This window comes from Fusibacter sp. JL298sf-3 (assembly GCF_053842995.1).
Genome location: NZ_CM132608.1, coordinates 1,320,555 through 1,551,240 on the forward strand (window position 1 = coordinate 1,320,555; position 230,686 = coordinate 1,551,240).

The following is a 230,686-nucleotide window of genomic DNA, read 5'->3' on the forward strand; positions in this document are numbered from 1 at the left end:
CTACATCAAATACCTACGCGATAAAGTTGACCGCCCTTACGAACGCAAATTGATTCATACAGTGAGAGGACGCGGATACGTTGTTAAATAAAATTTACCAGCGCTTCAGACGCTTTAAACTGACGACGCGTATCGCCATAACCAATCTGATTTTGTTTGTGACCTTGCTCATGCTCATCTACTTTTTGGTTTCTCTACTAACCAAGCAATTTATCTTTATGAAAAATCGCGATGAGCTCCTCGACAAGCAACGGCAGATTAACGAATACCTCGCTCAGGACAAAGCGCTTTTTGAAGGTGAAGAACCCAAAGAAAAAATTCATAAAATCAGCCAAACGCTTTCGGAAATTCGCTTATTTGAAAGCTCACAGTTCATCCTATTCATCCACGATAACTCGACGTTGAACTCGTATTACTACGATCCCAACTACTACAAAGACCGTCTGCAGCCCTATGTACCTTTTGAGATTAAAAATATGAACCTCGTCACCACTTATGGTGAACGCCTCATTGGCGATACTTTTCCCCATGCGTTTTTAAAGTTTGATATTTTACACAGTTTTGACGGCTTTGACTACAAGAACGTCTTTACAGGCACTTTACCGTTGCCTAATGCCGGCATGAGCAGTGCCGTTCAATCCATACGCATCGGAAAAGAAGATCTGTGGTACAGCACGCTAAGAATGGGCTTTGAAGACGGTGACACCGTGTTTATCACGCTCTTTTTGACGCCGCAACTGGACCTGAGTTTTTTAACCAGCTTGAGGACGGCGCTGATACTGGGGAGCACCATCAGTGTTTTTATCATCTTTTTCTTCGGAAAAGCTTTAACCAAACGGGCGCTCCGACCGCTAGTGGATCTCTCTTACATCTCGCAAAGCATCGACAACGAGACCCTTAACTACCGCATTCCCACTAGTGGTTCCAACGATGAAGTCGATACGCTGATTAAAAGCCTCAACTTAATGCTCGACAACTTAGAAAAGTCGTTTAACACGCAGCAGCGCTTTGTATCAGACGCCTCCCACGAGCTTCGAATCCCCTTGACAATCATCTTAGGGTACACAGACCTTTTGAAAAATATCGGCAAGGACGACCCGGAATTGCTTGCGGAATCTCTGAGCGCTATAGAAGACGAAGCTAAAAATATGAACCAGTTGGTGGAACGCCTCCTCTTAATTGCGCGGCTCGAAAACAACCGCTTAACTGCCAATCTCGAAGAAATCGACTTGCTTCTCTTTATGAAGAAACTCAAGTACGAGTGCCAGAAGATCTACAAAGACCGAGATTTCATCTTTCAAATGCAATACAAAGACGGTCTCTACGGCGACGGCGAGTTGCTGAAGCAAATTATGCGCGCCCTCATAGAAAATGCGGTTAAATACGCACCGGAATCGGACATACACATACGCACTTACGAGGAGAAGGATACCCTCGTCATCGCAGTGGTGGACTTTGGCCCCGGGATTCCCAGTGCAGAACTGCCACTGCTCACCAACCGCTTTTACAGGGTAAGTGCCGACCGCAACCGCACGACTGGCGGCACAGGCCTCGGCCTCTCCATTGTCAACGCACTTTTAAAAGTGCACCACGGCTACCTTCAGATTGAAAGTCAAGAAGGCAAGGGCACGGTGATGAAATGCGTTTTTCCAAAGACTTAACCTTCAGTTTATGTTGTGAAAGCTGTTTCAAGCGCACGAAAAAGCAATAGTTTTTCGAACAGTGCGCATACTCTAAACCTCATCTGAAACAAAGACCCGTCTCTAACGATGGTCTTTGTTTTTTAATGTGCTCTCGACGCACAACGTCGGCGCCGTTACTATGCCCCCCAAAAAAGCCTAAAGCCCCTTTAAAAAACGGGCTCCTGCTATTTTTTCGATATGCCAACGGTACTTGTCCGGCAACTCTTTGTCTACAGCAATCACACGAACGACAGCTGCTTATGGCAATCCCCGCGATTAAGAATCACTTGCTTTATGTGCGCCACAATAAAATACAGCACACATTGCTAAAAATGAAACACCATACACCAATGCCGTGGAGATTCTCGCAAACAAAGCCATCAACCCGACAAGTGGTAAATAATAAAATTGAGTTGCGACACCTACGACGTTTGACCAATAATGTCCCAAAATAACCACTTGGTACAAAAGCAACAGCAGCACCGCAAAGGCCATTGCGTTGCCGATAAGAAACGCCGACTTTTTATTTTCAACGAGTTTATTCGAAAACCGTCCAACAAAGAACCAAGCGATTAGAAAAGCGATGCCAATCCCTTTATAAGGCAGCACATGTTCATAAAAGATATCTGTCGCCAAGACATTTATAAAACTCCCTAGGAAAAACGGAATACTCCCAATCAACAGCAAAATCGCCTTTTTCATTTGCCCCTCCTTCTCTCTAAGTCAACATACATTTCATCCCCTATACGTCTCTAAGTTTCTACTAAATACATCATCTGGTGCCATATCTCGTTATTGTCTCGTTCACAACAAAAAAACGGCACAACTTCTTTTCAAAATTGTGCCGGTTCTTTGATAGTGAATTCTTTTATTAAGTTGCTATAAAATCATCATGCTAGAAGGTAAAACCTCTATTTTTTATAAGTTGCTGCCAACTTTTCAAAAGCAGGTAACGAGCGGTGGATCATCTCTAAATCCACGCAATAAGAAATTCTAAAGTGTCCCGGGTAGCCAAAACCACTTCCTGGAACGAGTAGAATGTTGTGCTTTTTCGCTTCCATAACGAACTCGACATCGTCTTCGCAAAGCGCTTTCGGGAAGAAATAGAAGGCGCCGTCCGGTTTGACGATTTCAAAGCCGAGGTCTACCAAATGCTTGTAAAGCAAGTCTCTTCTCGTCTGATATTCTTGAATATCCACAGTTTCATCAATGGCGTCAGCAGTTACTTTCTGCCAAAGAGCCGGTGCGTTGACAAATCCCAGCGTTCTGTTGGCAAATGCGAGACCGCTCATTAAAAGCTCGACGTCTGCAATTTTGCTGTTCACTGCAATATAACCAATGCGCTCTCCTGCGAGACCGAGAGATTTTGAATACGAGTTGACGATAATGGAATTTTCAAAGATGTTATGGATATTCGGCACCTTGTGACCTTCGTACACAAGGGCTTTGTACGGCTCATCTGATAAGACGTAGATGGCGTGGCCGTATTCATTTTCTTTTTTCTTTACGATAGCGGCCATCTCTTTGAGTAGGGCCTCTGAGTAAATCACACCCGTCGGATTGTTTGGCGAATTGATCATTACCGCACGGGTCTTTTCTGTAATCGCCGCTTCAAAGGCGCCTAAGTCCGGTTCAAATGTTTTGTCATCTGCTTTGACGACCACTGGGACGCCGTTGTGATTTTTAATGTAGAAGTTGTATTCCGCAAAGTAAGGCGCAATGATAATGACTTCTTGTCCAAAATCTAAGATGGTTCTCAGGACGACGTTGATACCGCCTGCCGCTCCGACAGTCATTAAGACGTGTTCGCTGCCAATTGGCTTTTCAATATCTTTATTAATTGAGTTCGCTACTTTTTGACGAACTTCTTTATAACCTGCGTTGTCCATATAGCGGTGCGCGCCGGGTTCATCGGCATTGACCACTTCTTTTAATTTATCGATAACGGATTTTGGGGGTTCAAAATATGGATTGCCCAAACTGTAGTCGTATACATTGTCTTCGCCATAAGCCGCTTTTAATTTTGCGCCTTCGACGAACATCTTTCTAATCCATGATGCATTTTGTAAATTTTCTTGAATGACTTTTGAAATCATATCAACGCCCTCCTTATATTTTCGCTACAATGCATTTGCTTTCATTATAACATGAATTCCGGGTTTTGCAATTTTTTTGTACCGTTTAAAATTTTTTAACAACCCTTTGTGGAGAACTTGCGCTTGACAGCGGTTTTGTTTTCCTATAAAATTGCTATGATACTAGGTGCCTCAACTGAGGAGAATAGGGAATTAGGACGAGCCTAAGCGAACCCATCACTGTGTTGCGTAGAAGGTGTACACGATGCCACTGCCCTCGGGCGGGAAGGCGTACCCCCTCGGAGACGCTGAGCCAGGAGACCTGCCTATTATCGGCAAATTGAGCGACGGTAAAGCCCATTGCCCCCAAAGGGGGTAGTGGGCTTTTTTTAGTGAGACCCCTGTCTTTCTCCAAAGGGCGTCGACGTGCTAATAAGCCGCGCGTATTTGTAATTCATATAAAGGGGCGTATAATATGTATACACTAAACAACTGTTTAAAACAAATTGAGTCTGTAGATTTGGAAATGGCGGCGCACGTGAGAGCTCGCGTCGACCAATTGATTAAACCTCAAGGCTCTATGGGGACAATAGAGGAAATCGCCGTTCGCCTGTCGGGCATTATGCGGACGCCTTTTCCACGAATTGAACACACCGCTGTAATCGTTATGTGCGGGGATCACGGTGTTTGCGAAGAACACGTCGCCTCGGCACCTCAGCCGGTGACACTCATGCAAGCCATTAATATGACCAAAGGCCTTACAGGAATAGGCGCACTCACCAAAGCATTTGGCAGCCGACTCTATACCGTAGATATCGGAATCAACTCCGAGAAGGTGCCCTACGATGCCATTATCAATCGAAAAATCAAATACGGGACTGCCAACATGACGCAAACTGCTGCGATGACGAGAACTGAAGCCATAAAAGCCTTGGAAGTCGGCATTGAAATGGCACATACTGCCGTCGAAAATGGGGCTCACCTATTGGGCACAGGGGAAATGGGCATTGGCAACACCACACCTTCCACAGCTATTTTATCTGTTTTAACTGGTGAATCGCCTGAAGTGCTCACAGGTATGGGCGCGAACTTCCCCGAACATCTGATTCCCCACAAGGCGCAAGTTATTAAACGCGCTCTGCTGAGGAACACACCGGATCCCACGGATGCGCTAGACGTCCTTTCAAAAGTCGGGGGCTTAGATATTGCAGGAATGGCCGGCGTCATGCTCGGTGGCGCCCAGCTTAAAGTCCCCGTGGTTATCGACGGGTACATCTCCACAGTGGCAGCGCTTGTCGCCTGTGCACTGGAGCCGAAAGTCAAAGAGTACCTCTTTGCCTCTCATGTTTCCCTTGAAAAAGGGGCGGCGCTTGCAACTGAGCGCCTTGGCCTAAAACCGTTTCTCGACCTCAACATGAGGCTGGGGGAAGGGAGTGGCGCCATAATGGCCTTTAACGCCTTTCAAGCCGCGTGTGCAATGAATGCCCATATGATTACCTTTGAAGAAGCGGGGTTTGGCGTCGTCTAGTGTACCGGCGCTTACTAAAGGCGGTACAGAGACGCGTCATTTAACCCCAGCTACTAATTTAAAACTTATACAAAGCAACTAAAAAAACTGACCGCTTATTCTGAAAGACTTATAAGTCCTTCAGATAAGGGGTCAGTTTCAATTCAATAAGCTGTCTCTTTTAGGCTCTATTTAACTTTGTAAATCCAACCTTCAGGTGCCTCTACTTCTCCGAATTGGATACCTACGAGCGTATCGTAAAGCTTCTTAGTCACAGGGCCAACTTCTGTTTCGCTGTGGAAGACGTGAAGTTTGCCGCCGACTTCAATGCCGCCGATAGGTGAAATAACAGCTGCAGTACCGCAGGCGCCAGCTTCGATAAACTCGTCGAGTCCGTCTACACGGCAGTCGCGTTCTTCAACAGTCATTTTTAAGTAGTGCTCCGCCAAGTGCATTAATGAGTACTTGGTGATACTCGGCAAGATTGACGGTGATTTTGGCGTCACAAATTTATTGTCTTTTGTAATACCAAAGAAGTTTGCCGCACCGACTTCTTCAATTTTAGTGTGTGTTGCAGGATCTAAATAAATACAATCTGCGAAGCCTCTTTGAACAGCTTCTTCATGAGGCAATAAGCTTCCCGCATAGTTACCGCCAACTTTTGCAGCGCCTGTACCGTGTGGTGCAGCTCTGTCCATATCCGCAATCATAAAGTTAACCGGTGACATGCCGCCTTTAAAATATGCGCCAACCGGTACACAGAAGATACCAAACATGAATTCCGGTGCCGGTTTAACGCCGAGGTTATGTCCAACGCCAATTACATATGGTCGAAGGTATAAAGACGCGCCGGTGCCGTATGGCGGTACAAAGTGTTCATTTGCTTTAACAACTTGCATACAAGCATCAATAAATTTATCAACTGGAACTTCAGGCATTAAAATACGGCGACAGCTTCTGTTAAGACGCTTGCCATTTTCATCAGGTCTGAACAACTGAATTTCTCCGCTTGGTGTTCTATAGGCCTTTAGACCTTCAAAACACTGCTGTCCATAGTGAATCGCCGTAGAGGCTTCACTAATAGAAATCATGTTGTCCTCTACCAATTTGCCTTCGTCCCATGCGCCATCTTTCCAGATTGACACATAGCGTAGGTCCGTCTTATAATAGCCAAACCCCAAATTGTTCCAATCGATATCGACTTGCTTTTTCATCTTCCAAGCTCCTTTCACTTTTTTGCCCGTACGACATGTTGCCGCCGGGCGCTTGACCCATCGGCGTTTCACTAGCCGACGGTTTTGTGTAAAACGCTTTCTTGGAAAAAGGTTACCCACAGCTATTATATAATAGTCTCAGACAATTTACCAGTGCGATGTACAAATATAAAACCTTTATAACAAATTTATAGCATTTCAAAGACCCTTGTTGCCCGCTCTGTTCAATCGCTGTATGATGGCTGTATATACACGATATGGAGGCTCTATATGAATTTGAAAAGTTTGACCATCGGCACACTTTCTGTGCGCTACCCTATTGTTTTAGGTGCCATGGGTATCGGCGTCACGCGGTCGGGTCTCGCCAGCGCCGTTACCAATGCAGGCGGTCTCGGCGTGCTCTCCGGCGTCAATCTCGGGTACGCGGAAAGCGACTTTAAAACCAACAGACTCGAAGCCAATCTGCGCGCCCTCAAGCGCGAAATTATAAAGGCAAAAGAAAAGACAAAGAACGGCGTGCTCGGCGTCAACTTTATGGTGGCGATGAACGCCTATGCAGAACACGTTGTGACCGCAGTTAAAGAAGGTGTCGATCTCATCGTTTCAGGTGCTGGACTCCCCACGGAACTCCCGGCATTTGTCAAAAACAGCGCCACTAAACTCGCGCCTATTGTTTCTTCTGCCAAGGCCTGCGCACTCTTGACTAAAGTATGGGACCGCAACTACCAAACCGTTCCAGATGCCATTGTTCTAGAGGGCATTGAGGCCGGAGGGCACCTCGGTTTTAAGCTCAAAGAGCTCCAAGAAGAAACATACAATTACAAGATGTGCATTGAAGAAATCAAGAAAATTTTAACCCCCTACGAAGAAAAATACCATAAAAAAATACCGATTATCGTCGCCGGGGGCATCTTCGACGGCAAGGACATTGCAGAAGCCATTCATGCCGGCGCCTCAGGTGTACAGATGGCCACGCGTTTTGTCGCCACACACGAATGCGACGCACATGAGAACTTTAAAAAGCTCTACGTGTCTGCAAAGGCAACTGATACTGAGATTATTATCAGCCCTGTGGGTATGCCAGGACGCGCCATTGTCACCCCTTTAATCGGCAAATTAAAAGAAGGCATAAAGCCTCCTATTCGTTACTGCGTCGATTGTCTGAGAACATGCGACCCCAAGACCACCCCTTATTGTATTTCAAACGCGCTTATTGAAGCGGTAAACGGTCATGTGGACACCGGTCTTTTCTTCGCCGGTAAGAACGTTCACAAAGTCAAAGAAATCGTCTCTGTGGAAGCGCTTATGTCAACCCTCGTACAAGAGGCGGCTAGAACCACACTCTAATTTCTCTTTGGGCACTGTACACGCTGTCGGAACCGTGAACCAGATTCTCGGTGATGTCACAGCCGTAATGCCCCCTTATACTGCCGCAGTCCGCTTTTTTAAAATCGGTGGCGCCGTTGATTTGCCTCACGCGCGCCACTGCTTCATTGCCGGAAAGCACCATGGCGACTACGGGTCCCGATTGCATAAACGCCGACAGATCACCATAGAATGGCTTGTCGATATGTTCAGCGTAATGCTCTTTTAATACGGTTTCCGATGGTACCGTCCACTTCATTTTTTCAATTTCAAGTCCAGCCGCTTCATACCGATGAATAATCGTACCTATAAGCCCGCGCTTGACAGCATCCGGTTTAATCAATACCAATGTCTTCTCTGCTTTTTTCCCCGCCACTGTTAACCTCCTCATTTTTCATGGGTTTTCAATTTTTCTACCCCGTAATCGACGATACTAACAACTTTTTGGTTAACCTAAGCAAATTCAAAGTTGACAATCGACCGTCATCCCCTTATACTATTAGCGAATACCAATCTATAAGGAGTGAATTATGAAGACTAGAGAACTTACAGTTGTTGCACTTTTTGCAGCTATTATCGTCGTCCTTGCGGCAATTCCGCCTATTCCACTGCCCTTTTCACCGGTGCCAATCACCTTGCAAACCCTTGGCGTCTTTTTGTGTGCCGCTCTTCTAGGGGCCAAACTCGGCGCTTTGTCTGTTTTGGTTTATGTGCTGCTCGGCGCTTTGGGGCTCCCTGTTTTTTCTGGTGGTGCAGGTGGTATTGGCATAATTGCCGGACCGACGGGGGGTTACCTCATCGGCTTTGTCATCGGCGCTTTTGCATCGGGCTATTTGATAGAAAAATCCAAGGAAAGGCACCTTGTTTACGACGTGGGCGCCATGCTCGTCGGCCTCGCCATAATTTATTTAATCGGAACGGTTCACTTGGCCGTTAATCTGGACATCGATTTTGTAAAAGCCTTGAAAATAGGGTCGTTGCCCTATATTCCACTGGACCTCATCAAAATGGGTATCGCCGTGGCGCTTGCCAGACCTGTTAGAAGACGCCTTAAAGTTCAGTTGAATGGTGCACAATAACTTTGAGACCACACACAACAAATAAAAATCAGTTGTTCGCTTTGAACAACTGATTTTTTATTTTAGAGTTTTTTAGTTTTGTACGTCTACGCTACTGATAAAATTTCGGTTTCGCGCTGTCTGATTTCCTCGATGACTTCACTGTACGGCTTATCAAATCGCGTGTATTTCCCAATGACGGCATTGAGCAAGTAATGTGTCTCGACGATGCTCATTTCATCGAGAATGCACCGTACCGCCGTTAGAAGGAAACGGTCCATTTTAGGCGAGTCCTTCATCAGTTTGCAGTAAAGATGCTCACTGATCGGTTTGTTTTTAAGGTCTAAGAGTTTGAAGTAGAATCGGAGCTCTGTGTTATCGTATTGTGAAAATACAATTTCTTTAACCTTGTCATACCCTAGTTCCCGGCGCATTTTAAGTAAAGCGAGTAAGTCGTATTTGAGCTTTCGGTACGTGTAGTCGAAATCTCTGTATTTAATGTCGATAATGTTATCACCGGTTAAATCGAGGGCATCTTTTTCCCGGTAGATGCGCTCGTAATTGTCTTTTAAGAAAGCGTTGCCCAGTAGGGATACGAGATAACTCAAAATACTCTCTGTATCAATGCCTCGCTGAATCATCAAGGCCCCTGAGCCCAGTATAATCAATTTGGCTCTGAAGACGGCACTGTCGCCAAAATGATGCGCGTAAGAGTCGACGACTTCTGAGACGATTTCTTCACTGATCCCCGAGGCGATTAACGAGATGAGCAGGTGAAAGGTCGGGTCCATTTCATAATACGGCGATTTTGTTATCGCTGCTATGTCTTTTTCTCTAGCGACATCGCTGGCACTTCCCACGAGCTTGATGTATTGAATCAGTCTGAATTTGTCGGTTATGGGTAATGTCTGGATGCTGTTTAAATCGTATGTTGATTCGAAATAATCTGTGATGCAACTGTACGTTTTGGTCATATTTACCTCCCTACTATTTAGAGGCTACTGGAACAAATGCCATCTTCGGCTGATTGCACGACGGGCAGCGCCAGTCTTCCGGAACTTCATCAAAAGGCGTGTTTTTGGGAATACCACTCATCCAATCGCCCCTTTCCGGCTTGTAAAAGTAACCGCAGACTGTACATTTGTAAACTTCCATTTTTACCTCCATTCATTACGTCAATTCGAACAGAGACTCTCTGTTCGCTTATTCTTATTATACCACCTATAAAAAAACTTTCACATTTTCTTTTTATAAATTAGGGAATTTGATGTTTTTTCGGGTAAAAGATGAATACATTACAATCAATTTCGGAGGTTTAATTATGATTAAAATATACACAAAAACAGGTGACAAAGGACAAACGAGTTTGTACGACGGCACACGTGTCGATAAAAATTCAACTCGAGTGGAGAGCTACGGCACTGTAGACGAACTCAACTCCAACATTGGATTTGCCCGAACTTACTGCGAGGACGACGACATTCGTCAAATATTATTTAAAATCCAGCGATCACTTTTCAACGTTGCCGGTGAACTCGCCACTGAAAAAGGCGATCAGTTCCCCGAACGCGTAACTGAAAAAGACATCGAGTGGCTCGAGCAAATCATCGACCACTACCTCGATCTAATGAACAGAGACGAAGTTTTCCAGTTTATCATCCCGGGCAGTAACCACTTTTGTGCCGCATTGCATATTTCCAGAACTGTGTGTAGACGCGCTGAGCGCCGTATATTGACGCTCTCTGAAGAAGCGCCGCTAAGAGCGGAACTCGTCAAGTATGTCAACAGGCTTTCAGACACGCTTTACACACTTGCCAGATACTCAGAAACTGAATTACACCGCGTGGAGTTTATCAAATAAGCTCCACTGTTTTAAAAAAGGAGGCGTTACGTATGAAACGACTTAACGGGATGCTTTTCGGCTCATTTATCGGTGATGCACTGGCCCTGAATTTGCACTGGGTCTATGACACGGAAAAAATAGCCTTGGAGTTCGGACAGGTCGACCACTACGAAGAACCGACGGCCAGCCTCTTTCACGCAGAAAAAAATGCAGGAGACTTTACCCATTACGGTGACCAAAGTCTCCTACTCCTTAAAAGCATCGCATCCAACGAAGGGTTCAACATTCAAGTCTTTCAGAATCACTGGATCAACTACATGAAGCACTACAACGGCTACATGGATCGAGCCTCTAAAGAATCTCTCGAACAACTCGATGCCAAATGCCATATCGGTGCCGTATCCGATGACTTATCAGGGGTCTCGACCCTTGCGCCCCTCCTCTACTACCATTTCGACGACACGAAGCTCTTGCAGTTCGTCAAATCCTACGTTCAAATGACGCACAATGACCCTCAGCTCCTTCAAATCGCCGAGTTCACGGTTAAGTGGATACAAGAGATTGTCATCGGACACGATTTCGAAAAGTCACTAGAGACCCTTGTAGGCGATTTCCCGCTGGTCAAACAACACTATGAAAATGTTCTGAACAGAATCAATGCGCCTACAGTCGACGCCGTCAAAGATATCGGTCAAAGTTGCTCCTGCCAATACGCTTTTCCGAGCACCTTATTAATTCTACTAAAGAATAAGAACAATTTTGCCGCTGCGATGAAAGAAAATCTACTTGCAGGAGGCGACTCCGCTTCGAGAGGCCTCTACATCGGCATGGTACTCGGCGCGTATTTGACAAGCGAATCGATTAGCAGTAAACTCATAACATCGCTCACAGCCTATGAGCCCATTTTATCCTTTACCAAACACCAAACACTCTAACAAAGAGGTGATTCTATGTTCACAATGAAACGTTTGCTCAGTGCGTACGACGGCGCACACCGCGTAACGTTTGATCCCAACAGCAAGTTTATATTTTTTAGCGATGTGCACCGAGGGGACAACAGCCTTTCTGATGAATTTGCACACAATCAAAATCTCTACTACTATGCGCTTCAGCATTATTACAAAGAGGGGTTTACCTATATAGAAGTCGGAGACGGTGACGAGTTATGGGAACACAGCAAATTTGAAGTCATTCGCTACGCACACAGCGACGTCTACATGCTGCTGAGAAAATTCTTTGACGACAACCGCTTTATTATGCTCTACGGCAATCACAACGCCGCTTTTAAAAAACCCAATTACATTGAGAAGAACCTCTTCCATTTTTACGATGAGTACGAGTCGTTTTTCAACGTCTTGTTTCCCGGTATAGAAGTCTACGAGTCTGTCGTTCTCGAAGAAGCCGGCACAGGCAGTGAAATATTCGTCGTTCACGGCCATCAAGGGGATTTTATCAACGACCAAATTTGGCCGATTATGAAATTTTTAAACCGACATTTCTGGCGCTACTTTCACATTATTGGTCTTAAAAATCCGGCGAGCCCGGCAAAGAATGCCCACAAGCGTCATAAAATAGAGAAAAACTACTCTAAGTTTATTCGACAGTACAAAAAGATGCTGATCGTCGGTCATACCCACCGTCCCAAATACCCTCGAGACAATGAACTGCCTTACTTCAACACCGGTTGCTGTATCCACCCGCGCAACATAACCGGACTGGAGATAGAAAACGGTGCCATTAGTTTTATAGAATGGCGCATCGTTCCCGATGAAGACGGCAGACTGAAAATAAGGCGACGCGTTATTCGCGGCCCTAAACCTCTCACTCAGTTTATGTACCCTGTCGATAAGAAAGGAGCTTCCAATGGAATTCCCACTACCCCATGACCCCCATCTGCTCATCGGTGTCATCAACATGAAACTGCGAGACTTTTACCCGACGCTAGAAGCGCTTTACGATGACATGAACCTCTCACCAGATAAAGTTGAAAAACCGTTAAATGCCGCCGGGTATTACTACGAGACTGAAAGCAATCAATTCCATAAGCGCTAACTGAAAAAATGCCCCGCATCTCTCTACTTGAGATGCCGAGGCATTTTTGCGTTAATATCAATTTTAAACCGCCAACTCCAGTTTTACAGGACAGTGGTCACTGCCCATCACTTGGTCGTCGATATCTGCGCTTAACAACTGAGGTTTGAGCGCTTCCGAAACGAGGAAATAATCAATTCTCCACCCCGTATTTCGTTCACGCGCCTTGCCCATGTAAGACCACCAAGAGTACCGGTGTTCGGCGTCTGGATAAAAATGTCTAAACGTGTCGATGAACCCCGCTTCAATAAGCGCTGTCATTTTACCGCGTTCTTCATCTGTAAAGCCGGCATTTTTGCGATTGGTTTTAGGGTTCTTTAAGTCAATCTCCTTATGGGCGACGTTTAAATCGCCACAAACCACCACCGGCTTAGTTTTTTCAAGCGTTTTTAAGTAAGCTCTGAAATCGTCTTCCCATTCCATTCGATAGTCGAGACGTTCCAGCTCTCTCTTGGCATTTGGGGTGTACACTGTCACGAGGTAAAAGGCCTCGTACTCAAGTGTGATAACGCGCCCTTCTTTGTCATGTGCTTCAATGCCCATCCCTCGCGCCACAGAAAGCGGTTCATGCTTCGTAAACACAGCGGTACCGGAATAGCCTTTTTTCTCAGCGTAATTCCAATACTGGTAGTAGCCGTCCAGTTCCAACTCAATTTGCCCTTCTTGAAGTTTAATCTCTTGAAGACAGAAGAAATCCGCATCTTCTGCTTCAAAGTACTCTAAAAAGCCTTTTTTTAGGCATGCTCTAAGACCATTGACATTCCAATTGATAAATTTCATACTGCCTCCGTTGTTACGATAATTTTTGTAAAATAAAATACGACAAGACGGCTGTCGCCCCTGAGAGCACAGCACCCCATGTCAAATCGATAAAAGTAATTGCCGTCGGCCAATCTTTCATCGTCGCCATATTCGTTAAGTCATAGGTGGCATACGTTATTAAACCATAAAACGCACCTGCTAACAAGGCGTGCCGCCAGCTTTCCTTCGAAAGTGCCGGCGTGAGGACAAAGTATATAAGACCGATGACAAACAAAATGTAAAAGGCAATGGCTGCAAACCAGTTGACTTGCGCCGCCATTAAATGCCCTAGATAGCGACTGTACAAGTTTTTTGCCACGACGCCTAGCCACAACATGTCCAGTGCAAGAAACACGACCATGGCCACAATAAACTGTTTTAAAGTTGTCAAGTTAATCACCTCACTATTCTATCACAGATTAAAAGGGTATAAGCCCAATGGCTTTATACCCTTTTATCAACTGATTATGCAAAGGTGTTACTTAGCGGCGTTGTAACGCGATTCAACGACAGACCAATCGATAACGTTAAAAAACGCTTCGATATAGTCTGCACGTCTGTTCTGATAATTGAGGTAGTACGCGTGCTCCCAGACATCTAGCCCCAACAACTCTTTGTAGCCGTCGCTGACAGGGGCGTCTTGGTTTGGCGTACTTACAACTTCAAGCTTGCCGTCTTTTATTACAAGCCACGCCCAGCCGCTTCCAAAGCGCTTGGTCGCCGCATTTTTAAATTGCTCTTTAAACGCTTCATAAGAACCGAAAGTCGATTCCAGTACCGCTTTAAACGACGCGCTAATAGGTTTTCCATTAGGCACTAGCCCCTCCCAGAAGAGGCTGTGGTTGTAATGGCCACCACCGTTGTTTTTTACTGCTGTTCGAATGCTCTCAGGAAGTTCTTCCAAAGTGGTCAACAGTTTTTCTAACGACCAGTCTTTGTAATCGCTATGGGATTCAAGGGCGTTATTTAAATTATTTACATATCCCGCATGGTGTTTTTGATGGTGAATTTCCATTGTACGAGCGTCAATGTGTGGTTCAAGTGCTTTGTAGTCGTAGTTTAATTCCGGCAAAGTAAATTTCATAATTCAACCTCCTAATAGTTGTCTGTTCTATATTGAATTTTTACGAATGATCTATTAGGAGTATACCACCCATTGATAATAATAATCATTTACATTTCATTGTGACGAATTTTTAATATCTCTCATGTGTTTGTCGCCGTAATAAGCGATTTCTTTCGCACAGTACGGCTCAATATGGCTGGTGACAATGCTGTCTTCACCAAAGTGTTCTAGAATCTCATTTTCAATGGACGTCGCTATATCGTGCGCCTTTGTGATGTTCATATCCGGTGACACCATGAGGTGAAACTCAATGACAAAACGGTTGCTGAGTTTACGCGCGCGCACTTCGTGATACGCCATAACCTCCTCGCTGTTTTCAAGCAACTCGTACAAGTAATCCATCTCTTCCTGAGGAACGCCTTTTTCGAGCAGTTCATTCATTGAAGGCATGAAGATTTCTATCCCCACCTTAAAAATAAAGAAGCTCACCACTATAGAGGCAATGGGGTCAAGTATGGCCCACTTGTTTCCCAATGCTGCTGCCGCTGCCACCCCGATAAACGTCCCAATAGACGAGTACACATCGGACCTGTGGTGCCAAGCGTTGGCCGTCACAGCACTGCTCTCAATTCTCGTACCTACTTTTAACGTTATTCTAAACAGTACCTCTTTTACCGCCATAGATGCCAACGCCGCTAAAACGGCAATGTAACCGGGACGGACGGGAACATCGCCTTTGATAAATGCGTGCAAACTCGAAATCCCCGATTTTAAGATTGAAAATCCTGCAAAAAACAGCATGACGCCAATGACGACGGTCGCTACTGTTTCAAACTTGCCGTGGCCATATGGATGGTCTTGGTCCTCCGGTTTGTCCGTAAATTTAAAACCAATGAGGACGACTATATCTGACAAAAAATCCGACAGGGAATGAATCCCGTCGGCAATCATCGCCTGGCTGTTACCGACAAAACCGGCGATGAGTTTAATAAAAGTCAGTACCGCATTGACCAAAAACCCCATAAGCGTTATGCGACGCGCTTCTTTTCCTCTTAACAGTTGACTGTCCATACTCATCTCCTATTGATTCGTCGATCGAGCCAAATACCGGCATAGGCACCGACAACACCTAGTGCGGCGGCAATGGCCACCAGCGCCCCCATGTATTGAGGCGTGAGCTTCTCAAAAAGTGCCGATCCAATTAAATACTTTGAAACCGCCAACGAGACACCGACGCAAAAAGCACCGTAAGCAGCGCCGGCGATCTGGACGCGCCAGCGAGAGCCGTCTGAGACGACCTCGACCAGTGTCGTCAACAGACCGACACTGACTATGGCAAGTCCCATATAAAGATTCACCAACCCCATAATAAGGGCAAAGACGGTGTTTACCGTCAATACGATGTACCGTCTCTTAAAATGCTGTTTAATAAAAGCCACCATCAAGGCCAGATAAGGGGCCATCGCCGTATATTTAACCCCCGGCAACGGCACTTGCCCCATAATGAGGTAAATCACATAGCCACCGGCGACAATTGCCGCAACAATCATCGCGATTTCTGCGAGCTCTTTCGTTTTAAGCGGCTGTCTCATTTTTACGAACCCCTTTTGTGTAAAGCGTACTGCTCACAAACGTCGTTATAGGAATCGAAAATAGGATTCCGAAGCTGCCTGAAAGCGCCTGTAGAACTTCTATAATAACCATCTCTCGATTGAAAATGTCCAACAGGTTGGCGTTGTACGTAATGAGCAAAAGAACGATGGAAAGTGAGCCGCCGATATATGCGAGAACCAGTGTATTGGCCATAGTGCCCATAATGTCTTTCCCGATGCGCATGCCCGATTGAACACGCTTCATAAAACTCTCATCAGGTGCCTTTTCATGGAGCTCACTCATTGAAGACGCAATCGACATAGAGACATCCATAATAGCCCCCATAGCACCAATGAGCATAGCGCCGAAGAACATCGCCTTGAGATCAATTGGATTTTCAGGATTTAACATGATGAGGTAAACGGATTCGTCGTTCACGACACCTGTCAACTTCAAAAAAATATCCATAACGAGGATGATGCCCCCTGAAACCAACAGACCACCCATACAGCCTGTAATCGCCGCCAGTGTCTTTTTATTGATACCGCTAATCAACACGAGACTCATAACTGTGGTAAACAGACAAATGACAATCGCCCAAAAGTAAATGTTTCGACCGGTCAATACCGCCGGAACAAAGACGCCAAAAATAGCCAAGATAGTAAACGTCAGCGACACGATGGTTTGGAAGCCTTTTATACCGCCAAAAATAAGCAGTGATATGAGGAATATTATCCCTAGAACGATCATTGCATCGGCGCGAACGTATTCGCCGTAAACCCAGACAGAAGCCTCATCTACATTAGGGTCTAAAATTTTGTACATGAGAATTTTATCGCCGACCTCTACCTCTTTAGGTGAAAGCTTCATATAACTGTTAAAACTCTGTTCGCCTTCAAGCATTTGTCCTTTGAGCTCGCCACTCAACACCTCTGCCTGAAATCGAATAACTTTGGTGTGAAACCCTTCGGTCCCACTTGTTTCAACTTCATCTTCAACTATTTCAGTCAACTGCGTAACACGGACTTTCGCCACATCTTGGTACCCTTGTTCCTGCAGTGTATGAAAACCTTCTGAGGTGTACTTGTTGCCTAAAAATATAAACACAAGGGACAAGACGATGGTCACCAAATAAATGTATAAAGGGACTTCCCTCTTTTGTTTGACTTGCTGCATAAGTTATCCTTTCTGAAATTAATAGTGTCACAAACTTCACTACATTATATCAAACCTCATCTGATTTTGCATACCCATTTTAGATGCCTTTCACACAAAATTTGACGCTGGAACGCCCCGTAAAAAAAGGGTGGCTAAACGCCACCCTACTGTCGCCTACAGGCGCACTTTCTTAAGTTCTTCTTTCATGCGGTCTATATCTGCGAGAAAATCTTCAATGTCGTGCTCGTGTTCGAGCTCATCGTTTAAAATGCCAACGGCCATTTGATAGGTCGCATGGTCTTTGCCGTTAGTGAAATCCGCGATTTCTTCGTATCGGCTTATGGCACACCGCTCGCCTTTGAGATTCTGCTTCAACACCTCTTCAATATAGGGATCTGTCGGCGCCTCGTAGTCGCATTTGGCGTATTGTGTCCAATCGGCGGGATTGAGCACCGGCGTGCCACCTAATTGAATAATACGGTTGACAACCAACTCTGCGTGAGCCAGCTCTTCGTTGGCGTGAAGCAGGAGTTCCGGCTCGATTTCACTGCGCATGGGCCCTTCAATCATTCGTGCGCCAATCCAGTATTGATAATACGCAAGCCATTCTTCTGCAAGTGCCTCATTTAACATTTGAATCAATTTTTCAACATCGAGTTTTAAAATTTCAACTGCTTTTTTGCCCATAAACACACGCCTCCTCATCTCATAGGTTAAAAATCGCCATTTATACGTTTACCCGAAATGAGAGAACTGAAACGCATTTAAAAATGAATTTCTTTTTTCTTGAACAAATAGACATTCAGCGGCACAAAGACGGCAATCGGTGCAGAAATGGCCACAGCGGCGCGCCACCAAAAGCCGGAAACTGCCGGCAGGCTACTGAAAAACAAGGTGTAGTATTCCGTCACGAAAAAGTATTGCGCATCCGGCGGCAATACCTTTAAAAACACCATCATTGTCACAGCGCCGCTTGCAAACACTGAAATGACAATCCCCAGTGTGGTTACCAGTGTCGGTATGTTGAAAACCAACCCCAGAAACGTCACCAAAGATAGAAACGAGTTAATGACGAGAACGGTCAACATCGTCGCTTTAAAAACAGACAACATTGCCGTCATACCGACAAATCCCATGCCGATTGAAGCAAAAATCAAACCGGACACATAGGCAATAGAGTACATTAAGAGGACAGTTAAGGCGATAAACAGCATCTTCCCTAAAATAACTGAAGCTCTATTCAGCGGTTGTATCACCGACATTTTAATCGTCCCAGCCTTCATATCTTCCGTCACAGTCTGTGACACAAACAGTATGCCGAAAATAATAACAAATGTGTTGACCGCAGAGAGGAGTATATTAAAGAAAACCGGTGCCTCAACACCTATGCCCTCTCGCACTGAAATATAAGTTGCGGCACCTTGAAGCAACAGTGTTAAGACAATAAACACATAGAGCTTCTTCTGCCTAAAAATCTTGTAGAATTCATTTTTTACAATTGTTCCCACTAAACTCGCCTCCCATCTACAGTCTCCATAAAATACTCCTCCAAGGTTTTGTTAGACGGTACAATGCCACTGACTTTGACACCGGCCTTCACCAAGAGGCTATTGGCCTCATGTGATGCAAGACATGCCTCGTTGAGCAACAACTGGTTTTCTTCATAGCTGACAACAGCGCCTTCATAATGTGACAACGCGTGTTGTGCCTTGTCACCGTCGTCCACTGTAAAAGTCACTTGATTTTGATTGTTGAGCATTTCTCGGGTTAAACCAGAGGCAATCAACTTGCCTTTTGAAATAATGGCCACTTTGTTGCACATGAGCTCTACTTCATGAAGTATGTGGCTGGAAATCAATACTGTAATCGACTCTTTCTCAACGAGCTTCATAATAATGTTCCGAATGGCAACCACACCTTTAGGGTCGAGACCATTGGTCGGTTCGTCCAATATGATAATCTTCGGCTTGTTTAAAAGCGCCGCAGCAAGGCCCAGCCTCTGCTTCATCCCCAGTGAAAATGTCTTGAACTTTTGATGGGCGGCGTGTTTCAGCGTTACGAGTTCCAGCACTTCTTCAATACGCGCCTTGGGAATCTCTTTATGAAAATTTTTGAGCAGCTTGAGGTTTTGATATGCTGTCAAATCTTCATAAAACTTAGGGGTTTCAACGATTCCCGCAATGTTCTTAATGGCTTTTGCAAACTCTTTTTGAACACTGATATCGTCGATAAACACCTCGCCACCGGAAGGCTTTATCAGACCGAGAATCATCCGAATGGTGGTTGTTTTCCCTGCGCCGTTTGGTCCTAAGAAACCAAATACATCGCCTTTTTCAATATGAAGGTCGACGCTGTCGACAACGGGCACGCCACGATACCGTTTGGTTAAATTACGCGTTTCTAATATCAAAAGAATAACCTCCTTGTATAGCACTTAACGTTGTATGTCATTCAATTGTAGCAATTTTAAGGGGGCTTTGCATTAAAGCCCCCTTAAAATTTAATTAAACAACAAAAGTTAAGCCGTAAGACTTTTCGTGAATGTTGAAGTGGACAATGCGCTACCAACGTGTCAATTGTTGTTAAATCGTTTTTGAAAACGTATGGTAGATCAAAGGGATCACAATAAGCGTGAGCAAAGTAGACACCATCAGTCCGCCCATTAGCGCCACCGCCATTGGGGTGAAAAAGGAACTCCCGGAAAGTGCCAACGGCACCAATCCGATAATGGTGGTCATACTGCTGAGCATAATCGGCCTAAATCGTCGATTCATTGCCGTTACACAAAGGGTTTCAAGCGACGCCTCCTGATGCTGTTTCTGCTTAAAATAATCCATTAAAAGAATGGCGTTGTTGACGACGATTCCGATTAAACTTGCGACGCCAAGGCCTACCGTAAACGTAATGTGCATATCGAGCAACAGCAACAGGCCGACTGAACCAACCACTGAAAGCGGTACAGTGGCCAAGATTATAAACGGTACTTTAAAAGAGTTGAACTGAATTAAGAGAATCAAATAAATAATAATCAAAGCCAGTGCAGCCGCACCGAATAGGTCTTTTACATATCGGTCGACAATTTCCTTGTCTCCACCGTATTCCACAGATACGCGACCGTCGAGTCCTAAAGTCTCCACATACGCTTCGACATCTTTCTGTAAGCTCGTTGCAGATGCCGACGGCATTACATCGGTACTGACAAATACCGCAGGCTTTTCATTATGCCGTTTGATTTGTTGATAGGCCTCTTTGGTTTCTAGAGTCGCCACATCAGCCAGTCGGATGCTTTCTCCTGTGGCATCCGTGGCAAGCTTCATATACCCAAGGCCCCTCTCTGTCTGAATATCGCTATCGACAACGACAGGGTACACATCAGCACCTTTGTAAATCTCTGTTACCGTTCTCCCACTCAAAGCGATGTTTAAATTGTTTTGCACATCGTATAAAACCAGCTGACTATCTTTGAGTTTTTTTGAATTATAAACCACTTCAATTTGGGGCGCAGTTTCCACGCGGTCACTTGTAACCCTTACTGTACGCGTATCCTGTTTGAGATAGGCTTCAATTTTTTGAGCCGCATCATCGAGAGCTGCTCTGTCAGTCCCCGAAAGGCGCACATCTACTGCCGGGCCCGGTTGGTTGATTTCAAGTAAATTCACTGAATAGCGACCCCTCGGCAGACGTTCATCTAAAGTTTCTTGAAGTTTAAAAGCCATCGTTTCAAGGGTTTCACCGCTCTTAAACTGCGAGCTATCCACTTTTAGTATAAACTGTCCGTAGTCTTCTGAAGGCGGCCGAACCCCCACAGTCAAATAAAATTTTGGAAAGCTCCCGCCAACCGACTGATACACGGCATCGACACTGTCAGTTTCGTCGATGATCAGTCGCATTTCATCCATAAGTGCACCGGTAGTGGCCAGTGTACTCCCCGCTTCACTGAACACGTCGATGTAGACAAGGTCCTTATCCGCATATGGGAACAGTGAAATTTCCAGTTGCATTGCGCCGTAAACCGATGCGGCGACGATGAGGACGATAAATACAAAAGCCGTTTTTTTACGCTTAATGGCGTTGATTAACAAGACCTCGAATCCCCGTCGCGTTCTGCTGGTTTTCACTTGTATCGGCAAACGTTTTTTCTTAAAAAACACGCTGGCAAGTGCCGGCGTAACAAACATCGCTACGAGGTAAGAGGCAATCAGTGCTATGATCACCACTTGCGGCAACGACTTGGCGAACTCACCGGCTTCTCCGGGCAATGCCATAAGTGGTGCAAACGCAGCAACCGTCGTCAAAGTGGAGGTCAGAACTGGGATACTGCTCTCTCTTGCACCTTGATAACACGCCGAGTAAACAGGTTTCGAGTGATTGAGTTTTTCCTGAATGGCATCGCTAATAACAATAGAGTTGTCCACCAGTATGCCCAGCGCAATAATCAATGCCGAAATGGACATCTGCTGTAAATCGATACCGAGCAAACTCATTACCGCTACTGTAGCCGCAATTGAAAGCGGAATGCTCACACTAACCACGACGGCATTTCTAAGCCCCATCCCCAAGAGAACGACGAGGACGACAAACCCAACGCCTTGAAGAAGATTCATCATGAAGCCATTTGTCGCTTCGCTGACAGCGTCGGGCTGAAATACCACCGAACTCACGGCAACCCCTTGATAATCTGATTCAAAGGCTTCTATTTTATTTTTGATGGCATCTCCGGATAAAACGATATTTTCGTTGTCCTCAAAAAAGACATTGACTAGAACAGCTTCGCTTTCCCCCTCTTTATATAACTGCTTCTTTTTGCCTTCTTGCTCGACAGTGGCAATATCTGCAAGTGTAACCACTTCTCCCGTCTGAGGGTTGGTAAATACTTTAAGTGCTTTTAAACTTTCAAGGTCTTTGAGTCCCCTTTCGCTGACGACAGACAGGCGACCGCTCTCCCCTTGAACATCACCTGCGGGAATCATGGTATTTTGCGCCTTGATAAGGTCTGCAATCTGCGCATAAGTCAGCGGGACGTCGTCCATCTTTCGACTTTGTAACGTCACCGTATACCGCGTTTGCGCCTCTCCCTCTACCGTTGCACTCTTAACGCCTTCCACACCCTTGATGGCATTGGCCAATTGCTGTGCATACCCTTCTAAATCCCCCTCCTCAGCTGTTACCGATAAAACGGCACCGCTAGAAGTTGTCAGATCCGTATCGATCTGAAAATCCATTACACCGGGGGGCAATTCGGGCTTGAGGTCTTCGAGAAGCGTCCGCGCGCGCGACCATTGTTCTTCGTAATCCACATCGTAGTCGAGGGTTATAAGAACCACAGAACTGTTGGGGTTTGAGTACGAAGTCATATATGAGATACCGTCTAGATTGCTCAAGGCCTCTTCGACTTTCTGCGTTAGCAATGCTTCAACTTCCTCAGCTGCAGCACCTGGGAAAGGTGTCACAATCTGCGCTGCAGGACTCGAAGTATCGGGATTTTCTTGTTTCGGCAAAAAATAGTACGCGTAGATGCCAAAAAACAACACGAAAAGTGCCATAACAAAAGTGACCTTGCGCTCTTTTATAGCCATTTCAATCCAATTCTTCATCTGTGCGCCTCCTTATCTTTTCTTCTTTTATACCCTTTATTTTATGTGAAGCCGCGTCAAAAGTAAATTAAAATAGGTCATCTGGTTGTACAAACGCTACCATATGTTTTTATGTATAAGGGGGTGTCCGCTCTGCGGTGCACCCCTTTTATGACTTTGTTGACAAACCGAGTAAATCGGTCTACTCTTCTGTCTTAGGCTGAACATACACTTGGTCGTAGATATTTCCCGTGATGTCGATGTCTTCAATACGCGCTTCTTTCTTTACGGCGCCCTTTTCTGCATACACCACAGCGTAATACGGCGCTCCCGCTCGCCTGTCTTCCCAGCTCACCGTATGGTCTGCCAGCGGAAGAATATACGTCGCTTTGTAACGCCCTTCGCCCTCGTGTGTCATCTCAAGCGGGAAATCCACGCGATACCCCACCATCTCCTCATACGCATACCGCTGGCCCTGAGGGTTTATATAGTGCATGGCCTCCAGCGGAGACGACAGCCGAAGCGTCACTCGATCCGGATTCCCGATGACCTCAGCTGTAAACACCACCTTCTCAAGACTTAAAAATCGATGCGGTTCCACGCTCATCTGCTTGCCGAACATATCCTTTTGACCGCGCCAGTGGTTCCAGTAACCGCTGACGTCAAACGATGTGATTTTCAGTTGTTCGACCCGCTCGTACACCACGTCCTGCGCCGTCTTACCACTTGGCGTCTCCGTTGTAAACACATAGGTATAAAGATCCGCCGGCATCGACGGCGTCGGCGTCACTTCTACGCGCCAGACCTGATCACCTGACGGTAGAACGCTTTCCAGCGTCATCGGATAACGACGCTCGTAAGGTGTCCCCTTAAAGCATACCACCGATGTTGCACTGGAATACTTTCCGGTACGCGCCTTTAGTACCCCCGGGTCGCCTGTGGTCAATACGGGAACCGTCCCTTCCACGAACACCGGTGTGTTCACTGTAAACGGTAAAATGACAGTCTCTGAGACATACGGTGCCGCTTTGGACTTTGCCGTTACCTTAACGCTGTAGGGGCCATCTGGAAGGGTTGCCGACAAGTGTTCTTCAAAAGGTACCCAGTTGTATTTATCGCCTCTTATGTTATATTTTGTCATGTCATTGTCTAAAAATAACGCCATGTCACGCACCTTCTCATTTCGGCTGTTCATCAGTGTCAACGACACCTGATGGCCTCTATGATAACGCGTTACCATGTCGTATACGGTGACGGCCTCACTTGCCGGTACACCGCTGAGTGGAAAATCACTTCTGAGTTTTGCCCACAACCGCATCGGCGGTTCGTTCTGAAGTGTAAAGGTCATACGGGCTTCGTCCGACCACACCCCTTCAATGTCTTTGACAATATAAATGACTTCGTAACTGCCTGCGGCGAGTTCATCTGGAATCGTGTAAATCCACTGATTGTCGCCATCTGTCTTCCTGTAGCGAATGCGGCGGTCTCTAATCCCTTTCTGTGCGTCGCTGTGTTCATGGTCTCGGTCATAAGATAAATCCACCCACGTGGTTTTGTAATGTTGTTTTGTAGAATCGTAAACCCAGTCTAGTTCAAACTTGGCAATAGGCTTGCGGTGCACGTAAATGAACATCTTTTCGAGGTTTGAATCCTCCGTATACTCTGGCTGTTCTTCAGGTGTATCTTTTATCTGACGTATGACGGTGTATTTGCCCGTCTTGCTAAAGGACTTTTTAACGGCGTCTGTAAAAGGCGCTGTTTCTGCATCTTTGCCGGTCCCCGGCTCTTGCCCCATTGGGTTATCATAATAATCCGCCTCGTGCACGTATTTAAAGCCGTAGACGTCTATGGGGTCTTTCTCGTCGTCAAAGTCTGTGTGCATCAGTTTAAAGGGTTCGCCGACGAGCAGCAGCTGTGCGTTTAAAAAGGCATTTTCTTCTGCAATAATATCGGTGATTTCGCCGAGGATTTCATCTACCGGCTTCGACCCGTCTACAAAGTATTTGTGTCCCGGGTACGCAGTCTTCAGTGCAGGTTTTCCCACGAGAATCACTTTGCTCTTCCCTCTGGCCATAACGGCGTCGATGTCCGCGCGGTTATTGAGTTTATCGTCTGCAAAATAAACGAGGTATTTATCAGAATCCATTCTAAACTTTCCGGCATACGCTTGTTTGACGTATTTGTATAGTGTGCCCTTGTAGGTGCCGGTATAGTAGTAATCCGTAACGACCTCGGAGTGATTTATGGTTTCTGTCCAGTTTCTGACAACAGTGCCCTCATACCAGTAATCATAGCCTTTTGTGCGCGTATAGTACTCGCCAGGAGAACCTGTTCCAGATGGCGGCCCATCATCCCAGGATAAAGATGATTTCTTTGTCAGCGTCCCCTCGTATCCGCCGCTACTGTATGACATTGAACCCGGCATAGTGGTGAAGCTAAACCCCGACTCCAACCACCATCTCTTCCCATCTGATTTATAAGTGGCACTAGAACTGTTTACGCCGCCCCCTGCAGTTACGAAATCTGGGTCTGACTTAGGAATGTACTCTGTCCATCTCCTTGTCCATTTATCTTCATTCGTTACTTGATTCACACGTGAAATCACGCCTGAGTACCCCTCAACGGTGAACTCACTTTCCAGTGGGGTTTGTTGATTCTTCTTTGTGATTTCTTTCTCAACGTACTTTTCATAGACATAGGTGTGCAAGTCCCAGTGATATACATTGGCGTGTAGCCCTGTTTGTCTAAAAGTGTTCATCCAGTCCACACGCTTTTCTACAAGCGAATCGTTAAGCGTTCTTTCAATCGATTCGTCAGTAAGCACTGTAACATCGACTTTTGGAAACTCTATTTCAATATCCGTATAAAGCCGCGTCATCGGCGCAAGGTTGGCCACGTAAAACGGCCTTTCTACAGTTGCCGTGCGTTTATCCTCTTCTGTAATAAACTGCTCAAGTGTTGGCTGTCCAAAGGTTTCTTCCACATAAAAGACAATTTTATAAGCGCCGAGTTTTGGCGGCACATAACTTTTGTAGTCTTCATAGTTGCCTTCTTCAAGAAGCTTTTCAGGGATGCCGTCTTCGTCTTCATCGATGTAGATTTTATAGGTGTTTACAGATAAAATGTCTTCATCAAGACTGGCCGGTTCATAAATGAATTCAAGCGCTTCATTTCTCGGCAGCGTCCAGTTCCAGATGTTCGCTACAATATCCGGCGTTATATCAGCCAGCACATAGCGGTGGTACTCGGCTTCGTCCTCGTGATAATCCGCAGGAATGTCGCTGCGCTGGATGAGATCCGGCCGAACGTTCATTTTTACTTTTAACTTCGATGCTATCTCTGCCGGCTCTTTTACGATGAACGTCTGAAGCTTGTCGGTTTTAGCCGCGAATTTAATCACGCTGTTATCGCCACTTACATTAACCGTGTCAAAGTAAACCGTATCGACACTGGCGCGATCTAACACATACTGTGGATGAAGTTCTGAAGACGCTTCTTTAAACTTGATGGTTCTATTTTCTTTAAAGGTGCCATCGGGTTTAACAAAGGTCTCCGGCTTTGTGCTGTACACATACACGTAGTTGTAATAGTCGATGACGATAGGGTCGTGATTTTCATAATTGGCCGTGTAGACGATTTTATAATCGTAAATGATATGTCGGCCTTCCAGCGGAAACAAGTAATCACCCGACAGGAATGCATCTGCATCGGCCTCTGAGAGCTTTTTACCTTTGAGGTAGACTTCTCTAGTAAAGCCGTCGTAGAGCACGGTGTTGTCTATAACGCCAAACCGCTCGGTATCGAGCATTTCATTAGGTGCTGATATATCTAAAATCAGCGGATCGAGATTCGGCGGCATGTATTCCGGCTCATCGACAACCATCTGAGGTTCTTTAGGTGCGTTGACATTGGCATCTGTGCTCACCGGCACGCGCTTCTTAACACCATTGTAATACTCAATTTCCACAATACCGTTAAACACAGGGTTGAGTTCACGGTCTTCTTCAGTGATGTATTTGCTGTAATCGTCATACGTCATAACGACTTCAAACACCGTCCCCCCCATGTTTGGTGCTGTCCTCTTTCCCTGTTGTTTCAAAGTCTTCTCTGTAATCGAGTCCTTTAGTTCAAAATTCCACTGCTTAATATCTTCGCGGTTGTAGTAAACGCCCCTGAGCACGTCGTCTGAAAACTCGGCGCCTTTTTTGTTATCCCATAGATGCACATCGTTGAGAACACCTGAAAGCTTAACATCAAATGTTATGTTGGCTTTTTTCGCCATTTCCGCTTCGGTGATAACATCGTCTCCTTGTACCACTTCTATAAAACCTTTGTGAGGAATATAACTTTTGTTTGCCACTTTTTCTAAGCTGAAGACCTGGTACCAAAGTCCGGTATTTTGTCCGGTTCTAATCTCAGGATACGGGTCGTGGAACATAAGCGCTTCGCCTGTTCTATAAGTCGTTGGCCGCGTCTGTACATGTGCGTAGTTGTAAGGCGACTTATCGCTGTTCGTCCCTTTTTTAATTTCAAACGGCAGCGTGTCGTTAATCCATTGGCGGGTAGATTTGATTTGATGCTTTTTATCTTCGGCGATAGAATCGTTTAAATCTATTGTCGCCGCTTTATTGTAATCACTTGCTTCTGCGATTCGTTCAACCCCTTTTAAATCCTCGCTATAGTAATAGTGATAGACACTTTTTTTATCCCATATCCGGTAAATCCAGTGCTTTTGTTCAGGCCGCGTTCCCGAATCGGCATCTAGCCTAAAGTCGCGGTTGGCATACCGATTGCCTACGGAATCATACCCGTGGTAGCGGTATTCACCAGTACTGTTTTCATAGTAGCCACTTTTAAAATCCTCGCCAATACGTGTTTCACCATCGGGGGCAAAGATAATGCTGCCGGGCTTAAACTCGTTGTCAGCCACGTCTTTATAATCGCCATACACCGTGATACCGAGATCGTCAAAGAGTTCCTTGTTAAAGAAAAAGCCGTCTTTGTTCACATAAGGCAGCTCCAACGGAATGCCTTTTTTCTCCTTATAGTCAAACCATGACACATCGTAGTATGGGTCTGTTTTAAAATAATCACCGCTGTTGTCGTATTTGTCTGGGTTTGGGTTGCCATAGGCAAACGCTGGCAAGGTACCTAGAACCATTACAAGAGCAAGTGCAGCTGCTAGAATTCTTTTCATGTGTATTGCCTCCACTAATCTTTAAAATCGTTTAAGAGATACAGTTAAATTAATACTTCCTGACGTAATGCCCATATGAAAGTACCTACCATTAATCACTTCTCCAAACCTTGTATTTTCTCCCTTATGCGACATGGCATTGAGGTACTTTGAAAAAGCGTAGTCGGACTGGTCTTCAAACCAGTAATCAAAAAGCGCTTTCACTTGTTCGCCATAAGTATCCATAAAAAACGCCTCGTAATCTTTGTAGCCCGCCATATGCTCAGTGCGTTTCCAAAGCATTAGATTATAAGGGCTGTACTTGTTTTCGAGGTCTTCGGTGTTTGCGCGAAAATCAAAGTCCATGCGTTCAGCAAATAAGAAAGTTCTGTCGAGTGCCGAATACGAAGGGTTTTCATACATATCATCATGATATGACTTTGTTTTATATGCAAGCACACTCACACTTGATTTTTCACCGTTACCTGCTGCAAAACTCATGTACCCTTTTTCTCTAAAAGACATGTTGAATAACAGCTTGGAAATTTCTACAAACTCATTTAAAGGTTCCTCTCTATAAAGCGGTGCATAAAACTTGTACTTTCCTGTAAGCTTACGCACATAGGTATCCGTAATCTCTAGATTAAAATCAGTTACTAGGTTTCCCTCCTGATCATAGTTCTCCATAAAACGACCTTCCATCGACTGCACCGCCCTATTCTCATACGGCTTTCTCATGGCATCGTCCATCAGTCTAGAGATAATCGCTGCGGCTTCTGCACGTGTGGCACTGGACTTTGGCAAAAACTTGCCACCGGTTCCCGTGGTGATGCCAAGGCGATAGCCAGCAAGAACTTCGTCGCTGTACGCCGCATCGATTTTATCAAAGTCCTTCACATCGTTTTCAACATATACATCGAGGTAGTCCGACGGCAGCTCTTCTTCGAGGCCCACCGCTCTAACGCCAATGGCAATCATCGCTTCACGTGTAATCGGCTTGGTGTAGTCGGTAAATTCTCTAGCACCAATGAGGTTCAGTTCTTTAGCTTTTTCGATGTACGCTTTAGACCAGCCGCCATCGGTGTTGAGTTCATAGCCTTCAGACCTAAGCGTCATAACGATAAACTCGTCGATGCGCGTGAGGTTCTTCGGTTTAAAACTGCCGTCATCATAGCCTTTGATAATGCCCTTCTCTGTCAGCGCCATGACGTTGGCATATGCCCAGTGGTCATTGGGTAAATCGCTGTACCCCTGTGCCTCCCCAGCGGCAATTCCCGCTCCTATATGTAACACCATCACTGCCCCTAAAATCCAGCCTTTTAATTTCCTCTTCATAAGTTAGTGCTCCTTTTATCAGTATTTCTTTCTATTATACAGATTATTCCATATCTTTACAAGTGCATTCTTCTATAATTTTCCACACTTAAAAAGTACCTCGTATAACGTTTGGGACGCTTTTAGTACACCCAACTGCCTGTTAAGTCTTTGAACTCAAAAGGTTGTCGCACATAAAAACCGCCCCTTCAAAACGAAGAGACGGCTCTATAAAACTAAAAGAAATGCTTAGCCTTTAACCACAATGTTGAAAATTCTACCCGGGACAAAAATCTCTTTCACAATGGTCTTGCCTTCTGTGAACTGCTTAATTTTTTCATCGGCCATCGCCAACTCGTGGGCTTGTTCCTGTGTGGCATCAACAGGGATAGAAATAGTCGCTCTCACTTTCCCGTTGATTTGTACCGCCATCTCAATGACGTCGTCTACTACTTTTGACGCATCGTATACCGGCCACTTTTGTGCGTTGATCATACCGCCGAACTCGAGCAAAGACCACATTTCTTCTGTAACGTGTGGCGCGACGGGATTAAGCAATATCAAAAGTGTTTTCATATCCGCCGCCGTCAAGGTTTCCTGCTTTTTGTAGTCGTTTAATAGACTCATCATGGCAGCAATTGCCGTGTTGAACTTTAAGGTCTCGTAGTCTTCTGAGACTTTCTTAATCGTCTTGTGAATGGCGGTTTCAAGCGAAGGGCTGTATGCGTCGCCTTTGACCACATTCGGCATCAGAGCCCATACTCTGTCGACAAATCGTCGACAGCCCTTTACGCTGTTTTCCGACCACGGGACACTCTTCTCAAAATCTCCGATAAACATTTCATAAAGACGGAGAGTATCAGCACCTAAATCGTTGACGATTTCATCTGGATTGATGACGTTGCCTCTCGATTTCGACATTTTTTCGCCGCCTTCACCGAGAATCATACCGTGAGACGTACGCTTTAAATACGGCTCTTTTGTCGTTACCACACCGATATCGTATAAGAATTTGTGCCAGAATCGAGAGTACAGCAAGTGAAGCGTCGTATGCTCCATGCCGCCGTTGTACCAATCCACAGGCATCCAGTATTCAAGTGCCTCTAAACTCGCCAGCACATCGTTGTTGTACGGGTCGCAATAACGTAAAAAGTACCAGCTCGATCCCGCCCACTGCGGCATGGTGTCCGTTTCTCTATGCGCAGGTCCGCCACAGTGTGGACAAGTGGTCTCAATCCAATCGGTCATCTTGGCCAGTGGCGACTCGCCGTTATCTGTCGGCTCGTAGCTGTCTACCTCGGGAAGGGTCAATGGCAAATCAGACTCTTTAAGCGCTACCCAGCCACAAGTCGGACAGCTGACCAGTGGAATAGGTTCTCCCCAATAACGCTGTCTTGAAAAGACCCAGTCTCTCAACTTAAAGTTGACTTTGCGCTCACCGAGCCCCTTGCTCTCAAGGTAATCAGAGATTTTTTCTTTTGCCTCTGCGACCTTCAAACCGTCGATAAGTGGAGAATTGACGAGAACACCACTTGCGATATCGGTATACGCCTCTTCATCAACACAACCGCCGCCGACAACTTCGATAATCGGCAAATCAAATTTCTTTGCAAACTCCCAGTCTCTCGTATCGTGTGCAGGAACGGCCATAATTGCACCGGTTCCGTAGCTCATTAATACATAGTCGGATATCCAAATGGGGATTTCTTGTCCGGTTAGTGGATTTACCGCTCGAATGCCTTGAATTTCAACACCGGACTTTTCCTTGTTGAGCTCAGTTCTTTCGAAGTCAGACTTTTTCTTAGCCTCTTCGCGATAAGCCATGAGCGCTTCGTAATTTTCTACGCGCTCTTTATAGGCTTCAATAATCGGATGTTCCGGTGATAGCACCATGTAAGTGGCGCCGTAAATCGTGTCTGGGCGCGTTGTAAAGACTCTGAGTTTCTCGCCCACTGTCGTGGTGAAATCAACTTCCATCCCCACGGATTTCCCAATCCAGTTTTTCTGTTGTTGTTTGACGCGCTCAACGTAATCGAGGTCGTCGAGGTCTTCAATTAAACGATCGGCATATTCGGTAATCTTTAGCATCCACTGCGATTTTGCACGCTTGACGACTTCGCCACCACAGCGCTCACAGCAGCCGCCCACCACTTCTTCATTTGCGAGACCGACTTTACAGGACACACACCAGTTGATGTCCATCTCTTTTTTATAGGCGAGGCCCTTTTCAAAGAGTTTGATGAAAATCCACTGCGTCCACTTAAAGTACTTCGGATCGGTGGTGTTGATTTCTCTCGACCAATCAAAAGAAAGTCCCAAAATCTTGAGCTGTTCTTTAAACCGTGCGACATTGTTTTCCGTTACAATGGCCGGGTGAATTTTATTTTTTATTGCGTAGTTTTCCGTCGGTAAACCGAAGGCATCCCACCCCATGGTATAGAGGACGTTGTACCCTTCTAATCGACGTTTTCTCGCTACTATATCCAGTGCCGTATAAGGTCTTGGGTGACCGACGTGAAGCCCTTGCCCTGACGGATAGGGAAACTCCACCAATGGGTAATACTTAGGTTTCGTAAAATCTTGAGCCGCTTTAAACGTCTCTTCTTCTTCCCAAATGCGTTGCCACTTCTTTTCAATTTCGTTTGGATTGTACTCCATATGACCCTCTCCTTTGTTTGAATTTCATGCCTCGGCATCAGCCTCTATGCACCACTTGCACAAAGAACGCCATTTAAACACCCTTTGCGCGCACCGTGCAAAAAATGGGTACAAAAAAGGACCTTTCGCTAGAGACGAAAGATCCGCGGTACCACTCTAATTGATTGCCAGGCAATCCTCTTAAGGCGTATAACGGCGCCAACCGCTGCATGCTACTCCGTTCACTTGCAGAGCTCTGAGACGAGTTCAATCGTTAAGTCTACCGTTTCACACCTTCCAACGGCTCTCTTTAGAACATTTCGATTTACTACTTCTCATCATTGCTCACTATGACTTTATAGCATTATAATACAGTTCCAAACATTTTTCAACCACTATCTGAGGTGCCGCCTCATTAGTCGCATCTCAAAACGCCCCTGCAGGACTGTGTCGAGAAATTTTAACGTTGCGATGTTACGACGTAGATGAGCAGTTTTTTTATTGTGAACGATACAGTACACTAGAGCGGTGCATACTTGGAAACAAACTTCAGTACATCCTCACTGGATAATTTTGAGGCATCGAGCAAAACCACTTCGTTTTCACCCGTCCCCATAAACGTCACGGGATCGATTTCTTCGTATGTCTCGTCGACGTTATTAATAATACAGACCTTTGTTTGAGCGCTTCCACCCCGATAAGGTATCAGTTCATACCCCATAGTCCCCAGTTGTCTTTCAAGCTCCCCAAGTCCCGTTTGAATGGTAATTTTCATTTCCAAAGCCTCCTCTCTTGATACAGTTGTTATAAGATATGTACCCGAAAACGCTCACATCTATCATCTGCTTTGTGTTATAATAGTTTCAATCTAAACACAATAGGAGTATTCATGAGTAAAACACTTTGGAAACCCGGGACAATGGTCTATCCCGTTCCCGCTACCCTCGTTACTTGCGGCACACTGGATGCCCCCAATATTATAACCATTGCATGGACGGGCACACTCTGTACCAATCCCGCTATGACTTATATATCGGTAAGAAAAGAACGCTACTCGTACGATCTGATACAAGCCACAGGCAAGTTTGCCATTAACCTCTCCACTAAGAGACTTTTAAAAGCCGCCGATTACTGCGGGGTTAAATCCGGACGCGATGTCGACAAATTTAAAGAGATGCAGCTGACAGCACTTAAAGGTTTAGCACTCGACGTCCCCATTATCGCTGAATCACCACTCAGTATAGAGTGTGAGGTCACAGAAGTTAAACCACTCGGCTCTCACGACATGTTTTTTGCAAAAGTTGCAGGCGTCACGATAGAAGAGCGTCTAATGGATGCCACGGGAAAATTTCGCCTTGAAGATTCTGAACTCATCGCGTACAGCCACGGCGCCTATTACGAACTCGGCAAACAACTGGGTACTTTTGGTTACTCTGTGCGCAAGCGCAAAAAGAAAAATAAGAAAAAAAAGCCCTATAGAGGCTCACATCCTAACAGGAGGCCATAATTATGTTCAGTCGATTTGAACTGTTTATCGACGTATTGGCGGACTCGACAGATTTCAGCACAATAACCGATATCATTGCACGATACAATCATCTTTGTTCTCCTGTTTTTCGCAAAATTGCGGATTGGGACTACCCACCGTGTAAGTACGATTTGCTTGTGGTAGACGCCAAGCACCTTCCACTTGGGGACGAACGGCTGTTACTAATTCTGACTTACTACGAAAACGTCGTCGTCATAAATACCACCACTGATGCCGCCTACTACGACTATCTCTACAACCACGGCATTACCCACTGGCTAAAAGTCGGCTACACCGCCCTCGATTGGCTCGCTTTTTTTCAAAACTTTGTGAAAAGCAAAAAAATGGCAACGGAAAAGGACATTTTAGACAAGCTGATTCACAGCGCTGAAAACTCCGTCGTCATTACCGACAAATCCGGCAATATTGAATACGCCAACCCCTACTTTGAAAAACTCTCGGGATTTCGTCGAGAAGAACTCATAACGCGCTCTCCAAATGTAATCAAGAGTGGGTTTCACGACGATGCCTTTTATAAAAATCTGTGGCAGAAAATCACCAACAAGGAGGTATGGGACGGAATTTTTGTCAATAAAAATAAGGCGGGGGAACGCTTTTATGAAGAAGCGACCATCTCGCCTATCTTGACACATCACGGGGAAATCGATCGCTTCCTCAAAATCGGAAAAAATATAACGCGCGAACGCTTGCTTCTGGACGAACTCGCCTCAGAAGTCAAACTCGCGCGTAAAGTTGTAGACGCCTTGTTGCCTAAGAATTACAAAGACAGCCAAATTCAGATGCAGTACGAATTGATGCACCACAACGAAATCGGCGGCGACTTCGTCTTTTTCCAAAAAGCCAGTGCCTATAAGTACCACTTTGCTCTCATTGATGTTATGGGGCACGGCGTATCCGCAGCACTTGTGGCGATAACCGTCATCCAAATGTTTGCCGACTACATCCAGTTTAACAGCCTAGAGACCTCAGTCAATGCCATCAACCGATTTTTGTGTCTCTTTAACGACGATCAAGAAGACCGTGGCCACTTCGTCACCGGCACTTTCGCCTCATTTGACTTTAAAGCCAAAACAGGTAAATTAATCAACGCCGGACACAACGATACCATCGCCTCAACATGTGACGGTACCATTGAAAAGCTGCCGTCAAACAACATGCTTCTAGGCGTCGTCTACGGGTTTCATTACGAACTTTATACCTTCAGCCTCACCCGATACACCCAACTGTTTTTCTTTACAGACGGGCTCTACGAAAACCAAGCGTTGACGTATCAGGAAGCTGTAGACATCATCGGTACAGTGCTCAAAGACAGCTCTCGCGATAAAACGCTTCAAAATGTCTTTAAGGCTTTTAACCCGTCCGGCGACGATGTCACCGCTGCAAACATTATTCTAAACGGGCCTTTCTAGAGCTCACCAGGTCCTTTATCCCCCTGTTGGCATCCAATATTTCACTAATGGACACATCGTAATTTAAACGATTTACAATACGCGCCATATAATATGAAAGGTCGACCTCTGTAAACCAAGGTTGGCTTTTTGTATTTTCGGGCACATAGGTTAGATTTGTACTGTAGACCTTGTCGAAGAGACCGCGTTCATAATAATCGTCAAACTTAGCCGTCCCCTCTGTAAACAGTGCAAAAGAAGTGGCGATAAAAATCTTGTTGGCCTCGCGTTGCTTCAATTCTTTTGCAATATCGAGCACCGATTCTCCCGATGCAATCATATCGTCGACAATTAGGATATTCATGCCTTTGACATCGCGACCGATGTATTCGTGTTGGACAATGGGATTTTTGCCTTTTACAACCCGACTATGGTCTCTGCGCTTGTAAAAAAGACCGATGTCAAATCCTAAAACGCTGGAATAGTAAACCGCGCGGTCCATGGCGCCAGTGTCGGGACTGACAATCAGGGTATTGCCATCGCCTTCAGCAATTTCAGGCTCGTTTTCTATCATGCATTTAACAATGTCAAAAGTTGGGTACACGTTTTCAAAAGATATCAGCGGTATGGCATTTTGAATTGTCGGGTCGTGGGCGTCAAATGTAATGATGTCGTCCACACCTAATTTTTCAAGTTCTTGAAGCGCCATTGAACAGTCTAAGGACTCGCGCCCTTTTCGGCTATGCTGTCTCGAAGCGTAGAGCAAGGGCATGAGAATGGTAATGCGGCGCGCTTTTCCCGCCATAGCAGACAAAACCCGTTTCAAATCCTGAACGTGGTCGTCGGGGCTCTTTCGATTTTCATAGCCGTACAGTGTATACGTCATGCTGTAGTTGCCGATATCCGTTAGAATATAGACGTCTTTGCCCCGCACTGTTTCTTTCAGAAAGATTTTACCTTCGCCATTGGCAAATCGAACTTCTTGCTTCCTCAATAGAAAGGTATCGGGGACCCCCAGCTGACCGGAACGCATTTCTTTTATGTGTCTGTTGATTTTCCGCCCCATATCTATGCAATTTTCCATACATATGATACAGAGATCACCAAGTGGTAAATGATTCTCATACTGTGTGTACTGCATCTTTTGCCCTCCTTGTTCCGTACTGTATTAACAGCCTACATTTATAAATACCCCACAAGCAGTCGGCCAAACGGTGAATAACCCCCTATAGAGCTGGGTATCTAAGGCCTATACCGTATGAAAAAGTAAATCGGATGAAGGAGTCCAACCATGTATAGAACGCTCATAAGCGAAGATACCAAACCTTGGCGCGAATTGCTCATGCTCCACAAATTTGCTTTAGACGAGATGTTGACGCGCCTTAACATACTCGATGAGGAATTCCGAAACAACCACGACTACAACCCCATTGAACACATTCGGTACCGCATTAAAAAGCAAAACAAAATCATTAACAAGCTCGATCGGCTCGGCTTTGACCCGTCGCCTGAAAATGCCAAAGCACATATTTTTGATATTGCGGGCATTCGCATTATCTGTGCTTTTCAAGCGGACATCTACAGTGTTCTCGAATTGATTAAATCGCATAAGGACATTAAAATTATACAGATTAAAGACTATATCAAAATGCCGAAACCCAATGGCTACAAAAGTCTACATGTGCACATAGAGGTGCCCGTCTACCTGAGTCAGGGGTGCATACCCGTTCGCGTCGAAATTCAACTGCGCACCATCGCCATGGACTTTTGGGCCAGTGTCGAACACAAGCTCTACTACCGCTACCAAAAAAAAGCGCCGCCCTATATGCAGTCGGAGTTAAAACACTGTGCCGATTTGATTTCGGAGCTCGATAACCGCATGTACCGCCTAAAACAAGAAATTCAAAAACTCGATGCGCGCAAAGAGGTCATCGCCAAAGAAGAACCTTATTTATCTCCACTTGTGAAGCAACTGGAAAGCTAAAAAAAGCCTCTCTAAACCAAATCTCGCATCAAAATTAAGAAAATTTAATGAGTTGATTTTCCGCTCAAACTGTGTTAGATTATTCGTGAAAGCTTTGACGGAAAGTCATTGAAAAGCATAAAGTGTCACTGCTAGGGGTGCTGTAAAACGGACAGCTGAGAAAAGAATCCCATTTCTTTACCCTTCGTACCTGATCCAGATTATACTGGCGTAGGAAAGCTGATAGACGTTACCATACAGTCGCAGACGCGTTCCTATTTAGGAGCGCGTTTTTTTTTCAGCTCTCGTACAACAAGGGATTTTAGTGTTTAAGGAGGCTATTACTATGAGTTATACCACGCAAATGGATGCTGCTAAAAAAGGCATTTTAACACCACAAATGCAACAAGTTATCGAAACTGAGGGCGTCGAAGCCAATTGGCTGATGGCTCAAATCGCTCAAGGACAAATCGTCATCCCCGCCAACAAGAACCACACCTCGCTGGTACCAAGTGGCGTCGGCGGCGGTCTGAGCACAAAGATCAACGTCAACCTCGGTATTTCTAAAGATGAAAACGACTATTGCAAAGAGATGGCCAAAGTTGAAAAGGCACTTTCTCTCGGTATCCACGGCATCATGGATCTCAGCAACTACGGTAAAACCGCAGAGTTCCGAAAAGACCTTGTGGAAAAATCTACTGCTATGATTGGCAGCGTCCCGATTTACGACGCATTGGGCTTTTACGATAAAGAACTCAGTGAAATTAAAGCACATGAGTTTTTAGATGTCGTGGAAAAACACGGTCAAGACGGCGTCGATTTTGTCACCATTCACGCCGGTGTCAACAAGCACACTGCCCAGACTTTCCTCAACAACCCGAGACTCACCAATATCGTTTCAAGAGGCGGTTCACTGATTTTTGCATGGATGCAACTCACAGGCAATGAAAACCCATTTGTCGAATACTACGACCGCCTGTTGGACATCTGCGAGAAATACGACATCACGCTGAGCCTTGGCGACGCTATGCGCCCAGGGTGTATCGCCGACGCCACAGATGCCGTTCAGATTTCTGAACTCATCGCTTTAGGTGAACTGACCAAACGCGCTTGGGCTCGCAACGTTCAAGTGATGATTGAAGGCCCCGGTCACATGGCCATCGATGAAATCGAAGCCAATATGCTCATTGAAAAGAAACTCTGTCACGGTGCACCTTTTTACGTCCTCGGCCCTCTTGTCACGGATGTTGCACCGGGATACGACCACATTACAGGTGCCATCGGCGGGGCGCTCGCTGCGAGCAAAGGGGCGGATTTCTTATGTTACGTCACCCCTGCTGAGCATTTGAGACTCCCGACACTTGAAGACATGGTGGAAGGCATTATGGCGTTTAAAATCGCGGCACATGCCGGTGACATCGGCAAAAAACTAAAGGGTGCCCGAGATTGGGACAACGCTATGAGCCTCGCGAGAAAGAACCTCGACTGGGAAGAAATGTTCCGCCTCGCCATCGATCCGGAAAAAGCCCGTCGTTACAGAGCGGACAGCACGCCGGAAGAAGAGCACTCTTGCACCATGTGCGGTAAAATGTGCGCTATGCGAACGCTCAACAAAGTCATGGGCGGCGAAGACCTCAACATTCTGCGCAACTAAGAGGTGTGCGTATGCATAAGACGTATAAACTGGCGCTATCAGGGCTTCTAATAGCCCTTGGCGTCCTCACGGGCAGTTTGTTTTTTATACCCATCGGCGTTATTAAGGCCTTTCCCATTCAGCACTTAATCAACGTCCTATCGGCCGTACTTCTCGGCCCACTCTACGCCGTCGCCAACGCCTTCTTGATTTCTCTTTTTAGAAATTTAATGGGCAGTGGCAGCCTTTTGGCATTTCCAGGCAGTATGATTGGCGCGGCACTGGCAGGTGCCTTGTTCTATGTCAACCCCCGACGCCTCTTCGCATTTTTAGGTGAGCTGGTGGGAACTGGGGTTATCGGCGCTGCTGTCGCCGGGTTTATGGCAAAGACTTTTCTCGGCTCAACAGCCGCTTTTGGCATCTTCTTCACGTCTTTCTTTGCCAGCAGTGCCATTGGCGCTCTAACAGGTGTTCTCCTTTACACCGCCTTTGACAAAACAGGCGTCCTCGATAAAGTCAAGGTGACACATCTATGAAAACGGTACTAACTATCGCCGGACTCGACCCGACGTCCGGTGCAGGTCTTCAATCAGATGTCCTAACGCTTTACGCCCAGGGCGTCTACCCGCTTTCCGTCCCCACATCTGTTACGGGACAAAATTCAAAAGGCGTCTTCTATCGAGAAGACCTTTCTCCTGAAGCGGTCATAGACCCTCTGCGCATATTGCTTCAGACGCATGCCCCAGACGCCATTAAAATCGGGATGATGGGACAGCTCAGTGTCTGTGAGGCGTTGTACCGCTTTTTAAAAGCGCATTATGGCATAGACATGCCTCCAATCGTCCTCGACCCCGTCCTCATTTCAAGCAGCGGCAAATGGCTAGTGGACAGAGAAGTGGTCGACTATATACGAGAAGTTTGGCTGAAAGACCTGTACTTGATAACCCCCAACATCGACGAAGCCAAAGCACTTTTTCAGTTGACAGGTGATGAAAGTGCCCTTGAACCCACTCTCCGCGAGTACGTGTTCCCCTGTAACTTGCTGCTCAAAGGCGGACATCTTGAAAATACGGCGACCGATTACCTCAAGCTCTCAAACGGGAGGTTGCACGTGTACAGGCAGGCGCGTATCAACGCCCCCTATGCCCACGGCACCGGTTGTACCCTTTCTTCAGCCATTGCCGCCAACCTCGCACTGGGGTACCCTCTTGAACACGCTGTTCAAAAGGCGAAAAACTATCTATTAGAGGGGCTCCGCAATCCGATTCGGTTTGACTTTGGAGGCGGTGCCATTAGGAAGTGATACACATGACTCGACCTTTGGTTCATATTATTGCAAACGATGTCACAAGGGCCTTCGTCGCCGATGGCGTTCACTGCTATGGCGGAAGTCCTATTATGACGGAAAACCCTAAAGAGTTTGCCGACATCCACACTGGCGCTCAAGCTTTGGTCATCAGCCTGGGCATGATTGACGACGCCAAGTGTGACGTGTTATTAAAAGCGGTGAAAAGTGCTGAAAAAGCAGGTATCCCCATCGGTATCGACCCCGTCGGCGTACACCTGTCCTCGTACCGAAAAGCTGCTCTAACACACCTTTTAGATGCCGTGACCCCGGCTTTTATCAGAGGCAACTACGATGAAATCAGAGCGTGCTACACCGATAAAATAGCCGCCCGTTCATCGACTTTAGAATCACAAGCCCAATCGCTGTCTTCAGACGTCTCGCTGCCGGCTGAGATTCTTCACGTCGTCACCGGTGCCGTCGACCGACTCTATTATAAAGGGCAACATCTTGAAATAGCAGGCGGTAGCGAAAAGTTGACGCGGATTTCCGGAGCTGGTTGTTTGCTTTCAGCCCTTATCGGCGTCGACCTCGCCAAAGGGTATGCGCTGTACAACGCGGGAAGTCGCGCTTGTAACGCGATGAAAACAGCGTCTTTAAAAGCATCTGCAAGCGGCCTCGGTCACTTTAAACTCAACTTGCTAGATGCACTTGGAAACGAGGTTTTACATGACTAAAAAACTCTATCTCATCACGCCGGATATGCCTTTAGAGCGCTATATCAAAAAACTGAAAGCGGTGTTGCCAGCCGGCATCGACTATTTACAATACCGGCGTAAAAATGTCGACTTCGAAACCGCTGTGCAAGAGGCGACACAGCTTAAAATGCTTTGCGCGCTCTACGATACGGCTTTGATTGTAAACGATTTTTCAGAAGTGGCTCTAAAAGTCGGCGCCGACGGCGTCCACTTCGGTCAATCCGACTATACAGCTGAGGCCGCCAAACACTGTAAGGCAAGGGGGCTTATCGTCGGGCGCACTGCGAAGACACCGGAGCAGGCTGAGAGAGCCGCAAAGGATGGGGCCGACTACCTCGGGGTCGGTGCCTTCTTTCCTTCGGGAACCAAAAAAGAAGCGCTGCCCATGTCTATGGAAACGCTTCAGAAACTTAGGGATATAACCGCTCTCCCTCTGTACGCTATCGGTGGGATAGTACCTGAAAAACTTACAGCGCCACTGATGAGCCGCGTAGAAGGCATCTGTTTTTCAGGTGCTGTGTTTACCAGTGAAACCCCTATGGAAACCTTAGAGCGTTTTAAAGAAAAGTGCGCGGTTCTTTAAACGCTGACATCAGCGGTCGCTTCAAGGCGGCCTAACGAAAAAGAGAGGGGAAAATCCCCTCTCTTTCGTCTTTCAATCCGTTTTAACGCGATTGCTTACGCGACAACTCTCACCTTTTCTTTTCTAAGCGCTTTCACAAAATCAAAAAGGGTCAATCCGATACCGATGACCGTATAAATAAACTGTTGTCCCAAGTGCTCATCCATCATCGCCTGTAACTCAACATCGGTTGCCAACAGATGCTTGCCATAGGTGTAAACTGTCGATACAGCCTCCCTAGAAAGTTCGCTGAGGCTGTAGTTGGCGCGATACACTTCAATGTAATAAAAAAGCCAAGTGCCGACGTAAACGGCAACTAGCGACAAGAGCGTCGTTAGAACAAATCCCACAATAGGGCTGCCTTTTGAAAGCATCATATACCCTCTAAAACCAAAGAACACCATGGCAACACCCGCTATGGAAACTACGTAGCCGGCAATGTTGGCGCCGATCATAATCAACATCCCCAGTGCAATCCCAAACACGCATCCGATCGCTCCCAATAAAATGCGTCCTCTCGGGCTCTGAGTACGGGCGGTGCAGGCTTCGCAAATGGGTAAAAGGCCCTTTTGTGTCGCCAAATGCTTGTACCCCACCGTACCCGTCTTATTGCAAACACAACATTTGTTTCGGATGCCCTCAGCCTCTAAAAACTCAAAAAAAGCTTCCAAACACGAAAGCCCCTCATCTGATGCCTCCACAACCACAGTCGCGCCGTCTGCCGTAAACTCCGGGCTGATGTGTGTGCCACAAGTCGTGCCACAGGTCTTTTCCAAATAAGACACGGCTCGCGTGTTAAGGTTTTCAGCCTCGTCGATTTCAAGCGATAAAATCAGCGTACGCTCTGAAAAGCTTACGTGATACCCCCGATACCTCCCGTAATAAACACCGCTTTTCTTATCGCGCTTCAGGCCGAGACGCTCTGTTAATTTCGATTGCATAACCCCTCCTAAAAAAGTTATTTTAAAACACAGTTATTATAACTTTATTTTTACAACTTACAAATAGGTCTTAGGGAGCGTTTTTTCACGCTTTAACCTAGGTCTTAATAAACTGTTCAATGATTATTCACAAAACCTATGTTATAATTAGGACAGATGCGGGTATATAGCCCTTAACACTAATTTAAAGGAGATGGTGACATGTTATTTAAGAACGCACGATTGAGAAGAGAAGAAGAAATCCGACAGCTCAAAGCCGATGCAATGAAAAAAGCGGGTATTGCTTTTGTTGCGGGCTCAGCGATTGCAACACTGATTACATTATTTACAACACCTAAAACCGGCCGCGAAATGCGCCAAGATGTTGCCCAAAAAGTAGAAACCGGTGCCGACAAGGTCAAAGAGAAAGGCGAGTTTCTCGTTATTAAGACGGCAGAAGTTCTAGACAGCACTCTTGAAAAGGGCAAAAATGTTAAGTCTAAAGTGTCTTCTAAATTTGCTAAAAACGCGAAACAAGCGATTGAAGTTACAGAAGATGCTGCTGAAGAAATTGTTGAAGACGTCGCTGACGCAGCTGAAGAAGCTGTGGAAAAAGTTGAAGAAGCTTAGAGCCTCCTCAGAAAACTCAAGACATTCTATTATAAATTAATCCGGAACGCTTCCGTCTTTATTGAGGTGTGCTCCGGATTTTTATATTAGACATTTGAACGCTTTTTCTCCACCCAGAGCGTATAAGGTGCTCGAGCGGTTTGATTGATATAGCTTTGGCGCATAACGTGGAAAACAGTGCTGTCCAGTGATGTTAAATACCGCTCAACGGCTTGTGCCTCAAGTCGTCCGGCTTCGTGTCCCGGATAGAGGCTGACACCCATCACCCCGCCTATTTTGAGACAAATCAACGCTTTTTTGATGCTCACAAGTGTCGAATCGACCTGCGTCGTTACCGCCTTATTGCCTCCCGGCAAAAAACCGAGGTTGTAAACGACAGCATCCACCGTCTCCTCTAAAAAATAGCAATCAATGTCCTCGTGAGATCCGTGAATCAGCACGACCTGTTCATAGGGTTTTAAAAGCGTTTCACTGGCAACTATTGCGGCTTCTTGGACGTCGAAACCGCAAACATGCCCTTCTACTCCCACCATCTGTGCGAACATGAGCGCGTCATGCCCCTGTCCCAAGGTGGCGTCCACAGCTGTCATCCCCTTTTTTAAATACGTTTTCCAAAGCGCATGATTCAGCGCCGTCAGTTGTCTAATCATATCGACCTCCTATAAAACTCAAAAATCTTAACACAGGAAAAATATTCTGTCAACGTCGCGCCGGATTTACTTGAATAGGAGTCGTGAGAATTGGTATTATATAGTTAGAACAGAACATTCCACTAAATTAGGAGGCCACATTATGAGATTAGTTACGCGTTCAGACTTTGACGGTTTAATCTGCGGCATGTTGTTAAAAGAAGCCGATATCATTACCGACTGGACTTTTGTTCATCCAAAAGATTTACAGGACGGTTTGTTTACCCCTACAGAAGATGACGTACTCGCCAACGTACCGTATGTCGAAGGTTGCGGCATGTGGTTTGATCACCATACTTCAGAAAAAGATCGCTTAGGCTGGCACCAGGGCGTCAAAGGCGAAAGTCGACTTGCCCCTTCTGCCGCACGTATTATCTATGAGTACTATGGCGGCGAAAAGCGCTTCCCAAATTACAAAGAAATGATAGAAGCCGTAGACAAAGTGGATTCCGGTCAATTGACACGTGAAGAAATTTTGAACCCTACGGGCTGGATACTCCTCGGGTTCATCTCCGATCCCCGCACGGGTTTAGGACGCTTTAGAAACTTTAGAATCAGTAATTACCAATTGATGGCCGAGCTCATCAACCATTGCCGCAACTACGCCATAGAAGAAATATTAGATTTACCCGATGTACAAGAGCGCGTTGCACTCTATCACGAGCAGACCGAGCACTTTAAAGAAATGGTGACCAAGCATACCGATATTCGATACAACGTTATCGTTACTGATTTAAGAGATGTCTCTCCTATTTACACAGGCAACCGATTTTTGATTTACAGCATGTACCCCGAGCAAAATGTTTCACTTTGGATTGTCGACGGCAAGCAAAAGCAAAACGTCAGCATTGCCTGTGGCTACAGCATACTTAATAGGACGTGTTCGGTGGATATCGGCGCTCTAATGCTTCAAAACGGCGGTGGCGGTCACAAAATGGTCGGCACTTGTCAAGTGCCGTATGACACAGCAGATACCGTTATTAAAGAACTTGTTACTGCACTTACTCCTCATTAAAAAAGATCTTTAGGGGGACCTACTATGTTACCGACAACTGCCAATCAACGCCTCAAAGAAATTGACATCATTAGGGGATTTGCTCTATTCGGCGTTCTCCTAGTAAACTTGACGATGATCGATCGAACCCTTTTTGGCTCATTAACAAACTTTAGGGCTCTACAAGGTGCCGATGCTGCCGCGTCATTTATCATTCACTTTCTCGCTCAGGGAAAATTCTACACCATTTTTTCTTTTCTCTTTGGATTGGGCTTCTTTCTTTTTATGGACAAACCCAATCCTGAAAAGAGAACCCTTTTATTTAAAAGACGCCTCTATGCCCTGCTCTTATTCGGTGTAATGCACCTCGTCTTGGTGTGGTATGGCGACATTCTACACAACTACGCGATTTGTGGCTTTATTTTACTTGCCGTCGGGCGAAACAAAGCGTTTAACTACAAGCGCGCCATTGTGATTCTACTGGTTGCCTCTACTGCGATTATGGCCTTGACAGCCGGACTTTCTTCAGTTGATACCGGCGATTACGACATCGAAACTTACAGTGAAGCAGAAGCCATTGCCGAAAACGCCTACACTCAAGACAGTTACATGAACATGGTCTTGTACCGTGCCTCTGGCGAACTGCCCATTGTCGTTCTGAACTTGTTGTTCGTTACCATCAAACTTATCGCCATCTTTTTTATAGGGTATCTCGTCGGCGCCAAACGGGTCTTTCACAACATTGCAGCTTATCACCCGTCAATTAAGCGCCTCTGCATATTTTCAGGTGCCGCTTTCGCCATTACAATTGTCGGCGAACTGGCACTGTATACACTGGCTAAAGAGACCTACTGGATACGGATAGTCGTCGGCCTCTTAAATGAAGTCGGCACGTTGGTCGGTGCACTGTTTTACATCACCGGGTTGCTCTGCCTGCTACAAACGGCTTTTTTCAAAAAACTGCTGTCACCGCTCCAGTATATGGGGCGTATGGCGTTAACCAACTATTTAACACAGACCATCGTCTTTACTACGTTCTTTTTCGGCTATGGTTTTGGCTACTTCGGAAAGTTGCCGATGCGTCTGTACCCGGTGCTGGCGATTTCATTTTATTGCCTACAGTTGCTCATTAGCGCCCTCTGGCTCAAACGTTTTAAGTTTGGCCCCATGGAAGCCCTTTGGCGCAAAATGACTTACGGCAATCAACACGCGGCGCGCTAGTGTATTTTTTCATCCACATTTAATCAAGACAAATCGAGTAGGAGGGAAAGTTGAGTAACTTTCCCGACCTCTCACAGCACCGTACATATGGGTCTCGTATACGGCGCTTCCTAGGTTTATGCACTAACAGATTTGTAATAATCAGAAAAGAATTGATAACCTGCTTTTCTCAAGAGATTATCTGTAATAGAGCATTGAAGTACTTGGCTACCGGCTATTTGCCAGTAGCCTTTTCTAGTATTAGAATACTTCTTTGCGTTAGAATGGTTATATCCAAGTTGTCTTAACCGCCTGTAGCGTGTTTTGATTTTCTTCCATCTCTTCCAGATGAACATGCGTAACCTTCTACGCAACCATTCATCCGTACTCTTTAGAAGTTTCTTCATATCAGCTAATTTAAAGTAGTTCGTCCAGCCTACTACATACTGTTTCAGCTCTCGTTTTAATACTTCATAACGAATACCACGCCGTCTTGTGGTTATTTGTCTTATTCGGCTCTTCATGCGAATAATGCTTTTCTTATGAACTCTGAATTTCATACCACCTTTTGATGAATAAAATCCATAGCCAAGAAATTTTACACGGCCTATATAAGATACGGATGTTTTATCCTTATTCACTCGAAGTTTTAACTTCTTTTCTATGAATGGTAAAATGTGTTCTAGTATCCTTTTAGCACTTCGCTTTGTTTTTGCAAACAACATTAAGTCATCGGCATATCTGACAAAACGCACACCGCGATGTTCTAATTCCTTGTCTAACTCATTTAGGATGACGTTGCTACAAAGAGGGCTTAGATTCCCGCCTTGGGCTAGTCCTTTAACTGTTGCTTCATACTTCTTATCAGCGATTGCACCCGCTCTTAAATATTTATGAATCAACGATATCACTCGACCATCTTTAATGGTTCTTGATAATATTTCTATCATCTTCGATTGACTCACTGTGTCAAAGAATTTCTCTAAGTCCATATCTACTACATAAGTGTAGCCTTCATTGGCGTATTCTTGGCACTTCTTCAAGGCATCATGTGCGCTTCGTTTCTCTCTGAAGCCATAGCTTGTTTCACTAAATGTTGGTTCATATAAATCTGACATTACTTGCTGTATTGCCTGCTGAACCATTCTATCTACTACTGTTGGTATACCCAACTGTCTTTTCTCCCCAGTGTCTTTTGGTATTTCTACACGTCTCACTGGTTTAGGACGGTATTTACCATCCAGTATAGACTTTCTTAACGCTTCCCCATTATCTTTCAAATGTTGTAGAAGATGCTCTACTTCCATTCCATCGACTCCGTGAGTCCCTTTATTTTTCTTCACACGTTTATAAGCTTTGTTCAGATTTTCTTGGGACAAGATTTGTTCCAAAAGTCCATACCCATTTCTGTCGGCATCGGTGATGTTGTTTTCAGTTATCCTCTTTTCAGTAAGCACTCTGTCATACCCTTTGTGTTCCGCACTATCTCTCTGACAGTAGCCATCAACTTTATGATGTTTTCTGCTTTTCTTCGTCCCGATTTCGGTAACTTTCATTGACTTTCACCTCCCTAGGTTCAACCCTTCATGTCTACACCTGTGTAGCCACTACTATGGTATCTGCTGACTTCTCATGACAAATCTTATTTCAACCATGCTTCTGAGATGCCTTTCACATGTCCATGAGACCTCCCCAGGTAAGAGCACAATCTTTCTCTCCATCTATCTGCCACATTTACGCTGTTGATTCCGAGTAGTTATTGGACTTCAATTTGTAATGCAACCTTATCCATCAACCTGCGCCTGATGTGATTTCTGTTCGTCAGACCAGAGATTTGCCGTAGGCTTCCTTCAGATTCCTCGTCGCCGAGGACACCCTTGCCGTTAGCTATACACTTCCCACTACTAGGGCGTGTTCAGGACTTTCACCTGTTAGATTGTGCCCATGCTGGGCACACATCGTAAAAACGGTACGGACCACATAGGTCTCGTACCGTTTTTTATCGCTCTGCCTCTAGGCTTTTGGCGTAAGCAACTCAATCTTTTCAATGGGTTTAGATAAACCGTAGCCTTGATAATAGTCACAGCCCATAGCGTCTAAAATATCGTACTGAACTTTGGTCTCAACCCCCTCTGCAATAATCTTCATGTGAAAGCCATGTCCCATCTGTATGACAAGTTGTGTCAACTCATGCATTTTGTCGTCATTTTCAATACCAGCGACAAAACTTTGATCAATTTTCAAAACGTTTACCGGCAATCGCCCGAGCATGCTTAGAGAAGAGTACCCGGTTCCAAAGTCGTCCATGTGAATTTCAAAACCGTTCTCGCTGAGTTTGTTGAGGTTGTTCACAACGCGATCAATGTACTCACTGATAGCTGTTTCTGTGATTTCAATATGGATTTGATGGGGTTTTACAGTATTTTCACGGACTTTTTCTAAAATATAAGACACGTACTCATCCCGTACAATCTCTTTTAAGGACGCGTTGATGGCAATGCAGATTTCTTCATCAAACTGTGCTTCATAGGCTTTGATAATAGCAATGGTTTCCCTGACGACAAAACGTCCGATTTCGTATATGAGGCCGTTTTCTTCGGCAAGTGGAATAAACTCACCCGGCGATACAAAGCCGAGCTCCGGATTTTTCCAGCGCACCAGTGCCTCGTAGCCGTGGAGTCCGCTTTTGTCGTATGAACTGTACTGAGGCTGTAAAACCAAATAGAGTTCATCGTTGACAACAGCTTTTCTCAAATACCGTTCTACCAGCACTTCACGGTCTTTTTCTTCTTGCATCTCACGGTTAAACCATGCGATATTTCCTGTCGATAAGTTTTTCTCAGCATAATCAAAAGCGATTTCTGCGTATTTTAGTGCTTTCTGTGCTTCATTGACTTCAGACTCCAAGGCGACGCCACTGTAGATAAACCCAAACTCCGAATAGAGGAGGTCGCTGTACATATAACTGGCGACTTGTGCTTCAATCGCCGCAATACAGGCTTCTGCTCGAGACTTATCGTATTTGTCGCCGAGCCATATGGCAAACCTGCCGCGTGGCAAGGTACTGATTTCTTCAATGTCTTCAAAAATGGTTTTTAAACCGGCACCCAGCTGAAACAGCAAAATATCGGTCTTATTGCGACCACAACTCTCAACAAGCTTCCCATAATGACGCGCGCCGGCAACAAGCAATATGGCATTTTCGCTCCCCTGTGTCATTAAATCATTGCTCACTGAATCCAGCAGATAGTCCAAATTGTAAAGACCTGTAGCCGAATCGTGAAAAGCATAAAACATAATCCGTTCTTTTTGAATGGTCGTCTCATGAACATCAGATAGCGAACCGACGATGCGCGATACGTTTCCAAATGCGTCTCGAACCACCACGCCGATAAAATGATGCCAGCGGTACTGATGGTCTTTTACCGCCACTTTGGCATCGACTTCATACACTTCGGGGATAGCTGTGTAATCCGATACAGCCTCATCAAACCAGATTAAGGAAAGTCTATCTTCCGGATGTACCCTTTCTAAAAAAGCCTCTAGAGCGTCGAGTTCGGAGTCCGCCCACTTAAAGGCGTTGGCTATTTCAAAAGCACCTGTTTGAGGGCTGTATTCCCAAAAAGCCTCTTTGCTAGCTTTTAAAATCAACTGGTACCTCAACTTTTCTTCTTCCAGCTTAACCCGATAGGCTTCCAGTTCATCGTAATTGTATCGCAAGGTCTCTTCAGCTGCAGCCATCTCTTCATAGAGTGCTTGGTTTTCAAGATTCGTTTCCTCAAGAATTTGATTTTTTTCTTTTAACGCAGTTACAGTGTACTCGAGTTCAGTCTGCGTCTTCTTCAGCATCTCCTCTCGGGCAACTTCTTCGCTGATGTCGAGAATCACGCCATCTATGTAAAGCATGCCCTTAGAGTCCTTGACCAATCGGCCAACTTCAGATACCCAAATGATGTCGCCGCTACGTGTTCTAATGCGATAAACCAAATTGTACGCACTCCCCGCTTCTAAATCAATAGGTGCATCTACAATCTGGATATCGTCTTCTAAGACGATATCTCGCCACTGACGCTCCCCGGTGTCTGATAAAAAGTCAGAGGCGGGATATCCAGTCGTCTCATAAACCCCTTCGCTTATATAATACATCAGCCAAGGCCACTTGGCCTTTGACCTGAAAACGATTCCCGGTATATTATTTTCCAGCGCCAATTGGCGCTTCTCTTTTTCACTGATGCGCTTTTTCAAGACGCGGCTGTAATACACGTAGTAGACGAGTACAATTAACGCTAAAAAAATCCCCCCTAAAACAGCCAACGATATGACGATGTCCCACTGGACACCTCTGCCGTAGTTGGCGATAAGGGCATCGTAGTCAAAGAGACTCATCACGAGGACGCCGCTGTCCTCAAGGGGCTCGAGGCGTGCCAAATGCTGGATGCCGTCGATTTTAAAGAAGAAGTTGCCTTTGTCGTCGCGCTGATAAGTTTTGTTTAAAGCGATGGTTTCCAATCTATTCTTTGAATCCGACAACACCACGCCGGTTTCGTGAAAGATAACCAATCGCTCATAGGGTTTCATTTCGAAGAAATCAAGATCGTCGATGGTGGTCTCATAACTGTAGTCGATCCCCACAACGCCCAGTAGGCTGTTCTGTTCGTCGTAAATCGCCTTTACATTGCTGAGAATAAACAAATTGGTGACTTGATCGACATAGGGGGTCGTCTGATGGATATGACCGCCCCCTTCTATCGCCACTTGATACCATGGACGCTCTCTTGGGTCATAGCCTGCAGGCAAAGCACTTGCCGGCCAGGAAACATACCCACCTGCCGCGTCGGCCATATAAATGTATTTTAAATCGTCATGAGACATGGCATAAGATTCGAAATAATCGTACAAATCCCGCTCTGCTTTACTCCCCAACTGAGGGGTCATCTCTGTTTTGGCAGTGGTACGGGTGTATTGCGTCAGCCGACCTGCTACTTCTTTAACATTTTTTTGGCGCGCAATAGTCTCTATGTCTTCTTCAATGCGCTCATGTTTAAGTTGGGCATATGCCGATATAGCATCAATCCGATAGTTGGTTTGACGGTTAAAATGCGCCACAGCGGCTTCTTTAACGCTGTAATTATAATAAGCTACTGAAAAGAGGCCAAAACCAATAAGAAGTATGGCAATCAGTAGTCTTTTTAAAGTATTGTCTTTCAAATTGTGCCTCCTGTAAAAGATCCTCTTATGTTTATTTGTAACCATTTTATACGATTGTAAGCAGAAAATCACACCTGTTTTTGTTAAACATTAAACAATTAAACCTTCTAATTTTAATAATTTCTCAGAATCTATATATTTCATTTTGTTATTACTTATTGCGTTCTCGTAATGAATTGGCATTTTACTCGATGCTTTTTTCTTGTTCTGAATCTTCCGAGTATTAATCGTTTCTTTTTTGTCATATTTTTATGGAAATTGGTACGTTTTTATCTTAAATTATCTTATCGTATGGAATTGAAATTAAACACCCTTTGTGATATTATTAACATGCATAAGAGATTAACTCTTATTCACTGTAGGCAATCGCTGCTTGCTTTATCATCTGTCACTCCATGACCGCAAGCATGGTTCGTATCCCCCAAAATATTGCTAAGCCTTCTCATCGTATAATCTAACAATATTTTGGACAATCCCTCAGCAAGCAGCATTCCTCTCTTTTTATTATCGTATTTGGAGGTTCACGTTTATGGAAATCAAAGTGTGTATCGGCAGTGCATGCCATTTAAAAGGGTCTTACGAGGTCATCAAAACATTTAAATCATATATTTCAAAAAATGCGCTTGAGGATACTATTGAACTCAAGTCTTCGTTTTGTCTGGGGAAATGTTCAGAAGCGGTATCCGTTCAAACCGACGCCGGCGAGATGTTTTCAGTTTCTCCTGAAACCGCTCAAACTTTTATAGAGGAACTCCACAGGTGGGTGATTAAATGAAGTTTATCAATTTCGACGCAGAGAAATGTGATGAATGTTTTAAATGTTTAAGGGCATGTCCGACAAAAGCCATTGCTTTTACGAACAAAAGCCATCATATTATCGACGATCTTTGTATTAAATGCGGTCTGTGTCAAATGCATTGTCCTGAAGGGGCTTTGACGATTCAACTCGATCTCGACTCTGTTCAGCGCGCCATTAAAAGCGGCAAAAAGGTCGTCGCGTCTATAGCGCCGTCCTTCGCCGGTTCTTTTGACCTCGAACACCCTAACCAAATGCACACGGCGCTGAAAGCGCTCGGTTTCTTTGCCATTGAAGAAACTGCACGGGGCGCGGAAATTGTCTCGCTCGAGTACGAAAAAACCATAGCACTAGGTGAAAAGAAAAACATCATCACCAGTTGCTGTCCTTCGAGCAACTACCTTATTGAGCACTACTTTCCAGAAGCCATAGACGTCGTAATTCCAACAGTTTCTCCTATGCTCGCACACGGCTTTGACCTCAAAGAACGCTACGGTACAGACGCCTATGTCGTCTTTATTGGACCCTGTCTTGCAAAAAAAGCCGAGGCTGTCGAAATCGAAGGGGCCATCGACGCCGTTATCACTTTTAGAGAACTTGAAAAGTGGCTCATCGAACAAGGCATTGCCATTGAGACATTGGCGCAAACGCCTTTTAGTACGCCTGTGAGCAAGCGCGGTCGCGCTTATCCCCTTGGCGGCAGTTTGTGGAAGAGCGATTTGAAAACGCGGATTAACCCGACCTACGACTACGTCCATGTCGACGGTATCGAAAACTGTGAGTCCTTCTTAAAATCCATAACAAGTGGCGAAATCAGCGGCTACTGTGCAGAACTCAATATATGTGACGGTAGTTGCGTCAACGGTCCCAACATGCCGGACTCTGCTCCGAATATGTTTAAGCGCATGCAGAAAGTCAAACAACACGTCCAGTCTCAAGAGGGATACTCGGATGTTGAAATACCTTTTGAGCTGTCACCTGAGCAACTGCGTAGAAGTTTCCATTCAAAATCTACAAACGAGGCGCCAGTCAACGACTTAGAAGTGGCTGAAGTGTTGATGAAGATGGGTAAGTACTCAGAACAAGATCAGCTCAATTGCAACGCCTGTGGCTATACCACGTGCTATGATAAAGCCGTAGCGGTCATCAGAGGCCATTCGGATATCAACATGTGCATGGATTCTTTAAGAAAAAAAGCGGAGGGGCTGCAATCGATCATCTTTGAAGCGAGTCCGAACGCCATCTGTATCCTCGACCAAGAGCTGCGCATCCAGGCAGTTAATCCGTCTTTTCACAACCTCTTTAATTCATCGCGCATTAAGCTGAACTACTGGCCGATTGCCGCTTTAATAGAAGACCCTATTTTCGACGACCTCCTCTCTTCCGGCGAACTGAGAGTGAGCAAGAAAATATACCTTGAGTCCGTGGACAAATCGTTCTTCTCCAATGTGGTTCAATTGAACGAAGGTAAAACCATCGTCGGCATCTTTACCGACATCACACAGGCGGAGAACAATAGACAAGAACTCGAACGCGTTAAGGCTGAAACCATTTCAACATGTCAGGAAGTCATCGACCACCAAATGCGCATCGCACAGGAGATAGCCAGCTTACTTGGCGAGACGACTGCGGAGACAAAAATCGGCCTCAACAAACTGAAGAAGCTCGTGTTATCCGATGGAGGTGACGCTTAATGGCTTTTCCTTACTTTGTCGATATCGCGCACCACTCGCTCAACAAAATTGGCGAAGAACTCTGCGGAGACAAAGTCGAAATTTTCAAGACGGACAATCGCCTTATCGCCGTGCTTTCCGATGGACTGGGAAGCGGTGTCAAGGCGAATATCCTCGCGACTTTGACCAGTAAAATAATGATAACTATGTTAGAAAAAGGGGCTAGCATTATCGAGACCATCGATACGATTATCCATACATTGCCTATCTGCAATATCCGTAAAATCGGCTATTCGACATTTACCGTCATCGATATCGACGAATCCCTGCACGCAAAAATTATCGAATTCGACAACCCGCCGATTTTTATGATGCGCGATAAAGCCCTATACCCAATTGATAAAAAAAAGATAGTGTCTAACGATAAAAATGTTTGGGTGAGTCATGTGGACTTGAAAGTCGGCGATTCCCTAACGCTGTGCTCAGATGGCGTCGTCCACGCTGGTGTCGGCCATTTGCTCAACCACGGGTGGGAGTGGCACCACGTCGCAGAATTTCTAGAACTACAAGAGACCCCATCGGCTGAAAAACTCAACCGCCGACTAATTGAGACATGCAACAAGCTCTACAACGAGCTCCCCGGTGACGACACCACCGCACTGACCATTTGTATACGCAATCCCGAGCGCTTGCAGGTACTGTCGGGACCACCGGAGCAAAAAAACAAAGACCGGGAAACCATTGAACACTTTATGAAACAGCCAGGTAAGAAAATCGTCTGTGGCGGTACTGCGGCCAACATCGTGGCCAGGGAGCTGAATAAAGACATCGAAACAGAAATCGACTACATCGATCCCTTCGTTCCCCCTACCGCTAAAATAGACGGTATCGACCTGGTCACAGAGGGCGTCTTGACGCTTAAAATGGTTCTTGGCAAATTAAAAGCACTCAACAAAAGCTGTGAAGAGCCTGTTTTTAATAAAAAAGACGGTGTGAGCAGATTGCTCAGGCTCATGGTAGAAGACTCCACACATATCGATTTTTGGGTGGGACGGGCCATAAACCCCGCACATCAAAACCCTGATTTTCCAAGAGATTTAAGCATTAAAACCCGCGTCATTAACGAAATTATAGAAGAACTTAAGACAATGGGGAAAATTGTTGACCTTCATTATACGGACTAAATACAAAGCAGGTGACCCATGAGAAGTTATGAAAATCACGTACAAAAATTTAAAAATCAAGTTATGAAAGAAGTGGCAAAATACGCATTTGAAGGCACTCTGAATCAGCACTTACACCGAATTCCGATTACCGTTGCACCCGGACCGGACTCTCAGTTCAGATGCTGCGTGTACCATGAGCGCGCCGTCGTTGCCGACCGTGTTCAGCTGGCTATGGGCGGTAATCCCGAAGTGAAAGGCGTCGTAGAAGTGTTGCCTTCCGCATGTGATCAGTGCACCATTAACCGCTACGTTATCACTGAAGCGTGCCGTGGTTGTATTGCCAACCGATGCATCGCCAGTTGTCCTGTTAACGCCATCACCATGCACAAGGGCAAGGCGGTTATAGATCCCGATAAATGCGTCGAATGCGGCCGTTGCAAAGACGCTTGCCCTTACAACTCTATTGCAGACGTTATGCGCCCTTGTAAACGCGACTGTCCAACAGACGCCATCCAAATCGACCAACGCAAAAATGCCGTTATCGATTACGATAAATGTATCTCCTGCGGTGCCTGTGTCTATAAATGTCCTTTCGGTGCTATCCAAGACAAGTCGCAAATTGTCTCGGTTATCGAAGCCCTTAGGATGAATCAAAAGCCCGTTTACGCCATGCTCGCACCGGCTTTTGCCACTCAGTTCGAGTACGTTGAACTGGGCAAAGTTATCACAGGGATTAAAAAGCTCGGCTTTAAAGACGTTATCGAAGTTGCACTCGGCGCCGACATGGTGACACGTCACGAAGCACAGGAGCTTCTCGACCACAAAGAAAAAGGCGAAGTGCTCACCAGTTCTTGTTGTCCGGGATTTGTCAACTACATTGACTTAAAGTACCCGGAATTGAAGGGACATGTTTCAAAGACTATTTCACCAATGACAGCCACTGCGCGATTGATCAAGTGCATCGACGCCGACGCCATTGTCGTCTTTATCGGCCCTTGCATCGCCAAAAAAACTGAACAGATGCGGATGCCCGATACCGATTTCGTGCTCACTTTCGAAGAGCTCGCGGCTATCATCGATTCACAGGAAATGGACCTTAGCACCTTGGAGCCGTCACCTCTAAACAACGCGTCGTACTACGGCCGTAAATTTGCTTCAACCGGCGGCGTCAGTGCTTCTGTGGCCAACTACCTCAAGTCGATTTCAGAAGAACCGATTACAGCCCTCGCCTGTGACGGCATTCAAGAATGTGACAAGGCGCTCAAGCTGGTAAAATTCAAGCGCTTTGACAAAGACTTTATCGAAGGGATGGCGTGTAAGGGCGGCTGTATAAAAGGCCCTGTCACCATGCACTACGGCCCTAAGGACTTAAAAGTTCTCGAATCTTACTCAAAAGCCGCGCTGGAGAGCAATCCGGACGATGCGCTGGAGATTTTTAAAACGTATTGTATACCACTTGAATAGTTACCCATATAAAAATAAGCGGCCCTCGCTACTGAGGCCGCTTATTTTGTGCGTAGTGGGTCTACTCTTTAATTATAAACGTCTAGACATTGACGAGTGGTTTAAATGCGGCAACGACGTCGCGCTAAAAACGCATTTTCCACTTGTAGTAAGGGCTGTCCGCTTCTTTTTCATACGTCAAAAACGCCGAGAAGCGCTTGCCCTTTTTGCTGACGAACTTCGAACTGTAGAGTTCGCCCTTCTCCAGCAATTTTTCAACCGTTTGACGTGTGGCCGTCACTTTTAAACTGCGCAAAAAGGCGTCGTCTTTCCATATGACAAACTTACAGCCCGATTTCCAATTGCTACAGCCGTAACCTTTCTCACCTTCCACGACATCCGCGCCACAGCCCGGGCACTTGCCCAAACGCTCTCTTGGCACCTTTTTGTCTTCGAGGTCTTGTATCACCTTATAGGCATCGTCTTTAATCGTCACCACCGCGTCTTTTACAAAAGCAATCATTTCAGACATAAAAGCATCGCCGTCCAGCGTCCCTTTGCCGATGTCCGCCAGCACTTTTTCAAGACGCCCGGTGTACTCGAGGTCAAACAGCGCCTTTACAGGAAAATCGGCAATCATCTTAGCCCCTAAAGGCGTTGCCTCAAGGTGTTTCCCCTTTGCAACGATATACCCGATGCGCTTGAGCTTTGCAATGGTCTCGGCACGCGTCGCCGGGGTACCGATGCTGAAACCGCTTAAAATCTGTTCAATCATTTCATCATCGTCGTCAGTGTCATCTGCGCGCTTCTTATAGTGCTTACCGCACGTTTCCATCACTTTGAGAAGCGTCTTCTCTGTATGGTGCTTTGGCGGCTTGGTACTTTTCTCTTCCAAAAGGGTTTTCTTCACGTGTACCGCGTCGCCTGTTGCAAGTGCAGGCAACACCTTGTCCTTAGACTGAATAGCCTCAGCCAAGCGCCACCCCTCTACTTTTTGAATTCGTCCCTTCGAAACAAAAGCGTGTCCCTCGACGCCGGTTGTCACCGTGACTTCTTCATGCTGTGCCACCGGCATAAACTGTGCCACAAAACGCATTTTAACAGCCTCGTAAACCACGCGTTCATCAGCTGACAAAGTCTTTGGAACGAGGTAGGTGGGCATAATAGCACTATGGCTTTCAACTTTGGCGTTATCGAAAACACGCGGCGACACTTCGAAACGAATAGCCGCTTCAAAGGGCAGGCCCTTCTTATGAACATTGAGCACTTTCTCAGCTTTGCCGGCGAGAGACGTTTCAAGTGCGAGACTCGACGTCCTCGGATACGTAATCAGTTTTTTCTCATAGAGACCTTGTGCCACCTTGAGAACTTTTTCAGAAGTCCACCCCTTCGCTTTACTGGTCACGTGCCCCTGTAAACCTGAAAGATTAAAAAGTGGCGGCGCGTACTCGTTTTTCAGTTGTCTAATGACATCGTCAACCGTGCCGTTCTTTCCTTTTACCGCTTCGCGAATTTGCTGAAGCGCCTCCTTGTCTTCAAACTTGTCTTTGCCGTCGACAGTGAGATGGCCGCTATACCCCGCCCCACTCTCCAAGAGAAAATCTACTTTGAGTTTGTAATAAGCCTCTTTGACGAAGTTCTGAATTTCCACATCCCTATCGTATATAATTTTAAGCGTCGGCAACAACACGCGCCCTACATTGAGAACTTTGCCATAGCCGCGCTGGTACTTCAGCGTCGCCACAGACGTAAGATTGATACCGATCAGCCAATCGGCCCACTGCCTCGATATCCCCGCCGCTTTCAGAGGTGACATCTCGCCGTTGGGAATCAGCTTTCCCATCCCCTCCGCCACTTCGTCCGGCGTCCATTCGTTGAGCAACAAGCGCTCCACGGGTTTTTGCACTTTGAGGTAATCGAGAATGATGTCTCCGATAATCTGCCCTTCGCGGTCGTAGTCACATGCAGAAATAACGCCGTCAACTTCTGCTTTATCAATGAGCCCTTTAATGGTGCGCAGTTGTTTTTTTGCCCCGTCGTCAGGACGTTTGCCGTTTTGTTTAACCTTGTATAGAAACTCTGTGGGCACAAAAGGGAACTGTTCCATTTTCCAGCTCCCCATGTTTGAATCGTAATCCTTTGTATCGTACAATTCCAGTAGGTGGCCGAAAGCCCACGTGATGTAGTACTGTTCCCCACTGTAATACCCGTCATTTCTCTTCTTCGCCCCTACGGCATCGGCGATATTTTTCGCCACTGAGGGCTTTTCAGCTATAATCACTTTCAATTGTCCGCGACCTTTCTAATTCATGAACCTATCGCTTCTATTATAGCATCATTTAACCTTGGGGTCGATGCCTCCACCGCCGGTAGAGAAAAACGCTCAATTTCCCGTTGGAGCATTGCCGCTTGTCCCGAGAGTTCCTCACTGGAAGCCGCCGTTTCCTCGGAAATTGACGACGTTCCCTGTACCACATCTGAAATCTGTCCGATGCCGCTGTTGATGCGTTCCACACTTTGCGCCTGTGCTGCAGAAGTGCCCGCTATGCGCTCCAAAAGTGCCGCAAGGTCTTCGACCCCCTGCACGATAACCGTCAGCCCCTCTGCCGTTTCTTCAGTGGTTTTGGCGCCGCCTTCTACCCGATCGATTGTACCTTCAATAAGCCGTGTGGTCTCTTTGGCCGCACGTGCTGACCGCGCCGCGAGGTTCCGTACTTCGTCAGCTACAACGGCGAAGCCCTTGCCGTGTTCTCCTGCACGCGCTGCCTCAATTGCCGCATTTAGTGCGAGGATATTCGTTTGAAAAGCGATGTCGTCTATAACCTTTATAATTTTAGAGATGCCACTTGCCGACCGCTCGATGTCCGCCATTGAAGAGCGCATATGCGCCATATGCGATGTCCCCTCCCGTGCAGCTTCCATCACATTTTCAGCAACAGCTTTGGCATTTCCCGCATCGCCTGCCGCCGCCCTTAGGCGCTCAGTCATTTCGTCTATCTGGTCTTTGAGTACCGTAACGGCACCTGCTTGCTCAATGGCGCCTTGAGAGAGCGATAAGCTCGAGTCCGCCACTTGACTCGCCCCTACAGTCACCTGCTCTGACGACGCTTTAACTTTAGATAAAACGCCGGTGATGTTTTCTGTCATCTGATTAAAAGTGCGCGCCAATACCCCCACTTCGTCTCGACCGCTAACTGGAATCTTCACTGTTAAATCTCCCGCCGCAATTTGACGCGACGCATCCACAACCGCTACAATCGGCTTTTGAATCTGCGCTCTGACAAAGACGACGAGCAATACCGCGCTGAGCACCACAATCCCCGCCACCAATGCGGCGATAAACCATAGAAGCCTGTTGACAGAGGCAAACACTTCCGCTTGATCCACCTCGACAATCATCCCCAGCGTCGTCGCACCGACGCGTACAACGCTGTAACCGCCCAATACCGGATTTCCCAAGTAATCGTCGTAAAGACCTTCTCCTAAAAAACTGTGGTCGCCGGCTTCAATTGCCGCCGATAAGCGCTCGACGGCGTAACTGTCGATGGTGGCCGTCATAGCGGCGCCCTCTTTATAGGCACCCAACATCGTATCGGTGAACAGCAACCCTTTGCTGTCTACCAGGTAGACATCCCCACTGGTGCCCACGAGGTAGATGTCGCTCTGAATCATCTCCTCAATGTCTCCTAAGGGAATCAGGGCGTTGACAACACCTGTGACCGACTGATCCACACCGTAAACAGGGGTCGAAATTAAAACAAAATAGCTGTCGATAATATCGGAATACATAAACGCCGACACGTTTTGCCTACCGCTTAGCGCCGTTTTAAAGTACGCTCGCTCTGCAATAGACGCGCCCTCTGTGTCACCATACGCCCCCGTTCCATAGACGATCTCCCCGTCGGCGTCTGCAACGACGAGACCATCGAAACCAAAGTCCGTTCGGTAACCCTCCATAAGCGGTGACAACTGTTCATACGCGTCCTGCCAGTCGGCACTTTTGGAATGCGTCGAGGCGCGCGTCTCCAATGCCTTCTGGATGCGTGCGTTGCCACCGACCGCTTTGACATACGTATTTTTGTTTGAGAAATAGTCGTTAAACTTAGTGTTGACCAAGCGGTTGAACATCTCGAGCTTTCGAAGCGTCTCTTCTCGGATTTCCTGTCGCGCCTGAACATACGACAAACTACCGATTAAAATCATCGGTAGCAAACCCGTTATAATAAAAATAACCATCAGTTTACTTTGCAATGTCAGGGCTCTTTTCACGTTCCCCATCCCCTTCCTGATCGAACTCGGCCTTCTGTCTTCTGTCTTACTATCCCGTCATCCTTAGTTCGGCACTTAAATATTTTATGTACATAAAATACAATTGACAAAAAATACTTACCACAAATTTAAAGGCCTACACAGAAATCATGACATTTTTTTAATATTCGAACAAAAAAACCTGTCGATTCTCTTATAGAGACCAACAGGTTTTGCCACAAGTTACATGCCGGTTCGTAGAACGCGCTGTTCTTCATCGGTGTCGATAAGGCGCTTGGCAATTTCGTAAAACGCGCGATGGTGTTTAATAAAAACAGATGCAATTTCGGGATCGAAGTGCGTCCCCGTGGACGCTTTTATAATTTCAAGCGCCTCTAGATGCGGATAGGGGACTTTGTAAGGACGTCTGCTAATCAACGCATCATAGACGTCAATAATACTCATAATACGGCCGAGAACCGGAATGTTCGTGCCGCTAAGACCTTCTGGATAGCCAGAGCCATCCCATTTTTCATGATGGGTGTACGCAATAACTTGCGCCATCTTTAAAAAAGAGTCGTCGCCCAATATTTTTTCTGTAATCGCCAACGCCTCGCGGCCGTAAACCACATGTTTTTTAATCTGTTCGAATTCTTCCGGCGTGAGCTTCCCGGGTTTGTTTAAAATCAAGTCGCTGACGCCGACTTTCCCAATGTCGTGTAAACAAGCTGAGCGCGAGAAGTCTTTAATAAATGTCGATGTGAGAAGCGAGCGGTACAAGCCTTCTGTATCGAGGCATTCGCAAAGCGTCTTTACATAATGTGACGTTCTCAAGATGTGATTTCCCGTCACTTGGTCTCTAAACTCAGCCAATGTGGCCAAAGCGTAAATCGTCACTTCCTGAGTCCCACGCAACTCCTTTCGCGCACTCTCAAGCGCTTCTGAAAGATGCGCCTGCTCGTGTTTGAGCACATCGACTTCATTTTGAATGCGCAGCACCAAGTATTGGAAAGAGGCTTTTTCTCTCTCCAGTGTTTCCTGAAGGGCAGTGTAGCGCTCCTGAAACGCATACGCGTCTTTATAGGCACCGCTACTTGCATAGCATTTCCCGATTTTTTGTGTAAATGTGGCAATGTATTTTGGCGCTTTAATCCGCTCCGCCTTTTCAAGGCCCTCTGTCAGCACCGCAAGCGTCCGCTCTCGTTTGCCCTGCCGCTTGTAAACCGTCGCCTTCAGCAACAGCAAATCGAGCCACATGGACATGTCCGTTTTGAGCATCGGCAACGCTTCTATCTCTTCAATTTGCCGCAGGGCTTCTTCGTAATCAGCTGCTAGACAAGTCAACCGGCAAGCGTTGATCAGAAGGCCCACTTTAACCACACTCTCTTCACCTTCATCGAGCAGTTTAAGTCCTTTCTTTACATGTACGCGAGCCAGTTCGGCGTCATCCATCAAAAGTGCCGTATAGGCGATGTTGTTGTGCAGCGATTTTTGAGTCCCTGCGATTTCAAGGGCTTCTGACAAGCGCAACCCCTTATTAAAATACGTAATCTGAAGGGCGTAATCGGGAATGACGCTGTAACAAACGCCAAGTGCCGTATAGCAACGAATCACCTCTACGTCATCAGAGATGGCTTTAAAATAGCTCAGCGCTCTAAAGGCGCTTTCTATTGCGAGGTCGGCGAGGCCAATGACATAAGCCGAATAGGCCACCAAACGACTAATCCACCCCATATAGGCGCTGTCCGCCGCGCCGACGTTTAGATGTTTCGATTCATGATGCAATCTGAACAGCATTTCGTAAGCAGCGGTTGTGTAGCAGTAATAGGCCTTGCAATAGAGCAGCCTCAAATAGACGCTGTCGTTTGGGGCTTGTTCAGCGTACCAACGGTTGAACCAATCGATGGCCTTTTCACGCCTTTCGATATGTGCTCTTGAAATGGCTTTGAAAGCTTTGACCAAAGCATCGGCTTTTTCCAGTGGCGTGTCACTTCGTCGGTTAATTTCTTCAAATGTCTCAATAGTTTTCATGCGCGCCTCCATTTCTACTTTCTTTAGATATACCCAAATTTAAAAAAACCTTGCATCTAAAAAACAAATAGTTGACTTTGCAACTAATTCCACTTAAACTAGTAATGCACCTACAAAGAAAGGACTTATTTATGGAACTTGTAAAGCGCATATCTATCATTCACCGTTACGGCCGTTCTTACATGGAAGACTGTATGTTGGATAAATCCATCGGAAGCGGACAATACACTTTTATCTTGTACCTCTTCGCTCACAACGGCGTCAGTCAAGACACCATCAGCCATGCCTTGGCGGTGGACAAAGCGACGACGACGCGGGCGATTCAAAAACTCGAGCGACAAGGCTTCATCTACCGTGAAAAACACCCAGAAGACGCCAGGGTCAATCTCGTCTTCTTAACGGAAAAGGGCAAAGCCGTTCGAAACGAACTGGCCGCTTTTGGAAGCGAATGGGAAGAGACGTTGCTCGAAGGCTTTACAGAAGAAGAAATTCAGTTAATCGACGTCCTAATCGGCAAACTGACTTCAAATGCGATTCGGTCCAAATACAGCACACTCATTTAAATTAAGGAGCAAGTTATGACACAAAACGAACTCGGAACGAAACCCATTGGCGAGCTGCTATTAAAATTCTCTGTGCCGGCCATCGTCGGCATGCTGGTCAACGCCCTCTACAACATCGTCGACCGAATTTACATCGGCCGCCTCACCCCTTTGGCAATGACGGGCATCGGCCTTTCACTGCCCTTTATGACCCTGCTCATGGGCTTCGGCATGCTCATCGGCATTGGAGGTGCCGCGCGCATCAGCATTCGCCTTGGAGAAAAGCGCGAAGACCTCGCCGAAAAGATTTTGGGCAACGCCGTCACCCTACTCGTTCTGATTATGGCAGTGGTCACCGTTGTCGGCCTCACTTATAAGACGCCACTTCTTTATTTTTTCGGCGCCAGCGACGCCACCATCCACTACGCAGAAAGTTATATCACCGTAATTCTCATGGGCGCTATTTTACAAGGCCTCGGCTTTGGTCTCAACAACATCATCCGCGCTGAAGGCAGCCCTCAAATCGCTATGTACACCATGCTCATCGGCGCTATCACCAACATCATCCTCGACCCGTTGTTCATCTTCGTCTTTGACCTCGGTATTCAAGGGGCGGCTATCGCCACCGTTATTTCCCAAGGGGTTTCAGCCGTTTGGGTTCTGCACTATTTTACAAGCGGCAACAGCAAACTCAAGTTTCACGTACACAATTTAAAACTCGATGCCGATATCGTCCTCAGCATTATCACCATCGGCATTTCGCCGTTTTCCATGCAAGTGGCGGCCAGCATCGTGACCATCGTTTCCAACAATGCGCTAAAAACGCACGGTGGCGACATCGCTATTTCCGCTATGACAGTTATCAACGCGGTAGCCATCTTTTTCTTGATGCCGATTTTCGGACTCAACCAAGGCTCTCAGCCGATTATCGGTTACAACTACGGCGCAAAGAACTACGCACGGGTCAAAAAGGCGTTGTTGCTCGCCATTGGCGCCGCTACAGCCGTCTGCATCGTGGCCTTTATTCTGACACAGTTCTTCACGACCTTTATGATCGGGCTGTTTAACAACGACCCGACACTGGTTGAAGTCACCAAACGCGGCATGCGCATCTACTTGTGCATGATGCCAATTATCGGTTTTCAGATTATCAGTGCCAACTTCTTTCAAGCCACGGGACAAGCGCCAAAAGCTATGTTCCTCAGCTTACTAAGACAGGTCATCGTCTTGATACCGATGTTGCTCATCCTCCCCAACCTCTTCGGATTGGGATTAGATGGCGTTTGGCTTTCAGGGCCTATTGCGGACTTTACTGCATCGGTGCTGACTTTTGCCTTCCTAATGCACGCCATTTGGAAACTCAACAAAAATGCGGCAACGGACAACGTGCCATCGTAACCGCCTATTAAAAAAACCGTCCCGGTGCACTGTATCGTGCCCCCGAGACGGTTTTTCTTATATTGATGCCGTTACAGCGACCAGTAAAAATCCACGGTCTCTGTGTGTTTCATCGCACTGTAAGCCGGAATGTTCTTGTAAAGCCATTCCCGCATATCGCCTGCTTTTTCGACTTCTGAATTGGTGGTAAAGATGTTCATCAGCTGGGTGACCGCTTCGATGTTGGTGAAGCGCACAGGGCCCTCCACAACTTTACGAACAGTTTGTACATGTCGGTCGGTAGACGTTACAGTCCCCTCGCTCTCGTAGAGTGTACGCGACGGGATGATGACATCTGCACGCTCTGACAGCGCCGACGCGTAATCGGTCATTACCGCTAAGAAGCCAAGGTTCTCAAGCGCCGAAGGATTGACGGTTTCAGTGCCGCCAAAGGCGACGAGTCCTTTTACCAATCCGCTTTCAATCGCTTGGAGCAACTTCGGCGTATCGGCGTTGACGCCAATGTCCACAAGCCCCTGCGTATTGGCTCCCATCTTCAGCTGAATAACCCCACATCTCGGCGCACCGTTGTGTCCCGATGCCAACGCCGCAATGGCGAGATACCGTTGCGCTTCGGTTGAAAGCGCATCGTAGTCGAAGACGATGACGGCTTTTTTATGTCCCATATAGCTGTTCATTACGGCCTCAATCGACGCCGGCACGACGACACCTTCCAGTTCAGAAGCGTATGCCTGTGCGGCCTCTCGATTCTTGCCGCACTCGAGCGCAGCTTTTGCCATGGCCTTCGCCGTCATTTCCAAGTCGGAAGTTACGACGCTGGTAGTCGCCCAGTCATCGAGTTTGCCTTTGTGCTCTGTGATGTTCAACAGCTCTGCTCCGCTGTCCACCGCTTTTTTAATGCGGATGCCTGCGACGCCGTGGCGCTCTTTAAACCCGACGCCTACAGTTACAATGCACGCAGTCGACAGCAGTTCTTTAAAGGTCGTTGTCGAAGCATCTGTGCCTAACACCGCTTTAAGCCCACTCTGTTTCTGGTGGAGCATGTACGCATCTTCTAACTTGAGAATTTCTTTTGCAAAGCGCGTCGCTTGAGCAGCTGCTTCATTGGTCCACTTGTCGGAGATGCTTACCGCCATAGCGTCAAAACCGTTGACCAGCTGGAGGCTCTGTGCCTTGCGCGCCGTATAGGCGAATGCCTCTTCATAAGTGACTTCAGTGAGCACGCCATTTTTGCGAATCATCGGTTTTTCAATGCGTCGGCGTTTATCAAAACCACCGAACTCAAAACGTCCCTTTTTACAGAGCACCGGTGCTTCCAAAGCATTGGTGGCTACCGGCAGCGCTCTGAGCATCAGTTCACCTTGATGCTCCATTTCCACCGGACAACCGACGCCGCATCCTTGACAAACGGTCTGCGTCTTGTGTGCATCTAACGGCACCGGCTTCTGAATGGCCTTCTTCTCTTGAAGAGCTCCTGTTGGACAAAGACTGACACACTGACCGCACGAGATGCACCCCGACTCGTTAAACGGCTTTAAAAGCGCCGGTTGCACAACGGTCTCAAAGCCCCTGTTGACAAGGCTTAGGGCGCCGTTGTCCATCACTTCATCGCAGACGCGGACGCACATGCCACACAAAATACACTTGTTGGGATCTCTCAAAATGTACGGATGGTCGTCCACAAGCGGCAGGGCGTGTTTTTCGCCGGTAAAGCGCTCGGGCTTGACATCGTAGGCGTTGGCATAGCTGTAGAGGTCGCATTCAAACACGTCGTGACAACCGCACTCGAGACAGCGCGACGCCTCTAGAGCCGCATCTTGTACCTCATAGCCGTGTACCACTTCTTCAAAATGGTGTTTGCGCGCTTCCGGTGCTTCGTGTCCCATTGGCGCCGGACGCTGTGTGTGCACGTTCTGGAAATCCAGTGCTGTGACATTTTCTTTTTTCACCGTGTAAATCGGCTTGTACGGCTTCATTTCACCTTTGAGGTACGTGTCCATCACACGTGCGGCGCGCTTGCCGTCGGCAATGGCCTCAATGGCAATCGACGCGCCGTCGTTGGTACAGTCACCACCCGCAAAGACCCCTTCTACACTGGTCATGAAAGTGCCTTCATCGGCTGAAATAAAGCCCCAATCGTTTTGAGCGAGGCTCTCCACACCAATGGGCAACAGCTTTTGGCCAATGGACATAATAACCGCATCGACTTCCAGCGTTTCAATAGCCCCTTCTACCGGAATGACTTTGCGACGCCCGCTGGCATCGGGTTCTGTCTGCATCATCTTCTGAAGTTTAATGGCCTTGACGTTGCCGTGGTCATCGCCGATAATTTCTATCGGGTTTTGAAGGAACTTAAACTGTACGCCTTCTTCTTCTGCTTCTTCAATTTCCACATCCACAGCCGGCATGTCTTTTTTCGTTCTTCTGTAAATGGCGTAGACATCGCTCGCCCCCAGTCTCACCGAGGTTCTCGCGGCGTCCATCGCCGTGTTGCCACCGCCGATTACGGCGATGCGCTTACCGAGTTTAATCGGCTTGTTGATGGCGAACTTGTTTAAGAAATCGATGCCGCCGTGTACGCCGTTGAGGTCCAGTCCAGGACACTTCATCATCGTACTCTGCCAAGCGCCAACGGCCACGTATACCGCGTCAAAATTGCCTCGTAAGTAATCCAGTGTCACGTCGACGCCGATTTTGATATTCGGTTTTAAAGTAACGCCCATGCGCTCAATGAGCTTCACTTCGCTGAGCAACACTTCTTTTGGGAGTCTGTAGAGCGGAATCCCGTATTTGAGCATGCCGCCAAACTCGGGCATCGCCTCGTAAATGGTGACGTCATGCCCCTTTTGTCTGAGGTAATACGCCGCCGTTAAACCACTTGGCCCGCCGCCGACGATGGCCACGTGCTTACCCGTCGGCGCTTCCAGTGCCGGTTGGTACGGCGCGTCTTTTTCGAGGTCGAGATCTGCCACATACCGCTTGAGCCAAGCGATGTGCACAGCATCTTCCAACAACCCACGTCGGCAAGCTGTCTGGCACGGATGCGGACACACTCTACCGATAGAGGCCGGCAACGGCAGTTCTTTTTTAATGAGTTTCAGCGCTTCGTCGTATGCGCCGTTTGCAATTAGGCCCACATAGCCCTGTACGTCTACCTGCCCTGGACATCCGAGGACACACGGCGCCTTACAATCGCCTGTGTGGTCAGAGAGCATCAGTTCCAGTGTCGTCTTTCTCGACGCACGGATGCGGTCGGTGTCGGTCTTGACAATCATACCGTCTGCCACTTCGGTTGAGCATGCGCGCAGTAACTTCGGCGTCCCCTCCACCTCTACGACACAGATGCCGCAAGAACCGTAATTTTTAACGAGATCGCTCTGACATAAGGTAGGGATGTGAATGCCGTTTTCTCTAGCCGCTTCTAAAATCGTCTTCCCGCTATATGAGACCATTTCGAAGCCGTCTATATTTAATCTGATTTGTGACATTGATTAAGCCTCCTAATGCACTGCAATTGCGTTGAATTTACACTTTTCTACACATTGACCGCACTTGATGCACGTCTCTTGATTGATGAGATGCGCTTGCTTGACTTGGCCGTCTATTGCAGACACAGGACAAGCTCTTGCACACAGCGTACAACCGACGCATTTTTCCGCGTCGACTTCGTAGCGAATCAATGCGGTACATTGCTTCGCTGTACACTTTTTATGGTAAATGTGATCTTCGTACTCGTTTCTAAAGTACTTCAGTGTTGTGAGAACCGGATTCGGCGCCGTTTGGCCGAGACCGCAGAGCGACCCTTCTTTGATTTTATGACTCAGTTCAAAGAGAAGATCGATGTCTTCCGGTACCCCATCGCCTTCGATGATACGCGTGAGTATTTCGAGCATGCGCCGCGTACCAATACGACAATACGTGCATTTGCCACAGGATTCTTTACAAGTAAATTCTAAAAAGAAACGCGCCATCGACACCATGCAATTGCTTTCATCCATAACGACCATACCGCCCGAACCGACTATTGCCCCCGTTGCATTAATCGCTTCGTAATCGATAGGCGTATCGAGCATTTCTTTTGGAATACACCCGCCTGACGGTCCCCCCATCTGCACCGCTTTAAAGGTGCCGCCATTGGCGATACCGCCGCCAATACCATAGATGACGTCTTTTAATGGCAGACCCATTGGAATCTCCACCAAACCGCCTTTTTTAATTTTTCCCGTTAGAGCAAAGACTTTCGTCCCTTTGGATTTTTCACTGCCGAGTGCCGCAAATGCCTCAGGGCCGTTTAAAATGATAAACGGGACGTTGGCAAAGGTCTCGACGTTGTTGATGTTCGTCGGCATGTCCCAGAAGCCCTTTTGTGCCGGAAACGGCGGCTTCAACCTCGGCATGCCGCGCTCGCCTTCTAGCGACGCAATTAATGCCGTCTCTTCACCGCAGACAAACGCCCCTGCACCGGCCTTGATTTTGAGCTCGAAATCGTAGCCCTCTATGCCGAAACAGTTTTGCCCCAAATAGCCTCGTGCTTTGGCGTCGTCTATAGCCTTTTGCAACCGGACTATGGCCAGTGGGTACTCAGCTCTGACATAGACAACTCCGGTCTTTGCGCCGATGGCATAACCGCCGATCATCATCCCTTCGATGAGTCGATGCGGGTCGCCTTCCAGTACCGATCGGTCCATAAACGCACCTGGATCGCCTTCATCGGCATTGCAGACGATGTATTTCGTCGCACCTTTCGACTGGTAGGCCGCTTGCCATTTGAACCACGTCGGGAAGCCCGCGCCGCCGCGCCCTCTCAGGCCGGATACTTTCATCGCGTCGATAACAGTCTGTGGCGTCATCGTCTGAACGGCTTTTTTTATGGCGTCGTAGCCGCCGACTGCCGTATAAGCGTCGATGGATTCGGGATCAATCTTCCCATAGTATGCCGTGACCACACGGTGTGCCTGTGCCTCAAAAATACCGGCGTCTTCTGCACTGATGTGGTACGGGTTGTCTTCGGGCGACGCCAAGATGGTCTCCAGAGCGTCTACACCTACATTGACATGTCGATATAGAATATCGTCCACGTACACGTCTACAATAGGTTCGAGGTAACACATGCCGATACAGCCTGTGATGCCCACCTCTAAATCTGCGCGATGCGCCTTCAAGTGATCGATCAACTTGCCTGCGCCTGCTGCAAAGCCGCAGCTCGATGCGCCAACGACTACTTTCATTAGAGCACCTCGCTTTCTGATTGTTGAATGCCTTTTAAAATTTCTCTGGTCTTTTCAGGGGTTAAGTTGGCGTAGGTCTCGTCATTCACCATCATGACTGGCGCCAATGAACAGCACCCTAGACACGCAACATTGTTAAATGTGAACAGCAAATCGTCTGTCGTTTCACCTTCTTGAATTCCCAGTGTTTCGCAAACAGCTCTCTCAATGGCCGCCGACCCGTTGACATAGCACGCTGTTCCTTGACACAACATAATCAGATACTTGCCGATGGGCTTGAGTCTGAACTGCGTGTAAAAGGTGGCGACACCATAGATTTTAGAAGCTTTGATGCCTGTTAATTTTGAGAGTTCTTCCAAGACTTCTCTCGGCAAATAGCCGTAGATGTCTTGCGTCTCTTGTAAAATTGTGATCAGGCTGCCGTTCGTCCCCTTGTACTTTTCTGCAACAGGAGCGACCAAACCAAGATCTACAGGGGCTGTGATGACCCCTTGTTCCTGCTGCGCGTTACAATTACAACACATGAACTTCACCTCTTCTTATGATTGGGATAGTAATCCCCCAATGAGTTTATCATTTATTTAACGAAGCATCTAGTTGTTTTCATTATTTTTTTTTATATTTAAAGAAACTTCATAATTCTTTTATTTTTCTGCGTTTCATGGGTATAAATTGACGGCGTTTTTACGAAAAATGAGATAACTCGACAGACGGCGAAAACACTCTGCTTCAAGAGTGCGCACGCATTTACCCTATACAAAACAGCCCTCTTGTCAATGGCAATCGCCTTTAAACGCAACTTAATTCAAGTCTGAACGCCCTCTGCTATACGAACGTTCTTTGTTAAAATGTTCTCTAATAATAGCTCGGTTCAACTCACACATTTCCGCGCATCGAAACAACTGATAAAGACGGCACTCCCAAAGGTTCTGTCCCACATCGCGTAATCTTTTCCGCCTTTCCTTCATTAAAAAAAACACCGCCTCAACAAGTGAGTGCGGTGTTTGCCTGCAGATTATTTAAAAGGTCCAGTTGCCTTTTTCAAAGAGTTTTACAGTGCCGCCATCTTTTTCATGAGCGACGATTTCCATTTCCGGTCCACCGACCATAAAGTCGACGTGAATCAGTGAGAAATTTGCCCCTCTTTGAAGGAGTTCTTCTTGAGAGAGGTTTGAACCGTCTTGCATAGCGTATGCGTAAGCTCTGCCCAGAGCAAAGTGAACGGAAGCATTTTCATCGAACAGGGTGTTGTTAAAAAGGATGCCGGTGTTTGAAATCGGCGAATCGTGACCGACCAGTGCCACTTCTCCGAGGTACGATGCCCCTTCGTCGTTGGCGAGCAGTTTGTCGAGGACGTCTTTGCCTTTTTCAGCGTAGTAATCTACCACTTTGCCGTCTTTAAACGTGAAGCCGAAACCGTCCACGAGCTTGCCGTTGAGGCTTAATGGCTTAGTGGCTTTAAGGGTGCCGTTGACTTTGAGTTTATGCGGCGTTGTAAACACTTCCTCTGTTGGGATGTTCGCCACAAACGGATCGCCTTTTAAGCTGTCTTTTGAGCCGCCCATCCAGTGATGTGCGTCGGCAAGGTACACTTCGAGGTCCGTGCCTTCTGCTTTGAGTGTGAGCTTTTCAAACTGCTTATCGTTGAGGAATTTTTTATACTTTTTAAGTGCGTCGTCGTGCTGTTGCCACGCCTTAACGGGGTCTTCAGCGCTGACACGCGTCGCGTCCAGGACTTTTTCCCAAAGCGCGTCAACAGCGGCTTCTTCAGAGAGCTCAGGGTATACGCTCTTCGCCCATGCCGGTGAAGGGACCGCCACAATCGCCCACTTGGTATGTCCTGTCATTCGGTACTTCATCGCCGGTGAAAGCGCCTCAGAAGCCGTTTTTTGGTCTTTTGCCACCACATCGCCTGAAATCGATTTTAAGAGTTCCGGATTCTGCGCCGAAATAAACAGGTGGTGGTAATTGTCTTTGTACATGCTTTCGAGCATCTCCACTTTCCATTTTGGATAATTCTCAAACACTTCGTCGTGTGCATTTTCGTAGCGTGCAAGGGTGATGTCATCGTCGCTGAACATCACTTCCACGTGCTTGGCGCCTAGGGCATAAGCTCTTTTAACTATTTCCCTAGCCAACGGTAAACCGTGTATGTTGGTACCGACGATAAGGCCTTCGCCTTTTTTTAAGTTGATGCCCACTTCAACGGCCAGTGCCGCATATTTCTTCAGTTCATTTTGTCTGTCTTTCATGCTCGCCTCCGTTAATTATGTTTTAATCTTACTGATTAGATTTTAAATCATTTCGGGTAACTAATCAAGTCGGTTAAGATTATGTTACAAAAGAGACACCGCCATTGAACGCTTCCATGCACTTTGATACACTTTTGTTAGAATTTTCTGAAAGGAGTTTCTCATGACGTACTGGATTGGTTTAATGGCCTATATTTTAACGGTTCTGCTCATTCCACCCTTCAACAGATTCGCCCTCAAAATCGGCTTTGTGGACTGTCCGACGCGGCGAAAAACCCACTGCCGTCCCATGCCGCAAATCGGCGGCGTCGTCATGTTCCTCGTTTTTTTTACCTGTTTTTTTGCTGTGACGCGCACGTTTGATCGCCAGATACTCGGCTTTTTTTCATCTGCTGTTCTCATCTTTGCAATCGGCCTCTACGACGACGTTCAAAAGTCAAAGGGCCGCGAGCTCTCCGCATTGCCTAAACTCATCGTTCAAGTATGCGCCGCATCCATTCTCTTTTTTTCAGGCGTCGCATTCACGGGATTTACCCATCCCTTTTCCGGACAGATTGTCGTACTGCCCGCGCTATTACAGTATTTCCTCACCATCCTTTGGGTCTTCGGTATCACCACCGTCATCAATTTCACCGACGGCCTCGACGGCCTCGCCGGCGGCGTCTCCTGTATCGCCAGTACGACGCTGTTGATTGTGGCCTTGTTGATGCAAGACGCCGTTCCCGCACTGATGTCGGTATTGCTGGTGGGCATACTACTCGGCTACCTGAGGTACAACAAACCGCCGGCCAAACTCTTTATGGGCGATTCAGGCTCAACGTTTATCGGCTTTGTCCTCGCCGTTATTTCGCTAATGGGCGTCTATAAGCAAGCCACTGTTCTCTCACTGTTTATTCCGGTTCTCGTGTTTGGCGTCCCGATTTTCGACAACCTCTACGTCGTGATGCGGCGTTATCGAGAGGGCAAGCCCCTTGCAAAAGCTGACCGGCTTCAACTCCACTACCGACTAATCGACAAGGGCCTTAATAACAAACAAGTCAACGCGTTTATCTACCTCGTCACCGCTTGCCTATGTCTCATTGCCATCCATCTGTTCTGGCTCAACGCCTTTATCACTTAACCCGAAGTCTCTAGGCGGGTCATACGCCCTTTAAAAGCCCTCGAGAAGACCATAACCGTCAAAGTTGCCGCGAGAATGTCGCAAACGGGCTCAGCATAAAAAAGTGCATCTATGCCCCATAGGCGCGGGTACAGGATGACACCTGCGAGAAACAGCCCTTTGCGCGTCAACGACAAAAACAGCGCTGTACCGGTACATCCCAGTGCTGTCAAACCGTCCACAAACGTGTACTGCAGAGCAAGGGGGATAATCCCCAGCGTAAAAACGCGAATCCCTCGTGTCGCCAACGGCAAAATCACAGGGTCTAAAGTAAAAATCGCGGCAAAATCTCTCGCCCATACTCTTGAAACGATGAACATCGTCGTGGTAAAAGCGAGGCAGATGCCCGCCACTGTCCATTCGACCTGTCGTATACGCTTCGCTTGTCTCGCCCCATAGTTGTAGCTGATGAGCGCCTGCGTACCGCCGGTGATACCTATCATAGGGCCGGTTATCAGCAGCAGGAAGCTTTGCATAATAGTGACTGCGGCGATGTACGTCTTCGCCTCTACACCGCCGTAGTGCTTCAGCGCGGCATTCATGGCGATAATGATTAAACTGTCTGTCAGCAGTATTATAAACGGCGTGCCCCCTAGGGCAACCATCGATTTCAACAGGTCTCCCTTAGGACGTCGCGCTTCTATTCTATAAGGGGCGCGTTTAGACATAAGGAAGGCGACGATGTAGAGACAAGCCGACAGTTGCGCAATTACAGTGGCAACCGCTGCGCCTTGGACGCCCCACTTCAACTTGACGATGAATACATAATCCAAGGCCATGTTTAAAAAAGCGCCGATAAACACTGTGGCCATCGCTTTGCGCGGGTGCCCCTGACAAATGGCAAAACTGCCGAGCCCAATACTCATCAGCGCAAAAAAAGTACCGCCTACGTAAATACGCATGTACGCATCGGCATGTACAAAAGTCTCTTCAGTTGCACCGAACAGCATCAGCAACGGCCCTTTAATCAGATAAAAAATCACTGTCAGTACCACGGCGAGGACACTGAGGGCAATAAAACCCGTGGCCAGAACGTCACGTGCTTTTTCCTCTCGCCCTTCTCCCAAAGACATGGCCATTAGGATGGATCCACCGATGCCAATTAAGGTGCCGAAAGACGACAGCAGCGTCACAATGGGCCCACAGATGCCGATGCCTGCCAATGCCGTGTCGCCGATTACCGGAATTCCCGCGATGAAAATCCGGTCTACAATACTGTAAAGAACTGAAACAAATTGTGCCAACATAGCGGGCACAGCCAGTTTGAATACCAGCGGCACAACGCGGTCGCCGCCCAAACGATACCCTTTTTCCACTTCAGACTCTCCATTTAACGTCACAAGGGACTTATTCACGTCCATCTTACCACAGCTTTCAGCCGCCTGCTATACACTTCTTTTACAAACAAAGAAAAACCCACGCACTGCGGATACACTACTGATAGCGCACTTCTATAAACCGCGCCACTTATCAGAAATTTCGAACTTTTGCCGTAGGGGTTGACGAAAAGGTTAAATGCATTATAATAAATAAAAATGTATATTTATACTAAACGAAAGGGGTAATCACATGTCAACAAAACAAAACAAGTGGCTTTATTTTATATTGCCATCGCTGCTCGGTGTATTATTATTCATGGTACCGTTTAAACTCAATGGAGAAATGACCATTGTCGTCGCCTTTTTAGCAGGGGTACTCAAGAACTTCTTATCCGAGTGGATGTCGGAAATTATACTGGCCATTGCCACGTTCTCTTTTGTCTATCACCTCGCCAAGGCGTCTTATAAAAAAGACTTTCTTTGGACGATTGTCAAAGGCATCGGGATTGTGTTCATCTACCTGACCTACTTTAATATCGGTCCCGAGTTTCTCATTTCTGAAAACACCGGTGGCCTTTTGTTTAACGATTTGCTCAGCGTCTTATTTGTCGTCTTCTTATTTGCCGGCTTCTTCTTACCATTGCTTGTTGAATTCGGTCTATTGGAATACATCGGCGCCATGTTCTCTCGATTTATGCGCCCGATTTTCACCTTGCCGGGACGAAGCGCCATCGACTGTATGACATCGTGGCTCGGCGATGGAACCATCGGCGTGTTGCTCACCAGCAAACAGTACGAAGAAAACCACTACACCTTGAGAGAAGCCGCCGTCATTGGAACGACCTTCTCTGCTGTCTCCATCACCTTCAGCCTCGTCGTCCTCTCTCAAGTGGGTCTCGAGCGCTACTTTGCGCCGTACTATTTAACCATTATCCTGGTCGGCGTTGTCGCTGCAATTATTATGCCGCGTATTGCGCCACTTAAAAACAAAAAAGACATCTACTTCAACGGCGATGTGAAAGGGGTCGACACAGAAGGTGAAAAAGAACATCTCTCTCACAAAGAAGCCTTTGAACTCGCTAGCAACAGAGGGTACACGTACTTTAAAAGCGGGCAGATGGTGAAAGACGGCCTTTCCAATGTCAAAGACATGTGGCTCAACGTGTTGCCTATCGTTATGGCACTGGGCACACTGGGGCTCGTCGTCGCCGAATACACGCCGGTCTTTACCTACCTCGGTATGCCGATTAAACCATTGCTCGACCTCCTGCAAATACCGGAAGCTGCTGCCGCAGCACCGACATTTGTCATCGGTTTTGCCGATATGTTCCTGCCGTCGGTTCTTGCAACATCCTTGAACAGCGATTTGACCAAGTTCGTTATCGCAGGGGTCTCTGTAACACAGCTCATCTACATGTCTGAAGTCGGCGCTCTATTAATCGCTTCCAAGATTCCGGTGAACTTCAAGGACTTGTTAATTATCTTTATTGAAAGAACCCTCATCAGTTTGCCGCTGTTCGCTTTGGTGGCACATATTCTGTTTTAAAAAACTCTAAAACCCCCTTGTACAGCGGTTCTAGTCCACTGTACAAGGGGGTTTTTATCTTGTCGTCCCATAGAGAAAATTACTTCAATACTTTAAAACGTTTATCTAACGGCTCAAACTGCTTCTCATCGGCATCTGCTTCTATGCTGCCAAACGGCATTTGAGCAATGAGCTTCCAGCTTTCGGGAACTACAAATGTCTGGCGTACCGCTTCTTCTACCACTTCGTTGTAATGCTGTAAAGAAGCGCCGATGCCCACTTCAGCTAAACGCGTCCATACGACGTATTGCAACATCCCCGACGATTGTTCCGACCATACCGGGAAGTTGTGCGCGTAAAGCGGAAAACGCTCCTGTAGATTTTTTACAATGGATTGTTCTTCAAAGTAAAGCACGGTTCCCGCGCCTGCATCAAAACTCATAATCTTTTCTTCCGTTTTGGAAAACTGATCTTCCGGAACAATTTTTCTAAGAGCTTCTAATGTAAGTGACCAGAATTTGTGGTGTTGCTCATTTAACAAGAGCAAGACGCGCGCCGATTGAGAATTAAAAGCCGATGGTACGTGCTTTACAGCGTGTTCTACAAGTGCTTCAACTTCATTTTCAGAAATCGGTAACGTCTGTCCTAAAGCGTAAATACTTCTTCTCTTTTCAATAATTGATTTGTAATCCATTGGGTCAACCTCCTCATTCTTTTTATCTTTAATTCAAGATAATCATATCATATGCTTTTGACACTGTCAACACCAGTTGATAATTATTTTCATTTACTATCCTCTTCCGATTCAACGCCTGCGAAAAAATCCTCATCTTCATCGGTGTCGTCAAAGAAAAAAATACTCTTTTTAGAAAAACGCAATACGGCAAGCAATATCATGAATCCTACGAAAAATGAACCGAAGAACAAGTAAACCATATAGTTGGGCAATCCCAGCACAGCGACCTCCTAGGCTTCTTTACAATAGATTATACACCAGTATTGTAACATATTGCGCCGTTAAAAGGTCATGGTTCTTTTAAAGGATTCAAAAGGAATTTTATTGCGCAAACGGTGTGCTGCCCCGTACAAAATCTCTTCGAGTGCCTCGACAACTTTGGGATCAAACTGTGTCCCGGCAAGGGCTTTTAGCTTTTTAAAGGCCTCGTCGTCAGAACAACTGTCACATTCGGCCGTAAGTCCCACAAAAGCATCTGCCACAGACAAAATACGCGCACACAAATTGATACTTTCTGCTTTAATGCGCCGAGGATACCCCGTCCCATCCCAGTGCTCGTGATGCGATAAAATCCACTCGGCTATATCGGCGTACTCTTCAACAGACTTTAAGATGTGATAGCCGATTTCAGGGTGTTTTTCAACGACTTTTTTCTCTTCAAGTGTCAACGGTGCCGCCTTCAATAAAATGGCCTCATCAATGGCGATTTTTCCGATGTCGTGCACGCGTCCCGCCACTTCCAACTGGTTGAGCTGAGTTTCCGAAAGGTTGTAAACCGTTCCGATTTTTTTGGCCAATGTCGCCACGCGATCGTAGTATGCCTTCTTGATGGACTTTCGCGACAGCAGGCCTTTTTTGATGTTCTCAATGACTTGTGTTTTAAACGGCTTACTCAAGTGCAACTTGTTTTCATACATCCGGTCTTCTGCGATGCTTAAAACTTCCGAACGTCGTGTGAACGCATCGCGTTTCATAGCGTAACCAACGGCAACTGAAACGGGAACGCAATTAATAGAAAGCGTCTTCAAACTGGTTGAGAAACGCGTAATAATGCTTTTGACTTCATCCTCTTTCGTTTGGGGCAAAAGGGCGACAAACTCGTCGCCTCCGATTCTGGCAACGATGTCATCGCCCCTAAAAACCTGTTTCAACTGTTCACCCATCATCTGCAGCAGAGCGTCTCCATGGGCGTGGCCAAACGCGTCGTTGATTAGTTTTAAGCCGTTGACGTCAAACATAATAACCGCTAAAGGGTAATTGCGCTCGACGTCGAGGCGAGAGATTTCTTCTTCAAAAAACCGCCGGTTGTAAAGCCCCGTCAACTGGTCGTGATAACTTAAAAACTCGATTTCCTTCTGACGCGCCAACTTCTCCGTAAAGTCTCTAAAGGCGATGACCAGGCCGCTTTCGCCCCCCTTGATATCGTAAATAGGGGCGACGGTTTCTTCAATGTAAATCGGCTCGTCATCAGCGGTTAAAATCACTTTGGAGGCATTTTTATGCAAGACTTTGGGGTTGAATTGACACGTCTTTTCAAGGGTCTCGTCAAAACGCCTGTAGCACGCTACAATGGGCTTTCCGACGAAATCAGACAACTGGTATTTCAGCAGCTTAAGGGCAGTGGGATTGGCATTTTGAATAATCCCCTGTGAGTCCACCGAAATAAACCCCTCCTCGATGTTGTTAAAGAGGTTTTCGAGTTCGATACTCTTGATTTTAAGTTTGTTTTTGGAAGCGCGAATAAAGTACATGTAGATGGCGCTAACCATTAGAGCCAACATCAGTACAATAAACAATACAATCAGGGTGCCCCTCGCTCTTTTTCCTGCGATTTTTTCATCTGTAATGTCGTGAATCACTGAGTAGAGATAGGTTTTGCCGTCTTCATTTCGGTAAGGGTAGGAATAGACCTCCACATGCCGTTCACTGCCGTCTTGAATTCTATGTATAAAGTTAAAATAATTGCGTTCTTCTTTAACTGCAAGAGCCATTTCTTCAGCGACTTCGCGTTCTGTCAGTGTGTTGAGATCATCGATGTTCATCGTTTTGAGAGCGTCGATAGAAAAACCGTAAAACTCAGCTGCCGCTTCGTTTGCCGCTACGATATCGCCGTCTTTAACATCGATGATAAGCATAATCGTTCCGTGATTTTCAAACAGTTCATCAAACAAAACATTCGAAAAAGAAGGTGCGCCCATGGTAAAGAACGCACCTAAGTAGATTAAAGTCAAGAGCATCAAGCGCTTTCTAAAGCGTCTCATAAACTACTCCTTGTAAATTAATTTTACCTTCCGATCTTTAATTTTTTCTGTGGACACAATTACCGAATCTTTCGGGTAAGTGATGGCTTGAGTCACTAGGTCATCTGGATTAGGTGCTGACGTGGTATAATATACCACAATATCGGCCTCGTTAAACAGCACCTTATCAATTTTAATCACATACCCCCCTGTCGGCTTTTCTCCCCAGCTGATAATCAGTTCACTTTGGTTGTTTTCAAGGGGTTTAACGCTATAGCCTACCATTTTATCCACAGGATTCATCACCACCTCTTCCGGATTTTCAGTTTCGCGATACGTCAACAAACGATTGACCATCACCATGCCTTCTGCTCGTGTCAGCGCTTCATCCGGCATAATGCGATTGCCGTTTTGGCCTTTGAGTATACCCGTCGCCGTGGCCCACTTAATGGCATCGTGATACGTCGAATCAACTGTGTCCAAATCGGTATACTGTTCAATAGACACATCGGCATAGGCGGCCGGTGCAGGCATCTCTGCGCTGTAAATCATTTGAATCATCTCAAGTCGCGTCATGATTTGATTCAGTTCCGCTTCCGACCACATTGGAATCCAAAGCTTCTTCTTGGCATCTCTCACCGCGGCTTCATACCACTTTTCATCATCTACTGCCAAACTGTCCGCCACCAGTCTGTGAACCAGCACAACGGATTCCATGCGCGACAGCGTCCCGGAAGGATTCATTTGCGTCTTATTAACGCCTTTCACATACCCTTTTTCATAAAGTGTCATAATTTCTCCTTCAGCCCAATGGTCGCTCAGGTCTTCAAATGCTGTCGCCATATTTGACGCGCCTGTCACCATAAGTGAAGAAGCTGTTAAAATGGCCAACCATTTTGCTTTTAACATCTTATCACCTCTCGTTCAGAATTTTCTAACATTTACCACTTCTATTTTACCCCTTATCTGACGTTTAATCAACTTCAAAAGGATTACAATTTAATTTCGTTGGCGGACAGGTAAGCTAAAGCTGTTGAATATCCGCCTTTGTTACGACTTTCAGGCCCAAAATTGCGCAGACGTAAAAACAAGCTGAACCGGCCACTGCACACAAAACGCTAAAAGCCACTCCTGTGAACCCCTCTAATACCCCGGCAGTCGCCCCATAGAGGCCACGGGCTAAAAGCACCAGCACACCGTTTATCCCAAGGGTCAGCACCACCTTTTTTAAAAGCCCTTTAGGGAGCTGCAGACGTTGTAACAGCAGTCGAACATTTAAAGTGGCCGCTACGGCATAAGCTGCCGAAGTTGAAAGTGCCACTCCGAGAATATTAATTGACGGGATTTGAATCAAAACGAAGCCCATCAACACTTTTATCACTGCGCCAATAAGCATGTGGCGCACAGGTTGCCTATACGCATTAATGCCTTGTAAAATACTCGTTGTCGCCATATAAACAGACAAAAAAACACTCCCGATTCCCAGAGTCGCCAGTACAGGTGCCGCGTGAGGCGCTACATCGGACTTAAAGTAGTACAGCAGACTCAATATCGGCTCTGCCAGTACCGCTATACCGAGCCCCATAGGCAATCCAAGCACAAGAGAAAGCAAGATGCCTAGTCCCGCTTGATTAAAAAGTTCTTTTCTTTTTTGTACAAAGGACTCGGCAATCAGTGGCAACAAACTCAGTGCAAGTGCTGTAAACACAATTTGAGTTAAGTTGACAATCGGTGCAGAATATGCGGACACATAAGCGTACAAAACAGGCGCCCTGTCGCCCATGCCGATAGCCGATAGAAGCCGAGGCGCCATGATGCTGTCTAGAATACCGAGCAACGGCAAAATAGCAGCCCCCGCTGCAATGGGCAACATAATGCGCAACATTTTAAGCGCCGTTCCTTTGAAATCCGATACAGCCACTTTGGAAATTCCAATCTTTTTTCGAAACACCGCTTTAGAAGCCAGCCAACATGCAACGGCGCCAAAAAACGCACCTGACGTCGCCGCTCCGCCGAGGAACGCATCACCAAGGTGCCATCTTGATAGAACAACCACCGCCGTCAGCCCTAAGAAAGCCCTTACAAGCTGTTCTGTGAGTTGATTAAATGCCAACAACTCCAATTTCTGATACCCTTGAAAAAAGCCGCGGTAGACGGCATTTAGACAGACAAACAACACCGTCGCCCCTAAAACATAAAAAGAATAAACCGTCTCCGGTGTCTTCACGAGGTGTGCCAACCCTTTGGCACCGCCAATTAGAACCAGCGACGACGCGATGCCGAAAAAGCGCATCAACCACAACGAAACCGTGTAAATTTCCCTTTGAGCCATTGCGTCATTGCGGGCCTGTGCTTCCGCAACCAACTTTGCTAGTGCTGCTGTTACTGAAACAGACGAAATGGTAATTAAAAACGTGTACCATGGGTACGCCAGGCTGTAGTAGCCAACGGCTTCCTCAGAAATAAAATTAAACAAAGGAATTCTGTAAAGCGCGCCGATCACCTTAATTAAAATGCCGACAACCCCCATTATGCCAACATTTTTAGCAAATTTACTTTTCATACAACCTCTTTATATATAAAATTTATTTCCAACAACAACCTTATTATACGCTATATTGTATTTGTTGAACAGACCTGCGTCGCCGGCACTAAAAATGGAGCTACAACCCCCTCCATTTACATGCCTTTACAAAAATAACGTCTCAGCTTCCCCTTTGCCCGTTGCACACGTTTTTTACAGGCGTCTTCTGAAATGCCCATTTCTCTTGCCACTTCTAGTATCGATGCCTGATCTAAAATCACCTTATGCAACAGTCGGTACTCAGTACTTCTTGAAATATCTAGATACAGGAGATCGACGCAAACATCCACCTCACAGCATCGGTCGATAACGTCATTTAAATCGTAGCCATAGGTCAACTGCGTATTCAAGTAGGCTTGTTTTCGAATGGTCCCCCGCACCATGTATCTCAATGTTTTAAACAACCACCCTCTTTGATTGGAGGCCCCAACAAAAGTGTTTATGCGAACACAAGCGATTCGAAACGTCTCCTGAACAGCTTCCTCGGCGCTGAACCTATCTTTTAAGACGCTGTAAGCATAACTGTAAAGCGCTTCATGCATCCCCTCATAAATCGCTTCAATGTATTCTCGTTGCTCAGTGGTCAACTTCACTGCATTCACCGACTTCCTTTCAGATGCGCGTTACACGTATGTCAAAATGTCTTATGCCAACGACAGCTTCTCTACTTAAAAGCGTGGTTTCCGCTTAGATACCAAATATCTGGTATTAGGTTTTAATAATAAGACTGAGATTTACAAAAAAAGTTCCTTTTTACTCCCGGTATTTATGACATGCCCCTCCTCCATATTTGAAAATTCATCACTTCAAAAAAACAGCGCTTTTCCCCATACAACGACGAATTTGAGAAAAATATTAATTTTCAGACATATTTCGTAATAAAATGCTACTTACAAACCTTAGGACTTGTGATACAATAGAACTATTAATAAAGTGTCAGGAGAAGAAAATGATATTAACGTATGGACAAAAAATAAAACTGGTTCGAAAGCGCTTAAACCTCAAGCAGTCGGACATAGTCAACGAAGAGGTCAGTCGGAACTTCATCAGCATGATTGAAAACGACAAATCCAAGCCCTCGTACAGAGTGGCGCAAATCATAGCGGAAAAAGCCAATGAGGCGTGCGTCAAAATCGGCCTCGATCCGGAATACACACCGGAATACTTTCTAGAAACCATGGAAGACCAAGTCAAACGCAAAATGCAAGGGCATCTCGATCGATTAAAAGCGAAAGAAGACAGCCCTTACGAAGCACTAGAACCCCTCGTGGAAGAAGCCGAGGCTTTCTTCACAGAGTACAGTCATTACAACCTGTTGCCTTTGGCATCTTATTTAGCGGGGATATACAATCAAAGTAAGCGTTTTGAAAAAGAGTACTTCATCGCATTTAGCGCCATCTTGGCGTCGCCACCGGCATTTGAATCATCAGCTTACATCGAGTTGCTTATCAACTTGACTTACTGTCAAATCAAGCTTGAGAAATTTGAAGAATGCCACAAATACTGCAACTTTGCCCTACAGAATCAAGAGTACTTTTCAGGGTTCCAGAAATACGCTTTCCTCTACAACAGAGCGCTCTCACTGCTCAACCTCGAAAAGTACCACGAAGTCGTCGACGCGACTTACGACGTGCTCAAATACTTCAATCTCAACGGCATGCAGACCATTCATATTAAAACACTCTGTGCACTGGCCTATATTAAAATTCAGCGCTTTAGAGATGCTGAAAAAGTCTTAGTGGAAATCGACCGCATTATTTCGATGAAAGACATCGACAACAAAATTATGAACGTCGGCAACTTCCTCTACCTCTATGGGGAACAAGGCGACATCTACAAAGCAGAACACTACTACAACATCTGCGTATCTCTTCTCGAAAAAGAGGAAATCGACCGCATCGAGAAAGAAAAAGGGTTAATTAAGGAGCTCTTCCACGCCATGCGACTGCTGGGCAAATACGAAGACGCTTATGCCCTTCTCAAACGGGTATTCAAATACTGTGTCGATATTGCAGCTTATCACCGCGCGATTGACACCATCGACTATTTGATTGAACTCTACCAAAAAAACCAGTCGTACAAATACCTTGAAACCGCCCATGACTTTTTTGAAATCATCGTCTTGGAAGATGCGTCGCTACCGCTTATCGAAACATTCTTAACGTTACAAAAAGCCTTTTACGACAACGATTACCCCGTTGAAGCTCAAACACTCAACACGCTCTATCTTCTCGAACTTCAAAAAAAGCATGCGTAACGTGCCTATTAAGAGGATACCGCAGGGTATGCTCTTTTTTTTGTTTTCCACTACCGACAACAGGAGTGCTTATGAAAAAAAGCCGTACAACAGACAGTAAAAATTGGTACCGCCTAGACAACGCCGGCAAGCTCTACCCCTCAATCGCTTCAAGCCGCGTATCTACAGTCTTCAGAATCACCGTATACCTCCATCGGCGCGTTCACGTCAAGAAACTCGACAAAGCCATTGCTATGACGTTAAAACACTTGCCGATGTTCAACGTTCGACTTAAGCGGGGCATATTCTGGTACTATTTCGAGCAAATGGATGACATTCCCACAGCAGAGCCGGAACGTTTTTTCCCCTGCACTGCCGTTCAGTATAAAAAAGAATACGCGCACCCCTTTAAAGTGCTCTATCATGAAGATAAAATACACTTTGAAATCTCCCATGCCATCTGCGATGGGGCCGGCGCGCTGGTGTTTTTAAAAACGCTGTTGCACTATTATTTTTACCCGTCGGAACCCTTGCCGACAATAGCGCTGAATCAACTCAACGCCATGAGTGAAGACGCTTTTCAAACACATTATCAAAAGGGGATACCCGTTCCCGAAAAACTGCCACACGCGTACCACTTCCCCTTTGAGCTCATCGAGAAGGGCACGTACCACATTACCATTGGAACGGTTTCATCACAGGCGCTTCTCAGCCGAGCCAAGGCGCTGGGCACGACAGTCACAAAATTGCTACTCTGCCTTTACTTTGAGACCATTTTGGAGTTTGTGGACGATGAAGGGGACGGTACAAGACCGATTATTCTTAACATGCCAGTCAACCTTCGCGGCTTGTTTCCAGCGGAGACCGTTCGAAACTTTTTTGTCAGCATTACCCCTCATATCGACCCGCGTCTGGGGACCTATGAGCGGCAAGAATTATTGCGCTACATCGACGCTTATTTTGGCCAATACCTGACGCCTAAATACCTCAAGCGCTACATCACGCGAAACGTTCAAAACGAGCGTTTTTGGCACGTTCGTCTGATTCCCCTCGTCGTAAAGGACTTGATTATGCCCTTCATTTACAGTTACTACGGCGAAAGCAGTTACACATCGAGTCTATCCAATCTCGGCGTCATCAAACTCGATGAGAAATACAGCCGGCACATTGAGAAACTGGCGGTACTTCCCCCGCCAAGTGAAGGCAATCTCATTAAAGTTACCGTTGTCGCTCACGGCGACTACACCACCATATGCTTTGGGAGTTTAGCGGTATCTAAGTCGATTGAAAAGCGCTTCTTTAGAAAACTACGCGGCGAAGGCATCGACGTCGCAATAGAAACCAATTATTAGGAGGTCCTTTATGGCCTATTGTTCAAAATGCGGCGTCGAGCTGGAAGCGGCTGTTGAGCGCTGTCCCCTTTGCGCCTACCCGGTTCCCGAAGATTTAATCGCCGATACACCTCGCGCTTTTCCAGAAGCGGAAAATGCCTATACCGATGAAGCCAAAGGCTTTCGGAACAAAGTCTTTTACATCTATTTTATGATGGCCATTGCCGGCATCACCATCGCCGTCGTGTTGGAGACTTTCTTCTCCCTCACTACTGGCGTCATCACTTTTTTAAAGTACGGGGTACTCAGCATTATCGCCTCGCTGTTTTATCTCTTTTTCTTACTTGGCTACATTCAAAAACTGACGCGCACACTGATTGGCATCGGGATTACCACTTGTCTATTTACATTGGCACTAGACGCACTGGACACACAGCTTTCCTGGTCGTTGACCTATGCCCTGCCCATCGCTGTCACAGCAACGGTGCTCTTTACAGTAACGGCAAAGCTTTATGCGCGTTCAAAACACACGCGACATATCATCTTTGTCCCGGTGTACGTCTGCCTAGCGCTGTGTTTGCTCCTGCCGGTTATAGAAATTATCATCAGTCTAAACCTCAGAGGCGCCATCACTTTGAGATGGTCTTTAATCACCACCGTTTCACTGCTGTTTTTCTCAGCTTTCTTATCCGGTGTGTACTACAAATTGCCTCAATATGTCAAAGAGCGTCTGATTCGCCTCTTTCACATTTAAAAAAACGCGTGTTCCCATGATAAGTCATCATGAGAACACGCGTTTTTAAGTTAGGTCTTTGTTTACCGCGCCGTTAATCGGCGCGTATAGAACCACTATTTCTTCTTTTTCAAATTCAAATTGGAAAGCGCCGCAAATGGCGATTCCACTTCAATCGCCGCATTCTGTTCTTTTAAGAACTTTTCCAAATCGCGCTTGGAGCCCTTGTCTGCTGACGATTTCTTTCGCTTGTTGAAGGCCTCGAGTTTTTCTTTGTAGCCACAGGCGCAGAAAAAGCGTTTGTCGCTGCCTTCCCCTTTCATAACCATCTTTTTATGGCAATTGGGACATCGGGCATTTGTAAGGACTTCAAGGCGCTTTTTATAACCGCACTCACGGTCTTGACAGACGCGCATTTTCCCTTTTTTGCCGTTGACCTCAAGGAGCATTTTACCACATGTCGGACATGGTTCCTTAGTGATGTTGTCGTGCTTGAATGTGGCTTCTGAGTTTTTAATCAGACGCAACACATGCTTGGTATACCCCATCATTTCATCGATAAAAGCCTCTTTCGAGAGCGCGTTCTTCGCAATCTTTTCGAGTTTCTGCTCCCAAGCTGCTGTCAGTTTCGGCGATTTGAGATCGTCTGGTACGATTTCGAGCAACTGGCGTCCCTTAGACGTCATATAAAGGCTGTTTCCCTTCTTTTCAATAAGAAAATTGTTGAGAAGCTTCTCAATGATATCTGCACGTGTGGCCACTGTACCGATACCGTACTCAGCACCTTTATAAGGCTTTTCCATCATCGCCAAAAGCGTGCCCTCGGTGTGGTAGGCCGGAGGTGTCGTGGTATGTTCTGTTACATTGAGCTTAAAGCGCTCGGGATCAAAGCTCGGTTCAGAAACCACTTCAGGTGCCGATTCACCTTCGAGTACCTGCCATCCTTGTGATAGGGTGCGCGTTGACTTCGCCACAAAAGTCGCCGTGCCCAACTTGGCTTCATAAGTGGTCTGCTCAAACGTATGCGGTGGCATTAGAACCGCCAGGAAGCGCTTGACGACCATTTCGTAAATCAAGCGTTCCTCCCGATCAAAATCCTGTACGAAGCACGTCGCCTCAGTGGGGATAATCGCATGGTGATCCGATACCTTGTTGTCGTCTACAAAGGCGCTGTTTGCCTTAAATCCATTTCGTAGAATACCGCCGGCTATTTTAGCGTAAGGCTGGACGCCAATGGCCCGCAAGCGCTCGTTAAGGGTCGGAACAATATCCTTTGAGAGGAAGCGCGAATCCGTCCTCGGGTAAGTGAGCACCTTATGGTGCTCGTAAAGGCGCTGCATAATATTCAGCGTCTGTTTGGCTGAAAAGCTGTAACGGCTGTTGGCCTCGCGCTGAAGCTCTGTTAAATCGTAAAGTCCAGGCGCGTGGTGTTTCTTGGTTTTGACGGTGCCTTTTCCGACGACTGGATGCTCCTTCTCAAGGGTTTTACGCAACGCTTCAATAGAAGCTTTGTCTCTTTTTTGGCCCTTCTCAGGTTGCCATTCAAACACAATGCCGGCCATGTTGAGCTGCAGACCATAATACGTTTTCGATTGAAACGAACGAATTTCAGATTCGCGGTTCGCAATCATAGCGAGGGTCGGCGTTTGGACACGGCCACAGGAAAGCTGAGCGTTGTACCGACACGTCAAAGCGCGCGTGGCGTTCATACCGACGTACCAATCCGCTGCCGCACGGGCGATGGCACTGTGGTAAAGCGGCACATACGCCTGACCGTCTCTCAGTTTTTTAAAGCCATCGGCAATGGCCTTGTCCGTCACTGACGATATCCATAGGCGTTTAATCGGTTTCTTCAACTTCGTCTTTTCAATAATCCATCGGGCTACGAGTTCCCCTTCCCGTCCGGCGTCAGTGGCAATTACCACTGAGCCGACATCGTTTCTCAAGAGCTGTGTTCTTACACAGTTGTACTGATGTCTCGTCCCCTTGATAACTTCCAGCTTTAAAGGCTTCGGCAACATGGGGAGATCTTCCATGCGCCACTGCGCGTAAGCGGGATTGTAACTTTCAGGATCTGCAAGGGTTACAAGATGGCCAAGCGCCCAAGTGACAATATAGGCATCGCCTTCAAAGGCGCCTTTTAACTTTTTATGACATTTTAAAACCTTCGCAATATCTCGAGCCACTGAAGGCTTCTCTGCTAAAACAACTGTTTTCACATTTAACTCCTTTTCAACCGGTGTGCTTCCCTTCTCGTCATAGTATATCACAATTCCCCTTTTAGCCAAACACACCCCTGTGATATAATGGCTTATAACAGTGAGTTCGAAGGAGTCCCTATGCACAAAGAAGACCTTAAAATCGTCATCGGCTTGGCGCGTACTTACAACCGCGTCTTTACACAAATAGAAGCACATCTCAAAACGCTAGGCGTCAACGCCAGCGAGTTCGGCGTTTTGGAGTTTCTCTACCACAAGGGTACGCAACCGGTTCAGAAAATTGCCGAAAAAATACTCGTCACCAGCGGCACCATTACGTACAACCTCAACAAGTTGACCACGCGCGGGTTAATTGAACGCCGAAAGAGCTGTGACGACGGCCGCGTCTACTCTGTATCCCTAACTGAAAAAGGCCGCGCTTATATCGCCGACATCTTCCCCAAGCACGAGGCGTTTTTGGCGACGCTTTTCGCCGGCTGTACCGCAGAAGAAAAACGCTTACTGGCCCAAGCGTTAAAAGAATTTTACAATCGACTTGGCGAAATATGATACAATAAGGGCGATGTTTGATACAAGACCTATGCAATAAGGAGTTGAACTATGAAGACAAACAAAGACAAACTGGTCATGCAATCTGTACAAGGGGGCATACGCCAACCAAGTTTTTCAGGCTACCGTCTCGACACGGACGGCAACCCTTATGTCATTCCCGCAACTGGCGGCATCACGTACAACGTTAAAATCGGCGACTGCGCTTTTGGCCTCGCAGGCGATCATATTGAACCGGGTGTCTCCCTATACAACAAAGACGCCGGTCCGTCAGGCGCACTGAATATTTTCAGCTGCATCGGGAATACGGCAAAAGTCGTTACCGGCGAAGCAAAAGGGAAAACCGGCTTTGTCACCGGTACACACGGCGGCGTCGAACACGTTCTCTGCCATTTTGAAGACGAAGTGCTCGATGCTTTAACCCTCGACGACAAAATTTTAATCAAAGGCTACGGACAAGGGCTTGAGCTCACAGACTATCCGGAAGTAAAAGTCATGAGTATCGATCCCGCCGTCTTACTTAACATGGGCATCCGTGAAGAAGACGGCAAACTGATTGTGCCAGTGGTCAAGAAAATACCTCAGGCGTTTATGGGCTCCGGCGTCGGCGCCGGCTTCAGCCAGAAAGGCGACTACGACCTCATCACTTCCGATAGAGAAGCCATTGAAGCACTTGGTCTCGACACATTGCGCTTTGGCGATATCGTTCTTTTGGAAGACAGCGACAACACTTACGGCCTCGGCGGTATGCGCAAAGGTGCTGTCTCCATTGGTGTCATTATCCATTCAGACTGCATCAAAGCCGGTCACGGCCCTGGTGTCACCATTATTATGACATCTAAACAACCGATTATCGAAGGGGGGTTGTCTCCAGACGCCAACATTAAAAACTACATCAAATAGCTGTTTTAAAGAAAAAACCGTTTGTCTGCAAAATGCTGACAAACGGTTTTGTTATTATTGGGCTTCGTCAAACGGTTTATTGAGCGCTTCCGTCCCCGGGAGAACAAAACGACCGTTTTCAATAATCGGAATAGCTTCTCCAGACGCCGTTAAGACCGTAATGTGCTCAAGAGAATCATAAGGGATGGTGATGTCTGTATGGCAGTTCGTATATGCCTTGCTGACATCTTCCTTTCTCAAAATAGAGCGTTCGTTATCCCGTGCGATAATCTCTTTGCCATCAGTCGGGTTGTACACCGGATGATCTTCACCCCAAGAGAAACACGTATCGCCAATGGCAAAGTGTGGCCCCATCTTTTCGACGATGAGAATCGGCATTTTGTCGACGATGCCGTATTTTTCACCGATGACATACGCCAGTGTGTTCGTGCCGATGGCAAACTCGCCTAAAGGCAAGGTTTGATGTGGAAAGAGCAAATTCTCTCTCACATACTCTTGACACTTATCCGCCGACTCAAAGTTGGTACAGCTGTAAGCGTCGATGTAACCGTCTACAAACTCAAGTCTCAAATTCTCGTAATTGAAATTGTTGAGGTACACAGTGTCCACATGCAAAAGTCCCGTCGTGTCTTTGAGTACTGGCGACGTAAAGACTTCGCCCACCGGAATGTTAACATCCGCTACACAGTTGACGAAGTTGGTTTCTTTTTCAGGGTTCTCAATTTTTTTAAGTTTTACCTTGATATCGGTTTCGTTGCCGTTGCCCCCTTTGACATGAACAAACTCACCGAGGTCCAACGCATCGATAATCACTTGTTGGATGCTTTCATAAGCGGCGCTGTCCATTTGATTGATGCGGACTGTGTCCTTAAAAATTGCTTCGAACTCAGGACCGATTTCAGGGGTTGGGAACGCAACGATACAGAAGCTGCGTTCGGTTTCGGGAATATAGCGCTCTATCAGTTGCGAATGAGCGATTTGGAGTGCTTGGTGTAACCCTTGCTGGGCTTCGTCAAGCTTAATGCGCGCGTCGTTGTTCACCGGGCTAAACGGCTCTTCCCCAAAGCGCTCGACAAACAGAACACCCGAGTAGTTTGAAAGTGCCGTTTTGCTGTTTTCAGCAGCCTTTTCAACAGCGGCGATAACCGCGTCATTAAAGGCGGCATCTAGGTAAAGGCCTTTGTCAAAGCGATGGTCAAAGGCGTACTGAGCGTTAAACTCTGTTGAAACCACAGTGGCGACATAGCCTTCAAGCCCCATCTCAGCCAAAGCTTTTATAACGAGACGCGTTAAACGCTCTTGTCCGGCGTTGGCAATAATACGTACCGCCGAACGCGTTCCTCTGTCTTTGTTGTCTCTGACAAATCCGGCCACATACGCCTTGGCAATAGATGTCGCAAGGGCACTTAGCGCTTCTGCATCAAAGTTTTCTAAAAATGTCGCCGTCTGAACTTCAAATGTTGTGATGTAGACGCCGTAACGGTAAAGGTATCGAACATCTGAAAGGTCCGCATGAACCGTTATATCTTGGTAATGCAACTGTTTTCCACCATAGGTTTCGTTCATTGTCTTCGTGTAGTCCGCAATCAAATGTGCCGAAGTCATCTCGCGGATTCCCCTTACCCAACACGCCACCTCTGTTGTTTCGTAGATGGTTTCGAGGAGCTTACGATTGCGTTCAATGGCTTCCCTGTCGCCTTTAAATGCCGCACTGTAGCTTTGTCTCACAGCGGCGTAAACAAAAGTCAAAACTTGACCTTTCTCTTTGCCAAAGACTTCACAAGCGTAGACGGGGTTTGCAAAACTCGTCGCATACTGCGCCGGCAACAGGTCTTCATAGAGCGCTGCATTTTCAGCAGCGAGCACTTCTATATCCTGAGACAAGTAAGTACCGTTTTCAAGTTGCTTTAAAAGGCTTTCGCTCTTTTCGAGAATGGCACAGGCTTTCTCAAAAAACAATCTAAGCTGAGGTTCTTTTACATTTTCCAGCTGTAGCGTCATATATACCTCCAAAAAATCGATGTGTGTAAAACTTCCTGAACTCTATTGTATAAAATAAAGTGTCATTTGAAAATTAAAATCGCATTAAATTTTTGATGAAGTGGTAATTTTCTAACAGTATCACATCAATTTATCTGGTGTACTGTCTCGTTAAAATTAAAAATGCCAAATAGTCTGTATCCGTGAAAGGCACACTAGCATGCCTCACACCGTACCATTATCCTATTGCACAGATCGAGCAGTGTCTCATAACTTTCTATATGCTCTGTACTCTACAAGGTTATTTAGGAACAATCCCATCATCAAGGCTGTTGAAAAAACATAGTTGACTCTTTTTACCATCGTGTACAAATAGACCAGTCCTAAGAATAGTAGAATAGCTGTCCTGACTCTAGTTTTAAGTTTCCAAGTATCAAAGAGATAGCCTTTGTTCTGCAAAATTAATGTGACAACTATATAAAAAAGTACAAAGACTGTATAAGGATAGGCTAAAGCTTCCGATTCTATCCAAAAACAATACACGGCTAGTGCACTTCCATAGAGATACACTATAAAATTGATTACAAATTGAGAATCATCTTTGCTCATACACGCACCTCCTCAAATGATAGATGAGACAATTTCATAATAAATACACCTTGCCAATCCGTCTTTTAATCTCTTCATCATGAGTTACCACTATGAGCGTCTTGCCTTGCTTGTTAAGGGACAACAGTGTATCTACAACACGAAGCGCATTCTCTGAATCCAATGACCCCGTCGGCTCATCTGCCAAGATAATAGAACACTGTTTCAAATAGAGCCTCGCCAGCGCTACACGCTGTTGCTCTCCTCCGGAAAGGGTATAGACGGCGACATCAATTTTGTCTTCGAGTCCCACAATGCGAAGGGCCTCTTCAACTGTGTATTCAGTTCTATATTTTTTATGAACCAACTCTAGATTTTCTCTGACCGTTTTGTTTTCAATAAGCGCATAATTTTGAAATAAAAACCCTACGTCCTTTCTAAAATACATCAATTTATCACGTCTACTTTTATAAGCCTTGCCGTCAATAAGAAGCTTTCCACTGTCAAAAGGTTCAATTAAGCCAATCATATGAAGAAGCGTCGTCTTACCGGAACCACTCACCCCTGAAAAACATACGGCTTCACCAGATTCTATTTTAAAATTTAAATTATTGAATAAAATGCAATCACCAAACTGCTTCTTAAGGCCAATACCTTCAATCATATACTTTCCCCCTTTAATATAGACACCAAACTATAGCGTTCGACCGTGTGTACTTTTCGAATAATGTAGATGAGCTCAATAAGCATCATCCCAAGTCCAATGTATACCAAATACTTGCGATGGCCTACAAAATTGATTCCAAATGTAAAAACCAGTACTGTCAACAAGATGCTGAAAACCGCGCTGAATAGGGTGGATAAAATCAGTCGCCTATGTCTCGAGAATAGCGTATACCCGTAGATTTTTTTGAGTGCCAGTTCTACGGCATTGTAATGATAGGACATCTGGATGATTAATACATCTAAACTCAAATTGAGAACAAGAAGTAAAACGGACAAAACCGTTAGCATTCGTATGTTTCTAAAAGCGGTATCCCACTGAGCTTTATACACTTCAAAGGCGCTTGACCTCGACGCGATTTCATATTCCAGAGCATTTTCTTTCACAAACGCCTCAAAATCCTTATTGGAAATCTTAAATAAAATCGATTTAACATTAAAATCCCAAGGCTGATTTAGAATTTTATCACTTGCACTATTGTAGTAAAAAACAATTGGGTTGCGATACGCCGTTGTCAAATAACCTGAGCGATTATCCACAGCGACCATATCTAGCTCTTCACTGTAGTAAATAGGTTCGGGCTTTCTGTCTACAAATCCCATAAATCGCGCTTCATAGGCCAACTGAATAAATGACATAACTTCAGAGCGCTCTCGAACTTTCTCAGGTACTAAGACTGCAAATTTCTTCTCACTCAACAACTTGTCTATAAAAGGATACTGTAAAGCAAGTTCTTCCTTAGCAGGCTGATTAATAAACACGATTGGGTATGCCTCTGTCATATTTTGGGTATAATCTGTATACTGAATAGATGTGTCATGATATTGCCTATAAAAACGATTGTTTAGCACCCTGTACGCATTGTAAGTTCTATTTTCATCAGGCTTATACGAAAGATTGTAGTACGCATAGTCTCTATGTGTTTCAAAGAACGTCCTTTGTTTATACAAATTTATACCATGCATAATGCCTACAAAATTGCTCGAAAGAATGAGTAGCGTCATAGCCGTAAATAGAACTTTCAACGTAAAATTAACCCCTAACAATACAGATGCCTTACGCTGAGAAGACAGATGTTTTTTGAAATTTATGTTAAAAATAAAACTGTGAATCCATGTGTTCACCATTAAAAATCCTATGAAAGCCAAAAGCAAATACGCGTACTTAAAAGCCGAAAATGTTACATACGAAAGTACCCATTGGCTGGCGATTAGTATTACACTATAGGCAATCAAATCCTTAGCACTATAATTTGCAAACAATTTAAATAGATTTGCACCTAATACCACCCGAACAGCCACTTCTTTTCTCCTATTTAGAAGTTCATACACCGTCATTAAGAGCATCATCGTAAAGGCGAGTAACCAAACCGTCAGCAAATTAGACCAAAGCTCTTTGTCAGAACCATAGAGTTTTGGAAAACCACCACCATATGGAGATATGAGTTCCCTCTTAAACGCACGCAGATTACCAAGCTCTGCATCGCCACCAACGTAATAACACGCTTCGTATTTTTTAATAGCCTCAATTGTGTCAAATGGCTTGAATACAACGTCAACGGTCCCCATAAAAAGGCTCTTGTAAAGCCCCGGTTCTATGCCCTTTGTGCGGATGGCGTCGAAGGCCTTTTCTGTACCGTAAATCGTAATTTCATTATAATAAGCGGACACAATTTTACGGTTGACAAAGAAAAAGTCGACTTCATGTGTTGCGGCAGCCACTTTAAAATCCCTCACAATTTGGCTATTGTCAGTTGCTGTGGCACTCGTTCCAAAACTAAAACTCGATTGAAAAAAACTGTTTTGAAAATTGTCGAGGTACAAGATGTAAATTTCTCCATTAAAGCATAGCAAAGTTACTAACAACACTGTTCCAAATAATGTTTTAACACGTCTCATAATAACTCCTTCAACTTACAGCCGACTATTTGATTTTAGGTTTATAGTTGTATGAACATGTAAAATAAGAAACTATTTACCTTTAAAATCCCTATCAAAATAGCAATTCTTCTCTCAGGCTATGGCTGTTATTTTACCCTTTTCTATAATAACAACGTTTCAACCGCCCAAATCTTACACTTTCAACTAAAAATTAATTTTTTTAATATTTATCTCTATTTCTGTCCTCACACAGCCCTACTTTAATAAGCCCCATTGGGCAAATAAAAAAATCCTAGAGTTTTTCGCGAAGAAAACTCCAGAACTTTTTTGAGAAAACGATTCGATTTAAAACCCTACAATTTTCAGCTTGATTTTAACACCGCCACAAGCTTTTTACTCACCAAAGCTTTCGCTTACCGACCCGATGTAATCGGCAATTGATAAAAAAGCATCCACGACAGTGGGATCAAACTGGCGGCCTTTTAACGCGACAATCTGCTCGACAACGGACTCGTGCGGTATATCCTCTTTATAAACGCGCCGACTCCGAAGGGCATCGTACACATCGGCCAGTGCCACAATACGCGCCGAAAGGGGAATCGCCTCTCCCTCGAGACCGTCCGGATACCCCGAGCCGTCCCACCATTCGTGGTGGCTCCCTGCAATTTCAATAGCCATTTTCAAAAAAGGTCTCGACCCATGTCTAGAGACCTCTAGCAGTGTGTTGCGCCCGATAATCGTATGCGCCTTCATGAGTTCGTACTCCTCAGGAGTCAGCTTCCCCTTTTTAAGCAGAATTCGGTCTGAAATGCCCACTTTGCCGATGTCGTGTAAAGGACTCGTCTCGTAGATGCTCATGACGAAGTTGCCGTCGACAACCGAAGCGTAGGCGGCAGTGTTCCCAAGTGCTTCTGCAATAAGCCGAGAATACGTTCGAATTCTTTCGAGATGGGCACCGGTTTCTTTGTCCCGCGTCTCAGCAAGACGTGCCAAAGCGTAAACCAAAAGTTCCTTTGACTGAAGGTTGAGCAGACGCTCCCCCGCTTTCATTCTAAGAAAGAGTTCTTGCCGACTAAAAGGCTTTTTCAAATAGTCGTCTACACCGGCATCATAGGCTGTCTTCATATCGACTCCAAGATCTCGAGATGTTGTAAAGACCACATACGTGTAATGACCATCACCATTTGCCCTAATATACCTGAGGAGGTCAAGCCCTGACAGCCCGGGCATGTTCCAATCTGCAATTAGCATTTCCGGTCGATATTTTTCCCACACCATTTGAGCTTCGAAACCGTCACTCGCTTCGTACACACAGTAGCCGAATCCCTCTATGTAACGTTTGAGCACCGTCCGGCTAACGCGATTGTCTTCGGCTATAAGTATTTTCATCCTATTCCCCCCTTTTGAAAACTTCGGCTGCTCGAAAATAAGCCTCTTTTTCGCCAATAAGCACTTTAATCATCCGCCGGGCGTCGTCGAGGCATTCGGTTCTCATAAGTTCTGTACAGAGTCCGACAATGCGTTCTGCCGCAACGTAGCTGGAAGCACCTTTCAGCTCGTGTGCGATGTTGTGAACTTCGTCGAGAGCATCACGTGTCAACGCTTGCTGAAAACGCTCTACAAAGTTGTCAAAATCTGTCGTATAAATCTCCAACACTTCTTCTGCCAGGTTTCTATCCTCTTCAAAATGTCGCAAAAAAGTCATCTGGTCAAAAATCTGTTTTTCGGTATCCGCAGAGATCTGATCTATCTGTTGCTCAATGGCGAGCAACTCTTCTACTTTAAAAGGTTTGCCGATATGGCCATCCATGCCACACGCCAAGGACTTTTGCCGATCCTGTTCAAGGGCATTGGCACTAATGGCTACTATGGGAATCTGTTTGTTCTGAGACGCGCCTTCTCGAATACAACGGGTCGTCTCGTAGCCGTCCATCACAGGCATCTGGATGTCCATTAAAATCAAGTCAAAGACGCGTTCTTCAAGCATTGCCAAAGCCTTGACACCACTTTCGGCTTCATGCACCTCGTAATCCGCTTTGGTTAACAAATGGCGTACCGTCATGCGATTAATGGCGTTGTCGTCGACAATGAGGACTTTTCTTTGGATCCCCATGGTCCTTGACGGCTCAGCCACCGGCGGTCGTTCCAGAGTGGCCCCCCCCTCTTCTGGCTTCAGAAGGCCCTTCATTTTATCGAGGAGCATTTTTTTAGAAAAAGGCTTGGCCATAATAACGTCAAAACCACATGCCTCGTATTCGCGATCTTTCTTCGACCCCACATTTGACGACAGCATCATTAAGTACATGGACGCCCAAGCGGGCTTTGAGCGAATCATCTGACAGAGCATGACCCCATTCATGCCTGGCATTACCATGTCGATCAGAGCATAATCGAACAGTGTCCCTTGCTCATACTGCTTTTCAATGGTCAATATCGCTTCTAATCCACTGTCTACCAAAGTCACTTCTATACCCTCAGACTCTAAGTATGTCTTCAGTATCTTTAAGTTAACTGGGTGATCGTCGACAACAATTGCCGATTTCCCTCTGAGTAAAGTGTACACTTCATCGCCTTTAGACGGTTGAGGGGTCACTTGAATTGGTAAGTTTACCGTAAAAGTGGTTCCCTCTCCGACGACACTTTGCACCTCAATAGATCCACCCATCAGTTCCACCAGCTGTTTTGTGATGGCGAGACCAAGTCCAGTTCCTTCGTACTTTTTCGTAGAAGAATCATCTTCTTGAGTAAACTGTTCAAAAATCTCATTCTGGGCTTTGTCTGAAATCCCAATCCCCGTATCCACAACAGAAAAGCTAAGACCTTCATCGCCATAGCCGACTTTGACGATAATCGACCCCTCGTGCGTAAACTTGACGGCATTGCCGATGAGGTTGAGCAACACCTGACGGATGCGTACGCCGTCTCCAATATAACATTTGGGGGCATCTGACGCATAGTCCACAATCCACTCTAGTTGTTTTTCTGAAGCTCTGGCGTTGAGCATACCGCACACTCTGAAAATTTCTTCTTCAAAATCAAACACTTCTTCATTCAAAGTAAAGTGTCCCGCTTCAATTTTAGAGAAATCTAAAATATTGTTGATAATGCTCATTAGGGCGTCGATGGAGTCGTTGATAATTTTCAAGTACTCTTTTTGATTCATTGTTAAGTCGGTATCGTTGAGCAAATACGTCATTCCCACGATGCCATTGAGCGGCGTTCTAATTTCATGGCTCATATTAGCGAGGAAATGACTCTTGGCTTGACTAGCTGCTTCAGCAAGTTTTTTTGCTTCGAGAAGCTCTTTTTCATACTGTTTTTTCAACTGTAGATTGGCAACCATCTCCGCCAAAACCTTTAGCAGTGAAATCTCATCTTCGTTCCACTTTTTCAATGTGTTTACGGCATCGAAGCCTACAAAACCAACACAAGTCTTGTGGTGCATCATCGGTATGGTAATCAAGCTCTGTATACCTTGTTCAGACAGCACTTCGTACAGCGGCGACTGATGATCCAAAGCGTCTACCGATCTCACCAACAAAATTTCCCCACGCATATGCTTGCTAACCCAAACATCCATAAACATGGCAATGGGGACTTCTTGGAGCGAATCAATAGACGGTTCGATATCGCAACTGCACCATTCATGCGTGTTGTTCATAACACCGCTCTCAAAATCGTAGCTAAAGACATACGTTCTATCAATACTGAAAAATTCGCCCGCCGTTTTTAAAGCGTCGTTGACAGCGTCGTTGGCTTGCTGAGCCTCGACATTGATAAACTTTAACGCAAGGGACATGAGCATGCGCTGAAAGTTCTCGAGATCGACTTGTCGGATAAACGTGTGACACGCCAATAAATTGACAGCAAACATATCGATAATAGGGAGCAGTTCTGAAACAAAAAGCGTCTCCATTTTATCGGCACGCGTCAACACCAGTACCCCAAAATCCTTCAGTTTAAAAGTGTAGACATGTTGCCCGCTGACTTCATACACATCCCATTCGTCATCTGTGGCGGCAAAAGATTGAACTGAAATCAAGTGAACCTCTAAGTTTTCTATAATGCCAGGTGCTTTATATAGCAATACAGGGATCCCCTCTTCAAAGCCGTAGACTTGAAACGACAAGCAGTCGAGCTTTTTCAAAAATACTCGGCCAGCTCTGTAAAGCAGCGTCTTGAGTTCTTGCTCCCGGCTAACCGCCAGCGCAATTTCCATCAGTATTTGAAGCCATATTGCGTAACTCATCTTACACCTCCAAGTAGGATACGACAACGGTCTTGTTGTAGATCTCCAAGTAAGCACGACCAGTATTTGCGATTTCACCCAGTGTCAATAGCCCAACAACAGGGATGCCGTCACTTAATGCTTCGATTTCAGCGTCATAGGCGTCGCCTAAAAAAAGTGCCCTAGAAACACAGTCCACTACCATCGCAAAACACTCTCCATTGGCTTCATCGAACCCTTTCTTTTTATAAAAGTCGTCGGAGGCGCTCTTCCGAGCTTGTATAGCGCCATTAATAAGCGAGCGATTCGATCCGTTCAATATATGAACAAAGACATTTTGAGGCATTTGTGCAATACACCGTATACTACCGTCCGCGCCTACAGCAATAGGGTCTCTCACAATCATTTCTTGACTCATCTTTGCAATGCCAAAGGGAAAGGCCTTAGCGACATCAAAAAAATTGTCGGTGGTTACCTCAATATTTGAAATGCGTTCGATTTTATCACTGTAAACCTCTAGTGCAGGCTTACCATTGAGTTCGTAAACCGTATTTTGATTCGCCCGACTCACCTTAATCTCTTCTGTAATCGGATGCCACCCGTGCGCTACGCCGATGCCTGATAGACTGTCTATGTAAAGCAATGCTGCAGCGTCTTCCAGAACCCCTTCATTGGTATAGACACAAGGTTTTTGCTCAAACGACAAACTCCCTGCACCACCACCTAAATAGTTGAAAACAAGTCCCATTTCATCAAATAACTGCTCTTTGAACCAATCGACCCCGCCGGATAGGCCGTCAAAAGCCAACAACACCGTGTGGTTGTAGGTCAACCCCTTTGAAAATGCCCTCAGCTGTTCGCATATAACCTCTTCGTTCTGGCTGATATTTTTAAAGATGGCAGAGCGAACTGCTTTTTCAATACCGATGACTAAAGTGCCAAACTGCCTTTTACGGCCTTCGTAAAGCAGCGCTGGATAGCTCCCACCAAACACTGGTAAAGGCAACGACCTTAAAAGAGCGCTCAGCTCTTCCGCATCGTAAGCGTTGTCGTCACATGCCCAAACCATAATAGCTTGGAAGCGCTTCTCAGAAGTGTATACCCCTAGCTCAGCTCTCAATGCCTCTAGGCTGCATTCGGGAATATAAGTACTTTTCATAAAATTGCCTTCTTTCTTTAATCTGTTTAGCCTTCGCCAAACAGGTGTATTATTAGATAAAGCCCCTAGCGGCTCTGTGTACTGTATCGTTGGCAGCAAAGCAACTGTACACGAGACCTATCCCATATACTACCCTTTTTTACAAGGAGATTAACGTATGAGTTTACATATAAAAATATTAGAACGCCTCTTTGAGCAGACCACCGACGCCATCTTTATTTTAGATTTAAACGGACAGCATCTCACCGTGAACAGTCGGAGCAGTGAGATGCTCGGCTACAGCAAAGCCGAACTGCTCACCATGTCTTACAAAGACGTTTCTGCGGAAGTCGAGAAAAGCGAAGAAGTGTTGAAGCTCTTGCAAACAACACCTGAGAATCGAAAAGTAGAGCGAAAGTTTCGAAGAAAAGACGGCACCGTTATCGAAGTGGAAATCTCTATTGAAACCGTTTTGAACGACGACGGTACCCCGCTCTATATCCAAAGCATTGCGCGGGATATCACTTCCAGAAAAAAACAAGAAGCCGAGTTACTCGCCGCCAAGGACAATGCAGAAAAGGCCAGTTTGGCAAAATCCAAATTTCTCGCCAATATGAGCCATGAAATTCGCACCCCACTCAACGGCATTATCGGCTTTACGGACCTACTGCTCAGCACGCCCCTTAACGCGCTACAAAAGCAATACGTCGAATACGTCCATACTGCCGGACACGCCCTTCTCGATATCATCAACGACATCTTGGACTTCTCTAAAATTGAAGCGGGGAAACTGGAACTCTTTCCTGAAAAAACAGCACTCAATACCCTCTGTCGTAGCGCTATAGATATTGTGCGCTACACTGCGGAACAGAAGCAACTGACTCTTACCGTCACCACAAGTAACCTGCCCAACTATATCGTCGTAGATGGGGCACGACTCCGTCAGATACTCGTGAACTTGCTCGGCAATGCCGTCAAGTTCACCGACGCTGGGAAAGTGGCACTAAGTGCATCTTTTGAAAAAACCGATCGCTTTTCCGGTAGATTGAGCATCTCGGTAACCGATACGGGCATCGGCATCTCACCTGAGTCCGAACAGAGGCTGTTCGAAGCCTTTGAGCAAGGCGATCGCTCAGTGACTCGAAAATACGGCGGTACGGGCCTCGGGCTCAGCATCTCCAATCTGCTGCTGAAAAAAATGGGGAGCCGGCTTCGATTTACTTCGACGCTAGGCGGTGGTAGCACCTTTTTCTTCACGCTAGAGACGCCGTATATTGACAGCCCTATTGTTAAAACGCCCCTCCCTCTCGATCTCCATCTAGACGTGGCGAACACGTCTGTCTTTGACATTCTCATCGTCGAAGACGTTCCCATGAACGCCTTGGTCATCGAACGTTTTATACAGAAAAAATACACCGGTGCACACATCCACAAAGCCAAAAATGGCCAAGAGGCACTGGCGTGTTTGGAAGTCACCCCCCTTTCGCTAATTTTAATGGACGTTCAAATGCCCGTTATGGACGGCGTTACCGCCAGTCTCGCCATTCGCGCGCTTCCCGTACTCAAAAAGGCAAGCGTTCCCATTATCGCTTTGACAGCCGGCGCCCTTGAAGACGAAAAAGAACGGTGTCTCGCAGCGGGAATGAACGACTTTCTCACCAAACCGATACAACCTCGAAAACTCTACGAAAAAATAGATGCCCATCTCGGCCACGCAGACAGAGAAAAAGCGTAACGTCCACCGGCTCACAGTTACTTGGAACGTTACGCTTTTTTCTATTGTTTGTATTTTGTACGCACCCACTCGATAAGGGCGTTTTTTTCGTTGACAACCTGCTCGTCGATAACAGCTTCCAAACATCCGGACAACACCTGCCCGATGTCCCGACCGCAGTAGCCCAGCGCTATGGCATCGTGTCCATTGACTGCGAGGTCTCTTATTGAAAAGGTTTGTGCTTCATCTAAAACAGTCGTGACAAGTGCCTGTAGCGCTTCAATATCTTCGAGGTCATGTGGTGGTTTTGTCGCTATTCGATCGGCCTTCATCAGTTCGAGCAAGTACCCAACCTCATCGACGCCCACTTTGTTTAAAAAGCGCTTCGCCACTTTCTTATCTACCTTCGGGTAGTACAGCATATGATGGTGAACGAGGCTTTTCACTGTTTGTATCGTTTTCCGGTCGTATTTCAACCGCATAAGGACGGTTTCAGCGAGGGTTTCACCAACCCGATGATGGTTGTAAAAGTGTCCGATGCCCTCGGTGTCCACGCTAAAGGTCTCTGGTTTTCCCACGTCGTGTAAAAGGCCGGCGAGCCGAAGCGGTAACTCTTTGGGCAATGCGTCGAGCACGCACAAGGTATGTGTCAACAAACATTTATCGTGATGGGGGTTTTGTTGGTCAAATCCCGCCATCGCCGCAATTTCGGGCATAAACTGTTGCAGCAAACCAAGCGCCATCAAGTCTTTGATGCCTTTTGACGGCTTTTCGGTCATGAGAATCTTATCGAACTCCGCCCGAATGCGCTCGGCACTTAGCGGCGATAAATCAATAGGAAAATCAATTTTCTCGTCGGTTCCGAAGTCCAGCTGTCTTTGAAACCGGACAAACCTCAGAATTCTCAATCGATCCTCTTCTATGCGGTCAAACGCATTGCCCACAAAGTTAACCTTCCCTCTGGAAATAGCCGCCTGTCCGTCAAAAAAGTCGTACACGCACCCACGGCGGTCCACCGCAATGGCGTTCATGGTAAAATCCCGTCTGGACAAATCGGCCTTTAGAGAATCTGTAAACACGATGGCAGCAGGCTTTCTTCCGTCGTAATCCGATTCGCTCCTAAATGTCGTGACTTCAAACGGCATGCCGTCTACAACAACGGTCTGCGTTCCATAGCGCACGCCGGTTTCATAAACTTTTTCAAAAAGCGCTTTAACCGCCTCTGGTCGCGCATCGGTGGTCACGTCGTAATCCTTCGGTGAGACGCCGCGTATGAGGTCTCTTACCGCTCCGCCCACCAAATAGGCGCCGTAGCCTGCGACCTCAAGTGTCTCCATTACTTTTATCAGCGCCGGCGGCCAACAATCAACTGTCATTGTCGGCCTCCTCCCGCCTTGTGAGGGTCAACTTAAACGCCTTGCCATCTACGCGTACAGCGTAATGCGAGGCGGCGCCTAAATCCAGCCGTTCAAAAGTCTGTTCTATACACGCTGTCTGCTGTCTATAGGCTTCGTGTGCCAGCTCGACAGAGACCGCTTCAAAAGTGACCTGCGTTTCCGGTTTTGCCTGTGCCATTTTCCAGAGATCTGCGCCGATAACATGTGCGACTTTTGTGTAGCCCCCTGTGGTCTGCGCATCTTTCATTAAAACAATCGGCATGCCGTCTCCCGGTATTTGTATAGCCCCGGGAACAATGCCGCCGGATATGACGTCGGCACCTGTCGTGTGTACCAGCGACGGGCCGCTCAATCGGCATCCCATACGGTCAGACGCAGGTGTCACCGTGTATCGACCAGTTAAAAACTGTTGAAGGCTCTCTTCAGTAAAGGCGGCTTCATCGGGACCCATGACGACTCTCAGCTTCAGCTGTTCTTCAAACACGGGCCGATTTGCCACTGGCAGATAATAGCCGAAATCCGTTGCTTGGCTCTCAGGCGCCTCTAACATTAAAACGTCGCCTTTGGCTAGGGGACGGTGAAACAGAGGGTAAATCTTACCACGGGTATACGTGGCACAGCTTCCTAGAAGAGGGGCACACCGAAAACCACCCTTTACCGCTAGATACGTGCGCATCCCCGTTTTCGCAGTTGAAAAGATTACCCGCTCTCCCGCGTTCACTTTAAAGGCGCTCCACATAGGAATCGGATGCCCCTTTGCGTCTACTGGCGACATGTCTGCCCCAGTCACTGAGAGGACGACGTCTTCGTGAAACAAAAACTGTCCGCCGATGCCGGTCATCTCGAGACAAGCTGTATTTTCAGGGTTCTCCAGCAACGCATTGGCAATGGCAAAACTCCTGTCGTCCAGCGCACCTGAAAGCGGCACGCCCAGTGCGCGATACCCTGTACGCCCCGCATCTTGAAGCGTCGTTAACATGCCCGTCTGGAGGATCTCAACACCTCTTGCTTTCATAAGCCGCCATCTCCTCTTCTGTAATCGATATAAATTTAACAAAATCTCCTGCAACCAATTGGAACGGCTGTTGCGCACTTAGGTCGAACAGTTTTTTAGGAGAGCGGCCAATGAGTTGCCAGCCCCCTGGGCTCGAAAGTGGATAAATGCCCGTTTGCTCGCCTGCAATGCCCACAGATCCCGCCTCAATGGAGAGCCTCGGTTTTTTCAGTCGTGGCGTGAAAAGCCTCTTGTCGAGGCCACCGAGGTAGGGAAAACCCGGTGTAAACCCCAGCATATAGACTCTGTACACTTGCCCGGTGTGAAGTGCCACCACTTCGTCTACTGTGAGACCGTTGTGCGACGCCACCGTCTCGATATCCGGTCCGTAGCGCCCACCGTATACAACGGGAATTTCCACGATGCGCGGCTCGGTGCTCACCGCATCTCCTACAGTGGTTAGGCAGGTTTCAATAACTTCATTTAGCGCCTCTAAACTCAGTCGCAGAGGGTCGTATACCACCGTTAACTCGCGATAAGCCGGCACAGTTTCTATAAGCCCCTCTATCTGTCGACTTTTAAGTGCCGCGTCAAGTGCCACGACGGCGTCGTTAACAGCGGGGTCGATTCGATTCTCAAAATACACTGTAACGGCGCAGTCGCCACAACAGGCGATTCTGGGGGTCATCGTTTGCCACCGTGCGCTTCGAGCGCCACATCGTGCAAAGCCATGGCCATGCGTACAGCTTTTACCACTTCCAGCGCGTGTGCGTTGTCGCCGTGAACACAAAGGCTGTCGATTTCAAGGCCGATGACTTCGCCGCCTACAGCAGTGACCGATTGCGTCAAAACAATTTGAAGAACTTGCGCCACCACTTGGTCCACATCCTCAATAACCGCACCCGGCAAGCTTCTGGAGGCCAAAGTCCCCTCTGTTGTGTACCGGCGATCTGCATACCCCTCGCGTATATAGGGAATGCCTACCGTCTGCGCAGCACGAATCATTTCCGACCCCGCGAGACCCATCAACCGCACATTGGGATCTACTTCGTAAATGCCTTCGGCAATGGCACACGCTATCTCAAAATCTTTCGCTGCGAGATTGTATAGAGCGCCGTGCGGCTTAAGGTGCCCAACTTTAACATTTTCCGACCGCGCAAAGGCCATTAAAGCGCCCAGCTGATATTTAATACTATTTTTAACGGCAGAAGGGGTCATGGTCATCGCCCGTCTTCCGAAACCTTCTAAATCTTTGTATCCCGGGTGACAACCGACTTGTACGCCGTTTTTCTTACAAAGCGCCACCGTTTTGGCCATGACGTCGGCATCACCGGCATGAAAACCGCACGCGATATTTGCCGATGTAATCAACGGTATAATGACCTCGTCACAGCCGACTGTATAAACGCCAAAGCTTTCTCCTAAATCACAGTTCAAATCCAATTGCATAAAAGCCTCCTTAAAAACGGATTTTACCTCATGTATATGATAACATTGTCGACTCAAAAAACAAGAATAGAAAATCAACTGGTGGGTATATATAAATAGTTTTTATAGGAGGTTACAATATGTTAAACAAGTATTTTAGGGGGATACTTGCGATTTTATCTGTATTTTTACTGGCTACAGCACCTGCCTATGCTACCGACTCTCACGTCCTACCAGTGTTTGAACACATTCGTCAAGAAGACGGACTTAGCAATGAAGCCGTTTCCGCCATTGTACAGGATAAAGACGGGTTCTTATGGATCGGAACTCAAGACGGTCTCAACCTGTACGACGGTCATCACTTTGAAACGCTTCGCCACAAACCGTTTGACGACACTGGACTCTTACATAATCTCATTCAGACTATGGCGTATAAAGACTCAAGCCACGAGCTTTATATCGGAACTTATCAAGGGCTCTCCCGACTCGATCTTAACACGAGAACATTTAAAAATTACAAAGTACGCCCCGACGGTCTCAGCCACCCCGTAGTTACCGCCATCGCTTTTGAAACAGAAAAAGCGGTGTGGATTGGTACCCTTGACGGCCTGAACCGCCTTGACTTAAAAACCGATGAGCTAACCGCTTATCAACTGGAAGGCAAGGCCATTCGAGCGTTACACTACAGCGCTGACGGCACTTTATACGTCGGCACCGACGCCGGTCTCTACACATACGACGTCTCTTGCGGGGCAATCTGTCCCGTCGTCGACCTGCCCAAAGATGCCGTCATGTCCCTATCAGAAACACGAGACGGTACACTGCTCGTCGGCGTGTGGGGACATGGCCTCTACAGATACACCGCGTCAAAAGACGTCAAACAGCTTCTTAAAACCCCCAGACTCTACACCCATTTGACCGACTCAAGGGGTTCCATCTGGGTGGGCACTTGGGGCGATGGCTTCTACCAGATCCATCTTGACGGCACGACAGAACACTTGCTTGAAGAGGCACTCCCGAGTACAATCGTCTACAGTTTGGCAACGAGCACTTCCGACATCCTCTGGGTAGGGACCAACGGCGGTGGCCTCGTGAAAATTGATACGACCAAGCGCAACTTTATCCAGTTCGCCCATAAGCCATCTGACGAAAATAGCTTGAGCCAAGGTAAAGTACAGTTGCTCTACCCCGATACAAAAGGCAGTCTCTGGGCAGGCGTGTACAACAAAGGCGTCGAACGCCTCAACCCGGAATCCGGCACCACTGAAAAATACCCACTTGAAGAAACAGGCAGCATCGTTTCTGCCGCCGTCACCCTTCCCGACGACCTGCTCCTCTTCGGCGGAAACAATGGCCTCAAGTGGTTTGACGCTACTCAAAATCGGTTTAGACCCTACCCCATCGGCCTTCCTAAAGACGTCCACATCTACAGTTTAGCCTATCAAGCGCCTGACACACTTTGGGTCGGCACCGCTACTCGCGGTCTCTATGCCTACACTTTAAAAACAGGTGGTTTGGCCCACTTTCGTCAAGAGGCCGGTCAGCTCTCTGACAACGCCATCTACGCCTTGGCAGTCGACCCTGAGGACACCCTTTGGGTCGGTACAAACGACGGTCTCAACGTCCTTAAAAAGAACGCAACACAGTTTAAAACGTATTTCAGAACGGCAGGAGATCACCAGAGTTTGCCGAGCAATGCGGTTAGAACCCTTGCAATCGACCATAGCGGCGACGTGTGGATCGGCAGCGTCGGCGGTGGTCTTACAACTTACGACGCCGATGCAGATGCCTTTATCACTTATACCGAAACCGACGGGTTATCCAACAACACCGTACTGGGCATACTGGAAGATGGTGAAGAGACCCTGTGGCTTTCAACACTCTTTGGTCTAAACAAGTTTGACAAATCGAGTAAAGCCTTTGAAGCCTTTTATCCGGAAGACGGCGTCGGCGGGTATACGTACGCTTCCGGTTACGCCAAACATCCTAACGGCGACTTGCTGTTTGGCGGCATCGATGCCATTGCGGCCATCGATGCGCAATACCTTTCTAAGCCTCTGGTACTGCCACGGCTCTACGTTACAGAAATCGCCGTCAATCAGAAGCCCGTCGATTACAGCGGCAGCAAACCCTTTGAATGGGGACCTGAAGACAACAGCGTCACTTTTAATTTGACGGCTATTGAGTACGCCAACCCCGGAAAAATCACATACTATGTCCGTTTAAACGGCCACGATACCCGCTGGCTAAACCTCGGCCAAACGCCGAGCATCACCTACAGCAACCTACCGCCCGGCAACTATCACTTCGAAGCCTACGCCAAGTCTTACAGCGGCATCGTCAGCGATAAAACCCGCATTTCTTTTGTCATTAAAAGGCCTTGGTTTCAAACGCCTTGGGCAATGCTTTTGTACGCGTTGCTGCTTGGCAGTGCCGTGAAAATCCTCTTTAAGCTCAAAACACATCGAGTCCTAATCCGTAAAAATGCGGCGCTGCAACAAGTAAACAGTGAACTTGAGTCCGCCAACTGCCGCCTTGAAGCCCTCAGCATTAAAGACCCTTTAACCGGCCTCTACAACCGACGGTATTTTGACAACGTCTTCGAACAGCACATCCAGTTGGCGCTTAGAAGCGACTGCGCTCTAGGGCTCCTAATGATCGATATCGACAACTTTAAAGAGATTAACGATACCTTCGGACACGTCATCGGCGACGAACTGTTGAAAAGCGTCGGCGCCTGTCTCAAAGAGACCCTACACCGCCGTACAGACTTCGCCTGTAGATTTGGCGGCGACGAGTTTGTCGTCGCCCTCTATGACACCAACTGTGAAGGGGTTATACACGTGGCTAAAAACATCAAGCAAAAGTTGCGACTCTGTGGTGGACACCTTGGCATTGCCCACGCCGTTACAGTGAGTACCGGCGTGTACAGTGCCGTGCCAGCCCTCGGCGACACAGTGACGACCTATGTAGACAAAGCCGACGACGCTCTTTACACGGCGAAATCACAGGGGAAAGACCGCATTATCTACGCTGGCGACCCCATTCTCGATTAACAGTTAACAGATAAAAAAACGTTTGTACACTTGTAGCGCCCCCCATAGACTGGATTTTAGGTCTCACTTATTGGGGGCACTACACTTCTGCATACAAACGTTTTTTATTTTATGAGTTTTTTAAACGCTTCCGCCATAGACTTTGAAACCGGTTCAGCGCTGTAACGCGCCAATCGGTAGGACGTTTTAACAGCATCTGCCGCCTCGAAACCCTCTCTTTCACCTTGGCGCGCCACGTCTTCACTGGTGGTATCGAGGCGTCTATCGAGTGTCAGCGACGCCATATGCACTCGATAAAGCCGTCTGATTTTAGCAGTCGGCGTCTGTCTAAAGAGCGGCAACCGCCCTTTTTTAGGCTTTTTTTCTCGCTTTATAAAAGTCTTTTTTACAGTCACACCGTCGTCAGTCGCTTTTTCTCGTGCACTTTTAAAGCGAAACATCTTGTAGACCTTATAGAGGATAAAGGCCCCCAACAAGGTGATTATCACCCAAAGACCTATTTTAAAAAGAAGTAGCGCCCAGTTTACAGCCGCCTCTTGGGCCGTTTGTGTCGCTTCGCCGGCACTTTCGCCAAACGTTTGCAACGTCTGCGTATCGCTTGAAATTTCCTCAAGCGTTTCAAAAGGGTTTTCTTCAAAACCAAAATCTGCAAAAATAGCGTACACCGGCTTTAACAGAAAGTGCACAACCGATTGTGTGCCCGTGCGTACGGCTTCGAAAAGCTGCGTTCTGACCTCGTCAAAATGCGCCAAAACAAAGGTCGTCGCCATCAGCCCCCCTATAGCCAAATTGCTCTTTCTCAACTCTTTTGTGGACAGCTGACTTTCAGAATGTCTGTAAGTCCTCAAAAATAGAAACGACATCATTACAAAAGCGATGATTAGGCTGCTGGCACTTTTAAACCGCTGGTCAAAAACCTCTGAAAACAAGGCATCTAGCCCTAACCAGCCTGCAAAAAACAGGCCGAGAACCCCGTAGCCCGCTATGACCAAATGCTTGTAATCCAGGAGGTGATTTTCCCGAACAACACCGTAAGCACTTATGCCGCCGGCATACAAGAAGATCACAACGCCTGCAAGTGAATTCTTGAACCACAGCAGCGGTGCAAATAATAAGAGTAAAAAAAGCGGTTGTTTGTGTATTCGGGGCACCGTCACAAGACTTACTCCAAATGTATACGCCCATACCCCCCACATTTCCAACGGTGTCAACGCATTAAAGACGAGGGTTAAAAGGCTCATCAGATAAGCCGTAACCAAGAAGAACTCCATTACAAACAGTCCCATCATACGGCCCTCCTCGTCAAGCGGCAAATGCCCGGGTGTATCTGAGACAAGTTGTCTTCAGACATCGAGATGAGGACGACTTTGGGGAGCCGTCCATAGAGGCGGTTAATTTCATGAACATGCCTCGGCAAGACACACGGCACCACGATGACCAATGAGGTAAACGTCGATTCAACCGCTTCGAGCATCTGGTCTAAAAAGAAGTTCAACCGATAGTCTACCCGTGCGAGATGGTCGAGAACGGCGTTTAAATGGTGTGTTCCCAGCCCGCTGTTCAGGTAAAAAGCGCTGTCTTTAGCAGACGATCGAAACGCATACGGCGTTCGCTTCTCTTCCAAGAGCGTCACCACCGCTCTCGCGTACTCCAACGCCGATTCAACCGCCTCTGTTCCCGGATCCTTTTCCCCAAGTGTGTGACTTTCACACCCTAGAAGTACCAAGGTGCTGTTGTCCTGCGTATGATCGAACTTTTTCACCATTAACGCCCCTGTACGCGCCGTGCTCGGCCAGTGAATATGCCGCATCGGATCACTTGACGTGTACGCGCGAACCCCCATAAACATCAAGGGGTCATCGAGAATCCAGCGGTTGACGGACATTGTGCCATGGGGGTCGCCATAGGGCACCAAGGTACGTTCCAAATCGCGCTTTTGAGGCAATACCGCTATCTGACACCCCGTCTCGCGATAGAAGACGTCGCTCTTTAGCCCGACGAGGTCACCCAGTTCCAAACGACTGGCCCGCGCTGTGTGAAGCCCGCGCCGATGAGCAGTAACCCGATGGGTTCTCACGAGCTTTTGAAAGGGCAACAAAGACAAGGCGTAGGCACAGCGCTTCTTCTCAAACGCTTCTGGAAAATGTTCTTCAATTTTTAAATACGAAACCAACAGCCATTTCCTGTTCTCAACTCGGCTGATGACGTCAAACGGCTCGCCGATTTCCACACGCGACTTCCCAAACCCTAGGCTGTAGTCAAGCCCGTCAAGCCCTCTGGCTAAGGTCAGTCGATTGAGTACAAAGACGACGCAGACAACTGCCACCAACACCCACATGTTACTGCGCCTCCAAAGGTACCGGCACCGTTTTCACCAAAGCCTCTACATAGGCCGTCGTCTCTTCGACACCGGTGACCCCGTTAATCTGCATCCGGTGATTTAAGACATAAGGTGCCAGCCACTGGATATCTTCCGGCACAATAAAATCTCTACCCGAAAGCGCAGCTTTGGCTTGAGAGGCCTTAAAAAGGGCAATTGAGCCTCTCGGGCTGACTTTCAACCGCACCTCTTTATCTTTCCGCGTCGCTTCTACGACACCGAGAAGGTACGTCAAACACGCCTCTGAAATATGCACCGATTTAACCGATTCTATCAGTGCCATGAGCGTCTGTGTGTCGTAGCGGCTCTGAACGGCTGCCATCGGATTTTGATTCTGCCTCAAAACAATATCCTTTTCTTCTGAGAGCGTCGGCAGCCCCAGTTTAAAACGCATCATAAAGCGGTCGAGTTGAGCTTCCGGCAGCGGAAATGTCCCATAGGATTCCACGGGATTCTGTGTCGCCATTACCATAAAGGGCTTTCTCAGCATGCGGGTCTCACCGTCAGCTGTAATTTGAGATTCTTCCATGGCCTCGAGAAGCGCCGACTGCGTACGCGGCGTCGCCCGATTGATTTCATCCGTCAACACCACATTAGCGAACAGGGGCCCTTCTCTAAAGACAAATGCCCCTTCTTTCTGATTGTAATACTGAATGCCGGTAACATCTGAGGGCAGCAAATCCGGTGTAAACTGTATCCGCTTAAACGGCAGTGCCACCGATTTTGAAAACGCTCTGACGAGCATGGTCTTGCCCATCCCAGGCATATCCTCGAGCAAGAGGTGACCGCCGGCTAAAAAAGCCGTCATCATCAGCTCTATTTCACGTTCTTTTCCCACGATGACCTTTTCAACATTTTCTGTTACATGTGCTTTAAATGTCATGACTTCAGTGCTCATGTGTACCCCCTTTTGTCAATAAAGTACTTTTAGTTTATCACAGCACTTCTTAACAAAACATTAAATTTTCAGAATCATTTGATGCACTTTTGGCGCAACACTTGCCGTTCACTAAAAAAGCAAGTGGACACCTGACGAAAGTGTCCACTTGCTTTAAACAAAGGCTTACTTGACAACCAGCAACCGATAATAGGCGCGCGCCGTCAACATGTAAACCAAGTAGTAAATCACTGCAAACGCCGCTACAGTCCCTACAGTGCACATGATGAACAACTGCGTGTTCACCATATTAAACACCGTCAGCAGATGCTTAATGACATTGAAGGCGAAAGTAATGTGTACAATAGCCGCCACAAGCGGGAGAAAGAAGACCATGACAATCTGGCGGTTGATGCTCTTTTTTATTTCCGAATGCGACATCCCAACTTTTTGAAGAATCTCAAAACGCCCTTTGTCATCGTAGCCCTCAGAAATTTGCTTGTAATAAATAATCATCGCCGTGGCCATTAAAAAGAGCGTGCCGAGGAAGATGCCCAAGAATAAGAACCCGCCGTAGATGCCCACAAACTCCTCTTTAACCGATTCGCGCGATTCGACGAAAACTTCGGGACTGTCCTCAGCGTAACTGTACGCTTTCAGCGCAGAGGAAAATGCCGCTTGAGCGGCCTCATCGCCTTCTAAATCGAATGCGTACGTGTAGCGGCTCGCCGCCTCACCACGCGCCGCAGCGTCTAAAAAGGCCTGTCGATTCGTTTCGTTGCCAAATACTAAGATGGCGTATTTCCCCATTTCATCTCTGTAAAATTTGTCGATTTCAAAGGCGGCTTCCGGCGCTTTTTCAACTTTAAAAGTTGTGCTGCCCACGGTCACCTGCTCGGGAATCCCCTCTGCTGCTTCTCCAATCGCCAACAGCTCGCCCTCTGAGACGGAGATGCGTTCTCCTTGTATCCGAGACATTTCCTCTGCCAATACCAGGTAGACATTGTGCATCTTGCTGTAATCCCCTTCAAAGGTCCACTGAGATTGAGCGATGTCCGTGAACACAGCGGCATTGCCATAGGCAATAGGACTTTTCACCGATACACCATGTGTCTCTGCCAGCCGTGCGACAACCCCTTCAAGCGTCTGTAGTGCCTCGAGCGGTGCTTCGTCTCGAATGGTCATTTCCACGGTCATAGGGTACCGTGTTTCAAACATGTCGTCGATGCCGATGTACATCGACACCGTCGTCGACACAGAGACCAAAACGGCACAACTGAGCACACAGATGCTCGCCAATCCCGAAGCGTTTTGTTTCATCCGGTAGATCATGCCCGACACGGCGATAAAATGCTTGGGGTTGTAGTAAAACTTTTTATTTTTCCTAAGGCCTTTCAGCACCACGATGCTCCCCGCTGTAAAAAGGGTATACGTTGCAACAATGACAAACAACACAGCAATAAAAAACGTCTGTATTGCCATCATTGGGTTGTCCACACTTTGGGCGAGGTAATAGCCGTAGCCGAGACAGCCTGCGCCAATAAGTGCCATTAACCACTTGCTCTTAGGCTCTTTCTCTCCGACGACACTGCCTCGCATCAAATTAATCGGATTGAGCAGATGGATGCGCGCGACGTTGTAAAGCAACGTACAGGCAAACAAAATGCCGAAGAAGACGCTGGTAATGGTCATGGCCTTAAACGAAACTGAAAAGGCAATCGGCACTGAAAAATGCATCAACTTTAGCAAAATCAAAAACATGAGCTTGCTGAGCACCATGCCGCTTAAGAGGCCGAGGACGAGACAAGCCAAGCTCGACACCCCCGTCTCAATGCCCAGCATTTTGGCAATATGTCGCTTCTCCATCCCCAGGATGTTGTAAAGACCGATTTCCTTCTGACGCTGCTTCAATAGAAAGCTGTTGGTATAGAAAACCAGAATCGTCGAAAAAATACCGATGATGACGGTGCCGAAAAACAGCATGGCTACAGTTGACTGTGCATACGGCATCTCGTTAAACCCCTTGTTGAGTCCTATGGAAAGCATAATGTAAAACATCGTGATAATCCCCACATTGGTGACGCAGTAGGGCGCGTAAAGCTTCCGGTTCTTAACGAGGTTGCCCACGGCAAGTCTCGTGTAAAAAAAGTTACGCATGCTGCACCTCACCTGTTACGAGTACGGTCAGCGCATCGCTGATTTTGCTGTACATCTGATCGTCGTTCATGTTGCCTCGGTAAATTTGATGGAACACCTCGCCGTCTTTGATAAAGAGGATGCGCCCGGCTCTGGAGGCCGCTTTCACACTGTGAGTGACCATTAACACCGTCTCGCCTTCTCGATTAATGCTTTGAAACATATCCAGCAAATGATCCGTCGCCTTGGAATCCAGTGCCCCTGTCGGCTCGTCAGCCAGGATGATGAGCGGCGATGTAATCAGAGCCCTCGCAACGGCAACCCGCTGCTTTTGACCGCCGGAAATTTCGTAGGGGAACTTGTTCAGCAAATCGGCAATCCCCAGTTTGTGTGCAATGGGCATCAGCTTTTTCATCATCACATCGTATTTTTCGCCGGAGAGCACCAGCGGCAAAAAAATGTTGTCTTTTACCGAAAAGGTGTCGAGTAAGTTAAAGTCTTGGAAAACGAATCCCAAGTGATTTCTTCTAAAAGTCGCCAGTTCTTTAGGCCCCAATTGTCGAGTGGATTTCCCCTCGAGCAACACCTCGCCACCGGTGGGCTGATCTATCGCCGCCAGTAAGTTTAAGAGCGTCGTCTTCCCCGAACCGGACTCACCCATAATCGCCACGAACTCGCCTTTTTCCACTGTAAAAGAAACATTGCTAAGCGCCTGAACAGGGTTGCCCCCAAAACGCGTTGTATAAACTTTCTTTAAATTTTTCACTTCTAAAATCGCCACTATTTGTTACCTCCATCACATAATATATACTCTAGCTACAGTATAAAAAAAAGAGAACGGTCTCGCCATCGCTTTGGCTTACAATTCCCTTTTAAACCTTACATTGATGTAAGAATAATCACACGTGTGCCCTCTCCCACTTTAGATTGAATATCGATGCCCATAGACAACTTGCGGAGTATTTTCTTAGTGAGGTATAGGCCAATTCCCGTGGACTTTTGGCTCAATCGACCATTGTACCCTGTGAACCCCCGATCGAACACCCGCGGCAAATCTTCCGGTTTGATGCCACAACCTGTGTCTTCCACAATCAGCTGTCCACAACCGAAAGACAGGCTAACTGTCCCTCGGTCCGTATACTTGAGGGCGTTGGACAACAGCTGCTCAATAACGAAAGTCAGCCACTTTTCATCTGTTACCACCGTGGTTTCCGGCTCAATGGACAGTTCCAGCGAGAGGCGCTTTTCAATAAAAACCTTTCTGTATTTTTTAACAGCGCTTTTGGCACAAGCCAAGACACTGACGGGTTTAAACACGAAATCAGACGCCTCGGAATCCACCCTGAGATACCCCAGCGCCATGGCGACGTACTGCTCGATTTTAAAAAGCTCCAGTTGCATCGCCGACTTGTCTGCATCTGTCCGGGTCTGCAACATCAGGTCCAGCGCAGAAATCGGCGTCTTAATCTGGTGCACCCAAAGGCTGTAATAGTCCAGCATCTCCGCTTGAGAAGCCGTGTACTTGTCCGACATCCGGTTCTTCTCATCGATGAGAACGTTGACGACGTCGATGTAATCCCCCTCAATACCGATGCTCGGTTCTAAAAATGCCGTGCGGTGCGGCGCGTCTTTTATCAGGCGCCCCATGTGATGGTGTTTCTCGATGTATTTGAAAAAATCATAGGCAATAAATACCGCCCACAAAAATGTCGTCAAAATCATCGTATACCGTATGGCCCCCTTAGGTGTTTCGTAGAGGGAATAGGTGAGTACGGCGATGCCGAGATTAATCGGAACGACGAGAAGCAGCTTGTACTGACTTCGAATATACGCTTTCAAAGAACGCATGTCCACCTCCTATGGAATTGTATAGCCAATGCCTTTTTTGGTCACAATAAAGCCGCTGAGTCCGATGTCTTCGAGTTTTTTCCTCAATCTCGCGACGTTGACCGTCAATGTGTTGTCGTCGATAAAGCTGTCGCTTTCCCACAAGTGGTTCATCAAGTCGCTTCTGGATACCACCTCGGAGTGACGCTCTAAAAGCACTTGTAAAATTTTCAATTCATTTTTAGTCAGTTCTAGTTTATCGTCGCCATGTGACAAGGTGCACTCGCTGAGATTGAGTACGGCACCCCCATGTGACAACAGGTGCGCCGCCCCTTGAAACGCGTAGCTGCGCCTGATAATGGCCTGAACTTTTGCGACGAGCACCCCGAGATCGAAGGGCTTGGCGATAAAATCGTCGCCCCCCATCTGCATCGCCATCACGATGTTCATGTTGTCGTCAGCCGACGAGATAAAGACGATGGGCACAGTGGAAATCTTTCGAATTTCCGAACACCAATGGTAACCGTTAAAAAAAGGCAGCCCGATGTCCATTAATACCAAATCCGCTTCCGATTTTATAAACGCCCCTCTGACATCCTGAAAGTCTTGAACCACTTCGACTTTGTACTGCCAAGCCGCAAGGTGTTTTTGAATTTGCTCTGCTATGGTCTTGTCGTCTTCGACCACTAAAATTTTAAACATGCTGTCCCTCCTTCTCGTGCTTTTACTGTCTTCATTATACCTTAAATCAAAAAAATGTTTACATTTTTTTTAAGGTATGCTATCCTTTAAGTAATTAAGCTTAGGAGGCAAACATGTTCAAATTACGTTCACTTATCACAGTCAAAACCACATACCGTTATCGAACTTAAGTGAATGGTCCTATTTGTCTTCAGGGCGCTTCGTTGCGTCTCATTTTATTTTTTGACAGAAACCGCTCAGTTGAGCGGTTTTTTTGTACCCAAAACCGCGGAAGGAGGGATGCCCCATGCGCATTTTTATCAGATTACGTCTACAACTGCGATACTAAAAACGGCATGACCTTTCCTAAAAAGGCTATGCCATCACACCAATACAGGAAAGGGTGGTACATCTATGAAAACATCTATTAAAACCGTTATCGTCGGTCTCAATACACAACAAAACGCTGAATTCGAATGCCTTATGGAGGAGCTCGAACTGTTGGCAGAAGCCTGTGAACTGGAGGTTGTCGGGATGCTGGTTCAGAACAGCTCGTCTCCCACAAACGCCACTTACATCGGTTCCGGTAAAGTCGATGAGCTGAGACTGCTCGTCGAGGCCAACGATGCCGAACGCGTCGTCTTCGCCCACGAACTTTCCCCTAAGCAGCTGCGCAATCTCGAACGCGCTCTCCAAGTGGATGTTCAGGACAGAACAGCACTCATTTTAGAGATATTCAGCAGACGCGCCAAGACAAAAGAAGCGCGCATGCAAGTCGAACTGGCAGAGCTCCAATACTTGCTGCCCCGTCTGGCGGGGTCGTACATGGCCATGGGCCGACAGCGCGGTGGCAGCGGCACCCGAAACAAAGGCGCCGGAGAGAAGAAAATCGAACTGGACAAGCGAAAGGCCGGCGACAAAATTACGGAACTCCGAAACGCGTTAACACAGATTGAAAAAGAACGTCAAACACAGCGCAAAAAGCGAACGGATACCACGTACCCACTCGTCGCGCTGGTCGGATACACCAATGCGGGAAAATCCACGCTGATGAACCACTTTGTGAGACGCTCTCAAAAAGACGCCCACAAGACTGTGTTTGAAAAAGACATGCTCTTTGCAACGCTGGATACTTCTGTGCGCCTCGTGACGCTGGGCAACAAAATGCGCCTATTGCTGTCGGACACAGTGGGATTTGTCTCCGATTTACCCCACACGTTGGTCAAAGCATTTGGCTCCACACTGGAAGAAGTTGTTGAAGCCGATTTGCTTTTACACGTCATCGACGCTTCAAACCCAGAGGCGGAAAATCAGCGCCAAGTTACCCTAGACACTCTCGAACGCATTGGCGCATCAGATATTCCCGTCGTGTACGTCTACAACAAATGCGACTGCGTCGAAGGCCCTCTCCCAGAAGGTGCCTCAAACGCGGTTTACGTCTCGGCTAAAACCGGACGCGCTATGGACACGCTGGAAGCGGCCATTAGAGAGGCTCTGTTAAAAGACTATGTGACGTGCAATCTGCTGATTCCCTACACATCAGGAAGTGTTTTGAACTACTTTAACGAACACGCCCTCGTCCACAGCAGAGAACACCTTGAAAACGGCACCCTTATAAAAGTGGCCTGTCACGAAGCGGACTTGCAAAAGTACAACAGCTTCGTTCAGTCATAAGCTTTTAGAGGATCTTAAGACTTTTTTAATACCGGTGCGTTATACTAAAAGCAACCATACAACACCTACTAAGGGAGGCAATCATGAAAAAACTATTGGGCTTTGGGGTTTTACTCATTGCACTGGTCGCCACGTTTTATATAACGTTACCGGTGATTTCCATTCACTTTCTACAAGTTCCGATTATCATCACCGGTGCCGCACTGGTGCTCGTCGTCTTCGCTTTTGCCAAGGGGGTTCAAAGCGACGACAATGGCAAATACAAGCTCACCGGTATTCAAAATGGCACATTGGGCATTTTAGCAGTGGCACTGCTCTACCTGATTGTGGCCTGTGTCAGCATGTTCCCCCTCTTCAACTGGAAGAGCAAACAGGCGGAGCTCAAGGTCGTTCAAATCGAAAAATTCGACGACTCAGTGCCCAATGTAGACATGCAAAACCTCGTCATTCTCGACGAAGAAAACGCCCTTCGCAACTCAGAGCGTCTTATAACTGAAACCAACCCGACACTGGGCAGTCAGTTTCAAATAGGAGAAGGGACTCTAACGGTCGTCGAATCCAAGCCCTACTGGATTTTCCCCCTAGAATACCGCGGCTTCTTCAAATGGCTTGGCAACAAGGGGGAAATCCCCGGCTATATTAAAATCAACGCTACCAATGCCAACGACGCCGAGTTTGTCGAATACACGTACAACTTGTCGCCTAGCGGCTATTTCGGCAGCGATTTAAAGCGCGCTATCTACGCCGAGTTCCCTCAGTACGGCCTTACCGATATGTCTTTTGAAGTCGACGATCAAGGCGAAGGCAAATGGGTCGTCACGGCGTACACCCATAAGGACTGGGTGAGCACACCACATGTGACGGGTTCTATTGTGGTCGACCCCGCCTCCGGCGCCATGACCTTTTACGAAGTCGGTGCCCAACCCAAATGGGTCAATCGGGTTTTCTCAATGGCTATTTTCGATCAGCAACTCGAATGGTACGGCAAATACATCGAGGGCTGGTGGAACCCATCGGATAAGGGCAAGCTAGAAGATACCTCCGGCAAAGGATACGTCTTTAAAGACGGAGAGCTCTATTTCTATACGGGGCTTACCAGCGTCGGCAAGGACAGCGCAACTACGGGCTTTGTCATCTACAACCCGCGCACCGGCGAGGCCGAATACAACAAACTTTCCGGTTCTATTGAATCCCGCGCCATGGGCCTGATGGAAGAACTCGTGCAAAACGCCGGTTACACAGCGACTTACCCGTACCTCATCAACTTGAATGGCGAACCGACGTATTTTTCAACGATGAAAGGCAACAGTGGCAACATCGTCGGCTATGCCTTCGCCTCTGTTCAAAACCCAAAAGCCGTGGCCTATGGGAAAACCTTGAGAGAGGCTCAAACCGAGTACTCCAGAGCACTGGTTAGAGAAGGCGGCAGCAACAGCCTCGCCAATCAATCCAACAGTGCCGAGAGCTTTAAAGGCACCGTCTCACGCGTCGGCGCGCTAGGCGACGGGTACTTCGCTCTAAAATGTGTAGGCGACAACAGGCTGTTTGTCATCAGCAGTGAACAATACCCACTAATCGCTCTAACAGAAGCTGGAGACAGCGTCACGCTCACCTATATTGAAACAACAGAAACCGAACGCGTCGATGCCTTGACTTTTAAAAACGACAGCATCCGCTAGAAACAAGCAACCGCTATCAGCTCTTGATAGCGGTTGTTTAATGTCATGTTCTACACCTTAACAGTTTGCCATCGTCCACTACAAAATCTCAGCATCAAAAGACTTCCACGAAGAACAAGATCTAATGCATACGCCCACCAGATACCAGAGAGCCCCATTTTCATAACAACCGCAAAATAATAGCCCCCACCTATGCGAATGCCCCATATACCAACTAGTGTAGCAAACATCGGGTAGCGTGTGTCCCCAGCGCCTTGTAACGCATGCGTCATAATCTGAACAAGGGCTGCAAAAGGTTGAAAGAGGGCAATAATACGCAAAACCTTTACCACAAGCGTCTGAACAACCGGCGTATCTGAAAACAAACCCGCCAAATCTGAAGCCGTTATATAAAAAAACAAACCTATTCCCATCATTAAAAGTGCCGTTAAACGATATGCAGAAAACGTCAATGAACGAGCTTCTTTCACAGCACCTTCCCCCATTGCATTGCCTACAAGCGTGCAAACAGCAAGCCCAATGCCCATAGCGGGAATGTACGTATAGCTTTCTATTGTCCCTGCAATAGTGTGTGCAACGTAAGAAGTCGTTCCAAGAGTGATTATCATACTGTTGTAAACGAGTTGTCCCAAACGCATAATCAGCTTTTCTATCCCAGCAGGCATGCCGATTCGAAGCACTGTAGAACAAATTTGCTTGTCCAGAGGACATTTACTAATATGGATTCTTTCATCGTGATGTTTTAATCGTATAAACAACAAAATTGCACCCAATAATCGCGAAAGTGTTGTTGCAATACCCAACCCTACAAGCCCCCATTCCATGGACATAAACACGACATTGAGAGCTATGTTTACTACGTTTGAAGCTCCGGTTACAAGCATCGGTGTACGCGTATCCTTTATCGCACGAAGACACCCCGACAAAGTCAGCTGTAAACATAAAAACACAGAGGGAACAGCTACAATGAGGTAGTAGGGCATGGCAACCGCTATCGTCTGTGCGTTTGCCCCTGTAGCCGCTAAAATTTGATTGCGGAACACATAGCAGATTGTCCCGCAGATGCCTCCTAAACCAATTGCAATGATGAGAGCATGAACAATTGTAGTGTTCACTCTATTAAAATCTTTTTTTCCAAAATAACGCGCAACCACTGCAACAGCTCCAACGCTAACTGCCGTATAAAATGCAATAAATAAATTGACCACAAGACTCGTAACGCCTATAGCAGCAATAGCAGAGTCACTTATTTGACCCGAAAAGTAGGTATCTGTTGTACCCAATAAAGTCTGTAGCACGTTTTCAATGACAATCGGCACTGCTAAAACGAGTACAAGTTTTTGATGCTTTAGATGTGCTTCTGTATTGGTCCCCATTCGAAACTCCTTGACAATCCATCTAGATATGTTAGTATTTTTAACGAACAAAATGTTCAGCTTTCATGTTAAAGGAAGTGCTCGTTTGAAACAACATTCAATTTAGATATTATGTATGTTTTTGAACATTTAGATAAAATTGTTTACTTAAGGAGGTTCCCATTTATGGATAGACGTGTGAATCGAACGCGAAATGCTATATTCGAAGCTTTCAACCACTTGCTCTCACACAAAAAATATGCCAAAATTACCATTCAAGATATTATTGACGAAGCTGACGTGGGGAGAAGTACTTTTTACACTCACTTTGAAGCAAAAGAAGATTTGCTCCACAAAATGTGTGAAGACTTGTTTGCACACATCTTTTCTGAAGAACTTAACGAAGAGACTTCCCATGATTTTTCTTTAAAACCAGGCAACCTCCGCAACAAATTGTTGCACTTACTCTACCATCTCAAAGACAATCAAAAGAAAATCAATGGACTTCTTAATTGCGAAAGTGGGAGGCTCTTCTTCCAATACTTTAACAGCTACCTCGAAAGGCTTTTTCAAACTAATGAATCTACTCGCTTCATCTCTACGCCCCCAGTTGCCTCTAAGGAATACCGGCGCAATCATATGACCCGTAGCTTTTTCGAAACCATCCGATGGTGGTTTAACCGACAACTTGTCGACGCCCCTGAAACCATTGTCGATTACTACCTGTCTGTCATCTCCTTTGTGCTATAAGCACAAACCTTTGGGGACACATCATACCCACCAACTATTCAGCTATAACAACGCTTTCAATAAAAAAACGCCCCTATTTGCAAACTCAAACGATTTGCAATAGGGGCTTTTCTCCACCTTATACGACGCAGTTCAATCGGGCCGATACACAGCCTTTATGGGACTTACCAGTTAAAATATATGGTAAATTTTAGTGTTTTCGTGCACAAAAGAACCGTCCCTCTAAGAGAGTTTTACCACGAGGTAGTTTGGCGCCTTCATATACGCCTTGTACTGATTTGGCGCCGTTTCGCGCCAAGCCGCCGGCGGCTTGGGCTCGACCAAAGCCTTGAGCTGAAGGCCTACGCCAAAAAACGCTTCGAAATAATCTTCCAAAGTGTGATGATAACTGTAACAGAGAAAGTTCTCAATCGTCTTGTCAAAAGCAATCCAAGGCTGAACATAAGCACGCTTGTCCTTATACAAGTACTTGAGCACGTAGTCGGATTTCTCCGGGAGTCGCCCCTCCGGCAGTTCCACAGGGTATAGAGCGGCGTGCACCGGATGAATTAAAGAAAACACAACCGTACCGCCGGGTTTAAGCACACGGCGGACAGCTTGCATCACCGGATTTAAATCCGGAATAAAATGGAGCAGTGTCGACGCAAATACCACATCCATCGACGCCGACGAAAAACTTTCCAACGTGTCTACAGAACAGGTACTGAAGCGCACCGAAGACCCGTTCATGCGCTTTTTGCCCTCTGCCAACGCAATCATCATCTCCGAAAGATCCACAGCATGCACCACTTCAGCGCCCTTTTTTTCAAACTCAAACGCAAAGCGTCCGGCACCACACCCCAGCTCAAGCACCGTCTTCCCACTTAAATCGCCCACTGTTTCCAAAACCGCCGGCATCTCAATAGCTTGGCTGAAAGACGTCGGACTAGACACAAAGCGGTCGTACGCCACAGCCATTTGCTCCCAATTTTCTTTAATGGTCATATGCACTCCTATTACTCGACCTCTACGGCTATTTTTTCAAAACGCGTCACATCAAAATACCCTTGGTCGGTTATTTTTAGTTCGGGAATGACGGGAAGCGCTAAAAAACTCAGTGTCATAAAGGGCTCAAGTGTCTTTGGTATGCCCAGCGTTTCGTGCGCTTCGCGGCGCAGTACCTTCAGTGCACTGCTCACTTCTTCCATTGGCGCATCGCTCATTAAACCACCGATTTTTAACGCCAATTCCGCGCGAACTTCCCCTTGTGACGTTACCACAATACCGCCGTCCATGTCAATTAAACGGTTCACAGCCAAAGCCATGTCGGCGTCGTTGTCGCCGATGACAATGAGGTTGTGCGAATCGTGTGCAATACTCGTGGCAATAGCGCCGCCTTTAAGATTGAAGTTTTCCACCAGACCGATGCCGATGTCCCCAGTTTTACCGTGCCGTTCGACGACGGCTATTTTAACCACATCGATTTTAGGGTTGCTCTGGAAGCACCCTTCGGCATCTTGATAGACGCGGCGCACCACGTGTTGAGTGACAATCGACTTCGGTGTAATTCCAATGACATTGACCACGTCGCCTGCTAGTTTAAGTTCAAAGTCTTCTGGCCGTACCTTTGAACATCGAACCGTTTTCTCTACCGCTCCTGTCGCCACCGGCGCGACATCAAAATACGCCGTGCCGCCCTCTGCAACTTTCACACCTTTCTTGTAGACCGCTTGAATGTTCAGTGCCTCTAAGTCGCTGACGACTGCGAAATCGGCATCGTATCCCGGTGCTATGGCACCGATATCCTTCAGGCCGTAGCACCGCGCCGTGTTAATGGTCGCCATTTGTACCGCCAGTATCGGGTCGAGACCCAAAGCGATTGCCTTGCGCACGTTGAAGTCGATATGCCCTTCGACGAGAATGTCTTCGGGATGTTTGTCATCAGTACAGAAGAGGCAACGGTGCGCGTTGCGCGGGGTCACCCCTCTAATGAGCGCTTCCAAGTTTCTCGCCGCCGACCCCTCGCGAATGGCGATGTACATGCCGAGGCCGAGACGCTCCTCCATCTCCGCTACAGTCGTGCACTCGTGTTCGGTCTGCACGCCGTTGATAACGTAGGCATTCAGTGCCTTTCCCGTCAGTTCAGGCCCGTGCCCATCGATAATTTTGTCCTTAAAGAGATGGACTTTTTCCATAACGTCATCATCGCCGGCGATGGCTCCCGGGTAATTCATCAACTCGCCTAAACCGAGGACTTTCGGATGCGTCATCATCTGCGCCAAATCATCGGCTTTTAAAATGGCGCCTGCGTGTTCAAAAGGCGTTGCAGGGACGCAAGAAGGCAACATGAAAAAACCTGTGAGTGGGGTTTGTTCTGCGGCTTCTATCATATAGCGTATACCTTCCAGCCCGCAGACATTGGCAATCTCGTGTGGGTCTGCAATAACCGTTGTCGTGCCTCTCGGCACCAAGATTCGCGCCATTTGTTCAGGCGTTACCAACGTCGATTCCATGTGCATATGGGCGTCGATAAACCCTGGCACAACTGTGGCGCCCTTTAAATCGACTTCTTTTTCCCCCACATAGCTACCGAGTCCGATGACCTTACCGCCGTCGATGGCGATGTCCTTCTCTTCAATTTTACCGTTAAAGACATTGACGACTTTACCGCCGCGCAACACCAGTTCCACGCGGCCTTCGCCTGCAGCAAGGCGCGCCCGTTTTTTTATACGTTGTATTCTATTACCGTTCACTACCACACACCTCTTTCAAAAAATAGATTGTTCCTATTGTAACGCACTTTCCCCTAAAAAACCATCTCATTTTGTTTGTTTTTTATAAATATAATAAAAACGAGCCCTTTTTAAAAGGCTCGTTTTGTATATTTTATCTAAATGTAGTGTTCAATGCTTTAAGCAAGACTTTAACATCTCTGTGATAAGGCGTTACCGGACAGACCGGTCTCTCAATGCCCATCAGCTTGTAGACCGCCATACGCGCTGCGCGTACAGAGTACTCTTCTGTAAAGACCATGTCTTCAGGAATTTCTACAAATTGACTGATCATGGCCAGATTGGTTGAACCCGCCGGTACCACATACGGTCTATCCGCTATTTTTCTCGGCTGGAACTGAGCGTCAATATAAGGCATCATGCATGGAATAACATTGACGACGTCTTTTAAGATTGCGTCTTTGTCATCGAGCATGTGTAGGTGGTAAAGCAGTTCTAACAGCATCTCTTCACCGGTACACTCGCGCATTGGCTTTTTAATGTAATCACCTGGTACATCGGTGTACAAACTGTAGCCCCAAAAGATGGTTTGATCTTCAGGCTGGTTGATAAAGTGCGGTTGTGCAGCCACGACGATGCTCATACGCCATTTGGAATCTTTAAATGTCATGAGAGCGCCGCTTCCAGGCACATTTCTCGAAAATGCTTCGATTTTTTTGAGAAGTCGGTTGCCGTTAGACGTCACCGTAAAAGACGCCCAGTTGGTCTCTTCAGGCTTTCCAAAGAAAGGTGCCGGATCGCCAAGCCCTTCTTTTTTAGCGGCAATTCTTCCCCAAAGTTCTCCAGAAGGCGGATTTTCAGGTCTGTAAGGCGCCGGTGTTTTTAAGTCGCCAAGTGTTGCACAATCGGTCATACAGCCGTTGGTCACAAAGCATAAATCGCCGTCTTTGAGGTCGATTTTGCCCGCGCCTTTGGCGTCTTCATAGTGAATAGCTGTCACCGTGATACCGTCGCCGTCTTTAAAGTCTAAGTCTTTTACAAGGCACTTCAAGCTGAAATCCACATGGTGCTTTTCAAGGTGCGCTTTCATCGGCACAATTACTGAGTCGTATTGGTTGAATTTTGTACGGGTGACGCCTTCGAGCGTTTGAATTCTCGAAAACTCAAAAATCATGCGATTCATGTAACGCTTAAACTCAAATAAGCTGGACCACTCTTGAAAAGCAAAAGTCGTCTGCCACATATACCAAAAGTTTGTCTCGTAAAAGCTTTTGTCAAACCAGTCGGAAATTTTGAGCCCTTGTATTTTTTCTTCAGGTGTCATCATCAGTTTGCCCATGGCAATACGATGTTGGTTGCTGAAGCCCATGCTGAGGACATCGAGCACATACGCGTCTTTGTCGATGAGACGTGCATTGGCATGTGTCGGATGCGTGTGGTCAAATGCCAAAATTTCCTCACTCAAGCTCATGTTAGGCGCTTCTAATGACGGAATTGAGTAGAGCAGTTCCCAAAAGTTTTCATAAGTTTCTTCGTTGAGCATTCTGCCGCCTCGACATACAAACCCCTTTTCAGGTGTTCCAATGCCGTCATTTGAGCCCCCTAAGATGTTGAGGGTTTCAAGGATGTGAATGCGCTCGCCCTCTACACCGCAATCTCTAATGAGATAAGCTGCCCCTGCAAGTGACGCCAGACCGCCACCGACAAAGTAATAGTCGTTTTGATTCGGATTTTCTCTCATGTGTTTACCTCCTAAGTTTTTTCTGACCTCATCATACGCCTTTTTACAGGAAGCGCCTATAGACAAACTGCACCGTCTGTCTAAATTTGTGACAAACGCCGCCGAATGTCTAGAGAGTCGTGGTATAATAGGAGAAACTATTGTCCAAAAGGAGGAGCGTTCTATGATTAAAACGCAAAGCCTCGTCTTTAATAACACCATCCGCTACAAAGACATGCACTTTAAAGAACATCAAGTGACCTTTGTTACCGGTGAAAGTGGCCGAGGTAAAAGTACGTTGCTGAAATTAATCAACCGTACCGCAGAGAAGTCTTCCGGCGACCTCTTTTACCGCGGTGCTTCGGTGACAACATACCACCCACTCGACCTTCGCAAAGAAATTTTACTGGTCAATCAAGACCCTTTTTTATTCAGCGGGACCATCCGAGAAAACTTCCGCCTGTTTCACAGCTACAGAGAGAGCGCACTCCCCGACGATGATACTCTGGCTTCATACGTCGAAACCTGCCGGTTAAACTTTCCATTAAGCGCCAAATGCGACGCCATGTCCGGCGGTGAAAAGCAGCGGCTGTTCCACGCCATCGCTTTGAGTTTTGCACCGAAGGTCCTTTTGCTCGACGAACCCGCATCTGCTCTCGACGAGACCATTGCCGCAGAGTTTATGAACGCACTTGTGGCAACTGCCAACTCGCAGCAAATGACCCTTCTTGTCGTCAACCACTCCAGTCATCTGACCAAGCGATTTGCAGATGATGTCATTACTTTATAACGAGGAGATGTTATGCGCTCAATAGTCGAACTGACCCTGCTTCAATTCAGTCTGGTATACCTGTTGCTCATCGTCGTGCTCGCCATTATGAAAAAAAGTCAAATCCGGCAAACACACATGCTGTTTATCGCCAGTTTCAGGATGACACTCCAGTTGGTCATCGCCGGACTTGTTCTCACGTTGATATTTGATAACCCGCACCCGCTTTTTACAGTGGCCTATTTAGCCGCTATGATCGTCTTCGCCATCAACCGAGTCTACAGCAGAGTTCCTGAAATCTCAAAGGCCTTTAAGAAGGTTGTTGCGCTGTCCCTTTCCGCATCAGGCCTATTGATTATCCTCTTTTTTGTAAAAGTGGTTGTAGGCGAAAGCCTCTTTAACCCACAATACGTCATCCCCCTTAGCGGCATGATTATGGGGAACGCTATGACCGGGGTCTCTTTGGGCGTCAAGACTTTCCACGAGAAACTCAAAGACAACCGCCATCGCATCCAGACCCTATTAAACTTTGGCGCATCGCCGTCGGCAATACTGAAGCCCATAGCCAACCAATCGTTGGAAACTGCCCTTTTGCCGACGCTAAACTCGATGGTGGGGATGGGTATTGTTTCGTTACCCGGCATGATGACGGGACAAATTCTTTCAGGCACCCTTCCCAAAACAGCCATTATGTATCAGATTGCTATTATGATTGCCATTTGTACAGTGGTGGCATTGGCTTCATTTTTGGCGCTGTACCTCGGGTACCACACCTTCTACGACACACGCGACTACGACATTAAATTATAAGGCTAGAAAGGATTGGTTATGTCACAAGTTACCAAGAACGCATTGTGCGATGCTTTAAAGATACTTCTCACCAAAAAGACGCTAGACAAAATTACCATTAAAGAGCTCACGGCACACTGTGGTGTCAACAGGCAAACTTTTTACTACCATTTTCAAGACCTCTACGCGCTACTGGAGTATTTACTCGTGCGCGAAGGGGAAAGGGTACTGAGCGACAAGCGCACACGCGACAACTGGGAAGAGGGCCTTTTAGAAGTTTTTCACTACTTAAAGGCCAACAAAAACCTCGTGGAACACGCCTATAGGTATATGAGCCGAGAAAGACTCGAAAGTACGCTCTACACCCATGTTCAAAAGTTGCTCAAACACGTCATCGACGAAAATCTCCACGACTTAGACGTCTCTCTAGAAGACCAGCTCTTTATCGCCAACTTTTACAAATACGCCTTTGTGGGGATCGTCTTAGAATGGGTGAAAAGCAATATGAAAGAATCGCCGGCGTTTATTGTCGACCACATGCGCACCCTACTCGAAGGCTCTTTTAGGCAGAGCCTCATCAAATTCAGCCGATAATCTAAAAAAGCTCCGAAAGACGCGTAGATCGACGTCATTTCAGAGCTTTTTCTTCATTTATAAAACGGACAAACTTGCTGCTGATTTCCGGGTCAAACTGTCGACCGGACGCCTTTTCGATAATATCGAGCGCTGCCTCAGGTGTGATTTCGTTCTTATAGGGTCGCGATTGCGTCATGTACACATAGGCTTCTACGATACTGAGAATACGAGCTTGGAGCGGTATCATTTCGCCTTTGAGCTTTCTCGGATAGCCCTCGCCGTCAAACCGTTCGTGGTGGCTTAGACAATAGTCTGCCAAATGTGCGTAATCCGGTGTCGAGCGCAAAATCTGATAACCGATTTCCGGATGGCGCTTAATTTCGTTCCACTGCTCAGGCACCAGAGGACACTGAGAGGAAACCCACTTGCGGTCCATCCCAACCTTACCGATGTCGTGAAGCAGTCCAAGGGTTCCCATGTCCTGAACTTCTGCATCGGACAAACCGAGATAGACTGAAAACTGCTTGCAAATATCACGCACCGCTAAACCATGTGATTTTTCATGCGGCATCGCTTTGTAGAACTTTTGAAGGATGTATTTGATGGTCTTGTTTTTCATGCTGCGGCTTTCCATCAGCTTGCGCTTATACATAAAGTCTTCTGCACGTGTAAACACATCTTCTATGTTTTGGTCGCTTTTTGTCTTTGTGGCCCAGCCAAGAGAAATCGACGGCTCCATATCGTTTATTTTTGCCGCCCTCAACATTTTTTGAACAGTGCTTACCAGTGCTTCAGCGTCTTCTCCAGTCGTATTGGGAAGAACGAATACGAACTCGTCCCCACCGATGCGCGCCAAGACATCCCCCTCCCGTTTTAACGTGGCCAACTGCTTCGCCACTTCTATTAACAAGTGGTCTCCTGCGTAATGACCAAAGGCGTCATTGGTCAATTTCAACCCGTTGACATCTGCGAGTACCAATGACAGCGGTAACTGTTCTTCACAGTCCATCACCGCGAGCTGCTCTTCGTAGTATCGGCGGTTATGAAGCTCTGTCAACTGGTCGTAGTAGCTGAGATAGAGCACCCGTTCTTCCTGACATTTGCGTTCTTCAATGTTCCGGCTGACGCCGACGAGCTCAACTTCTCCAAACGCGTTCAATCGATAGCGGCTGGAAATTTCAACCCACAAGAGATGACCTTTTTCATGGCGTTGTTGAACTTCGTCGATGTAGGCGCTATCGCCGCCAATTTCCCGTTCAAATCGATGCCCTCGCGCTTTCACCGCTTTGATAAACGCAGGTGCCTTTCGACCGCTTACAGACGCCTCTAAAGTTTCTCGCGTCGCACTTCGAACATTGAGGCCTCTCAGTTGTTTGATCGAGGGACTGATGTAGCTAAACACTTCGCGAGACAGGTTGTATATCCAGATTACATCCGAGGTGTGCTCCGTGAGCAACCGGTACTTTTCTTCACTGCGCTTCAGCGCCTGTTCAGTCATTTTGCGTTCCGTTACGTCTACGACAAAACGCAAACTCGCCGGCTGACCATTCCATGAAATCTCAATACCCGTCGCTTCGAGCCACCGAATCTCACCATTTTTATAGATGACTCGAAACTGTGCCTTAACTGGCGCCTTCGAAGGGCTATCGAAGGCGCTACGGTAGGCTCGGAGGTCTTCGTGGTAGATAAACTGAGCAAAGGGCACAGCCATTAACTGCTCCGGTGCATAGCCCAAAATCTCTCGAAGTTTGGGGTTGCAAATTTTAACGTAATCCCCCTGTAATACCACGATGCCCTCAACGGCGTGTTCAAACAGTTGTCGGTAGCGCTCTTCACTGCTTTTAATCGTTTGCTCACTTAACACCCGCCTTGTAATATCGCGGTTGTTGGCACGGTAGCCGAGGTACGCGCCATTTTTATTATAGGCCGGCATACAGCGGTGCTCAATCCAAACGACATGTCCCGCTCTATGCACAATTCGAAACAAAAGGCTCTGAGGATCTGCCGTCGGTGTAAGCCGTCGTCTATGTAGGCGCCACGCATCGAGGTCATCGGGGTGTAAAATGTGCTCAAAGAGCTGGGGATCGGCTAAAAACGCTTCTGCAGAGTAGCCGGTAATGTGCTCACAGGCATTAGATACGTACAAGAGCTCACCGGAAGTGTGTTCCCACGTCTCCCAGTCAAAAAAGTAATCGGAGACAATCCGGTACTTTTCATCGATTTCCACGAACTTTTCATTGATTTCAGCAATCTCTTTCACCTGTTCTTTTTCAGTGGTAATATCTGTAACATAGGCGATAAAATAGCCCCTCTCAGGTGAGAAAGCTTCTATTTCAAAATAGCGGCTAATGACGTCGTCGTAAAGTTCAAATGTCACTTTTTCGCCGCCTCTTACAGCTTCTTCAAACGTTTTAACGCGCTCTATTATCGGCGCCTTCATCGAGGGGAAAACATCAAAAACCGAAAAGGATTTCAGCTGTCCCAAATGTTTGTTAACCATTTCACAATGCTTGCGATTGGCATAGAGATAGATGAAATCTTTCGGTTTTTCGTCTGTATCGTACACGATTTTATAATACGCACATCCCAAAGGCATCTCTTCGAGAACGGCCGCGTTGAATTTTTCCATTGGGGCACCACCATCATAACAGTTTATAAGATAATACCCTTAATATAACATATTATTCACGTTTATGGTTTAAAGAAATACAAGAGGCCTGTAGAAATCGTCCAAAAAAGCACGCTGAGCAATAAGAGAACTACAAGTTGCTCGCCTCTGCTGCGGTGTTCGACAAGCCGCCCTTTCAGTATTCTCCCCACCGCTAAAATCAACGCTGTCGGAACCGCCAGTCCTAAAAGAGCACTCACAACGCCCAGCTGTACCGACACGACCCCAAACAGGCCGATAAGAACCGCACCGACATAAAGCGGCCAATACGATGGTGAAACCATTGCGCCAAAAGGATTGACTGTGGCAATGACCGCCTGAGTCTCAACATCTATTAGAAGGTGGTAGCGCGTCCCTTTGTAAAAGTACACCACGAGAACCACTGCTCGAGACGCCATTTCATACTGTGTTTTCAACACGCTTTGCGTCTTTGTTTCCTGAGCCACCCGCCGCATTGAAGTTCGTACTTCCCCTTTTAGATAGGCCAGCGTTTTAGGCAAAACCGAAAACACTTGTCCGATGTCCTCGTAGATTGTGGTCGCCGTAAGCATTTTCCGCAACGCCTCTATTTCGCCTTTATCCACTTCTTTTAGCAAGGGCAACGGCGCTAAAAAATCGCTGAAACGCTGCCAACTTGCCTCTTGTACCAGAACAGATTTTTCGTAGAGCTGTCGACGCCCTTCACACACCGAACAGGTGACGCCGCCAGTGCCTCGACACACCGGGCACGAAACGGCGCCCACGCCCTTACATGTCGGACAAAGCTGCCACCCCTCGGAACAAGCTGCGCAACCTTTTTCTTCATTGTCCGCACAGGCCGGACACGGCAAGCGCTTTTGTCCGCCACATGTGCCGCAGACCACAGCGCCCTTGGCGTCACAGTTCTCACAGTCCCACTCGCCGATGCCGTTACACGCAGAACAAACACTTTTTCTGCGGGTGTTTGGGATAGCCACCGTGTAACGCCCCGGCTCTCTTACGTCTGCACCGTTTACATCAAACGGCGATGCCGGCATCCGGTACACGGCGTCTAGCGACTCACCGTGAAACGGTGCGACGATGGTCTCAATGCGCCGTACTTCTTTCAGCGCCGTTGAATGACACAGTGCCACTGTGTAAGTATGCGTTTGAACCACCTTGACGGCATTTGATTCTTTCCCTGCATAGTCATTCAATATACGTTCTATGGTTTTATGATCTAACATCGCATCTCTCCATTTAATAGCCCCTTGCGTAATCATTGTATTTTAAGGTATATATAAAACACAGATTTGAAAGGGGGGGATGGCCAATGGCACCCTAAATTGTATCAAGACGTCCAACTGAATCCGTTTACGCTTAGTTTCAGAGGGCACTATGCCTCTGTCGAGCGCTACTATATCGTCGATAGCCAGATTCAGCACACACAACAACAGCGCATCCTATTGGCTTTCAGTATTCTCGCCTACGTCATTTTTATCTTTGTCGACATCAACTCTCTACCGCATCTCGCACCGCTGTTTGCCTTCGTTCGCTTTGGCCTCTACACGCCTCTGGCCGCGGTGACAATTCTCTTAAGTTACACCAAAAAATACGTTCACATCGCCCAGCCACTTCTCAGCACTTTAAGCCTTTTGGCTTTTTTCGGTTTGCTGTTTATCCACTACCACGGCAGTCAACACGGTTTTTACAGTTACCGCTTCGCCATCTTGTTCACTTTAATATACGTTCTATTCTTCTTTACTTTGCGCTTTATCTACAGCGTAGTGACTGCAGTGGGCATTCTAGCCTTCTACAACTTATTGCAGTTGGCAACAGGGGTCTTTCCCGCCGAACTACACCTCGATTCCAATATTTTATTCTTGTTTGTGGCACTTTTCGGTTGTCTCTTTAATTACCTGTCGGAAAAAAACGATCGTATGCAGTACGTTTTAAAGCTCGAACTCAACAAAGAGCGCGAGACGATTCAAAGCCTGAACGAACACCTTGAAAAGCGCGTTATTTCAAGGACAAAAGCCCTTAAAGAAGCTTACGAAAAATTGGCGATGAGCGAACACGCCTTCAAAGAACTGATGACCGCTTCCGACGACGGCGTCGTCCTCCTCGCCTCTGATAGAATTATCGACTGTAACGACGTTTTCTTAAAGTTTTTTGACTGTCATGAGAAAAAAGACGCTTTAAACGCACCGCTACTAACTGTTATAGGCTCAAATCCTCACATTTCAGAAGCCTTTAAAAAAGGCGCCTTCAGCACCTGCGGGCTCCACATCGAGCATAAAGCCCCCACAGGCACCCAGCTGTTTGAACTGAGCTTTACGCCGATTAAGCTGCCCGAGCAGTCCGTGCTGTACTTAGTCGTTAAAAATGTGACTGAACGCTATGAGTTTATTCAACAACTCGAATACCTCAGTTTCAAAGACCCGCTGACCGATTTGTACAATCGACGCTATTTTAAAAAGTACTTAGAAAACGACTTGCTCCTTGAAGACTACCCCGTGGCCATTGTCCTTTCAGATGTCAACGGTTTAAAACTCGTTAACGACACCTTTGGGCATATGGTGGGCGACCAATACCTCAAAGAAGTTGCTCAACAGCTGACCGCTGTTTTCACGACACCGAGCCTCGTCAGCCGGCTCAGCGGCGACGAATTCGCTATCGTCATTCCCAGCGCTACTAAACCGCAGGTTTCTCAACTGCTCCAACAGTTTAAAACCGCTGTTCGCACCGTTAAAATTGCAGGCGTTCCCCTGTCGCTTTCCTTTGGATACGCCATACAAGACACACCTGAGGACAGCTTTGAAAGCACCTACAAGACGGCGGAAGATTTCATGTATAGACACAAAGTACTGGAAAGTCCGAGCATACGCCGTCGAACCATCGACATGATGATTCAGACCCTTCACGAGAAAAACCCCATTGAAAAGAGACATTCTAAGCGCACCACCAAGTACGCACTGGAACTGGGGCAGGCCATCGGCCTTTCTGAACAGAAGCTCAAAGAACTCGAAGTCGCCACATTGCTCCACGACGTCGGTAAAATTGCCATCTCCGAAGTCATTCTATCTAAAAAAGAACCCCTCACCAAAAGTGAAAGGCTCATTATTCAACAACATTGTGAAATTGGGTACCGCATTTTAAACACCTCTAACGAACTCAGGAAACTCTCCGAATACGTCCTCTACCATCACGAGCACTGGGACGGTACCGGCTATCCCGTCGGCATCAAAGGCGAGAAAATACCGCTGTTGTCTCGTATTATCTGCATAGCAGACGCTTATGACGATATGATTCACGAGCGCCCTTATCGGCATGCCCTGACGCCGAATGCTGCCCTCGATGAACTCAAACGCTGTTCAGGCAAACAGTTTGACCCCACTTTGGTCAGTCACTTTGTCGATTTGAGAAACTCTAAATCACAGACGACTGTCCACTGACGAGGAAATAAACATCGATGGGGTACACCTCAATAAAAGCTTCTGCAACGCGCTTTCCCGTGTTAAAAATGGCATCGTACCACTTCACACCCCCGGATTGAGGCTTTATTTCAAAGACAATTTGACGTTGATTGTACGCACGTGCCAACAGCAAGACGCGTTCAAAATTAATTTCGATGTTGTGTTTTGCGTAATCGCTCTGTTCCACAAAAAATGAATTGGTATCGACGACTTGGCCGTCCACTGCACCGAGCTCGCTCTCAGTGATAATTTGTAATGATCCTTTGTATCGCATCCTCCACGCTCCCTTTCTCTATATCATATAAAAAAAAAGACGTGACCACAAGTAAAAAAAAGCCCTTCGATTTCTAAGTTCGCCTCCAAACGTCGCTTTTATAGCGTCGTCCTCTGAAGGAAACTTAGCCATCGAAGGGCTTTATCTATTAGCTAAAAAGACCCTTCAACCAACTGAAGAACCCTTCAGAGGTCTCTTTCTCTTCAACCGCATAGACTTTTTCTTCTTTTGGGATTTTTAAAGCCTCTGTTTTCATAACAAACTTTACGCTACCGTCCATATCTTCTCCTATACCGGTAAAGTTGTTGTACGCCTCAGAACGTTCGGCAAGTGCGTCTTTGACCGACAGAAAATCGCCTAAACCGTCGTCGGCACGTCTGCTCTCAGCGCGCATTTCAGCAGTACCTTCTCTTTGAAACTTCGACATATTGGCACTGAGAAGTGCTTGATTTTCAGAGAGTTTCTCTGCACCGGCAGCGAGTTGAGTGGTCGCACCAGAAAGTTGTCGATGGGCCGCTTCTAACGTTTCCTTGCCATCGTGTGCCTGTGTGACCCCAGCAGAAAGCTGCGCCAAGCCGTTTTCGAGATCTTGCGCTCCCGTCTTCAGCGCTGCAACACCACTCGTCATGGCTTCTGCCCCGGCACCGATGCGCTCAGCGGCTCCAGATAAGCCTTCAGACGCAGTGCGTAGACCTTCGCTGCCCGCTTTCAGCTGTTCGGCGACAGGGGCTATTTTTGCCGTCCCCGCACTCAGTTGATTGAGACCTGTCGCCACCTGATTTTGACCTTCCCAAACCGCCCCCATCTTCTGAGTTACCGTTTGAGAACCGCTCTCCAAGGCTTTTAAAGAGGTCTCGAGTTCCACCAAAGACAGGTACAGCGGGTCCTGTTCGCCGACAGTTTGTTTCACGGCGGCCTTTAGTTTTTGAACACCTGCGACACTGTCTGATAACCCCGCAGTCACTTGTCCCTGTCCGGCTTTTAACGCCTCTACACCTTCCAGTACCCCCGTTGCCCCTGCGCTGAGAGCCGCTGTCTGATCGGCGAGCCCTACCGTTGCGTCGGCCAGTTCAGAAGCGCCGCTTGAGAAAGCCCCTGCACTTTGCGCAAATTGGCTACCGCCTGAAGCAAACTCTCCTAGCCCACTGACCAACGGCTGTGTGTTTTCTTCAAGTGCCACAATACCGCCGCTCAATGCTTTCGCCCCTTCATAAGCACCGTCTGCGCCTGTTTTCAATTGATTAAGGGCTTCAAACAAACGGTTCATCCCCTCGTTGTAAGCGCCAAAGCCCACTGAATAGTCGGCCATTTTTTGGCTAAACGTCGCTTGACCTGCACTCAGCTCTTCACCGGCATCTGCCAAAGCTTTTGCAGAATCGTCAAGGGTGTCCACAGCGTCAATTAAATCGCTAAGTTTGTCGAGCCCTTCAATCGACGACACATCTGGAAACTTCGACAGCGCTGTTACCACAATCGGCGCCATTTCAAAATGCTCAACTTGAGCCTCTACAATTAAGGTTTCCGGAACATCGACAAATGTCGACGCTTCGCCAAACACTTCCGACATGCCCGGTAGCGCCACATAGGTGATGATGTTGTTGTTGCCGTCGCTGACAATGCGTCCGGTGTTTACTTTGACGTCTGAAAACACATCCATCGGCAATGTTACGACACTGGCTGTTTCAAAAATCGTATAGAGCGTGCGTTTTTGCCCGTCGATAACTTGCTCAGAACGCTCGTTGTTTGTGAGCTTTAAGTGCATCGCCACTCGACCGGATTTGCCGATGAGATCTTTGCCGGTGATTTCCTCGCCGTCTAAAAAATAAGTGACGTCAACCGTTATCGGCAACGCTTTATCAACCGTCCCTTGATAAAACAAGTCTTCGTCCTGCATGGTCCACTGAAGCTGTTCACCGTCGACAACAGGGGTTTCTTCTCCTTTGACATTGACGATGTTTTTCAGCGCGCTTCGGTCTTCCACAGTGGCACCGGCTGCGCCTTGGAGCCAATCGCTGACGATGATTTCGGCCACGTCGCCTTGCGCTGTTAAATTGACATAGACGGTTTCGTCTTTAAACACAGCCTCTGAAGCAAAAGACAGTGTGCCTTGAAAAATGAGGACACCGGCTAACGCCATACCGGCTATTTTTTGAGAGAGTTTTTGACTTGACATATTACGCACTCCTTTCAGATATCTTAGCTTTAATTCTCGATTTTGGCTTTCTGGACCAGTTGAGCGATGTGCGCCGCACCAGTCCTTCAAAAATCAACAGTATTGAAGGCAATACAAAGATGATAACGAGCATACTGATTAAAGCCCCTCTGGAAATGAGCAGTGTCAAACTTTTGATCATTTCAATATCCGCTATAAAAGCAACGCCTACCGTTGCGCCGAAGAAGGTCAGTGCACTCGTGACGATGGATCTCGACGACTCTTTTACGCTAATGCGCATGGCGTCGAACTTGTCTTTGCCGTTCCGAATCTCTTCTCTAAACCGCGTCGTCAATAGGATCGCATAGTCCACCGTCGCCCCTAGTTGAATCGTACCGATAACAATGGTGGCAATAAACGGCAACACCGCTCCTGTGACATATGGAATGCCCATATTGATAAAGATGGCCAGTTCTATTGAAGCTACGAGAATCACCGGAATCGAAATCGAACCGAAGACAAAGAGAATAATGACAAATACCGCGGTAATGGACGCCACTGAAACGCGTTTGAAGTCGGTGTCTGCAATTTCAATAAGGTCTTTGGTTAAAGCGCCTTCCCCTGTTACCATGGCTTTGCTGTCGTACGCTTTTACAATGGTTTCAATTTGATCCAATTGAGTGTTTTGCGCGTCAGTTGCCGCTTTAAAACTCGAATTGGCAAGTACGAGCTTGTAACCGCCCTTTTCAAACGACTCAGTGAGGTCGCCTTCTAAAAAGGCTCCTGGAACAGCCGGCCCAATAAGCTTATCTGCCGCCATGACTTTCTCAATGCCCGGCAGTGCTTCAATTTTATCGAGCATTTCTTTCATGCGGTAGGTCGGAACCTCATCGCCGATGACAATCATATGCGTGGTGGTCATGTCGTAAGTGGTTTTAAGCTTGTCAAGTGCCGCTATTGATGGCATGTCTTTCGGCAAGGATTCATCGAGATTGTAATAAACGGCAGCCTGATCCTTCGCATAGGCAAACGGCAGAATTAGCAGTACCGCCACCAGTGCAAAGAGCTTGTAGTGACGCGTCACCACTGAAGCCGTTTTATCAAATGTCGGCAAGATTGTCCCGTGGTTGAATCGATGAATGGCCCTGTCAAAGGTCAAGATTAAAGCAGGTAAAATAGTCAAAGTGCTGATTACCCCGATGAAAACACCTTTGGCCATAACAAAGCCAATGTCCTTACCGAGACCAAGCTCCATAAAACCAAGTGCTAAGAAGCCTGCAATTGTGGTTAAAGAACTTCCGGCAATGGACGAGGCCGTTTTGACGATGGCTTCGGTCATCGCCTCTTTTTTATCCGAGTGGTGCACAAGTTCTTCTTCGTATCGGTGGAACAAGAAAATTGAAAAGTCCATGGTGACGCCGAGCTGAAGTACAGCAGCAAGCGACTTGGTCACATAAGAGATTTCTCCGATAAAGACATTAGAGCCTAGGTTATAGAGAATCGCAAACCCAATGCCAAGCAAAAAGATGACCGGAACAAATGTGGACTCCATGGTCAACGCCAAAACGATGGCCGCGAGAACAACGGCTAGGAGAACGTAAATAGGCGTCTCTCTGTCGGCGAGGTCGATGGTATCTCTCAAGATAACACTCATGCCACTTAAGAAACTGCGCTCGTCAAGCAATCCTCGAATAGCCTTAATGGCTTCCTGCGTTTCATCTGACGACCCCTGATGCGTGAACTCAATCATCATCAACGTCGTGTCCTCTCGATAGAAAATCTCCTTAAGGTCATCCGGCAGAAAGGCCTTTGGTACAGTGATGTCGACGATGTCGCTAATCCACGTCACCCCTTCAACGCCTTCGACCTCTTCGATAGCCGCTTTCGCTTTCAACACCTCTTTATCCGGCATATTCTCTATGACCAACATACCGGTTGCCGCTCTATGGAACACATCATCGACAACTTCCTGCCCCTTCATAGAGTCCAGCTCTTCCGGTAAATACGTCAACAAATCGTAGTTGACTCGCGTATTGACGTAACCGTAAACAGATACGAGGGCAAGCAGCACAGCGATTACGATCACCACTTTGCGATGATTGGAAATCATATGTGCAAAACTTCTCATTCTTCATCCCTTCTTTCTTCAAAAAGAGGGCGCGTTAGCTCAGCATTTTACGAATCATGCTGTACAACAGATGCTTCATTTCATCTATTGGTGCAGGTTCTTTTAAGATAATAGCGCTGTAGCAGACCGAGCCCACCAGTTCAATAATAATAAACAGCATTTTTTCGACTTCTTGTTCGTCGACAATGCCCTGATGGTCTTTTAGCGCCAAAACAAAACGGTTGTAAATCAGCTCCATATCTCGATATTGATCGCTATCGGCAAGCGCCTTTCTGAAAAGGCCCCACGAAAGGTTCTTATGAATGATTCTCAACAAGAGCACATCGTCCTCTAAATAGGTAATCACTTCATTGGCAAAGAACACAACCGATTCCGTAAAATCCTCATGTGCCACAGCCAGTGTCTTTTCGTAGGCTTCTTTTAAGACGACGGAGCTCTTTTTGAGGATAATTTTATCCAAAAGATCGTTTTTATCTCTAAAATAAAGGTAAAACGTCCCCTTTGCCACACCTGCTTTTTTCACAATATCGTTTATGGCCGTTTCATTAAACCCTTTGGTAACAAAGAGTTCATACGCCGAAGAAAACAAAGCGTTCTTCTTTTTCTTTTTATTTTCTGTAGACTTACTGATTTGTTTTGACATAATGCCTCCTTCCATCCGGAAAGCATTTATTGACCATCGGTCATTTTTTAGATTACCCCAGTAGTGTACTCCTAAAATGACCATCGGTCAATAATTTTGCGGATGATTTATTTTTCTTAATATTTTAAAGACAGTCTGCGTTATATAAATAAAATTCTGATACTGTAAGCGTATCAGAATTTTTCTTAGAGCTTGAAGCCGTTATTAAAATTCACCACTAATGACAGCGGGAAATCGACGCTTTCAATGAGTTCGAGTGCCGCTTCATAGCGTCCGATATGCGCGCTGTAATGCGCGTCGCTGTTGATGATAATCGATTGACCACGCGCTTTACAAACGGCGAGCAACGCTTTGTAGTTGTCATGTGCATTTTCCCTAAAAGACGTCGGCCTCAGGGAACTGTCGTTGATTTCAATCCACACGTCGTGCGCCTTTGCCGCCTCGACAATCGCCTCGTAATCGAGGGCGTAACGGCTGTCGTCTGGATGTCCGAGAATTTTCACTTTCGGATGGGCCATCGCCCGTATAATAGCCTGTGTGTTCCCTTCTTTCCCGAGGTCTTCAAAGCACGGTGGGTGCAAGCTGATGATGGCATAGTCTAAAAAATCCAGCGTGTAAGCATCTAAATCAATTGAGCCTTCTGCATCGAGAATATTCAGCTCTACCCCCTTTAACACCCTGACGCCTTCTATAACTTCCGGCAAAACTCTAAGGTTGCTAAAATAATAGGGATGCGTACTTCCCGGCATCTTAGGCGCGTGGTCGGAAACGCCTAATACTTTAAGGCCCTTTGCCGCCGCCGAACGAATATTTTCATTGAGTGTGCTGTACGCGTGCCCACTGGCCAAAGTATGCGTGTGCAAGTCTAATGTATTCATATGTTCTCCAATCTTTTTTATCACATTTATCATAACACATTTGCCACCAATTCGAAGATTTATATAAAACTATTTTATAATCGCAGTTCTTTTATAAAATATCCAAATGCCCGTTAAACGTTTCACCATTTAAAATCATATAAGAGAATGTTATTATGATATGGCAAGTATTAAGAGGTTATTGAAAACAAATTTTAGGGGGTATTATCATGGTTGAAGCAGTAAGCATTCAAAAAATTAAAAACGACGCAGAGGAATCTTTTAGAAGAGGCGACTTCTTCTGCTCAGAGGCGATTGTCAATTCGTTCAGAAACAACTTCGAAATCGACATGCCGGAAGAAATGATTGCCATGGCATCTGGATTTCCAGTGGGTATCGGCCGCTCAAAATGCACATGTGGCGCGGTAACGGGGTCCGTTCTGACACTTGGCTACTTTTTCGGGCGTACAAAAGGCGGTGACCCAAAAGTCAATCGCACACTGGAGCTGGCCAACGAACTTCAACAACGTTTTAAAGACAAACACAAGGTGCTTTGTTGCAGCGTCCTCACAAAGGGCATGGACATGGCATCCGGCGAACATAAACAGCAGTGCATCTCTTTTACAGGCGAAATGGCTGAGAACTTAGCGGAAATCGTCGTAAGAGAACTCGGCATTCGCAATCTCGACGACGAAAACGCATAAGGAGGTCGGTAATGAACCGCATTCTAAAAGCTCTGCCTTTGCCTATAGCTGGGGTGATGCTCGCGCTGGCGGCACTTGGGAACTTACTCAAACCCTATGGTGTTGAGGTGCGCTACACACTCGGCGCCCTATCGGCAATACTCTTTGTGCTCCTTACAATCAAAGTGGTCATGTATCCCGCTTCAGTTCGAAAAGCACTGGACATGCCGCCGGTTTCAGGCGTTCTGGCCACTTACCCAATGGGGATGATGATCTTATCGACTTACGCGCCCAATGCCTTCGGAAAAGCGTTGTGGTGGTGTGGGGTCGGCATACACCTCGCTCTGATGGTTGTCTTCACTGCTAAGTACATCGCTCAGTTTAACCTCATGAAACTCTTTCCGAGTACCTTCGTCATGTATGTCGGCATCGTCTGTGCTACTGTAGCAGCACCAGTTCACGGTTTAAACACATATGGGCACTTGGCCTTCTGGTTTGGACTCGTAGCTTACGCTGTACTGCTTCCGTTAATCAGCTATCGCGTTCTTTTAAAGAAGCAAATTCCCGAACCGGCGTTACCGACACTCGGTATTTTTGCAGCCCCTGCCAGCCTTTTGCTTGCAGGCTATCAAATCGGATTTGCTGAGAAATCACCTCTCTTGGTGCAAGTTCTCACCATCGTCGCTTTGTTTATGTACGTCGCCACTTTCCTCGGCACTTTTAAGTACCTGAAACTCAAGTTTATGCCGAGTTTCTCGGGCTTTACATTCCCATTTGTCATTTCGGCAATTGCTCTGAAGCCCCTTAGCATGAAAGTGGCTTATTTCGCCCCAATACACAACTTTATGATGATTTGGGCGACACTAATGGTTGCTTTCGTACTGTTGGGCTATGTGCGTTTGGTGTTAAAATCACCTGAAACAGCGCAATCAAATGCATAAAATTCAAGAGACCTCATCTGAGGTCTCTTCTTATATTATTTATTAAGAACTCAACAAGCGCTTACCGCTCTACAGGCCGCCGTACACCATCTGTATGAAGGCGCTATCAATAAAGCGCAGAGGAACCATCCAAGCCAGTAGGGCCCCCACAACAAAATACAACAACAGTCTCATACTGTATATCAGACGGATTTGAACAGGTGTATACCCCAAATTGCTAAGTGCTGTCGAAGTTGGCAACAACACCTGAAAAAACGTTTGCACAGATGCGGCAAATACAGCGCCAAACGATACCACTCCAACCAAGCCGGCTAAAGCGCCTGTATGCTTGACCTTTTGTATCATCTCCCGCTTGTCGTCAATGCGGTTCACATGGTACGCAACGCCTTCTAGGTAAGCAGGCAAATTAGAAATAGCTTGATTTTTCAATCTGTAGTCTTTAAGTTTTGCAACCAACACTGTGCGCTCATGCGCGTCTTTCCCAAGTTCAACCCACTCGACTTCCCACATTTTTTTTATATCTCGTGCAATCGTCTCCAGCGTGCGATTTTGTCCCTTAACAATAGTCATCTTCAAAGTTCTGTCGATACCGCCACCGATTGTGTTCACTAAACTGTCCAGCCCGTACGCAAAGTGGACCGCTGTGCGACAGCAAATGACGATGAAAAGACTGAGCACTATAAAGCGCAGCCTAAACATCGCCGCTGTTTCCGGATCTATTATCTTCTTACTCAGCAGCCAAATACGATAAACGTTCATATACTGTCCCCTGCTTTCATTTGGTGATGGTATCCAACTTACCCGCCGTCATGTAGTAAAAGTCGGTTGCATACGGCTCTATATTAAAATCACTTGCTGAAACGACAACTGTTTTCCCCTGCTCGACAAATGATTTAAGCAAGTAAAATATCTGCTCGGTATCACTTTTGGCAGGCGCTACTTCAGGTTCATCAACAATTAAAATGCTCGGATCGTTGACCAGTGCACGTGCCAATGCAACGCGTAGACGTTCTCCCTGAGAAAGGCTTTCAGGCAGTGCGTTTTCGCGTCCCCTTAGGGCAACTACCGACAGCAAAACCTTTGCTTTTGCCACCATATCTTTTAAGCGCATATGCTCGTCTAAATACATGGGCAAAAGAACGTTTTCCAGTATGGTTAAATGCGGAATGAGCCCTAAGCGCTTATTGATGTAGGCAATTTCTTCGTGCCGAATTTGAGAGCGATGCCCTGCCGTCAGTGTTGTCACGTCGTTTTGAAAATACAGGTACTCACCGGTGGTATGCGGTTCTGAGAAAGACAAAATATCCAGCACAGCTGATTTTGAAGCCGTATCATCGCCTAAAAATGCGTAAAAGCGCCCTTTTTCAATAGACAGATCGACACCGCTCAGCACTGTCCGCTCGCCGGCGACTTTTTTGACATTGTTAAAAGTCATTATAGACTGATTCATCATAAAAGCCTCCATGCAGTCGGTTGAAGGGGGGTAAAGTTGACACATTGGAAATACGATTGGTGGTAGACACTCAACCGACGCTTATTTATTGTTATTTAACAATTTTAAATCCTTTATTTTACATTAAAAACATACAAATAGACAACATATGTTTATAAGAAGTAAAATAAATAATTATTTGGTAATTACACAATCATTTTACTCTTATTGTGATTTGCTTGTCAAGGTGTAATCCAATAAAAAAACACTGAAGGAGAGCAGAACTACGCCTTTTCAGTGTTTTTTAGAAAATTCTCTTTATTCAACTGTCAATCAGAAACAATCACCATTTATCTTTACAAGCTTTGTTTATTAAGCCTGAATTATTCATGAACCCATGATATCACCAAAAATCGAGCGGATTTAAGTTTTTGCGCTTCATAATGCTTATCATAGAAGACGTCTTCCTGTTTATCACCTAAAAATGGGCAGACTTATCCTGTGGACAATACTTTTCTCGATTTTCAGATTTCAAAGTTCATCAGTTACGTTTATTCCAACTGTGGAAGTCGACGGATGTTCTCAAGAATTTCATAGAACTCATTCTTGTATGGACAACTGCTACACAGTTTGAAATGAATATATCTTGCTGCTTTAACAACCTTTGATGCGATTTTGAGCAGCTTCAATCGAATGGTATCTATCAACATTTTCTTCATGCTTTTAGGTGAGACTCTTGCATAATTAACTCGATAATTTGAGAAAAAGGCTTAATCCTAAGTAACAGCCCCTGCCATGCTTTCAAATTTCAATCTTTTGTTGTTCATTATGCTACTAAGAGTTCCTCATTTCTGTTTACTTTAACTTTTGAAGCGATGGTTCCTGCAACCAACGCAATGCAATTTAACAACGCATGAACAGTTGCTTTCTTGATACCTTTAGACCGGATTGAATTCAAATTTAAAATCGTCTTTAGTCGACCGTTGCAACGTTCAACAGAAGTTCGCTTGTTGTATAGAGTCTTCCATTGATCAGATGATCTTAACGGATATCCGATTTGTCTTGGATTTTCTTTACGATTTATCTTGAGCGTATAACCATAATTGCTTGATGAACACCATGCACTCCCATGTGGACAGTTACATTTCCCCAGTACTTGTGGACATCTAAATTTCATGTAATCGCCGTCAATCCCCCAATAAACGAGTTTGTAACCACCAGAACAGACTGGATGAAACTCATCATCTAACCCTTCTGGGGCGGCGTGACTGCCTCTTGGGTTGTAGGCTATGATTGGAGTAGCTTCAAAGTGATTTATTACTGCATCATAGACAGAATTATAATCATATCCAGAGTCCATCGCATAGAACAATGGTCTAAACAGATCTCTATACTGCTTTAGAAACTCTTCAATCAGTGGAACTGCAATTGTTCCATCATGAACATTCGCTGGTGTTACCATAACTGAAAGTGGTAATTCACTGTATGAATCGCTCAGGATATGAAGTTTCCATCCAAACCAACGAATGTTATTACCGTGAGTATCGCGCTTCATTCCCCAGTTTGGGTTGGTGCCGTCATCTACAATATCTTTCTTTGGTTTTGAGGCTTCGAAAGCATCTACCTTAGTAGAGTCTATTGAAATATGACTACCATCAACAATTCCTAATTCTTTAGCATGAACAACTAAATCACCGAATAGTTTCAGCAACGCATCTGATTCTGACAGCTTATCTGCGAATCTGCTGAAAGTGGCTTCTGATGGTACTTTGGATAACACCTCAAAACCACAGTTATAACGTAACACTGGGTTCTCTTTCAACTGTCTCACCAACTCGCTGGTGGTCGAAATTCTCAGAATTTGCTTAGCAATTAATGCGTAAATCATCGGTGCGACTCTGTAACCTTTTGGACCTCTCAAATGACTCTGTTTAGATAATGCCGCAACCAAAGGTGAGATGTTGATCTGAGCAAGAATTAATTCCAATTTCGTTTCTTGCTGAAAGTTCATAATTTCTTCAAAGGAAAATAGACATGTTTGTCGAATATACATAAGTGGAAACTTCCTCCTTCGTTTGGATTGTGTTTGCTGCCACTTATATAATTCGACGTTTGGGGTGAAGTTTCCTTTTTGTTTCTTTAAAAACTTGTTAAATCAACGGTTATAAATTATGCAATTTTCTCAGGTAATACCAATCGTTTAAAGTAATTAAATAGGTTGTATGCTAGGACATGGAGCAGTAGATGATTCGCATTAACGACTTTGTCCTTACTTGGCGTTGATGCAAAGTTGAAGCCACTTTTACCTTCTTTGATGAAGTTTTCCATGGTGCCTCGATGTCGATAGAACTTAATTAGTTCTTCAGGACTGAGATCCATGTTGGTCACAATAAAGGCATACTGATTGGTTAGCTGATTGTACGGTTTCTCGACCTTGACGATAACCCGTCTAGGATAGTCCCATTTACCGGCTTGGTACAAGAACTCATCATAACGGACCACATAATCAATCATGTTATCCTTTGTAGCTTCGGTTATTTCATCATCCAAATGTTTTGCGTGAGCATACAGTATTTTGTTTGCTTTCAAACGTATGGCATAGGATACACCATTGCTTTCACACTGTTTGTACAAGTCTGGTGTTGCAAAACCACTGTCTCCACGGAGGAACAGATGGACATCAGGGTACTTCGTAAAGTATTCATCTAATAAAGGTTGCATGAATTCGCAGACGCCTGTAGAACTATAGGCGGTACCATCTCGAAGCTCTGCTTTGAGAAGATCTCCAGTGAGTCCGTCATAGCAGAGTAAGGGGTGATATCCATGAGCTTGATAGTGGTAATTAAAGCCTTCGCCTTCCTGCTTGCCGTACGTGTTAAGTAGGGTTGAATCAAGATCAAGCAGAACTTGTTCTGGCATTTTAGTCCTGTAGGCCGATGATCTCATATGACGGATGATATCTTCAAACTGTTTGACTGTATCTCCATCCATACGGTTCCAGAACCTCGACAGTGTGGGTTGTGAGGCAAGAGCCTGTTTACCCAGAATACTTTTAAAGACAGGTTCATTGGTCAGTTCGTCTGCATCATTGTCATTAAAGTATCCAGCAAGGATTTGATAAATTAGCTGGGATAGATTTTGATGGTCTTTGTGTTTACGGAAGCTATCATTTTTGTCCGTTACAAACTGGCTGATGTGTTTATTGAAGCCAAACTTATGGGCGAATTCTTTTATGAGAAGCAGCCCCGAATCGGAGGATAAATCGCCTCCATTGAAATTTATTTTGATTTTACTATTGCTTTCGAGCTGAAGTGAACTTACACTAGACATGAAGAGTTTCTCCTTTGTTAGTTTGTGAGTGTGGTAACTTCATTTTAACAAAGTTGGAGCTCTTCTTCTATTTATTTAGGTTTCACTTGATAAGTGAAAAGCAAAAGTAGTCTAAAACACAGTAACTATGCGGTTTTGGGGAGTGTTTCGTGAACCGTCATGAATAATTCAGGTTAAGTTATCGTTCAATACACTTAAAACTTCCTAGTTCAACGCTTGTAATCATATAGACCCTATTCTCTTTTTCTAATACTAATTCTCCTATTGTTTCAATCACTATCCCCGGCTTATTTTCAACGACTAGTTTTAGTGTGTAGTTACACAGGATAGCTTCATCTTCTTTTTTATCCAACACCAATGCCATCGAACTCACTTTTAAATGTATTTGATATTCGTGAGCCAGTTGTACGATTAACCAGAACTGATTCTCATCCATAAGTCTCTGTAGTTCTTTCTTCGTCACAAACTCTTCGTAAGTACTTGCTAGCTCTGAAACATAAAGACATGACTCACTCTTCTCTTTCGAAAGTACATAATCGTTATAGCGTTCAATATCGGTTTTGCTTACCTCGTAGTAAGTCTTAAGAAAGCTTTCAGCTACTGCTTCGTAGTCGTCATCTACTTTACGGCATCCCGATAACAACAAGATAATTACTACAATTAAGCAAACAGACGATTTTCTACGTATACCCAAAGTTAACTCTCCTCTTAATAATGCATGTAAATGCTCTATTTTTCTTAAATAGTAACATTAAAATCTGTCGCATTATAATGATTTGCTTAAAATGTATGTCTTATTGTAATGAAATGTCATTGCCAATTAAACTAAGGGCATAACAATTTTCACTTCAAAGCAACTGCCCTCGTACTCATATTCTATAACACCATTGTTTCTCAAAACAGCTTCCGATACACTTTTCAAACCAACACCTTCAACAGCGTATCCTTTTTTCCGTGAAAGAAAAATGCCATTTTTCCTCTTGGACAAACCTTCATAGCTATTTTTAACTGCAATAAAAAGGTTGCCCTTTCTATAAACTATACTTAGTGCAAAAAATTTCTTCACAACCTTGCAGTGCTTGAGTGCCTCAAGAGCATTATCAATCAGATTGCCCAATATTACGGTAATATCGTATTCTGATAACGCCAAATCTTTGGGCACACTTACATGGACTTTGGGAACTATCAGATATTCAGAAAGCACCTGTAATTTAAAATTAATAATACAATCTATCGAAATATTACCTGTTTTAGAATATAGTTTTTCACTCTCAGGTTGAACACTAATACAATCTATATAGCCATGAATTTTTTGACTTTCTTCACTCTGAACCATGCTCTTGATTGTAATCATATGGTTTTTTAAATCATGCTGAACAATCTCAGTCTTTTCCACTAACGCTCGAATGAGCCTCAACTCGTTCAGATACATATTATTTTGCTGTTCTAATAGCATCTTTTCCGTCTCGACTTTGAATCCTTTATACAAATTTTCATACAGAAATAAAATCATAAAATTGATGCCTAGAACAACTGCCACTAAGAGGACACCAACGCCCTTTCCAAAGTTTCCAGATTGCAAAAGCATTGCAAAAATAAACAATGTTGCCAAGGAAATAAACAATGTTCCCAACCAGTTTACAAGAGGAACTGAAAAATTGCTTTTTAGATTTTTAAAGTTGGAAAGATAAACTACCAAAAGCATAGAAATCACTCTGATTGCAACCAACCCCATTACAGATGAAAACTCGCTTGTCTGAAATGCACTAATTCCTACATACTCTGTTTGAGCATAGTTGATTAACACACCTACAAATATTTCAACACTCATAAAGGTAACATAGGCCAGCAAAGAAAAAAGTATCCTATCTTTAAATGAGCTCTTGTAGTTATACGTTAATCCCAAAAGCATAATAAGATTTAAAATAAGCATAACAAATGGAACTGGAACCAATATAAACGTCAATGTACTTACGAAGTAATACATTATATAGCCCAGTGTCTCTTTGACTTTGATTGTCCCTATTGCATCGAAAAACACATGCATTAATTTGTAGATAGTGTATGTTGAAAAGGCATTGGCTATTATGTATGTCGTTTGAAATGTACTCATTTTTCCTCCAAACTTGCAAACAAACTAAGTTGATATTGCCTAACAGCCTTTGCTTTCAACCTGCTAATAGGAATTATACTATTATTCACCATAACAATTACATCTTTTTTTATTATTGAAACTGCGTCGTAATTTACAAAATAGGATCGATGTGGTTTGAAAAATTGAGGACTCTCTACTTTTTTCTCTATTTGTTCCAGCGTTCCATAGAACTCATAACGTTCTTTATTTGTAAGCAAAATTATTTTTCTTTTAACACTTTCAAAATACAGTATATCCTTTATCAGAATCTTATGGATATCTTTTTTTATTTGAAATTCAAACCACTGTTTTTCATTGTTTGTCAATTTAATGACTAAGTCTATATCTTTCACTATCCGCTCTTCTGCTATGGGTTTTTCTAAAAAGTGCAAGGGATGGACGTCGAACAGCTGTCGATCGTAACCACTCTTTGAAGAAATATAAATAATTTTAGTTGTGTAATCATCCAATTGATTTCTTATGTAGGCGCCTACCGCTACACCATTCATATTGACCAGTTCGATATCTAAAAAAATGGCATCGTATCGCTCTGAGCTTAATAAATATTGAATTAAAGATTCACCTGAGTAAAACATATCAACACACGCCTCAATACGCCTAGACCTACAACGCATCACAATTATCTCTTCTATTTTACTACAAACAACTTGATTGTCATCACAAACAGCAATCCGCAACATAAAATCTCCTCAACTTTTGACGTCAAAGCCTTTTATCTTGGCTAAACAACTAGTAAAGAAAGCCAGCAGACGCGTCCACGAAGAACGCCTGCCGGCTATTTCCCACCCTACTGATGGACATAACGCATCGTTACCTTTTCTCCACGGACACCGGTCTCCTCGAAACCACAGCGCTTGTACAGCTTTAAAGACGCTGTGTTGTAAGCGTAGATGCCGTTTAAATGAATTGAAGGGTAACCGAGGTCTTTGGAAAGCGCTAAGAGCGCCTCTAACACACGCGTCCCGATGCCCTGCCCCCAATAAGCTGTCTCGCCGATGCAAATCGGCAGTGTATTAGGTGAAAGCGTCGCATCGCCTATTGTGCGCCAGTGGTCTACATCGTAAAACTCTATCATATACAACTGTCCGATACCGTCGAGGTAGCGGTACATCTCTTCGACTTTATCCAGCTTGTAGACGTGTCCCTCTACGCCCTCTAAACTTTTTAATACCGCCGGTGTCCTGTACCATTTCAAAGCGGCTTTTGCATCACTCGCATGGTATCGTCTGAGACGCACCGTCTCGTCTACCTCGATTACCGGCGGCACTTCAAGTGCCTTAATCATATAAAGACAGGGGTTGTCACGCCCCCAAAGTTCAGGCAATGTCTCTAGCGGTGCATACCCTAGATGTTGATAAAATGAACGGGTTTTTGCATAATGCACGTCGGGATGCGCTTCGCTGAGGGTTTTCACCGTCACATACCGCTTCTTTAACGTACGTGCCCGGTACTCAAGCGCACGCACGAGTTTCTTACCGACGCCGGTACCGTGGTACGTCGGCAAAACGCCCAAAACGTGCATGTCACAAGCCAGCGCACCGGTCTCCTCTAAACTGGCAAAACCGACAAAGCCCTCTGCACCTTCGTAAGCGACCATATATTGCTTTTGCACCGCCTCTATATACGCACGCGTGGCGTCTTCAATTCCAAACCATTCCGGCAACGCCTTTAAGACGGTTTCGGCAATCGCTGATTTTTGATCTCGATCTGTAATTTCTATAAGCATCGGTGCCTCCTTTTAGCCATTATACCACAACGGCCTCTAGGACAATAGCGTCCACGGGACAGCGCGACGCACAGAGTGTGCAGCCGCGACAGCGCGCCTGATTGAACACCAGTTTATCCGTCAGGGTAAAAGCGTCAAAATGACATGTGGCAACGCATTTGCCACATTGAACACAGCGCGTCTCATCCACTTGAACCGTGTACCGCTGCTTTGGCCAAAGCCCCACTGCACCAATTATTTCAGAGGCGCGAATCGGGTAGCAGCAATCGCCGCAACAGTTGCAAATCGCATGATGTGTCTCCGAGGTATGCATTAAACCATCTGCATGGGCCCTCTTCACCAGCGCCTTTGCTGCGTCCTTCGAAAGGCGTTCGCCGTGTCCCCTATCGTGCTCGGAATTGAAGCCGGTTTCAAAGAGAATACAGACATTTTTCAAATGCGCACAGGACGAGCGAAGCGATCGACAGTTACACGGTACAACATACAGTTCGCCGTCGATGTCATCAATGAGTGCGACAGTTTCTTCTAGTGTAAAGAAATACGCGTTTTCAATGACCTCGCGCGTCCCACTTTGAACGGCCTCTAGACGCGGCAGAACGCTCTGTACATACTGATTGAGGTACCAAGCGTCGATGGCAAGTCGCGTTTCTTCCGGGACTGCGAGCCAGGCCTCGCGTTCATATTGCGCCAAATAGGCCAGGCGTACATAAGTTGTCGCCGCACAATAACCAACAGCGTCCTCCAGTGCCTCTTTGTTTAAAACAGCGCGTCGATACATGCTGTTGAGTTGCCGGCGACTGTCCTCTGCGATCTGTTCTGATTCAAAGTAGGTCTCAATCAATAAAAGGACTTCGGGCTCAGTGAATACGCATCGGCCCATGGCTTCAACAATCGCCCGTTCACGCGCATTGGCGAGGAGCGGTTCAATAGCACGTGCTTCTGTAGGGACTTCAAAGATTTCAGAAAAAGTCATTTTACCGCTCCCCTCTTCTTGCTTCTTGCACTTTGATGCCGATTTGTTTTTGCGGCGCTACCTCGTCTAAACTGTAGTTTTTATCAATTACCAAACGCTTCACAATCCCCATATAGAACAGTACCATGATGATTAGAACCGGGAAGCCCGATATCGCCAACAGTGTTTTCATACCGTCGATGCCCCCTGCCATTACAAAGATAACCGCCAGCGCCCCCATTAACGTCCCCCAAAACACCTTGATGCCAATCGGTGCCTCTTTAATCTGTTCGTTGTGCTTTAAAGACATCAGCGCAATTGAAGACGTCATAGAGTCCGCCATGGTGATGTACGACAACATCACCGTGACGATTATAATCGGCTGTATCAGGCGTCCAAGGGGCAAGAATTCCGCCACCTTCAACATGACACCGTCAAATCCCGCTGTATTCATGTAGGCAAACATGTCAAAAGTGCCCGAGGCCGTCAAATCGATTGTAAATCCGCCGAACACGCCAAACCAAACGATACCGAAGAGCGCGGGGGCGATTAAATTAATGAGAACGAACTCCCTAATAGTCCTACCGTAGCTGATGCGCGCGAGGAAAAGACCGATAACCGGAGAAAAAGAAAGCCAGTCCGCCAAGTAGAAAGTATCCCACCATTCCACCCATAGGTCGCTCGTACCCGGCGCCAAAAAAATCGAACTGCTAATAAAGTTGTTGGCATAGCCACCGAAAGATTGAACCGTCAGTTCGAGCAAATACTTTGTCGGCCCTGCAAACAACACGATTAAAAGAAAGGCGATAAAAATCCACGCGTTTTTATCTGATAGAAATTTGATGCCTTTCTGTAAACCTGAAGCAGAAGAAATCGTATAGATGGTGGTAATAGCGACGGCAAACCCAATCCACACCGGCAAACCGGCCGGAATCCCCGAAATCATCTCCAGACCGGCACCCAACTGAATCAACCCGTTGGCGAGGCCGCCGGCAAGTCCGCTGCAGATGGCCGTCAGGGCAATGGCGTCCACTGCTACGAGCCATTTTTTCCCCTTCACCTTTTCTCCAAAGAGCAACGCCATACCACTGCTTACCGACTGGGACAGTTTCATGTTGTAGACGGCGTATGCAATGGCGAGGCCACAGAGTACGTAAAGCGCGTACGGTGTAAAAGTCCAGTGCATAAACGCTTTGTTCATGGCAAACTGAATCGCCTCTGCAGATCCCGGCACCAAGTCTACCCCCTCGGGCAATGCTCTTGAAAAAAACAATGGCTCTATAGGCCCCCAAAACATAATGCCCGTTCCAATGCCCGCGCACAAGGCGATGGTAAAATACGACCACGTCTTGAGTTCCGGTTTGGCGTCTTTACCGCCAAATCGTATGCGCCCAACCGGCGTCAACGCTATAATAAAAACAGATATGAGAAATATAAAGCAGACGAGTTGTGCCAGCCACCCAAAGTTTGTCGCCATCCACAGGTAGACGTCGGTAATAAAAGTCGTCGCCGTTGCCGCATTCACCAAGCTCGCCAAAATAACCCCTAGAAAGATTGTAATGGGAACTGCAATCATGCCCACTCTCAATTTTTTTAACATCTGATTCTCCTCTCTACTTAAAAGATCAGCTCGCCGACTGCGCCTTCCGCCCATTCCAGTAAGATCCGTTCTTTTACCCAGTCGGCCATCGTTTCCAAATAGCCGCTCATATTGCAATCTACCGCCACAAAAGGCACTTTTGCACGAACGGCATTTTTTATTTTTTCAGTTGCAGGCGCCGGTTTCAGTTCTTCGTAAAAGTCTTGCGCCTGACAGGCGTTGAACAGTTCGATTCCGATAATATACATCGACAACTGTGCCGCCTCATACAGCTTTTTAACCGCATTGTATCCCATGCTGACATAGTCCTCCTGATTAGCACAGGTCACGTAATTGTCCACCGTTGCAGGATGACACAAAATCTTAAGTTGCCCCATTAGCCCCGCTGCCGTGTACTGGGGAATCATCAACCCGTTATTCAAACCGGGATTGGCGTTTAAAAAGGGGGGCAACGTACTCACATGCGGATTCACCAGTCGGTCGATACGCCGCTCTGACATTTTACAGAGGTTCCCCAGCGCCGCCGTCGCCACATCTGCAGCCAGCCCCACATAAGTGCCGTCGGCATTACAGCCCATTAAAGCCACACCGCGGCCTTCTTCTGTCACGATAAGCGGGTTGTCCACTGACGCATTGAGCTCGATTTCAAGCGTCTTAAGACTGTCTTTTAGACACTTTTTCACCGCGCCGTGTAACTGCGGCATACTTCTTAAAGAAAGGGCATCCTGTACGCGGTAATGCACATGGGCCTCGACAATTTGACTCCCTTCCAGCAACGTGCAAATGTTTTGAGCTGAACGCCGTTGGTCTTCGTGCGGTCTCAACGCCATTAACCGCGGATCCATTGCACGGACAGTCCCCTTCAACACTTCAAGGGACATCGCGCCGACGACATCAGCCGATCGTGCCAGCGTAATGGCATCGTAAAGCCCCAACGCCGTCAAGGCAGTTACAGAAGTCGTCCCCGACACGAGTGAGAGGCCCTCTTTGCTGGCCAGTGTCGTCGGCTCAATGCCCTTGCGTTTAAGCGCTTCTCCTCCGGAATACAAGATACCGTCTACATAAGCGCTCCCCTCTCCGACAAGCACCAAAGCAATGTGTGCTTCCAGTGACAAATAACCCACAGAACCATTTTCAGGAACATGTGGGACGATGTGCGCATTGAGAAGTGCCCTCAGCGTTTCTAAAGTCTCTAAACGGATGCCTGTGTAGCCGGTTCCCAGATGCTGAAGCATCACCAACATCATGGCACGCACCGCTTCAGGCGCCAGCGGTGCACCGACAGAACAGGCGTGTGAGCGCAAGTTGTTGAGTTGTACACGGCGTCGATCCTCCACCGATATTTTTTCCTTCCAGTTCTCCCCCAAGCCGGTGGTAATGCCGTAAATCGATGCAGATCCTTCCGATAGCTCGTCTACTAAACGGCGACAATCCGTCACCCGCCGGCGATACGCCTCTGAAAACCGAACTTTCGCGCCGTATCTGGCCACCGCTACCACGTCCTCTATGCCGATGGCCTCTCCCAGTACAATTGTCGTCACTTGTTTTGCTCGCATCAAAACCCTCCTCTCTTTTTAATAATGTTAATTGCAAGATTAATGCCAAGAACGCCCACTTTTTCTAGCGTAGAACTGCGTTTTTTCAAAAGAAAACACCTACTTCCCCAGAGTTTCTAACTGTCAAAAAGAGAAAGTGCCAAATTAAATTGCATACTGCAAAATAATTTGGCACTTCCAGACGCATTGGTTTTGTTGCAATTTTGCCACAATTCAAATTTTAAAACAACCTGTTTCCCAACAATGCCATTATTTTTGGCACCCCTCTGCGCTTAAATTGTATTTTCGCATGCGGTATTGCAAACTCTGTCTTTTAATTTGAAGTATTTTTGCTGTTTGAGACACATTACCCGCATTTAATTTCAAATATTTATCGATGAGGGCCTTTTCATGACACGCCATAAGTGCCGACAGCCCCAGGGCCTCTGCTTTCGAATTTTTCAGCGCGTATGTGGTCTTTCCCTGCACCAAATATTCCGGTAAATCAGAAGGATTCAGCCACCGCGTCTCCTCCGATGTCATTGCAAACGCATACTCTATGGCGTTGGACAGCTCCCGTATGTTGCCGGGCCACGGGTAGTGTCGAAACAGCTGTGCCACCGCCTGTGTCACGCCGGCCACTGCTTCGTTGTGCCTGGCGATAAAATGCGCCGTCAGCGCCTCCACGTCTTCTTGTCGCCCCCTCAACGGCGGCACCGATAAGACGATGGTGGAAATTCTATAATAGAAGTCCGGTCGCATCGCCTTGTTGGAAACCAGTTCCTCCAGTGGGGCATTAGATGCGGCGATAATCCGCACATCCGCCGGCACTTCCCGCTTGCTACCGACTTTTCTATATTTCTTTTCCTGTAGGACTCTGAGAAGCTTGGACTGCATGTCGAGTGGCATCGAATTGACCTCGTCGAGAAAAAGTGTGCCGCCATTGGCCTGAGCGAAGAACCCCTCGGTGTGTTCGCTACCTGTAAACGCCCCTTTAACGGTGCCGAAAAACAAGCTTTCGGCAAGCGTTTGGGGAATCGCTGCACAGTTTACAGAGACAAATGGCGCCTCCTCACTTTTGCCGAACTGGTGGATGCTCTGTGCGAGGAGTTCTTTGCCGGTCCCCGTTTCACCATAGATGAAAATCGGTGCTTCATTGAGTGACAGCTTTTTAGAAATGTGAATTAAATCGGCCATTTTTTCGGATTCAAACACAATGTCGTCAAATCTAAAATACTTGGATTGTCGACGCTCTTTTCCCGATCGCGTCATATAAGCGTTGAGGTAGCGGTTGATATACGCTTTTTTCTCCAGCATCTTCACATCGTTTTCCAATAGAATTGCGCCGATAAGCTCCCCGTCCATAATAAGCGGATACGCCGAATTGATGGTCGTCAAGGTCTTTTGATCGCAAGTCCGAAACACATCGCATCGGTTTAAAACCGGCTTTTTCGTCCGTAGCGTCGTCAGTGTTGTGCTAAAGTTCTCGTCCAGTTCGTAGAGATCCAGCAGATGTTGCCCTTCAAAATTAGATTTTTCAATGCCTGAAAGACGTTCAGAAGCCTTGTTTAAATAGAGGGCATACCCTTGTTTGTTGTAGATGTGAACCCCCTCTTCCATGACGTCCATCGCGCGACTGTAAATGACGCTGTTCATCGCGCTGTGGCTAAAGAGAACTTGCCGATATTGCGCGCCACCGACTTCAAGCGGCAGTACTTGGTACAACAGATGCATCTTCGTCATGGCCACAAGCCCGCTGCTTTGGGAAAGGTCGATGGACAGGCATGCTTCAATAGGTTCACCCACCCAATTTTTCAACAGCGCTTTAAACGCCTTCAAATGTGTTTCGTCGGCTAAAACATACGATACGATTTTGCCACTGGCGTCTACGACAATAGATAAATCAACTGCTTTTAACATTTTTGTCACCTCCGCGAACGCTTTTCTACTATTATGACATATTCTCTACAAGAAACAAATCGAATTTATTTTTACATTTATCGAATTAGTATTGACGAATTCGTTTTTATGTTTTATAATCTGTTTAGACAAACATCAAAACACATACACATGGGAGGACCACATGAAATCTTACTTAGTAAAAATAGCAGAAAACTTAGCACTAGGCGCGCCGACAACCGTTCTGGTGCAACTCTGGGGCGACGCTGAAGACAGCGCTCAACTATCGGCATTTGTCGAAGCCTTAAAGCCGCATCACACACATGTAGAAGGCCTTCTCTTTGACAAAGACACCGTTGCTGCCGAGTGCAAAAAAGGCCCTTACACAAGAGCTTTTAAGACGCCTGAGGTCGTCATCGACCTGTGCAAATACGCGCCGACAAGTCTCGTGGCAGCTTGCTGTGAAAAAGGTCGAGAACACTTTATTCACTTTATGAGAAATCACTTTGCCACCATCACAGCCCCCGGCAAGCGTCTGATTCAAATTCGAATCCCTTCTGAGGCAAATGCACAGGAAGCCGGACTGGATAAAAGTCGCTACGAAGCCATCTGGAAAGAGATGATTGATACCGACTATTCAGATATGCGCACACGTGGCGAAGCGGCTATTGAACAGTATAAGGCCGCGCACAGCATTCAAATAGAAAGCGGCGGGAGCTGTTGCCTCACACTTGAGACAGCAGGGCGCCCTTGGCACCTCGACGCCGGCGATGGTGACTTCCCCGCAGGAGAAATTTACACGGCGCCTATTGAAACCAGTGCCGAAGGCACTTACTGTGTCGATGAAATCTTCTGGGAGGGCAAACGCTTTAAAAATGTCATCCTGACGTTTAAAGGCGGTCGCTTAATCGACGCCACTGAGCCTCAGATTATGAGAGATCTCGCCGAAGCTGATGACAATGCGTTCGTACTGGCTGAGTTCGGTCTCGGTCTCAACCTCAATCACCAAACCGTGAGCGGCTACAGCCTCTTTGACGAAAAAATAGCCGGGTCTTGCCACATTGCCGTCGGCATGAACACCCTTTTCGGCGGCACCAACGACAGCATGTGCCACATCGATTTTGTGGCGCGCACACCTAAAATTACATTTAACAAATAGAAAGGACTCTATTATGAACACCATTATTCAAAAATACCAAGGGATTTTAAAAGAAACTAAAGACACCTTGACACAGGAAATTGAAACACTTCAAGCTACCGATAGAAACGACGAAGCCAACTGTGTTAAAGTCGAACTGAACATCGTCGACATCTTTGAAAAGATGTTTGGTATCAGCGTTAAAAAAGCAGGTGCTGATAACCTGCAAGTACTTTCAGAAACCTATCTCGCATTTTTCGAGAAAATTCCAGTGGCTTGGAAGGAAAACCTTCGCAGAGCAACTGCCCATGACGATACCGAAACCATCCACGTGGAAACTCTTAAGCTCGAACGCGCGGAACAGTTGAAGCAAGCCTTTATGGAGCAGTGTCATGAATAGACCCGTCGACATTGGGGAAACGGTCAAACGCTTTAAAGCGCTCGCCGATGCCTCGAGGCTCAAAATCCTATCGGCGCTGATGGAATCGCCCAAATACGTGGAAATCATCGCCGAGCGATTGGACCTCACCCCTTCAACGGTTTCTTTTCACTTAAAAAAACTGGAGGCAGCCGGGCTGGTGCAAAAGCATAAAGAACAGTACTACATCGTCTACAGTGTCGTTCCCGGCGTCTTAGACGCCCCTGTCTCCAAATGGATTCCGACTGAACACAGCACCACTGATGACGAAGAAGCTCGGGAATCGGCCTACAAAGAAAAGGTGCTCAAAAGCTTTTTCAAGTACGACCAGCTCAAGAGTATTCCCGTTCAACAAAAAAAGCGCCTCATTGTTCTGGAGCGCATTGTCCAATCGTTTGAGTTCAATTGCAGTTATACTGAAAAAGAGGTCAACTTGATTATTGCAGCGTATCACGACGACTTTGCCACACTTCGAAAAGCGTTGGTAGAGGCCAAACTCATGTCGCGATGCGACGGACTCTACAAGCGTCTCCACTAGCTCTTCCCCCGAACCACCTGTCAGCCGACTTGGTATCGGGGGATTTTCTCGTTTCAATACCAACGGTTTGTTGAAACAGCAGGTTGTTTATGTTAATATTTAGTAAAATATCTATAAAACCGTTTAATTCATCTCTGTTAACGCTCTGAACCAATCGACTTATATGGGGTGAACACGATGTTCGGCGACATTATACGCACTTTTTCTTTCTAAGAAATGGAGGCGCCATTTGAAGAAAAAACTACAAATAGGGCTTATTTGCCTTACTCAGTCACTGCTTATACTGGGGTTAATGAAGTTGTCCAAGTTGGCCATTGCGCATACAGCAGTTCTCATCCTTTTGTATTTTGCCGCCATTTTTATTACGGCGGTTTGTCTCTTTGGCCTTTACAGCGTCAGCAAACGTTAATTGTTGTTATTGATATTTATCGATAACTTGCAATAAAAGACTACGGCTAATTCATCTGACCAAATAAACGCCATATCTATAAAAATCAAATCTCATTTTTGAAAAGTACAATATATCCCCCTCAACGCAAATGCTCCGGGGCAATAGGCTTGTTCCATCTGAAGTGTTGCAAACTTTCACGATTCACTCATATAGTCCAGCTGGGCTAACACCAATGGCCTCCTCGATTTATGCCTTTCTCTTTGAGTATTTTATCTTATTTTCTACGCGTTTATCACGCATACCATCAAAGTAATTCACCGTTGCCGAAAGAGATGCTGTACTTGGTGGAACTGAAAATGCAGTTATGTAAGGAATTATTTCCTTTTAATACTGACCATCAACTATAGGTTGAACAGCACCACAAACCTATTTTTTAGTTCAGCATATTTGTCGTTGATACTCTTGCTGTGTTGTTGATAATAGCAGCTGCTTCCGGATATACATAGCGTTTTCACGACTTGTTATTATCAGCTCTTTTTAGACCTACTAATGACAAACTTCTGTCCACTCTCCACCGATGCTTTTCATATGATACATAAATGTTTTTAAAATGTTAATTTTACGTAATTCATTTTAAAAACTGTCACTTTTTATGTCTCTCGTGACATTGTATTAGTAAGAGGACTTATTCTCACATTGATAATTGTATGTTTGTCGATTTTAAGTCTGAAAGTTAAGTAGGTTACTTTGTTTTATTAATGAAAAAAGGAGGTGGTGACGCTATTGCGTTATGGTAAGTTGACAGCATGGTGGTTTCTTTTATTACGAAATGAAGAGGTTTCACCATAGGTATACAAATAACATCTATTCCCAGCAAGAGAAAAAATGTTACTGTTGACGTTGTTAATCAATTATGAAATGAGGTGTACGTATGAAAAAAACCAAAAATATTTTCACCCTTTTTCTTGGGACATTAATCGCATTGAGCTTTTCAGTTTCTGCTTTTGCATCCGATATCAAAGCGGAACCAACACTGACAGTAAAAGACTACACTGAGTTTTTAGCAAAAGAATCACCGGAAGATTTTCAGAAGTTTAAAGCCCTGAGTACAAGTGAACAGGAAAAGTATCTTGATTACCTACTTAATCCAGCAACATACAGTGGTAATTTGAACACCTCGGATGTGACCGCAAGTAGCATCGACGAACTGGACGAAAGCAGTTCTCCTACCAACACGACAACACGGAACGCATGGGGATCTAGAACTGTAACAATTCTAGGCATTAAAGTCTTAGAGTATCGCATTGAAGTTGGCTACGATGTTACCGGAAGTTCAATTGAAAAAATAAACTATTACGATGCATATGTCGTGAAAAACTTAAACCCTTTAGTACAAACTGATACAACCAGTAAAAGTGCCTATATTAGCAATAATGTTGTTCATGCCAAAGGTGTTTTCTATTACAAAGTAGGACCGCTTAAAGGATTATCTGTTCAAATAGGAAATGTCTACGGCGAGCTTTTGGCTTATCCTAGTGGTGAATCAAGTATTTCTTATTGGGGAGACAAACTATGAAAAAGAATCTGTTTTTGATTGCACTGCTTGTTGTCTTAGGAATTATAATTGCCCTTAGTATTCTCGCAATTGTAACCTACTATTTAATATAGCCCAATAGCAACACATCGTGTGAAGAAGGTGGATGACCATCGTTACTTTCTTAAGCCTCAACAAAGTCTTTATCCCTGCTGCGGCGCAAGAGAGTCGAAAACGCTTATCTTTATAATAACCAAAAAAAGCCCAGGGGGATGGGCTTTTTTTGGATGTCTCTATAATTAAACCTAAAAGGTTACAGACGCTAGACCAGCGTTTCTAAACAAGCGACAACAGCATCTACGGCCTTGACATCGTCAGAACAAATTTCGATTTCATCACCTTTTGAGATGGCGGCGGACATTAAGCTCATAATACTTTTGGCATTGTAGGCGTTCCCCGCTTTTTTTATGGAGATCGCCGCATCAAATGCCATGGCGGTCTCGACCACAAGCGCTGCCGGTCTCGCGTGTAGCCCCGTCTCATTTTGTATGGTAAATTTCATAAGACCTCCTATCCCTTCATCGTAACAGTACAAACTATTTCACCGGCTTTTTTCTCGCCAAAGGCGACCTCCAGCGCTTTAACCTGTGCCTTTTCTGTAAAGACAACTGGGGTTACAGTTGCTTTTCCATGTGCCGTGAGCGTCGACAGCGCCACTTCAATCAAAGGGTCGCCTGCGACCAGCTTGCTTCCGGCTTCCATTAGCCGCGTAAACCCTTCGCCTTTGAGGTTCACAGTGTCGATGCCCACATGTATGATCATCTCCAGCCCTTCATTTGTACAAATGCCTGCGGCATGATTGGTCTTAAAAATCTGTATCAAAGTGCCGTCACAAGGACTGGTAACCGTCAGGGTATCGCCACTTGGCAATATGGCAAAACCATCTCCCACCATTTTCTTAGAGAAGACCTCGTCAGGCACTTCTTCAATTGGAATCACGACGCCGTCAAAAGGCATTTTAATCTGAATGGTCTTTTCTTTCTTTCTAAACTTAAACATGTTGACATCTCCTCTGTGACTTTTTACTCTATGATAATATATCCTTCAATTCTTCTGCAAGATTTTCCGCTTTTGTGCCGACAATTACTTGAATATTGCGTTCACTTGCAACGATAACGCCTGAGGCACCGAGGCGTTTGAGTTCCGCTTCGTCGATTCTGCTTGAATTGTGGAGCGTCAATCTCAAACGGGTGATGCACGCGTCTACTTCTTCAATGTTGCCGCTGCCGCCGAGGGCGTCGATATACGCCTCTGCCACATGGGAAATACCCATGCTTTCTATGAGCGCGTCGTTCCCCGATTCGTCGTCGGCACGCCCTGGCGTCTTCAAATCAAAGGCCTTAATGAAGAAGACGAAGACCACGTAGTAAACGACGCCGAAAGCGAGCCCCAGCGGCAACAGGAGAATCGGCTTTGTGGCGATTCCAAAGCTTAAGAAGTAGTCAATGGCCCCTGCCGAGAAGCCGAAACCGTGTAAGATGCCCAGAGCAGACGTCACCGCCAAAGACACACCTGTCAAAATGGCGTGTAGGACGTAGAGTGCAGGTGCCAAGAACATAAACATGAACTCAAGCGGTTCTGTAATCCCCGTTAAAAACGACGTAAATGCCACAGACATTAACATACCGCCAACTGCTGCGCGGTTTTCTTTTTTAGCCGTGGTGTATATGGCCAGTGCCACCGCCGGCAAACCGAACATCATAACCGGATAGAATCCCGCCATAAAAGTGCCCGCTGTAGGGTCGCCTGCAAAGAAGCGGTTGAGGTCGCCTGTTGCGCCGCCGAACTCACCGAACACAAACCACAAGAACGAGTTGAGCACGTGGTGCAGCCCTACAGGAATCAACAGGCGGTTGAGGAAACCGAAAACGCCTGCACCAAGAGCACCTGCACCGATAATCCAAGCGCCGAGGGAATCGATGACCGCTTGAATCGGTGGCCAAATGTAACCGAAAGCGATACCGAGAACGAGCGCCAAGAGCGATGTAATAATGGGGACAAACCGTTTTCCACCGAAAAAGCCCAGAAATTCAGGCAGTTTGATGTTGTAGTACTTGTTGTAGAGCACACCGGCCATTATACCGGCAATCATACCGGCGAGGACACCCATGTTGATGGTGTCGTTAATGGCAACGGCCACGTTGGTTAAAACGAGGTAGCCGATGGCACCTGCCAGCCCTGCCGCGCCGTTGTTGTTTTTCGCCAGACCAAACGCGACGCCAATGGCAAAGAGCAATGCCAAGTTATCGAATATGGCACCGCCGGCTGCTGAAATAATCGGGATGTCAAACACATCGGGCTGACCGAGTCTCAACAAGAGTGCTGCCACCGGCAAAGCGGCAACAGGGGTCATAAGCGCCTTACCCACTTTTTGTAGCTTACCAAAAATCTTTTTCATGATTCTTCCTCCCTTATATTTGAGGTGCGCAAAACGCGTCACCTAAAGTCACAAAAGCATCTTCCAAACAAAAAAGGCATGAGCAACACTTCACCTGTGAAGTGTGTGCTCATGCCTGATCGAATCAGTAACACGCTACATGCGCCTGAGGCGCTCTATGTGAATGGTCATATAAACCCGCTCGTTTTTATAAACAGTCTTTCCCATGGTCTTTTCGATATAGGCCACCACTCTTTGTGAGATGTCAAACGCCTCCGGAAACTGAGTTTCTATCGTATCGCCCATAGGGTTGTCGATGTCCTCACCTTTTTCAATGCGATCCAAGCAATACCACAAATGACTGACCAGTCGATCATACACCATCGTCCCGCGTTTGAGCTCTGTGCCCAGTTCCCGCTCAATCAACTCGATAAGTGCTTTAATGACCCGTGTGTTTTTAACAGTTTCTTTGACGTCTTTTTTAAACCGCGCCGCGTGCATGTGAAGTGTGATAAACCCCACCTCCCCTTCGGGGATCTCAATGCCGGTTGCATCGAGCAGCATCTCCTGTGCCCGCACGCCCATCTGGTAAGCTTCAGGGTACAGCATTTTGATTTCGTACAAGAACGGGTTGCTGATGTCCTGTTGCTGTTTAAGGCGCTCCAAGGCAAAACTGATGTGATCGGTCAACACCAGAAAGAGCTTTTCACTCAACTCGCCAAGCGCATTTTCCGCTTCAGAAACAATCTCGGCGCAAACGCCCAGAACCCCTTGGTCGATGCCTTTTAGAAGCGTCATGTAACGCGCTTTGTACGCTTCGTCATATGCTCTGAAAATGCGTTCGACAGCGCTGGACGCTTCGTCGATGACTTGACCTTTTTTCTTGTTAAATCCCAACCCTTTGCCGATTAATATAACTTCTTGACCCGAGTTCTCATCAAACGCCAATACGACGTTGTTGTTCATCGGCTTCTCAATTAAATACGTCACGCCACTTCCCTCCATACCAAACACCCGGTTTTATCTGCTCGCACAAAAAAGGCACAAACACATAAGGACTTCCTTCTGAGTTCATGCCTGATTGAACAGTAACATACTACGAGTTATTGACTTAAGCAAATGATAACATTTTGTAATAGAATCGTCAAGCGTGTATCGGTGTAATTTTAGTTTTTTTCTGAAAATTTCTTTTTCACTTTCGACCGCTCTTGATTTTAGGTGGTTTTAAGGGCTGTTTTCTATTGAACCCCTCCTTAAAACAGCCTTTTTTTGTTGAAACCGTGTAGTTGGCGTAACGCGTAACATAGCGTCCCCTCATTTAGCCGTTCAACTTTTCGAGGGTTCGTGGTATGATGAAAAAAGAGAGGAGTTTTTTATGATTGTCTATTTTTCTGGAACCGGCAACTCCAAATACGTTGCCGAACAACTGGCGACCACTTTGGGAGAAAACGCTTATAGCCTCACGGAGCCCACGCCGCCGACAGTTTCTGAAGAGCGCCTTGGCATCGTCTGCCCCGTGTACGCTTGGGATGTGCCGGCGTACGTTACCCAAAAACTCGCCCCCCTATTAAGCAACCGACACTTTTCGTACATATACCTCGTGCTCACCTGCGGTGAGAACGTCGGTGCCGCTGTTGGGAAGTTCAGGCGTTTTCTCGAAAAGAAGGGCCACGCACTGAGTGCCGGATTTTCTATTCAAATGCCCAACAATTACATTCTATTCGGCGACGTCTGCTCACCTGAAGAAACGCAGCGCCGCATCGACGCGGCTTCTGAGCGCGTCGCAGTCATTGCCGCCCGGGTATCTGAGAGGCACATCGGTGTCGATGCCGTTAAAGGCCCCTTGCCCCAAGTGATGAGTTACGTCATCAGCCCGCTGTTCAACAGGTTTGGTCGTTCCACAAAGCCTTTTGTCGCCGATGATACCTGCACCGCTTGTGGCCTCTGCGTTCGCCTATGCCCTGTTAAGAGCATCGCCCTCAACGCCGAAAGGCCGACTTGGGGTGAAGCGTGTACGCAGTGTTTGGCTTGCCTGCACCGCTGTCCGGTACAGGCTATCCAATACGGCAAAAAAACGACCGATAAGGGCCGTTATTTTTTAGAGTGATGCGTTTCAACACATGTGCGGCATACGCAGGCTTTTCCCCTGTGCGCTTCCGGGATTTCACTGAGTAGGGTCTCTGGAATCGGGGTCTCCATGCACCAGCAGGTATCTGCCGGTGCCCCTTGTGCCATGTGACAGCCGTTGGGTTTGCCGCAAATCGGACAAAGACTCTTGGATTTCTCCGCAGTCATCACAAAGAGCTGATAGGGAACAGAGGTCCCATCTTTCTCTTTTATCCCTTCGTAAAAAACGTCGTAGCGGATATTTTGAAAGCCCGCCGATTCCAAAGTCGCCTTGAGGTCTTCAGGCAGTATACCGTGCACATGGGCGTCTTCATCGTGAAAGCCGTCGTCTTCACCGACTTTTTCCACAACTGTAAACTGAGCCCCAGGTGAAAGCACCGTGTAGACGTCTTCAACAGTTTGAGAAACATCCGGCACATGGTGCAACACCATACATGTAAATACGGCGTCTATAAGCCCTCGGTACGCCGGATAGGCATCCAATGTGCCCTTTAAAACCGTGACGTCTTTCAGCTGTCTTTCCTCGACTTTGCTTCTCGCGACTTCTACCATGCCCTCTGAGGGGTCGAGCATAATCAGTTCTTTAAACCGGTCGTGCAGGCCGAAGCCGATAAGCCCCGTGCCGCATCCGAGTTCTAAGGCAGTTTGCCCCGGTTCATGGCGCATCACGGTCTTCAGTTTTGCGACGATGGCTTCTGCACGTACGATGTTGGCTTCAGAATCCCATACTTTTGAGAGCTCATTAAAATCGGTCATTTAGATTCTCCTTATCTTAATCGAATGATTTGTAAAAGCGGACATCCCCAATCTTCGATTCAACACTGATTTGACGAGTGGCATCAGGTGCTGTATCGAGGGGAAGATCGCCATAGCGCTTGTATTTTAAATCGCCGACGGACAATTTAGTAAATATGTTGTAAAGGCGCGGATTTTCAATACACAAGCGGACGTCTCCGGCCCCCATTTTAATGGCAGCTGTTTCGAGTACACCAAGCGGATCCACTTTAACATCACCGGCTTTGCTCTCGATTACGACGGATTTCAAGCCGCCAAAATATTTCACATCGCCGGCAATTAAGTGCATTTCCACGTGATCAAAGGCGACGTCTTGACATTTGATATCGCCGTATTTGTTTCTCACCGCCAGTGTTGCCGCTTCGACGCCACTAAGTCTTAAGTCGCCGGCACCCATTTTAATGTCGATGGCATCGACGGCATACGCTTCGGGAACTTCGATGCATAGAAAAATGTTGCGCCCGCCAAAATTCAAAAAACGCCCGACGTTTTTCAGGGAAAAGCCCTCGTCCATAAGCGGCTCCCGAATACAGAGCGCACTGTCGTTTTCTTCGATAATAATGTCCTCTGGCAAATGCGTCAGCGCCCCTCTTCGAGACTGCTTTACAGTAACTTGTACCTCATCGACAGATGATTTGATGATTTCGAGATCGGCATAAGCAAGAGCAACTTCCATGTTGTACATTACACACTTCCTTTCTGGTCTCAATTTCAATAACCTGTTTCTATAGTACCATAAAGCGGCTGTTATTGTTTACGATTTATTTAAAGTTTCGCCACGGTTTCAAAATGAAATCACGGTATCCTATTAACGTATTAACAAGCAGGGTCACTGCGAAAGGAGAATTTAATGCACGCCATTCAAGACAAGACTTACGACTTACTTGACAGCTTTAAAGCCAACACATTACCAGAGGGTTTCTTCGACGCCATGAAAGCGTTCTTCAAGATTCAAAACGTCTACCAATCCGCCATCAGGGAAGTAACGACCAAACTGGAGAACCTCAACGACGAATTTAAGTTTGTAAAGGACAGAAACCCCATTCATCAAATTAACAGTCGTATTAAGGCGCCTAAGAGTATTCTCGAAAAACTGATGCGCAAAGGACACGACATCGACATCGAAGCGGCGCGAACAAATCTCGACGACATCGCCGGCGTTCGTGTCATCTGTTCTTATATCGACGACATCTACCGCATCGCCGACCTCCTTTTAGCACAGGATGATATTAAGTTGGTGCGCAAGGCCGACTACATCGCCCATCCAAAGCCCAATGGCTACCGGAGTCTGCATCTGATTATCGCAATTCCCGTCTTCCTTTCAGATCGAAAAGAACTGGTTAAAGTCGAAGTTCAGATTAGAACCATCGCCATGGATTTTTGGGCGTCACTGGAACACGAACTCGCCTACAAGATGTCCAGCGAAAGCGTCGAGGAAATCCGAGGTGAACTCAAGGATTGCGCCGATGTCATCGCTGCAACCGACCAACGCATGCAGAGTTTGCACAACTTACTTTAAAGTGTTGACATAGATTTAAAGAGAGCCTCCCCTTGGCTCTCTTTTTTTGTTCGCACTTATAAACCGACTTAATACAACGGCATTTTCTATAAAACTTTTCAATCCTAAAGCTCGCCTCTTGAATGTTATAATGAAAGAAAAATCGAGGAGTTTGTGTTATGAAAAGTCAAATGACCCCACGCGAACGCATGACTGCATTTGCAAAAGGCGCCCCCATCGACCGCGTTCCCGCCGTCCCCGACATGGGCGTCACCATGGCCCCTCTAATGGGCATCAGTGCAAAGGATTACTACCACAGTGCCGAAAAGATGGCCGCTGTGGAAATCGAGTTGTTTAAAGAACTCAATCACGACTCAGTGAGCATCTCCACCAGCTTGCGCGGTGTCGCTGAAGCCATGGGCGCCGAAGTCGCCTATCCGGACTATCAGGTTTCCTATCTCCTGAAACCCATTATCCAAAAGCCCGAAGAAGTGGCGACACTCAAAGTGGCCGACCCTTTAAAAGACGGAAAGCTCCCCTTGCTTTTAGAAGCCATTGAGCGGACCTACACAGCGCTCCACCAGTCGGTTGACGTCTCCGCGGCCATGTCCGGTCCCATAAGCGTCGCCGCCTCTGTACTCGGCACCGAAACCCTGTTGAGGTGGATGATTCGTGAGCCAAAAGCCCTGCACGAGGTTATGGCTGTCGTCCTCGAATCCAACAACCGATACATCGACGAAGTGGCCAAGCGCGGTGTCGGCATCGGCATTGCCGATCCTGTTTCGTCTATGAGTTTGTTAAGTCCCTCACAATTTAGAACCTTCTCTCTCCCCTATCTGAAAGCCATGTGCCGCCACATCGAGCAAAAAACGGGATCGGCACCGGGCCTTCACATCTGCGGCAAGAGCCGTGCCATCTGGGAAGATGTCGTCGACGCCGGCATCTCAAATTTCAGCCTCGACAACGTCGAATCGCTGTCAGAGGCTAAAGCCGCCATTGGCGATCGGGTCATTATCACGGGGAACGTCCCACCGGTGGAAGTGATGCACCTCGGTACAAAGGCGCAAATTGCAGAGAGTGTACAGGCGTGTATTGAAGCGGGAAAAGACGCCCCTAAGGGGTATATCCTCAGCACGGGCTGTCAAATCCCCATGCACACACCTATTGAAAATCTACACTATTTTATGGAAGCCGCCGACTTGTACGGCCGTTACTAAAGGAGTCTCCTTATGAACGCACTACTCAATCAAATTGCCACCGCCGTGGTGGAAATGGACGACGAAGCGGTCGTCAGTTGCTGTACCCGTGCCTTAGAAGCGGGAATCGATGCCAAAACCATTATCGAAAAAGGGCTGGTTGAAGGGATGAACACCGTCAGTGCTTATTTTGAAGACCAGACGTATTTCCTGCCTGAAATCCTCATCTGCTCCGATACATTTAACTTGGGGCTCTCTCAGGTGAAGCCGCACCTCCGCTATGACGACGGACACAAAACCAAAAAAGTCGTCATTGGCGTCGTCGCAGGCGATACCCACGACATCGGCAAAAACATCGTCCGAATTATGATGGAATCTGCCGGTTTCACCTGTTACGACCTCGGGCGCGATGTGCCGCTAGAAGCCTTTATCGACAAAGCGGAGGAAGTCGACGCGGACATCATCTGCATGTCGACGCTGATGACCACCACCATGACCGGAATGAAAACGGTCGTCGACCGCTTAAAAGAACGCCAAATCCGAGACAAGTATACTGTTATGATTGGCGGCGGCCCGATTTCTAACAAATTTGCCGAGGACATTGGTGCCGACTATTACACCAAAGACGCATCGGAGGCTGTGAAATGCATTCGACACCTCAGCTGACCCCCAAAGCGCGCTTGTTAAAAGTCTTGGCGGGGGCTGTGATGGATCGACCGCCGGTAATTTGCCCCGGCGGTATGATGAACGCCGCTGTCACCGAGGTCGTCAAAGCGCTGTCTGTCAACCACAACACCACGGCAGAGGGCATGGTACACGCGGCCCGCGCCGTCTACGAAAAGACCGGCTTTGAAAACTACGGCGTGCCTTTTTGCATGACCTGTGAAGCGGAGCCGTTCAACCCCAATATGACCTCCGGAGACGCCTGCTGCGAACCTAAAATAACCGCGTATGTGCCGTGGCCTGACGACGCCACCCTACAGGCAAAGGCGTCTTACGCCAATAGCCCCAAGTGTCGTCAGGTGCTCTCTGCAATTGCATCGCTGAAAAACGATACCGTTCCCGTCATCGGCAACATCACCGGTCCCGTCAGCACGGCGACGAGCATCGTCGATCCAACGGACTTTTTTAAAGCGCTTCGCAAATCGCCTGAGCGCGCAGAGACCCTGCTCCATACGATTAACGACACCCTTGTGGCCTATGCCCGTGCAATGATTGCCGCAGGGGCGGATGTCATTGCGATTTCAGACCCAACAGCCACTGGCGAAATTTTGGGTACGCACTATTTTGAACGCTTTGCAAAACCGCTCTACACCGCTTTTATCGACGCACTGGAGGTGCCGGTTATCGTCCATATTTGCGGCGATGCCACAGCGGTTGTCCCACAATTGATGACTGTCGGCGCCCACGCCCTCAGCTTTGACGCCATTGTCTCCCTATCGCGCGTTCAAAAAACTGCTCATACGGCGCTTATGGGCAACATCAACACGCAGCTCCTGCAAAACGGATCTCCTGAAAAAATACAGCGGGCAGCGCAACACGCTTTAGACGCCGGCGTGTCCATCGTCTCCCCGGCATGTGGCCTCGGCATGGCGACGCCCCTCGTCAATCTCAGGGCATTGACCGACTATGTTAAATCGGGAGGCCGACAATGCATGTAACCGTTATCGACCAATACGACAACAGGCGCACCGTCGAGGCGGCGCCGAATCACTCCCTGCTCGATACTTTCAGGGCAAACGGCATCGATCTGGACAGCCCTTGCAACGGTTTCGGCACTTGCGGCAAGTGCCGCGTCACCGTCGACGGCAGCGTACACCTCGCTTGTAAGACGTCACCTACTGACGGCGCCTGCGTCCACTACACGTCCTCTGAAGGCACCACCGAACACGTGACCACCACCGGACGCCACGAAACAGAACCCTTGGGCATTGCCATCGACATCGGTACAACCGGCATCAGCTGTGTCCTCGTGGGCCTCCACAGCCATCGCCGCCTGTCTGCGGTGGAAGCGGTCAACCGCCAAACGCGTTTCGGCGCCGACGTCTTTACGCGAATTGCACACAGCATGAGCGGCAAAAGTGCCTGTGCCGATTTGCAAGAGACACTTACCAAGCAGCTTGACGCACTGTGTCGCGCGGCAATCGGTACACAGTCGCCAAACGCCGTTGAGAAAATCGCCATCGCTGCGAACACGACGATGTGCGCTCTCCTCCTCGGCCTCGATGTCACCGGTTTGTCCCGCTACCCCTATACCCCACCTCAATTGACGTTTGAAAACACCTCACCAAGCGATGTGGGCTTATCTATCTTTTCAAAAGCACAGTTAACTCTGCTGCCTTGTGCCGGAGCGTTTATCGGCGGAGACATCACCGCGGGGCTCGCCGTTCTGCCGGATATAGCACACACCGCACTCTTTGTGGACATCGGGACAAACGGCGAAATCGTCCTTTTAAAAGCAGGGCGCCGATACGCCACGTCCACTGCAGCGGGCCCGGCACTGGAGGGGATGAACATCTCCTGCGGGTCGCGGGCTATTCCGGGGGCCATTGAGCGGGTAACCCGCATCGGCCAGGACATCGCCGTGAAAACCATCGGTGACTTACCGGCGAGCAGTCTCTGCGGAAGCGGTCTTATTGACGCTGTTGCCACGCTTTTAGACAGTGCAGTGCTCACCCCTTCCGGACGGTATCTCCCCAAATTTAAAGACGGCTACCCACTGGCGGAGGACATCGTCTTGACCCAAAGAGACATTCGTCAGGTTCAACTGGCCAAAGGGGCCATTGCCTCGGGGATACGCGCACTGCTCAGAGAAACGGGCACAGCGCCCGATGCCGTGCAGACCCTTTACATCGCCGGAAACTTTGGCTATCACCTGACACCTTCCGCCATAAGGCGCATCGGACTCGTCCCCGAAGAACTCCCCTGTGCCATTGAGTTCTTGGGCAACACCGCACTGGCCGGTGCTGTGGAACAGCTCTACCGAAGAGAAACGCTAACTGCAGGGGCCGTTGACATACTGGAGCTCTCGACCCTCGACGATTTCCAGACGCTGTTTATCGACGCCCTCAACTTTCCCGAAGAAAGGACTTGCTAATGGCCACTTGTCGCCCTCATGAGACAACGCCTTATCCCAGCGGTATCCAGTACGACGCCGACGCTTTGTTTACGTTTTTACAGACCTCCGGAAGGCGCTTGCAGCTCCCCCTCGACCACACCTTGGAGTGCGAGGCGTTTGGCTGTTCACTTGCATACGATTCGGCGACGGGACTGCGCGTCCGCGAGCCAATTTTAAAAACATTAGAAGCCGCGGCAACGGTTGTCCCTGTGACGACCCCACGCTACACCGCGCTTATGGACACTTTAAAAAAACTTTGTGACAAAGGCCTTTCCCCTGAGCTGTCCCTTACCGGCGGCGTCACCGTCGCCACGACTGTTATGCCCATGGCCTTATTTTTCAAGGGCTTCCGCACACAGCACACCGGAACTCTCCAGTTGCTGGAAACGGTCGGTGCCTTCCTAACGGCCTATGTGGCCTCGGCGCTACAAGCGGGGGTACGGCAATTTAGCTACGCCGACCCCATTATGCGACCGGACCTCTTGGGATACGCCGTTTACCATGGGCTCATCGATGCCTTTTTTATCCCCCTTCTCTCTGCGTGGTACGACTTAGGGGACTCTTTTACTCTGACACTGTGCCCTCAGTTCTCAAAGGCCATTGCTCGGGAACGCCTTGAGCCCTTCTCAAAGCGCATTAGCATCACCGAGACCTGCTGTGTGCGGTCTCAAAGCTTATAAGAAGTGCCTCTATTGCACACGCTTGTGGCGTTACCCACTTTCAATAAGATTCTGCGCAGTGGTCTGCAAACGTCTTTACAAGTACACAAACTTCTGCTATGATAGATACAGTTTAAAACAAATGAACCGAATGAGGAGATGAAAACATGAATAAAACTTCTTGCTAATTATTGGCCACGCAAACCTTAAGAGTCCCAAAGTCTCTGTCGCTGTTGATTCAGCGTTGTTTGTCGTGCGCTCGTGCAAGAAGTAATCATCTCTGGACTTTTTTTGTCGTGCAGACGATGCGAGAATACTTCTTGCATCGTCTTTTTTATATCCAAGCACTTTAAAAGCGCTTGGCACACACGTCAAAAGGAGGCCTCTATGTCTATAATACACATTAAAAATCTTACCTTTGCCTATCCGGGCAGTTATGAAAACGTCTTCAACAATGTCACACTGGTCCTCGAAAGCGACTGGAAGCTCGGCTTTACCGGTCGGAACGGCCGCGGTAAAACGACTTTCCTCAAGTTGCTCGCCGGGCACTATTCGTACAAGGGCACCATTCAAACCTCAGTCACATTTGACTACTACCCGCAGGACATCTCGCCTGCCGAAACGCGTACCGTGGGGCACCTCGTCGACCACTTGGCCGAGGCTTGGCAAGTGGCGAAGGAGATGAATGCTTTAGGACTTCCCGAAGCGTATCTGAACAGGGCATACCACACGCTCAGCGCCGGGGAGCAAACCAAAGTCCAGATGATGATGCTCTTTTTAAAGCCGCATCGATTTTTACTAATCGATGAGCCGACCAACCATCTCGACCAAGAGGGCCGGCGACAAATGATGGCTTATCTCAATAAGAAAAAAGGCTTTATTGTGGTTTCACACGACCGAGAATTTTTAGACGGCTGTACCGACCACACCCTCAGCATCAACAAAACCCATATCGAAATTCAACGGGGCAGCTATTCGTCTTACCTCAGAAACAAAGCGTTAAAAGACGGCTTTGAGCAACGTGAAAACTCAAAGCTCGAAAAGGAAATCCACACCCTCTCTAAAGCGGTTCAACGAACAGAGGGCTGGTCGCACGCAGTAGAGGCCACAAAAATCGGATTGGGCGGCGTCGACCGAGGGTACATCGGCGCGAAATCGGCCAAGATGATGAAGCGTTCTAAAGCCATTCAAAAACGGAAGCTACGCCACCTCGAAGAAAAGGAGAAACTGCTGAAAGACATCGAGTCAGCCGTCCCTATTGAACTGAAACCCCTTGCGTTCAGAACAGAAAAACTGGTGACAATGAAAGACTTAGGGGTTGCTTTTACCCCGGACACACCGGTGATTAAGGGACTTGATCTGGAGATTAAAAATGGGGAGCGCATCGTCCTCGAAGGCGGCAACGGCGCGGGGAAATCCACAGTCCTCAAGGCACTTATGGGAGAATGTCCCCATACGGGTACCATTACCGCGCCAAACGACCTCATTATCTCCTATGTGCCACAGGAGGCCACCCGTCTTTCAGGCACTGTGAAAAACTACATCAAAGACAGCGGCGTCGCCGAATGGCTCTTGGTGTCCATGCTTGAAAAGCTCGATTTTTCACCTGAGTGGCTTTCAAAGCCCATCCACTGTCTCAGCGAGGGACAGAAGAAAAAACTCATGTTGGCGAAGAGCCTCTGCGAAAAAGCGCACCTGTACATTTGGGACGAGCCGCTGAACTACATCGATATCCACTCTCGAGAGCAGCTGGAAAACCTAATTCTCACTTACCAGCCGACGCTGATTCTCGTCGAACACGATGCCTATTTTAAAAAGCGTATCGCCACGCGAGTTGTTACAATTTAAGCCCTTTTATAAGGCGCCCACTGTGTTATAATAGCTTTAGATTAAATTTAAGGGAGATGTCGCATGATTAAAAACTTGAAAATCGATCTGGAACTCATGGAAATGATGCACTACTATTGGAAGGCGAGCAGTGAGAAAGAAAAGGTCGGCGAGCCTTACATCTACGCCGTTGTAGACCACCCACACATGGCCGTTTTGTATTCGGATAACTTTACGAAAGAAATGGCGCGCCAAGTCATGAGCGCCATCTCCAATCGCGAAATTTTTAAACCGGAGACCAAAGAAGCTGGGCGCTTTTGGAACAACAACATGTGGATGATGGAAGACCTCGGCGTTACCGACGCTATGTTTGCGCCGATTAAACAGCTCAACCTCGACGCCATTATCGGGAATCCCGAGCTCGGCGGTGCTGAGACAGCGTTGGAAATCATCTTCGTTCCCGGTCACCTCGACGTTCTCTACCGTGCGCCGGGCAAACTCTACATCAACTTCTTCAAATTGATGACCAGCTTTGTGGACGACACGGTGAGCATCGAAGGCCAGCCGCTTCAAGCCTACATTGAATCCGTGCTGAAATAAGGCCTTGCTGTACCGTTCACAATAAAAAACGCTCCTCGACGCCGCATGCTCGCGGCACTAAAAGGCAGCGTCAATTGTCTATTAGAAACGGCCCTCTCCAACTGGAGAGGACCGTTTTTTTTAATAGAAGATATAAATTTTAGCGCACCGTACAAAGTTGTCGCTTCTGCCTTATTTTACCTTTGTTTATGCAACCGTGTAAAAGGGATGACGCCCCTAACTACTCTAAGTCTTAAAGTGGCTCAAGATATCTAATATTCTTGCCAACAGATTTTGCATACTCAATTTCAGACTTTGTGAGACTACCAACGTAGCCGCCTTTGTTAATTACAAAAATTTCATTAGCCATATCAATTTTACGACGATGCATGTCAGCAAGCATTTCTTTTGTACCCTCTTCCCACACTTCATTGTCGTCCAATTGTCGAAACATTCCTACAGAAATCACTATGTTTCCTTTCAAAGTCAACTCTTTTTGAACCTGTAAAAAATCTTCTTCAAATCTGGTGCTACCACATAATGTAATCACATTGTATGCTTTCATCTTAACGCCCCCCTCTATCTAGTAGTTGCCGATATACAGTGTACTGGTTGTCGTTTTAAGGGCATTACTCTAGCCGATTGTAGTATCGAGTTCTCCAGCATCGCTTTTATTAACGCTTTGACGCCCACGCACATAGAATGTGCCGTTTTTTCTACCCGCTCTCAGCGAGACAGTGACGGTAAGCCTGTCGCCACGCGTTTGACGACAATACCGATGGCGATGCCTAATAGGGCGCCCACCAAGACATCTGAAGGGTAATGCACAAACAAGTACAGCCGACTAAAGCCCATAAGACCCGCTGTCACCAATGCGAGAACGCCCCACTTTTTTTCATTTAGAAAGAGCACCGTCGCACTTGAAAAAGACGCCAACGTGTGCCCCGAAGGAAAAGAAAAATCCGTCGGATTCTCGATGAGCAAAATGACGCTGTTGTCAACCCAACACGGTCTGGGACGGGCGACGAGATTTTTTAAAAAGACGTTGCCAATCAAGGCACCGATAATCAGCGCAAGGGCCATCTGGACCCCCAGCATTCGGTAGCGCTTCGTAAAGAGCAGAGCGACAGCGATAACAATCCACATGGCACCGACATTGCCCAGTGCAGTGAAATGTGTAAAGAAACAATCCAGTCCTTCTGTGCGCATGCCTTGCAAAACATGTAAAAATTCCATTTCCATATGAGGCCTCCTGTGTCCTTATCTTACAGAAAAGCCCCGTCGAAATCAAGTCCCCTATCGCGCTTCACACAAGCGATAAAGGCGTCAAAAGCCATGGGTTTGTAATAGAAATACCCTTGAATTTTCACCTTACTTAACGCCAACTCGCCGAGATGCTTTTTAAAGTACCGGACTTGAGCTTCCGTCTCGACCCCCTCTAACGTTAAATCGAGGTCAAAGCAGTTGGCCATTTCCACAATTTTATCGATAAGAAACAAGCGTCCTTCGTCTGACGGATAGCCATCTGAAAACACCTTGTCTATTTTAACAGCGTCAACAGGAAGAGACGACAAATAATTAAGAGACGAAAAACCCGTTCCGAAGTCGTCGATAGAAACGCTGAGGCCGATATCTCTCAACTGAATCAATTTTTTGTTCAGATTGTGACTCATAAACACTTCTGCAGTCTCTGTAATTTCAATAATCATTTTTTCCGGGTCTGCACCGTTCATGTGCAGCGTGTCGTTGATATCGTCAAAGAGATTGTCCGTGTTGATACTCGATCCCGACACATTGAATGAAATAGGGATATCTCCAAATCCCAATGCCTGAAGCCGCGCTTGATCTTGACTGACGGCGTTGACGACGTACTGGTCGAGGAGGTAATCTAACCCGATTTTACTAATGGCCGGTAAGAAAACCGCCGGCGATACCAAGCCCCTTTCAGGGTGCTGCCAGCGCACCAACGCCTCGACACCGGTAATCTTGTCCGTCTGCATATCGACTTGAGGTTGATAGTACATAACGAACTCCCCGTTGTCCATGGCACTGCGTATTTCACCGAACAACACAATGTTGTCGGAAATCTCGTTTTTCATATGCAATGTAAAGAGACTAAAATCACTGGTGCTCGATTTAGACAGATCTTTTAGCGCCAAGTTTGCATAACTCACCAAATCCAGTGGACTTTCAGCATGTGCAGGGAAAACGGCGACGCCGATCTTCACATTGGAGAAGAAGACGAAATCGTCGTAAAACCAAGGCGTTTTAAAATAGTCGATGAGGTTTTCAGCAAACTGCTTGATACGCGTGTAATCCTCTATGCTACAGTACACCCCCAGTGTGGCTTGGTTGTAGAGAAACAGAATCGCTTCCTCATCGGCGATGGACTGGATATAGAGTTCCAAAGTCTTAAACAGCATTTGAACGTACTTCTTACCGAAGGCGTTTAGGGTTCGCTCCCACTGCTGAATATAGAGCAGCGCCACAATCGACTTACACTTGTTCTTAACGGTACAGCCACCGTTGTACTGAAAAGAAGCGATGTAGTAAAAGACATTTGGAAGTCCCGTGGCCAAATCGATAAAATTCGGTGCCAAATCGCGGCTCTTCATGACGTGATTCTTAGAAAGAACCTCGGCTATACCAAACCGATAACGCGCATTTTCACTTTTAAACTCCGAAAGCATCATAAGCACAGGAGAAGAATTAAAAACAAACCACGTCTCAAATAAAAAAGACGGATAACTCAGGGGCTTTCGACTCGTAATCATTTCGCCAATAGTGGCATTCTCGTTGCTTGGAACACCAGCGGTACGCCCGTTGTAGATTGCAGGGACAGAAATAGAAAAAACACCGCCTTCACAATCGTACACCCAAACAACGGCATAGGGATCGTTAAACGCTTTTATAGGTGCCTCAGCATAATACGTCAGACTTAAATCGCCAAGCAGCTGAGTCTGTCGTCTTGGAAGCGTTTGTGTCGCGTACCTCTCATAAGTTAGGGTGCTGAATAAAACAGTCTGATGATAACTCAAAGAGTAGGGAACTTCTTCAAATTGTTTCAACCACGAAACCACTTTATACACTGAATTCAGCATTTAACCCCACCTTTCAACTCTGTAAATAGTTATCAATTATTTCTTTAATCTGTTGCTCTTTAAACGGCTTGAGTAAAAATTCTGTCGCGCCTTCACATATAGCTCTCTTAATCCACTCTTCATCCCCCATGGCGGAAAGCATAATAATTTTTAAATCGCTCTTCTCATCCTTAATCTTGTGCAAAGCTTCGATGCCGTCTAACACCGGCATTGTGATATCCATAAAAACGAGATCGTACGGCGTCTCCATACACATTGTGTACGCTTCTTCGCCATTGGTCGCTTCATCGACATCTTTGATGCCAAATCGAAACAATATTTTCTTTAAATTAAGGCGCATGTAAAGCGCGTCGTCTACAATCAATACTTTTCTCACTTTGATCCCCTCCTTACCCTACCTTGATGCCCCATTATTGTGTAACTAAAACAAAAAATTCACATCAATCAACCATTTATGCAATTGAATAATACATTTATTTCACACTTGTTTTTCTCTAAAAGTTGTCCGTGTATTATTGCTGTCTCGCCTACAGATAACCGCTCTTTACCAGAAGGCATAAAAAAGCTTTTCAAACACAACGTGCTCCTCAAATGCGGACCCAAATCTGTCCTTGGAGTGCTGTACATGCCTGAAAAGCTCTTGCTACTAATCGTCTATTTCTTCTGTGTCGTCTACTTCATCCCCTTCTTCTTCCTCTTCCGCCTCCTCTGAAACAGCCTCCGAAATGCCTTCAGAGTCCACTTCTTCTTCCGCTTCTGAAGGCGCCTCTTCTACTTCTTCAGTTGCGTCATCATCGACTTCCTCTTCTTCGAAAGCGTCGTCATCTGTCGTAGGGCCTTTAACTTCCGAATCCGTATCATCATCGGTTTCTTGCTCTTGAACCTCAGGTTTATCCGGCAAAGAAGGCGCTGACACCTCATCGTCTACCGAATCATCTGCCGATTCACTCTCTGCGTCATCGTCGGTCTCAAACACGTCGTCATCATCGGCTTCATCGTCATTGTCATCAGACGCCTCGTCTTCTCCATCAAAACGCACGTCTGTGTCATCGACTTCTTCAGACATCTCGTCCTCACCCTCGTCTCGAGGATACACCTTTTTCACCTTAGCGCTTTCCGGTACATGCTCGACATAGTGCCCTAGCGGTTCTCCGGCAGTTGTCGCAGCTTCTAAATGCGCGGCATCGGTTTCAAGTACCGTCACTGTCATACGCGCCTGTAAGTCAGCCGATTCAATTGCACCTCTAAGGACGTCATCAAACCCTGTAAAGTTCAGCGCTTTTCGCGAAACGGGAATATAAGAAACCGTCACCGCATTGTCGTTGCCGATAATAAAGCCCTTGGCTTCCGCTTCGTCAATAAAGGCCAACACCGCTTCCTGTACAGGCATCTCTCTATACACTTCCAGTGCAAACGTCGACGCGTCTTCGTTAAGCGCCAAGACCTTCTTCACACGTGTCGACGGTCCCAATACAAACTCAACACTTGGGTTGATGTCCACAGTAACGTAGCCGTACACCGCGGTGCGTTCAAAAATTTGCCAAGAGCCCAGCAAAATTAAAAACATCGCCGCAACCGCCAACCAACGTTTGTTAAAACGCTTTTGAGATTGCAGACGGTCTTCTTCAAAATAGTAAATGGTCTGTCCCACTGTCAGACCAGGCTTCTTCTTTAGTTTGACATAGGTCCCCGCTTCGTCGAGAACGACTACTGCGTCTTGTCGAACAGAAAAGACCAATCCTTTACGCACCGCGTTCACCTCCTTCTATAAATGTCTGTATGTGCTCAAAACGTTCTCTAAAAACAATTACAAGCGCTATGAGATACGCTCTAAACCGCACCAGTTTTTTCTTAGTGGCTCTGAACTTAAGAACAATCTCACCCATGGGCAACTTCTTGGTTCGATACAACTTTTCCGACAGGGGGTCGTCGGCTGCTATCCCACGGCTCAAATCGGCGTTTTCCTGTCGCGTCTTCGCATGCTTCGGCGCCGTTTCAACCAGCTCGTCCAAGGTGATGCCAAAGCTGTCCAACCGCTTCAAATAGGTGCCAATTTCTTCTTTTACAATATAGCTATCCTCCACCCCACGTGCATCGCTGACGGCATCAAAGGTTTCGGGCATCTCTTCATGCTGTGAAATCCGCGCCGTTTTTTTCAGCCAGTCGTTCAGCCGACTCTTTACAACCAGCGCCGAGTAAGGCAGAAAAGAGCCCTTTGAGGAATCAAACCGGTCGATGGCCTCGTTAAAAGCCTCGAGGGCAATGCTGAGTTCCGGCGCATTTTCCACCGCTATGTAACGCCCAGTGTGGTTGGCAATCACCTTAATAAGGTACGGCATGTGCTCTTCGATTAACCGGTTGCGCTCTGGATGGTTTTCGTCTTTTTTGCTTAAGTATACGCGTTCTTTTATCGTCATTGTCATTTCCTTTCACACCTTCGTCATTAATCCCATCATAACGAATTAGAGAATGAAATTCAATCTTTATCGTCAGCTGACTTGCAACGTGTGGGCAATTCGATTGGGCGCAAGCGGACGGCTCATAAAATACCCTTGACCATAGACCACCTCCAATGCTTTCAGCATTTCAAAATCTTCTCGAGTCTCGATTCCCTCTGCGATAACCGCAATGCCCAGCCCTCGGGCCAGTGAAACAATGGCTTCGAGAACGGTTCTCTTCTTCGTATCTCCGTAAGCCGATGCGACAAAGCACCGGTCGATTTTCACACCATCTATAGGCAACGCCTCCAGAGCTTTTAAAGAAGCATACCCCGTCCCGAAGTCGTCCAATTCAATTTGTATGCCCAGTACCTTAAGCTGTTCCAGTTGTCTGCAGGTGGTACGCCAGTCCGAAATGGCAGCTGTTTCAGTTATTTCGATTATCACATCGTCTCCAGACAGACTGTATTGCGATAGAAACCGCTTGAAACGCTCTGCAAAATGCGATGTGTTTAACGTGAGTGCCGAAATGTTAATGGCAATGGGAACCGCCTGTCCCTGTGCCTTCAACACCTTCAGAAACTGAAAGGTCTTTGTTATGACAACATCACTTAGTGCGTCGATGAGCGCATACTTTTCCGCTAAGTGAATAAAAACTTGAGGGGAGACAGCGCCGAACTGATGGTCTTGCCATCTTGCCAAAGCCTCGTACCCCATAACAGTCCCTGTTGCAAGGTTGTATTTTGGCTGGTAAACCAAATCAATCGTCTGTCGTTTAATCGCTTGTTTTAAAGCGTTGACCATCAGCTGCTCGCGCATACCGATCCCCCCTTTTTAAGTTGCGCCTATTGGCTACGCATTGTCATCGTCTGAGTCGTCATCCGCATCGTCTGAGTCGTCATCTGCATCGTCTAAGTCGTCATCTGCGTCGTCTAAATCGTCATCTACATCGTCTAAGTCGTCATCTGCGTCGTCTAAGTCGTCATCTGCGTCGTCTAAGTCGTCATCTGCGTCGTCTAAGTCGTCATCTGCGTCGTCTAAGTCGTCATCTGCGTCGTCTAAGTCGTCATCTGCGTCGTCTAAATCGAGTTCATCTTCTGTGAGCAGGAGCACATTGTTTTCCAAAAGTACTCTGTTGGTTTCATCTCTGACGAAGTCCATAACTTTGGTGCCTGATTCTACAGTGTCGTCCAGTGTAACCAGTCCCAGTGGCAGCGCTTCTTTAAGCGCCCTTTCTAACGTCTCTTGATCCGCCACTTGCAAGGCAATTTCGACCTTCTCTAGCACGGTGCCCTGTTGAACATCTTTGCTGATTTTCTCTAAAACCGCCTGAGCTTCAGGACCGCTCTTAGGCTTTGCGTCTACCGCTGTAATCAAAATAACCGCGTCGTCATCGTCCGAAATAAAGCCTTTGTCTTCTGCTTGATCGATTAAACGCTCAGCAGCTTCTTCAATTGAAAGGCCTTTTAACGTTTGCAACGCCAGACTTTTAGCGTCTTCATTTATCGCCTCTACCTGAACCACTTTGTCATTTTTGTTGAGCGATAACGCCACACTTGGGTTGATGTCTACTGTCACCGTCGTATGAACCGCTTGACTCGACATATACGTCGGTACACCAATTAACATCCCTGCTGCTATAACAGCGCCTATTACAATTCCCTTCATCCTTTTCATTGTTGCCTCCTTTTTAATCGTATGTGTTGCTTCCGGTCGAAACCGTTTGCTCACTTGTTTTTTGTGCCTTCACCATAACATACGGACCCCCACTGAAATTTAGGGCACTGAAAAAGTAAAAAGTTTATTTTTTTTGAGTTGCATCTTTCAAGACAACTTAACTATAAGGACGAAAGCTTGTTATTACAAGTGTTACAGCGCATTTTATGACACGGGTACCCTATGTCGTTCACAACAGAAAACGGCTCACCTACGCCGCATCCTTGCGGCGATACAATTTCTCGACGCGCTCTCGGCGGTTCAAAACGCCTTTCGCTGACGAGAACACTTTGGGCTCAAGGCTTGTTGTTAAACAACATTTGACCGCTCTCGGCGGTTCAAAACGCCTTTCGCTGACGCGTTCTCGCGTTGAACATTCACGAGAACACTTTGGGCTCAAGGCTTGTTGTTAAACAAACGACGCGTATAAGAGGCAATTGCTTCTTTACGCGTCGTTCTCTAAGCCTTATGATAGCGGCTCTATTTCAATTTAGTTGAATGAGACGACTTGTAATCGCCGTCACTTTCTATTTTCTCTTGACAGTATACGACCAAATCAGTTGATCCATAAACAACGTCATCCGGCTCAAGTAAGTCGCTAAATTCAACGTGCTCTCCACAGTCATCAACCGAACCAGTTGACCTTGAAAATACGTTTGAATAAAGCCGTTGAGCGCTTCTACATCAGATGCATTGAGGTTTAAATACCGCTCAAACGCCACAAGCTGTGTCAAAACGGGGTCGAACAACGCATCGCTAAACGGCCACGCGTCGTCGTTCTCCGGTATCACATCGGTGTAGATGTGGCGATAGTCCTCCAAAACTTCCTGAAAATCTGCTGCATATTTGGAAAACATCAAAGTGTAAACGGCATTTGGGTGCTCGTAAGCAAACGTACAGAACGCACGCCATACCGATTCGAGCGCTTTTTCCGGCGACTGGTCAGACACCTCAGTCTGACTTAAAATCGCATGTAAAGCCGGTACTTCTTTCATGTAAGTGTAGTAAATCAAATGATCGAGATTGGAAAAGTAACCATAGAGCGTTGCACTGTTGTAACCGGCGATTTCACTCACGCCTCTAATCGTCAACGCCTCCAAACCCTTTTCCGATAGAATTCGATCGGCAGCATCGATAAAATGCCGCATTTTCCTACGCCTCTGCAGGGCTTTCTTCGGACCGAGCGCCTTCATTACGCGACCTCGCTGTCCTCAGTCACAATATCGTAAGCGTCAATCATCTCTTCAAAATGGTCCCGTTGCTTAATTTCTTTTTGCTTGTGATAAGACTTTCGAACACTTTCTATCAGCAAGAAGCTCATGAGAATCAAAATGATAGCGAATGGCAAGCCCGTACTGATAACAGCCGTTTGAAGTGCCGATAGCGCTTCAGACCCACCGATTAAGAGCAGAACGGCTGCAATAAAGCCTTCCATACATGCCCAGAAAACACGTTGCGGTACAGGAGAGTCGAGCTTTCCGCCTGAAGTGATGTTGTCCACCACAAGTGACCCCGAGTCACTGGAAGTTACAAAGAACGAGATAACCAACAGTGTTCCCAGTATCGATAAGCCCGTTCTCACAATGCCTTCGAAGAGCGGCGCATCCAAATACTGAATCATTTCAAACAGCGCAACCGGCAGATTGTTTTGAACCGTAGCGAAGAGACTGCCGTCAAAGGCTTGGTTCAAGTAAATAGCTGTACCGCCAAAGACTGAAAGCCAAATAAACGATAGTAGCGACGGTATAATAAGCACCGCTAACACGAACTCACGAATGGTACGGCCTTTAGAAACACGTGCGATAAACATGCCGACAAATGGCGACCACGAAATCCACCACGCGAGATAAAACACTGACCAGTCGGACTGCCAAGCGCTCTCACCGGTTGAAATAAAGAATGAAGACTGCACAAAATCGTTTAGATAAAGCCCTAAACTGTTGCTGAACGTCTTTAAAATAAAGGCTGTTGGCCCTAAGACCAAAACGACCACCATAAACACAAACGCCATTTTGATGTTCATCTCCGAGAGGAACTTAACCCCTTTGTCAATACCTGAAACAACGCTGATTGTAGCAATGCCTGTGATAGCGGCAATTAGAATAACTTGAACAATAACGCTGATTTCAACACCGAATAGATAGTTGAGTCCACTGTTAATCTGCTGAACCCCGAGGCCAAGCGACGTCGCCAAACCGAAGAGACACGCGACAACAGCTAAAATATCGATGAGATCGCCCCAAAAGCCAAAGATTTTATCCTTGAGAAGCGGGTAAAATACAGAACGCAATGAAAGCGGCAACTTCTTATTGTACGCAAAGAAAGCCAGCGCTAACGAAATAAGTGCGTAGATGCCCCATGGGTGAAATCCCCAGTGAAAAAATGTCGTCGAAAGCGCCTGAACAGCCGAATCCGGATTATTGAAAATCGGCGGTGCAATCGCGTTGTGGTACAGCGGTTCTCCAACCGCCCAGAACATGAGTCCAATGCCCATTCCCGCAGAAATTAACATCGAGTACCACGCGAAGTTGCTAAATTCCGGCTTGGCATTGACCCCACCGATACGCACTTTCCCGAGTTTGGAAAACGCAACAAACAACGACACGCCGATAAAAAAGTTACTGGACAAAATAAAGAGCCAGTCAAAATTGCTTACAATAGCGGTCTTAACACTTACAAAAATAGCATTGGCCTGTTCCAAATTAAACAGAGCAAAAGCTGAGAACAGCAAAACAATAAGCCCTGCCCCAATAGACACAACTGGATTCATGTCCATTCCAAAGCCCTTAATATTTCTGCTATAGAGTTTTTCCTCCATTGTTTTCTTTAAATTCTTCGGCATAAATACCCCTCTCCTTTCAAATCATTCTATAGTAAACTGTGGTGTCTTCTGACCCGACACCAGACAAGTTAGGTCACTATAATAAAAAAGGCACCCCAACTCTTCAATAAAGAGTTAGAGTGCCTAAGTTTCGCCATAATGACTCACATTATACCACCAGTCGATAGTATAGCACATTTCCTTTCGGACCTGTGCAGACCCCAGTTCTTAAATCGTTTTTCGATTGTAGTTTCATTTACACGAGGGAAAACTCATAGCCATCTGTCAACGCGACATATGGATACTTATAATCCAAATTACTACTGCAATCTACTTCACAGAACCTTCAATTTTTATAAATCACACCATAATAAGATATCATATGTAATCACGATTGTCAAATAGTCGCGATTACTTTTTTGTTGTCGTTCTATTTTTGAAACGCAACGATCGGCTTGCCAAAAGTATCCCCGCAGCGATAACACCAAACAAAACAGCCACCGAAAACGTTTCAGCCAACCAACCGAAAACAGGTGCAAACACAATGGCAAACAAAGCGCGCAACTGACTTTCCACAGACAATACCGTTACCCGCTCGGACTTAGTCATATAGTCTCCAACGTGATCCACAAAAACGGCGCGTCTGGCATCTTTCATCAAATACAGGACAAAGTACGCCGTCACAATAACCGCTGTCCACCCCTCGAAAATTGAAAAGCCAATCACCGCGCAAACCGCCCCCAGAAGCACAAACAGCTTATCGAAAACCACTTTGCTCTCATAACGCCCCGTTACGCGATAAACATTTCGAGACACCACAGCGCTGAAAATGTAAAAAGTCCCATACAGCACCCCTAAAGATACCTTCAGCAGCTCCCCATCTGACGCATTGAACAGCAGACCGATCCCCGCCGAGAGCATAACCATCTCCAAAATCGGCTGAATATAGTCCTTAATCGTTCGAAACACCGCATCGTAAATAGCCGAACTCATTAAAATGGATCCCAGCGCCCCCTGGCGACGAATCCGCTTAAAAGCCCCGACGCTCTCAGCTAAGAACGTCTTAAAATGCTTATCCGTTTGCCGCGGCGCATCCAAATACCCCGGGTACGACAAAATCAAAGCAAAATCCAACAAATAGGGCACAATACTGGCGAGAAACACCCAATTCAAAGCCGGAACTGTTAAAACTAGCGCCACCGAAACAAAAGCAGACAACGAAGAGCCCAGCAGGGAATAGGAGCGTGTTCTGCCGTAGACATAGCCTTTATGCTCAAACCATCCGCGATGCTCCAAATAACTTAGAATCATCGCTTTATGTGTTCCCGACCTGAAAGCCTCTCCCAGTCCGAAAAAGAACATACCCATACCTAGCCCCCAAATGCCACCTGCAGCAAAAAAGAAACCAAAGGCTACGATGTAAAAGACAAAGCACAATAGCAATTCTTTCTTTTTGCCATAATGGTCTGCAAGCATGCCGCTGGGCACTTCAAACAAATAAGTCACCGCTTCTCTCAAGCCGTAAAGCAATCCGATTTCAGTTAAGCCCAGCCCTTTGTCCATTAGAAAAAGCATCAAGTATGGTTCAAAAAACTTTAAGTTCTTTAAAAAGCCGTACAGACAAAACTTTTTGATTTGTCCGTCGGCGTCAATCTGTTTTCGCATCCCGTTCGCCTCCTGTTGTAATGAGCTTATTATACCACTTTGAAAAGGGGGACGGTTCTTTTGTGCCGGATTCCACTAATTTTTAACATTTTGATTTATCTACTGTTACTCACACACCTTGAAAAAACGAGATTGTCGACTTTAAGTAAAACTATACACTCGTCGCATACGCCAAAGGCTAAAAGCGCATACCTTCCCAGTAGCTTCGCTATATACAATTGAAAAAAGCCCGCTTTTCGAAGGAACAGCGGGTTTTCATATGGTAAATTATAGGGTTTTCCGGCACAAAAGAACCGTCCCCAAAAGCTCATTTTTACAAACCGTGTGATTTAAATAAATCCTTGTATAGAAAATCAGAACCGCTGATATGCTTGAAAACCCAAGTAATCAAATAGTTCAAAATCTTCTTCCCGTGAGCCACTTGATCGTCGTCGAGCGCTCGAAGGTCAAGGGTTTCAATCTCATCAATCAACTTTTTGTGCTCCTGTTTGTGGCGCTCTTTATCTTCATAGCCAAATTTATCGAAAAGCATTTCCTCATAACTGAAATGCTCCACTGTGTACGCCTTAATATCGCCGACAATCGTCACCATGTCATCGTAGATGTCCTCGCCTTGTGTTGCGCTTCCCAGAAGGTCTGACAACCGCCCCGTAATGCGAACGAGCTCCTTGTGCTGGTTGTCAATGCTCTCAATACCTAGTTCGTAGTGACTGCTCCATTCAATCATTTTATGCCCTCCTACTTGTACTTGATGTCCAATGCATGTTCCTCAGCCAATGTAACGACAACTGAAAAGATCAAAATTGCCGCCAAGCTCGCCGTGGTGTTGTCGTGGTCAAAGCGTGGCGAAACTTCAGCGATATCGAAACTGGCCATCTTCTTTGATTTTACAATATGCTTAATGACTTTCAAAGCCTTTTCAGGATAGAGCCCGAGCGGTTGTGCCGCACTGACCCCCGGCGCATAAGCTGATGAAAAAACATCGGCGCAAATGGTCATATAGAGCTGATCGTTTCGATTGATAAAGTCTTGTATTTTAACAATAGTTTCAGAGGCCGAATGCGCTTCAATATCGCTTGCCAGCAAGTACTCGACACCCAATCGATGTGCCGTCTTAAAAAGGTCCACCGTGTTGCCGCTCTTTTGTATCCCGAGACAAAGGTAATTGTACGGCACATTTTCAGCCGCACAGTAGTCGGCAATTTGTCTAAACATCGTCCCCGACGTTCCACCGTTGGTATACGGTCGAATATCAAAATGTGCATCGAAGTTGACAATTCCAAGTGTTTGACCGGGTTTGACGCGTTCGAGATACTTTCTGACGCCGTGGTAATGCCCCAGGGCAACGGCGTGTCCACCGCCTAGGACAATGGGAACCAACCCCTTCTCCAACAGCACATCAACCGCATTTTCCAAATCTTTTTGAGCCTTCTCGAGATCGCCGCTTTGGCCGTAGATATTGCCCGCATCGTACAGTTTGAGCCCCGGTGAAAAAGCACACGGCCTGTTTTTAAGTTCATTTCTAATACTGTTCGGGCCCTTTGCCGTTCCCGGACGACCGAGGTTTCTCTCGACGCCGATATCGCTGCAAAAGCCGATAAAGCAAATTCCCAGTTCGTGTTCAAAAGTCGCTGTGGATAACGTCCGTAAGTCGACACAGGTTATCCACTGATGCCACCTAAAAGCGTCGTAATTGTCCTCACTGTCCACACGCCCCATCCAAAATGAGGGCGCTGTCGGTTCATAGCCTCTGTTAAAATTGTATTTTTCCATCGTATTTCAACCTTCCAATTTCCTTTGCATTGTCTTGAAACATCCTACATTATACCACAAAGACCGCGCAACAGGGACAGAGGGATTCTTACAAAAATGAAACGACGTTACGCATACGCTTTAAAAAGGTTGGCCATTTCAATAGCGTTCATAGCCGACTCAAATCCCTTGTTGCCCGCCTTTGTACCGGCGCGCTCAATGGCCTGTTCAATATCTTCTGTGGTTAAAACGCCCATAATAACGGGGAGATGATGCTCAAGCGATACACGGGCAATGCCCTTCGTCACCTCGTTGCACACGTAATCATAATGCGTGGTTGCCCCCCTGATAACCGCACCGAGACAGATAACGGCATCGTAATCCCCTCGGGTGGCAAGGCGGTTGGCCATCAAGGGAATTTCAAATGCCCCCGGCACCCAAAAGATATCTAAGTGCGTCTGCTTCAACCCATGTCGAAACAAACAATCTTCCGCCCCCTCTAAAAGCTTACTTGTAATAAAAACATTAAAACGGCTGATGACAATCGCAATTTTCAAATCCGCTGCCTGTAGTTGTCCTTCATATACCATATCCTTAACCTCCTTTTATAGCCAATGGGCCATCTTGTCTTTTTTAGTCTTCATATAATACGCACTGTGCGCGTTCTCTTGTGTAACAACCGGCACGCGTTCAACCACTTCAATACCACATGCCTCCAATTGCCTTACCTTATCGGGATTGTTGGTCATCAAACGCACACGTGTTACGTCAAGCGCTTTGAGCATCTGCGCCGCCGTGTCATAACGGCGGAGGTCATCTGCAAAACCCAGAGCGAGATTCGCTTCCACGGTATCCATGCCCTGCTCTTGAAGCGCGTAGGCGCGAAACTTGTTCACTAGACCGATGCCGCGACCTTCTTGCTGCATGTAGAGCAGTATCCCCGATGGGCTGTCTGCAATTGCCGACAAAGCCATTCTCAGTTGATCGCCGCAGTCGCATTTGAGAGACCCCAAGACATCGCCCGTCATACAGGCAGAATGGATGCGCACCAGTGGTGGCTTTTCACTCTCGCTCATCTTGACCACGGCAAAGTCCTCTAAATCGCCTAAATGATTTTGAAAGCCCTTCACCGTCAGCGCTCCATATCGACTTGGAAGCGGTGTACTCACCGCGACTTCCACCGCATTTTGACAATAGGCGATTAAACTCTCAATTTTAAGGCATTTTAGCCCGTGCTTCTCACAAAAAATTTTGAGGTCATCCAGCCGCGCCATATGGCCGTCGTCGCGCATGATTTCGCAAATAACCCCTGCCGGTGCCGCACCGCAAAGGCGCGCCAAATCAACAGCGGCTTCCGTATGGCCGGCACGTTCTAATACGCCGCCGCTACGCGCCCTAAGTGGAAAGATATGCCCCGGCTTCGTAAAGTCGGCACCGGTTGCTTCGTCGTCCATTAACTTTTGAACAGTCTCCGCCCGTTCATAAGCGCTAATCCCCGTGTGTGTCGTTCTAGCATCTACCGAAACCGTAAACGCCGTCTGTTTGCTATCTGTATTAACGGTCACCATGTCTTCAATGTCCAGGGCTTCAAGGCGTTCAGAGGTCATCGGCATACAGATGAGCCCCTTTCCCCAACGCGCCATAAAATTGATATGCTCCGGCGTCGCCGCTTCTGCCAGCATCAGTAAATCGCCTTCATTTTCTCGGTTCTCATCGTCAACTACGACGATCATCTCACCTTTTTTCAACAAGTCCATCGCTTCTACAACTTCTATAAACATCTTCGACCTCCTATAAGATACCAGCTGCACTAAGCATCGCCTCAGTTAACGCCACACTGGATTTCACTTGTCCGTCGTACTCAACATTGACGCTGTGTCCACACTTTAGTCGACTCAACGTCGTCGCCGCATACGTATGGGGAATAATAGACACTACAACTTGTCGTGGCGACCTATCTGCAACAGTTAAGCTCACCCCGTCTATAGCAATAGACCCCATGGGTACCGTGTTCTGATAGGTTCTAGCTGTTCCCCTGAACACAAGTCGAACCGCATTGCCCTCTCGACGGATGCTTGCAACGGTTAACACCTCGTCGACATGTCCTGAAACGAGATGTCCGTCTAATCGTGTCCCCACTGCCAGTGCCTGCTCTAAATTAACTCTGTCTCCGGCCTTTAAACGACTCAGCTTGCTCTTTCTTAACGTCTCCGGCATCACATCGGCTTTAAAACCGCCTTTAACTTGTTCCGTCACAGTTAAACAGGCGCCACTGGTGCAGACGCTATCGCCGATGGCCACATCCATTGTCGAAGAAATGGTCAGCGTGCAAGCACCTCGACGTTTGAGAACATTTTTAACACACCCAACATCACCAATCAGTCCTGTAAACATGTCACCTCCTCAATATGCCCCTGTACGATAACATCTCCGGCAAGCTGTAACACTTCGCATGATGCAAGCGGCAGCGCGTGCGCCACTTGCGCTACAGTTTCACCGGCGATAGGTGAAACGCCCGCACCTAACAAAAGTTTCGGCGCAATGTACACCGAAAGATCGTCGACATAGCCCTCTCTAAAAAAGGCCCCGTGCGTTTTACCGCCGCCTTCTACGAGCACTTTTTCCAGTCGCAATTTCACGAGCGCCTTTAAGAGCGTATGAACAGTCAGTGGCTCGAGGACGTGCACTTGTGCCCCTTTGCGTTCCAAAGCCCGACGGTTTTCCACTGGTGCATCAACACTCGTAAAGATGTGAACCGGGCCACCTTTCACCTCAAGCATCAGCGCGTCTTCAGGCGTTTTTGCCGATGGGTCTACCACCACTCGATGAGGTTGTTTCTCTATAGCCCCATATCGAACAGTTAATGCAGGGTTGTCCATAAGCACGGTGCCGACGCCAACAACCACTGCCGATGATTCCGCCCTAAGACCATGTGCATGACGTCTGCTCACTTCATTGGAAATCCAAAAGGCGTCCCCGTTGCACGTCGCCAAATTGCCATCGAGTGTCATGGCGTATTTGGCTCTGACCTTCGGGCGCTTGTACTTAAGCCAATGCAAATACCCGGTATTTAAAGCGCCTGCGATTTTCCCAAGCAAACCGATTTCCACCTCGATGCCACTGTTTCGAAGCGCTTCAACCCCTTTGCCCGACACCACCGGATTGGGATCGCGCATCGCCACATATACTTTTCGTATGCCCGCCTGTATCAAGGCATCGGTGCACGGCGGCGTCTTCCCCGTATGTGCACAGGGCTCTAGGGTTACGTACATCACGGCCCCTTGTACCGATTCTGTCGCCGACGCCAGTGCGCATATTTCCGCGTGCGCCCCGCCGAACTCGGCGTGATACCCCTCGCCAATACACACGCCGTCTTTCACAATGACAGCTCCCACAAGTGGATTGGGCCACACGCTACCGGCGCCTTTTTCAGCCAGCGCCAATGCTTTTGACATCCATTTTTCTTTCATTTGCCACCTCCTAAAAAAACTCTAGAAGTCTTCAGAGCGCTTAATCTTGTGGAAATAGTATGATGCAACTGCAGTTGTCAACAACATTTGATGCGTTTTCAGCGCATCAAACGGCCTTCTCGCGTTGAACACCCGCAAAAAGGCTTTGAGCTCGCCCCTTGTTGTCCAAATAAAAAAGCCCCCTATTGGGAGCTTCGTGATTTTTTTGCCAAAGTTTTCGGCACCTGCATCTGCTTTAAGTGGTCTAGCGATAACGACTATAAACTCAAACGCTACCGCACAACAACAGTTTAAACCGCTAAAACAACTTTTGCCTATCGGCTCAAATCTCACTGTTTAAAAAACCCCTGATTTCACTTGAAAATCAGGGGTTAATGCACTTAAAAAGACGCTGTTTTCTCTTCTCCCATCCAGACTTTACTGTCGGTCTTGGAATTGCACCAAGTCAGCTGCTTGAGCAGCTCGTGGACTTTAACCACCGGTCGGGAATTTCACCCTGCCCTGAAGAACTATTAAGTTTTAATCAATCTACCATATTGAGAAAAAAATGTCAAGGTGTTTTTTTAGCTGTTTTTTACACCGATTTTTTTAAGAATCGGGACAATTTCATTGAGTCGATGTGCCATTTTAACACCGGCATTTTCAAGTGCAATCGTCTTTGATTCCGCCGTTCCAGTACCACCGGAAACAATTGCCCCTGCGTGTCCCATCGTCTTGCCCTTCGGCGCAGATTTTCCGCTAATAAAACCGACGACGGGCTTTTGCATATGTCGTTGTATCCAAGCTGCAGCACGTTCTTCGCTCTCGCCGCCAATTTCACCAATCAGTATAACGGCGTCTGTGTGCAGATCTTTTTCAAAGGCCTCTAAAACCTCAACAAAGTCCACCCCTTTAATCGGATCGCCGCCAATGCCCACAACAGTCGACTGCCCAAAGCCATTTTCAGTGAGAACAGCAACCGCTTCATAGGTTAAAGTCCCTGAACGCGAAACGATGCCGATGTTCCCGCGTCTGTGGATCGCACCGGGCATAATGCCTATCAATTGTTCTTCCGGCACAATAATCCCCGGACAGTTGGGGCCGATTAACCGCACGCCTTTGCTGCGCGCGTATTTTTCCGCGACGAGCACATCGTGAACCGGCACGTGCTCTGTAATGCAAACAATTTGGCGAATGCCACCGTCAACAGCTTCTAAAATCGCCTCTTTTACAAAGGCAGGGGGGACAAAGATAATAGACGTATTGGCACCGGTCTTTTTAACCGCTTCTGAAACCAAGTTGAAAACAGGCACACCGTGCACTTCTCGACCGCCTTTTCCAGGGGTCACGCCCCCTGCGATGTTCGTCCCGTAGTCGAGCATGGCCTTTGTGTGCAGCTGTGCCGCGCGTCCGGTAATTCCCTGTACGATAATTTTATCCATCCTATTGACAAATACGCTCATGATGCCCTCCTCGCTTGACCAAGTCCACAATGCAATCGACACCGGCGTCTAGTGTCGCCGCCGGATAAACGGCTTTAGAAGAACGGCTCAGCAGTTCCATCCCCTCAGCCTTGTTGCGCCCTTCCAGTCGAACGACTATGGGAATCCCGATTGCCATTTCTTCCTGCGCTTCAACCAATGCCGATGCAATGGTATCGCACTGCATAATCCCACCAAATATATTGACAAACAAGCCTTCCACAGAAGGGTCTTTGAGGATTAACGCAATTGAAGCCTTGACCATTTCACTGGTGGCGCTGCCGCCGACATCTAAAAAATTGGCCGTGCGACCGCCGGCGAGTTCCAGCGTATCCATCGTCGCCATCGCCAGCCCGGCGCCGTTGACGAGACAGCCGATATTGCCTCCGAGTTTCACATACGATACGCCCAGCGCCTCTGCTTCACGTTCACTGGAATCGTGATGGACGTCTGGAGTGACGTAGGTATTTTGCCTATATCGCGCGTTGTCATCTATAGAAAGTTTTACATCGAGAACGCGTAGGTTACCCTCTTTGGTCAATACCAAAGGATTGATTTCCAGCAGAGTTGCATCGTGGCTTAAAAAGGCATCGAGCAAAGCGGTGAGCAGTTTAGTCACTTTAAATCGATACGCGTCTGACAGCTGAAAGGCGTTGAGCACCGCTTGGACGTGGTAACTCTGAATCCCCAAATGGGTGTCGATTTCACAGCGATGTCGATCGTTTTCAGACACGCTTTCGACTTCTACGCCGCCACGCCCTGAAAAGACCAGAGCGATACTTTTAGAAGCCCTATCCAACATAAAGCTCAAATAAAATTCTCGTTCGATTGTGCAAGCTTTTTCCAAATACAAAGCGCCCACGTACGCGCCGGCATCAGCTGTCTGGTGGGTTGCCAAACGCGTTCCCAAAAGTGCCTTTGCGAACGTTTCGATTTCCAAAGGATCGCGCAGAAGCTTAATGCCTCCTGCTTTTCCTCTACCTCCTGCGCGAATTTGCGCCTTAACAGCAACCAAATCACCGTGAAAATGCTCAAGTGCCCTCGACACCTCTTCCGGTTTTGTGACGACAACCCCTTTTTCAAATTGCAGGCCATAGCCCTTTAACAGTTCTTTTGCTTGGTATTCCAGTAAATCCATAGTGCCCTCCTCGCATAAAAAAAACAAGCTACGCGCTTGTCATCTCTCAGAGAAAGGTGTGAAGTTCAAAAGACGGTTTGCGTTTCGGGCTTTGCCTAAAACGATTTTGGCCGACCCAAACACATCAGCTCAAATTTTGCCATACAACACTACTTTAGGCATCACCCTAAAATCGTTTTCGCAGACCGGCGCCATGCGGCCCAACCCTTGTTGTTATAAAAAACACCCCAAACGGTGTTTGGGGTGTAGGCGTCTTGTGCACACTTCTAACACCACTCATCCTCGTGAGTCCAACAGCGTTTTTTCCATTGGCAGGTCTCCTGACTCGAGCGTCGTCGATGCTTTTCCCTTCCCGCGTACAGCAGTGGTTAACAAAAGCCTCTCTTCTCTTACAGTGGCGGGACCGCGCCGGACTTACACCGGCTTCCCTATTAAGCAATTCGCATTGCACCAACAGTCTATTCAATTTGTTTTAGAACAGATTCAGCATAACACTCTGGCACCTCTTTTGTCAACTGCTAGCTTGTGACGCGATGGGTTAACTTATTGCGCAAAAGACCATCGTGTAAATGCCCTTTCTCCATAAAGTAAAACGACAGGCCACCGAGACCGACGTGTACCCCAACAGAGACGCCCATTTGCATCACCAGAATCTCCCCTTTGTAATCGGTTTCATCTTCTATAAGGTGCACGAGGTTCTCCGCATAGAGTTTGTCCGACGTGTAACCGACGATGACAAAATCGCTTTCGCTCTCGTCAAGTCGCTCTTTAAACGCGTTGATGTAGTGCTGGAGAACGCGCTTTCTGCCGCGCTCCTTGCTGACAATCGCCCCTTCACCTTGTTTCATTGTCATAATGGGCTTTACTTTAATAATCTTGCCAATTAGTGCGCTGCCGTAGCGCAACCGCCCACTTCTCACGAGGTTGTCTAAGTCGTCCACTGATAAAAAGTGCTTGACCTGACGCTTATGTGCTTCGAGGTAGTCGACAACGGCCTCAAAAGTTTCTCCTGCCTCGCGCATGCGACCGCTCTTTAAGACGAGGTAGCCACTGCCGTGGCTCATGCAGGTGCTGTCGAGGACGTGAATTTTGCAGGCGTCACCATACATCTCCTCAAAATACGTCTGTGCAATAGTCGCCGATTGGTACGAACCGCTGGTCTTTCGAGACATACAGATACACAAGATGGCTTTGAAGCCCGCTTTATGTGCTGCTTCAAAGCGTTCTAAAAACTTTGCCGGCGCCGGCATAGCAGTCGTCGGATGCGTCTTGTACTCCGCAATCCTAGAGAAAAAAGTATCGGCGTCTATGTCTACGCGGTCTGCATAGGTGCGCCCTTCAATAATCACCGACAGGGGCACGAGATCCACCTCGTACTTTTTTAAAAACGCATCGGATAAATCACACGTCGAATCTGCTATTAGCTTAAACATTTGTCCTCCCATTTCTTTTTTTTAAGATTCATTCATTTTATCAGAAAACCTATCTTTAGACACCCCCTTTTCAGCAGATTTTTTCAAAGAAATAATAATTTTAAGTTCTCGTATAACGCCGTTATTTACACAACGGTTATGTTATAATAGAGGCGTCAACAAAAGACAGATATAAGGAGATTGGCTTATGAACATTGCAATTGTAGGCGCGGGAACCGGCGGCAAAAAAATTATGGATTTGTTCCATACCGTCGACGGCGTGTCCATTGTCACAGTGGTCGATAAAAATCTACACTCTGAGGGAATTGCTCTAGCGAAGTCATATGGGCTTAATTGCACCGACGACATGACGGGGATTGACAGCAGAGCGGAAGTAATTATCGAGGCGACAGGCATCAAATCTGTATACGACCAACTTACAGCGCTTTATGAAGGCAAAGCGCAAATCGTCGGATCGGATGTTGCAAAACTGATGATGCACATTGTCGACAAACAAACTGCGACAACTGAGCGCCTGAATTATCAAATTGAGGAAATTCACAGAACAAGTGCAGCTTTGCACGAAGAGATGAACGAAATTATTAGAGTCACCGACCGATTGGGGGTCATTAATCAAGCGCTCATTGCGTCCTCTGATGAATCCAAACGCTTTATTGCACAGTCTGATGAAATGATTAAAGCGGTCAACAAGCTTACCCAGCAAATTAAAATTTTAGGGCTCAACGCCAACATTGAAGCCGCACGTGCCGGCGAACACGGTCGCGGGTTTTCAGTCGTCGCCACAGAAGTTCAAAAGATGTCGGACAGCACCAGCCACTTTGCCAATCAAATCGGAGAACTGCTCAGTGCACTTAACTCTGAAAATGAAAAAATATCCGGTGAAGTTACCCGACTTAATGAAATTGCAAACGATCAAGCGGTTATCACCGACCGTACACGAAAAATAGCAAACCAACTCAATGAGCTGTAACAGTTCTTCCGCCTCTTTCGGTAACCACCGAAAGAGGTTTTTTTTTGACAACAAGTGCCGAATCCAAGGGCTTCTTCTGCTGTTCCGTGCGAGAAGTCGTCATCAAATGACGTTAAGCGTCCAGTTGAGATGGATTTATTTGAAATTATCATTTTATTAGATGATTATCTAATGTTTAGATTGACTTTTTGATAAAACCCTTCTAAAATTAAATAACAAACCGTTGTCAAAAAAGAAAGGTGGGTAAAATGAACTGTCTAAAAGATAAAAACATACGCCGCTTAATGTTCGGCAGCGTCACTTCACAATTCGGTAGCAACATGCAGCAGTTTGCATTGTCGCTATACGTTCTGGCCATTACAGGGTCCGCAGGGCTCTTTGCATCGCTTTTGGCCATAGCCATTCTACCGCGTATTTTCTTAGCCCCTATTGCCGGTGTCATCGGCGATTGGATTGATCGAAAAAAAAGCATTGTCCGCCTCGATTTGCTCAATGCCGTTATTATTGCAGTGTACGCCATCTACTTCAGTATAAATGGCAGTCTTTCGCTTAAAAGCATCTACTTGCTTGTTATTTTGCTCGAAATCACGGAAGTGTTCTTCTCCGCATCGATGTCGGCTGTGGTTCCCAGTATGGTGCCTAAAGAAGCGCTCTTCGATATCAATCGAGTGCGCACCGCTATTGCCAGCTTTTCAAACATCGCTGCCCCTTTGCTTGCGGCGACACTCTACGGATTTTTGGGCCTCCGCGTACTTTTAATTGTCAACGCGGTGAGTTTTCTCGTATCGGCAATTTGCGAAATGACCATCGACATCCCCAAAACCAACAGCGCCCCTGAAAAAGTCGACTTTAAAGTGTTCAAACGGGATTTTCTTGAAGGCGCCGCCCTCGTTAAAACACAGCCGATGCTCCGCCGCATCATCGGGCTGGGCATCATCCTCAATTTTTCAATATCAGCTCTGTTCAGTGTCGGCCTCATCTATATCCTCATTGAAGTGCTCGACATTTCAGAAGCGGCATACGGTCTTGTTTCGACGCTCCTCGCCACTTCAATGTTCTTAGGGCCTCTCCTCCTCGGCGGCGTCGCCAAGAAGGTAAAAGTGGGACGCCTGACCATTATGACTTTTGCGGTTCTCGATCTACTGGTGTTCGGTCTCGCTTTTGCCACTTCAAAAGGGTTTCTCACCCAGTTTCAAACCTCGACGGTGCCCCTCGTCATCGTATTTGCCATCGCCTTTATTACAGGTATGCTTTCGTCGGTGAACAACATCGCTCTAAGTACGCTTTTTCAAACGCTGATACCGCTGACGCATATGAGCAGAGCCAGCAGTTTTATGAATCTAGCTCTATTACTTTCAATGCCACTTGGTCAGCTTCTTTTCGGTTTTGCCCTAGACACCTTAGCGCCGAGCACCGTTATTTTAATAACCGCTTTCATCGTTCTGGCAGGTGTGGTATTCTATTATAAACCGTTTGTTCACGACGAACCCGAAAAAATACTGCCGACCTCGGTTTAGAAAGGGTATCTTATGACTTTTACAACATCGCTTATTGAAAGTAAAATCATCGATTTTATAACATTTCCAAACTGTGCGTTTATCACCGAGAGAGAAGCCGAAGAAAACGATCACACGTACGATGCCTTTGTAGAAAAAAGCACCTATGATTTTTTCAAAAGCATTGAGGAAGAGTTGAAGCCTTATAAAAGCCTCATTAAAAAATACTACCTTAAAAACACCAGTTTTTACCGCATTATAAAATTTGCCGTTCCCGCACGCGACTTTGACTGTGTTGACAGCTATCTGGAAACGTTGTCACAGCTTTCTGAAGATGCTGTACGCGACCATTTGGTCGCCTACATGAAGCTTTCAGCTTCTGAAGCGTCTGAATCCTTAGACGAAACGGACGACGTCTTGGGCCTCATTGACAGTCTGACCATTGAAGACGACGAGAAGTGGCTCTTTATGCAATTTATAAGGCAGCCAAAAGCGACTCTGGACGGTTGGCTCGAGCTGCTCAAAACTCTAAAGCCTATTTTTGATAGACGCTACGCCTATTACGAGTCTAAAATCAAGGCGTATAGCACAGCGCTTATGGCGCGTCTCAATGAAACAGACGGCGCTGTTCTAAAAGACATCACCGGCGGGCTTATTACGGTGGATATTATTCCGTGTACACACTTTCTTTTCAGCTTTGTCAACATTCACACCGTTGAGCTCTCAACTAAAACCGGTGCCCCTTACGTCCTCTGGGGCATTGAGACCGAGTCCGTTCTAAAGAGAATAAAAGAGGCTGAAGCCGACGCTTTAATTGAACGCGTCGCCGCTTTTAAAAATCTCGGTGACAAGACCCGATACGAAGTCTTAAGAAGTGTGGCCAATGGGATGCACGCCACAAAAGACATCGCCAAGAAGCTCGGGGTCTCGTCGGCGACCATCTCCTACCACCTCAACTCTCTCGTCACGGCAAAACTCATCAAAATCGAACTCGTCGAAGGGAAATATACGCAGACCGTTAACGCCGAATGGCTGGAGTATATCTTTGAAAATCTAAAAAAGGACTTGAACCTATTGTCCTAACTGTCAAAAAAGCGCCCTACACACTGGGGCACTTTTTTTATGTCTTTCGGTCTTTTGAAAATGTCACCAAATTGTTTTATCACGATATTTCAGCATATGGTATACTGTTAGTGGTTTACAAACACTCTGGGCAATGGCCTAATACAACAAAAGAGGTGGCAAAATTGGTTTTTTCCAGTCTGACATTCTTATATCTTTTTTTGCCAATTACTTTGGCTCTTTACTACTTGGCGCGTTCACTCAGCGTTAAAAATGCGGTGCTCATTGCGGCGTCTTTATTTTTTTACGCTTGGGGCGAACCCCTTTGGATATCGCTCTTGCTCATCAGCAGCATTACCGACTACCTCCACGGCAGGGTCATTGAAGCCCACCGTGGGCAATGGCAAAGTCGATTGGCACTGGTATCCTCACTCGCTATCAATCTTGGCCTACTGGGCACGTTTAAGTACGCCGGTTTTTTTGTGAGCAATCTCAACGCACTCTTAGGCACGGCGTTCACTGAACCGAACTTCGCGCTTCCTATAGGTATTTCTTTTTACACCTTTCAGACGTTGTCGTACACCATAGACGTCTATCGTGGTGAAGTACCGGCTCAAAAATCAGTGGCGAAACTCCTACTCTACGTCTCGATGTTCCCACAACTTGTAGCGGGGCCTATCGTGCGGTACAAAGACATCGCCGAAGAAATCGACCATCGCAACATTCACGTCGCCAACATCAGCTATGGCATCAACCGGTTCTGCATCGGTCTGTTTAAAAAAGTTCTCATTGCCAATACCGCCGGTGAAATTGTCGAAAAATTTTTAGTCAGCGGCTTTTCAAACTTGACGACACTTGGTGCGTGGCTCGGTCTATTGGCCTTTGGTCTCCAAATTTACTTCGATTTTTCAGGGTATTCCGATATGGCCATTGGCATCGGCCGCATGTTAGGCTTTACTTTTAAGGAAAACTTCAACTACCCTTATATTTCAAAATCCATCAGCGATTTTTGGCGACGCTGGCATATTTCTCTGGGGTCCTTTTTTAGAGATTACGTCTACATTCCCCTAGGAGGCAATCGGCGCCATCGGTACAGGAACCTGATTGTGGTGTGGTTTCTAACCGGCTTATGGCACGGTGCCAGCTGGAACTTTATCCTGTGGGGGCTCTACTTTGGCTTCTTCATCGCTTTAGAGCGTCTCTTTCTCGAAGGATGGCTCAAAAAATGCCCCGGCATCTGCCAATGGGCTTACATGTACTTTGTCGTAACCTTCGGTTGGGTGATGTTTTACTTTACAGATTTCGGACAGGCAGCGCAGGTTCTCAAAGTGCTCTTTAGCATTGGAGATGTCGCCTTTACAAGCGGCGAGACCTATATCCACCTTATGAACAACAGCCTCTTTTTTATAGCGGCACTTTTTCTCTCTACACCACTGTTGCGGAGAGGACTCGAAAAGTGGATCGACATCACCGGTGGACACCTCGGTCACACCTTTTACAACCACTACCTCAGTCCGGTGTTTAACGTCTTGATTCTCGTCGCTTCAACTGCACTTTTAGTCGGCAACAGCTTCAACCCATTTTTGTATTTTAGATTCTAGGAGGACCTATGAAACTCTATAAATTCAACATCATATTATGCAGCTTATTGGTGCTGGTGCTCATGGGCCTCAACTTGTTTTTGCCCGATACAGCCACTATTTCATCTGCTGAAAATAGAAAGCTCGAAGAAAAACCGGAACTCACGTGGGGCAGTTTTCTTTCAGGGCATTATTTTGAAAGCTACGACAGTTACTTTGCCGATCACTTCGTCTTTAGAGAGCCGTTTGTCGACCTCTCGAAGCATCTGAAAAGTTACACCGGTCTCAAAGGCAATACGGTGGGTGAAATCGTCGTTAGCAAAGGGGAAAACACTTACGACGGCATCGACGCCGTAGACGTCGAGTTCGAAGATGAAGACCCTACCACGGTGCTCTTTTTAGAAGACCGCGCCCTGACCCTGTACACTTTCGATGCTATTAAAGCCGAACGCTATGTCGACGCCTTTAACACGTTGGCGGCGCGCATGCCGCAAAACGTTCGCATGACCTCCATGCTCGTACCGGATCAGATTCAGTTTATGGACGACCCTCGGCTTAAAGACCTCGCCGATTCTCAAGCAGATACCATGACCTATTTAAAGGGGCGATTGAACCCGCGCATAGCACTGGTTGACTTGATGCCGACTTTCGAAGCGCAAAAAGACGCGTATTTGTTCTTTAGAACCGACCACCACTGGACGGCGCTAGGTGCCTATTACGCGTACAGCACTTTCATGGAAAGTCAAGGCGAGACCCCGATACCACTTGACGACTACACCGCGACAGATGTCGAAGGCTATCTCGGTACGCGTGTGCCACTAAACGATGGTTTAAAAGCACATCCGGATACGCTGACCTACTACAAGTACAAAGGGTACGACGACTTTAAGTTCTCTGTCTTCAAAGACGGCGCCTATAAGGAAACCGCTTTAATCAACACGTGGTATCTCAAAGGTGAGAGCAAATATGCCGTCTTTATGGGCAGTGACCACCCACTGGCTAAAATTGAAACGTCCAATCCAAACGGCAAGACACTGCTCGTCATTAAAGACTCTTACGCCAATGCCTTTGTACCGTTTTTAGCACCACACTGCAGCACGGTCTATGTCATCGACCCGCGCTACGCGACATTGGACATCTACGATTTTATTCAAGAGAACGCCATTGAGGACGTCTTGTTCCTCAACAGTATACACGCCACCAACCGCAACCGATACGCGCGGTTTATCAAGCAACTTGTCCCGGAGGAGGTCAGCCGTGAAACGGATTGATGAGCGCGACGCCATGTTTTCGAGGATGGCGAGAAAACCCGGTACCGAAGCGTACGACACCTATTACGCTGAAAACCCTGAAAAACGCGCCGGCGACGATGCACTGCGCGCTCTGCCGCCCATGGGCGACGACAGTGCGCGCTTTTATCATCCGCACTTTTCAAAGATGGTGGACAGCACGTTTCATCTATTGTCTCACTTAAATCAGCTGTGTGAGGGCCCCGACAAGGCACCTGAAAAAGACACCGCCTCTCCGGAAGTTCTAACGGCGCGGGTCAAAGCGCTGGCAGAACTCTATGGCGCCGCATCGTTCGGTATAGCACCGCTCGATGCGCGCTACTACTATACTTATAAAGGGCGTACCGACGACACTTACGGTCTCAAGATCGAGCCGCACTTGCCGTATACCATCGTATTTGCCGTCCCAATGGACACCGCGTTGTTTCACCAGTCGCCAGATGTGCGTGAAAGTCTTGCCGTGACCAAGGGCTACATGGACGCCGGCATCATCGGTCTCGTCCTCACGTATTTTATTAAAACCTTGGGCTTTGAGGCGCGCAACCATATGGACGGCAACTATCAACTGGTGCTCCCCCTGGCAGCAGAATCCGCCGGACTGGGCGCACTTGGAAAAAACGGTCTCATCGTCACACCGGCACATGGTAGCTGTGTCAGGCTCGGCGCCGTCACCACCGACCTCCCACTGGTAGCTACTAAGCCGCCCGGTTACACACTGGAAAAGTTCTGTTCCCTATGCAACCGTTGCAGCACCTATTGTCCCAGCAAGGCCATTCAAACTTACGGCCACCCTATCGCACAGGAAAAGTGCTACGACAAATGGCAGACATTCGGTTCTGATTGCGGCCTCTGCATTTCAGTTTGCCCCTTTTCACACGGACTAGAAGCGCAGTATTTGAAAGCGGCGGGCCAGGAAGAAGCTACGTTAAAAACGCTTTTGAAAACACTGTCCCCCAGCCCCCAGTACCCGCTGAAAGCAGAAGGCTTTAAACGATAAAATCAAAAGGAGTTTGTTAAGATGGATTACCGCGTTTTGGGAAAAACAGGCCTCGAAGTCAGCACCATCGGCCTCGGCGGCATACCGATTCAAAAATGTACACAGGCAGAAGCAGATGCCCTTATTAAGGCCTGCTACGACAACGGCATCAACTTCATCGATACCGCAAGGGGCTACACCGATAGCGAGCTGAAAATTGGACAGGCCATTAAAGCGTATCCCGACCATTTTATCCTCGCGACAAAGTCGCCGGAAAAAACGTATGCCGGGATGAAAGCCGCTATTGAAACCAGTCTCAAGACCCTTGGCGTTTCAACGATTCACTTGTATCAATGTCATTTTGTCAAAGATCTCGAGCAGTATGGGGTCATTACCGGTGAAGACGGCGCGTACCGCGCATTGTTCGAGGCCAAAGTCGAAGGAAAAATCAAACACATCGGCATCACGGCGCACAACAAAGACGTTTTGTCTCATGCACTGGACAGCTCGCTATGGGATACCGTGCAATTTCCCTACAATTTTGTAGAAACACAAGGCGAAGCCGTGTTTGAAAAGGCCAGTCAAAAAAATATCGGCGTCATTATTATGAAGCCCCTCGCCGGCGGCGCCATTGAAAACGCCCCTTTGGCACTGAAGTTTATTTTGAACAACCCGAACATCACCTCGACGATTCCAGGCATGAACGCTCCGGAACAGGTCGTCGAAAACACAGGGGTTTTAAATGCATCAATTGCCCTTACAGATGCTGAGCTAAAACAAATTGAAACTTTTCGTGAACGGGCCGGCCAAAATTTTTGTCGGCGATGTGGGTATTGTGCCCCTTGCCCAGTGGGGATTGACATCCCACTGATGTTTACACTGGAGGGGTATCTCACACGATACAACCTCAAGGATTGGGCGGCTTCCCGCTACAGCCAAATGACCATTAAAGCTAGTGATTGTATCAAATGCGGCGCCTGCGAACCGCGATGCCCTTACGACCTCGCCATACGCGACGGCCTCGAGCGGGTAGCAGCGACATTTGCATAAAGGAAACACCAACGCCTTCGTCTTGCCGGAGGCGTTTTTGATGTTTAGGCAGTCTCCGAGGGCCCCTTAAGATGAGCGGTTTTTAAATTAATTCGTTTTTTCCCTATTCGTGCAACGGGGTATGGTTTATAATACGCACATAAGGAGGTTTGAATGCTACCCTTTAAATACTTAGAAGACAATAGAACTTGCGTCCGCCACTTACTGTCTTTCTGGCCACACGATGCACCTTCTGAAAAGCACCTCGATCAGTTCAGAATAGCGTCAAACGCCATATACCCATTTACTTATAACGGTGATGTACACCTGCTGCGATTTGCCCCGCTATCGGAAAAATCACTGAAAGCAGTTCTCGCAGAAATTCAGTGGGTGGACTTTTTATCGCTGAACGGTCTAAAAGTCCCGACATTTGTTCGCGCCTCTAAAGGCGACTGGGCAGTTTCCACAACTTTTGACGGCACCGATTACGTCGCCACTGTTATGCGCCACATCGGTGGAAAGTGTTTAGACGCCCTACCGCTTTCCAAAGCCCTTCTTTTCAAGTACGGCGCAGCTCTAGCGGAGATACACGTACATTCCCGCACGCTGACTGTACACTTAGACCGCCCGGATTTTCGCCAAATTCTCGATTTTATTCGAAAAGAAGCCGGCTTGCCTTCACAGGGCGTAGACGCGTTGATCCATCACCTCAGTGCACTCCCCAAAACGCCCGAACACTTTGGTCTTATCCACTACGACTACGAAGTGGACAATGTGTTCTTCGACACCGCTACCGATTGTATCGGCGTCATCGACTTCGACGACTGTCACTATCATTTTTACGCTGTGGATGTCGTCAAATCGCTTTTAAATTTGGCCGATCTCTCACTGCCTATGCCCTTAGACGATGCCGAGCGCACTTTTTTAGACGGTTATGCTTCAGTGGCGCCGATACCGGCGCTTATGTGTCTGCATAAGCCTCTGTTTGTAGAGTACATCGAGGCCTATCGGTGTGCGCGAATGGCTTATGCCCTGAAAACGGCCGTCTACCGAAAGGAACCGTGGGCAAAGGCTCTTAAAGAGCGTTTCGAAAGAGAAATCCAAAGCATTAGAGAGCGCTATACCCGCTAGCGGGGCACTGCAAGTTTCTTTTGAAACCTTCTGTAGAAAGTGGTACACTGGTTTAAGAAAAGTAATTTTCAAAAAATTAAATAATTGAGGAGGCTGTTCCATGACATTTAACGAATACCCTTATGTCCGCTTGGATGTGGAAAAATTACAAGCGGATTTCACACGACTTATCAGCGCGTTTAAATCGGCAGAAAGCTTTGAAGAACAAGACCGATTAATGGCAGAAATCAACGACTTACGCAATGAGACTGAAAGTATGTTTACCCTTGCCAGTGTGCGAAACAGCATCGACACAACTGACGACTTCTACGATAACGAAAAGACTTTTTGGGACGAAGTCGAGCCCGTCTACCAAGGCCTCATTAGTACTTACTACGAAGCACTCGTCGCTTCCCGCTTCAAAAAAGAGTTGGAAGACAAGTGGGGCAAGCAGATTTTTACAATTGCTGAACTCTCACTTAAAGTTTTCAAACCTGAAATTATCGAGTTGCTTCAAAAAGAAAACAAACTCGTCAGCGAATACGTCAAGCTCACCGCCAGCGCCAAAATTCTCTTTGAAGGTGAAGAACGCAATCTGTCACAAATGACCCCTTTTTCACAATCGAAAGACCGCAACACGCGTATTATGGCGCTCAAAGCAGTTACAGCTTTTTTTGAGTCAAACGAAGACGCATTTGACCGCATTTACGACGACATGGTTAAAGTACGCCACGAAATCGCTCTGAAACTCGGCTTTAAAAATTACATTGAACTGGGGTATGCCCGCTTAACGCGTTCGGACTACGACGCCAACATGGTGGCCAACTACCGCAAGCAAGTCTATGAAGACCTCGTGCCACTGGCCAACTCTTTGAGAGCGCGCCAAGCAAAGCGTCTCGGACTGGATAGCCTTAAATACTACGATGAGCAACTTGAATTTAACACCGGCAATGCCACGCCAAAAGGCGACCCGCAGTGGATACTGGAAAACGGCAAAAAAATGTACCGTGAGATGTCGCCTGAAACAGATGCCTTCTTCACTTACATGACCGATCACCAATTGCTCGACCTCGTCGCGAAGAAAGGCAAGGCAGGCGGTGGCTACTGTACATTTGTCAGCAAGTACAAATCGCCATTTATCTTCTCTAACTTCAACGGCACTTCAGGCGATGTGGACGTTTTGACCCACGAAGCCGGTCACGCCTTCCAAGTGTTCTCAAGCCGCGATTACAAGCTACCGGAATACGTATGGCCGACATACGAAGCCTGCGAGATTCACTCGATGAGTATGGAGTTTTTCGCTTGGCCTTGGATGGAAAACTTCTTTAAAGAAGACGTTGAAAAGTACAAGTTCTCTCACCTCGCAGGTGCGTTGCTGTTTATACCTTATGGTGTTACTGTCGACGAGTTTCAGCATTTCGTCTACGAACACCCTGAAGCGACACCTGCAGAGCGTAAAGCCAAATGGTCGGAAATTGAGAAGAAATACCTGCCACATAGAGATTATGATGACAACGATTTTATGAACCGCGGTGGTTTCTGGTTCAAACAAGGCCATATCTTCAGCACGCCGTTCTACTACATCGACTACACTTTGGCTCAAGTCTGTGCCTTTGAGTTCTGGAACAAATCTCGAGTGAACAGAGAAGCGGCGTGGAACGATTACCTAACGCTCTGTAAGGCCGGTGGTTCTCAGTCTTTCCTCGGCCTAATTGAGACAGCTAATCTTCACAACCCATTTGTCGACGGCACCATCCGAAACATTGTAGAACCGATTAAAGCGTATCTCGACAGCGTCGACGACTTGAAACTGTAAAAGCAATAGAAAAAGACCCTAAATAACTACAAACAGCATGGATCCGTCTTTTCGGCTACCATGCTGTTTGTACTTATGCGTTACTTATTAAGTTAACGATTATTTTTACTAAACGTTCACGTTCTCGCAGTTTACTTTCTGCGATTAAAAGTGTTAGTGCAACCCGTGCATCGTCTGACAACCTCTGCCTATTCATAGTCTTTAACAACAGAGAGAAGATTCTTAATCTCATGATTTGCTTCGTTTTGAGACTTTAAAGCTAAAAGTGCGTTTTTTCATAGCTTTACGTCATTTACTGTACTATGGGGGTTAGCCCACGAATTTCCACAACATTTATATACTACTTAATGCTATAAAATTTAAAACTAAATCTCATTATTTTTTCTTTGTTGGGGTAGGAATATTTACTACACCTCTCTTAACAATCTTCGTTCCAAACCTTGGTCTGCTACCATTTGGCTTTGGATTTTTACTTCAATTTTGCTTTGCATATCTAATCTTCATCTAACACCTACTTTTTATTAGTTGTTGCCTTATTTTCTAATGTTTTTCCCGCGTCTTTCTGTACCAACTGTGTACCAATTTTGGGACCATTAGACGACTGATTAGAACTGCTCGAACTACTACTTGATGATTTATTTTTATCAGACATTTTTTCACCTCCTTATTTTAACTAAAATGAAATATTACTAACATAAGTAGACTTAATGTTAATAATTTTAAACTTTGAACATACCGTTTACCCTTTATATCATTTTCTTTTTTGTTATGTACCAATGAACTTTGATAGTTTTTGAGTACCTCAACAGCTATAATATCTTTAGGAAATACTGAATTTTCAATATCAAAAGAATCGTAAGATAGTATCTTATAATTCTTTAAAGACAGCACCATTGTCATTCGAATAATTGCGATTATAAGCAACAAATAATAGCCACAATAAGATATTATTGGTACAAATTCTGTAAAATGTATAACATTCTCACAGAAAGGAAGTTTTGTAATAACATTTTTTAATGCATCTGTTGATGGTGCATTTAAGTTAGTAAGAGAAAATACTAACAGCGACCCCTCAAATCCTAAAAATACTCCTGCACGAGTTTCCATTCCAGATTTCCTGTTTTCCTCTAAGTCATACTCACGTATTGCAATGTCAAGTAACATTTCAGCAGATGGATATTTTTCTTGCTTTATCTTTGCACGTCTTCTCACTATATCACCCTTATAATTAAGTATATAATATCTTACTTATTTTCTAGCATCTCAATTAACATAGTGTTGTGGTGTGGTTTGACATCCTTCAGCTTTACTGTTTTGTTAAGGCTCCGCCCACGGTTCTATGTTATTTTGTTTATGAGTTAGATAATACTTGATTTTTTATATAAAGCAAGTATACACGACATAGGCTTTGTGGAAATCACAACGTTTTTAAAAAGTATGTGTCTCATGATCTATGTAGAATATCGATGTTGCTAAGTACAAACAAGATTGTTATATTGTCAACTCTGATGATAAAATTATTGAAGATGTCTTTACTTTTTCTAATGATTTAAATGGTTTTACCCAACTGCTTAATTCTGCTCCTAATGTTTCTTCTGAGCAGATAAAAATAAAACTTGAAGCCAGTAGACATTACAGTATAAAGCTACTCACTTCTTAAAATATCACTATCACCACATAGTTGTCTTTAACCCACTACAAACTAATCTTTTTCGTAAAGCTCACAAGATTAGAAAAAATAAAACGGATAAGATAGGTACTCAATTTATAGCTTTAACGCTATGGTCAATCGACTACAACTCCTATTTAGATATATCTTATCACTTACAGGATTTAAAGTCACTACCTATACATCGTTTTCGATTAAAATCTCACTCTTCCAAGCTTAAAATTCCCCTGACGTGCTTAATAACAATTATGTTTCCAGAGCTACCCTCTATTGTTTATAGCATTCATCAAAATTCTACTTATGCTTTACTCGAGCATTTTTCATCCAAATCTGAAATCGCCAATGCTCACCTAGTTACTTCAACCAATCTTCTCCATAAGGCTTCCAAAGGCAAATACTCTAAAGACAAAGCTGTTTTAATAAGAGATACACCCAGAACCTCTATCGGTTCTGATTCAAGAGCGTTCAGATTTATCGGCACCAATTTGAGAGGATAATTCAGCCTCCATGAGCTGCTCGCAAAGCCATTTGAGCATTTCTAACATCGGATCTTTCTCTGCGACAAATTTTAATAGCATTTTTTCAAAAGGTAAAGTAGAATTTGGTTAGGCCATTGGTTTATAAACTCCTTTCTAGTTTTCTCGACAATTACCTTATTCGGAGTCTCCGATGGCTTTTCCTTTTTTTATTTACTTTTGCGCACATTACTTGACACTATCGTATCACCGAATTTCGACGTTGTTTAGCGTAAAGAGTAAAATTCGACTTGCCTAGTGACTTCCCTACCACCTTCAGTTCGAACTTCTGCATTTTTTGCAGAAGTTGCTTCTTTACTAGGTTCGCTTTCTCTGTAGACATTATTGATGTGCCTCTTTATAGCGGTTGGATCTCAATCAAAATTACATTAAGCGACCAGTTGTATTTTGGGTTTTTTAGCCTATTAAAAAGTACTGTTAATTGTATTAATAAACAGTACTTTTTATAATTCTGATAAACATTCGGATTCTAGTTTAATGCCCAGCATTTTATAGCCCTCGTAACACTAAACGTGTCGGTAAACTCAGCAAGTCACCATTATTTATTGAACAATTACTTTTCTGCTTATACACAAAACAAAGTGATAAAAGTAAGCTTATCAACAGTTCTTAAATGGAAAATTCAAGGGTTTTCCGGCACAAAAGAACCGTCCCCCTTAGCATTTGATTTTGCCCAATACCCCTTTGAGCTCTTCAATCATCTCAATCATGCTGTCGTTTATAGCCTTCACCTTAGTTGCATCTTGGCTCAACTCCTGATTCATATCGCTGATGACTTCTACACCCCTTGCACCGTTTTCGGCGCTTTCAGAGAGTTCCTGTATCGTCTCTAAAATCGCATCCATCGAAGCGTTTAACTCCTCAGAAGCCGCGCTGAGATTCATCATAATGTCGTTGAACACCTCTGCGTCTTCCCTGTACTTAACACCCGTTTCCTGCAACTTTCGGTAGTCCGGCAACACCTGAACATCGATGAACTCAAGTAGCGATTCGCTGAATCCGGCGAGCTTGTCGACACTGCCGATAATGACTTTAACAATGCTTTGGATACTGTCCGCCGTCTCAGAAGACTGTGCCGCCAACTTACTGATTTCATCCGCCACCACAGAGAATCCCCTGCCGGCTTCCCCAGCCCTTGCCGCTTCAATAGAGGCGTTCAATGCCAAAAGATTCGTCTGTTCCGTAATATCGATGATGTTGTCTGCGAGACCGATGATGTTGTTGACGCGTTTGGAATCGTCGATGGCCTCTTCCAGCTGCGTTTTAACCCGCTCGTAAAGCGTGTTGGCATTTGTGGAAGCCTTTAGGGCGTCTTCCTGTATATCGTTAGCGCGTTCGGCAACTGTCTTAGTGGTCATAGCACCTTCAGTGGCGCGCTCGGCGATGCTTTCAACAGCGTCGCGTACTTCCTGAATCTTATCCGCCATGGAACGCGTGGCCTGGTCGGTCTCGCTGATGACGTGCGCCATATGCGTCGAGGACTCTTCCGTTTGTGCCGCGCTGTCACTTAGGCCGTCAGTGAGCTGGGTCAGCGTACCCGAATTCTCTTCAATTTGCTGATTAAAAGTCACGAGCTGAGCAATCAGCACTTTTAAATTGGTAATCGTATGATTGAACGCTGTGGCGATTTTGCCCAGTTCGTCTCGCGTTTCCACTTCAATCAACTGCGTGTAGTCGTAGTTTTCATACGCTTCAGACCGTTTCGTAATTGCGTCGAGCGATTGTTTGGTAATGTGTTGAACCCAATAGGTTAACAAAACAGCTACAAGTATGACCCCTGCCAAAATCAACAGTGCCAAATTCCGCGTTTCATTTTTGATAATGTTGAGGTCGTCAATCCAGATACCTGTGCCGACAACATAGTTCCACGGTTTGAACCCTTTGACATAAGAGAGTTTCGGCAAAGGCTCGCCGTCTTTTACTTTGGGCCATTCGTAGCGGACAAAACCGCTGCCGCCGTCTGCACCGATTCGGGCAAACTCCGAAAAGATTTTGACGCCGTTGGCATCGGCCAGCGTCGACTGATCTGTGCCATTGAGTCCCGGGTTGGTCGGATGCATAATGACCATTGCAGAAGCATCGTTCACCCAGAAGTAATCGCTCTCATTGTAGCGCACTATCTCTAATGTCTTGAGTGCCTGAGCGCGGGCGTCCTCCTCACTCATCAGCCCCTCTTCATAGGCTTTGTAGTAATATTCCAGCGTTCCAAGTTGTGTCTGTACCAGATTTTCCAGTTTCATCTCCACTTGCGCTTCAATTTGGCTACCTTGTCTAGGCAACAAATACACCAAGATAAATGAAGCAAAGAGCAAGATGATGACCAGCGCAATTAAGCGCAAACGATTCATCAAGCTAATGTTTTTCATGTAAACCTCCCCTATAATAGTTTCCCACAAAGCGCTTTTATTGCACTATAGATTCTATTATACCCGAACCGTCTACAAAATTGACGCTTTTCTGAAAAAACCTACGTCAAACAACTGTCTCAATTTGATATTTTTTGCCAATGGTAGGTTATTTTAAAAGGCCCCCGTGCTCAAAAGAGACGAGGGCCTTAATCCGTTACGCGCGTTTTTTAATCAAGCTGTACACAGGTAGTCCGAGAAGCGTCACCGCAACGCCTACAACGGCATAAAGAGGTTCTGTCACCACGGTGCTCACAGCAATGTAAACGCCGCCGATGATGCCGATAATCGGTACAATGGGGTACAGTGGCACCCTATACGTCGGCATGAGGTCTTTACGGCGGGTTCTCATGATAAAGATGCCAAACACGGTGATGGTAAAGAAGACCCATACCATGAGCATGGCCAAGTTGGTGAGCACGTCAAACGACCCCGACAGTACGTAGAGACTCGCCAGCAGCGACTGTACGACAAACGCATGTGCCGGTGTGTTAAATTTGGGGCTCAGCTGTTTCAGCTTGCTTGAAAACGGGTAGAGATTTTCGCATGCCATTGCATAGGGGATGCGCACACCTGTGATCATGTAGCCGTTAATGGCGCCGAATATAGATACCATGATGCCCACGGTGACAAATCGCGCACCGCCACTACCAAAGAGCACGACGGCGGCATCTGCTGCAGGGGTCTTTGTCCCGACGATGGAAGCCATTGGCAGTACTTTGAGAATGGCAAGGTTCATCAGCACATAGATCCCAATGGTCATACCGAGGCCAATGATAATGGCGCGCGGCAAGTTTTTATGGGGGGACTTGACTTCTCCGGCGATGTTGGTGACGCCGATCCAACCGTCATACGCCCATAGCGTTCCCAATATAGCCGCACCAAATCCGGCAATTGAAGCTGTTTGTGTGTTTAAAACCCCTTCGGCTGTCGACGCCGCTGATTGACTCAAAAGCCCAAAAGCGATAATCCCCACGAGCGGTACCAGTTTACCAAAGGTGGCGATAGTCTGTACCTTGCTTCCCACTCGGGTTGAAAGGCAGTTGATAAAGGTTAAGAAAACAATAATACCGATGGCAATCCCCTTTTCCACCCCCGGCGAAAACGCTGTAAAGAAGCCGAGTTGCGTTACAAAGATAATCGACAGCGCCGCAATAACGGCGGGGATGTAAATCACCGACTGCATCCATCCAAATAAAAATGCCAATTTTTCGCTGTACAAAGCCCGCAAGTAGACGAATACACCGCCGGTTTCCGGTATGGCAGTAGCGATTTCACTGATGGTCAAAGCCGATGCCATGGCGATGACGCCACCGCCAAGCCATGCAAGAATACCCAGCGCCGGTGTACCGGCTTGGTCAAACACCACCGATGATTTGAAAAAAATGCCCGACCCGATAACAATCCCTACAACCATCATCATGGCGTCGAGTAAACCGATGTTCTTTTGAAGTCCTCTCTTTTCTTCTGTCAAAATTCAATCCTCCTCGTAAGTCTCGTGCTTAATGGTACAAGGTTTGACTGGCGCTGTCAATGTCAAAAAATTATCAATTTCTTTATAATCGACGTCTGTCGAACAAAATGCCCTTTAAACTTTACAAGACTTATGACTTATCGCTATAATCGTTGTAGAGACACACCAAGATAAATTGTCGAAAGAGGTGGTAACTTATGAAGAAAAAAACAGTTTTAATTATTTGTCTGTTTGTTCTCGGTGCCCTACTCCCCAACGTTCCATGGCATCGATCGCTTGAAAAAACATACGACGGCGTCTTTTTGACGCTAAACAGCAGCCGTCCGCCGGAGCCTGCTCAACTGACGCTCAGCGGTGAACGCACTTATACGCTCCTCGGTTTTCGAAGTTTCAAAGGCACTGCGACGATTGACGGTAAAATCTTGCCGGTTGAAATCGCCAGCTACAATGGTGCTTCTATGACACTTTATGAAGTCGGTACCTCACAGTTCGGTGGCGCTACCCACCGTCCAATTGGGCTCATCGACATCACTGCACTCGATAAAGAAATCATCCTCTGTTTTTATGAGCAGGTGGGCGACCGCTTTCTTTTTGACCCCGATTCAAGTCGACTCTTTGTCGCCTCTGAGACATCGCCCCCTCAAGCGGCTGCCGAGCAGTACTTAGAAGCCTTAAAGTAATCCAAAAAAATACCGCCCATCGTGTAGAGCGGTATTTCATAGGCACTCACTCGAAGTGCTTTTATCAGATGTTTTTGATTAAAGTCCCTGTACCGGTATGCAAATATCACAGGCACCGGTCTTCGGGAACCGCTCATCATAGAGTTCAAAACTGACCCCAAAGTCCATTTTCATATTGTTTGCCGGTAAGTAAGTTCTGTAAATCTTATCCCAAAACGCTTTCATTGCAGACAACTCGTCCTCAAACAAAAAGCTCGCATAGCGTCGCCCTGGCAACGTTTTGGCAATCATGCCACTTGGGATGTCTTCTGTGGATTTGACTTCGACACCGGCCAAATAACCGAATTCACCGGGCTTATCGGTCATGTAACACAAACCGTACATAATTTCAGGATGATAACCGTCAATTTCTTCAAAACGCTTCATAAAAACTTTCCAAAGATCGACGATTTCATCGTGCTCGTTCTTACCGCGGTATTCCATGCCGACGATAATCTTCTCTTCCATTTGAATCACTTCGTGTTTCATAAACGCCTCCTTAATCCTTTTTGTTAGGGTCTTAACGTTATTATAGCCCCCTATTGCTGACACCTATCTGTCAGTGAGGGGGTATTTTGTCGTCAATAATTTACCCAAAAGGCGAAAGCGTTCAACAAGTGCTTCCGGCGCGAGAACTGTCACCGTCTCACAATACGGTAACAGCTGTTGATAAGCTATCGACTCGCTGACAAAATCCACACAGTACACCCCTTCTTCAAGTGGCACTGTATTGAAAACACTCAGTGCGCCCTGTGTGTACCCATCGCAGCGAAGGGTTACAGGGTAGCGCATGGCACTGCTGTCTTCAGGTCGCGGTTGTCTTTGGTTGTAGTTTTCTGTATTGGTCGCCCAATAGCTGCTCATATCAAATGCCTCATGAGGGGCGTAGCAGGTGTCGAGCACGGAGAGTGCCTTAAACTTCCCCACCATAAACGTCCGGTAGGCCTCTCTAAGCTCGCAAAAAGCCACCAAATACCATTTGCCGCTCTTCTCACAGAGACCAAGTGGATGCAAGATGCGATCGACACTGGTGTTGCCGTAGCTGTCGTAATCGACGCGTATTTTATTCTGCGCCACGATGGCCTCTTGAAGACACTTTAAATGCCCTTTTGTCACCTGTGCGCGCCCATACCAGTCTTTTTCGTCGCGCAAAATTCGACTTGAAAGCTTGTCGAAAGCCTGTTTCGCCGATTCAGGAAGCTGCGCCCTGAACCGCAAGGCCAAGTTTTCGTCTTCACTTCTCTCCAGAGCGAGCATCTGAACCAGTTTTTGCATTTCATCGGATTCCAAGCTGTTGACTTTAACCCCTTTGTTCTGTAGCCATATGCCGCCGCCTGTGCCGGACTCGGTTACAATATCGTAGCCGGCAATAGACAAAGCATCGAGGTCTCTGTAAATGGTGCGCACGGACACTTCAAAGTGTTCAGCCAGCTGCTTAGCCGTCATTTTATTGTAATTTTCCAGCATGAGCAAAATCCCCATAAGACGATAGAGCTTCATCGTGCACACCCCTTTCTAAGCGTTTAATAGAGCCAATGCCACCACAGTTAGGCCAATGGCCCATTTGTTTTTTGTCGGTACCGCTTCTCCAAAGAGCAGGCGGCTGCCAAGGGTAATCAATACAATACTCCCGGCGCTGTAAAGCGGAAACGCCACCGATGTCTTCACCGATTCAAGTGCTAAAATTAAAAAGTATGATGAAAACAAGTTGGGCAGTCCGACACAAAAGCCCAGCAGAATGTCTCTCATCACAACCTTTTTCTTCGTCGCATAGCAATACAGGGCACTGATAACAAAGGCGACAAAGAAGACAGCGCATAAAAAGACGTCTTTATAGGCCGTTAAAGCGTATTTTTGAAACACCTTTGTGGAGAACTCCGCTAGGCCCCCAAAGGTGAACAGCAACAGCAGACCCGCTTGCCAATTAAATCGCCGTGCCTTATTTTTTGACACATTGACCACGACAATTGCCATCAACGACAGTGCGATGCCGAACCATTGAAGTGTCGTGGGAAGTTCCTTCCACAACACCAGTGAAAGTACCATCGGCACTAAAATGCCCATTTTCGCAAATGTTCCCGAGAGCCCCGCGCCATACTGCTTAACACAGCGTTGGTAAAAGACAAACGACAAGAAGAAAAAGATGCCGCTCACCCCGCCGAAAGCTAAGGCAAAGTAAAAACTTCCGGCGGCGCCCATTACCTCGTCACCGCGCACTGCACTTGTGAACGCCGTAACAAGTCCGTCCCCTGAAACCTCAAAGGCATACAGTTTTTGCTGTAAGACCATGGCCAGACTCACCGCGCTGGCAAAGAAGTAGTTGGCACTGGTAATGGCGTAGCGGTTTGTCTCCCGACTTTCAGTAAACTTGAAAATCAGCGCTATGGCGGCGCTACACATCGTTGCTAAAATTAAAAAAAACATCGTTATTTATCCCCCCGAATTTCGTTAACACTGCTTTTATCTTATCACAGATCTGCTCAAAATAGTTGACATGTTGTTAACAATATGTCATCATATATTTAGTTACCGGTCTTGTCTTAAATCGACAAGTTAAAAGGGAATGAGGTGAAAGTCCTCAGCAGCCCCCGCTACTGTAAGGAAGTACGAACTCTCACGGCCACTGATGCACAGCATCGGGAAGGCGAGAAAGTAGGATGATTTCCGAGCCAGGAGACCTGCCGTAACGTTAGAACATGTAGCTTCGGAGGGAGGTTTACGGGTACAGTCATTTTGAATGTATGAACACATCCCTTGTGGATGTGTTTTTTTGTTTAAACAACGCGGTTGTTTATTCGGCAATGCTTTTTGCCGGTCATAAAACTGTCCCCTCTGGCGAAGTCGATTGAAGTATAAGGAGGATTTTATGTCGTCACTGAACACGCTGCTCGGCAGCAGCACCGCTATGCACATTGCAGAAGGCTTTTTACCACAGTTTTGGACACTGATTTGGTACGCCATTTTTGCACCGTTTTTTATCATGAGCATCGCCGCCATGAAAAAACAATTTAGCGCCAACGCATCCAACAAACTCTTATTTGCACTGATGGCTGCTTTTGCATTTACGCTCTCATCTTTAAAAATCCCATCAGTTGTCGGCAGTTGCTCACATCCGACGGGGATGGGGCTCGGTGCCATTTTGCTCGGACCACTGCCAATGGTGGCCATCGGTACTGTCGTCCTTTTAATGCAGGCACTTTTAATTGCCCACGGCGGCATTACCACTTTAGGCGCTAACGCCGTCAGTATGGCTGTTGTCGGACCGTTTGTTTCCTTCGGTCTCTACAAACTCTTAAAGAAAATGGGCGTCGGACAAAAGATCAACATCTTTATCGCCGCTGTTGTGGGCAATTTGGCGACGTATCTCGTCACCAGTTTTCAACTTGGCGCCGCGTTCCCCGGTGACAGCTTTATCGCCGCAGCCGGTAAGTTTATGGGCGTCTTTATGTTGACACAACTGCCTGTTGCCGTTGCCGAGGGCTTACTTACCATTGTCGTATTCAACTTAATTGCCGACTCTAAACAATTCCCTGTGCTCGAAGGAGGACGCTCATGAAGAAAAACGGCTTATTACTGATCTTGTTTGTCATTTTAATCGCCACGCCGCTATTGATCAATTCCGGTGGTGCCTTTGAAGGGTCAGACGGTCAAGCGGAAGAAATGATTACCACCATCGACCCAAATTACGAGCCGTGGTTTGAACCGCTTTGGGAACCGCCAAGTGGCGAAATCGAAAGCTTGCTCTTTACGCTGTTTGCCGTAGCGGGGTCGTCGACCATTGCCTTTTACCTCGGCACACTAAAAGGGAAAAAGCATGCTTAGAATCGATGCCCTCGCCAACCAGAGCAAGGGCAAGAACGTCTACCCAAACTTGCGCATTGGCGCCAACTTGGCACTGCTCGTCTTAAGTCTCAGCATAGAAAATTTATGGCTCTACGGGGCGCTTATTTTAAGCGCCTCTTTTCTGATTTTAGGGTTAACGCGCATCACCTTTAAACAGCTTGCCCTCCTCGTGCTCTTCCCTATGAGTTTTGTGTTCTTTTCCTGTGTAATCATCTTTTTTCAAATAGGGCTAGAAGAAACACTCATAACTTTTGTTCGCTCTCTTAGCGCTTTGATGATTCTGCTGAGTATCAGCCTCACAATGCCTATGCACCACTTCACTCAGTTTCTAAAAAAACTGCATCTGCCAGACGCGTTTATAGAACTCTATGAGCTCTGCTACCGGTTCATCTTTATCTTCATTGAAGAGGCCGCGGACATGATAACTGCACAACAGATGCGCTTCGGATTTTTTTCAGCTAAAAATGTGTTTCAAACACTGAGTCTGACACTGGGGACTTTGTTTTTACGCGTTTTTGCACGATTTAACGATTTAGAAGACGCCATGTCTTTGAGAGGATTTCAATAGAAAGAGGTTTATATGATTAAATGCGAAGGGCTCTCCCTTCAATACCCCGATGGTACAATCGGCATTCAAAAGGTCGATTTTGATTTAAGCAATGGCCATATCATAGGCGTTATCGGCGCCAACGGCGCCGGAAAATCCACTTTTTTCAAATGCCTGCTCGGCCTGTTGAAGCCTCAATCGGGCGCTCTTTATTTTAACGGTTCGCCCCTCACCTACTCGAAAGCTGCCCTCAAGCAATTGAGGCGCGCCATCAACCTCGTCTTTCAAGACCCTGAGCGCCAACTCTTCTACAACGATGTCGTTCAAGATGTGTCCATGGGCCCACGGAACCTAGGGTACGATGCAAAGACTGTGGCAGACATTACAGATAACGCTCTAAGAGCCGTCGACGGCCTTCATCTGAAAGAGCGTCCGATTCAGTACTTGAGTTTCGGCCAGAAAAAGCGCATTGCCATCGCAGGGGTTCTCGCCCTGTCCTGCGATGTGCTCTTAATGGATGAACCGGAAACAGGCCTGGACCCTCAAATGCGCAGAGATATGATTGCCCTCATGCGTCAATTGACCGCCCAAGAGAAAAAAATCATATTGTCCAGCCACAACATGGATTTGATTTACGACGTTTGCGACTACGTCTATGTCATGCACCGCGGTGAAATGGTGGGGCATGGTGACAAAGAGACCATAATGACCGATGCCGAACTCCTGGAAAAATGCCGATTGGAGCTGCCATTGAGGGTTTCCCTAAGAAGGTGTTGAAAAAGTCATATAGCGATTGCGCACCGCCGTCTGAAGGCTATGTTTGTCACTTGCGTCGCCAAATTGAAAAAAAGCATATAAAAATGACTAGGACAACTCGTTGAGACTTGTACTAGTCATTTTTCATGCTTAGTTAATTTTGAAAAAAACTCATGGCCATCAAGCATATCGATCAAATTTCATGCCCTTGCCTTGGAACCGTTTAAACGCCTGCAAGGTTTCCTTAGTATTCGCTGCACGTTGGGCCTTTGCTTGGTCAAATCTTTTAAAAAATCCGGGCTCTACTATTTTTGATTTTATATGGTCTTTACTCTTTGATTCTGCTATCGCTCGGTTGAGAGTCGCTTCTCTCGCTGCTTTTTCTTTTTCTACGATTCGGTCTAGTGCAGTGGTTTTACTCGGCATGTTGTTGTACGCACGCCACATATTGGATAAACTTGAACTTGGATTGTATACGTTCATCAAACCACCCCCTATCGTATGTTATATTCATATTATAGCCAATTTGATGATGATTAATCAAGTTTCCGTTAGAAAATTCATTTAATTTCGATAAATTGTTCATAAACAGAAACTGTCCCTTCCCCAAAGAAGGTGGAGCAGTTCTTTTAGGAAGGGACAGTTGAAAACACTATTCGCCTATATAGGCTGTACTAAAGTCGATTGTACCGAGAACAGATCTGTCCCAATCCTTAACTTTATCTTTTGAAAGCATGTAGTCAGAATAGTGGTAAATCGGCATAATCGGTAGTTCTGACATCAAGATGTCTTGCGCTTTGTAGAGCAAGTCAAAGTGCTCTTTGCCCCTTGTCTTAGAAGACTCAGAGAGCAATTGATCGTATTCGGCATTGCTGAACTTCGGATCGTTGTACGCATTGCCTGTTGTGAAGATACTTAACAAACCACTTGGATCCATAAAGTCTGTCAACCAGCCGCCTCTTGCGAACTCGTAGTCGCCTACTTTACGCGTATCTTGGAATACAGCCCACTCTTGGTTTTCAAGTTTTGTCTCGATGCCGAGATTGGTTTTAAACATCTCTTGAATCATTTCAGCGACGAGTTGGTGACCCTCTGAAGTGTTGTACATAATTGTAAATTCAGGGAATCCTTCGCCACCTGGATAGCCGGCGTCAGCGAGTAATTTTTGTGCTTCTTCAACTTTGCTACCATCTGTTACGATGCCGTAAGTCCCTGCGGTTTCAAAGAAATCGTTACCGTCTGCATCTTTGAATCCCGGAGGTACCATACCCACTGCAGGAATTTCACCGGCGCCTTTTGTTTCACAAATCAGCTCTCTGTCGATGGCCAATGTTAAAGCGCGTCTGATGTTTGGATCTTTCCAGAGATCCAAGTTGAGGTTGAAGTTGTAGTAGTAAGTACCTAACAATGGGTACACGTAGAATTCGCTGGACTCTGCAATCAACTTAGGAATTTCAGCTGTTGGCACCGCAACACTTGGTAAGAAGTAAAGTTCGTCATTTTGGTACGCTTGGTAGGCAGTAGATGCCTCGTCGACAAACACGGCCTCGATGCGGTCGAGCTTAACGTTCTCAGCGTTCCAATAGTTCGGGTTCTTTTCAAGGGTGAGACCTTTACCGATTTCATAAGAAGTTAAAACAAATGGACCATTTGAAACGGCGAGTTCAGGGTCTCTTGCCCATAGGCCGTCTGCTTTTGACTCTGCTGCAGATTGCTTAATCGGCATGAAGTGGTAGAAAGAAAGCAAACTGACGATGTAATCTGTCGGTGTCGACAAGTTTACGACCAGTGTGTGGTCGTCTTCTGCTTTGATGCCGACATCGTCGAGTGACGCTTCGCCGTTAACGGCTTCAAAAGCGTTGACGATATTGGTGTATTCCCAGATCCAAGCGTACTCAGACGCTGTGGCAGGATCCATACCGCGCTTCCAACCGTAGACGAAGTCATTTGCCGTCAAGTCGCTGCCGTCAGACCATTTCGACTCTCTCAGGTGGAAAGTGATGGTCAAACCGTCTTCAGAAACATCCCAAGATTCTGCGATACCCGGTTGAACTTCACCGCTGCGCTCTCTTGTAAGCCCTTCAAACGTCTGATTGATAACGTCGCCACCGTCGCTCGCGCCGTTGAGCGTCGGGTCGATGGTCTTAGGGTCTGCACCGACATTCCATTTGAGCACTTGCTCAATTGACGGATCTACCCCACCTGTTTCTTCTCCGTCTTTTGAACAGCCGGCAAACAGGGCACTCACTAGAACAAAAACCAATAAAAGTGATAAAATGCGTTTCATATTCTCCTCCTTCTTATTATTAATCAAGGCCACCTCTTAAAAGCAACCCAAATTACTGAGGTCAGGTGCCTACAATGCGTTGAGCTCTTTTACGCGATGGCAGGCGACAAAATGGTTCGGCTCAATTTCTCTAAGCATTGGCGTCACGTCGTTGCACTTGTCGATGCAATAGCGACACCTCGTGCTGAACCGGCACCCCTCTTTCGGATTAATCGGGCTTTTGACATCGCCTTGAAGGACGATGCGGTCTTCGCGCTTCGCCGTCGGGTCAGGCACCGGAATCGATGACAGAAGCGCTTGTGTGTAGGGATGCAGAGGCTTATCGTAAAGCGCTTCACTGGTGGCAATCTCCATCATATTCCCGAGGTACATGACCCCGATGCGATCGGAGATGTGCTTGACCATAGAGAGGTCGTGGGCGATAAACAAATACGTCAGCCCCAGTTCCTCCTGCAAGTCTTCCAGCATATTGACTACCTGCGCCTGAATGGAAACATCTAGTGCCGAAATCGGCTCGTCGCAGATAATCAATTCCGGCTCAATGGCCAGCGCTCGCGCAATCCCAATACGCTGCCTTTGCCCGCCTGAAAACTCGTGTGGGTAACGCCCTGCATGCTCTTTTTTCAGCCCAACTGTTTGAAGCAAGTCGTGTATCCGCTTTTCTTTTTCCGCCCCTCTAAGAGTTGTGTGTATCTCCATGCCCTCGCCAATGATATCTGCAACTGTCATACGCGTGTTGAGCGAAGCGTATGGATCCTGAAATATCATTTGAATTTTCTTTCTATACGGGAGCATTTGCTTATCTGAAAGTTCGGCGATGTCTTCGCCGTCGTATATAATCTCTCCGGCAGTAGGGTTGTACAGCCGCACAATACACCGACCCGTGGTCGACTTGCCGCAGCCGGATTCACCGACGAGGCCGAAAGTCTCCCCCTTGTAAATCGTGAAAGAAATGTCGTCTACGGCCTTTAGTAAATTCGGCGTTTTTTGAAACATAGGCGTCTTAACGTGAAAATGTTTTTTCAAGCCGTTGACTTTTAATAAAGGTCTTTTATCCGTCATAGCGTTCACTCCCTCTTTTGTATCCCTCTACTTCTGGGGCATCTTCGTGTAACAACCAGCAAGCCGATGTCTGTGTTTCGGTGATTTTGTACACAGGTGCCATTTCTTCTATGCACATCTGCATCGCATGCGGACACCGCGTCGAAAACGGACAGCCTTTCGGCGGGTTCAAAAGATCTGGAGGCGATCCCGGAATCGGCTCCAGTCGCCCTTTTTGCTTGACGTTCATCTTTGGAATGGAGTTCATCAGCCCGCGCGTGTACGGGTGCTGAGGACTGTGGAAAATTTCTTCCACACCACCGGTTTCCATAATCATGCCACCGTACATGACGATGAGCTTGTTGCACGTTTCAGCGATGACACCGAGGTCGTGGGTAATGATGATAATCGACGTGTCGATTTCCTGAGACAAATCTCTGAGAATCTCCAATATTTGCGCTTGAATCGTCACATCTAGCGCTGTCGTCGGTTCGTCTGCAATTAGCAAATGTGGGTTACAAGAGAGTGCCGTCGCGATCATCGCCCGCTGTCTCATACCCCCTGAAAACTCATGCGGATAAGAGAAAATGCGCTTTTCAGGTTCGGGAATACCCACCATTTTCAGTTTGTCAATGGCAATTTTTCGCGCCACTTTTTTACTGACCTTTTGGTGGCGCATAATGACTTCCACCATGAGGTTTTCAATAGTAAACACCGGGTTGAGCGACGTCATAGGGTCTTGGAAAATCATAGAGATGTCCCGGCCTCTAATGTTGCTCATTTCCGAGTTCGATTTTTGGGAAATCAACTCGCCGTTAAAATAAATTTCACCGGAAACAATTTTCCCGGGATGTTCTATAAGCCCCATAATCGAAAGGGCTGTGACACTTTTGCCACTGCCGGACTCCCCGACAATCCCCAGTATATCGCCTTTTTCCATAGAAAAGGAGTTTCCTCTGACGGCCTGTACCTCGCCGAGATGCGTGAAAAAAGACGTATTTAAATTTTTGACTTCTAATATCTTCATGACTGTCTACCCCTTTCTTAATCTCGGATCGAGTGCGTCTCTTAAACCGTCGCCTATAAAGTTAAAGGCCAGCATCATAACAGCAATGGTCAAAGAAGGGATGAACAGTTGGTACGGATAGGTCAAGAGACCGGCGAGACCGTCGTTTGCAAGTGTTCCAAGTGATGCCAGCGGCGCCGGAACGCCAAGGCCGATAAAACTCAAGAACGCCTCTGTAAAAATCGCGCTTGGAATCATCATGGTCATTGAAACAATAATCGGTCCCATAGCGTTGGGAATGAGATGCCGCATAATGATTTTCTTTTTAGGAACCCCTATAACCCGCGCAGCCAGTATAAATTCTTGCTCTTTAATGGAGAGCATCTGACCGCGAACGAGACGGGCCATGGAGACCCAGTACACACTGCCCAGTGCGATAATGATGTTGGTCAAACCGTCACTCTCTCTAAATGTGACCATGAGCAAGATAACGTAGAGTACCAGTGGAACAGAGTTGATGATATCGACGATACGCATCATGACGTTGTCCACAGAACCGCCTTCAAAACCGGCGATACTGCCGTAGACCACGCCTATAAAGAGGTTGACCATGGTGGCGACAAGTGCAATGATTAAAGAGATACGCGTGCCGTACATGACGCGGGTCAATATGTCACGGCCCAAGTTATCGGTACCGAACGGATACGACTTGTTCCACGAACTCTCGTTGGTGTACAGCAGTGTTTCCCCTTTGTACGTCACTGTATAATCGTAATCGTACCCCTCTTTACCTCTAACGGTGTTGTAGGAAAAATCCAGCTCAATCAACTCGGCATCGCCCTCGCCGTAAGCATAGGTATAAACTTTGTTGATGATGTCCTTATCTACCTGTTCCAAACGCTCGACAAAATGTCCACTGTCATCGATGAGAAACATGTTATAATCTTTTGATAAATAGAGATTTATACCGTCTGCCGTGCGATAATAGTCGATGCTCGGCGGTAAATTTCTAAAAATACTTTGGTCAGAATACGTCACCGGCGTCAAAAAGGGGCCAATGACGGCAAAGAGTACAATAAGAATAATGGTCACAATCCCCACCATCGCCATCTTATGTTTCTTAAGACGACGCCATGCGTCTTGCCAATAGGTCAAACTCGGTCTCGAGATTTCTTTGTCCTGTTGCTGCGCATCTAAAAACACAAACTTTTGTTCCGCCATTGTCTACTTCTCCTTTCCGAGTCTTATTCTTGGGTCGATAAAGCCATAGGCGATGTCTACGATGAGAATCATCACAATATAGAACGACGCGTATAAAATCGTCATGCCCATAATCGTGGTGTAGTCCCTGTTCGTAACACTCTCGACAAAATAGCGGCCCATGCCCGGAACGGCAAAGATTTTCTCGACGACAAACGACCCAGTTAATATGGCTGCTATCATCGGTCCGATATAAGTGACCACCGGAATTAAAGCGTTTTTAACCGCGTGTTTAAAAACGACTTTATACTCTTTTAGCCCATTGGCACGGGCTGTCCGAATGTAGTCCTGTCTCAAAACTTCCAACATGCTCGAACGCGTTAAACGTGCCACAAAGGACAATGAATACCCCGAGAGCGCCAACACCGGTCCAATATACCAGAACGGCTCTGTGTTGCCGTAGGTCGGTATCCAACCCAGTTTGCCGGCGAAGAAATAGATGATCAGTGTCGACAGGACAAAACTCGGTACTGTTATGCCAAACGTCGCCATAAACATGACGAGATAGTCGACGGGTTTATTCTGCTTCAAAGCTGAAATAATCCCCAACGGTATCCCCAAGACTATAATGAATATCGTCGCCAAACCGCCAATTTGCGCCGATACCGGAAAGCCTTTTGCAATGAGTTCATTAACCGATGTCCCTATCTTAGAAAACGACGGCCCGAGATCCAAAGTAAGCAACCCCTTCATGTAATCTAGGTACTGCACATACAGCGGGTCGTCCAAATGGTACTTTTCATTGAGCGTTTTCATAATTTCCGGTGGTACCGGACGCTCCCTTGTAAAAGGCCCTCCCGGAATAGAACGCATCATTACAAAAGTCAAGGTTGCAATGAGTAAAATGGTTAAGACGGATGCCACTAAACGTTTAAGTAAATACTTCGCCACAAAACCTCCCCCTTCTTATAAATTTTCTGAATAGTTTGTCTACTCAGAAACGTTGCATTTACTCTATTATAAAGCCGAGAGAATAATTCTTCAAGCAAAAGTTTTTCGTTTTGTTAACACATATTAAGCTCTATTAACACTCACTTATATGGAATAATTAATCTCTTACATGTATAATTATCCTAATAGAAAAAGCTTTTGCGCCTTGATTTTACACATTTTTTACAAGGGTTCTGATTTTTTTTGAAAACCTAAAAAGGGTTTTGCGACAGCTTTAACGAATAATAAAAAAAAATATAAATTTTAGAAAGGACACGATACTATGGCAACTCAAATCATCGGTCATCGCGGTTACAAAAGTAAATATCCAGAAAATACATGTCTATCATTTGAACGCGCACTTCAATGTGGCGCCGACGGTCTCGAACTCGATGTACACTTTTCAAAAGAGGGAGAACTCGTGGTTTACCACGACTTTTCACTGGAAGGCTTAGCAGGTGGTAGCGGCAACATTTTTGAGCACCCTTTAAAAGCACTTAAAGCACTCGACATCACAGCGCACGGCTATACCGATAAGATCCCTACGCTGACAGAAGTTCTCCAGTGCATCGTCAAGACGAACAAACACTGCCACCTCAATGTCGAGCTCAAGGCCGGCAGCACTCTGTATCCGGGCATAGAGGCCAAAGTGCTCGAACTCTGCTCCAGCTATCTCCCCCTTGAACAACTGATTTTTTCTTCTTTTGACCACGACGCACTGGCCGCCTTTAAGCAGATGGATGCCAAGGTTCAAACCGGCGTGCTCACAACCGCATCGCTCTATGAGCCCTGGTCTTACATGAAGCATTTCGATGCCGACTACTACCACCCACATTACCTCGCCCTTAGGCCTGAAAAACTCAAAGCGCTGTTGCTCAACGGCGTTGCAGTCAACACGTACACAGTCAATGACGTCTCCGTTGCCGAATCGCTTATTCACGCCGGTGTTCACGGCATCATCACCGATTCTGTCGAAGAGATGATGGCTTTAAAAGAGAGGTGTTTGCTTGAAACTTAATGTCAAAAAAACTTTTTTGCTCGGCCTCGGGTTCTTTACCGTCTCCTTGGTTTGGCCTCTGTACAACGTGTACGTACCGGCGTACCTCAGCGCTTTTATCGACAGTCAGTTTAAAATCAATGCCATTATGACCCTCGACAATTTACTCGCCGTGTTTATGATTCCCTTTATCGCTTCTATGAGCGATCGAACGGTTACGCGGTTCGGGAGACGGATGCCTTACTTGATGGTGGGGATTCCACTGTCGGCTTTGACATTTATCTTGCTCCCCAATCACACGTCCTTTTGGACGCTGATGCTGATTATCACGGTGTTGAATTTCTCCATGGCCATCTTCAGAGCACCTACTGTGGCGCTGATGCCCGATATCACCCCGGCGCCCCTGAGAAGTAAAGCCAACGGTATCATCAACTTTATGGGTGGTCTCGCCTCGGTGTTCGTCCTGTTGGGCGGCTCCTTCCTCTACCGCGCCAACCCCAACTACCCGTTCGTTTTAACGGCGATACTGATGCTCGCCGCACTGGGATTGCTCTTGAAATATATCAAGGAACCAAAAGTCGGGGTCGACAGCAAAGAAGAGCGGGTCAACTTGCACGACGCCGTTCGCAGCATTTTAACAGATCGCGACCGCTCAACCCTCTACATCCTTTTCGCCATCTTTTTTTGGTTTGTCGGCTACCAAGGGGTAGAGGCGACGTTCAGCAACTACTGTGTCAAGTTTTTAGGGCTTGAAGTGGCTGACGCCTCATTTATCCTCGGCTTCTTTGCTCTGGCTTTCTTGGCCTCAGCTATTCCCGCTGGATTTATCGGCTCTAAGCTGGGCAAACGGCGCACCATTCTCGTGGGACTTCTCGGTGACACGGTTATCTTCTTCTGTCTGGCGACACTTGGGACGGTGTTACCTTTTAACAAAGTGCTCATGATCCTTCTCATGCTTATCGGCGGTTTCTTTTGGGCACTGGTCAACATCAACTCCTACCCGATGATTGTTTCGAGAACCAGTGAAGAAAAAATCGGTACTTATACGGGACTCTACTACTTTGCCTCGTCACTGGCTGCGATTTCAGGGCCTCTTGTGGTCGGTGCCTTCGTCGATGCCATCAGTTTCAAAGCCACGTTTATCGTCACCGGTGCCGCCTACGCCATCGCCTTTTTATTAATTCGACTAACGAAAGAAAAAACAGCGTAGCCTTGGGGTTTATGGGTATAAATTGAACTGAAGAGAGAAAGGAGGTCCGATTTGTCCTATAAGAAACCCAGCAAAGATGAAATTCAAAAAAAGCTCAATACCATACAATACGCTGTTACACAAAACAGCGCCACAGAAGTCCCCTTTCAAAACGACTACTGGAACCATTTTGAAAAGGGTCTATATGTAGATGTTGTCACCGGCGAACCGCTTTTCACTTCCAATGAAAAATACGATGCGTCTTGCGGTTGGCCAAGTTTCTCTAAGCCCATTCGCAAAGAGAACATACGATATGTAGAGGATTACAGCCTCAACCTCGTCAGAATTGAAGTGCGCAGCCAAGTTGGCGACAGCCATTTGGGGCACGTGTTTGACGACGGTCCCGAAGCTACCGGCGGCATGCGTTATTGTATCAACAGTGCCGCATTGCGCTTTATTCCCTATGAAGCTCTGGAAGCCGAAGGGTACAGCGAGTACCTCGATTTGTTTGAGACATCTGAAAAAGAAAAGGCGCTTTAACGTCTGTCCAATGCCCCCTCGATGCCGAGGGGGTTTTTTTGTCTGCTCAGCGTCTCGACACTGTAGCCGATGTCAACGCTTTTCAAAAAAAGAAACACGGGAGGCATAAATGCGTCTCCCATGTTTCTGAACACTCCAACTATAGATGCGATTTAATAAGCGAACTCAACCAGCACTTCTGCTTGAATTTCCATTTCACCTGACATCACTTTTGTTTCTACCGCTTGATCTGCCATAACGTTGGCTTCTGCTCTCATATACGGTGCGTAGTAGTTGCCTTGCTCTGTAATTACTACCGGACGCATCTCTGTAATGCCAAGGCCTTTGCCCATTGCTCCGGCTTTTGCTTTGGCATCTTTTACAGCGGCTTCAAGTGCTTTGGCATAAAGGGCTTCTTCGTTGCTTAAACCAAATCGAATGCCCGATACTCTATTGCCACCGGCTTTGACGACAGCGTCTAAAATTTTACCGGAGTTGTCGACGTTTTCAATTTTAACTTCCAATTGATGTGAAACGGTGTAACCGGTGACTTCCTGTCTGCTTTCATCTTCAATCCACTTGTAATTTGGATAGATATTGTAAGCAACTGTTTTGATATCTGATTCCTTAACGCCTGCCTTTTTAACAGATGCGATAACCTCGTTCATCGCTTTGGTTACATCTGCCTGTGCCTTTTCCACGGTATCACTTTTCTTTTCAACACCTAAATTGACCCAAGCGACATCTGGTGTCGCCGTCACAGATGCCTTCCCATTGGCCTTGATACGACCTGTTTCAACATCTGTATCCGCTTGTGCCACACCTGGCAGTACGGAAACTGTCAACAGCACAGCCAACATCATCACCGCTGTCATTCCCAATATTTTTTTAATGTTTTTCATATAAAAACCCCTTTCTATCTATTAAATGCTATACCCATAAGACGCATTTTCGTTTCAAAAAGTTCCAAAAAAATTCATACTTCTTCATCTGTCATGGTGTGTTAATTGTTTTTTGTAGTTTTACACATGACAATAGGTTGCTTATAATGGGGCTGTAAAGACAAATACTAGGAGGCTATGACCACGATGAAAAATGAAAGGTACTTTTTGAACAAAAATCTTGCCGAAATGTTTAAAGGTGGGGTCATTATGGACGTCACAACGCCTGAAGAGGCACTTATTGCAGAGGCCGCCGGTGCGTGTGCGGTTATGGCACTGGAACGCGTACCGGCCGATATACGAAAAGACGGCGGTGTCGCACGCGCTACTGATCCGCGCATTATACGCGACATACAAGCCGCTGTCAGCATCCCTGTTATGGCGAAAGTCCGCATCGGGCACTTTGTCGAGGCGCAGATTCTCGAAGCACTCGAAGTCGACTACATCGATGAAAGCGAAGTTCTGACCCCTGCAGATCCCGAACTGCACATTGACAAATCCCAGTTTAAAACCCCCTTTGTCTGCGGTGCTAAGAATCTCGGAGAAGCTTTGCGCCGATTGCAAGAGGGCGCTTCTATGATTAGAACCAAAGGCGAGCCGGGGACGGGCGACGTCATTGAGGCAGTGCGTCACATGCGCCTGATGAACCGCGACATACGCCGAATTAAAGGACTGGACCCCACGGAACTCTACAACGAAGCAAAAAAACTGCAGGTGTCGTATGAGCTTTTAAAAGAGGTACATACCAGAGGTAAACTCCCCGTTGTCAACTTTGCCGCCGGCGGTATTGCCACACCGGCAGATGCCGCTATGATGATGCAACTGGGCTGCGACGGCGTCTTTGTAGGCAGCGGCATCTTTAAATCAGGCGATCCTAAGAAGCGCGCTGCCGCTATTGTCAAAGCGGTTACTCATTACGAGGATGCCAAGCTGCTGGCCGAGCTCTCCGAGGACCTCGGCGAAGCCATGGTGGGCATAAACGTCTATACAATTGATGCAGACCACCGCATGTCTGAGAGGGGCTACTAAAATGAGCATCGGCATACTGGCGCTTCAAGGCGCTTTTAAAGCACACGCCAACGCCTTTTCTAAACTCGGCGTCGAAACCTGCTATGTCAAAAAAGCGGCGGATTTAGAAGGCCTTTCCGGCTTGGTGATCCCCGGCGGCGAAAGCACCGCCATGGTGAAGCAGCTACGGGATGCTGGGCTCGACGATGTTCTCAGGCG

General features: G+C 46.7%; 198 protein-coding genes, 4 pseudogenes, 5 riboswitches and 1 other annotated feature (2 of these 208 only partly in view). Of the genes and pseudogenes, 78 read left to right on the forward strand and 124 right to left on the reverse strand.

Translation table 11 applies throughout. The features are described from left to right. On the forward strand, window positions 1-91 hold the 3' portion of the coding sequence (locus ACR6HW_RS06515) for a response regulator transcription factor (RefSeq protein WP_455730338.1). Its footprint begins 593 nt before the window's first position; 91 of the gene's 684 nt are visible here — the last part of the coding sequence; its start codon lies beyond the left edge, outside the window; it ends in the stop codon at window positions 89-91. After that, entirely contained in the window at window positions 81-1,661 is a 1,581-nt protein-coding gene (locus ACR6HW_RS06520) for a sensor histidine kinase (RefSeq protein WP_455730339.1), read from the forward strand. Before ACR6HW_RS06515 ends, ACR6HW_RS06520 begins: the two co-directional genes overlap by 11 nt. A gap of 297 nt (window positions 1,662-1,958) precedes the next feature. On the opposite strand, the gene ACR6HW_RS06525 is transcribed toward ACR6HW_RS06520, so the two are convergent. After that, a complete protein-coding gene (locus tag ACR6HW_RS06525; protein ID WP_455730340.1) occupies window positions 1,959-2,384 on the reverse strand; it encodes a hypothetical protein in 426 nt (141 codons plus the stop codon). 209 nt (window positions 2,385-2,593) lie between these two features. Further along, complete coding sequence (locus ACR6HW_RS06530) at window positions 2,594-3,778, reverse strand: pyridoxal phosphate-dependent aminotransferase (protein ID WP_455730341.1); 1,185 nt, start codon at window positions 3,776-3,778, stop codon at window positions 2,594-2,596. A gap of 147 nt (window positions 3,779-3,925) precedes the next feature. Continuing rightward, window positions 3,926-4,101, forward strand: a riboswitch (cobalamin riboswitch). 131 nt (window positions 4,102-4,232) lie between these two features. On the opposite strand from ACR6HW_RS06530, the gene cobT reads away from it, so the two are divergent. Then, on the forward strand, window positions 4,233-5,285 hold the full coding sequence (cobT, locus tag ACR6HW_RS06535) for a nicotinate-nucleotide--dimethylbenzimidazole phosphoribosyltransferase (protein WP_455730342.1): 1,053 nt from the start codon (window positions 4,233-4,235) through the stop codon (window positions 5,283-5,285). 167 nt (window positions 5,286-5,452) lie between these two features. On the opposite strand, the gene ACR6HW_RS06540 is transcribed toward cobT, so the two are convergent. Then, window positions 5,453-6,478 carry a branched-chain amino acid aminotransferase gene (locus ACR6HW_RS06540; RefSeq protein WP_455730343.1) on the reverse strand — a complete coding sequence of 342 codons (1,026 nt, stop codon included), beginning with the start codon at window positions 6,476-6,478 and terminating at the stop codon, window positions 5,453-5,455. 270 nt (window positions 6,479-6,748) lie between these two features. On the opposite strand from ACR6HW_RS06540, the gene ACR6HW_RS06545 reads away from it, so the two are divergent. Next, complete coding sequence (locus ACR6HW_RS06545) at window positions 6,749-7,825, forward strand: NAD(P)H-dependent flavin oxidoreductase (RefSeq protein ID WP_455730344.1); 1,077 nt, start codon at window positions 6,749-6,751, stop codon at window positions 7,823-7,825. Here ACR6HW_RS06545 and ndk read toward each other — a convergent pair. Then, complete coding sequence (ndk, locus tag ACR6HW_RS06550; protein WP_455730345.1) at window positions 7,809-8,219, reverse strand: nucleoside-diphosphate kinase; 411 nt, start codon at window positions 8,217-8,219, stop codon at window positions 7,809-7,811. The two genes, ACR6HW_RS06545 and ndk, sit on opposite strands and share 17 nt — an antisense overlap. Window positions 8,220-8,373: 154 nt before the next feature. Here ndk and ACR6HW_RS06555 point away from each other — a divergent pair, with 154 nt between their 5' ends. Continuing rightward, on the forward strand, window positions 8,374-8,922 hold the full coding sequence (locus tag ACR6HW_RS06555) for a biotin transporter BioY (RefSeq protein ID WP_455730346.1): 549 nt from the start codon (window positions 8,374-8,376) through the stop codon (window positions 8,920-8,922). Between the two features lie 86 nt (window positions 8,923-9,008). On the opposite strand, the gene ACR6HW_RS06560 is transcribed toward ACR6HW_RS06555, so the two are convergent. Together ACR6HW_RS06560 and ACR6HW_RS06565 are read right to left on the reverse strand one after the other, a co-directional pair. Then, window positions 9,009-9,875 (reverse strand): hypothetical protein, encoded by an 867-nt coding sequence (locus ACR6HW_RS06560; RefSeq protein ID WP_455730347.1) that lies wholly within the window; start codon window positions 9,873-9,875, stop codon window positions 9,009-9,011. Window positions 9,876-9,888: 13 nt separating this feature from the next. Continuing rightward, window positions 9,889-10,056: a rubredoxin gene (locus ACR6HW_RS06565; RefSeq protein ID WP_455730348.1), complete on the reverse strand. Its 168-nt coding sequence runs from the start codon at window positions 10,054-10,056 to the stop codon at window positions 9,889-9,891. A 166-nt stretch (window positions 10,057-10,222) separates the two neighbouring features. Here ACR6HW_RS06565 and ACR6HW_RS06570 point away from each other — a divergent pair, with 166 nt between their 5' ends. From ACR6HW_RS06570 to ACR6HW_RS06585, 4 genes are read left to right on the forward strand one after another with little or no spacing between them, the layout of a single operon-like run. Continuing rightward, on the forward strand, window positions 10,223-10,762 hold the full coding sequence (locus tag ACR6HW_RS06570) for a cob(I)yrinic acid a,c-diamide adenosyltransferase (RefSeq protein ID WP_455730349.1): 540 nt from the start codon (window positions 10,223-10,225) through the stop codon (window positions 10,760-10,762). A 32-nt stretch (window positions 10,763-10,794) separates the two neighbouring features. Then, complete coding sequence (locus tag ACR6HW_RS06575; RefSeq protein WP_455730350.1) at window positions 10,795-11,679, forward strand: ADP-ribosylglycohydrolase family protein; 885 nt, start codon at window positions 10,795-10,797, stop codon at window positions 11,677-11,679. 15 nt (window positions 11,680-11,694) lie between these two features. Beyond that, window positions 11,695-12,630 (forward strand): metallophosphoesterase family protein, encoded by a 936-nt coding sequence (locus ACR6HW_RS06580; RefSeq protein WP_455730351.1) that lies wholly within the window; start codon window positions 11,695-11,697, stop codon window positions 12,628-12,630. Further along, window positions 12,608-12,796, forward strand: coding sequence for a DUF4250 domain-containing protein (locus ACR6HW_RS06585; RefSeq protein WP_455730352.1), 189 nt, complete (start codon window positions 12,608-12,610; stop codon window positions 12,794-12,796). Before ACR6HW_RS06580 ends, ACR6HW_RS06585 begins: the two co-directional genes overlap by 23 nt. Window positions 12,797-12,859: 63 nt before the next feature. Here ACR6HW_RS06585 and ACR6HW_RS06590 read toward each other — a convergent pair whose 3' ends face one another. The 14 genes from ACR6HW_RS06590 to ACR6HW_RS06655 all read right to left on the reverse strand — a co-directional run bounded on the left by ACR6HW_RS06590 (window position 12,860) and on the right by ACR6HW_RS06655 (window position 32,928). Next, a complete protein-coding gene (locus tag ACR6HW_RS06590) occupies window positions 12,860-13,615 on the reverse strand; it encodes an exodeoxyribonuclease III (protein ID WP_455730353.1) in 756 nt (251 codons plus the stop codon). A gap of 13 nt (window positions 13,616-13,628) precedes the next feature. Then, window positions 13,629-14,027, reverse strand: coding sequence for a DUF2177 family protein (locus ACR6HW_RS06595; protein ID WP_455730354.1), 399 nt, complete (start codon window positions 14,025-14,027; stop codon window positions 13,629-13,631). A gap of 87 nt (window positions 14,028-14,114) precedes the next feature. Beyond that, window positions 14,115-14,720, reverse strand: a complete 606-nt coding sequence (locus ACR6HW_RS06600; protein WP_455730355.1) for a superoxide dismutase — start codon at window positions 14,718-14,720, stop codon at window positions 14,115-14,117. Between the two features lie 96 nt (window positions 14,721-14,816). After that, the gene (locus ACR6HW_RS06605; RefSeq protein ID WP_455730356.1) at window positions 14,817-15,773 is read right to left on the reverse strand and encodes a cation diffusion facilitator family transporter; all 957 of its coding nucleotides are present in this window, start codon (window positions 15,771-15,773) and stop codon (window positions 14,817-14,819) included. 2 nt (window positions 15,774-15,775) lie between these two features. Next, complete coding sequence (locus ACR6HW_RS06610; protein WP_455730357.1) at window positions 15,776-16,294, reverse strand: hypothetical protein; 519 nt, start codon at window positions 16,292-16,294, stop codon at window positions 15,776-15,778. Next, on the reverse strand, window positions 16,278-17,471 hold the full coding sequence (locus ACR6HW_RS06615; RefSeq protein ID WP_455730358.1) for a YibE/F family protein: 1,194 nt from the start codon (window positions 17,469-17,471) through the stop codon (window positions 16,278-16,280). The genes ACR6HW_RS06610 and ACR6HW_RS06615 overlap by 17 nt, the downstream gene beginning before the upstream one ends. Before the next feature lie 156 nt (window positions 17,472-17,627). Beyond that, complete coding sequence (locus tag ACR6HW_RS06620; protein WP_455730359.1) at window positions 17,628-18,140, reverse strand: ferritin-like domain-containing protein; 513 nt, start codon at window positions 18,138-18,140, stop codon at window positions 17,628-17,630. 77 nt (window positions 18,141-18,217) lie between these two features. Then, complete coding sequence (locus ACR6HW_RS06625) at window positions 18,218-18,961, reverse strand: ABC transporter permease (RefSeq protein WP_455730360.1); 744 nt, start codon at window positions 18,959-18,961, stop codon at window positions 18,218-18,220. Then, window positions 18,961-19,863 (reverse strand): ABC transporter ATP-binding protein, encoded by a 903-nt coding sequence (locus ACR6HW_RS06630; protein WP_455730361.1) that lies wholly within the window; start codon window positions 19,861-19,863, stop codon window positions 18,961-18,963. Before ACR6HW_RS06630 ends, ACR6HW_RS06625 begins: the two co-directional genes overlap by 1 nt. Before the next feature lie 172 nt (window positions 19,864-20,035). Beyond that, complete coding sequence (locus tag ACR6HW_RS06635) at window positions 20,036-23,047, reverse strand: efflux RND transporter permease subunit (RefSeq protein ID WP_455730362.1); 3,012 nt, start codon at window positions 23,045-23,047, stop codon at window positions 20,036-20,038. A gap of 181 nt (window positions 23,048-23,228) precedes the next feature. Then, window positions 23,229-28,223, reverse strand: coding sequence for an Athe_2463 domain-containing protein (locus ACR6HW_RS06640; protein WP_455730363.1), 4,995 nt, complete (start codon window positions 28,221-28,223; stop codon window positions 23,229-23,231). A gap of 21 nt (window positions 28,224-28,244) precedes the next feature. Then, window positions 28,245-29,537: an S-layer homology domain-containing protein gene (locus tag ACR6HW_RS06645; RefSeq protein ID WP_455730364.1), complete on the reverse strand. Its 1,293-nt coding sequence runs from the start codon at window positions 29,535-29,537 to the stop codon at window positions 28,245-28,247. 228 nt (window positions 29,538-29,765) lie between these two features. After that, entirely contained in the window at window positions 29,766-32,174 is a 2,409-nt protein-coding gene (gene leuS, locus ACR6HW_RS06650; RefSeq protein ID WP_455730365.1) for a leucine--tRNA ligase, read from the reverse strand. 127 nt (window positions 32,175-32,301) lie between these two features. Next, window positions 32,302-32,504, reverse strand: a binding site (T-box leader). Window positions 32,505-32,673: 169 nt separating this feature from the next. Then, entirely contained in the window at window positions 32,674-32,928 is a 255-nt protein-coding gene (locus ACR6HW_RS06655) for a YkuS family protein (protein ID WP_455730366.1), read from the reverse strand. A gap of 114 nt (window positions 32,929-33,042) precedes the next feature. Here ACR6HW_RS06655 and ACR6HW_RS06660 point away from each other — a divergent pair, with 114 nt between their 5' ends. Both ACR6HW_RS06660 and ACR6HW_RS06665 read left to right on the forward strand, forming a co-directional pair. Next, window positions 33,043-33,660, forward strand: a complete 618-nt coding sequence (locus ACR6HW_RS06660; RefSeq protein WP_455730367.1) for a flavin reductase family protein — start codon at window positions 33,043-33,045, stop codon at window positions 33,658-33,660. Window positions 33,661-33,662: 2 nt separating this feature from the next. Continuing rightward, the gene (locus tag ACR6HW_RS06665; protein WP_455730368.1) at window positions 33,663-35,111 is read left to right on the forward strand and encodes a SpoIIE family protein phosphatase; all 1,449 of its coding nucleotides are present in this window, start codon (window positions 33,663-33,665) and stop codon (window positions 35,109-35,111) included. Here ACR6HW_RS06665 and ACR6HW_RS06670 read toward each other — a convergent pair. After that, window positions 35,089-36,231 carry a ribose-phosphate pyrophosphokinase gene (locus tag ACR6HW_RS06670; RefSeq protein WP_455730369.1) on the reverse strand — a complete coding sequence of 381 codons (1,143 nt, stop codon included), beginning with the start codon at window positions 36,229-36,231 and terminating at the stop codon, window positions 35,089-35,091. The two genes, ACR6HW_RS06665 and ACR6HW_RS06670, sit on opposite strands and share 23 nt — an antisense overlap. A 150-nt stretch (window positions 36,232-36,381) precedes the next feature. On the opposite strand from ACR6HW_RS06670, the gene ACR6HW_RS06675 reads away from it, so the two are divergent. The 6 genes from ACR6HW_RS06675 to thiE all read left to right on the forward strand — a co-directional run bounded on the left by ACR6HW_RS06675 (window position 36,382) and on the right by thiE (window position 41,312). Further along, window positions 36,382-37,074, forward strand: coding sequence for a GTP pyrophosphokinase (locus ACR6HW_RS06675; protein ID WP_455730370.1), 693 nt, complete (start codon window positions 36,382-36,384; stop codon window positions 37,072-37,074). A 123-nt stretch (window positions 37,075-37,197) separates the two neighbouring features. Next, window positions 37,198-37,308: riboswitch (TPP riboswitch) on the forward strand. A gap of 91 nt (window positions 37,309-37,399) precedes the next feature. Then, the gene (gene thiC, locus ACR6HW_RS06680; protein WP_455730371.1) at window positions 37,400-38,707 is read left to right on the forward strand and encodes a phosphomethylpyrimidine synthase ThiC; all 1,308 of its coding nucleotides are present in this window, start codon (window positions 37,400-37,402) and stop codon (window positions 38,705-38,707) included. Window positions 38,708-38,718: 11 nt separating this feature from the next. Continuing rightward, window positions 38,719-39,222 (forward strand): energy coupling factor transporter S component ThiW, encoded by a 504-nt coding sequence (thiW, locus tag ACR6HW_RS06685; protein WP_455730372.1) that lies wholly within the window; start codon window positions 38,719-38,721, stop codon window positions 39,220-39,222. After that, a complete protein-coding gene (locus tag ACR6HW_RS06690) occupies window positions 39,219-39,989 on the forward strand; it encodes a hydroxymethylpyrimidine/phosphomethylpyrimidine kinase (protein WP_455730373.1) in 771 nt (256 codons plus the stop codon). Before thiW ends, ACR6HW_RS06690 begins: the two co-directional genes overlap by 4 nt. A gap of 5 nt (window positions 39,990-39,994) precedes the next feature. Next, window positions 39,995-40,708: a hydroxyethylthiazole kinase gene (locus ACR6HW_RS06695; RefSeq protein WP_455730374.1), complete on the forward strand. Its 714-nt coding sequence runs from the start codon at window positions 39,995-39,997 to the stop codon at window positions 40,706-40,708. Further along, the gene (thiE, locus tag ACR6HW_RS06700; protein WP_455730375.1) at window positions 40,701-41,312 is read left to right on the forward strand and encodes a thiamine phosphate synthase; all 612 of its coding nucleotides are present in this window, start codon (window positions 40,701-40,703) and stop codon (window positions 41,310-41,312) included. The genes ACR6HW_RS06695 and thiE overlap by 8 nt, the downstream gene beginning before the upstream one ends. Before the next feature lie 95 nt (window positions 41,313-41,407). Here the strand turns inward: thiE and ACR6HW_RS06705 are convergent, their stop codons facing one another. Then, window positions 41,408-42,292 carry a hypothetical protein gene (locus ACR6HW_RS06705; RefSeq protein ID WP_455730376.1) on the reverse strand — a complete coding sequence of 295 codons (885 nt, stop codon included), beginning with the start codon at window positions 42,290-42,292 and terminating at the stop codon, window positions 41,408-41,410. A gap of 201 nt (window positions 42,293-42,493) precedes the next feature. On the opposite strand from ACR6HW_RS06705, the gene ACR6HW_RS06710 reads away from it, so the two are divergent. Then, window positions 42,494-42,901: a YtxH domain-containing protein gene (locus ACR6HW_RS06710; protein ID WP_455730377.1), complete on the forward strand. Its 408-nt coding sequence runs from the start codon at window positions 42,494-42,496 to the stop codon at window positions 42,899-42,901. A gap of 86 nt (window positions 42,902-42,987) precedes the next feature. On the opposite strand, the gene ACR6HW_RS06715 is transcribed toward ACR6HW_RS06710, so the two are convergent. After that, a complete protein-coding gene (locus ACR6HW_RS06715) occupies window positions 42,988-43,551 on the reverse strand; it encodes a tRNA (mnm(5)s(2)U34)-methyltransferase (RefSeq protein WP_455730378.1) in 564 nt (187 codons plus the stop codon). 142 nt (window positions 43,552-43,693) lie between these two features. Here ACR6HW_RS06715 and ACR6HW_RS06720 point away from each other — a divergent pair, with 142 nt between their 5' ends. Further along, entirely contained in the window at window positions 43,694-44,605 is a 912-nt protein-coding gene (locus ACR6HW_RS06720) for an exopolyphosphatase (protein WP_455730379.1), read from the forward strand. 24 nt (window positions 44,606-44,629) lie between these two features. Next, a complete protein-coding gene (locus tag ACR6HW_RS06725; protein ID WP_455730380.1) occupies window positions 44,630-45,805 on the forward strand; it encodes a DUF418 domain-containing protein in 1,176 nt (391 codons plus the stop codon). A gap of 116 nt (window positions 45,806-45,921) precedes the next feature. Here ACR6HW_RS06725 and ltrA read toward each other — a convergent pair whose 3' ends face one another. Beyond that, window positions 45,922-47,340 carry a group II intron reverse transcriptase/maturase gene (ltrA, locus tag ACR6HW_RS06730; protein WP_455730381.1) on the reverse strand — a complete coding sequence of 473 codons (1,419 nt, stop codon included), beginning with the start codon at window positions 47,338-47,340 and terminating at the stop codon, window positions 45,922-45,924. A gap of 457 nt (window positions 47,341-47,797) precedes the next feature. Then, entirely contained in the window at window positions 47,798-50,992 is a 3,195-nt protein-coding gene (locus tag ACR6HW_RS06735; RefSeq protein ID WP_455730382.1) for an EAL domain-containing protein, read from the reverse strand. Between the two features lie 529 nt (window positions 50,993-51,521). On the opposite strand from ACR6HW_RS06735, the gene ACR6HW_RS06740 reads away from it, so the two are divergent. The 4 genes from ACR6HW_RS06740 to ACR6HW_RS06755 are packed head-to-tail and all read left to right on the forward strand — an operon-like array spanning window position 51,522 to window position 56,091. Next, a complete protein-coding gene (locus ACR6HW_RS06740) occupies window positions 51,522-51,767 on the forward strand; it encodes a (2Fe-2S) ferredoxin domain-containing protein (RefSeq protein ID WP_455730383.1) in 246 nt (81 codons plus the stop codon). After that, a complete protein-coding gene (locus ACR6HW_RS06745; protein WP_455730384.1) occupies window positions 51,764-53,482 on the forward strand; it encodes a [Fe-Fe] hydrogenase large subunit C-terminal domain-containing protein in 1,719 nt (572 codons plus the stop codon). The genes ACR6HW_RS06740 and ACR6HW_RS06745 overlap by 4 nt, the downstream gene beginning before the upstream one ends. Continuing rightward, window positions 53,482-54,645, forward strand: a complete 1,164-nt coding sequence (locus ACR6HW_RS06750; protein ID WP_455730385.1) for a SpoIIE family protein phosphatase — start codon at window positions 53,482-53,484, stop codon at window positions 54,643-54,645. The genes ACR6HW_RS06745 and ACR6HW_RS06750 overlap by 1 nt, the downstream gene beginning before the upstream one ends. Before the next feature lie 18 nt (window positions 54,646-54,663). After that, the gene (locus tag ACR6HW_RS06755; protein WP_455730386.1) at window positions 54,664-56,091 is read left to right on the forward strand and encodes a 4Fe-4S dicluster domain-containing protein; all 1,428 of its coding nucleotides are present in this window, start codon (window positions 54,664-54,666) and stop codon (window positions 56,089-56,091) included. Between the two features lie 124 nt (window positions 56,092-56,215). Here ACR6HW_RS06755 and ACR6HW_RS06760 read toward each other — a convergent pair whose 3' ends face one another. From ACR6HW_RS06760 to ACR6HW_RS06770, 3 genes are all read right to left on the reverse strand, one after another. Continuing rightward, complete coding sequence (locus ACR6HW_RS06760) at window positions 56,216-58,357, reverse strand: type IA DNA topoisomerase (RefSeq protein ID WP_455730387.1); 2,142 nt, start codon at window positions 58,355-58,357, stop codon at window positions 56,216-56,218. A 20-nt stretch (window positions 58,358-58,377) separates the two neighbouring features. Next, window positions 58,378-60,321 carry a methyl-accepting chemotaxis protein gene (locus tag ACR6HW_RS06765; RefSeq protein WP_455730388.1) on the reverse strand — a complete coding sequence of 648 codons (1,944 nt, stop codon included), beginning with the start codon at window positions 60,319-60,321 and terminating at the stop codon, window positions 58,378-58,380. A 240-nt stretch (window positions 60,322-60,561) separates the two neighbouring features. Then, window positions 60,562-62,349, reverse strand: a complete 1,788-nt coding sequence (locus ACR6HW_RS06770; protein ID WP_455730389.1) for an HD domain-containing phosphohydrolase — start codon at window positions 62,347-62,349, stop codon at window positions 60,562-60,564. Between the two features lie 131 nt (window positions 62,350-62,480). Here ACR6HW_RS06770 and ACR6HW_RS06775 point away from each other — a divergent pair, with 131 nt between their 5' ends. After that, window positions 62,481-62,912: a MarR family winged helix-turn-helix transcriptional regulator gene (locus ACR6HW_RS06775; RefSeq protein ID WP_455730390.1), complete on the forward strand. Its 432-nt coding sequence runs from the start codon at window positions 62,481-62,483 to the stop codon at window positions 62,910-62,912. A gap of 15 nt (window positions 62,913-62,927) precedes the next feature. Beyond that, complete coding sequence (locus ACR6HW_RS06780) at window positions 62,928-64,289, forward strand: MATE family efflux transporter (RefSeq protein WP_455730391.1); 1,362 nt, start codon at window positions 62,928-62,930, stop codon at window positions 64,287-64,289. A 71-nt stretch (window positions 64,290-64,360) separates the two neighbouring features. Here the strand turns inward: ACR6HW_RS06780 and ACR6HW_RS06785 are convergent, their stop codons facing one another. The 4 genes from ACR6HW_RS06785 to ACR6HW_RS06800 form a co-directional block, all read right to left on the reverse strand. Then, on the reverse strand, window positions 64,361-67,777 hold the full coding sequence (locus tag ACR6HW_RS06785; protein WP_455730392.1) for an FAD-dependent oxidoreductase: 3,417 nt from the start codon (window positions 67,775-67,777) through the stop codon (window positions 64,361-64,363). A 12-nt stretch (window positions 67,778-67,789) separates the two neighbouring features. Next, a complete protein-coding gene (locus tag ACR6HW_RS06790) occupies window positions 67,790-69,517 on the reverse strand; it encodes an NADH-ubiquinone oxidoreductase-F iron-sulfur binding region domain-containing protein (protein ID WP_455730393.1) in 1,728 nt (575 codons plus the stop codon). Further along, window positions 69,517-70,041 (reverse strand): NADH-quinone oxidoreductase subunit NuoE, encoded by a 525-nt coding sequence (gene nuoE, locus ACR6HW_RS06795; protein WP_455730394.1) that lies wholly within the window; start codon window positions 70,039-70,041, stop codon window positions 69,517-69,519. The genes ACR6HW_RS06790 and nuoE overlap by 1 nt, the downstream gene beginning before the upstream one ends. Window positions 70,042-70,536: 495 nt before the next feature. Continuing rightward, complete coding sequence (locus ACR6HW_RS06800) at window positions 70,537-71,769, reverse strand: aminopeptidase (RefSeq protein WP_455730395.1); 1,233 nt, start codon at window positions 71,767-71,769, stop codon at window positions 70,537-70,539. Window positions 71,770-71,932: 163 nt separating this feature from the next. Here ACR6HW_RS06800 and ACR6HW_RS06805 point away from each other — a divergent pair, with 163 nt between their 5' ends. Beyond that, window positions 71,933-72,889 carry an MraY family glycosyltransferase gene (locus ACR6HW_RS06805; RefSeq protein ID WP_455730396.1) on the forward strand — a complete coding sequence of 319 codons (957 nt, stop codon included), beginning with the start codon at window positions 71,933-71,935 and terminating at the stop codon, window positions 72,887-72,889. Here the strand turns inward: ACR6HW_RS06805 and ACR6HW_RS06810 are convergent. Then, the gene (locus ACR6HW_RS06810; protein ID WP_455730397.1) at window positions 72,886-74,289 is read right to left on the reverse strand and encodes an MATE family efflux transporter; all 1,404 of its coding nucleotides are present in this window, start codon (window positions 74,287-74,289) and stop codon (window positions 72,886-72,888) included. The two genes, ACR6HW_RS06805 and ACR6HW_RS06810, sit on opposite strands and share 4 nt — an antisense overlap. 208 nt (window positions 74,290-74,497) lie before the next feature. Between ACR6HW_RS06810 and ACR6HW_RS06815 the strand changes: the two genes are divergently transcribed. Continuing rightward, entirely contained in the window at window positions 74,498-75,793 is a 1,296-nt protein-coding gene (locus ACR6HW_RS06815) for a YjiH family protein (protein ID WP_455730398.1), read from the forward strand. Between the two features lie 79 nt (window positions 75,794-75,872). On the opposite strand, the gene ACR6HW_RS06820 is transcribed toward ACR6HW_RS06815, so the two are convergent. The 6 genes from ACR6HW_RS06820 to ACR6HW_RS06845 all read right to left on the reverse strand — a co-directional run bounded on the left by ACR6HW_RS06820 (window position 75,873) and on the right by ACR6HW_RS06845 (window position 81,934). Next, window positions 75,873-76,466: a nitroreductase family protein gene (locus tag ACR6HW_RS06820; protein WP_455730399.1), complete on the reverse strand. Its 594-nt coding sequence runs from the start codon at window positions 76,464-76,466 to the stop codon at window positions 75,873-75,875. Window positions 76,467-76,555: 89 nt separating this feature from the next. Continuing rightward, on the reverse strand, window positions 76,556-76,729 hold the full coding sequence (locus ACR6HW_RS06825; protein ID WP_455730400.1) for a hypothetical protein: 174 nt from the start codon (window positions 76,727-76,729) through the stop codon (window positions 76,556-76,558). A 60-nt stretch (window positions 76,730-76,789) separates the two neighbouring features. Further along, the gene (locus ACR6HW_RS06830; protein ID WP_455730401.1) at window positions 76,790-78,769 is read right to left on the reverse strand and encodes a sensor domain-containing diguanylate cyclase/phosphohydrolase; all 1,980 of its coding nucleotides are present in this window, start codon (window positions 78,767-78,769) and stop codon (window positions 76,790-76,792) included. A gap of 3 nt (window positions 78,770-78,772) precedes the next feature. Then, window positions 78,773-79,657 (reverse strand): S-layer homology domain-containing protein, encoded by an 885-nt coding sequence (locus tag ACR6HW_RS06835; protein ID WP_455730402.1) that lies wholly within the window; start codon window positions 79,655-79,657, stop codon window positions 78,773-78,775. 115 nt (window positions 79,658-79,772) lie between these two features. Further along, window positions 79,773-81,311: a putative polysaccharide biosynthesis protein gene (locus tag ACR6HW_RS06840; RefSeq protein WP_455730403.1), complete on the reverse strand. Its 1,539-nt coding sequence runs from the start codon at window positions 81,309-81,311 to the stop codon at window positions 79,773-79,775. A gap of 116 nt (window positions 81,312-81,427) precedes the next feature. Further along, a complete protein-coding gene (locus ACR6HW_RS06845; RefSeq protein ID WP_455730404.1) occupies window positions 81,428-81,934 on the reverse strand; it encodes an RNA polymerase sigma factor in 507 nt (168 codons plus the stop codon). A 347-nt stretch (window positions 81,935-82,281) separates the two neighbouring features. Between ACR6HW_RS06845 and ACR6HW_RS06850 the strand changes: the two genes are divergently transcribed. The 3 genes from ACR6HW_RS06850 (at window position 82,282) to ACR6HW_RS06860 (ending at window position 85,653) form a co-directional block, all read left to right on the forward strand. After that, the gene (locus tag ACR6HW_RS06850) at window positions 82,282-83,589 is read left to right on the forward strand and encodes a helix-turn-helix transcriptional regulator (protein ID WP_455730405.1); all 1,308 of its coding nucleotides are present in this window, start codon (window positions 82,282-82,284) and stop codon (window positions 83,587-83,589) included. A gap of 71 nt (window positions 83,590-83,660) precedes the next feature. Continuing rightward, on the forward strand, window positions 83,661-84,920 hold the full coding sequence (locus ACR6HW_RS06855) for a hypothetical protein (protein WP_455730406.1): 1,260 nt from the start codon (window positions 83,661-83,663) through the stop codon (window positions 84,918-84,920). A gap of 10 nt (window positions 84,921-84,930) precedes the next feature. After that, the gene (locus tag ACR6HW_RS06860; RefSeq protein WP_455730407.1) at window positions 84,931-85,653 is read left to right on the forward strand and encodes a DUF6320 domain-containing protein; all 723 of its coding nucleotides are present in this window, start codon (window positions 84,931-84,933) and stop codon (window positions 85,651-85,653) included. A gap of 95 nt (window positions 85,654-85,748) precedes the next feature. Here the strand turns inward: ACR6HW_RS06860 and ACR6HW_RS06865 are convergent, their stop codons facing one another. Beyond that, entirely contained in the window at window positions 85,749-87,851 is a 2,103-nt protein-coding gene (locus ACR6HW_RS06865) for a DNA topoisomerase III (RefSeq protein WP_455730408.1), read from the reverse strand. 120 nt (window positions 87,852-87,971) lie between these two features. Here ACR6HW_RS06865 and ACR6HW_RS06870 point away from each other — a divergent pair, with 120 nt between their 5' ends. Together ACR6HW_RS06870 and ACR6HW_RS06875 are read left to right on the forward strand one after the other, a co-directional pair. Beyond that, a complete protein-coding gene (locus ACR6HW_RS06870) occupies window positions 87,972-88,400 on the forward strand; it encodes a MarR family winged helix-turn-helix transcriptional regulator (RefSeq protein WP_455730409.1) in 429 nt (142 codons plus the stop codon). A gap of 51 nt (window positions 88,401-88,451) precedes the next feature. Next, window positions 88,452-89,303 (forward strand): DUF4438 domain-containing protein, encoded by an 852-nt coding sequence (locus tag ACR6HW_RS06875; RefSeq protein WP_455730410.1) that lies wholly within the window; start codon window positions 88,452-88,454, stop codon window positions 89,301-89,303. Between the two features lie 54 nt (window positions 89,304-89,357). Here ACR6HW_RS06875 and ACR6HW_RS06880 read toward each other — a convergent pair whose 3' ends face one another. The 7 genes from ACR6HW_RS06880 to ACR6HW_RS06910 all read right to left on the reverse strand — a co-directional run bounded on the left by ACR6HW_RS06880 (window position 89,358) and on the right by ACR6HW_RS06910 (window position 99,862). Beyond that, window positions 89,358-91,304: an aminopeptidase gene (locus ACR6HW_RS06880; RefSeq protein WP_455730411.1), complete on the reverse strand. Its 1,947-nt coding sequence runs from the start codon at window positions 91,302-91,304 to the stop codon at window positions 89,358-89,360. Between the two features lie 246 nt (window positions 91,305-91,550). Further along, window positions 91,551-91,892, reverse strand: coding sequence for a hypothetical protein (locus ACR6HW_RS06885; RefSeq protein ID WP_455730412.1), 342 nt, complete (start codon window positions 91,890-91,892; stop codon window positions 91,551-91,553). A gap of 34 nt (window positions 91,893-91,926) precedes the next feature. Next, window positions 91,927-92,535: an ATP-binding cassette domain-containing protein gene (locus tag ACR6HW_RS06890; RefSeq protein ID WP_455730413.1), complete on the reverse strand. Its 609-nt coding sequence runs from the start codon at window positions 92,533-92,535 to the stop codon at window positions 91,927-91,929. Next, a complete protein-coding gene (locus ACR6HW_RS06895; protein WP_455730414.1) occupies window positions 92,532-94,493 on the reverse strand; it encodes a hypothetical protein in 1,962 nt (653 codons plus the stop codon). The genes ACR6HW_RS06890 and ACR6HW_RS06895 overlap by 4 nt, the downstream gene beginning before the upstream one ends. A gap of 375 nt (window positions 94,494-94,868) precedes the next feature. Continuing rightward, entirely contained in the window at window positions 94,869-95,864 is a 996-nt protein-coding gene (locus tag ACR6HW_RS06900) for a response regulator (RefSeq protein WP_455730415.1), read from the reverse strand. A 1-nt stretch (window position 95,865) separates the two neighbouring features. After that, window positions 95,866-98,724: a hybrid sensor histidine kinase/response regulator gene (locus ACR6HW_RS06905; RefSeq protein WP_455730416.1), complete on the reverse strand. Its 2,859-nt coding sequence runs from the start codon at window positions 98,722-98,724 to the stop codon at window positions 95,866-95,868. 1 nt (window position 98,725) lies between these two features. Further along, the gene (locus ACR6HW_RS06910; RefSeq protein WP_455730417.1) at window positions 98,726-99,862 is read right to left on the reverse strand and encodes an FIST signal transduction protein; all 1,137 of its coding nucleotides are present in this window, start codon (window positions 99,860-99,862) and stop codon (window positions 98,726-98,728) included. Window positions 99,863-100,019: 157 nt separating this feature from the next. Here ACR6HW_RS06910 and ACR6HW_RS06915 point away from each other — a divergent pair, with 157 nt between their 5' ends. Beyond that, a complete protein-coding gene (locus ACR6HW_RS06915; protein ID WP_455730418.1) occupies window positions 100,020-101,576 on the forward strand; it encodes a PAS domain-containing hybrid sensor histidine kinase/response regulator in 1,557 nt (518 codons plus the stop codon). A 41-nt stretch (window positions 101,577-101,617) separates the two neighbouring features. Here the strand turns inward: ACR6HW_RS06915 and ACR6HW_RS06920 are convergent, their stop codons facing one another. From ACR6HW_RS06920 to ACR6HW_RS06935, 4 genes are read right to left on the reverse strand one after another with little or no spacing between them, the layout of a single operon-like run. Beyond that, a complete protein-coding gene (locus ACR6HW_RS06920; RefSeq protein WP_455730419.1) occupies window positions 101,618-102,931 on the reverse strand; it encodes a CCA tRNA nucleotidyltransferase in 1,314 nt (437 codons plus the stop codon). Next, window positions 102,921-103,967 (reverse strand): 5-oxoprolinase subunit C family protein, encoded by a 1,047-nt coding sequence (locus ACR6HW_RS06925; protein ID WP_455730420.1) that lies wholly within the window; start codon window positions 103,965-103,967, stop codon window positions 102,921-102,923. The genes ACR6HW_RS06920 and ACR6HW_RS06925 overlap by 11 nt, the downstream gene beginning before the upstream one ends. After that, window positions 103,948-104,634, reverse strand: a complete 687-nt coding sequence (gene pxpB / locus ACR6HW_RS06930; protein ID WP_455730421.1) for a 5-oxoprolinase subunit PxpB — start codon at window positions 104,632-104,634, stop codon at window positions 103,948-103,950. The genes ACR6HW_RS06925 and pxpB overlap by 20 nt, the downstream gene beginning before the upstream one ends. Continuing rightward, window positions 104,631-105,395 carry a 5-oxoprolinase subunit PxpA gene (locus ACR6HW_RS06935; RefSeq protein ID WP_455730422.1) on the reverse strand — a complete coding sequence of 255 codons (765 nt, stop codon included), beginning with the start codon at window positions 105,393-105,395 and terminating at the stop codon, window positions 104,631-104,633. Before ACR6HW_RS06935 ends, pxpB begins: the two co-directional genes overlap by 4 nt. A gap of 119 nt (window positions 105,396-105,514) precedes the next feature. Here ACR6HW_RS06935 and ACR6HW_RS06940 point away from each other — a divergent pair, with 119 nt between their 5' ends. Next, window positions 105,515-108,430 (forward strand): ligand-binding sensor domain-containing diguanylate cyclase, encoded by a 2,916-nt coding sequence (locus ACR6HW_RS06940; protein ID WP_455730423.1) that lies wholly within the window; start codon window positions 105,515-105,517, stop codon window positions 108,428-108,430. Between the two features lie 104 nt (window positions 108,431-108,534). Here ACR6HW_RS06940 and ACR6HW_RS06945 read toward each other — a convergent pair whose 3' ends face one another. The 7 genes from ACR6HW_RS06945 to ACR6HW_RS06975 all read right to left on the reverse strand — a co-directional run bounded on the left by ACR6HW_RS06945 (window position 108,535) and on the right by ACR6HW_RS06975 (window position 116,352). Beyond that, window positions 108,535-109,719, reverse strand: coding sequence for a hypothetical protein (locus ACR6HW_RS06945; protein ID WP_455730424.1), 1,185 nt, complete (start codon window positions 109,717-109,719; stop codon window positions 108,535-108,537). Further along, a complete protein-coding gene (locus ACR6HW_RS06950; protein ID WP_455730425.1) occupies window positions 109,716-110,768 on the reverse strand; it encodes a DUF58 domain-containing protein in 1,053 nt (350 codons plus the stop codon). Before ACR6HW_RS06950 ends, ACR6HW_RS06945 begins: the two co-directional genes overlap by 4 nt. Window position 110,769: 1 nt before the next feature. Further along, window positions 110,770-111,708, reverse strand: a complete 939-nt coding sequence (locus tag ACR6HW_RS06955; protein WP_455730426.1) for an AAA family ATPase — start codon at window positions 111,706-111,708, stop codon at window positions 110,770-110,772. Window positions 111,709-111,873: 165 nt separating this feature from the next. Next, window positions 111,874-113,844 carry an FtsX-like permease family protein gene (locus ACR6HW_RS06960; protein ID WP_455730427.1) on the reverse strand — a complete coding sequence of 657 codons (1,971 nt, stop codon included), beginning with the start codon at window positions 113,842-113,844 and terminating at the stop codon, window positions 111,874-111,876. Then, window positions 113,837-114,604 carry an ABC transporter ATP-binding protein gene (locus tag ACR6HW_RS06965; RefSeq protein WP_455730428.1) on the reverse strand — a complete coding sequence of 256 codons (768 nt, stop codon included), beginning with the start codon at window positions 114,602-114,604 and terminating at the stop codon, window positions 113,837-113,839. The genes ACR6HW_RS06960 and ACR6HW_RS06965 overlap by 8 nt, the downstream gene beginning before the upstream one ends. Window positions 114,605-114,702: 98 nt before the next feature. Then, window positions 114,703-115,671, reverse strand: a complete 969-nt coding sequence (locus tag ACR6HW_RS06970) for a sensor histidine kinase (protein WP_455730429.1) — start codon at window positions 115,669-115,671, stop codon at window positions 114,703-114,705. Window positions 115,672-115,680: 9 nt separating this feature from the next. Then, complete coding sequence (locus ACR6HW_RS06975; protein ID WP_455730430.1) at window positions 115,681-116,352, reverse strand: response regulator transcription factor; 672 nt, start codon at window positions 116,350-116,352, stop codon at window positions 115,681-115,683. Between the two features lie 393 nt (window positions 116,353-116,745). On the opposite strand from ACR6HW_RS06975, the gene hflX reads away from it, so the two are divergent. Then, window positions 116,746-118,005, forward strand: a complete 1,260-nt coding sequence (gene hflX, locus ACR6HW_RS06980) for a GTPase HflX (protein ID WP_455730431.1) — start codon at window positions 116,746-116,748, stop codon at window positions 118,003-118,005. 83 nt (window positions 118,006-118,088) lie between these two features. Then, window positions 118,089-119,684, forward strand: coding sequence for a hypothetical protein (locus ACR6HW_RS06985; RefSeq protein WP_455730432.1), 1,596 nt, complete (start codon window positions 118,089-118,091; stop codon window positions 119,682-119,684). A 50-nt stretch (window positions 119,685-119,734) separates the two neighbouring features. Here ACR6HW_RS06985 and ACR6HW_RS06990 read toward each other — a convergent pair whose 3' ends face one another. Next, complete coding sequence (locus ACR6HW_RS06990) at window positions 119,735-121,060, reverse strand: MATE family efflux transporter (protein ID WP_455730433.1); 1,326 nt, start codon at window positions 121,058-121,060, stop codon at window positions 119,735-119,737. A gap of 165 nt (window positions 121,061-121,225) precedes the next feature. Between ACR6HW_RS06990 and ACR6HW_RS06995 the strand changes: the two genes are divergently transcribed. Further along, complete coding sequence (locus tag ACR6HW_RS06995) at window positions 121,226-121,789, forward strand: TetR/AcrR family transcriptional regulator (RefSeq protein ID WP_455730434.1); 564 nt, start codon at window positions 121,226-121,228, stop codon at window positions 121,787-121,789. A gap of 222 nt (window positions 121,790-122,011) precedes the next feature. On the opposite strand, the gene ACR6HW_RS07000 is transcribed toward ACR6HW_RS06995, so the two are convergent. From ACR6HW_RS07000 to ACR6HW_RS07010, 3 genes are all read right to left on the reverse strand, one after another. Further along, window positions 122,012-122,773, reverse strand: coding sequence for a class I SAM-dependent methyltransferase (locus ACR6HW_RS07000; RefSeq protein WP_455730435.1), 762 nt, complete (start codon window positions 122,771-122,773; stop codon window positions 122,012-122,014). A gap of 11 nt (window positions 122,774-122,784) precedes the next feature. Beyond that, on the reverse strand, window positions 122,785-124,521 hold the full coding sequence (gene ade / locus ACR6HW_RS07005) for an adenine deaminase (protein WP_455730436.1): 1,737 nt from the start codon (window positions 124,519-124,521) through the stop codon (window positions 122,785-122,787). Between the two features lie 133 nt (window positions 124,522-124,654). Beyond that, window positions 124,655-126,241: an oleate hydratase gene (locus ACR6HW_RS07010; RefSeq protein ID WP_455730437.1), complete on the reverse strand. Its 1,587-nt coding sequence runs from the start codon at window positions 126,239-126,241 to the stop codon at window positions 124,655-124,657. A 163-nt stretch (window positions 126,242-126,404) separates the two neighbouring features. On the opposite strand from ACR6HW_RS07010, the gene ACR6HW_RS07015 reads away from it, so the two are divergent. From ACR6HW_RS07015 to ACR6HW_RS07025, 3 genes are read left to right on the forward strand one after another with little or no spacing between them, the layout of a single operon-like run. Next, window positions 126,405-127,010: an ABC transporter ATP-binding protein gene (locus tag ACR6HW_RS07015; protein WP_455730438.1), complete on the forward strand. Its 606-nt coding sequence runs from the start codon at window positions 126,405-126,407 to the stop codon at window positions 127,008-127,010. Window positions 127,011-127,022: 12 nt separating this feature from the next. Further along, complete coding sequence (locus ACR6HW_RS07020) at window positions 127,023-127,799, forward strand: ABC transporter permease (protein WP_455730439.1); 777 nt, start codon at window positions 127,023-127,025, stop codon at window positions 127,797-127,799. Window positions 127,800-127,817: 18 nt separating this feature from the next. Further along, window positions 127,818-128,372, forward strand: a complete 555-nt coding sequence (locus ACR6HW_RS07025) for a TetR/AcrR family transcriptional regulator (RefSeq protein ID WP_455730440.1) — start codon at window positions 127,818-127,820, stop codon at window positions 128,370-128,372. Between the two features lie 34 nt (window positions 128,373-128,406). On the opposite strand, the gene ACR6HW_RS07030 is transcribed toward ACR6HW_RS07025, so the two are convergent. Beyond that, on the reverse strand, window positions 128,407-130,983 hold the full coding sequence (locus ACR6HW_RS07030) for a PAS domain S-box protein (protein WP_455730441.1): 2,577 nt from the start codon (window positions 130,981-130,983) through the stop codon (window positions 128,407-128,409). A 62-nt stretch (window positions 130,984-131,045) separates the two neighbouring features. After that, the gene (locus tag ACR6HW_RS07035; RefSeq protein ID WP_455730442.1) at window positions 131,046-132,227 is read right to left on the reverse strand and encodes a hypothetical protein; all 1,182 of its coding nucleotides are present in this window, start codon (window positions 132,225-132,227) and stop codon (window positions 131,046-131,048) included. A 99-nt stretch (window positions 132,228-132,326) separates the two neighbouring features. Between ACR6HW_RS07035 and ACR6HW_RS07040 the strand changes: the two genes are divergently transcribed. Beyond that, window positions 132,327-134,435 carry a bifunctional diguanylate cyclase/phosphohydrolase gene (locus ACR6HW_RS07040; RefSeq protein WP_455730443.1) on the forward strand — a complete coding sequence of 703 codons (2,109 nt, stop codon included), beginning with the start codon at window positions 132,327-132,329 and terminating at the stop codon, window positions 134,433-134,435. Here ACR6HW_RS07040 and ACR6HW_RS07045 read toward each other — a convergent pair. The 5 genes from ACR6HW_RS07045 to ACR6HW_RS07065 form a co-directional block, all read right to left on the reverse strand. Further along, complete coding sequence (locus ACR6HW_RS07045) at window positions 134,410-134,730, reverse strand: hypothetical protein (RefSeq protein ID WP_455730444.1); 321 nt, start codon at window positions 134,728-134,730, stop codon at window positions 134,410-134,412. The two genes, ACR6HW_RS07040 and ACR6HW_RS07045, sit on opposite strands and share 26 nt — an antisense overlap. Before the next feature lie 148 nt (window positions 134,731-134,878). Further along, on the reverse strand, window positions 134,879-136,903 hold the full coding sequence (locus tag ACR6HW_RS07050) for a hypothetical protein (RefSeq protein ID WP_455730445.1): 2,025 nt from the start codon (window positions 136,901-136,903) through the stop codon (window positions 134,879-134,881). 1 nt (window position 136,904) lies between these two features. After that, a complete protein-coding gene (locus ACR6HW_RS07055) occupies window positions 136,905-139,010 on the reverse strand; it encodes an efflux RND transporter permease subunit (protein WP_455730446.1) in 2,106 nt (701 codons plus the stop codon). A 34-nt stretch (window positions 139,011-139,044) separates the two neighbouring features. Continuing rightward, window positions 139,045-139,653, reverse strand: coding sequence for a TetR/AcrR family transcriptional regulator (locus tag ACR6HW_RS07060; RefSeq protein ID WP_455730447.1), 609 nt, complete (start codon window positions 139,651-139,653; stop codon window positions 139,045-139,047). A 185-nt stretch (window positions 139,654-139,838) separates the two neighbouring features. Next, the gene (locus ACR6HW_RS07065; protein ID WP_455730448.1) at window positions 139,839-140,531 is read right to left on the reverse strand and encodes a phosphatase; all 693 of its coding nucleotides are present in this window, start codon (window positions 140,529-140,531) and stop codon (window positions 139,839-139,841) included. Window positions 140,532-140,740: 209 nt separating this feature from the next. Between ACR6HW_RS07065 and ACR6HW_RS07070 the strand changes: the two genes are divergently transcribed. Both ACR6HW_RS07070 and ACR6HW_RS07075 read left to right on the forward strand, forming a co-directional pair. After that, window positions 140,741-141,214 carry a C-GCAxxG-C-C family protein gene (locus ACR6HW_RS07070; RefSeq protein WP_455730449.1) on the forward strand — a complete coding sequence of 158 codons (474 nt, stop codon included), beginning with the start codon at window positions 140,741-140,743 and terminating at the stop codon, window positions 141,212-141,214. Between the two features lie 11 nt (window positions 141,215-141,225). Beyond that, complete coding sequence (locus ACR6HW_RS07075; RefSeq protein ID WP_455730450.1) at window positions 141,226-142,134, forward strand: TDT family transporter; 909 nt, start codon at window positions 141,226-141,228, stop codon at window positions 142,132-142,134. A 69-nt stretch (window positions 142,135-142,203) separates the two neighbouring features. Here ACR6HW_RS07075 and ACR6HW_RS07080 read toward each other — a convergent pair whose 3' ends face one another. From ACR6HW_RS07080 to ACR6HW_RS07140, 13 genes and pseudogenes are all read right to left on the reverse strand, one after another. Further along, the gene (locus ACR6HW_RS07080; protein WP_455730451.1) at window positions 142,204-142,893 is read right to left on the reverse strand and encodes a hypothetical protein; all 690 of its coding nucleotides are present in this window, start codon (window positions 142,891-142,893) and stop codon (window positions 142,204-142,206) included. A 16-nt stretch (window positions 142,894-142,909) separates the two neighbouring features. Then, window positions 142,910-143,587 carry an ATP-binding cassette domain-containing protein gene (locus ACR6HW_RS07085; RefSeq protein ID WP_455730452.1) on the reverse strand — a complete coding sequence of 226 codons (678 nt, stop codon included), beginning with the start codon at window positions 143,585-143,587 and terminating at the stop codon, window positions 142,910-142,912. A gap of 530 nt (window positions 143,588-144,117) precedes the next feature. Then, window positions 144,118-144,288 (reverse strand): annotated as a pseudogene (locus ACR6HW_RS07090) (transposase); the annotation flags it as partial. A 104-nt stretch (window positions 144,289-144,392) separates the two neighbouring features. Further along, window positions 144,393-145,619 (reverse strand): transposase, encoded by a 1,227-nt coding sequence (locus ACR6HW_RS07095; RefSeq protein WP_455727774.1) that lies wholly within the window; start codon window positions 145,617-145,619, stop codon window positions 144,393-144,395. Between the two features lie 134 nt (window positions 145,620-145,753). Then, window positions 145,754-146,896, reverse strand: a pseudogene (locus ACR6HW_RS07100) (IS1380 family transposase); the annotation flags it as partial. Window positions 146,897-147,074: 178 nt separating this feature from the next. Next, window positions 147,075-147,590, reverse strand: coding sequence for a hypothetical protein (locus tag ACR6HW_RS07105; RefSeq protein WP_455730453.1), 516 nt, complete (start codon window positions 147,588-147,590; stop codon window positions 147,075-147,077). A gap of 126 nt (window positions 147,591-147,716) precedes the next feature. Next, a complete protein-coding gene (locus ACR6HW_RS07110) occupies window positions 147,717-149,009 on the reverse strand; it encodes a sensor histidine kinase (RefSeq protein WP_455730454.1) in 1,293 nt (430 codons plus the stop codon). After that, on the reverse strand, window positions 149,006-149,731 hold the full coding sequence (locus tag ACR6HW_RS07115) for a LytR/AlgR family response regulator transcription factor (protein WP_455730455.1): 726 nt from the start codon (window positions 149,729-149,731) through the stop codon (window positions 149,006-149,008). The genes ACR6HW_RS07110 and ACR6HW_RS07115 overlap by 4 nt, the downstream gene beginning before the upstream one ends. 107 nt (window positions 149,732-149,838) lie before the next feature. Beyond that, window positions 149,839-150,777, reverse strand: a complete 939-nt coding sequence (locus ACR6HW_RS07120; protein ID WP_455730456.1) for a GNAT family N-acetyltransferase — start codon at window positions 150,775-150,777, stop codon at window positions 149,839-149,841. 19 nt (window positions 150,778-150,796) lie between these two features. Next, window positions 150,797-151,750, reverse strand: a complete 954-nt coding sequence (locus ACR6HW_RS07125; RefSeq protein ID WP_455730457.1) for a 4Fe-4S binding protein — start codon at window positions 151,748-151,750, stop codon at window positions 150,797-150,799. Window position 151,751: 1 nt separating this feature from the next. Then, complete coding sequence (locus ACR6HW_RS07130; protein ID WP_455730458.1) at window positions 151,752-153,329, reverse strand: BCCT family transporter; 1,578 nt, start codon at window positions 153,327-153,329, stop codon at window positions 151,752-151,754. A 17-nt stretch (window positions 153,330-153,346) separates the two neighbouring features. Further along, window positions 153,347-154,885 carry an HAL/PAL/TAL family ammonia-lyase gene (locus ACR6HW_RS07135; RefSeq protein ID WP_455730459.1) on the reverse strand — a complete coding sequence of 513 codons (1,539 nt, stop codon included), beginning with the start codon at window positions 154,883-154,885 and terminating at the stop codon, window positions 153,347-153,349. Window positions 154,886-155,134: 249 nt separating this feature from the next. Further along, a complete protein-coding gene (locus ACR6HW_RS07140) occupies window positions 155,135-156,784 on the reverse strand; it encodes a sigma-54 interaction domain-containing protein (RefSeq protein ID WP_455730460.1) in 1,650 nt (549 codons plus the stop codon). A gap of 163 nt (window positions 156,785-156,947) precedes the next feature. On the opposite strand from ACR6HW_RS07140, the gene ACR6HW_RS07145 reads away from it, so the two are divergent. The 5 genes from ACR6HW_RS07145 (at window position 156,948) to ACR6HW_RS07165 (ending at window position 160,824) form a co-directional block, all read left to right on the forward strand. After that, on the forward strand, window positions 156,948-157,922 hold the full coding sequence (locus ACR6HW_RS07145; RefSeq protein ID WP_455730461.1) for an aminopeptidase: 975 nt from the start codon (window positions 156,948-156,950) through the stop codon (window positions 157,920-157,922). A 13-nt stretch (window positions 157,923-157,935) separates the two neighbouring features. Next, window positions 157,936-158,301 carry a hypothetical protein gene (locus ACR6HW_RS07150; RefSeq protein WP_455730462.1) on the forward strand — a complete coding sequence of 122 codons (366 nt, stop codon included), beginning with the start codon at window positions 157,936-157,938 and terminating at the stop codon, window positions 158,299-158,301. Next, the gene (locus ACR6HW_RS07155) at window positions 158,294-158,857 is read left to right on the forward strand and encodes a DUF2087 domain-containing protein (protein WP_455730463.1); all 564 of its coding nucleotides are present in this window, start codon (window positions 158,294-158,296) and stop codon (window positions 158,855-158,857) included. The genes ACR6HW_RS07150 and ACR6HW_RS07155 overlap by 8 nt, the downstream gene beginning before the upstream one ends. Window positions 158,858-159,086: 229 nt before the next feature. Further along, window positions 159,087-159,266 carry a hypothetical protein gene (locus tag ACR6HW_RS07160; protein ID WP_455730464.1) on the forward strand — a complete coding sequence of 60 codons (180 nt, stop codon included), beginning with the start codon at window positions 159,087-159,089 and terminating at the stop codon, window positions 159,264-159,266. Window positions 159,267-160,179: 913 nt separating this feature from the next. Then, window positions 160,180-160,824, forward strand: coding sequence for a hypothetical protein (locus tag ACR6HW_RS07165; protein WP_455730465.1), 645 nt, complete (start codon window positions 160,180-160,182; stop codon window positions 160,822-160,824). Window positions 160,825-161,104: 280 nt separating this feature from the next. On the opposite strand, the gene ACR6HW_RS07170 is transcribed toward ACR6HW_RS07165, so the two are convergent. The 4 genes from ACR6HW_RS07170 to ACR6HW_RS07185 form a co-directional block, all read right to left on the reverse strand. After that, a complete protein-coding gene (locus ACR6HW_RS07170) occupies window positions 161,105-161,344 on the reverse strand; it encodes an HPr family phosphocarrier protein (RefSeq protein WP_455730466.1) in 240 nt (79 codons plus the stop codon). Between the two features lie 8 nt (window positions 161,345-161,352). Beyond that, entirely contained in the window at window positions 161,353-161,841 is a 489-nt protein-coding gene (locus ACR6HW_RS07175; RefSeq protein WP_455730467.1) for a PTS sugar transporter subunit IIA, read from the reverse strand. Window positions 161,842-161,869: 28 nt separating this feature from the next. Then, on the reverse strand, window positions 161,870-163,240 hold the full coding sequence (nagE, locus tag ACR6HW_RS07180) for an N-acetylglucosamine-specific PTS transporter subunit IIBC (protein WP_455730468.1): 1,371 nt from the start codon (window positions 163,238-163,240) through the stop codon (window positions 161,870-161,872). A gap of 135 nt (window positions 163,241-163,375) precedes the next feature. Then, the gene (locus ACR6HW_RS07185; RefSeq protein ID WP_455730469.1) at window positions 163,376-164,209 is read right to left on the reverse strand and encodes a PRD domain-containing protein; all 834 of its coding nucleotides are present in this window, start codon (window positions 164,207-164,209) and stop codon (window positions 163,376-163,378) included. 385 nt (window positions 164,210-164,594) lie between these two features. Between ACR6HW_RS07185 and ACR6HW_RS07190 the strand changes: the two genes are divergently transcribed. Further along, complete coding sequence (locus tag ACR6HW_RS07190) at window positions 164,595-165,326, forward strand: EFR1 family ferrodoxin (protein WP_455730470.1); 732 nt, start codon at window positions 164,595-164,597, stop codon at window positions 165,324-165,326. Here ACR6HW_RS07190 and ACR6HW_RS07195 read toward each other — a convergent pair. Next, complete coding sequence (locus tag ACR6HW_RS07195; RefSeq protein ID WP_455730471.1) at window positions 165,311-166,102, reverse strand: cysteine-rich CWC family protein; 792 nt, start codon at window positions 166,100-166,102, stop codon at window positions 165,311-165,313. The two genes, ACR6HW_RS07190 and ACR6HW_RS07195, sit on opposite strands and share 16 nt — an antisense overlap. Window positions 166,103-166,118: 16 nt before the next feature. Then, window positions 166,119-166,826, reverse strand: a complete 708-nt coding sequence (locus ACR6HW_RS07200; RefSeq protein ID WP_455730472.1) for a DUF4097 family beta strand repeat-containing protein — start codon at window positions 166,824-166,826, stop codon at window positions 166,119-166,121. 165 nt (window positions 166,827-166,991) lie between these two features. On the opposite strand from ACR6HW_RS07200, the gene ACR6HW_RS07205 reads away from it, so the two are divergent. The 8 genes from ACR6HW_RS07205 to ACR6HW_RS07240 all read left to right on the forward strand — a co-directional run bounded on the left by ACR6HW_RS07205 (window position 166,992) and on the right by ACR6HW_RS07240 (window position 175,039). Beyond that, a complete protein-coding gene (locus ACR6HW_RS07205; RefSeq protein ID WP_455730473.1) occupies window positions 166,992-167,660 on the forward strand; it encodes a GTP pyrophosphokinase in 669 nt (222 codons plus the stop codon). 158 nt (window positions 167,661-167,818) lie between these two features. Next, complete coding sequence (locus ACR6HW_RS07210; protein ID WP_455730474.1) at window positions 167,819-168,856, forward strand: uroporphyrinogen decarboxylase family protein; 1,038 nt, start codon at window positions 167,819-167,821, stop codon at window positions 168,854-168,856. Window positions 168,857-168,868: 12 nt separating this feature from the next. Beyond that, complete coding sequence (locus ACR6HW_RS07215) at window positions 168,869-169,501, forward strand: corrinoid protein (protein ID WP_455730475.1); 633 nt, start codon at window positions 168,869-168,871, stop codon at window positions 169,499-169,501. Beyond that, window positions 169,480-170,496, forward strand: a complete 1,017-nt coding sequence (locus tag ACR6HW_RS07220) for a uroporphyrinogen decarboxylase family protein (protein WP_455730476.1) — start codon at window positions 169,480-169,482, stop codon at window positions 170,494-170,496. Before ACR6HW_RS07215 ends, ACR6HW_RS07220 begins: the two co-directional genes overlap by 22 nt. Continuing rightward, window positions 170,487-171,932 carry an ASKHA domain-containing protein gene (locus ACR6HW_RS07225; RefSeq protein ID WP_455730477.1) on the forward strand — a complete coding sequence of 482 codons (1,446 nt, stop codon included), beginning with the start codon at window positions 170,487-170,489 and terminating at the stop codon, window positions 171,930-171,932. The genes ACR6HW_RS07220 and ACR6HW_RS07225 overlap by 10 nt, the downstream gene beginning before the upstream one ends. Then, on the forward strand, window positions 171,932-172,633 hold the full coding sequence (locus ACR6HW_RS07230; protein WP_455730478.1) for a uroporphyrinogen decarboxylase family protein: 702 nt from the start codon (window positions 171,932-171,934) through the stop codon (window positions 172,631-172,633). The genes ACR6HW_RS07225 and ACR6HW_RS07230 overlap by 1 nt, the downstream gene beginning before the upstream one ends. Before the next feature lie 366 nt (window positions 172,634-172,999). Continuing rightward, window positions 173,000-174,460, forward strand: coding sequence for a ribosomal protection-like ABC-F family protein (abc-f, locus tag ACR6HW_RS07235; protein ID WP_455730479.1), 1,461 nt, complete (start codon window positions 173,000-173,002; stop codon window positions 174,458-174,460). Window positions 174,461-174,523: 63 nt separating this feature from the next. Next, window positions 174,524-175,039, forward strand: a complete 516-nt coding sequence (locus ACR6HW_RS07240) for a TDE2712 family protein (RefSeq protein ID WP_455730480.1) — start codon at window positions 174,524-174,526, stop codon at window positions 175,037-175,039. 232 nt (window positions 175,040-175,271) lie between these two features. On the opposite strand, the gene ACR6HW_RS07245 is transcribed toward ACR6HW_RS07240, so the two are convergent. The 21 genes from ACR6HW_RS07245 to ACR6HW_RS07345 form a co-directional block, all read right to left on the reverse strand. Next, window positions 175,272-175,583, reverse strand: a complete 312-nt coding sequence (locus tag ACR6HW_RS07245; protein WP_455730481.1) for a hypothetical protein — start codon at window positions 175,581-175,583, stop codon at window positions 175,272-175,274. Between the two features lie 161 nt (window positions 175,584-175,744). Further along, a complete protein-coding gene (locus ACR6HW_RS07250; RefSeq protein ID WP_455730482.1) occupies window positions 175,745-176,260 on the reverse strand; it encodes a phosphatase PAP2 family protein in 516 nt (171 codons plus the stop codon). 23 nt (window positions 176,261-176,283) lie between these two features. After that, window positions 176,284-178,119: a putative bifunctional diguanylate cyclase/phosphodiesterase gene (locus tag ACR6HW_RS07255; RefSeq protein WP_455730483.1), complete on the reverse strand. Its 1,836-nt coding sequence runs from the start codon at window positions 178,117-178,119 to the stop codon at window positions 176,284-176,286. Window positions 178,120-178,132: 13 nt separating this feature from the next. Continuing rightward, the gene (locus ACR6HW_RS07260) at window positions 178,133-178,495 is read right to left on the reverse strand and encodes a response regulator transcription factor (protein ID WP_455730484.1); all 363 of its coding nucleotides are present in this window, start codon (window positions 178,493-178,495) and stop codon (window positions 178,133-178,135) included. A gap of 270 nt (window positions 178,496-178,765) precedes the next feature. Continuing rightward, on the reverse strand, window positions 178,766-179,869 hold the full coding sequence (locus tag ACR6HW_RS07265) for an anti-sigma factor domain-containing protein (RefSeq protein WP_455730485.1): 1,104 nt from the start codon (window positions 179,867-179,869) through the stop codon (window positions 178,766-178,768). Beyond that, window positions 179,862-180,542, reverse strand: a complete 681-nt coding sequence (locus ACR6HW_RS07270; RefSeq protein WP_455730486.1) for a hypothetical protein — start codon at window positions 180,540-180,542, stop codon at window positions 179,862-179,864. The genes ACR6HW_RS07265 and ACR6HW_RS07270 overlap by 8 nt, the downstream gene beginning before the upstream one ends. A 66-nt stretch (window positions 180,543-180,608) precedes the next feature. Beyond that, window positions 180,609-181,376: an EAL domain-containing protein gene (locus tag ACR6HW_RS07275; RefSeq protein ID WP_455730487.1), complete on the reverse strand. Its 768-nt coding sequence runs from the start codon at window positions 181,374-181,376 to the stop codon at window positions 180,609-180,611. A 33-nt stretch (window positions 181,377-181,409) separates the two neighbouring features. After that, entirely contained in the window at window positions 181,410-182,234 is an 825-nt protein-coding gene (locus ACR6HW_RS07280) for an anti-sigma-I factor RsgI family protein (protein ID WP_455730488.1), read from the reverse strand. A 566-nt stretch (window positions 182,235-182,800) separates the two neighbouring features. Further along, window positions 182,801-183,466 (reverse strand): TetR/AcrR family transcriptional regulator, encoded by a 666-nt coding sequence (locus ACR6HW_RS07285; RefSeq protein WP_455730489.1) that lies wholly within the window; start codon window positions 183,464-183,466, stop codon window positions 182,801-182,803. Further along, window positions 183,466-185,115: a BCCT family transporter gene (locus ACR6HW_RS07290; RefSeq protein WP_455730490.1), complete on the reverse strand. Its 1,650-nt coding sequence runs from the start codon at window positions 185,113-185,115 to the stop codon at window positions 183,466-183,468. Before ACR6HW_RS07290 ends, ACR6HW_RS07285 begins: the two co-directional genes overlap by 1 nt. Window positions 185,116-185,505: 390 nt before the next feature. Beyond that, window positions 185,506-186,759, reverse strand: coding sequence for an MFS transporter (locus ACR6HW_RS07295; RefSeq protein WP_455730491.1), 1,254 nt, complete (start codon window positions 186,757-186,759; stop codon window positions 185,506-185,508). Window positions 186,760-187,072: 313 nt separating this feature from the next. After that, window positions 187,073-187,486, reverse strand: coding sequence for a bacteriohemerythrin (locus ACR6HW_RS07300; RefSeq protein WP_455730492.1), 414 nt, complete (start codon window positions 187,484-187,486; stop codon window positions 187,073-187,075). Between the two features lie 11 nt (window positions 187,487-187,497). Next, on the reverse strand, window positions 187,498-188,532 hold the full coding sequence (gene hutG / locus ACR6HW_RS07305; RefSeq protein ID WP_455730493.1) for a formimidoylglutamase: 1,035 nt from the start codon (window positions 188,530-188,532) through the stop codon (window positions 187,498-187,500). Between the two features lie 107 nt (window positions 188,533-188,639). Continuing rightward, window positions 188,640-189,101: a 6,7-dimethyl-8-ribityllumazine synthase gene (gene ribH, locus ACR6HW_RS07310; RefSeq protein ID WP_455730494.1), complete on the reverse strand. Its 462-nt coding sequence runs from the start codon at window positions 189,099-189,101 to the stop codon at window positions 188,640-188,642. Between the two features lie 15 nt (window positions 189,102-189,116). After that, the gene (gene ribB, locus ACR6HW_RS07315; protein ID WP_455730495.1) at window positions 189,117-190,292 is read right to left on the reverse strand and encodes a 3,4-dihydroxy-2-butanone-4-phosphate synthase; all 1,176 of its coding nucleotides are present in this window, start codon (window positions 190,290-190,292) and stop codon (window positions 189,117-189,119) included. 10 nt (window positions 190,293-190,302) lie between these two features. Beyond that, window positions 190,303-190,905, reverse strand: a complete 603-nt coding sequence (locus ACR6HW_RS07320) for a riboflavin synthase (RefSeq protein WP_455730496.1) — start codon at window positions 190,903-190,905, stop codon at window positions 190,303-190,305. Next, window positions 190,890-191,981: a bifunctional diaminohydroxyphosphoribosylaminopyrimidine deaminase/5-amino-6-(5-phosphoribosylamino)uracil reductase RibD gene (gene ribD / locus ACR6HW_RS07325; RefSeq protein ID WP_455730497.1), complete on the reverse strand. Its 1,092-nt coding sequence runs from the start codon at window positions 191,979-191,981 to the stop codon at window positions 190,890-190,892. The genes ACR6HW_RS07320 and ribD overlap by 16 nt, the downstream gene beginning before the upstream one ends. Window positions 191,982-192,002: 21 nt before the next feature. Further along, on the reverse strand, window positions 192,003-192,314 hold the full coding sequence (locus ACR6HW_RS07330) for a hypothetical protein (RefSeq protein ID WP_455730498.1): 312 nt from the start codon (window positions 192,312-192,314) through the stop codon (window positions 192,003-192,005). A 61-nt stretch (window positions 192,315-192,375) separates the two neighbouring features. Continuing rightward, a riboswitch (FMN riboswitch) is annotated at window positions 192,376-192,494 on the reverse strand. 50 nt (window positions 192,495-192,544) lie between these two features. After that, window positions 192,545-193,423, reverse strand: coding sequence for a succinate--CoA ligase subunit alpha (gene sucD / locus ACR6HW_RS07335; RefSeq protein ID WP_455730499.1), 879 nt, complete (start codon window positions 193,421-193,423; stop codon window positions 192,545-192,547). Then, window positions 193,404-194,579, reverse strand: coding sequence for an ADP-forming succinate--CoA ligase subunit beta (gene sucC, locus ACR6HW_RS07340; RefSeq protein WP_455730500.1), 1,176 nt, complete (start codon window positions 194,577-194,579; stop codon window positions 193,404-193,406). Before sucC ends, sucD begins: the two co-directional genes overlap by 20 nt. A gap of 293 nt (window positions 194,580-194,872) precedes the next feature. Continuing rightward, window positions 194,873-195,049: riboswitch (cobalamin riboswitch) on the reverse strand. 48 nt (window positions 195,050-195,097) lie between these two features. Continuing rightward, the gene (locus tag ACR6HW_RS07345; RefSeq protein WP_455730501.1) at window positions 195,098-196,012 is read right to left on the reverse strand and encodes a DegV family protein; all 915 of its coding nucleotides are present in this window, start codon (window positions 196,010-196,012) and stop codon (window positions 195,098-195,100) included. 187 nt (window positions 196,013-196,199) lie between these two features. On the opposite strand from ACR6HW_RS07345, the gene ACR6HW_RS07350 reads away from it, so the two are divergent. The 9 genes from ACR6HW_RS07350 (at window position 196,200) to ACR6HW_RS07390 (ending at window position 207,340) form a co-directional block, all read left to right on the forward strand. Beyond that, complete coding sequence (locus tag ACR6HW_RS07350; protein WP_455730502.1) at window positions 196,200-196,982, forward strand: methyl-accepting chemotaxis protein; 783 nt, start codon at window positions 196,200-196,202, stop codon at window positions 196,980-196,982. A 248-nt stretch (window positions 196,983-197,230) separates the two neighbouring features. Continuing rightward, complete coding sequence (locus tag ACR6HW_RS07355) at window positions 197,231-198,499, forward strand: MFS transporter (protein ID WP_455730503.1); 1,269 nt, start codon at window positions 197,231-197,233, stop codon at window positions 198,497-198,499. A 12-nt stretch (window positions 198,500-198,511) separates the two neighbouring features. After that, window positions 198,512-199,561 (forward strand): ArsR/SmtB family transcription factor, encoded by a 1,050-nt coding sequence (locus ACR6HW_RS07360; RefSeq protein ID WP_455730504.1) that lies wholly within the window; start codon window positions 198,512-198,514, stop codon window positions 199,559-199,561. A gap of 200 nt (window positions 199,562-199,761) precedes the next feature. Beyond that, complete coding sequence (locus ACR6HW_RS07365; RefSeq protein WP_455730505.1) at window positions 199,762-201,141, forward strand: MBOAT family O-acyltransferase; 1,380 nt, start codon at window positions 199,762-199,764, stop codon at window positions 201,139-201,141. A gap of 8 nt (window positions 201,142-201,149) precedes the next feature. After that, a complete protein-coding gene (locus ACR6HW_RS07370) occupies window positions 201,150-202,391 on the forward strand; it encodes a DHHW family protein (RefSeq protein WP_455730506.1) in 1,242 nt (413 codons plus the stop codon). After that, a complete protein-coding gene (locus tag ACR6HW_RS07375; RefSeq protein ID WP_455730507.1) occupies window positions 202,378-203,406 on the forward strand; it encodes a hypothetical protein in 1,029 nt (342 codons plus the stop codon). Before ACR6HW_RS07370 ends, ACR6HW_RS07375 begins: the two co-directional genes overlap by 14 nt. Before the next feature lie 21 nt (window positions 203,407-203,427). Next, the gene (locus tag ACR6HW_RS07380) at window positions 203,428-204,435 is read left to right on the forward strand and encodes an aldo/keto reductase (RefSeq protein WP_455730508.1); all 1,008 of its coding nucleotides are present in this window, start codon (window positions 203,428-203,430) and stop codon (window positions 204,433-204,435) included. Window positions 204,436-204,588: 153 nt separating this feature from the next. After that, window positions 204,589-205,545 (forward strand): phosphotransferase enzyme family protein, encoded by a 957-nt coding sequence (locus ACR6HW_RS07385; RefSeq protein ID WP_455730509.1) that lies wholly within the window; start codon window positions 204,589-204,591, stop codon window positions 205,543-205,545. Between the two features lie 100 nt (window positions 205,546-205,645). After that, window positions 205,646-207,340 carry a M3 family oligoendopeptidase gene (locus ACR6HW_RS07390; RefSeq protein ID WP_455730510.1) on the forward strand — a complete coding sequence of 565 codons (1,695 nt, stop codon included), beginning with the start codon at window positions 205,646-205,648 and terminating at the stop codon, window positions 207,338-207,340. 511 nt (window positions 207,341-207,851) lie between these two features. Here ACR6HW_RS07390 and ACR6HW_RS07395 read toward each other — a convergent pair. Both ACR6HW_RS07395 and ACR6HW_RS07400 read right to left on the reverse strand, forming a co-directional pair. Further along, on the reverse strand, window positions 207,852-207,992 hold the full coding sequence (locus tag ACR6HW_RS07395) for a hypothetical protein (RefSeq protein WP_455730511.1): 141 nt from the start codon (window positions 207,990-207,992) through the stop codon (window positions 207,852-207,854). 17 nt (window positions 207,993-208,009) lie between these two features. After that, window positions 208,010-208,552: a hypothetical protein gene (locus ACR6HW_RS07400; RefSeq protein ID WP_455730512.1), complete on the reverse strand. Its 543-nt coding sequence runs from the start codon at window positions 208,550-208,552 to the stop codon at window positions 208,010-208,012. Window positions 208,553-208,802: 250 nt separating this feature from the next. On the opposite strand from ACR6HW_RS07400, the pseudogene ACR6HW_RS07405 reads away from it, so the two are divergent. After that, window positions 208,803-209,506 (forward strand): annotated as a pseudogene (locus tag ACR6HW_RS07405) (IS110 family transposase). Here the strand turns inward: ACR6HW_RS07405 and ACR6HW_RS07410 are convergent. From ACR6HW_RS07410 to ACR6HW_RS07420, 3 genes and pseudogenes are all read right to left on the reverse strand, one after another. Next, a pseudogene (locus ACR6HW_RS07410) lies at window positions 209,468-209,587 on the reverse strand (IS256 family transposase); the annotation flags it as partial. The pseudogenes ACR6HW_RS07405 and ACR6HW_RS07410 sit on opposite strands and share 39 nt — an antisense overlap. A gap of 614 nt (window positions 209,588-210,201) precedes the next feature. Next, the gene (locus tag ACR6HW_RS07415; protein ID WP_455730513.1) at window positions 210,202-211,911 is read right to left on the reverse strand and encodes a methyl-accepting chemotaxis protein; all 1,710 of its coding nucleotides are present in this window, start codon (window positions 211,909-211,911) and stop codon (window positions 210,202-210,204) included. Window positions 211,912-212,107: 196 nt separating this feature from the next. Beyond that, window positions 212,108-213,427 (reverse strand): APC family permease, encoded by a 1,320-nt coding sequence (locus tag ACR6HW_RS07420; protein ID WP_455730869.1) that lies wholly within the window; start codon window positions 213,425-213,427, stop codon window positions 212,108-212,110. Between the two features lie 194 nt (window positions 213,428-213,621). Here ACR6HW_RS07420 and ACR6HW_RS07425 point away from each other — a divergent pair, with 194 nt between their 5' ends. Next, window positions 213,622-214,104, forward strand: a complete 483-nt coding sequence (locus ACR6HW_RS07425) for a hypothetical protein (protein WP_455730514.1) — start codon at window positions 213,622-213,624, stop codon at window positions 214,102-214,104. Window positions 214,105-214,182: 78 nt separating this feature from the next. Here the strand turns inward: ACR6HW_RS07425 and ACR6HW_RS07430 are convergent, their stop codons facing one another. From ACR6HW_RS07430 to ACR6HW_RS07440, 3 genes are all read right to left on the reverse strand, one after another. After that, window positions 214,183-214,632 carry a GyrI-like domain-containing protein gene (locus ACR6HW_RS07430; protein WP_455730515.1) on the reverse strand — a complete coding sequence of 150 codons (450 nt, stop codon included), beginning with the start codon at window positions 214,630-214,632 and terminating at the stop codon, window positions 214,183-214,185. A gap of 63 nt (window positions 214,633-214,695) precedes the next feature. Beyond that, window positions 214,696-215,643: a helix-turn-helix transcriptional regulator gene (locus ACR6HW_RS07435; RefSeq protein ID WP_455730516.1), complete on the reverse strand. Its 948-nt coding sequence runs from the start codon at window positions 215,641-215,643 to the stop codon at window positions 214,696-214,698. Window positions 215,644-215,658: 15 nt separating this feature from the next. Further along, a complete protein-coding gene (locus ACR6HW_RS07440; RefSeq protein ID WP_455730517.1) occupies window positions 215,659-216,567 on the reverse strand; it encodes a hypothetical protein in 909 nt (302 codons plus the stop codon). An 89-nt stretch (window positions 216,568-216,656) separates the two neighbouring features. Then, a riboswitch (cobalamin riboswitch) is annotated at window positions 216,657-216,843 on the forward strand. Window positions 216,844-217,009: 166 nt separating this feature from the next. On the opposite strand from ACR6HW_RS07440, the gene ACR6HW_RS07445 reads away from it, so the two are divergent. Genes ACR6HW_RS07445 through ACR6HW_RS07460 form a run of 4 tightly spaced genes read left to right on the forward strand, consistent with a single transcriptional unit; the run spans window position 217,010 to window position 219,310 of the window. Continuing rightward, the gene (locus ACR6HW_RS07445) at window positions 217,010-217,699 is read left to right on the forward strand and encodes an energy-coupling factor ABC transporter permease (RefSeq protein ID WP_455730518.1); all 690 of its coding nucleotides are present in this window, start codon (window positions 217,010-217,012) and stop codon (window positions 217,697-217,699) included. Then, window positions 217,696-217,965 carry an energy-coupling factor ABC transporter substrate-binding protein gene (locus ACR6HW_RS07450; protein ID WP_455730519.1) on the forward strand — a complete coding sequence of 90 codons (270 nt, stop codon included), beginning with the start codon at window positions 217,696-217,698 and terminating at the stop codon, window positions 217,963-217,965. Before ACR6HW_RS07445 ends, ACR6HW_RS07450 begins: the two co-directional genes overlap by 4 nt. Further along, window positions 217,958-218,554 (forward strand): CbiQ family ECF transporter T component, encoded by a 597-nt coding sequence (locus ACR6HW_RS07455; RefSeq protein WP_455730520.1) that lies wholly within the window; start codon window positions 217,958-217,960, stop codon window positions 218,552-218,554. The genes ACR6HW_RS07450 and ACR6HW_RS07455 overlap by 8 nt, the downstream gene beginning before the upstream one ends. Before the next feature lie 12 nt (window positions 218,555-218,566). Next, window positions 218,567-219,310, forward strand: coding sequence for an energy-coupling factor ABC transporter ATP-binding protein (locus ACR6HW_RS07460; protein ID WP_455730521.1), 744 nt, complete (start codon window positions 218,567-218,569; stop codon window positions 219,308-219,310). Window positions 219,311-219,469: 159 nt separating this feature from the next. On the opposite strand, the gene ACR6HW_RS07465 is transcribed toward ACR6HW_RS07460, so the two are convergent. From ACR6HW_RS07465 to ACR6HW_RS07490, 6 genes are all read right to left on the reverse strand, one after another. Beyond that, window positions 219,470-219,772, reverse strand: coding sequence for a hypothetical protein (locus tag ACR6HW_RS07465; protein ID WP_455730522.1), 303 nt, complete (start codon window positions 219,770-219,772; stop codon window positions 219,470-219,472). A 169-nt stretch (window positions 219,773-219,941) separates the two neighbouring features. Next, the gene (locus ACR6HW_RS07470; protein WP_455730523.1) at window positions 219,942-221,576 is read right to left on the reverse strand and encodes a peptide ABC transporter substrate-binding protein; all 1,635 of its coding nucleotides are present in this window, start codon (window positions 221,574-221,576) and stop codon (window positions 219,942-219,944) included. A gap of 69 nt (window positions 221,577-221,645) precedes the next feature. Then, window positions 221,646-222,638 carry an ABC transporter ATP-binding protein gene (locus ACR6HW_RS07475; RefSeq protein ID WP_455730524.1) on the reverse strand — a complete coding sequence of 331 codons (993 nt, stop codon included), beginning with the start codon at window positions 222,636-222,638 and terminating at the stop codon, window positions 221,646-221,648. Next, complete coding sequence (locus ACR6HW_RS07480) at window positions 222,628-223,644, reverse strand: ABC transporter ATP-binding protein (RefSeq protein WP_455730525.1); 1,017 nt, start codon at window positions 223,642-223,644, stop codon at window positions 222,628-222,630. Before ACR6HW_RS07480 ends, ACR6HW_RS07475 begins: the two co-directional genes overlap by 11 nt. 6 nt (window positions 223,645-223,650) lie before the next feature. Further along, on the reverse strand, window positions 223,651-224,844 hold the full coding sequence (locus ACR6HW_RS07485; RefSeq protein WP_455730526.1) for an ABC transporter permease: 1,194 nt from the start codon (window positions 224,842-224,844) through the stop codon (window positions 223,651-223,653). 3 nt (window positions 224,845-224,847) lie between these two features. Continuing rightward, a complete protein-coding gene (locus tag ACR6HW_RS07490; RefSeq protein WP_455730527.1) occupies window positions 224,848-225,774 on the reverse strand; it encodes an ABC transporter permease in 927 nt (308 codons plus the stop codon). A gap of 322 nt (window positions 225,775-226,096) precedes the next feature. On the opposite strand from ACR6HW_RS07490, the gene ACR6HW_RS07495 reads away from it, so the two are divergent. The 3 genes from ACR6HW_RS07495 to msrB are packed head-to-tail and all read left to right on the forward strand — an operon-like array spanning window position 226,097 to window position 228,539. Beyond that, on the forward strand, window positions 226,097-226,831 hold the full coding sequence (locus ACR6HW_RS07495; RefSeq protein ID WP_455730528.1) for a glycerophosphodiester phosphodiesterase: 735 nt from the start codon (window positions 226,097-226,099) through the stop codon (window positions 226,829-226,831). Continuing rightward, complete coding sequence (locus ACR6HW_RS07500; RefSeq protein ID WP_455730529.1) at window positions 226,821-228,020, forward strand: MFS transporter; 1,200 nt, start codon at window positions 226,821-226,823, stop codon at window positions 228,018-228,020. The genes ACR6HW_RS07495 and ACR6HW_RS07500 overlap by 11 nt, the downstream gene beginning before the upstream one ends. Before the next feature lie 51 nt (window positions 228,021-228,071). After that, window positions 228,072-228,539: a peptide-methionine (R)-S-oxide reductase MsrB gene (msrB, locus tag ACR6HW_RS07505; RefSeq protein WP_455730530.1), complete on the forward strand. Its 468-nt coding sequence runs from the start codon at window positions 228,072-228,074 to the stop codon at window positions 228,537-228,539. 152 nt (window positions 228,540-228,691) lie between these two features. On the opposite strand, the gene ACR6HW_RS07510 is transcribed toward msrB, so the two are convergent. Next, window positions 228,692-229,420: an SIMPL domain-containing protein gene (locus ACR6HW_RS07510; protein ID WP_455730531.1), complete on the reverse strand. Its 729-nt coding sequence runs from the start codon at window positions 229,418-229,420 to the stop codon at window positions 228,692-228,694. Between the two features lie 186 nt (window positions 229,421-229,606). On the opposite strand from ACR6HW_RS07510, the gene pdxS reads away from it, so the two are divergent. Then, window positions 229,607-230,488 (forward strand): pyridoxal 5'-phosphate synthase lyase subunit PdxS, encoded by an 882-nt coding sequence (pdxS, locus tag ACR6HW_RS07515; protein ID WP_455730532.1) that lies wholly within the window; start codon window positions 229,607-229,609, stop codon window positions 230,486-230,488. 1 nt (window position 230,489) lies between these two features. Then, window positions 230,490-230,686: the 5' end (the start) of a pyridoxal 5'-phosphate synthase glutaminase subunit PdxT gene (pdxT, locus tag ACR6HW_RS07520; RefSeq protein WP_455730533.1), read on the forward strand. Its footprint extends 397 nt past the window's final position; the window shows 197 of its 594 coding nt (coding positions 1-197); the start codon lies at window positions 230,490-230,492; the stop codon falls past the right edge of the window.

Bases quoted from the DNA above. Each gene is read 5' to 3' on its own strand.
- ACR6HW_RS06525 (WP_455730340.1), bottom strand. From the start codon at position 2,384: ATGAAAAAGGCGATTTTGCTGTTGATTGGGAGTATTCCGTTTTTCCTA.
- ACR6HW_RS06530 (WP_455730341.1), bottom strand. From the start codon at position 3,778: ATGATTTCAAAAGTCATTCAAGAAAATTTACAAAATGCATCATGGATT.
- cobT (WP_455730342.1), top strand. From the start codon at position 4,233: ATGTATACACTAAACAACTGTTTAAAACAAATTGAGTCTGTAGATTTG.
- ACR6HW_RS06540 (WP_455730343.1), bottom strand. From the start codon at position 6,478: ATGAAAAAGCAAGTCGATATCGATTGGAACAATTTGGGGTTTGGCTAT.
- ACR6HW_RS06545 (WP_455730344.1), top strand. From the start codon at position 6,749: ATGAATTTGAAAAGTTTGACCATCGGCACACTTTCTGTGCGCTACCCT.
- ACR6HW_RS06555 (WP_455730346.1), top strand. From the start codon at position 8,374: ATGAAGACTAGAGAACTTACAGTTGTTGCACTTTTTGCAGCTATTATC.
- ACR6HW_RS06560 (WP_455730347.1), bottom strand. From the start codon at position 9,875: ATGACCAAAACGTACAGTTGCATCACAGATTATTTCGAATCAACATAC.
- ACR6HW_RS06565 (WP_455730348.1), bottom strand. From the start codon at position 10,056: ATGGAAGTTTACAAATGTACAGTCTGCGGTTACTTTTACAAGCCGGAA.
- ACR6HW_RS06570 (WP_455730349.1), top strand. From the start codon at position 10,223: ATGATTAAAATATACACAAAAACAGGTGACAAAGGACAAACGAGTTTG.
- ACR6HW_RS06575 (WP_455730350.1), top strand. From the start codon at position 10,795: ATGAAACGACTTAACGGGATGCTTTTCGGCTCATTTATCGGTGATGCA.
- ACR6HW_RS06580 (WP_455730351.1), top strand. From the start codon at position 11,695: ATGTTCACAATGAAACGTTTGCTCAGTGCGTACGACGGCGCACACCGC.
- ACR6HW_RS06585 (WP_455730352.1), top strand. From the start codon at position 12,608: ATGGAATTCCCACTACCCCATGACCCCCATCTGCTCATCGGTGTCATC.
- ACR6HW_RS06590 (WP_455730353.1), bottom strand. From the start codon at position 13,615: ATGAAATTTATCAATTGGAATGTCAATGGTCTTAGAGCATGCCTAAAA.
- ACR6HW_RS06600 (WP_455730355.1), bottom strand. From the start codon at position 14,720: ATGAAATTTACTTTGCCGGAATTAAACTACGACTACAAAGCACTTGAA.
- ACR6HW_RS06605 (WP_455730356.1), bottom strand. From the start codon at position 15,773: ATGGACAGTCAACTGTTAAGAGGAAAAGAAGCGCGTCGCATAACGCTT.
- ACR6HW_RS06610 (WP_455730357.1), bottom strand. From the start codon at position 16,294: ATGAGACAGCCGCTTAAAACGAAAGAGCTCGCAGAAATCGCGATGATT.
- ACR6HW_RS06615 (WP_455730358.1), bottom strand. From the start codon at position 17,471: ATGCAGCAAGTCAAACAAAAGAGGGAAGTCCCTTTATACATTTATTTG.
- ACR6HW_RS06620 (WP_455730359.1), bottom strand. From the start codon at position 18,140: ATGGGCAAAAAAGCAGTTGAAATTTTAAAACTCGATGTTGAAAAATTG.
- ACR6HW_RS06635 (WP_455730362.1), bottom strand. From the start codon at position 23,047: ATGAAGAATTGGATTGAAATGGCTATAAAAGAGCGCAAGGTCACTTTT.
- ACR6HW_RS06640 (WP_455730363.1), bottom strand. From the start codon at position 28,223: ATGAAAAGAATTCTAGCAGCTGCACTTGCTCTTGTAATGGTTCTAGGT.
- ACR6HW_RS06645 (WP_455730364.1), bottom strand. From the start codon at position 29,537: ATGAAGAGGAAATTAAAAGGCTGGATTTTAGGGGCAGTGATGGTGTTA.
- leuS (WP_455730365.1), bottom strand. From the start codon at position 32,174: ATGGAGTACAATCCAAACGAAATTGAAAAGAAGTGGCAACGCATTTGG.
- ACR6HW_RS06655 (WP_455730366.1), bottom strand. From the start codon at position 32,928: ATGAAAATTACCATTCAAACGGGACTTGGGGAGCTTGAAAGACAACTG.
- ACR6HW_RS06660 (WP_455730367.1), top strand. From the start codon at position 33,043: ATGAGTAAAACACTTTGGAAACCCGGGACAATGGTCTATCCCGTTCCC.
- ACR6HW_RS06665 (WP_455730368.1), top strand. From the start codon at position 33,663: ATGTTCAGTCGATTTGAACTGTTTATCGACGTATTGGCGGACTCGACA.
- ACR6HW_RS06670 (WP_455730369.1), bottom strand. From the start codon at position 36,231: ATGCAGTACACACAGTATGAGAATCATTTACCACTTGGTGATCTCTGT.
- ACR6HW_RS06675 (WP_455730370.1), top strand. From the start codon at position 36,382: ATGTATAGAACGCTCATAAGCGAAGATACCAAACCTTGGCGCGAATTG.
- thiC (WP_455730371.1), top strand. From the start codon at position 37,400: ATGAGTTATACCACGCAAATGGATGCTGCTAAAAAAGGCATTTTAACA.
- thiW (WP_455730372.1), top strand. From the start codon at position 38,719: ATGCATAAGACGTATAAACTGGCGCTATCAGGGCTTCTAATAGCCCTT.
- ACR6HW_RS06690 (WP_455730373.1), top strand. From the start codon at position 39,219: ATGAAAACGGTACTAACTATCGCCGGACTCGACCCGACGTCCGGTGCA.
- ACR6HW_RS06695 (WP_455730374.1), top strand. From the start codon at position 39,995: ATGACTCGACCTTTGGTTCATATTATTGCAAACGATGTCACAAGGGCC.
- thiE (WP_455730375.1), top strand. From the start codon at position 40,701: ATGACTAAAAAACTCTATCTCATCACGCCGGATATGCCTTTAGAGCGC.
- ACR6HW_RS06705 (WP_455730376.1), bottom strand. From the start codon at position 42,292: ATGCAATCGAAATTAACAGAGCGTCTCGGCCTGAAGCGCGATAAGAAA.
- ACR6HW_RS06710 (WP_455730377.1), top strand. From the start codon at position 42,494: ATGTTATTTAAGAACGCACGATTGAGAAGAGAAGAAGAAATCCGACAG.
- ACR6HW_RS06715 (WP_455730378.1), bottom strand. From the start codon at position 43,551: ATGATTAGACAACTGACGGCGCTGAATCATGCGCTTTGGAAAACGTAT.
- ACR6HW_RS06720 (WP_455730379.1), top strand. From the start codon at position 43,694: ATGAGATTAGTTACGCGTTCAGACTTTGACGGTTTAATCTGCGGCATG.
- ACR6HW_RS06725 (WP_455730380.1), top strand. From the start codon at position 44,630: ATGTTACCGACAACTGCCAATCAACGCCTCAAAGAAATTGACATCATT.
- ltrA (WP_455730381.1), bottom strand. From the start codon at position 47,340: ATGAAAGTTACCGAAATCGGGACGAAGAAAAGCAGAAAACATCATAAA.
- ACR6HW_RS06740 (WP_455730383.1), top strand. From the start codon at position 51,522: ATGGAAATCAAAGTGTGTATCGGCAGTGCATGCCATTTAAAAGGGTCT.
- ACR6HW_RS06745 (WP_455730384.1), top strand. From the start codon at position 51,764: ATGAAGTTTATCAATTTCGACGCAGAGAAATGTGATGAATGTTTTAAA.
- ACR6HW_RS06750 (WP_455730385.1), top strand. From the start codon at position 53,482: ATGGCTTTTCCTTACTTTGTCGATATCGCGCACCACTCGCTCAACAAA.
- ACR6HW_RS06755 (WP_455730386.1), top strand. From the start codon at position 54,664: ATGAGAAGTTATGAAAATCACGTACAAAAATTTAAAAATCAAGTTATG.
- ACR6HW_RS06770 (WP_455730389.1), bottom strand. From the start codon at position 62,349: ATGAAAACTATTGAGACATTTGAAGAAATTAACCGACGAAGTGACACG.
- ACR6HW_RS06775 (WP_455730390.1), top strand. From the start codon at position 62,481: ATGGAACTTGTAAAGCGCATATCTATCATTCACCGTTACGGCCGTTCT.
- ACR6HW_RS06780 (WP_455730391.1), top strand. From the start codon at position 62,928: ATGACACAAAACGAACTCGGAACGAAACCCATTGGCGAGCTGCTATTA.
- ACR6HW_RS06785 (WP_455730392.1), bottom strand. From the start codon at position 67,777: ATGTCACAAATCAGATTAAATATAGACGGCTTCGAAATGGTCTCATAT.
- ACR6HW_RS06790 (WP_455730393.1), bottom strand. From the start codon at position 69,517: ATGAAAGTAGTCGTTGGCGCATCGAGCTGCGGCTTTGCAGCAGGCGCA.
- nuoE (WP_455730394.1), bottom strand. From the start codon at position 70,041: ATGTGTTGTAATTGTAACGCGCAGCAGGAACAAGGGGTCATCACAGCC.
- ACR6HW_RS06800 (WP_455730395.1), bottom strand. From the start codon at position 71,769: ATGAAAGACAGACAAAATGAACTGAAGAAATATGCGGCACTGGCCGTT.
- ACR6HW_RS06805 (WP_455730396.1), top strand. From the start codon at position 71,933: ATGACGTACTGGATTGGTTTAATGGCCTATATTTTAACGGTTCTGCTC.
- ACR6HW_RS06810 (WP_455730397.1), bottom strand. From the start codon at position 74,289: ATGGACGTGAATAAGTCCCTTGTGACGTTAAATGGAGAGTCTGAAGTG.
- ACR6HW_RS06815 (WP_455730398.1), top strand. From the start codon at position 74,498: ATGTCAACAAAACAAAACAAGTGGCTTTATTTTATATTGCCATCGCTG.
- ACR6HW_RS06820 (WP_455730399.1), bottom strand. From the start codon at position 76,466: ATGGATTACAAATCAATTATTGAAAAGAGAAGAAGTATTTACGCTTTA.
- ACR6HW_RS06830 (WP_455730401.1), bottom strand. From the start codon at position 78,769: ATGAGACGCTTTAGAAAGCGCTTGATGCTCTTGACTTTAATCTACTTA.
- ACR6HW_RS06835 (WP_455730402.1), bottom strand. From the start codon at position 79,657: ATGTTAAAAGCAAAATGGTTGGCCATTTTAACAGCTTCTTCACTTATG.
- ACR6HW_RS06840 (WP_455730403.1), bottom strand. From the start codon at position 81,311: ATGAAAAGTAAATTTGCTAAAAATGTTGGCATAATGGGGGTTGTCGGC.
- ACR6HW_RS06850 (WP_455730405.1), top strand. From the start codon at position 82,282: ATGATATTAACGTATGGACAAAAAATAAAACTGGTTCGAAAGCGCTTA.
- ACR6HW_RS06855 (WP_455730406.1), top strand. From the start codon at position 83,661: ATGAAAAAAAGCCGTACAACAGACAGTAAAAATTGGTACCGCCTAGAC.
- ACR6HW_RS06860 (WP_455730407.1), top strand. From the start codon at position 84,931: ATGGCCTATTGTTCAAAATGCGGCGTCGAGCTGGAAGCGGCTGTTGAG.
- ACR6HW_RS06870 (WP_455730409.1), top strand. From the start codon at position 87,972: ATGCACAAAGAAGACCTTAAAATCGTCATCGGCTTGGCGCGTACTTAC.
- ACR6HW_RS06875 (WP_455730410.1), top strand. From the start codon at position 88,452: ATGAAGACAAACAAAGACAAACTGGTCATGCAATCTGTACAAGGGGGC.
- ACR6HW_RS06880 (WP_455730411.1), bottom strand. From the start codon at position 91,304: ATGACGCTACAGCTGGAAAATGTAAAAGAACCTCAGCTTAGATTGTTT.
- ACR6HW_RS06885 (WP_455730412.1), bottom strand. From the start codon at position 91,892: ATGAGCAAAGATGATTCTCAATTTGTAATCAATTTTATAGTGTATCTC.
- ACR6HW_RS06890 (WP_455730413.1), bottom strand. From the start codon at position 92,535: ATGATTGAAGGTATTGGCCTTAAGAAGCAGTTTGGTGATTGCATTTTA.
- ACR6HW_RS06895 (WP_455730414.1), bottom strand. From the start codon at position 94,493: ATGAGACGTGTTAAAACATTATTTGGAACAGTGTTGTTAGTAACTTTG.
- ACR6HW_RS06900 (WP_455730415.1), bottom strand. From the start codon at position 95,864: ATGAAAATACTTATAGCCGAAGACAATCGCGTTAGCCGGACGGTGCTC.
- ACR6HW_RS06905 (WP_455730416.1), bottom strand. From the start codon at position 98,724: ATGAGTTACGCAATATGGCTTCAAATACTGATGGAAATTGCGCTGGCG.
- ACR6HW_RS06910 (WP_455730417.1), bottom strand. From the start codon at position 99,862: ATGAAAAGTACTTATATTCCCGAATGCAGCCTAGAGGCATTGAGAGCT.
- ACR6HW_RS06915 (WP_455730418.1), top strand. From the start codon at position 100,020: ATGAGTTTACATATAAAAATATTAGAACGCCTCTTTGAGCAGACCACC.
- ACR6HW_RS06920 (WP_455730419.1), bottom strand. From the start codon at position 102,931: ATGACAGTTGATTGTTGGCCGCCGGCGCTGATAAAAGTAATGGAGACA.
- ACR6HW_RS06925 (WP_455730420.1), bottom strand. From the start codon at position 103,967: ATGAAAGCAAGAGGTGTTGAGATCCTCCAGACGGGCATGTTAACGACG.
- pxpB (WP_455730421.1), bottom strand. From the start codon at position 104,634: ATGACCCCCAGAATCGCCTGTTGTGGCGACTGCGCCGTTACAGTGTAT.
- ACR6HW_RS06935 (WP_455730422.1), bottom strand. From the start codon at position 105,395: ATGCAATTGGATTTGAACTGTGATTTAGGAGAAAGCTTTGGCGTTTAT.
- ACR6HW_RS06940 (WP_455730423.1), top strand. From the start codon at position 105,515: ATGTTAAACAAGTATTTTAGGGGGATACTTGCGATTTTATCTGTATTT.
- ACR6HW_RS06945 (WP_455730424.1), bottom strand. From the start codon at position 109,719: ATGATGGGACTGTTTGTAATGGAGTTCTTCTTGGTTACGGCTTATCTG.
- ACR6HW_RS06950 (WP_455730425.1), bottom strand. From the start codon at position 110,768: ATGTGGGTGTTGGTGGCAGTTGTCTGCGTCGTCTTTGTACTCAATCGA.
- ACR6HW_RS06955 (WP_455730426.1), bottom strand. From the start codon at position 111,708: ATGAGCACTGAAGTCATGACATTTAAAGCACATGTAACAGAAAATGTT.
- ACR6HW_RS06960 (WP_455730427.1), bottom strand. From the start codon at position 113,844: ATGCGTAACTTTTTTTACACGAGACTTGCCGTGGGCAACCTCGTTAAG.
- ACR6HW_RS06970 (WP_455730429.1), bottom strand. From the start codon at position 115,671: ATGCGTTCTTTGAAAGCGTATATTCGAAGTCAGTACAAGCTGCTTCTC.
- ACR6HW_RS06975 (WP_455730430.1), bottom strand. From the start codon at position 116,352: ATGTTTAAAATTTTAGTGGTCGAAGACGACAAGACCATAGCAGAGCAA.
- hflX (WP_455730431.1), top strand. From the start codon at position 116,746: ATGAAAACATCTATTAAAACCGTTATCGTCGGTCTCAATACACAACAA.
- ACR6HW_RS06985 (WP_455730432.1), top strand. From the start codon at position 118,089: ATGAAAAAACTATTGGGCTTTGGGGTTTTACTCATTGCACTGGTCGCC.
- ACR6HW_RS06990 (WP_455730433.1), bottom strand. From the start codon at position 121,060: ATGGGGACCAATACAGAAGCACATCTAAAGCATCAAAAACTTGTACTC.
- ACR6HW_RS06995 (WP_455730434.1), top strand. From the start codon at position 121,226: ATGGATAGACGTGTGAATCGAACGCGAAATGCTATATTCGAAGCTTTC.
- ACR6HW_RS07000 (WP_455730435.1), bottom strand. From the start codon at position 122,773: ATGACCATTAAAGAAAATTGGGAGCAAATGGCTGTGGCGTACGACCGC.
- ACR6HW_RS07010 (WP_455730437.1), bottom strand. From the start codon at position 126,241: ATGAGAGAAAATCCGAATCAAAACGACTATTACTTTGTCGGTGGCGGT.
- ACR6HW_RS07015 (WP_455730438.1), top strand. From the start codon at position 126,405: ATGATTAAAACGCAAAGCCTCGTCTTTAATAACACCATCCGCTACAAA.
- ACR6HW_RS07020 (WP_455730439.1), top strand. From the start codon at position 127,023: ATGCGCTCAATAGTCGAACTGACCCTGCTTCAATTCAGTCTGGTATAC.
- ACR6HW_RS07025 (WP_455730440.1), top strand. From the start codon at position 127,818: ATGTCACAAGTTACCAAGAACGCATTGTGCGATGCTTTAAAGATACTT.
- ACR6HW_RS07030 (WP_455730441.1), bottom strand. From the start codon at position 130,983: ATGGAAAAATTCAACGCGGCCGTTCTCGAAGAGATGCCTTTGGGATGT.
- ACR6HW_RS07035 (WP_455730442.1), bottom strand. From the start codon at position 132,227: ATGTTAGATCATAAAACCATAGAACGTATATTGAATGACTATGCAGGG.
- ACR6HW_RS07045 (WP_455730444.1), bottom strand. From the start codon at position 134,730: ATGCGATACAAAGGATCATTACAAATTATCACTGAGAGCGAGCTCGGT.
- ACR6HW_RS07050 (WP_455730445.1), bottom strand. From the start codon at position 136,903: ATGTCAAGTCAAAAACTCTCTCAAAAAATAGCCGGTATGGCGTTAGCC.
- ACR6HW_RS07055 (WP_455730446.1), bottom strand. From the start codon at position 139,010: ATGAGAAGTTTTGCACATATGATTTCCAATCATCGCAAAGTGGTGATC.
- ACR6HW_RS07060 (WP_455730447.1), bottom strand. From the start codon at position 139,653: ATGTCAAAACAAATCAGTAAGTCTACAGAAAATAAAAAGAAAAAGAAG.
- ACR6HW_RS07065 (WP_455730448.1), bottom strand. From the start codon at position 140,531: ATGAATACATTAGACTTGCACACGCATACTTTGGCCAGTGGGCACGCG.
- ACR6HW_RS07070 (WP_455730449.1), top strand. From the start codon at position 140,741: ATGGTTGAAGCAGTAAGCATTCAAAAAATTAAAAACGACGCAGAGGAA.
- ACR6HW_RS07075 (WP_455730450.1), top strand. From the start codon at position 141,226: ATGAACCGCATTCTAAAAGCTCTGCCTTTGCCTATAGCTGGGGTGATG.
- ACR6HW_RS07080 (WP_455730451.1), bottom strand. From the start codon at position 142,893: ATGAACGTTTATCGTATTTGGCTGCTGAGTAAGAAGATAATAGATCCG.
- ACR6HW_RS07085 (WP_455730452.1), bottom strand. From the start codon at position 143,587: ATGATGAATCAGTCTATAATGACTTTTAACAATGTCAAAAAAGTCGCC.
- ACR6HW_RS07095 (WP_455727774.1), bottom strand. From the start codon at position 145,619: ATGTATATTCGACAAACATGTCTATTTTCCTTTGAAGAAATTATGAAC.
- ACR6HW_RS07110 (WP_455730454.1), bottom strand. From the start codon at position 149,009: ATGAGTACATTTCAAACGACATACATAATAGCCAATGCCTTTTCAACA.
- ACR6HW_RS07115 (WP_455730455.1), bottom strand. From the start codon at position 149,731: ATGTTGCGGATTGCTGTTTGTGATGACAATCAAGTTGTTTGTAGTAAA.
- ACR6HW_RS07120 (WP_455730456.1), bottom strand. From the start codon at position 150,777: ATGCTTATAGAAATTACAGATCGAGATCAAAAATCAGCGATTGCCGAA.
- ACR6HW_RS07125 (WP_455730457.1), bottom strand. From the start codon at position 151,750: ATGACTTTTTCTGAAATCTTTGAAGTCCCTACAGAAGCACGTGCTATT.
- ACR6HW_RS07130 (WP_455730458.1), bottom strand. From the start codon at position 153,329: ATGTTAAAAAAATTGAGAGTGGGCATGATTGCAGTTCCCATTACAATC.
- ACR6HW_RS07135 (WP_455730459.1), bottom strand. From the start codon at position 154,885: ATGCGAGCAAAACAAGTGACGACAATTGTACTGGGAGAGGCCATCGGC.
- ACR6HW_RS07140 (WP_455730460.1), bottom strand. From the start codon at position 156,784: ATGTTAAAAGCAGTTGATTTATCTATTGTCGTAGACGCCAGTGGCAAA.
- ACR6HW_RS07145 (WP_455730461.1), top strand. From the start codon at position 156,948: ATGAAATCTTACTTAGTAAAAATAGCAGAAAACTTAGCACTAGGCGCG.
- ACR6HW_RS07150 (WP_455730462.1), top strand. From the start codon at position 157,936: ATGAACACCATTATTCAAAAATACCAAGGGATTTTAAAAGAAACTAAA.
- ACR6HW_RS07155 (WP_455730463.1), top strand. From the start codon at position 158,294: ATGAATAGACCCGTCGACATTGGGGAAACGGTCAAACGCTTTAAAGCG.
- ACR6HW_RS07165 (WP_455730465.1), top strand. From the start codon at position 160,180: ATGAAAAAAACCAAAAATATTTTCACCCTTTTTCTTGGGACATTAATC.
- ACR6HW_RS07170 (WP_455730466.1), bottom strand. From the start codon at position 161,344: ATGAAATTTACCATACAAAATGAGACGGGGCTACACGCGAGACCGGCA.
- ACR6HW_RS07175 (WP_455730467.1), bottom strand. From the start codon at position 161,841: ATGTTTAAGTTTAGAAAGAAAGAAAAGACCATTCAGATTAAAATGCCT.
- nagE (WP_455730468.1), bottom strand. From the start codon at position 163,240: ATGAAAAAGATTTTTGGTAAGCTACAAAAAGTGGGTAAGGCGCTTATG.
- ACR6HW_RS07190 (WP_455730470.1), top strand. From the start codon at position 164,595: ATGATTGTCTATTTTTCTGGAACCGGCAACTCCAAATACGTTGCCGAA.
- ACR6HW_RS07195 (WP_455730471.1), bottom strand. From the start codon at position 166,102: ATGACCGATTTTAATGAGCTCTCAAAAGTATGGGATTCTGAAGCCAAC.
- ACR6HW_RS07200 (WP_455730472.1), bottom strand. From the start codon at position 166,826: ATGTACAACATGGAAGTTGCTCTTGCTTATGCCGATCTCGAAATCATC.
- ACR6HW_RS07205 (WP_455730473.1), top strand. From the start codon at position 166,992: ATGCACGCCATTCAAGACAAGACTTACGACTTACTTGACAGCTTTAAA.
- ACR6HW_RS07210 (WP_455730474.1), top strand. From the start codon at position 167,819: ATGAAAAGTCAAATGACCCCACGCGAACGCATGACTGCATTTGCAAAA.
- ACR6HW_RS07215 (WP_455730475.1), top strand. From the start codon at position 168,869: ATGAACGCACTACTCAATCAAATTGCCACCGCCGTGGTGGAAATGGAC.
- ACR6HW_RS07220 (WP_455730476.1), top strand. From the start codon at position 169,480: ATGCATTCGACACCTCAGCTGACCCCCAAAGCGCGCTTGTTAAAAGTC.
- ACR6HW_RS07225 (WP_455730477.1), top strand. From the start codon at position 170,487: ATGCATGTAACCGTTATCGACCAATACGACAACAGGCGCACCGTCGAG.
- ACR6HW_RS07230 (WP_455730478.1), top strand. From the start codon at position 171,932: ATGGCCACTTGTCGCCCTCATGAGACAACGCCTTATCCCAGCGGTATC.
- abc-f (WP_455730479.1), top strand. From the start codon at position 173,000: ATGTCTATAATACACATTAAAAATCTTACCTTTGCCTATCCGGGCAGT.
- ACR6HW_RS07240 (WP_455730480.1), top strand. From the start codon at position 174,524: ATGATTAAAAACTTGAAAATCGATCTGGAACTCATGGAAATGATGCAC.
- ACR6HW_RS07245 (WP_455730481.1), bottom strand. From the start codon at position 175,583: ATGAAAGCATACAATGTGATTACATTATGTGGTAGCACCAGATTTGAA.
- ACR6HW_RS07250 (WP_455730482.1), bottom strand. From the start codon at position 176,260: ATGGAAATGGAATTTTTACATGTTTTGCAAGGCATGCGCACAGAAGGA.
- ACR6HW_RS07255 (WP_455730483.1), bottom strand. From the start codon at position 178,119: ATGCTGAATTCAGTGTATAAAGTGGTTTCGTGGTTGAAACAATTTGAA.
- ACR6HW_RS07270 (WP_455730486.1), bottom strand. From the start codon at position 180,542: ATGACAATGACGATAAAAGAACGCGTATACTTAAGCAAAAAAGACGAA.
- ACR6HW_RS07275 (WP_455730487.1), bottom strand. From the start codon at position 181,376: ATGCGCGAGCAGCTGATGGTCAACGCTTTAAAACAAGCGATTAAACGA.
- ACR6HW_RS07280 (WP_455730488.1), bottom strand. From the start codon at position 182,234: ATGAAAAGGATGAAGGGAATTGTAATAGGCGCTGTTATAGCAGCAGGG.
- ACR6HW_RS07285 (WP_455730489.1), bottom strand. From the start codon at position 183,466: ATGAAGGCGCTCGGTCCGAAGAAAGCCCTGCAGAGGCGTAGGAAAATG.
- ACR6HW_RS07290 (WP_455730490.1), bottom strand. From the start codon at position 185,115: ATGCCGAAGAATTTAAAGAAAACAATGGAGGAAAAACTCTATAGCAGA.
- ACR6HW_RS07295 (WP_455730491.1), bottom strand. From the start codon at position 186,759: ATGCGAAAACAGATTGACGCCGACGGACAAATCAAAAAGTTTTGTCTG.
- ACR6HW_RS07300 (WP_455730492.1), bottom strand. From the start codon at position 187,486: ATGATTGAATGGAGCAGTCACTACGAACTAGGTATTGAGAGCATTGAC.
- hutG (WP_455730493.1), bottom strand. From the start codon at position 188,532: ATGGAAAAATACAATTTTAACAGAGGCTATGAACCGACAGCGCCCTCA.
- ribH (WP_455730494.1), bottom strand. From the start codon at position 189,101: ATGGTATATGAAGGACAACTACAGGCAGCGGATTTGAAAATTGCGATT.
- ribB (WP_455730495.1), bottom strand. From the start codon at position 190,292: ATGTTTATAGAAGTTGTAGAAGCGATGGACTTGTTGAAAAAAGGTGAG.
- ACR6HW_RS07320 (WP_455730496.1), bottom strand. From the start codon at position 190,905: ATGTTTACAGGACTGATTGGTGATGTTGGGTGTGTTAAAAATGTTCTC.
- ribD (WP_455730497.1), bottom strand. From the start codon at position 191,981: ATGAAAGAAAAATGGATGTCAAAAGCATTGGCGCTGGCTGAAAAAGGC.
- sucD (WP_455730499.1), bottom strand. From the start codon at position 193,423: ATGAGCGTATTTGTCAATAGGATGGATAAAATTATCGTACAGGGAATT.
- sucC (WP_455730500.1), bottom strand. From the start codon at position 194,579: ATGGATTTACTGGAATACCAAGCAAAAGAACTGTTAAAGGGCTATGGC.
- ACR6HW_RS07345 (WP_455730501.1), bottom strand. From the start codon at position 196,012: ATGTTTAAGCTAATAGCAGATTCGACGTGTGATTTATCCGATGCGTTT.
- ACR6HW_RS07350 (WP_455730502.1), top strand. From the start codon at position 196,200: ATGAACATTGCAATTGTAGGCGCGGGAACCGGCGGCAAAAAAATTATG.
- ACR6HW_RS07355 (WP_455730503.1), top strand. From the start codon at position 197,231: ATGAACTGTCTAAAAGATAAAAACATACGCCGCTTAATGTTCGGCAGC.
- ACR6HW_RS07360 (WP_455730504.1), top strand. From the start codon at position 198,512: ATGACTTTTACAACATCGCTTATTGAAAGTAAAATCATCGATTTTATA.
- ACR6HW_RS07370 (WP_455730506.1), top strand. From the start codon at position 201,150: ATGAAACTCTATAAATTCAACATCATATTATGCAGCTTATTGGTGCTG.
- ACR6HW_RS07380 (WP_455730508.1), top strand. From the start codon at position 203,428: ATGGATTACCGCGTTTTGGGAAAAACAGGCCTCGAAGTCAGCACCATC.
- ACR6HW_RS07385 (WP_455730509.1), top strand. From the start codon at position 204,589: ATGCTACCCTTTAAATACTTAGAAGACAATAGAACTTGCGTCCGCCAC.
- ACR6HW_RS07390 (WP_455730510.1), top strand. From the start codon at position 205,646: ATGACATTTAACGAATACCCTTATGTCCGCTTGGATGTGGAAAAATTA.
- ACR6HW_RS07395 (WP_455730511.1), bottom strand. From the start codon at position 207,992: ATGTCTGATAAAAATAAATCATCAAGTAGTAGTTCGAGCAGTTCTAAT.
- ACR6HW_RS07415 (WP_455730513.1), bottom strand. From the start codon at position 211,911: ATGAAAAACATTAGCTTGATGAATCGTTTGCGCTTAATTGCGCTGGTC.
- ACR6HW_RS07425 (WP_455730514.1), top strand. From the start codon at position 213,622: ATGAAGAAAAAAACAGTTTTAATTATTTGTCTGTTTGTTCTCGGTGCC.
- ACR6HW_RS07430 (WP_455730515.1), bottom strand. From the start codon at position 214,632: ATGAAACACGAAGTGATTCAAATGGAAGAGAAGATTATCGTCGGCATG.
- ACR6HW_RS07435 (WP_455730516.1), bottom strand. From the start codon at position 215,643: ATGAAGCTCTATCGTCTTATGGGGATTTTGCTCATGCTGGAAAATTAC.
- ACR6HW_RS07440 (WP_455730517.1), bottom strand. From the start codon at position 216,567: ATGTTTTTTTTAATTTTAGCAACGATGTGTAGCGCCGCCATAGCGCTG.
- ACR6HW_RS07445 (WP_455730518.1), top strand. From the start codon at position 217,010: ATGTCGTCACTGAACACGCTGCTCGGCAGCAGCACCGCTATGCACATT.
- ACR6HW_RS07450 (WP_455730519.1), top strand. From the start codon at position 217,696: ATGAAGAAAAACGGCTTATTACTGATCTTGTTTGTCATTTTAATCGCC.
- ACR6HW_RS07455 (WP_455730520.1), top strand. From the start codon at position 217,958: ATGCTTAGAATCGATGCCCTCGCCAACCAGAGCAAGGGCAAGAACGTC.
- ACR6HW_RS07460 (WP_455730521.1), top strand. From the start codon at position 218,567: ATGATTAAATGCGAAGGGCTCTCCCTTCAATACCCCGATGGTACAATC.
- ACR6HW_RS07465 (WP_455730522.1), bottom strand. From the start codon at position 219,772: ATGAACGTATACAATCCAAGTTCAAGTTTATCCAATATGTGGCGTGCG.
- ACR6HW_RS07470 (WP_455730523.1), bottom strand. From the start codon at position 221,576: ATGAAACGCATTTTATCACTTTTATTGGTTTTTGTTCTAGTGAGTGCC.
- ACR6HW_RS07475 (WP_455730524.1), bottom strand. From the start codon at position 222,638: ATGACGGATAAAAGACCTTTATTAAAAGTCAACGGCTTGAAAAAACAT.
- ACR6HW_RS07480 (WP_455730525.1), bottom strand. From the start codon at position 223,644: ATGAAGATATTAGAAGTCAAAAATTTAAATACGTCTTTTTTCACGCAT.
- ACR6HW_RS07485 (WP_455730526.1), bottom strand. From the start codon at position 224,844: ATGGCGGAACAAAAGTTTGTGTTTTTAGATGCGCAGCAACAGGACAAA.
- ACR6HW_RS07495 (WP_455730528.1), top strand. From the start codon at position 226,097: ATGGCAACTCAAATCATCGGTCATCGCGGTTACAAAAGTAAATATCCA.
- ACR6HW_RS07510 (WP_455730531.1), bottom strand. From the start codon at position 229,420: ATGAAAAACATTAAAAAAATATTGGGAATGACAGCGGTGATGATGTTG.
- pdxS (WP_455730532.1), top strand. From the start codon at position 229,607: ATGAAAAATGAAAGGTACTTTTTGAACAAAAATCTTGCCGAAATGTTT.